Source organism: Providencia sp. PROV175 (assembly GCF_032707045.1).
Taxonomy (GTDB): Bacteria; Pseudomonadota; Gammaproteobacteria; order Enterobacterales; family Enterobacteriaceae; genus Providencia; species Providencia hangzhouensis.
On record NZ_CP120533.1, the window covers coordinates 4,267,204 to 4,468,661 of the forward strand.

The window sequence follows — 201,458 nt, forward strand, 5'->3', positions numbered from 1 at the left end:
GTAAATCCTCGATATCTTCAACCAAAAAACTGTGCTTAGTACAAGCTAAGGACAACCCTAAAACATCGATTTCTTGAAAGGCATCGGTTCCAATAAACTCAGAAGCAACCTGCCCAGTAATGGCGACAATAGGAACGGAATCTAACAATGCATCAGCCAATCCCGTGATAACATTTGTTGCGCCAGGACCCGATGTTGCGATACATACCCCTGTTTTCCCTGTTGAACGTGCATATCCAATCGCAGCAATTACAGCCCCTTGCTCATGTCGACACAACAAATGCTCAACTCCGCCATCATACAATGCGTCATAAACTGGCATAATTGCGCCACCAGGATACCCAAATACGGTATCAACTCCCTGTGTTCGCAATGCTTGAACTAACCATTGTGCTCCGTTCATGCTTTATCTCCTGTCCGTCTACTTTATCTATTTGTATTTGTTATGTTTTATTTAGTGTGTTTGCATTCATCAACATTTATGTCAAAAAAAACCCCGCGCCTTTCGGTGCGGGGTTCTCGTGAGATCTGGCTGTTATTTTAGCCTTCGTCGTCCAAGTGCAGCCCCGCACGGTGGGATAATAATCACCACCACGCTAATAATAATTAGGCTAACTGCTTGGATAAATGCGTTCATGAGTTTTACTTTTTCAATATTCTTAATTATCTATTATTTAGAGTTATCATTTTAAAATCGTTTTGACAACTTTTATTTAATTTATTTATTTTCAAAACATTAAATTATTTAAAAATCATATCGTTATCAACAAATCAGCATTATAAACTGCTTAAACTACCGTTTCTCAGTAAAATTCAATAGAATACATAGCATAATCAGCTACATCATCCGCACCAGCCATTCAATACCATTAAGATTCACGCCAAAAAACTAATTACTTTTTCTTATGAATCTCCACGTTCAGTATAGCTTCCACTCTTTATAAAATTAACGCAATCACTGTTATAACAAGTCCTCGAAGCTACTCGACGCAAATTGAAACAGCCTAGTAACTAAGCAATTAAATTATCGAGCAGCTTCGCAAATATGTTATCAACTCAAGATAAACAAACCTAATTTCAGCAGAATATTACTCTGTAAAAAATATTGGAGGGCTTATGACATTAGCAATTGTTTACACTAGAGCATCAATTGGGTTAGAAGCACCTCTTGTTACTGTTGAGGCACATATTAGTAATGGACTTCCAGGTTTAACACTTGTTGGGCTACCAGAAACAGCAGTAAAAGAAGCAAGAGATAGAGTTCGAAGCGCTCTACTAAATAGCGGGTTTGAATATCCAGCTAAAAAAATGACGGTTAATTTAGCCCCAGCAGATTTACCAAAAGAAAGTGGTCGGTATGACCTTGCCATCGCTATTGCCATACTCGCATCATCAGGGCAAATCCCCCACGAGCCATTAAAACAGTATGAATTTTTAGGCGAACTTGCTTTGTCTGGCGATGTTCGCTATGTCAACAGTGCTATTCCAGCTGCCCAATCGGCATTAAAACAACAGCGCTCTTTAATACTATCAACGGAGAACCAACACCAACTAGGCCTACTTCCAGATAATAGCGTTTATTTCACGACATCCTTATTAGAGCTCTGCCATTTTTTACATAACAAACACACATTAGTTTGTAATCAACAAGTTCATCAAGCATCTATCCCAACCAAGCAAGAAGGTGATATCAACGATATTATTGGTCAAGAACATGGGAAACGGGCATTAGAAATCTGTGCTGCAGGTGGACACAATTTACTCTTGTTAGGTCCTCCGGGGACAGGAAAAACTATGCTAGCAAGCCGTCTAATGACTTTACTCCCCCCATTAACCTCTCAAGAAGCCTTAGAAGTTGCTTCACTACATAGTTTAAGTGAAAACACAAAAGAAGACATGAATTGGCCAATAAGGCCTTTTAGAGCACCCCACCATAGTGCATCAATTGCCGCTTTAATTGGTGGTGGCTCTCTTCCCAAACCTGGTGAGATCTCACTTGCACACCATGGTGTTTTATTTTTAGATGAATTACCCGAATTTAGCCGCTCGGTATTAGATTCTTTACGAGAACCCCTAGAATCTAGAAAAATTAGCATTTCTCGAGCAAAAGCAAAAGTTTGCTATCCTGCCAGTTTCCAGCTAATTGCGGCCCTAAATCCTAGCCCAACAGGCCATTACCAAGGAGAAATGAGCCGCTCAGCTCCTACTCGCATACTACGTTATCTTTCACGCATATCAGGGCCTTTTATTGACCGATTTGATCTTTCAATAGAGATTCCATTGTTACCTCTCGGTTCATTAAGTAATCAAACTAACCAAGGTGAAACAAGTGAACAGGTTAGACAAAGAGTCATCGAAGCCAGAAATAGGCAACTTAGGCGAGCTGGAAAAATTAATAGTTTATTAACACCAAGAGAAACCACACAATTTTGCCTGCTAACAACAAAAGATGCGTTATTCTTAGAACATGCATTAAATAAGTTAGGTCTTTCCATTCGAGCCTGGCACAGAATTTTAAGGGTTGCTAGAACAATCGCCGACCTTAATGCCGCAGAAACTATTGAACGTTCAGATTTATTAGAAGCTTTGGGGTATCGAGCAATGGATAAGTTATTGCTTCATTTGCAAAAACAAGTAAGCTGAGAAGAGTGGGCAGATAAGTACTTATTATCCCGTAGAAATAAAGGGACCGAAGTCCCTCTTATCATACGATGATAATATTAATCATCTGTATCAGTGTAGTCTTCCGATGGGTCTATCTGCGGTTTACCGCCAGATAAAGTATGGAAGCGTTTTGGACGGTTAATACGGCTAGAATATTTTGTCCAAACTTTTTCTTCTGGGGTAGCCGGTTCACGTTCACCACGGCATACAGCGACGAAAAGTTTTTCTTCTTCTGTCTGAGGTGCACGTTTACCTGTATCAAGCTCATTAAAAGCTTGGCCGAGACGTTCTAGCAACTGAGCTTCTTTAATGGTGAAATCACCATGACGAGAAAAGCCACGTGGGTAATGTTTGTTATCAAAAAAACGATTAGTCGTGATGAAGCTATCTGCCATCTGACACACTCCTAACTTATTACAGTCAAACTCTATATGGCGCGGAGTATTAGACAGCATTGACAATCTGTAAAACAAAACATTTAAATCATCACGACAAAAATAATTGGAGATGCATGTGGACAGCGAGTTATTGAGAACTTTTTTAGAGGTCAGTAAAACTAGGCACTTTGGTCGAGCCGCAGAATCACTCTATTTAACGCAATCAGCGGTTAGCTTCCGTATTAGGCAATTAGAAACACAATTAGGTACAAGCCTATTTACGCGGCATAGAAACAATATCCGGTTAACAGCTGCCGGAGAAAGGCTTGTTCCATATGCTGAATCGTTAATGAATACCTGGCTGCAAGCTAAAAAAGAAATATCTCATGCCTCACAACACACAGAGCTTTCTATTGGTGCAACAGCTTCACTTTGGGAAGGTTATCTAACTGACTGGGTAGAAGAACTTTATAATCAACATGATGAACTACGGCTCGAAGCTAGGGTTTCAACGCGCCAGTCTCTTGTTAAGCAACTACATTCTAGAGAATTAGACTTATTAATCGCAACTGAACCGCCTAAAATGGATGAGTTTGAAAGTACAATCATCGGTACGATTGACTTACAACTCATGGCTTCCCAAAAAAATATTGCACTCACAAAATATAATTTTATAAGGCTTGAATGGGGTGCTGACTTCCATCCAAAAAATGAACCTTCATTAACTCAAGATGACACACCTGTTATGATCACTACCTCAGCCCATATTACCCGCCAATTACTTCCTGTATCGCTTTCAGCGGCATTTTTACCTGCTCATTGGGTATATCAATATCCGGGCTTAAAAACGCTCTCAGAAACCTCAATAAACAAACCTTTGTATGCAGTTTGGCTCCAGAAAAACGATCAGCAAGCTCTTATCAATCAACTGATTAAAACTCCAATAAAAAATGCACAGTTAAGTGAATAAAAAATAAGAAGGTGAGTAACAAATCCACTCACCTTCCTATGATCCCATAAACAAACTATAGATCTCTGCAAAATAATCTTAATTGATACTTCATTTTGCTTTTTAATAAGATATATCAATAACAGATAACTGACCAATATTCATACAGCAATACAATGATATTTTGCTTTTTCAGCAAGATAATTTTTGAGCTTAATAAAAATTAAACTACCAACTTTATATATACTCTCATTTTTCTAATTTAAATATTGAGCACAACAAAATATCATTCAACCTGTGAATACTATTGAGAAGTATAAAGTCGTAAGTAACAACTCACTGATGATGCGAAAAATAAATATAAGATGGTGAAAATAAAAAGTAGCTAGGAGAACGTAACATCACAGTGTATTTAAATAGTGAATACGATTAAGAGATACAAAACAGTGGGATGGTTAATGGGATAAAATAAATTGAAAATTAGCAGAAGGGGAAAATAACTTTATATTTATAGTCATACGAATAAAGAAAAACCCGATTAAGCTAATCGGGTTATCAATAGATACTTCTTTTATTATTACTTAATTGGTAACTGGCAGGGGCGGAGAGACTCGAACTCCCAACACCCGGTTTTGGAGACCGGTGCTCTACCAATTGAACTACGCCCCTAAATTAAGTGGCGGAACGGACGGGACTCGAACCCGCGACCCCCTGCGTGACAGGCAGGTATTCTAACCAACTGAACTACCGCTCCACTTATTCTTTTGCCTTTCGGCTGTTTACTGCTTATTGAGCAATAAACCTTTAATTAATGTCTGGCAGTTCCCTACTCTCACATGGGGAGACCCCACACTACCATCGGCGCTACGGCGTTTCACTGCTGAGTTCGGCATGGGGTCAGGTGGGACCACCGCGCTATTGCCGCCAGACAAATTCTGTTTGTTCACGTTTAGCTCAACACACTTTCGGTATTTGCTAAACCTAAACTTCAATCTTGAACAAGCTGCTGTGTCCTTCACCTTCCGGCTTCTCACTTCTCGAAAACAACTCTATCTCTCTAAAACACCTTCGGTGTTGTCAGGTTAAGCCTCACGGTTCATTAGTATTGGTTAGCTCAACGTATCGCTACGCTTACACACCCAACCTATCAACGTCTTAGTCTTAAACGTTCCTTTAGGACTCTTAAAGAGTCAGGGAAGACTCATCTCAAGGCAAGTTTCCCGCTTAGATGCTTTCAGCGGTTATCTCTTCCGCACTTAGCTACCGGGCAATGCCATTGGCATGACAACCCGAACACCAGTGGTGCGTCCACTCCGGTCCTCTCGTACTAGGAGCAGCCCCTTTCAATCTTCCAACGCCCACGGCAGATAGGGACCGAACTGTCTCACGACGTTCTAAACCCAGCTCGCGTACCACTTTAAACGGCGAACAGCCGTACCCTTGGGACCTACTTCAGCCCCAGGATGTGATGAGCCGACATCGAGGTGCCAAACACCGCCGTCGATATGAACTCTTGGGCGGTATCAGCCTGTTATCCCCGGAGTACCTTTTATCCGTTGAGCGATGGCCCTTCCATTCAGAACCACCGGATCACTAAGACCTACTTTCGTACCTGCTCGAGCCGTCACTCTCGCAGTCAAGCTGGCTTATGCCTTTGCACTAACCGCATGATGTCCGACCATGCTTAGCCAACCTTCGTGCTCCTCCGTTACTCTTTGGGAGGAGACCGCCCCAGTCAAACTACCCACCAGACACTGTCCGCACCCCGGATAACGGGGCAACGTTAGAACATCAAACATTAAAGGGTGGTATTTCAAGGTTGGCTCCATGCAGACTGGCGTCCACACTTCAAAGCCTCCCACCTATCCTACACATCAAGGCTCAATGTTCAGTGTCAAGCTATAGTAAAGGTTCACGGGGTCTTTCCGTCTTGCCGCGGGTACACTGCATCTTCACAGCGAGTTCAATTTCACTGAGTCTCGGGTGGAGACAGCCTGGCCATCATTACGCCATTCGTGCAGGTCGGAACTTACCCGACAAGGAATTTCGCTACCTTAGGACCGTTATAGTTACGGCCGCCGTTTACTGGGGCTTCGATCAAGAGCTTCTCCTTACGGATAACCCCATCAATTAACCTTCCAGCACCGGGCAGGCGTCACACCGTATACGTCCACTTTCGTGTTTGCACAGTGCTGTGTTTTTAATAAACAGTTGCAGCCAGCTGGTATCTGCGACTGGCTTCAGCTCCATGGGTAAACCACTTCACCTAATGCCAGCGTGCCTTCTCCCGAAGTTACGGCACCATTTTGCCTAGTTCCTTCACCCGAGTTCTCTCAAGCGCCTGAGTATTCTCTACCTGACCACCTGTGTCGGTTTGGGGTACGATTAATGATAATCTAGAGCTTAGAGGCTTTTCCTGGAAGCGGGGCATGAGCTACTTCATCACCGTAGTGACTCGTCATCGGACCTCAGCATGTAGTGAACCGGATTTGCCTAATTCACCTGCCTACATCCTTAAACCGGGACAACCGTCGCCCGGATAGCCTAGCCTTCTCCGTCCCCCCATCGCAATTATCACCAGTACGGGAATATTAACCCGTTTCCCATCGACTACGCATTTCTGCCTCGCCTTAGGGGTCGACTCACCCTGCCCCGATTAACGTTGGACAGGAACCCTTGGTCTTCCGGCGTGCGGGTTTTTCACCCGCATTATCGTTACTTATGTCAGCATTCGCACTTCTGATACCTCCAGCATGCCTCACAGCACACCTTCACAGGCTTACAGAACGCTCCCCTACCCAACGAACGTATCCTTAAACTGACTGCCTGACGTTTCCGCCTCGACTTTGTTGGACGCATTGACGTCGCTTCGCTCCGTCAATCGTTTTGATACATTTGAGTATCACTTAATCAGTTTAAGTGATACGTTCGCTGCCGCAGCTTCGGTGCATAGTTTAGCCCCGTTACATCTTCCGCGCAGGCCGACTCGACCAGTGAGCTATTACGCTTTCTTTAAATGATGGCTGCTTCTAAGCCAACATCCTGGCTGTCTGAGCCTTCCCACTTCGTTTCCCACTTAACTATGACTTTGGGACCTTAGCTGGCGGTCTGGGTTGTTTCCCTCTTCACGACGAACGTTAGCACCCGCCGTGTGTCTCCCGTGATAACATTCTTCGGTATTCGTAGTTTGCATCGAGTTGGTAAGTCGGGATGACCCCCTAGTCGAAACAGTGCTCTACCCCCGAAGATGAGTTCACGAGGCGCTACCTAAATAGCTTTCGGGGAGAACCAGCTATCTCCCGGTTTGATTGGCCTTTCACCCCCAGCCACAAGTCATCCGCTAATTTTTCAACATTAGTCGGTTCGGTCCTCCAGTTAGTGTTACCCAACCTTCAACCTGCCCATGGCTAGATCACCGGGTTTCGGGTCTATACCCTGCAACTCATTCGCCCAGTTAAGACTCGGTTTCCCTACGGCTCCCCTATTCGGTTAACCTTGCTACAGAATATAAGTCGCTGACCCATTATACAAAAGGTACGCAGTCACCCTGATAAATCAAGGCTCCCACTGCTTGTACGTACACGGTTTCAGGTTCTATTTCACTCCCCTCGCCGGGGTTCTTTTCGCCTTTCCCTCACGGTACTGGTTCACTATCGGTCAATCAGGAGTATTTAGCCTTGGAGGATGGTCCCCCCATATTCAGACAGGATAACACGTGTCCCGCCCTACTCGTCGAGTTCACAACACTAACACCTTCGGATACGGGGCTATCACCCTTTACTGCCGGACTTTCCAGACCGTTCTCCTGATGCTAATGCTGATTAAGACTCTGGGCTGCTCCCCGTTCGCTCGCCGCTACTAGGGGAATCTCGGTTGATTTCTTTTCCTCGGGGTACTGAGATGTTTCAGTTCCCCCGGTTCGCTTCGTTTGACTATGTATTCATCAAACGATAGTGCAACGAATTGCACTGGGTTTCCCCATTCGGAAATCGTCGGTTGTAACGGTTCATATCACCTTACCGACGCTTATCGCAGATTAGCACGTCCTTCATCGCCTCTGATTGCCTAGGCATCCACCGTGTACGCTTAGTCGCTTAACCTCACAACCCGAAATTGTTTCAACGTTCACCTTATGTCATGGCTGTGCGTGCATTCCTTCTTTGTAGGGCAGTGCTCGCAATGCTCACACTTATGTATGTTGCGCTTGCTGTGCGCTGGCCGCCGCGAAGGACTGACTGCTCGCTCATGCCACTCGCTAAAAGTGACCGAAAAATTATCAGGTCTGAAATTTTGAGAGACTCTCACATTGTTTAAGCGATAAACAATGTGCGTTGTTTTCAATTTTCAGCTTGTTCCAGATTGTTAAAGAGCATAATTGTTAAACCAACTACAATATAATTGACTTAATCATTATTGGGGACATCGTCTTTCACTCGATATCGGCGCAATTGGCGTCCCCTAGGGGATTCGAACCCCTGTTACCGCCGTGAAAGGGCGGTGTCCTAGGCCTCTAGACGAAGGGGACACGAAAATCACAAAAACTTTTGTGCTTTCATGTAAGTCCTATTCTCTCGAATAAGTCTCCCACGTATAGCCTATTGCTCTACTTTCTATCAGACAATCTGTGTGAGCACTTCACAAAAACACTTCAATGGTAAGGAGGTGATCCAACCGCAGGTTCCCCTACGGTTACCTTGTTACGACTTCACCCCAGTCATGAATCACAAAGTGGTAAGCGCCCTCCCAAAGGTTAAGCTACCTACTTCTTTTGCAACCCACTCCCATGGTGTGACGGGCGGTGTGTACAAGGCCCGGGAACGTATTCACCGTAGCATTCTGATCTACGATTACTAGCGATTCCGACTTCATGGAGTCGAGTTGCAGACTCCAATCCGGACTACGACGTACTTTATGAGTTCCGCTTGCTCTCGCGAGGTCGCTTCTCTTTGTATACGCCATTGTAGCACGTGTGTAGCCCTACTCGTAAGGGCCATGATGACTTGACGTCATCCCCACCTTCCTCCGGTTTATCACCGGCAGTCTCCTTTGAGTTCCCGACCGAGTCGCTGGCAACAAAGGATAAGGGTTGCGCTCGTTGCGGGACTTAACCCAACATTTCACAACACGAGCTGACGACAGCCATGCAGCACCTGTCTCAGAGTTCCCGAAGGCACTAAAGCATCTCTGCTAAATTCTCTGGATGTCAAGAGTAGGTAAGGTTCTTCGCGTTGCATCGAATTAAACCACATGCTCCACCGCTTGTGCGGGCCCCCGTCAATTCATTTGAGTTTTAACCTTGCGGCCGTACTCCCCAGGCGGTCGATTTAACGCGTTAGCTCCGAAAGCCACTCCTCTAGGGAACAACCTTCAAATCGACATCGTTTACAGCGTGGACTACCAGGGTATCTAATCCTGTTTGCTCCCCACGCTTTCGCACCTGAGCGTCAGTCTTTGTCCAGGGGGCCGCCTTCGCCACCGGTATTCCTCCACATCTCTACGCATTTCACCGCTACACATGGAATTCACCCCCCTCTACAAGACTCTAGCTGACCAGTCTTAGATGCCATTCCCAGGTTAAGCCCGGGGATTTCACATCTAACTTAATCAACCGCCTGCGTGCGCTTTACGCCCAGTAATTCCGATTAACGCTTGCACCCTCCGTATTACCGCGGCTGCTGGCACGGAGTTAGCCGGTGCTTCTTCTGTCGGTAACGTCAATCGTTGATGATATTAGCATCAACGCCTTCCTCCCGACTGAAAGTACTTTACAACCCTAGGGCCTTCTTCATACACGCGGCATGGCTGCATCAGGCTTGCGCCCATTGTGCAATATTCCCCACTGCTGCCTCCCGTAGGAGTCTGGGCCGTGTCTCAGTCCCAGTGTGGCTGATCATCCTCTCAGACCAGCTAGGGATCGTCGCCTAGGTGAGCCATTACCTCACCTACTAGCTAATCCCATATGGGTTCATCCGATAGCGCAAGGACCGAAGTTCCCCTGCTTTGCTCCTTAGAGATTATGCGGTATTAGCTACCGTTTCCAGTAGTTATCCCCCTCTATCGGGCAGATCCCCATACATTACTCACCCGTCCGCCGCTCGTCAGCGAGAAGCAAGCTTCCCCTGTTACCGCTCGACTTGCATGTGTTAGGCCTGCCGCCAGCGTTCAATCTGAGCCATGATCAAACTCTTCAATTAAAAAGCTTGATGCTCAAAGAATGTTTACTGTCGTATGTCTTCTTGCGAAAACATATTACCTATTAGTTCATATATATGAATTAACGTGTTAGTCACTCTTCAAGACTTAAAATCAAATATTTTTTTGATAGTGTCCTATGAGTGCCCACACAGATTGTCTGATAAATTGTTAAAGAGCGTTGCGACATTTCTTTTTTTTGAAATTCGACTCAGTTTTTATTAACTTAGGTCGTTGTCGCGAGGTGTCGTATATTACGTTTTTTATTTAGAAAGTCAAGTGTTTATTTTCAAACTTTTTCTTTCTCACCTCTGTTATCACTGGGTTACGAAGTTTTCTTCTAACCGGTTTGTCGTGACAACGGATGCGCATTATAGGGAGCCTTCAGAATTACACAACCTTTTTTTTAAAAAAAAACTCTGTTTGCGGATAAAATAGCCACCTTGTGCTTTTTCACCGCATAACGGTTATAAAAGAAACGACTTCATGCCTATAATTCTAACTTTAGCAACCTACTCGCTCATAAATTCATAATGAACTAATGAGTTATTTAACTGCTATCTTTTATTTCTTTTTTACGGTTATCACTATGAACACACTTTTACGTCCTTATTTAGGTATTTACCCTTCTATTAATGCACGCGTTTTCATTGACCCATCTTCTGTTGTAATTGGAGATGTTCGCATAGCTGATGATGTCAGTATTTGGCCTCTCAGTGTTTTGCGTGGAGATGTTAACTATATTTCTATTGGCGCGCGCACTAATATTCAAGATGGCTCAGTTCTACATGTCACACATAAATCCGCAAGTAACCCTGAGGGGAACCCGTTAATTATTGGAGAAGATGTCACCATTGGTCATAAAGTTATGTTACATGGTTGCACTATAGGAAATAGAGTGCTGGTTGGAATGGGTTCAATTGTCATTGATGGAGCTATAGTGGAAGATGACGTTATTATTGGGGCTAACAGTTTAGTAACTCAAGGAAAAAGACTCGAATCCGGTTACTTATATACAGGGAGCCCAGCAAAAGCCATCCGAAAATTGACTGATGCTGAGTTAGGTCATTTACGTTATTCAGCGAATAACTATGTCGAATGGAAAAATAACTATTTAGCATCTGATAATATGTAAAACCCATCGTAATCATCGAGGCCTTGTTCAATCAAGGCTTCAAACTCTTCTTCTATATCCCATCGATGCTGCTGAAATAAACTCAAAGGTGTTTCTTCTTTACCATAACGTTGAAATAACAATGACTGAGAAATTGCACATTCCGCAAGCATTCCGCTGATCAACACAGGAAAGCGTACTTGCTTGGATAGCGCATCCCACTCTTCTCTATCAGGGAATTGAATTTGCTGATTCACCCTTTCAATTCCTTATATAAGGCAGATAGAACAGGTGTAATTTCAGGAAGAATGCCATGCCATAGTTTAAAAGAAAACGCGGCTTGCCCTACTAGCATACCTAGGCCATCGGCTATTTTAGTCACTTGATGTTGAGTCGCAAACTCAAGGAAGGGCGTTAATGATGATTGATAAAACATATCATAACATGCAGCTTGATCGCTAAACACATTTGGATTGATTGCAGGAACCTCTCCACTTACACCAGATGAAGTCGCATTGATAATCAGATCAAAATCAGCAGATACGATCTGTGAGATCTCTTTCCCGCACATTTTACCTAGTGCTGAAAATTCATTAACTAATAATTCAACCTTAGAAAAGGTTCTATTTGTCAAAGTGATATCACAGCCATATTCTAAAAGTGGCAATAATGCTCCACGTGTCGCACCACCAGCACCAATCATTAATATTCGGCTATTTGGATGAACAAACTTTAAACGTTGTAAATCTAACAAAAGCCCCATTCCATCGGTGTTGTCGCCCAACAATCGATTATCATCAAGCTTCATCACCGTATTAACAGCGCCACAAACTTGAGCTCTTGCAGTTAATTCAGAAACAGCCTGAAAAGCACGCTCCTTAAATGGCAAAGTAATGTTTGCGCCCTTTCCACCCTGAGAAAAAAAACCTATTAGACTTTGTTCGAATCCCTCGATTGGTGCTAGGACTTTTTCATATTCAAGGGCAACCCCTGTTTGCTCTGCAAACATTTTATGTATAACAGGTGATTTACTGTGTTGAATTGGATTACCAAAAACCGCAAACATTTCCATCAATATTATCCTTTACGATATAATTGCCCTGTTTTTGCATCTCTTATTTCAGATGGGTTTTGACGACCACCGACCATTCCATCAAGAACAGGAATACTCCCGTTGAACTGTGCAATAACATCTTCAGTTGTCCTACAAGGCTCTAACCCACTTAAATTAGCACTTGTAGATACCAAAGGTTTGCCATAATGACGGCATAATTTTTTTACTAATTCATGGTCTGTAACTCTCACTGCGATAGTATCAAACCGACCTGTCAACCATTTTGGAGTCGTTACTTTTGCCGGGATCACCCATGTTACTGGCCCCGGCCATGTTGCAAACATCGCTTGCTTTTGTTCTTCTGTTAGTTGCTCATCATCTATATAGTCTTTTAATTGCTCGTAGCTATCAGCGATAAGGATTAATCCTTTTTCCCAAGGGCGTTGCTTTAACTCTAATAACTTATATACCGCTGTTTCACTATCAGGGTCACAACCTAAACCAAATACGGCTTCTGTTGGATAGGCAATAACCTCCTCATGTTGTAATGAACTAATAATACTTTCAATTGCAGGTGTAGATATATTTGACATAGTTTTAACTCATTATTCTTCTTGTTGTTTACCGCAGCGTTTGCTGGCACAAAATAATCTTACTCCCTGTCCCCCCCTTTTTTCCATAAGTAATGGATACTCACAATACTTACATTTACCATTAATAGGCTTATTATTTAATATAAACTGACAGTTAGGGTAATTGTCGCAAGCATAAAAAGTCTTACCATAACGCGATTTTCTCTGTAATAAATTCCCTTTTTGGCATTGAGGACAAGAAATTTTAGTTTCATCCGGTTTATCAATTAGCTCAATATGTTCACATTCAGGATAATTACTACAACCAATAAACATGCCAAATCGGCCTTGCTTAAGCACTAGGTCGTGACTACATTTAGGACAATGTTGACCTTCTAATACTTTAATTATATGACTTTCCACCGTAGGTCTTAGCGGTCTCATATAATGACATTGTGGATAACTTGAACAACCTAAAAAAGGCCCATGTGAACTATTGCGGATAACAAGCAAAGAATCGCATTCTGGACAATGTTCATTTTTTTCTGTATCGAAAGGCAGTTGTTTAGACATGTTTTTCTCTACTGTTGCTTTTAACTAAGTTACTCTGGTATACCCACCAGCCCCCGAGCTAACTACCCCATTAATTTCCATCTCAGTTAATATGGTAATAATTTGAGTAACTGGAATTTGGGTTTGTTCTGCAATGACATCTACTGGTGTCGCTTGGTACCCAACCATACCTAAAATTTTATTTTCTACCACATTAAACTCAAGTGGTGCCTGTTCTATAGGTAATTCGGTTTGTATCCAATTTAACCCATCACCTATATGCTGTAAAACATCCTCAGGTTCAGCTAATAGATAAGCTCCCTGCTGTAATAACCAATGGTTGCCATGAAATGCAGAGTTACCTAATGGAGCAGGCAATGTAAATAAGTCGCGGTTTTGCTCTAATGCATACCTAGCGGTTATCAGTGAGCCACTTTTCATCCCTGCTTCGATTACAATAACTGCTTTACTTAACCCACTAATAATACGGTTTCTCTTGGGAAATTGTTTAGGTAATGGTGGTGCATCAGGCCAATATTCTGAAATCAAAGCACCATAATTTTTGATTTTTTCAGCCAATTCAGTATGTTGACGTGGATAAATATTCGCTAACCCGCTACCTAAAACCGCAATTGTTTCACCTCGATTATCAAGGGCAGCCTTATGGCTTATACCGTCGATACCTAATGCAAGCCCACTGGTGATGGTTATACCATGATGGACAAAGCTCTTCACAAATAGGTTAGTCCATATTCTGCCGTATTCACTTGCTCTACGACTTCCAACTACAGCAATTTGTGGCGTTACCAATAATTCACTTTTTCCCACGACAAATAATAAAAGAGGAGGACGGTAAATTTGCTTTAATAAAAAAGGGTAATAGGAATCACAGAAAGTAATCATTTGATGATGTTTATTTGAAAGCCATGCCTGTACTTTCTCAAGCCGGTGCATAGAGACATTCATAAACTGTAATTGCTGTATTTCATTCAAACCATGATGGTGTAAAGTCTGATAGCTAATTTTATTTAGTTGTTTTAGCTCATTAATTATTCTTACTGCATTCAGAGGTAATAACCTTTTAACCTGTGACATTCTTAACCAAATTTCTTGGATATTCATTATTGTCATCCTGACTCATCAACAAATAGGTTCTTCAGTGAACAAATCATAACCAATACTGTCAATATGAATGAGAAATGTCTAGAATAGTCATTAATTCCCATTCACATTTTGGAAACTGCTCGAAAAATTTATGTCAGTCTTAAACGTATTACATTACCCAGACGAACGCTTACGCACAATTGCTAAGCCAGTAGACAAAGTTGATGCTTCTATACAGCGTATCGTTGATGATATGTTCGATACCATGTATGAAGAAGAAGGTATTGGCCTTGCAGCAACACAAGTTGATATCCACCAGAGAATCATCGTTATTGATGTGTCTGAAACTCGTGATGATCGCTTAGTTCTTATTAACCCTGAATTACTAGATAAATCAGGGGAAACGGGGATCGAAGAAGGTTGCTTGTCTATTCCAGAACAACATGGCTTCGTCCCTCGTGCTGAGCAGGTAAAAATTCGCGCGCTAAACTATAACGGAGAGTCTTTTGAACTGGAGGCTGATGGTTTATTAGCTATCTGTATCCAACATGAGATGGACCACCTTGTTGGTAAACTATTCGTTGACTATTTATCGCCTTTAAAACGTCAGCGCATCCGCCAGAAAGTTGAAAAGTTAGACAGACTAAGAGCAAAAGAAGCCAAAAATAGCTAATTCGCTACATATAAATAGGGAAATTAACGTGTCAGAGCCATTAAAAATTATTTTTGCGGGTACCCCCGATTTTGCGGCCAAACATTTAGCTGCTCTCTTAGATACTAGACACCAAATCGTTGGCGTCCTCACTCGCCATGATAAACCTGCGGGAAGAGGTAAAAAGTTAACTCCGAGCCCCGTCAAGGTTCTCGCTGAAGAACACCAAATCCCTGTTTTTCAACCAGTATCTCTTAAAGATAGCGAAAACCAGCAGTGGATAAAAAACCAAAATGCAGACTTAATGATAGTTGTTGCCTATGGCCTGATTCTACCGCAAGCCGTTCTCGATATTCCTCGCTTAGGTTGCTTGAATGTTCACGGCTCTTTGTTACCTCGCTGGAGAGGAGCGGCACCAATTCAACGTTCTATTTGGGCTGGTGATACTGAAACGGGTGTGACTATTATGCAAATGGATGCAGGTTTAGATACTGGAGACATGCTTTACAAAGCAATTTGTCCAATTAACCCTAGTGATACAAGCGCCTCGTTATATGACAAGTTAGCAATAATAGGCCCAGAAGCATTAATTCATACTGTTGAAATGCTATCCTCAGGCCAATGCACAGCTGAAAAACAAGATGATTCATTAGCAAATTACGCTGAAAAATTATCAAAAGAAGAAGCTCGGATTAATTGGCAAGATGATGCTGTACATATTGAGCGCTGTATTCGTGCTTTCAATCCTTGGCCAATGAGTTATTTCATGGTTGAAGAACAACTCATTAAAGTTTGGCAAGCTGAAGTACTCGAAGAAGCACATGATAAGCAACCAGGAACAATTATTAGCGCTGACAAAAAAGGTATATGCATTGCCACAGGAAATGGCATACTAAATATTACTCAGCTACAACCGCCTGGCAAAAAAGCAATGAGTGCACAAGATATCCTAAACTCTCGTCGCGAATGGTTTACCCCAGAGCAAGTTCTAGCATAACGAACTTGTAAACTGCCTGATACCTTCAGGCAGTTTTATTTCAGTCACTAATGAATTCATCCTCACCATATGAAAAACACATATAATTTGCGTAGTATCGCGGCAACAGCCATTTTCCAAGTTCTTGATAACGGGCAATCATTAAGCACTGTACTGCCTGACTTACAACGTAATATCAATGATAAAGATAAAGCTTTATTACAAGAAATTTGCTTTGGCGTTTTACGTTATTTACCAAAACTTGAATGGTTTATTAGCCAGCTAATGGAAAAACCATTAACGGGTAAACAAAGAACCCTACATTACTTAATTATGGTAGGCATCTACCAGCTACTTTACACTCGTATACCACCTCATGCTGCATTAGCAGAAACAGTAGATGGCGCAGTTGCACTGAAAAAGCCCCAATTAAAAGGGCTTATTAATGGCGTATTACGTTCATTTCAGCGCCAACAAGTACAATTAGAAGAAAGAATTGCTAACAACACTAGCCAATATTTACATCCAAGCTGGTTATTAAAACGCCTACAAACTGCCTATCCAGAGGATTGGCAATCTATTATTGAAGCAAATAACCAACGCCCACCTATGTGGTTAAGAGTAAACTCTCAACATCACACTGCTGCACAATATCTCAACTTACTAGAACAATCTGAGATAACCGCACATTTGCACCCCTCACATCCAAATGCTATTCGGTTAGATGAACCCACCGCAGTATCTCGTCTTCCGGGCTTTGAAGATGGCTGGTCAACAGTACAAGATGTCTCAGCTCAAGGCTGCGCTGAATTGCTAGAACCTCAAAATGGGGAAAGTATTTTAGATTTATGTGCAGCACCAGGTGGAAAAACAACCCATATTTTAGAATTAGCCCCTAGAGCGAATGTTATTGCTGTAGATATCGATGAATATCGTCTTAAAAGAGTGAAAGAAAATCTAATTCGTCTTAAGCAACATGCTGTTGTTATACAAGGAGACGGCACACAGCCTGAAAAATGGGCGAAAGATCAGCAATTTGACCGTATTTTACTTGATGCACCTTGCTCCGCTACAGGCGTTATTAGGCGTCATCCTGATATTAAATGGCTACGCCGTGATTCGGATATAAATGAATTGGCGCAACTACAAGCTCAAATTCTCGAAGCTATCTGGCCTTATTTAAAACCGGGCGGTACTCTACTTTATGCGACATGCTCAATTATGCCCGAAGAAAATGGAAAGCAAATACAAAATTTCCTATCTAAACATAATGACGCCAGTCTAAATGATGGAACCGATGCTGGGTTACAAGTATTACCAAGTACTAATGGTGGTGATGGTTTCTTTTATGCACGCTTAGTCAAAAAAGTGTAGTAAATTGTAGCCAGCTCTCTGATATAGGAAGATGTAATGAAGATCATTATTCTAGGTGCTGGGCAAGTTGGCGGAACGCTTGCTGAAAATTTAGTTGATGAGAACAATGATATTACCGTCGTTGATACCGATGCTGATCGGTTACGTCAATTACAGGATCAATTCGATCTTCGAGTGGTAAATGGTCATGGCTCTCACCCTAGAGTGCTTCGGGATGCAGGCGCAGAAGATGCGGATATGTTAGTAGCCGTTACCAATTCAGATGAAACTAACATGATTGCCTGCCAAATTTCATATAGCCTATTTAATACCCCAAATAAAATAGCGCGTATCAGGGCGACTGAATATATCCGTGAAGCCGACAAATTGTTTCTACCTGAACAAATCCCGATTGACTACTTAATATCGCCAGAACAACTAGTTATCGACTATATCTATAAATTAATTCAATACCCTGGCGCCCTTCAGGTTGTAAACTTTGCAGAAGGCAAAGTTAGCATAGTTGCTGTAAAAGCTTATTATGGCGGCTCACTCGTTGGTAATGCACTATCGAGCTTACGCGAACACATGCCACATATTGATACTCGTGTTGTCGCTATTTTCCGTCAAGATAGACCTATTCGCCCTCAAGGCTCAACAATTATTGAAGCGGGTGATGAGGTTTTTTTTGTTGCTTCAACACAACATATCCGAGCCGTAATGAGCGAGCTGCAAAGACTAGAAAAACCATACAAACGTTTGATGATAGTCGGTGGTGGTAACGTCGGAGCCGGTCTAGCAAGGCGACTAGAAAAAGATTACAGCGTGAAACTTATTGAGCGCAACCAGAAGCGCGCAACAGAACTTGCTGAGTTGCTGCATGATACCATTGTATTTTATGGCGATGCATCCGACCAAGAACTACTCACAGAAGAACATATTGAGCAAATGGATGTTTTTATTGCCCTAACAAATGATGATGAAGCTAATATTATGTCTGCTATGTTAGCAAAAAAAATGGGGGCTAAAAAAGCAATGGTTCTTATACAACGCTCTGCATACGTTGAACTCGTTCAAGGTGGGGTAATTGATATTGCGATTTCACCTCAACAGGCAACTATTTCTGCTTTATTAAGCCATGTAAGAAAAGCGGATATAGTCAATGTTTCATCTTTAAGAAGAGGCGTTGCGGAAGCTATTGAGGCAATTGCACACGGTGATGAAAATACGTCAAAAGTTGTTGGCAAAAAAATATCTGAAATTAAACTTCCTCCTGGAACTATTATTGGTGCAATTGTTCGTGAAGAAGAAGTCATTATAGCTAGTGATTACCATATAATTGAACAAGGTGATCATGTCATTATGTTTATTACAGATAAAAAGTATGTACCCGAAGTTGAAAAATTATTTCAACCAAGTCCATTCTTTTTATAAAAATAAAAATAGTAAATATTTGTAGCTTAATAATTTTAGCGACTATAATTTGTTAACCTAATACATGTTTTGTTTCAATTGAGTTATTTATTAAGGGGTCGTCTAATGAGCTTTTTAAAAGATTTCCGCGAATTTGCTATGAAGGGCAATGTAGTGGATATGGCAGTTGGTATTATTATTGGTGCTGCATTTGGTAAAATTGTATCTTCATTAGTTGCTGATGTCATTATGCCTCCGCTAGGTTTACTAATCGGAGGTGTTGATTTCAAATCATTCAGCGTAGTATTAAAAGAAGCACAAGGTGATTTACCAGCAGTAGTACTAAATTATGGTATGTTTATACAAACCGTTTTTGACTTCGTTATTGTTGCGTTCGCTATCTTTATGGCAATTAAGGTCATGAATAAAGTTCGCCGTGAAAAAGAAGCCGCACCAGCAGAGCCAGCCCCACCATCTAAAGAAGAAGTTCTGTTATCAGAAATTCGTGATCTTTTAAAAGAACAAAATAAAAATTAACTAAAAGGCCAGTGGTAATAAGTAAATAAACCTATTACCGCTGGCCTCCCAGTTAACTGACTTCTTATTTTTTTCTTTTCTTGTATAACTACCTTTTCCTTTTTTGTTTTTTTCAACTCTTTGGCGAAATAGTGGATCATGTAGTAATGCTTCAATCGCATTATCTTTAATCTCACCACGTTTATGTTTATATTTACTCATGATATACCCTCATATAATTAGCAGATTGTATAATTAATAAACTTTAGATGCGCCTTTTTCTAGTATTTCCATAATGGAGCAATAGGTTGTCGCATGTTCTTCTCCACAACATGCTGAACTTAACATCTTCAGCGAATCGCGCATAATAATAAGCTCTTGTATCTTTTTTTCAACTTCAAGTAATCTGAGATCAACAATCTGTTTAGATTCTTGGCAGGTATGATGTTCAGGATCCACTCGTATTGAAAGTAGTTCAGTGATAGCTTCTAAAGTAAAACCTAACTGTTTTGCATAACGAATAAAACGCAGTCGCTGTAGGTCTTGTTCCGTAAATAACCGATACCCACCTTCTGTTCTTTCTTTATGTCCCATCAAACCTTGTTTTTCATAAAAACGAATCGTATCAGGCGTCACATCTGCTAGCCTAGCAAGTTCACCTATCTTATACATGCTCATAATACTTACCTGTAAATATGGGTTAACCACGAAAAAATCAAGGGAATAAATTTATTTGAAGAAGTAAGAATAGCAGGTACAAAAAAACCGGGCAAATATACCCGGTTTTCTTGAAAGCGACAGCAGATTACTCTGCAGCTGCTTCTTGAGACTCAACAGCACGGTCAACAAGCTCGATGTAAGCCATCGGAGCGTTGTCACCTGTGCGGTAGCCACACTTAAGAATACGAGTGTAACCACCTGCACGAGCTGCGAAACGAGGTCCCAGTTCATTAAATAATTTTGCAACGATCTCGTTATCACGAGTACGTGCGAATGCCAGACGACGATTAGCTACGCTGTCGGTCTTGGCAAGAGTAATCAGCGGCTCAACGACGCGACGCAGTTCTTTCGCTTTAGGCAGAGTCGTCTTGATGATTTCATGACGAACTAAAGAACCTGCCATGTTACGGAACATAGCTTGGCGGTGGCTGCTGTTGCGGTTCAATTGACGACCACTCTTACGATGGCGCATGACCTTATCCTTCTCAGTAAAACCTTAACCTGTGATCTTAATCATCAGCAATACTTGCTGGTGGCCAATTTTCTAAGCGCATGCCCAGAGAAAGACCACGAGATGCCAAGACGTCCTTAATTTCAGTAAGAGATTTCTTACCAAGATTCGGAGTTTTAAGCAACTCAACTTCTGTACGCTGTACCAGATCACCGATGTAGTGGATAGCTTCTGCTTTGAGGCAGTTAGCAGAGCGGACAGTCAATTCCAGATCGTCAACTGGGCGCAATAAGATAGGATCGAATTCTGGTTTTTCTTCTTTAACTTCAGGCTGACGTACATCACGTAAGTCAACAAAAGCTTCAAGTTGTTCAGCCAGAATGGTTGCCGCACGGCGAATCGCCTCTTCAGGATCGATTGTACCGTTAGTTTCCATTTCAATAACTAACTTATCCAAGTCTGTACGTTGCTCAACACGAGCTGCTTCAACATTGTAGGCAATACGCTCTACTGGGCTGTAGCAAGCATCGACTAACAAACGACCGATTGGGCGCTCATCTTCTTCCGAATGAACTCGGGCAGAAGCCGGCACATAACCACGACCACGCTGTACTTTAATTCGCATATTAATAGATGCGCTTTCGTCAGTCAGGTGGCAGATGATGTGCTGTGGCTTGACGATTTCGACATCACCATCATGGATGATGTCGGCTGCAGTCACAGGGCCAATGCCAGATTTATTCAAGGTTAAAATAACTTCATCTTTCCCCTGAACTTTTACCGCCAGCCCTTTCAGGTTGAGGAGAATCTCCAGGATATCTTCCTGTACACCTTCTTTGGTGCTGTACTCATGCAGTACACCATCAATCTCAACCTCTGTCACCGCACAACCCGGCATAGACGAAAGCAGAATACGGCGCAGTGCGTTACCAAGAGTATGGCCAAAGCCACGCTCTAAAGGCTCAAGGGTCACCTTAGCGTGCGTCGAACTCACTTGCTCGATATCTACCAGGCGCGGTTTTAGAAACTCTGTCACAGAACCCTGCATTGTGTCCTCTCTTTGGTGCTAAGCTTTACTTGGAGTAAAGCTCGACGATCAGGTGTTCGTTAATGTCCGCAGACAAGTCAGTACGTTCAGGAATACGTTTGAACACACCTTCCATTTTAGCAGCATCAACTTCCAGCCAAGTTGGCTTCTCACGCTGTTCAGCCAGCTCTAAAGCAGCCTTAATACGAGACTGTTTTTTAGCTTTCTCACGAACGCTGATAACGTCATTCGGGGAAACCTGATAAGAAGCGATATTAACTACACGGCCATTTACCATGATAGCTTTATGGCTAACCATTTGACGTGCTTCTGCGCGAGTTGCGCCAAAGCCCATACGGTAAACGACGTTATCAAGACGACCTTCCAGCAAAGTCAGCAGGTTTTCACCTGTGTTGCCTTTCAGACGTGTTGCTTCTTTGTAATAGTTACGGAATTGACGTTCCAGAACACCGTAGATACGACGAACTTTTTGTTTTTCACGTAACTGGACGCCATAGTCAGACAGACGCGGTTTACGCGCACCGTGCTGGCCTGGAGCCTGTTCTAATTTACACTTGGTGTCAATCGCGCGAACACCAGACTTCAGGAAGAGGTCTGTTCCTTCGCGACGGCTCAGCTTGAGCTTAGGACCCAAATATCTAGCCATTTTCTTTCTCCAACAGTCCTAAAAAAAACGAAACGTATTAAACGCGACGTTTTTTCGGTGGGCGACAACCGTTATGAGGGATAGGAGTCACATCAGTAATATTAGTGATGCGGAAACCAGCGGCGTTCAGAGCACGAATTGTTGATTCGCGACCCGGACCCGGTCCCTTAACCATAACTTCCAGGTTCTTGATACCGTATTCTTTCACGGCTTCTGCGCAACGCTCTGCTGCAACCTGAGCTGCAAACGGAGTGGATTTGCGAGAACCACGGAAACCGGAACCACCGGCAGTTGCCCAACCCAATGCGTTACCTTGACGGTCTGTAATAGTAACGATTGTGTTGTTGAAAGAAGCATGGATATGAGCCACACCGTCTGAGACTTGTTTTCTTACACGCTTACGTGCACGAATTGGTGCTTTTGCCATTATTCAATACCCCGACTTATTTCTTGATCGGCTTACGCGGACCCTTACGGGTACGAGCGTTAGTCTTAGTACGCTGTCCGCGCACAGGAAGACCACGACGATGACGTAAACCACGGTAACATCCAAGGTCCATCAGACGCTTGATGCTCAGGGTAATTTCACGACGTAAGTCACCTTCTACAACGTATTTAGCAACTTCGTCACGCAGCTTGTCGATTTGTTCTTCAGACAGCTCACTGATCTTAACATTTTCAGCAATACCAGTTGCTTCACAGATAGCCTGTGAACGAGTTTTGCCGATACCGAAAATCGATGTTAAAGCGATTACAGTATGTTTATGATCAGGAATGTTAATGCCTGCTATACGGGCCACTATGCACTCCTAAGTTAAAATATACATTACTGTGCTGAAAAGCCCGTTTTCAGGATACTCAAACAATAATGTATCTTAGATAAAAAAGATTGGCTGGCTAATTTAGCCAGCTCAACCCAACTTTGCAAGAAAAAAATGCTTTTTCTTAACCTTGACGTTGTTTATGTCTTGGTTCAACACTACAAATTACACGAACGCTACCATTGCGACGAATAATTTTGCAGTTACGGCATAATTTCTTGACGGAAGCACGAACTTTCATTTTTACTCTCCGTAACTTCTAAGCAAACCATAATCACACTAAATGATTACTTACCTTTCAGGTTTGCTTTCTTCAATGCAGACTCATACTGACTTGACATCATCAGAGTTTGCACTTGAGCCATAAAGTCCATGATAACGACAACCACGATTAAGAGGGAAGTACCACCAAAATAGAAAGGTACTTTCATTGCGTCACGCATGAACTCCGGGATTAGGCAGATGAAGGTAATATATAATGCGCCAACTAATGTTAAGCGAGTCATTACCTTATCAATGTACTTGGCCGTTTGCTCTCCCGGACGAATTCCTGGTACAAATGCACCGGACTTCTTCAGGTTATCTGCTGTTTCTCTCGGGTTGAAAACCAACGCCGTATAGAAGAAACAGAAGAAGATGATCGCAGATGCATAAAGTAACACATATAACGGTTGACCAGGCTGTAAATACATAGAAATTGTAGTCAGCCAGTCCCAGCCAGTTCCATCACCAAACCAAGAAGCTATTGTACCCGGGAATAGTATGATACTGGAAGCAAAAATTGCAGGAATTACACCCGCCATATTCACTTTTAACGGTAAATGTGTACTTTGTGCTGCGTAAACACGGCGACCTTGCTGACGTTTAGCGTAATTAACGACGATACGACGCTGACCACGTTCCATAAACACAACAAAGAATGTAACCGCGAATACTAACACCGCAACCAACAGCAACAGGAGGAAGTGCAGATCGCCTTGCCGAGCTTGCTCGATGGTATGGCCAATAGCCGGCGGTAATCCCGCAACAATACCAGCGAAGATAATGATAGAAATACCGTTACCGATACCTCTTTCAGTTATCTGCTCACCTAACCACATAAGGAACATAGTCCCCGTGACCAAGCTAACAACAGCCGTAAAGTAGAACGGGAGACCCGGATCAATAACTAACCCTTGCATCCCTGGCATATTCGGTAGACCCATTGCAATACCAATAGATTGGAATATTGCTAATACCAGAGTACCCCAACGAGTATATTGGCTTATCTTCCGACGACCTGCTTCTCCTTCCTTCTTAATCTCTGCTAACCGTGGATTAACCACTGATAATAATTGGATGATAATCGATGCCGAAATATACGGCATGATACCCAAAGCAAAGATAGAAGCACGGCTAAGAGCACCACCAGAGAACATGTTAAACATTTCAATGATGGTGCCTTGTTGCTGTTCGAGCAATTTGGCAAGCACAGTGGCATCAATACCAGGGATTGGAATAAAAGAACCAATTCGGAAAACAATTAGCGCACCAATTACAAACAAAAGTCTGCGTTTAAGTTCGCCAGCTCCACCCTTGGCACTTTGAAAATCTAATCCTGGTTGTTTAGCCATCTGTCACTTATTCCTCAATTTTACCGCCGGCAGCTTCGATTGCAGCGCGAGCACCTTTAGTAACACGAAGGCCACGTACAGTAACTGCACGGTTCACTTCGCCAGACAGAATAACTTTCGCATATTCAATCTGGATGCCAACAACGTTCGCGGCTTTCAGTGCGTTCAGATCAATAACATCGCCTTCAACAGCAGCAAAATCAGACAGACGAATCTCTGCAGTGATCATTGCTTTGCGTGAAGTGAAGCCGAATTTCGGCAGACGACGGTATAAAGGCATCTGGCCGCCTTCGAAACCACGACGTACGCCACCGCCAGAACGAGATTTCTGACCTTTGTGACCACGGCCGCCGGTTTTACCGAGACCAGAACCGATACCACGACCTACGCGTTTAGGCGCGTGCTTGGCACCTTCAGCCGGAGACAGAGTATTTAAACGCATCTCTTACTCCTCAACTTTAACCATGTAGGAAACCAAGTTGACCATACCACGTACAGCAGGAGTATCCTCGCGCTCTACTGTATGACCAATGCGACGCAGACCTAAACCGACCAGTGTTGCCTTATGCTTAGGCAGACGACCGATTGAACTGCGAACTTGTGTAATTTTAATAGTCTTAGCCATAGCCGATTACCCCAGAATTTCTTCGACGGATTTTCCACGCTTAGCTGCGACCATTTCTGGAGACTTCATGCTGTCTAAAGCATCCAGTGTTGCACGAACCACGTTGATTGGGTTAGTGGAACCATAGGTTTTAGCCAGTACGTTGCGAACTCCAGCTACTTCTAAAACAGCACGCATTGCACCGCCGGCAATGATACCGGTACCTTCGTGAGCAGGTTGCATAAACACACGAGAACCAGTGTGTGTACCTTTCACAGGGTGGAACAATGTGCCGTTGTTTAGAGCAACGGTTTTCATACTGCGACGGGCTTTTTCCATCGCTTTCTGGATTGCTGCCGGAACTTCGCGCGCTTTGCCGTAGCCAAAACCAACGCGACCGTTACCATCACCAACTACAGTCAGTGCGGTAAAGCTGAAAATACGGCCACCTTTAACGGTTTTTGCTACGCGGTTTACCGCGATCAGCTTTTCCTGCAGTTCGCCAGCTTGTTTTTCGATGTGAGCCATCTTACACCTCTACCTTAGAACTGAAGGCCAGCTTCACGGGCAGCATCTGCCAGTGCCTGGACTCTACCATGATATTGGAAACCAGAACGGTCAAAAGCAACAACAGTGATGCCTTTTTCCAGTGCGCGTTCAGCAATTAATTTACCAACTACTGCTGCTGCATCTTTGTTTCCAGTGAATTTCACTTGCTCATTGATAGCTTTTTCTGTAGTAGAAGCTGCAACCAATGTTTCAGAACCGTTCGGTGCGATAACCTGCGCATAAATATGGCGTGGAGTACGATGTACCACCAGGCGAGTCGCACCCAACTCTTGGATCTTACGGCGTGCGCGGGTCGCACGACGGATACGAGCTGCTTTCTTATCCATAGTGTTACCTTACTTCTTCTTAGCCTCTTTGGTACGCACGATTTCATCGGCGTAACGAACACCTTTACCTTTGTAAGGTTCAGGACGACGGTAAGCACGCAGTTCTGCTGCAACTTGACCAATCACTTGCTTATCCGCACCTTTCAGTACGATTTCAGTTTGTGTTGGACATTCAGCAGTAATGCCTGCTGGCAGTGCGTGTTCAACCGGATGCGAGAAACCTAAAGACAAGCTTACTGCATTGCCTTTGATTGCTGCACGGTAACCAACACCGACCAGTTGAAGCTTTTTAGTGAAGCCTTCGGTAACACCAACAACCATTGCATTGCACAGTGAACGAGTAGTACCCGCTTGTGCCCATGCATCATCAAAACCTTCGCGTGGTGCGAAAGTCAGTTGATTGTCTTCGCTTTTAACTTCAACTGCATTATGGATAGTACGAGTAAGCTCGCCGTTTTTACCCTTAATCGAAATAACCTGACCGTTGAGTTTTACCTCTACGCCGGCAGGAATGACGACGGGTGCTTTTGCCACACGAGACATTCTTTCCTCCCGAATTAAGCTACGTAGCAGAGAATCTCGCCACCAAGACCAGCTTGGCGAGCTGCACGATCAGTCATGACACCTTTAGAGGTAGAAACAACAGCGATACCTAAACCAGCCATAACTTGTGGCAGCTCATCTTTTTTCTTATAGATGCGCAGACTTGGGCGGCTTACACGCTGAATGCTTTCTACAACAGCCTTACCTTGGAAATAACGTAAAGTCAGTTCCAGTTCTGGCTTGATGTCGCCTTCAATTTTAAAATCTTCAATATAACCTTCTTCCTTCAGCACTTTGGCAATTGCCACTTTCAGCTTGGAGGAAGGCATGGTGACCGCAACTTTGTTCGCGGCCTGACCGTTACGGATACGGGTCAGCATATCCGCGATGGGATCTTGCATGCTCATCTGTCTTTACTCCCGTGATTCAAATGGAATTACCAACTTGCCTTTTTAAGGCCCGGGATTTCACCGCGCATAGCGGCTTCACGGACTTTAATACGGCTCAGACCAAACTTCCGCAGGAAACCGTGCGGACGCCCTGTTTGACGGCAGCGGTTACGCTGACGAGAAGGACTTGAATCACGTGGCAGTGTTTGCAGCTTGAGAACAGCGTCCCAGCGATCTTCATCAGATGCTTTAACATCAGAGATGATAGCTTTCAGTTCTACGCGTTTTGCGAAGAATTTCTCAGCTAATTTAGCACGTTTAACATCACGCGCTTTCATAGATTTCTTAGCCATGAGTACCCTGCCTTACTTGCGGAACGGGAAGTTGAACGCTGCTAACAGTGCGCGACCTTCGTCATCTGATTTCGCAGTAGTGGTGATAGTAATATCTAAACCACGTACGCGATCCACTTTATCGTAATCGATTTCAGGGAAGATGATTTGTTCACGAACACCCATGCTGTAGTTACCGCGACCATCGAAAGACTTAGCGGACAAGCCACGGAAGTCACGAATACGTGGTACAGCAATAGAAATCAGACGCTCAAGGAACTCCCACATGCGTTCGCCACGCAGGGTTACTTTACAGCCGATTGGATAGCCCTGACGGATTTTGAAGCCTGCAACAGATTTGCGTGCTTTGGTGATCAAAGGTTTTTGACCTGAGATCGCTGTTAAATCAGCTGCTGCATTATCCAGCAGTTTTTTATCAGCAATCGCTTCACCAACACCCATATTCAGGGTGATCTTCTCGACCCGAGGGACTTGCATGACAGAAGTGTAGCTAAACTCGGTCATGAGTTTATTAACTACTTCGTCTTTATAGTAATCATGCAGTTTCGCCATCGTATACTCCAAAAATTACTTGATAGTTTCACTGTTAGATTTGAAGAAACGGACTTTTTTGCCGTCTTCGAATCTAAAGCCTACACGGTCAGCCTTACCAGTTGCCGCGTTAAAGATTGCAACGTTAGAAACTTGAATAGCCGCTTCTTTTTCAACGATGCCACCTGGTTGGTTCAGAGCCGGTACAGGCTTCTGATGTTTTTTAACCAGATTGATACCTTCAACGATAACTTTACTAGAAGAAATAACCTGCTTTACTTTACCGCGCTTACCTTTGTCTTTCCCAGTTAGCACGATAACTTCGTCATCACGACGGATTTTCGCTGCCATAGTTCGCTCCTTAGAGTACTTCAGGTGCCAGAGAGATAATTTTCATAAACTTCTCGTTACGAAGTTCACGAGTTACCGGCCCAAAAATACGCGTACCGATTACTTGCTCACTGTTATTATTTAATAACACACAAGCATTACCATCGAAGCGAATGACAGAACCGTCAGGGCGACGTACACCCTTCTTGGTGCGCACCACTACCGCTTTCAGGACATCACCCTTTTTAACTTTACCGCGTGGAATTGCTTCTTTAACAGTAATTTTAATGATGTCGCCTACATGTGCATAGCGACGGTGCGAGCCACCTAGAACCTTGATACACATTACGCGACGTGCACCGGAGTTGTCGGCCACGTTCAGCATAGTCTGTTCTTGGATCATTTTAGTGCTCCGCTAAATGTCAACTACTACTGAGCCACCTCATTATGAAGAGGCCGTTCAAATATACCCATACTACGAGGGCGCGGCATTATAACACCACATCATCGTGTTGGACAGAAAAAAATAAACGGCTCAATCAAAAAGAGCCGTTTATTCATCAAGAAAAGTTATTCTATTACAGAACAGCTTTTTCTACAACGCGAACTAAGGCCCAAGACTTAGTCTTAGACAGTGGACGAGTTTGGCGGATTTCTACCACGTCACCGATTCCACATTCATTGTTCTCGTCATGTACGTGCAATTTAGTCGTACGACGGATGAATTTACCATACAGAGGGTGTTTCACCATACGTTCGATAGCAACAACAATAGATTTCTCCATTTTATCGCTAACTACACGACCTTGCAGAGTACGGATTTTATCGCTCATTACGCACCTGCCTTCTCAGTCAGTAAAGTCTTCACACGTGCGATATCGCGACGCACTTGTTTCAACAGATGAGACTGTTGCAGCTGACCGCTTGCAGCCTGCATACGTAAATTAAATTGTTCACGTAACAGGTTCAAAAGTTCAGCATTCAGCTCTTCAACGCTTTTTTCGCGCAGCTCTTGTGCTTTCATTACATCACCGTCTTAGTTACAAAGGTGGTTTTGATAGGCAGTTTCGCTGCTGCCAGAGAGAATGCCTCACGAGCCAGCTCTTCAGGCACACCGTCCATTTCGTACAGTACTTTACCAGGCTGAATTAAGGCAACCCAATATTCTACGTTACCTTTACCTTTACCCATACGAACTTCGAGTGGTTTCTCAGTGATTGGTTTGTCTGGGAACACACGGATCCAGATTTTACCTTGACGCTTAATAGCACGGGTCATAGCACGACGTGCCGCTTCGATCTGACGTGCAGTCAGACGACCACGGCCAACAGCTTTAAGACCGAAAGTGCCGAAGCTAACATCCGTACCTTGCGCTAGACCACGGTTGCGGCCTTTGTGCACCTTACGGAATTTTGTACGCTTTGGTTGTAACATCAGCGACTCTCCTTACTTGCGGCCTTTACGCTGCTGCTTTTTAGGTTGAGCAGCTGGTTTCTCAGCTTGTTCAACAGCAGCCATACCACCCAGAATCTCACCTTTGAAGATCCATACCTTAACGCCGAGAACACCATAAGTGGTGTGCGCTTCTGAAGTGTTGTAATCGATATCAGCACGTAATGTGTGCAGTGGCACACGGCCTTCACGATACCACTCGGTACGAGCGATTTCAGCACCGCCTAAACGGCCACTGACTTCAACTTTAATACCTTTAGCGCCCAGACGCATTGCGTTCTGTACTGCACGCTTCATAGCACGACGGAACATAACACGACGTTCCAGCTGTGAAGAAATGCTGTCAGCAACTAATTTAGCGTCTAGTTCTGGTTTACGAACTTCGGCGATATTGATTTGCGCAGGAACACCAGCGATATCCGCTACTGTTTTACGCAGTTTTTCAACGTCTTCACCTTTCTTACCGATAACGATACCTGGGCGAGCAGTGTGAATAGTCACACGGATGCTTTTCGCAGGACGTTCGATAACGATGCGAGAGATTGACGCTTTTGCCAATTCTTTATTCAAGTACTGGCGTACTTTGTAATCGCTGTCTAGGTTGTCAGCGAATTCATTGGTGTTCGCATACCAAGTAGAGTTCCAAGGTTTGACAATACCCAGGCGAATACCATTAGGATGTACTTTCTGACCCATTGCTAGTCTCCAGAGTCTCAGCGATCGGACACAACCACAGTAATGTGGCTGGTGCGCTTAAGAATACGATCTGCACGGCCTTTCGCACGCGGCATGATGCGTTTCATGGTTGGACCTTCGTCTACGAAAATTTTCGCAACTTTCAGGTCATCAATGTCAGCGCCATCGTTTTGCTCTGCGTTAGCAATTGCAGATTCAAGTACTTTCTTCACTAAACCAGCAGCTTTCTTGTTGGTGTAGGTCAGAATTTCCAGAGCTTGCGACACTTTCTTACCGCGAATCAGGTCGGCAACTAAGCGAACCTTCTGGGCAGAAGAACGAGCGTGGCGATGCATAGCTAAAGTTTCCATCTCTTCCTCCTATCCTTAACGTTTCTTAGCTTTCTTATCTGCCGCGTGGCCGCGATAAGTGCGAGTCGGTGCGAATTCACCCAGTTTGTGACCAACCATTTCGTCGGTTACGAAAACTGGAACATGCTGACGACCATTATGGACAGCGATGGTCAATCCGATCATATTAGGAAAGATCGTTGAACGACGGGACCAAGTCTTAAGAGGCTTCTTGTCTCCGCTTTCCACCGCTTTCTCTACCTTCTTCAGCAAGTGCAGGTCAATAAAAGGACCTTTCTTGAGAGAACGTGGCATGGTTTATCCTCTAATTATTTTTTAGAACGATGACGTACGATGAATTGATCAGTACGCTTGTTACTACGAGTTTTCTTACCTTTGGTTTGAACGCCCCATGGTGTTACTGGGTGTTTACCAAAGTTACGGCCTTCACCACCACCATGTGGATGGTCTACTGGGTTCATCGCAGTACCGCGAACGGTAGGACGAACACCACGCCAGCGGCTAGCACCAGCTTTACCGAGAACACGTAACATATGTTCAGCGTTACCAACTTCACCAAGAGTTGCACGGCAATCAGCTAAAACTTTACGCATTTCACCAGAACGCAGACGTAATGTGACATAAGCACCATCACGAGCAACGATTTGAGCGTAAGTACCTGCTGAACGCGCTAACTGTCCACCTTTACCTGGTTTCAGTTCGATGTTATGAACTGTAGAACCAACAGGGATGTTGCGCATCGGCAGTGCGTTACCAGCTTTGATTGCTGAATCAACACCAGATTGAATCTGGTCGCCAGCTTTCAGGCCTTTTGGTGCAAGAATATAACGACGTTCACCGTCTTTATATAGAACCAGTGCAATGTTCGCAGAACGATTTGGATCATATTCCAAACGCTCAACAACTGCAGGAACACCGTCTTTGTTGCGTTTGAAGTCAACTAAACGATAATGCTGCTTATGGCCACCACCGATATGACGGGTAGTGATACGGCCATTGTTGTTACGACCACCGGATTTGCTGTTTTTTTCTAACAGCGGAGCATAAGGTTTACCCTTATGCAGCTCAGGGTTAACCACTTTAACTACGTGGCGACGGCCCGGAGACGTAGGTTTACATTTAACAACTGCCATTGTTCTTTACTCCTCCGACTTACTCAGCACCGCTAATGAAGTCCAAATTTTGGCCTTCTTTCAGCGTGACGTAAGCTTTTTTCCAGTCGCTACGACGACCGAAACGCTGACCGTGGCGTTTAGTTTTGCCTTTAACCAGCAAAGTGTTAACACCTTCAACTTCAACTTCAAACAGTTTCTGTACAGCAGCTTTGATTTCTGCTTTAGTCGCGTCTTTCGCAACTTTGAGAACGATGGTATTGCTTTTTTCCATCGCTGTAGAAGCTTTTTCAGATACATGCGGCGCGCGCAGTACTTTTAGCAGACGTTCTTCACGGATCATGCCAGCATCTCCTCAACTTGCTTCACAGCATCAGCAGTCATAACCACTTTGTCGAAGGCGATCAGGCTAACCGGGTCAATACCTGCTGCATCACGAACGTCAACCTTATACAGGTTACGCGCTGCTAAAAACAGATTTTCATCTAATTCAGCAGTGATGATCAGAACATCTTCCAGAGCCATATCTTTCAGTTTCTGTGCCAGCAACTTAGTTTTAGGTGCTTCAACAGAGAACTTCTCGACAACGATCAGACGATCTTGACGTACCAACTCAGAGAGGATGCTTTTTAAAGCACCACGGTACATCTTCTTATTAACTTTTTGACTGTGGTCCTGTGGTTTAGCTGCGAAGCTAACACCACCAGAGCGCCAAATTGGGCTCTTTACTGAACCAGAACGTGCACGGCCAGTACCTTTTTGACGCCATGGTTTTTTACCTGAACCAGAAACTTCAGCACGAGTTTTCTGAGCACGAGTACCTTGACGAGCACCAGCTGCATACGCAACAACTACTTGGTGAACAAGCGCTTCATTGAAATCACGCCCGAAGGTAGTTTCGGAAACAGTCAGCGCGCTTTGCGCGTCTTTCATTACCAATTCCATTCCTATCTCCTCGACGTTAAGCCTTGACAGCCGGTTTTACGATCAGGTTGCTACCAGTTGCTCCTGGAACAGCACCTTTGACCAGCAGCAGGTTGCGCTCAGCGTCAACACGTACTACATCTAGGCTTTGAACAGTTACACGTTCATTACCCAGTTGGCCTGCCATTTTCTTGCCTTTAAACACTTTGCCCGGAGTCTGGTTTTGACCGATAGAACCCGGAACACGGTGAGACAAGGAGTTACCGTGAGTAGCATCTTGAGTACGGAAATTCCAGCGCTTAACTGTGCCGGCAAAACCTTTACCTTTAGATGTACCAGTAACGTCGACTTTTTTAACGTCAGCGAAAATTTCAACGCTAATGCTTTGACCTACTGTGTATTCTGCACTGTCTTCAATGCGGAATTCACGCAGGATACGGCCAGCTTCGACGCCAGCTTTAGCGAAATGACCTGCTTCAGGCTTAGTTACACGATTAGCTTTTTTGCTACCGGTAGTAACCTGAATTGCATTATAACCGTCAGTTTCTGCAGTTTTAACCTGAGTAACACGGTTATTTTCAATTTCGATAACAGTTACAGGTATAGAAACGCCATCTTCAGTGAAGATACGAGTCATACCGACTTTCTTACCGACTAAACCTTTCATTGTTTCAACCTCTCAATCGTTCGACGACCTGATTAACCCAGGCTGATCTGCACGTCAACGCCGGCAGCCAGGTCCAGACGCATCAGAGCATCAACGGTCTTTTCGGTTGGCTCAACGATGTCAACCAGACGCTTGTGAGTGCGAATTTCGTACTGATCACGCGCATCTTTGTTAACGTGCGGAGAAATCAGAACGGTAAAACGCTCTTTACGTGTCGGCAGCGGGATAGGACCACGAACTTGCGCACCAGTGCGCTTAGCAGTCTCTACGATTTCCGCAGTTGATTGATCGATTAAACGATGATCAAAAGCTTTCAGGCGGATACGGATTCTTTGGTTCTGCATGAGACCAGAGCTCCAACTATTTTATAAACGTAAATGATTACTCCTCGTGCCCATTTCGATTGATGGGAGAGTGTAATCGTTCTTGATGTAACTTCCAAATCGGAAGTATTGTCTAAATGAGCAACAAATCGTTAACTCAATACTGATATTTCAGTCCTAAAATATAGGGCTTACTCATCAGTAAGCCCGCGCATTATACGTAAATTATAGGGAAACGCAAGCAATCGAGGAAAATATGTGCGAATTTTCTAGGGGAGTAATAAAAAAAACCTCAACCATGGAATACACAGTGGTTGAGGTTAGTTATTAACTTAATAAAACAACAGTACGGAATAAGATTTTATTCTTCTTTAACTTGTGCTTGAAGATAGTTTTGAATTCCCAAACGATTAATCAGCTCTAGTTGAGTTTCTATCCAATCAATATGATTTTCTTCATCAGCTAAAATTTCAATCATCAGGTCTCGACTTACGTAGTCATGAACCGAATCTGCATACTTAATAGCTTCCTTTAGATTTTTTGCCCCATCGATTTCAAGCTGTAAATCTGACTTCAGCATTTCTTCAACATCTTCACCAATATTCAATTTGCCAAGATCTTGTAAGTTAGGAATACCTTCGAGGAAAAGAATTCGCTCTATATATTTATCTGCGTGCTTCATTTCATCAATTGATTCGTGATATTCCATCTCATTGAGACGTGTAAGCCCCCAATTTTTAAACATGCGTGCATGCAAAAAATATTGGTTAATTGCAACTAACTCATTGCCCAGTAGTTTATTTAGGTGGGCTATCATTTTTTTATCGCCTTTCATTTCTACCCTCCATCGCTTCCAGTCTTTTAAGTGTAGTACTGAAATTGATGTTAGTGTGATTTTTACACAATATATTTAAACAAAAGGTGATAAATATGGTGGGAATAATTTGACTGGTATTAAATACTATGCGACTTCAGTTGCGCACGCATCCTCAAAAATCATTTGCTCTTCATATAAAATTGCCTTCGTCTGCCGAATACATTTTCCACATTCTAAGCCTACAGGCAGAATTTGTCGTAGACCCTTTAGTGAGGTCACTTGATACTTTCTTGCGACATTTCTGATCTGTTTATCAGTAATGGCTTCACAAAGGCAGATGTACATGATGCTTACCTGTATAAATCACATACAGATAGTTTAAATAAAAATGATTTGCATTTCAATTATCATTACTAATGATTTACAAAGATCATTTACCACTGAGCGATTAATTACACAAGTAAATGAAATCAAAAGAAAAAATAACTTTTAATATGAATAATTCGGCTAATATATAGCAACGTAATACTGTAATTTCATGTAGTCAAAATTTTGCTTATAACAACAAAAGGGCACCTAAATAAGGTGCCCTTTTTTAAAACTAGATAAAGCTATGTATTATGCAATAATTTTTGCAACAACACCCGCACCTACAGTACGGCCACCTTCACGGATTGCGAAACGTAAACCGTCGTCCATCGCGATTGGGTGGATCAGGGTAACGATCATGTTGATGTTATCACCTGGCATTACCATCTCTACGCCTTCTGGCAGTTCGATAGTACCTGTTACGTCAGTTGTACGGAAGTAGAACTGTGGACGGTAACCTTTGAAGAATGGAGTATGACGACCACCTTCATCTTTGCTCAGAATATAAACTTCTGATTCAAATTTAGTGTGTGGCTTGATTGAACCTGGTTTCGCCAGTACTTGACCACGTTGAATTTCTTCACGCTTAGTACCACGCAGCAGAACACCAACGTTCTCACCTGCACGACCTTCGTCTAACAGTTTACGGAACATTTCAACGCCAGTACAAGTTGTTTTAACCGTGTCTTGAATACCAACGATTTCAACTTCTTCACCAACTTTGATGATACCACGCTCAACACGGCCTGTTACTACTGTACCACGACCTGAGATTGAGAATACGTCTTCGATTGGCAGCAGGAATGGCTTGTCAATTGCACGCTCTGGTTCTGGAATGTAAGTATCCAGGTGGCCTGCTAATTCAACAATTTTCGCTTCCCACTCTGGGTTGCCTTCCAGCGCTTTCAGTGCTGAACCACGGACAACTGGAGTGTCGTCGCCTGGGAAATCGTATTGAGACAGAAGTTCACGAACTTCCATTTCGACTAATTCTAACAGCTCTTCGTCGTCTACCATGTCACATTTGTTCAGGAAAACGATGATGTAAGGAACACCAACCTGACGACCTAACAGGATGTGCTCACGAGTTTGTGGCATTGGGCCATCTGTCGCAGCAACAACCAGAATTGCACCGTCCATCTGAGCAGCACCAGTGATCATGTTTTTAACATAGTCGGCGTGTCCTGGGCAGTCTACGTGTGCGTAGTGGCGAGTTGGAGTATCGTATTCTACGTGTGAAGTAGAGATGGTGATACCACGCGCTTTTTCTTCTGGTGCGTTATCGATTTGATCGAACGCACGAGCAGCACCGCCGTAAGTTTTTGCCAGAACAGTAGTGATAGCTGCTGTCAGAGTAGTTTTACCGTGGTCAACGTGGCCGATAGTACCAACGTTAACGTGCGGTTTTGAACGTTCAAATTTTTCTTTAGACATTAGATTGTCCCTCTAAGACACGGAATCGGTGGTTAAACCACATCAACCAAGCAAGAATTATTTCGCTTGTTTTTTTCAGGAGACAAATCAGGGAGATAAGTGAGAACATAAAGGAAGTGGTGCTGATAGGCAGATTCGAACTGCCGACCTCACCCTTACCAAGGGTGTGCTCTACCAACTGAGCCATATCAGCACATCTTGGAGCGGGCAGCGGGAATCGAACCCGCATCATCAGCTTGGAAGGCTGAGGTAATAGCCATTATACGATGCCCGCAATGAACTCGGCTACCTGAGTTATCAGCTGTTAAACTGTTCCTCAAAATTTTCTCTTAAGAAAATTTCTTGGAGATGGTGGTGGGAGAAGGATTCGAACCTTCGAAGTCTGTGACGGCAGATTTACAGTCTGCTCCCTTTGGCCGCTTGGGTATCCCACCTATCCAAATTTTTAATGGTGCCGGCACCAAGAGTCGAACTCGGGACCTACTGATTACAAGTCAGTTGCTCTACCAACTGAGCTATGCCGGCATCAAGTGCTGCGCATTCTAGGTAGAGTCGGCGCAGGTTGCAACAAAAAAATTAACTTTTTTGTTTGTTCGCTCACATTTTGTTCGCTTTTCGCATTTTTGTTGATTTTTTAACTGTTTTAAGCTTAAAACATCAACAGCAGCTGTTAACTATAGTCCATTATCATTTGGTCAGTAAAGGGAGAAAAAGGCTTAAAATTTTTAAAATCATTATTTTTTATTCGATATCACAGTTTTACCCTCTTATTCTTAGGTGTTTTTTTCATCACTCAGTATCATTTTTTCTGCCTGCATCAAAAAAAACTGATAAAAAATAGAAAAAAACCTACGCCTCCCCACTTTCCCTCGCTATGATGCTAGCAAATTTTATGGATACGGGTGTTTAGGCAACCTGTCCAACCTGCATAAAATAGGCAGATGTTGGTTTATGAAAAAGAAAGAAAATTTTATTACTACGCCATACTTAGAGTTTGATAGAGAACACTGGGCAACTTTACGTGATTCAGTACCGCTTACATTAACATCGAGTGAACTTCTAGAGTTAAAAGGGATTAACGAAGAACTCTCTATGGAAGATGTTATAGAAATTTATCTACCTTTATCGCGTTTACTGAATTTTTATATTAGTTCCAACTTACGTCGTCAGGCTGTTCTAGAACAATTCCTTGGAACTAATGGCGCAAAAGTGCCTTATATTATTGGTATAGCAGGTAGTGTGGCCGTTGGTAAAAGTACAACAGCACGTTTACTGCAAGCACTACTCACTCGTTGGCCTGAACACCGTAAAGTTGACCTGATCACAACTGATGGTTTTTTACATCCTAATCAAGTATTAAAAGATAGGAATATCATGAAGAAAAAAGGTTTTCCGCAATCTTATGATATGCGAAAACTAGTCAACTTCGTGTCACAAATAAAATCAGGTGCACGTAATGTTAAGGCTCCGGTTTATTCGCATTTAACGTATGACATTGTCCCTGATGAAGAACAGGTAATTGATCAACCTGATATTTTAATACTCGAAGGGCTGAATGTCTTACAAAGTGATATGGATTATCCACAAGACCCCCATCATGTATTTGTATCTGACTTTGTTGATTTCTCCATTTATGTTGATGCTGCACCTGAATTATTAAAGCAATGGTATATCGGTCGGTTCCTTAAATTTAGGCAAGGTGCATTCTCAGATCCTGATTCTTACTTCCATAGTTATTCTAAACTTAGGGAAGAAGAGGCAATTAATATTGCTAGCTCTATTTGGGATGAAATTAATGGGCTAAACCTTGAAGAAAATATATTACCAACAAAGGAAAGAGCCAGTTTAATTATGACTAAAGGTGAGAATCATTCTATTCAGAGTGTTAGATTAAGAAAGTGATTATTTATATTGGCCGGTTTCTCTCCGGCCAGTAATATATTATTCATTTGGTCTTAAGGATATTTCACCACCAATATAGGAAATTATTTCGCCATTATCCTTCTGTAGCAATAATGCACCTTGCTCATTAATCCCACGTTCAATTCCCGTTATTATTTCGTTACCAATCAATAACTTAACATTTCTATTTAAAAAATTATCTAACTCAACCCATCTTTCTAAAAATGGTTTTAGCCCTTCTTTTTCAAATAAAACCAATGAATTCCTCAAAGCTTGAATTATATTTGCTGATAATTCATTTCTCTCTATATTTTCAAATTCGTCAGATAGAGAGGACCAGGCTTGAGTTATGTTTTCGCTACTGTCAGAATTTTCTTTATTCATGCCAATATTAATACCAATACCGATAATAATATGAGCTGCATCCCCTGTTTTACCCGTTAATTCAACCAAAATTCCTGCAAGCTTTTTATCATTCATATATAGGTCATTAGGCCATTTGACTTTGACTTTATTACCAATTAATTTATTTAACGTTTCAGCGACAACAATACCAACAACTAAGCTTAACCCTATTGCCGCCGCAGGACCTTGGTCTAATTTCCAGTACATGGATAAGTAAAGGTTACATCCAAATGGTGATATCCATTGCCTTCCTCTTCTACCTCGCCCAGCACTTTGATACTCAGCAAGACACGTATCCCCTGACTGTAATTCAGTAATTCTCTCCAACATGTACTGATTAGTAGAATCAATAACAGGTTCAACTATAATATTTACGTCATCAACTCGCTGTTTTATTGTATCTTCGTTAAGTAGGTTAATAGGATAAGGTAGCTTATACCCTTTACCGGTTACCGTTTGTACATTCACTCCCCACGAACGTAGCGTTTTTATATGCTTATTGATCGCTGCGCGGGTCATCCCTAGTTTATCTCCTAGCTGTTCTCCTGAATGCACTTGCGCATCGGCCAAGATATTTATGAGATCTAGTGGGGTGTTTCTTTCTTTCATTGAATACATTCCATTGCGTTGATTTCGCCATTTTTACCGATAAACCTGACCTCTGGTTCTAAATGTATACCAAAATGCTCTAAAACCTTTTGACTCACATATTTTGCTAGATTGACAATGTCTTGCCCTGTCGCTCGGTTTTTATTGATTAAAACCAATGCTTGCTGCTTATGTACCGCAGCACCACCGATTTCATGTCCTTTCAGACCACATTGGTCGATAAGCCACCCTGCTGCTAGCTTTACGCGTCCATCTTCTTGGTTATATTGAGGACAATTAGGATAAGCTATTTTTATGGCTTGTGCTTTTTCTGCTGAAATAATAGGATTTTTAAAGAAACTCCCTGCATTACCTGTTATTGCCGGATCAGGTAATTTACTTCTACGCGTTTGGCATACAGAGTTAAATACTTGTTCTGGTGTTACTGTATTGGGGTCAAGCTGAGCAAGGTCACCATATATAAGCTTAGGCGTCCATTCTTTAGCAAGTTTTAACCCAACACTGATAATGACATAGCCATATTGATATTCATGCTTAAAAATGCTATCACGGTAGCCAAACTGACACTCTGCAGCTGTTAGCCGTGTTACTTTACCTGTATCTAGAGAAAGTACATCAACATACTGACATATATCTTTTAGCTCTAAACCATAAGCACCAATATTTTGAATGGGCGCAGAACCTACACAACCTGGGATCAACGCTAAATTTTCCGCACCACAAACACCTTCACTCAATAACGTTTCAAGTAATTGATGCCAATTTTCACCTGCTTGAGCATGAACATACCAATAGCTGATATCTTCTGTTATTTGTACACCCTTTAGCTGATTGATGATTACTACACCTGCAAAGTCTTCAACAAATAGAACATTGCTTCCCCCTCCTAATAATAATACTGGGAGTTGCTGATTTTTAGCCTCGCTCCATTGCTGGAGTAGAGATTCTTGGTTATCCACAAAAACAATTGATAGTGCTTTTGCTTGAATGCCAAAGCTATTAAATGATTTAAGTTCAGACGTTAGGTTCATTACAGCCTTCAGTACAAATAAAACAAAGATAAGATAAGTCTATCAGGCTGGATTAAGAGTGAATAGCAGGATTAAGAAAATAAGATAATTAGTGAAAATTATTCTATTAGTAGAATGCAAAAAGCCACCCAATGGGTGGCTTCTTTATATTTAAAACCTAGCAGTTCCCTACTCTCACATGGGGAGACCCCACACTACCATCGGCGCTACGGCGTTTCACTACTGAGTTCGGCATGGGGTCAGGTGGGACCACCGCGCTATTGCCGCTAGGTAAATTCTTTTTAAATGCCGATTATATGGTGCTGATACCCAGATTCGAACTGGGGACCTCACCCTTACCAAGGGTGTGCTCTACCAACTGAGCCATATCAGCAATATGGTGCGGTCAGTCAGTACTGACACAACCTTAAAATTTAATGTCTGGCAGTTCCCTACTCTCACATGGGGAGACCCCACACTACCATCGGCGCTACGGCGTTTCACTGCTGAGTTCGGCATGGGGTCAGGTGGGACCACCGCGCTATTGCCGCCAGACAAATTCTGTTTGTTCACGTTTAGCTCAACACACTTTCGGTATTTGCTAAACCTAAACTTCAATCTTGAACAAGCTGCTGTGTCCTTCACCTTCCGGCTTCTCACTTCTCGAAAACAACTCTATCTCTCTAAAACACCTTCGGTGTTGTCAGGTTAAGCCTCACGGTTCATTAGTATTGGTTAGCTCAACGTATCGCTACGCTTACACACCCAACCTATCAACGTCTTAGTCTTAAACGTTCCTTTAGGACTCTTAAAGAGTCAGGGAAGACTCATCTCAAGGCAAGTTTCCCGCTTAGATGCTTTCAGCGGTTATCTCTTCCGCACTTAGCTACCGGGCAATGCCATTGGCATGACAACCCGAACACCAGTGGTGCGTCCACTCCGGTCCTCTCGTACTAGGAGCAGCCCCTTTCAATCTTCCAACGCCCACGGCAGATAGGGACCGAACTGTCTCACGACGTTCTAAACCCAGCTCGCGTACCACTTTAAACGGCGAACAGCCGTACCCTTGGGACCTACTTCAGCCCCAGGATGTGATGAGCCGACATCGAGGTGCCAAACACCGCCGTCGATATGAACTCTTGGGCGGTATCAGCCTGTTATCCCCGGAGTACCTTTTATCCGTTGAGCGATGGCCCTTCCATTCAGAACCACCGGATCACTAAGACCTACTTTCGTACCTGCTCGAGCCGTCACTCTCGCAGTCAAGCTGGCTTATGCCTTTGCACTAACCGCATGATGTCCGACCATGCTTAGCCAACCTTCGTGCTCCTCCGTTACTCTTTGGGAGGAGACCGCCCCAGTCAAACTACCCACCAGACACTGTCCGCACCCCGATAATGGGGCAACGTTAGAACATCAAACATTAAAGGGTGGTATTTCAAGGTTGGCTCCATGCAGACTGGCGTCCACACTTCAAAGCCTCCCACCTATCCTACACATCAAGGCTCAATGTTCAGTGTCAAGCTATAGTAAAGGTTCACGGGGTCTTTCCGTCTTGCCGCGGGTACACTGCATCTTCACAGCGAGTTCAATTTCACTGAGTCTCGGGTGGAGACAGCCTGGCCATCATTACGCCATTCGTGCAGGTCGGAACTTACCCGACAAGGAATTTCGCTACCTTAGGACCGTTATAGTTACGGCCGCCGTTTACTGGGGCTTCGATCAAGAGCTTCTCCTTACGGATAACCCCATCAATTAACCTTCCAGCACCGGGCAGGCGTCACACCGTATACGTCCACTTTCGTGTTTGCACAGTGCTGTGTTTTTAATAAACAGTTGCAGCCAGCTGGTATCTGCGACTGGCTTCAGCTCCATGAGTAAAACTTCACTTCACTAATGCCAGCGTGCCTTCTCCCGAAGTTACGGCACCATTTTGCCTAGTTCCTTCACCCGAGTTCTCTCAAGCGCCTGAGTATTCTCTACCTGACCACCTGTGTCGGTTTGGGGTACGATTAATGATAATCTAGAGCTTAGAGGCTTTTCCTGGAAGCGGGGCATGAGCTACTTCATCACCGTAGTGACTCGTCATCGGACCTCAGCATGTAGTGAACCGGATTTGCCTAATTCACCTGCCTACATCCTTAAACCGGGACAACCGTCGCCCGGATAGCCTAGCCTTCTCCGTCCCCCCATCGCAATTATCACCAGTACGGGAATATTAACCCGTTTCCCATCGACTACGCATTTCTGCCTCGCCTTAGGGGTCGACTCACCCTGCCCCGATTAACGTTGGACAGGAACCCTTGGTCTTCCGGCGTGCGGGTTTTTCACCCGCATTATCGTTACTTATGTCAGCATTCGCACTTCTGATACCTCCAGCATGCCTCACAGCACACCTTCACAGGCTTACAGAACGCTCCCCTACCCAACGAACGTATCCTTAAACTGACTGCCTGACGTTTCCGCCTCGACTTTGTTGGACGCATTGACGTCGCTTCGCTCCGTCAATCGTTTTGATACATTTGAGTATCACTTAATCAGTTTAAGTGATACGTTCGCTGCCGCAGCTTCGGTGCATAGTTTAGCCCCGTTACATCTTCCGCGCAGGCCGACTCGACCAGTGAGCTATTACGCTTTCTTTAAATGATGGCTGCTTCTAAGCCAACATCCTGGCTGTCTGAGCCTTCCCACTTCGTTTCCCACTTAACTATGACTTTGGGACCTTAGCTGGCGGTCTGGGTTGTTTCCCTCTTCACGACGAACGTTAGCACCCGCCGTGTGTCTCCCGTGATAACATTCTTCGGTATTCGTAGTTTGCATCGAGTTGGTAAGTCGGGATGACCCCCTAGTCGAAACAGTGCTCTACCCCCGAAGATGAGTTCACGAGGCGCTACCTAAATAGCTTTCGGGGAGAACCAGCTATCTCCCGGTTTGATTGGCCTTTCACCCCCAGCCACAAGTCATCCGCTAATTTTTCAACATTAGTCGGTTCGGTCCTCCAGTTAGTGTTACCCAACCTTCAACCTGCCCATGGCTAGATCACCGGGTTTCGGGTCTATACCCTGCAACTCATTCGCCCAGTTAAGACTCGGTTTCCCTACGGCTCCCCTATTCGGTTAACCTTGCTACAGAATATAAGTCGCTGACCCATTATACAAAAGGTACGCAGTCACCCTGATAAATCAAGGCTCCCACTGCTTGTACGTACACGGTTTCAGGTTCTATTTCACTCCCCTCGCCGGGGTTCTTTTCGCCTTTCCCTCACGGTACTGGTTCACTATCGGTCAATCAGGAGTATTTAGCCTTGGAGGATGGTCCCCCCATATTCAGACAGGATAACACGTGTCCCGCCCTACTCGTCGAGTTCACAACACTAACACCTTCGGATACGGGGCTATCACCCTTTACTGCCGGACTTTCCAGACCGTTCTCCTGATGCTAATGCTGATTAAGACTCTGGGCTGCTCCCCGTTCGCTCGCCGCTACTAGGGGAATCTCGGTTGATTTCTTTTCCTCGGGGTACTGAGATGTTTCAGTTCCCCCGGTTCGCTTCGTTTGACTATGTATTCATCAAACGATAGTGCAACGAATTGCACTGGGTTTCCCCATTCGGAAATCGTCGGTTGTAACGGTTCATATCACCTTACCGACGCTTATCGCAGATTAGCACGTCCTTCATCGCCTCTGATTGCCTAGGCATCCACCGTGTACGCTTAGTCGCTTAACCTCACAACCCGAAATTGTTTCAACGTTCACCTTACTGTCATGGCTGTGCGTGCATTCCTTCTTTGTTGGGCAGTGCTCGCAATGCTCACATACTTATGTATGTTGCGCTTGCTGTGCGCTGGCCGCCGCGAAGGACTGACTGCTCGCTCATGCCACTCGCTAAAGTGACCGAAAATTTCAGGTCTGAAATTTTGAGAGACTCTCACATTGTTTAAGCGATAAACAATGTGCGTTGTTTTCAATTTTCAGCTTGTTCCAGATTGTTAAAGAGCATAATTGTTAAACCAACTACAATATAATTGACTTAATCATTATTGGGGACATCGTCTTTCACTCGATATCGGCGCAATTGGCGTCCCCTAGGGGATTCGAACCCCTGTTACCGCCGTGAAAGGGCGGTGTCCTAGGCCTCTAGACGAAGGGGACACGAAAATCACAAAAACTTTTGTGCTTTCATGTAAGTCCTATTCTCTCGAATAAGTCTCCCACGTATAGCCTATTGCTCTACTTTCTATCAGACAATCTGTGTGAGCACTTCACAAAAACACTTCAATGGTAAGGAGGTGATCCAACCGCAGGTTCCCCTACGGTTACCTTGTTACGACTTCACCCCAGTCATGAATCACAAAGTGGTAAGCGCCCTCCCAAAGGTTAAGCTACCTACTTCTTTTGCAACCCACTCCCATGGTGTGACGGGCGGTGTGTACAAGGCCCGGGAACGTATTCACCGTAGCATTCTGATCTACGATTACTAGCGATTCCGACTTCATGGAGTCGAGTTGCAGACTCCAATCCGGACTACGACGTACTTTATGAGTTCCGCTTGCTCTCGCGAGGTCGCTTCTCTTTGTATACGCCATTGTAGCACGTGTGTAGCCCTACTCGTAAGGGCCATGATGACTTGACGTCATCCCCACCTTCCTCCGGTTTATCACCGGCAGTCTCCTTTGAGTTCCCGACCGAGTCGCTGGCAACAAAGGATAAGGGTTGCGCTCGTTGCGGGACTTAACCCAACATTTCACAACACGAGCTGACGACAGCCATGCAGCACCTGTCTCAGAGTTCCCGAAGGCACTAAAGCATCTCTGCTAAATTCTCTGGATGTCAAGAGTAGGTAAGGTTCTTCGCGTTGCATCGAATTAAACCACATGCTCCACCGCTTGTGCGGGCCCCCGTCAATTCATTTGAGTTTTAACCTTGCGGCCGTACTCCCCAGGCGGTCGATTTAACGCGTTAGCTCCGAAAGCCACTCCTCTAGGGAACAACCTTCAAATCGACATCGTTTACAGCGTGGACTACCAGGGTATCTAATCCTGTTTGCTCCCCACGCTTTCGCACCTGAGCGTCAGTCTTTGTCCAGGGGCCGCCTTCGCCACCGGTATTCCTCCACATCTCTACGCATTTCACCGCTACACATGGAATCTCCCCCCTCTACAAGACTCTAGCTGACCAGTCTTAGATGCCATTCCCAGGTTAAGCCCGGGGATTTCACATCTAACTTAATCAACCGCCTGCGTGCGCTTTACGCCCAGTAATTCCGATTAACGCTTGCACCCTCCGTATTACCGCGGCTGCTGGCACGGAGTTAGCCGGTGCTTCTTCTGTCGGTAACGTCAATCGTTGATGATATTAGCATCAACGCCTTCCTCCCGACTGAAAGTACTTTACAACCCTAGGGCCTTCTTCATACACGCGGCATGGCTGCATCAGGCTTGCGCCCATTGTGCAATATTCCCCACTGCTGCCTCCCGTAGGAGTCTGGGCCGTGTCTCAGTCCCAGTGTGGCTGATCATCCTCTCAGACCAGCTAGGGATCGTCGCCTAGGTGAGCCATTACCTCACCTACTAGCTAATCCCATATGGGTTCATCCGATAGCGCAAGGACCGAAGTTCCCCTGCTTTGCTCCTTAGAGATTATGCGGTATTAGCTACCGTTTCCAGTAGTTATCCCCCTCTATCGGGCAGATCCCCATACATTACTCACCCGTCCGCCGCTCGTCAGCGAGAAGCAAGCTTCCCCTGTTACCGCTCGACTTGCATGTGTTAGGCCTGCCGCCAGCGTTCAATCTGAGCCATGATCAAACTCTTCAATTAAAAAGCTTGATGCTCAAAGAATGTCTTACTGACCGTAACGTTCTTTTGTTCGGCTAACTTTGTCGGCTTCGCATCGCTTCCCCTCGCCGTACCTAAGTACTGTCTCGGGTTATCTCTGCTCGCCTTCGCGTTATCCTTCCAAAATAAGCGTTACTACCTTATTTCATATATATGAATTAACGTGTTAGTCACTCTTCAAGACTTAAAATCAAATATTTTTTTGATAGTGTCCTGTGAGTGCCCACACAGATTGTCTGATAAATTGTTAAAGAGCGTTGCAGCTTTTCTTTATGAAAACCAACCTTTCGGTCGTTGCTGCGAGGAGGCGTATATTACGTTTTCCTCCGTGAGAGTCAAGCAATTTTTTGCTTTTTCTTTTCAGAATCTCTCGCTGCCGTTTCAGTGTTCATCGCGCTTTGCGTTGTCTTGTTCCCGGTCAGTGGATGCGCATTATAGGGAGTCAGAAAAATCTGGCAACCCCTTTTTTCATATTTTTTCCTGTTCGCTCAGCTTTCCACCAAATTTGACTTAGATAGTTAGTTTTTCCAGCGTTTTGAGCCCTTCAGCTTCGAGAACTGGCTGTAATCCTTTTGCGTTGTCATCCATTAATAAGCAATATGCGAAGTTTTCTTCCTCTGAATTGGCGATTTCTTCTTGATTATTAATGAGCCAAACGGTTCTTCTGGCGATTGCAGAACCTGAATCAATGAATCGAGTTCCATTTGGTAGCACTTTTTCGAGTTCTTCTATTAATAGAGGAAAATGCGTGCAACCCAAAATAACAGTATCGGGCGGCTCTGGCATTCGAATCCATGGCCTGACAGTTTGAGCAACTTCATCTAGTGGTAAAGTTTCCCCATGTAACTTTCTTTCTGCAAGTTGAACTAATTCCGCAGAACCGAGAGAAATCACTTTGCAGTCTGTTGCAAACCGTTCGATCAGCTCTTTGGTGTATTCGCGGTTTACAGTGCCTTTCGTCGCCAATAAACCAACTACGCCATTACGCGTTAACTTGGTTGCGGGTTTAATGGCTGGAACAACCCCAACAACTGGGAACGTAAAATGTGCTCTCAAATTAGGAAGGCTGACCGTACTTGCGGTATTGCACGCAATAATCGCAATGGTTAAAGGATGTTTTGCAGCTATTGCATTTACGATTTGATAGACCCTATCAATAATGAACTCTTCGCTTTTTTCACCATAAGGGAAGGCTTCATTGTCGAATGCATAGATAAAGTGAGCATTCGGGATCATTTTTTTGACTTCACGATAAACAGATAACCCGCCCACTCCAGAGTCAAACACTAGAATGGTCGGGCGAACAGATAGGTTGTTATCAGAAGTTGTAGCTTCCTGTAAGGAAATATTCTCTTCCAGCGGTGCGATAACCATACGCGGTCTCATAGTCTTTATCGAACATATTAGCTATTTTACCACGAATTGTGAGATGTGAAGTGATTGGATATGCAGCGGTGAGATCCCAGATGCTAACGCCGCCGACTTTAGTGCGTTGATAAGTTTCATTGGTATCATAACGACTGCCTATATATTGGTAAGTCAACCCCATATCTACAGCAGCAATGTTCCAATCTAGCTGGTATTTGACTTGTTGTTTTGCTCTACGATTAAGCACTTTATTTGTTTTTTCATTTCTTGGGTCTAGATACTGTAACGTGAGTTGATGGCTAAATAGGCCTGTTTGTAATTCACCATTCCACTCGACTCCTTTAATCTTTGCCTTGCCAATATTGTTATAAGAACTAGTTTGCGTCACTGGATCCGAAGTGAAATCAATCAGATTAGTTATCTCGTTTTCATACCCAGTTAATTGCCAAAACAATAACCCTGTTTCGCCTTCTAAACCAATTTCCCACTGCTTACTTTCTTCTGGTTTTAAATTTGGATTTCCTTTGATGTTCCAAGCAACATTATCCGTATAAAGCTGACCTAAGTTAGGGGCTTTATACGCTGTAGCATAAGAACCGATTAACTTATATCCATCATAAAATTCCCAGCTTAAACCTGATTGCCATGTCGTGTGCCAGTTAAATTCAGAATGGTGATCTGAACGTACTGCCCCTTCCGCATTGACAGAGTCGATGAGTGCATATTGTCCTGTAAGATAAATACCTGTGTTATTGACGGTTTCTTTTTTACTTGTCATCGTATAACCACCGGGCTCAATGCTTTGACGTTGATAATCAACCCCAGCACTGATATTTCCTTTTTCTAATCTATAGCTATTACCCCATTGAAAGTTGTATTGGTCTGATTCATCAATTACAGAACCGCTACCATACCGCCCATTGTGATAGTTGTAGTTGTAATCTTTCATATGGCTATAGCTCCCAAGCAAACTTGTAGAGTACTTACCATTCGCATATTTCAACCCAGACTCATATGTTCTGCTGTATAGCTTACGAGTGTCTGCTGGCGTACCGTCATAACTCGTACGATTGTCATAACCATAAGCGCGTGCATAAGCAGAAAGAGCGGAAGAGAATTGATGCTCAACACCTAACCATAACGTCTTATTAAGGAAACCGTCTTTATCAGGCTGTCGATGCCCCCCTGTATTCCCTCTTGCCTCTACATCAAAGCCTGTCGTATGCGTATAAGCCGCAGCGGCAGTTACCGTTGTATTTTCACCAATTTTTTGCTGAGTCGAACCGTTATAGTTTTGGTAACTGTGTGAGCCAATGCCTGCATTTAAAGTAGTGCCATCGTTATCACGACGAGTAATAATATTCACCACACCACCAACAGCATCAGAACCATAAACCGCTGAGCGTGCGCCGCGAATATACTCAATGCGCTGTACCAGAGAAATTGGGATTTGGCTCATATCAGATGAACCTGAAATGCCCGCCTGATTCAAACGAACGCCATCAATTAGAACTAAAACATGACGAGATTCTGTTCCTCTAATAAAAAGAGAGCTTTGTTGCCCCATCCCCCCATTTTGAGCAATATCCACCCCCGGCAAGCGCCTTAATACATCAATAATGGTATTTGACTGCCAATGGTCGATATCTTCACGAGTGACCACCGTCACTGGCGCTAATATAGAAGAAATAGGTTGTTCGAAACGATTAGCTGACACAACCACTTGGTCAGTTTTGTCATTTGCACTTGCCAAAGAAGAAGTAGCGCACAGTACTGCCAGCGCAGCGGCCGATAGCGGCAGCGACTTTTTATTATTCATTATGGTTACACTCGGAAAATCAATTTAATTAACATTCCGCGAGGTTGAATATAAGATCCGCGCGAATATTCAACGAAGCGATTGGATGCGTGGCAGGTATCGGACTTTTACCGTTGCGCGTCAGTCTTGGATTCACACCAAATTCCCTAAACCACAGCCTATTATCGTAAGTTGAATAGTAGTGAGTGTCTACGGATGGATAATGAAAACTGGACATCTTCGCCGCATTCCCTACAATTTCGCTCCTGATACGAATTTATTACTGCTTTATGGAGCCAAACATGCCAAACACCTTGCATACTGAAGACTACGAACAACAACTCGTAGAAAAAACGGATCGTTTAAAGGCGATGATGGCTCCTTTTAACGCCCCTGAACCTGAAATATTTTCATCTCCAACATCCCATTATCGGATGCGTGCTGAATTTCGTATTTGGCATGAAGGTGATGACCTGTTTCATATTATGTTCAATAAAGAAACGAAAGAGCGTATTCGTATTGACCAGTTTCCTGTTGCTAGCCAATTGATCAATGACATGATGGCGGCGTTATTGCCGTTAATTAAGCAAAATGAATTACTGCGCCATAAATTATTTCAAATTGACTATTTATCAACACTAAGTAATAAGCTGATTGTTTCGCTGCTTTACCATAAAAAATTAGGTGAAGAATGGATGGAAGAAGCAAAAGCGTTAAAAGCCGCTTTAGTTGAACAAGGCTTTGATGTGCAATTGATTGGCCGAGCGTCAAAAACAAAAATCATGTTAGATAATGATTATGTCGATGAAGTCTTACCTGTTATGGGTAAAAATATGGTTTATCGCCAAGTTGAAAATAGCTTCACGCAACCTAATGCACAGGTCAATATCAAAATGTTGGAGTGGGCAATTGAGTCAACGCAGAATTCGACGGGTGATTTATTGGAACTGTACTGCGGAAATGGAAATTTCTCTTTAGCATTAGCGCAAAACTTCGAACGCGTATTAGCGACTGAAATTGCAAAGCCCTCAGTGGCCGCTGCTCAATATAATATCGAAGCCAATAATATTGAAAATGTACAAATTATTCGTATGTCCGCAGAGGATTTTACCCAAGCCATGCAAGGTGCCCGTGAATTTAGGCGCTTGGAAGGTATTTCTTTAGCCGATTACCAATGCAATACTATATTCGTCGACCCGCCTCGCAGTGGTTTAGATGCAGAAACAGTGAAACTAGTTCAGGGTTATGAGCATATCCTATATATTTCATGTAACCCAGAAACGCTATGCGATAACTTAGCTGAGCTGACTAAAACCCATAAAATAGAGAAATTAGCCTTATTCGACCAGTTCCCTTATACCCACCATATGGAAAGTGGGGTATTACTGAGCCGCTATTAATTTACTAAAAAACAAAAACGCCGCAGTGATGTGAACTGCGGCGCCTTACTATTAGAAAAGTCGTATAAACTTAATTTTCAACTTCTTGTTCAAGTGCTAGCTCCGCTTTTTCTTTCTTACGTGCTTTCCAGCTTGAGTACATCCACAATGCGATAATGACAATAAAGGTTGCGGGAATAAAATTAGAGCCTATTTCAGGATTTTGCACACGTAAAATCGCGGCATAGCCAAAAAGCCCAATAAAAAAACTACCGGCAACAAATTTTGGCAGCCCCATAGGCATCGCTTGATGCAAATAGCGCTGATGTAAACAATACACTGCCAATATCAGGGTTAAAATTGGGAAAAATGAAAAATCGACCAGCGAGTTAAACAGCGTTGAAAAGGTTCCATGGGTTGCAAGGCCAATCACAAAGGCTAGCAATAATGTGCTTCTTTCATAACTTTTTTGATCCGTCATTGATTCTCCTTATTATTTAGTCAGGTCTGGGTCAGTTTGATTTTGTTTTTCCTGTTCCCGGCGGTACCAGTAATAGGCGCCTTTCGCTATCATTCTTAACTGTAATACCAGCCGTTCTTCGAGATTTCTGCGTTTTTCTTCATCGATATCTAGCGCCTCTGCACCTGCGCTAAAGACAATCGTTACCATGGCCTCTGCTTGCATTTCAGTAAAATGGCGAGGCATACGGCTTTCAAGTTCAAGATAATCGGCCAATTCCGCAATAAAATGCTGAATTTCCCGAGCGACTGCAGCACGAAACTCAGCAGATGTTCCTGAACGCTCCCGCAATAATAACCTAAAGGCGTTAGGGTTATTACCAATAAACTCCATAAAAGTTGAGACTGATGTACGGATCACACTCCCGCCTTTTGCAATACGCTGCCTTGCTTGGCGCATTAGCTGGCGTAACATCAAGCCGCTTTCGTCGACCATCGTCAGCCCGAGTTCATCAACATCCTTGAAATGACGGTAAAATGAAGTCGGTGCAATCCCAGCTTCACGCGCAACTTCTCGCAAACTAAGGCTAGTAAAACTCCGTTCAGCGCTTAATTGGCTAAATGCGGCTTCGACGAGTGAACGCCGAGTTTTTTCTTTTTGTTTTGCTCTAACGCCAATTGTGTTACTCACGGTGATCCTAGTTTCTTATCATGAAAGGTAAATGTAATAAGCCTTACTCTTCGCCTAGCATACCTGAAAATAGCTAAACTGTTTTGGAGAAAAAGCGACTATCGCTACAATTTACTCATTTTCAGAATTTAACTTAGCCTTTTTCAATTAGTTTTTTAACACTGATATACTACCAACCTTTTATTAAACAATGCGTCAGCAAATCCTTGGAAGCATGCATAAATATGTGACTAGGGTAAGCGAGTGTAGCCAACGCTGTATCAATTTGAAAAACGACGAGGAAATTAGGTGAAATAACCAACTAATGATAACATCTTGTTGTCATTTTGTTTTAGAGCAGGTCTTACCTCATGCAACTTACCCATTTTGATGCAATAGTCATTGGTTCCGGTCCTGGTGGTGAAGGCGCCGCCATGGGGCTAGTGAAACAAGGAAAAAACGTTGCTGTTATAGAACGTTATAATAATGTCGGCGGAGGCTGTACCCACTGGGGAACCATTCCCTCAAAAGCCCTCCGTCATGCTGTTAGCCGTATTATCGAATTCAACCAAAACCCTCTTTATAGTGATAACTCCCGTAGCTTAAGCTCCTCTTTCTCTGAAATTCTTCGTCATGCTGAAACGGTAATTAGCCAACAAACACGCATGCGCCAAGGTTTTTATGAGCGTAATGGTTGCCAAATGTTTTCGGGTGAAGCCACCTTTATCGATGAGCAACATATCAGTGTCCGTTACGCAGATGGTAGTTGTGACGTTTTAAGTGCGGATAAAATCGTGATTGCCACAGGTTCTCGTCCATACTGTCCGTCCGATGTTGATTTCAATCATTCTCGAATTTATAACAGTGATACGATCCTCAACCTGACCCACGAGCCTCGCCATGTGATTATTTATGGTGCTGGTGTTATCGGCTGTGAATATGCATCTATTTTCCGTGGATTAGGGGTTAAAGTTGATTTAATCAACACGCGCGATCATCTATTGGCCTTTCTTGACCAAGAAATGTCAGATGCCTTGTCGTATCATTTTTGGAATAGCGGCGTTGTTATTCGCCATAATGAAGAATATGAAAAAATCGAAGGGGTCGAAGACGGTGTTATTGTTCACCTGAAGTCGGGTAAAAAAGTCAAAGCAGACTGCTTACTGTATGCGAACGGAAGAACGGGTAACACAGATAGCTTAGGTCTCGCTAATGTCGGGATTGAGGCTGATGGCCGCGGTTTAGTTAAAGTCAATAAAGCATATCGCACCACTAATGAACATATCTATGCTGTTGGTGATGTCATCGGCTACCCAAGCTTAGCCTCTGCGGCCTACGACCAAGGACGAATTGCGGCCCGAGCCATTGGTGGTAGTTTAGGTGATGCTCATTTAGTAGAAGATATTCCAACAGGGATTTATACTATTCCTGAAATTAGTTCAGTTGGTAAAACAGAGCAAGAATTGACCGCAATGAAAGTGCCTTATGAAGTCGGTCGGGCACAATTTAAACATTTAGCACGTGCACAAATCGCAGGTATGAATGTCGGTAGTTTGAAAATATTATTCCATAGAGAAACATTACAGATACTAGGCATTCACTGTTTTGGTGAAAGAGCGGCTGAAATTATCCATATCGGCCAAGCTATCATGGAACAAAAAGGTGAAGGTAATACTATAGAATATTTCGTGAATACAACCTTCAATTACCCAACAATGGCGGAAGCTTTCCGTGTTGCGGCTTTAAATGGTTTAAATCGACTATTTTAATTATTTTGTGATTTATGGTTGCCAATAACCTGGCAACCATCATCAACTAAAAAAATAATATTGGTAGCTTAACCCTAAACTCTATTTTTATAATAGTTATCCATTGAGTTATAGATGGTCTCCGCTAATTGTTCATAGCGCCCACGTAACGGTGAACCCGGGCGATAAACTAATACGATAGTTCGTTTCGGTTCAGGTTCAATGCAATTTAAATAACATACCCCATCACGACAAACTTCATTTGGCACCGATAAATCAGGTAAAAGTGTAATTCCACTCCCTGCGGCCACCATATTTCTTAACGTTTCTAAGCTCGTTGCCCTGAAGTGTGTGTCTTCTTTCGCGCCCGCTTGGAAGCAGAAGCCCATCGCTTGGTCACGTAAACAGTGGCCATCTTCTAACATTAATAGCTTTTCACCTGACAACTCACTCATTTCAATCGTATCACGATCATGCCATGGGTGACTCTCATAAATAGCCAGTTTCATCGGTTCTTCGAATAACGGAACAACAATAAAAGGTTCCGTTTCTTTAACTTCCGCTAAAATAGCGCAATCTAATTTACCGCTGTCTAACTGAGCTAATAATTGCTGAGTTTGCGCTTCATGCAAATAGATTTCTAATTTCGGATGAGCTTGGTGCAATTGCGGAATAATATGAGGTAATAGATATGGCGCAACCGTTGGGATTAAACCAATATGTAATGGGCCCGACATGCTTTCCCCTTGGAGGGCGGCCATTTCTTGTAATACTTTAATTTCACGCAAAATAGTACGGGCTTGTTCAACCAATAATAAACCTTGTTGAGTGAAAAGAACTTTGCGGCTGGTTCTTTCTAACAACATAACGCCAAGTTCTTCTTCTAATTTACGAATTTGGCCACTAAGAGTAGGTTGGCTAACATGACAAGAATCCGCGGCACGTCTAAAGTGTTTATGTTCGGCGAGTGCGACAAGGTACTCTAAATCTCGAATATTCATATTTCTTTTCCTTTCGTGAATTCTCTGTCAAACCAAAGATAGATAATACCAATCACTATATCGATATTGTTTTGTTTTATCTATTGATAAATTGAAAAATAGGGGGAAAACCTCATTTTTTGAAGGATACACGCAATATAATGAAACAAAGTGTAATATTTAGAAATAAAATGTATCTCATTCCTGACTCTTCAACAGAGAGAATAGTTAATTAATGATTAAATTCATTTACCATTAGCATTTCAATATAACATTCCTAATAAAAGCATTAACCGTGTTTTTTTAGAATAAAATTTCAATAAATTACATCCTAACGTTGCCAAGTAAAATCTCAACATTCTCCTCAAAAAATATAGACTATTTGTGTCATTAATTCACATAATAGATAAAATTAACTTCATTTTAACATTTAGTGAATATCACCAAAATAACCAAATTATTAGAATTTAATATGCATTTAGTCACACTTCATCAGTTTTGAATTAATTAAAACATACAAATATTTATTATATTCATCTCAAACAAAAGAAACATTTTGTTATCTTTCCTTTCACTCTCTATTAAAGTTTGTAAGTTTTTATATAAAAGTAAATGTAAATTGCAGCTTAATTTTGTTAAATTTTATTTTAATCACTATTACAGATTGATAACAACAGAAAATCACTAGAGAATCCAACTATAAAAAACTAACAGAAAACACAAATAATAAAACAAAACACTGCAAACTTCTTAATATACAGCCTTATTAACCATCAAAATACAAATGAATAACTTTAAATTACAATGAGAGTAATTTTGTTTTCTTTATATTTTTAAACATTTCCTTTTTTAATTTTACACCTAAATAGTGTTTTTAAATTTATAATTCCCACATCAAAAACACCAAGGAATATCAGTTCATTATTATTATTCTTATTTAATCACACACAAATCTAATTTAAACATACAGCAAGTTGATTAATCAAAAATCAATGACGGGATACTATTATGAAAAATTTATTAACAAAAACTCAAAAATTTGGCCTTCGTTCACTCTGTGCATTGCTGCTCGTTACAACCGCATCTATTCATGCTTATGCAAGTAATGACCAACAAAATGGGGTTATTCATTTCTCTGGGGCAGTCGTATTTCCGTCTTGCTTTAATGAAGTGACCGACAATCATGTCACACTGAATTGCTTAAATAACCAATCTGATATGGTTGCCAGCAAAATAAACTTGAATGATGTTGCAAATACTCAAGATTGGAAGGTAATCAATGAAGGTAGAGGAGAGTATTCATATAACTGGGTGAATGAAGAAAAACAACTCGGAATGCTAACCATTAAATATATTTAAAAACAAACGCGCTATGGGAATTGGGGTAGTCATGCTACCCCCCATTTTTATCTTCTATAACCGATCACAGCTCTAATCGTTTTTTTGCTTCTACAATAGCATTTGCCACTTGTTTCTGAGATACCCCGCCTTTTGCTAACCGCTTATCTAAACAAGATTGTAGTGATAAAACTTCATAGACATCCAACTGAATAGTGCTACTGAATTTTTGCAAATCACTTAAAGCCATTTCCTCTAAAGCTTTACCTTGCCCAATTGCGGCAACAACGGCCTCACCCACAATATGATGCGCTTCACGGAATGGAACACCTTTAGCAACCAGATAATCAGCGAGTTCAGTTGCATTCGCATAACCTTGCTTCGCAGCATCTTCACAACGACTACGGCGAATTTGAATACCATCAAGAACCAACGCAGCCATGTGCATGCAATCTAACCAAGTATCTAATGCATCAAATAACCCTTCTTTGTCTTCTTGCATATCTTTGTTGTAAGCAAGAGGGAGCCCTTTTAGGGTCATCATCATACCTGTCAATGCACCTTGGACACGCCCACATTTTCCACGGATCAATTCCAATGCATCAGGGTTTTTCTTTTGCGGCATGAGTGATGAACCCGATGTCACTTTGTCTGATAGCTCAACAAAGCCAGCTTCTCCACTATTAAAGAAAATTAAATCTTCAGCAAAGCGGGATAAATGAACCATACCGATACTTGCGTTCGATAATAATTCAAGAACGTGATCTCTGTCTGATACCGTATCCAAGCTATTACGCGTTGCAGAAGAAAAACCTAACCAAGAGGCAAGCTGCTCACGGTCGATATCATAAGCCGTTCCTGCTAATGCCCCACACCCTAATGGGCTGACATCTAAACGTTTTAAGGTATCTTTTAAACGGCTTTCGTCACGCGCTAGCATTTCGCTATAGGCTAAACACCAGTGAGCAAATGTCACCGGTTGGGCACGTTGTAAATGCGTATAACCGGGCATTACTGCATCTTGGTTATTTTCTGCGGTGATGACCAACGCTTTTTGTAATTCGGTTACCGCTTCAAGCAACAATGCGACTTGGTCTTTACACCACAGTTTTAAATCTGTTGCCACTTGGTCATTACGGCTACGACCGGTATGTAATTTTTTCCCTAAATCACCGACTTTATCAATCAGCTTACCTTCAACCCAGCTATGAATATCTTCTGCGTCACTTTGCAGGATAATTTCAGGGTTATCTTGCACTTCTTTCAGTAAGGAGTTTAGCGCTTGTTCTAAAGTTTGTTGTTCGCTATCAGACAATACACCAACTGTTACTAGTGATTTTGACCATGCGACTGAGCCGATAATATCTTGTTGCGCCAGGCGATAATCAAAACGCAATGAATCATTAAACTGTTTGAACCGTTGATCCGCTTGCTGACTAAAACGTCCACCCCAAAGTGCCATAGCTAATCCCTACCTGATTGATAAAATAAGTTTTTAACCCCGACAGCAGTCTTGGCTGCCGGGAGACTACTATTTGATTTACTTCGCTTTGTTTTGTTCTTTCAGCGCACGGATACGTGAAGACAGCGAGTAAAGACGAATAAACCCACCTGCATGACTGTGGTCATAAACTTCATCTTCACCAAATGTGGCAAATTCCTCAGAATACAGGCTCTTATCCGCTTTTTTCTGAATCGCAGTCACTTGCCCTTTATATAATTTCAGAACAACTTCCCCTGTCACATCTTGTGCTAATGATTCAGCAGCCGCTTGCAGCGAGTGACGTAGTGGTGCGAACCAACGGCCATCATAAACTACATATGACATTTCTAAGCCGAGTTGCTCACGCCATTTGTAGCTGTCACGGTCAAGAACCAGTTGTTCAATACCACGTAATGCCGCCATCATAATGGTGCCTCCCGGGGTTTCATAGCAACCACGAGATTTCATACCCACTAAACGGTTTTCAACGATATCAATACGGCCCACTCCATGTTTTGCACCTAAAGTATTTAATGCTTCTAAACAGCCAAGTGGAGACAATGCTTGACCATTTACCGAAACGACTTCACCGTGTTTGACACCAACGGTAACTAATTCAGCTTCATCTGGTGCATCTTGCGGATCGACAGTCCATACCCAACAATCTTGGTTTGCAGCATTCCATGTGCTTTCTAAAACACCACCTTCCGTAGAAATGTGCCATGCGTTTTCATCACGGCTGTAGATTTTTTCAAGGCTAGCTGTTGTTGGAATATTACGCTCTTTCAGATAATCGAGCAGCGCTTCACGGGAACGTAAGTCCCACTCACGCCATGGTGCAACCACTTGTAACTGTGGTGCTAATGCCGTATAGGTGCTTTCGAAACGCACTTGGTCATTACCTTTACCTGTTGCGCCATGGGCAACAGCATCTGCACCCACTTTTAAGGCAATTTCAACTTGCGCTTTAGCAATGATTGGACGAGCCATTGACGTACCTAATAAATAGCTACCTTCATATAGCGCCCCCGTTTTCAATACAGGATAAATATATTCTTTGATGAACTCTTCACGTAAATCGACGACATAGCACTCTGATGCACCTGATTGTAGAGCTTTTTTCTCTACGCCTACTAAATCTTCACGGTCTTGCCCCACATCCGCAACGAAGGCCACGACTTCGCAATCATCATAGTTTTCTTTTAGCCATGGAATAATTGCTGATGTATCCAGGCCACCTGAATATGCTAATACAATCTTTTTAATGCCCTTTTTCATAACGTACCTATCCGCTCAATTAATATAGTTATTCCATGGCTCATTTATGATGCCAAGATCCGTGTTCCGATTGCTGTTCCATTAAACAGCTCGGGAAGTTGTTCTGCATGACGCCAACTTGCGATATCAACAGAGCGTTGTAAGGCTGCCGCAGCGTCTAACGCCGCATTGACCTTCACAATCATTCCATCGGTAATAATTCCCTGCTCAATGAGCTTTTGCGCTTTTTGCGTCGTCATTTCGTCAATTTTTTGGCCTTTACCATCCAAAATACCGCTCACATCAGACAGTAAAACCAAATCTGCGTTTAAGGCTTGGGCGATAGCGGTTGCAGCTTGGTCCGCATTTACATTCATCAACTCACCTTCTGGTGTGATACCTATAGAGCTGATAATGGGTAAATAGCCCGCACCTAACAATAATTTCAATAATTTCGCATCGCCAGGTTTGGCATCACCGACATGACCTAATTCTTCGTTTAATTGAGTCACTGTGGCACTTTGCCCATCACCGAGAGAAAGCCCTACGGCTGGAAGTTGATACTTCGTTGCCCATGCCAGTAATGTTTTATTCGCCGTACCCGCTAATGCCCCTGTAATGATATCGATTTGGTCTGCTGGCGTGACTCGTAACCCTTGCTTTTTAACGACAGGTAATTGCAGTTTTTGCATCAATTCATCAACTAAACAGCCACCGCCATGTACAATCACCAACTCACGTTGATGTGCTTGCCGATAGGTTTGAATCGCTGTAAATAATTTTTCAAGTGCCTCGACGCTATCAAGTAACACTCCGCCCAATTTAATCACTAAGGGTTGCATGGGGTTAATCCTTCTTAAAATAAAGACTGAGTTTCAGCAAAATCAAAACGAATATTCATGCACTGAACGGCTTGTGCTGCCGCACCTTTAAGTAGGTTATCTTCTGTACCCACTAAAATCAGGTGTTCACCTTTCAATACATAGCCAATATCACAAAACGGCGTACCAACTACCGATTTCAATGCAGGAACGCCTTTTTCATATAACCGCACTAACGGTTTATTTTGATAAGCATCTTTAAACGTTTGTGTGATTTTTTCTGCCGAAACACCCGCTTTTACTTTGCACGTAATCGTTGCAAGGATGCCTCGAGAGAAATTGCCTAAATGTGGTGTAAAAATAACCTCTCTTCCCAAGTGAGTCGCAATTTCTGGCTGATGGCGATGAGTAAAGATGCCATAAGGTTGCAAACTCACTTCACAAAAGCTGTTGGTCATCGAGGCTTTACGGCCTGCTCCAGAGACTCCGCTGGTGGCATTAATCACTGGCCACATAGCTTCATCTAGCAAATTGCCTTCAATCAATGGTTTAAGTGCTAATTGGGAAACCGTTGGGTAACACCCTGGTACTGCGATCAGTTGCGCTTGACGAATTTTATCGGCCTGCCATTCTGCTAAACCGTAAACTGCTTGCATTAGCCATTCAGTATTTGTATGTTCAAAGCCATAGTATTGCGTATAGAACGCAGGATCTTGAACACGATAAGCACCCGATAAGTCGAACACAACGCAGCCCGCTTCAAGAAACTGAGGGGCTATGTCGTGGCTTACTTCATGTGCAGTGGCAAGAAAAACAACATCAATACCTTCCGCTGCTTCTGCGACATCGGTTAATGGCAGAACGGGAAGGTCTATGATGCCTTTATACTGAGGATGTAAATCAGAAAAACGTTTATTTGCATCCGCACTTTGCTTCGATACCATCAATCCTTGAAGATTAACTTCAGGATGGCGTTGCAAATAACCGGCTAATTCTGCTCCAGTATAGCCACTGGCCCCGATAATGAGTGTGTTCAACATATGCTTTCTACCTTGTACTCGTGACCCAAACAGTTTAATGTGTATTTTTATTCAAATAAAGTGCATGAATATTGATACTATTATGGATAAAGGCTGTCAACAGTGAATATTAAATTACCTGCATTTATTGAGATTTATCGTCAATTAATTGCGACTCCGTCGATTAGTGCGACTGATTCTCATTTGGACCAGAGCAATAAAGCCCTGGTGGAACTTCTCGGTGGGTGGCTGGAGACGTTAGGTTTTTCGGTCAACATTCAACCTGTGCCGGAAACGCGAGATAAATATAATTTGCTTGCATCTATTGGTGAAGGAAATGGTGGGCTGATGCTATGCGGCCATACCGATACCGTGCCCTTTGATGATGGACGTTGGAGTAAAAACCCGTTTGAGCTAACAGAGCATGACGGCAAGTTATATGGGCTCGGAACCGCAGATATGAAAGGCTTTTTTGCTTTCATTGTTGATGCGTTACGCGATATGGATTTAACTCAGCTCAAACGCCCACTGCATATATTGGCCACTGCGGATGAAGAAACATCGATGGCTGGCGCACGTTATTTTGCAGCCAGTACAGCGCTAAGACCGGATTTTGCGATTATTGGTGAGCCGACGTCGTTACAACCGATTCGTGCGCACAAAGGACATTTATCAAATGCTATCCGCATTACTGGACAATCGGGGCATTCTAGTGACCCAGAACGTGGGGTCAATGCCATTGAATTAATGCATGAGTCTATTTCCCATTTAATGGACTTACGAAATACGTTAAAAGAACGATTTAACAACCCTGCATTTGTCATTCCCTACCCGACGATGAACTTTGGTCATATTCATGGAGGTGATGCAGCCAACCGAATTTGTGGTTGTTGTGAATTACACATGGACATTCGCCCACTCCCCGGCCTGACTTTGCAGGACTTAGATGAACTTCTCAATGAAGCTCTTGAGCCTGTTAGTGCCCGTTGGCCGGGGCGCTTGGCGATTGAACCCATGCATCCACCGATCCCTGGCTATGAATGCCCAACGGACCACAAGATGGTGGCAGTAATTGAACAGTTGTTGGGGCAAAAAGCGGATACCGTGAATTACTGTACTGAAGCGCCGTTTATACAAGAGCTCTGCCCGACGTTGGTTCTTGGCCCTGGTTCTATTGAGCAAGCACATCAGCCTGATGAATTTATCGATATGCGCTTTATTGAACCTACTCGCCAATTAATTAGCCAAATGGTTGAGCACTTCTGTTTCACTGAGTAAATCTGACGAGCCATTGATTCGAACGCGACTCACGCGACTCTGAAAAGAGTCGCGTTTTTTATCATGAATTATTTTCCTGTTGTCTTTGAAAAAACCTCAGCGTCATAATTTAATTTAAGTATTGACTATTGGTACCGATCTGGTAATTTCTATTTGGACGTCTAAACGTATAGACGCACAAATGGATATAATAACGTACAAAAAATAGTTAGTTTGCAAATTGCGAGGTTACAGGGTATGAGTTTTTTTCACGCAAATCAGCGCGAAGCGCTAAATCAAAACTTAGCTGAGTTAGATGGCCAAATTAATGTTTCATTTGAGTTTTTCCCACCTCGCAGTGAAGAGATGGAGCAGACACTATGGAAATCTATTGATAGGCTCAAAAACCTGAAACCTCAATTTGTCTCTGTGACTTATGGTGCGAATTCCGGCGAACGCGACAGAACGCACAGCATCATCAAAGATATTAAAGATAAAACGGGCTTAATTGCAGCCCCTCACCTAACGTGTATTGATGCAAGCCCTGATGAACTGAAAGCCATTGCTCGTGACTATTGGAATAATGGTATTCGCCATATTGTTGCATTGCGTGGTGATTTACCTGACAACAGCCGTAAACCAGATATGTATGCTGTTGATCTAGTCGAGCTGTTAAAAAGTGAAGCGGATTTTGATATTTCTGTTGCGGCCTACCCTGAAGTTCACCCTGAAGCCAAAAGCGCTCAAGCCGATTTAATTAGTTTAAAAAAGAAGATTGATGCGGGAGCTAACCGTGCAATCACTCAGTTTTTCTTTGATGTTGAGAGCTATTTACGTTTTCGTGACCGCTGCGTCGCGACAGGCATTGATGTGGAAATCGTGCCGGGGATTTTACCCGTCTCTAACTTTCGTCAACTCGAGCGCTTTGCCAAACTGACTAACGTACGCATTCCTGCATGGATGAGTAAAATGTACGAAGGGTTAGATGACGACCCTGAGAGCCGTAACCTTGTCGGCGCATCAATCGCCATGGATATGGTCAAAATTCTTAGCCGTGAAGGCGTGAAAGATTTTCATTTTTACACGCTGAACCGCTCTGAGCTCACCTATGCTATCTGCCATACTTTGGGAGTTAGGCCTTAATTTAGTCGGATGAGGCGAATATTTTGTCTCATCCCTTTGCTATTTTCTTCTATTCTTATAAATATCTTCTATTTTCCCAGAAAAAAATATCAAATAGCTAGAACTAGTTATTTCTTGTTTAAAAAAGAACCAGTGTCTTTAAGGTAAATATATTAACGTGATATCTAAACTGATTAGATTCGCGAACTACTTTTCCACAATATAACTCATGCTATTATTTTCTTTATATTCAAATTCATTTTGCCACAATAATTATATTTAACGGTTAACGGTATAAATTAACTTTAAACATTATGAAAATCAGAGTTTAAATAAAAGTTACATAACTTAAAATTATTGAAATATTAGTTTTTTATGAACATTTATTTATTTCCACTACATTTTTCGCCCATATAAATCAAATAAAAACAACTAAAAAGCTAAATACATAGAAATAAAAACCATAAAAATGTAATAATTTAGTTAAATTGAGTGGTTTTTAGCATCATTTTATGAACGCAATCAGCTATTAAGAAAAATTATCTACAACCAAAATGGCCACAAACCATCATTCACTCCACTGTTACTTTCTAATTATGACAATTTTCATTAAATTATCTTTTTTATTTGAACACTTTTGAATTTTTAAAAAGACGGCGTATATTTAATATTGAGCTCAAGATTAATAGTATTTAATTACCACATGGTCATTGAGGAATTAAAACATGAGTAATAATGCATTAAATTCAAAACACAGTGGAATGGATGATGTCTACGCATCATTAGAATTATCCAAATCATTACCAAAAACCAAGTTTCCATTGAAAGAACAAGCACCACGTAATGTATTTAGTGCAGTACGCGATGAATTAATGCTAGATGGGAATTCACGCCAAAACTTAGCAACATTTTGCCAGACATGGGTGGATGATGAAATTCGTGATTTGATGGATTTGTCTATCGACAAAAACATGATAGATAAAGACGAATATCCACAAACAGCAGAAATTGAAAACCGCTGCGTACATATGTTAGCGGACTTATGGAATTCACCGGATGCAGAAAATACCCTTGGTTGCTCAACCATCGGGTCCTCAGAGGCTGCAATGCTTGGTGGGCTAGCGCTAAAATGGCAATGGCGCAAAAAACAAGCCGCTAAAGGAAAACCGACCGATAAACCTAATTTAATTTGTGGCCCAGTTCAAATCTGTTGGCACAAATTTGCTCGTTATTTCGATGTTGAACTCCGAGAGATCCCTCTTGAAGGTGACCGCCTCATCATGACACCGGAAGAGGTACTCAAACGTGTCGATGAAAATACTATTGGTGTCATACCGACCCTTGGAGTGACATTTACCTGCCAATATGAGCCCGTAAAAGCTGTACACGATGCGCTCGATAAACTGCAAAAAGAAACTGGGCTGGATATTCCTATCCATGTGGATGGTGCTAGTGGCGGCTTCTTAGCTCCATTTTGTGCACCAGATTTAGAATGGGATTTCCGCTTACCACGTGTAAAATCCATTAATGCATCAGGCCATAAATTTGGTTTGGCGCCATTAGGCGCTGGCTGGGTTATTTGGCGTGAAGCCAAAGACCTTCCAGAAGAATTGATTTTTAATGTGAATTATTTAGGCGGTAATATGCCAACGTTCGCACTAAATTTCTCTCGCCCTGGCGGTCAAATCATTGCTCAATATTATAATTTCTTGAGACTGGGTCGCGAAGGCTATGCAAAAATCCACAACGCTTGCTATGCAACTGCACAATACCTCAGCCGCGAAATTGAAAAATTAGGGCCATTTGAAATGATTTTTGATGGTGATAGCCAAACTGGTATCCCTGCATTAGCATGGAAACTGAAAGAAGGCACAGCCACCAGCAAATATTCCCTCTATGATATCGCAGACAAACTACGTAGTCGTGGCTGGCAAGTTCCTGCTTACTCCATGCCAGCAAACCGTGAAGACCTTGTTATTCAACGTATTCTAGTGCGTCATGGGGTTAGTTTAGATTTAGCCGCATTACTCATTGATGACTTCAAACGCACCTTAGAGTATTTCGATAAGCACCCCGTCAATAAACCGCTAACAGAAGAAGAAGGCGGCGGCTTTAATCACAGTTAATTCTTTTATTCATGATTGTGTTGTTAACGAGCCAAAGAGCCTTAGGTTCTTTGGCTCCTACTGAGATCCGCCCTGAAAAGGCAGATTGTTTATCGATTTGAGGAGAACTCGTATGGCAACAACGACAGCTCCAGCCGCAAAGCAACTGACACTACTTGGCTTTTTTGCCATCACTGCATCAATGGTGATGGCCGTTTATGAATATCCAACATTTGCAACATCTGGCTTTAGCCTCGTATTTTTCCTGCTATTAGGAGGATTATTGTGGTTTATTCCTGTCGCATTGTGTGCCGCAGAAATGGCAACCGTAGAAGGTTGGGAGGAAGGTGGGGTATTTGCATGGGTTTCTAATACATTAGGCGAACGTTGGGGATTTGCCGCTATTTCATTTGGTTATTTACAAATTGCGATTGGCTTTATTCCTATGCTGTATTTCGTATTAGGGGCACTGTCTTATATTTTGAATTGGCCAGAACTGAATACAGACCCAATCACTAAAACGATAGGGGCACTTGTTATTCTCTGGGTATTGGCTTTCACCCAATTTGGCGGAACTAAATATACTGCCACGATTGCGAAAGTCGGTTTTTTCGCAGGCATCTTGCTTCCAGCGCTAATTTTGGTCTTTCTAGCGATCAGCTATTTAGCCAGCGGCTCTCCATTGGCCATTGAAATTAGTACTGAAACCTTTATTCCTGATTTCACCAAAATTGGCACACTCGTGGTATTTGTCGCCTTTATTTTGAGCTATATGGGTGTTGAAGCTTCAGCAACTCACGTTAATGAGATGAAAAACCCCGGTCGAGATTACCCCGCAGCGATGTTTTTACTCATGATAGCGGCAATTTGTTTAAGCTCAATTGGTGGGTTATCGGTAGCAGCGGTGATCCCAAACAGTGAAATTAATTTATCTGCTGGTGTGGTACAAACATTCAATGTGCTTGTCACACACTTTAATTCATCCCTTGAATGGGCAGTGAGAATTATTGCGGCACTATTATTGCTTGGCGTGCTGGCTGAGATTGCCTCTTGGATTGTGGGGCCATCCCGCGGGATGTATGTCGCGGCACAGAAAGGTATTCTGCCGCAAGGCTTTGCCAAGGTGAATAAAAATGGCGTACCGGTAACACTGGTGATTTCGCAGTTGTTGATCACAACAGTAGCGATTATCGTCCTCACCAATACTGGGGGCGGTGGTAATATGTCATTCCTTATTGCTCTAGCCTTAACGGTAGTTATCTATTTATGTAGCTATTTCATGCTATTTTTAGGTTATATGCAGTTAGTTTGCAAACAACCAGAGAAAAAACGTGTCTTCAATATACCGGGAGGTAAAGGCATTAAACTTCTCATTGCGTTAGTCGGCCTAATTGTTTCTATCTTAGCCTTTGTGATTTCATTCTTCCCACCGAGTTCTTTACCGAATGGTGCGAGTAATACCACCTATGTGACGTTACTTGCGGTTAGCTTTGTGATTATTTTCTTACTGCCCTTTGTAATTTATGCTTTCCATAACAAACAAGGTAAGAAAACTAATGTCTCTATGGTGCATATCAAAACGCATAATGCGCCAGCTAACCATTTCTTTATTCACCCTCGAGCTCGCTCTACGTATCACTTGATTCATCATGATAAACCAGACGATGGTTCATCCAACTCGTAATAACCCGTAAAAATAATGAGGGCCACCATTTGGTGGCCCTCAGATTATTCAAGTACTTTAAAAATCAACAAACTAACCCGTATTACGCATGCCTGCTGCCACACCTGCAATGGTCACCATCAAAGCTTGCTCGACACGTGGGTCGGGCTGCTCTTGTTGACGGGAACGGTGTAAAAGCTCTGCTTGTAAGACATTTAATGGGTCAGTATAAACATTACGTAACGCGATGGATTCCGCTATCCAAGGTAAATCCGCCATTAGCGCTTCATCTTTTGAAACCGCCAGCACGCTTTTAATATCTTCAGATAACTGGTCACGCAGTTTTTGCCCTAATGGCCATAAGCGCTCTTCCACCAAGCGGTGGTCGTAATATTCCGCCAGCCATAAATCTGCTTTTGCATAAACCATTTCTAACATCGCAATACGCGTATTAAAGAATGGCCACTGCTGCCACATTTCATCAAGAATGGCTTGTTTGCCTTCTTTCTCAATGACATGTTTTAGCGCCGCTCCTGCCCCTAACCATGCGGGTAACATTAAGCGGTTTTGCGTCCATGCAAAAATCCATGGGATCGCACGCAAAGTTTCCACACCACCAGTTGGGCGGCGTTTTGCAGGACGCGACCCAAGCGGTAATTTACCTAGCTCTAGCTCCGGTGTTGCGGCACGGAAATAAGGCACAAAATCCGGTTGTTCACGTACATAATCACGGTACATCGCACAGGACACATCAGATAGCGAATCCATCACGGACTTCCACTCATCTTTTGGCTCTGGTGGCGGTAAAAGGTTCGCTTCTAAAATAGCACTGGCGTATAACGCAAGGCTGCTAATGGTAACTTGCGGCAAACCGAATTTAAAACGGATCATCTCGCCTTGCTCGGTTACCCGCAACCCACCTTTTAAACTACCCGGCGGTTGAGAAAGTAATGCAGAATGTGCAGGCGCACCACCGCGGCCAATTGTACCGCCACGCCCATGGAATAATGTCAGTGTGACACCTTCTTTCTCACACAATTTAATCAGTGCATCTTGCGCGCGATACTGCGCCCATGAAGCTGCCATTACCCCTGCATCTTTAGCAGAATCCGAGTAACCAATCATCACCATTTGGCGATCATCGATAAGGTTGCGATACCACTCAATGCTTAACAGCTTGGTCATCACACTTTCTGCGTTATTTAAATCTTCCAGTGTTTCGAATAGCGGCGCGACTGGTAAGCGAACCGACGCCCCATTCTCTTTTAGCAGTAATTTAACCGCCAGCACATCTGATGGGACTTTCGCCATTGAAATAACATAAGCCGCAACAGAATCATTTTTGGCTTTCGCAATCACTCGACAAGTTTCAAACACTTCCTGTGTTTCTGCACTCGGCTGCCAATCTTGCGGGATAAGTGGGCGTAAAGATTGTAGCTCTGCCAACAAAAACTGTTGTTTTTCCTCTTCTGACCACTGCGAGTAATCACCCAACCCTAAATACTGAGTCAGCTCTGCAATGGCTTCAGTGTGACGAGTACTTTCTTGGCGCACATCAATACGTACCAGTTGCAAACCAAAGCTACGAATACGGCGCAGAGTATCCAACAACTGACCATTAGCAATAATTTTCATATTGCAGGCAATTAATGATTGGTAGCACGCGTATAGCGGGTCCCATAATTGAGCATTATCCACCAATAGGTCTGCTGGTGGTAAAACTTGCTCGCCTTTTACACGGCGCTCTAAGTACTCTAGCGTCGAAAATAGTTGGCTACGTAAATTTTTCGCGATTTGGCGATAAGGCTCATCAACGTCATCCCCCCCAGCTAACGCACGCAGCTCTGAGGTCGCTTCCGTCATCGAAAGCTCTGAAACCAATACTTGAATATCTTTGAGGAATAAGTCTGCCGCTTTCCAGCGACTCAGCAATAAAACTTGGCGAGTCACATCCGCAGTTACGTTCGGGTTACCATCACGGTCTCCACCCATCCATGAGGTAAAACGAATAGGATTGGCTTCAACCGGTAATACTGCCCCAATAGAGTCCTCAAGTTGTTCGTTAAATTCACGTAAGAAAGCAGGAACCCCTTCCCACAATGAATTTTCCACAACAGCAAAACCCCATTTAGCTTCATCAATGGGTGTTGGGCGAATTTTACGAATTTCATCGGTATGCCATGATTGAGCCACCAATTGACGCAAGCGGCGCATGATATTATTGCGTTCATAATCCGCAATGTCATCATGGTCGAGTTGTGACAAACAGTTATTTACCTCAACTAATTTATGGATCAACGTACGGCGAGCAATTTCCGTTGGGTGAGCCGTTAAAACCAGCTCAATTGAAAGCTGTTCAACTGCTTTTTGGATATCACCATCAGTGAAGTTTTTGCCTTTTAATCGGCTAAACAGATTTTTCAATGCTACTGGGTTACTTGCCGCTTCGCCGTGAGGCGAAATACTGTGGTATTGCTCAGCGACATTTGTCAGGTTTAAGAATTGGTTAAATGCCCTTGCAACGGGTAGCAATTCATCATTAGAAAGATTTTGTAATGTCATCAGCAGTTTTTGGCGCTGAACTTCATTACCTGCACGAGAAGATTTGGAAAGCTTACGAATGGACTCAACTTTGTCGAGTATGTCCTCACCTAAGGCTTCCTTGATGGTATCGCCGAGTAGCTTACCCAGCATACTGACATTACTGCGCATTGCGGAATATTGCTGATTCATGAGACTCCTGACCTTGTGCTTCTGGCAGAATGCATTCCCGCACGGTTCACGGTTAACAGACTGCTACCTGTTTCCTGTAACAAAATTTCAGTCGGCTGCGTTAGAGTTGTCGTTTTGTGATGCAGGCCGCTAAATTTACCCTTCAGTGTATATTCATATCAGAAAAAAATGACTTTGGGGGATTTTTCTGAAATTTAATTACAGCCTTATTTTTATTAATTTTTCTTATTTAAGTATTGTTTCAGCGCAATATATCGTCGATTCAGCACTTTTAAGACATGAATAATGTTTAAGAATTAAATCATCAGAATAAAAAACAGAAAATGAAGGGATAAATTAAAAATCTTCATGATGCATTGGCGCCCTCAATACCGAAGAGAACACCAATGCACTGAATAAATGATTATAAAAGTTGAGAGAGTCGGTTCAGATCCGATTGAATAGCACCCGCAGTCACATCGCGCCCCGCTCCGGGCCCACGGATCACTAATGGGTTGTCTCGATACCAACGGCTTTCAATAGCAAACACATTGTCACCCGGTAATAATGAGGCCAGTGGATGTTCCGGCTTCACCGCTTCCACCCCCACTTTTGCTTTGCCTTTTACCGCATCAAACCGTGCGACATAACGTAGCACTAACCCAAGTTCTTGCGCCGCTTCTAAGCGCTGCTGCATTTGCTCGTTAATAACCGCACTGTTTTCAAAAAACGCGTCCAAAGAACCTGCCTGTGCTTGTTTTGGCACTAAAGACTCAACTCTCACATCATCCGGCTCGATGTCATAACCCGCTTCACGGGCTAAAATAATTAATTTCCGCATAACATCTTGCCCCGACAGGTCAATACGTGGGTCTGGTTCAGTTAACCCTTGCTGCCAAGCTTGCTCTACTAGCTCACTAAATGGGATAGAGCCGTCAAACTGTAAAAATAGCCATGATAGCGTTCCAGAAAAAATACCACTGATAGTCAGAATAGAGTCACCGCTTTCTTTTAAATCACGTACTGTATAGTTAATCGGTAACCCTGCCCCTACCGTCGCGTTATATAACCAGTGACGACCTGTTTTTGCGAACGCATCGCGAATTTGACGATATTGCGCCGTTTGCGCCGCCCCCGCAATTTTATTTGCACTAATCACATGAAAACCATAACTGGCAAAATCTACATAGTCATCTGCCAACGTTTCACTGGCTGTGACGTCTAATACCACTAAATCATCATAAGGGTGGGAGCGCATCCATAAAAATAGGTTATCGTCCTCATGCTCTACGGCTTCATCATCAAAGAAAGCGAGTGCACGACTTGGGTCAATCCCTTGGTAATTCAGTAAGCTACGGCGGCTGTCTACTACGCCAGCTAGGACGAAATCAAAGTCACTACGTGCAGAAATTTTGTGTTGCTCCGCGGCAAAAAGTTCTAACCAACGCGCGCCAATATTCCCTTTACCAAATAACACTAAACCGATGCGTTTTTCTGCGCGGAATAAGCTTTGGTGCATCCCTTTAATTAGATGTTCCGTTTGGTTAGAACGCAAAACAGCAACTAAACTGATATCGTCCTCTGAATGCCAAATAAATTCAACAGGTTGCCCTTTTAATTCCTCATAAAAGCGGTGGCTATGTAACGGTTTTTTACACACCCCCGCACCGACTAATGCCACCAGAGAAAAACCTTCACGTAATGATAATGACCCCGGTAAACCGGCTTCTTCAAGGGTATTTAAGGCACTTTCGACAATCTCGGAGGTATAGCACAATTGCAGTAAAGAACGGTCATGATGAATACCGCGAGCCAAAGGGCGCAATTGAGCACGTTTAAGTAATAAATCCACATCTTTGCAGATTTGTTTAAAATCACGCCCCGCGGCGATACGCAATTCAATCAGACACACATCATCATGACTAGTCACGATTTTCGCACCAGCCCCTGATGCAAGCACCCGTTCAATTTTTGTTGAACCCTGTTCAGGTTGATAGCTACACCTTAATTGCAAATCAATGTTGCTCACAGAAACAGGCTGTAAAGTCCGTGTATGTAAAACGGGAGCCGCTAAACGCGCTAATTCACTCGCTTCATCAAGACGTAACAAAGGCAGTAAACACGCATCTTTCACTTTACGAGGATCCGCACTATATACCCCAGCAACATCACTCCAAATCGTCACTTTAGCAGCATCCGCCAACGCACCAACTTGTGTTGCAGAATAATCACTGCCATTGCGCCCGAGTAATACGGTTTCACCTTGCTGATTCCGTGAAATAAACCCTGTTACCACAATACGACGGTTAGGTAATTGCGTTAGCTGTTGCTGTAACAAATACCGTGACTGTATTTCATCAACTTGTGGCTGTGCCGCACGTTCCGCACGTAGAAATAAACGTGCATCGAGCCATGCACTTGCCATATCGGCTTGGGCAAGCACTTCTGCCATCAAGCGAGCTGACCAAATTTCACCGTGCCCGACCACTTCTGCATAAATCGCATCATTTATGGGTTGATCCAACAATGCACTTAAACGCTCTAAATCGTGAATAAATAACTGGCTTAATTCTACGGCTTTTTGTTCCGGTAAAAGAGATTCAATTAAATCAAGTTGATAGCGGCGTAACGACTGTTGAGCTTGATGAGCCGAAATACGATCACTTTGGCTTAATTTTAACCAATTGATCAACTGATTAGTTGTACTACCCGCGGCAGAAACCACCATTAAATCACCGGGTTGACTATAGTTGGCCATAATTGTTGCAACGCGTTGATAGCACTTCGCATCGGCTAAACTACTGCCCCCAAACTTATGTAACTGGCGGTGGCAAGGAGCCACCTCAACCGCTGTTAGTACACTCATCAAAAAACTCCGCTAACGTTGTGCCGCAACCTGAAATGCGTGATCTAAGTCTGTGATTAAGTCCTGAGGATCTTCAATCCCCACTGAAATTCTTAGCAAGCTATCTGTAATCCCCGCTTGCGCACGAGCTTCTGCTGACATACCTGCATGCGTCATTGTCGCAGTATGGGAAATCAATGTTTCCACCCCACCCAATGACTCCGCCAATGTAAACAGGCTAAGTGAGCGAAGAAAATGGCGAAGTTGTGGCTCATCACCTGCAAATTCAAAACTCAGCATCGCACCAAAGCCTTTTTGCTGTTTCACTGCTATTTCGTGCCCGGGGTGATCTTCTAATGCAGGATAATACAATTTTTTCACTAAAGGCTGCGATTTAAGATATTTTACGATCTCTTGTGCGTTTTGCTGTTGCTGTAATACACGTGGAGATAACGTTCTGATACCTCTCAAGAGTAGATAGCTATCAAAAGCGCCCCCAGTAACACCAATATTATTCGCCCACCAAGCAAGCTCTATTACCCACTTTTCTTCTTTCGCAATCACCACTCCTGCAACGATATCAGAATGGCCATTCAGGTATTTAGTGCATGAATGCACCACAAAATCTGCGCCGAGTGAAAGAGGCTGCTGCAAAATTGGGCTTAAAAAAGTATTATCGACAACGACTAATGCCCCTACATCATGGGCTAACTGGGCAATATGCTGTATATCAAAAATTCTTAATAGTGGGTTACTTGGTGTTTCTATTAACACTAATTTGGGTTTTTTCGCTAATGCTGCCTGCAATGCAGATTCATCACTTTGGTCGACAAATTGCACCTGATAAGCCCCACGCTGGCTTTGGCTATTAAATAACCGGTAGCTTCCACCGTAACAGTCATGTGGCGCAACGAGTAAATCACCCGGTTGCAGAAAAACGGTACATAACAGGTGAAGCGCAGACATCCCACTGTTAGTTAGTACCGAACCACTCCCCCCCTCAAGTTGTGCCAATGTTTTTTGCACAATATCACGCCCTGGGTTTCCACGACGTGAATAATCATGAGCTCTCGGTTCATTAAAGTCAGTAAAATTATAGGTACTGGATAAATAAATGGGAGGCACTACGCAACCAAATTGTTGATCTTCATTTAATCCATTATGAATTGCGATAGTTGACGGCTTGTAAGTCATAAACGCTTCTCCTGAACAGTGATAGGCTAAATCATACCCATCGGATGTTTGGACGTCAATATATCTAGACGTCTAAACCTCTTTACGTTTATATCAACTAATGGAATAATCAACCTTAATTATGATGTGTAAATTGATAGTCAATCACACAAATCAGCTTAACTTACTCATTTCACAAAAAATATTGTGATAAACTAAGTTAAGTGTCGTCACATTTGTATGCAGTTCTTCATCCTTGAAAGCTTAGATTAAGTTTCTATTAAAAAGAATGTGCATATTATTTTTAATTATTACTGAAAATATCCAAGGTATCCCATGGCTGAATGGAATGGTGAGTATGTCAGTCCGTATGCTGAACATGGCAAAAAGAGTGAGCAAGTAAAAAAAATTACAGTATCTATCCCTTTGAAGGTACTAAAAATTTTAACTGATGAGCGTACTCGCCGTCAGATCAACAACTTACGTCATGCCACTAACAGTGAATTACTGTGTGAAGCATTTTTGCATGCATTCACAGGCCAACCACTGCCAAATGATGAAGACTTGCGTAAAGAACGTAATGACGAGATCCCTGAAGCCGCAAAAGAAATCATGCGCGAATTAGGTATCGACCCTGAAACGTGGGAATATTAATTTCCATTTGCTACGCCTGTATTTCCTAATTTTAACTACGTCGCAAGCCTTGCGGCGTAGTTCCCCCCCCCCTACTTTTCCCAAATACCGATAAATTAGTTTAGATTTAACTAGAACTAAATAGGTTCTTACTCATTTGCCAAACCTGATTCATTAACATTAAATACGGTTAAAATTAACAGGATAACACTTTAGCTTTTTGTGCTTTTTTATGTTTTAGTTCTATTTGATTAACTAATTTAATATTTTAGTAGCTATTTGTTTTGTTTATCAATAACAGAGTAATTTAACTTAAATCAATTGAAAATTATGCCATATAATAGATAAGGATATTTAACTAACTATTAAATGGTAAATAAGCAATGAAAAAAGTAATTTTAGCTTCTCTTTTAAGCCTTACGTTTAGTGGTCTGGCTATGGCATCTGGTAATGGTTTTTATGTTTCTGGAAAATTAGGTACATCTATTCTTAAATTATCAGATCAGAAATGGGAAGAATCAGATGTAGGTTTTTATGAAAGCTATAACAACGGCAGCAAAACCAAGGCAGTATTCGGTGGTGGTATTGCATTAGGTTATGACTTATATGATGTGACATCTCTTCCGTTGCGTGCTGAATTAGACATTACACTAAGAGGTAAAGCTTCATCTAAACATAATCTTTTCTATGAAAACAATAGTTTCTTTACCGCTTCAGATGACATTAAAAACGATATCACATTAAATACCTTCATGGTTAATGCTTATTATGACTTCAAAAATGAAACCAATTTTACCCCTTACGTATCCGTTGGATTAGGTTTAGCAAGTATTAAGCATAAATCTAGTTATTCATACGAAGAAAAAAGCCATCATGGTATGTACTATGGTTATGATTCATTATCTAAATCGAAAACCAACAGTAACTTTGCTTGGAGCTTAGGTTTAGGTTCACAATATGCAATTAATGATAACCTTTCATTAGATTTAAGCTATCGTTTCTTAGATGCAGGCAAATCTGACGTAAGCTATAAAGATGATGGCGAAACGCTCAAGTCTAAAGTGAAAGTACGTAGTAATGACATCATGTTTGGTGTGCTTTACCGTTTCTAACGGCTTATTTTAGGCATTAAAAAAGGGAAACTCAGTTTCCCTTTTTTTCGCATTTCACAAGTTCGATTATTTTTTAGAACCTGGGATGCTGAAACGTTGGTTGAAGCGATCAACACGACCACCAGTCGCAACATCACGCTGTTTACCAGTATAGAACGGGTGGCAGTTACCACAAACGTCCAGGTTCAGCGAGTGACCAGCAGTTGAATTAATTTTCATTACATTACCGCAAGAACAAGTTGCAGTAACTTCTTCGTATTTAGGGTGAATACCTTTTTTCATGGGAGAACCTCTATTAAGGCCGTGTCGCCATTCCAGCCCTAACGCCGGACACCACACGTCGTGTTGATTGAATTTTATATATTGGTAAAAATAGATACCAAAGGCGGCGGATCATACAGAAATTCTGTTTATCACGCAATGAAAACCGAGTAAATTTTGTGGTACTCTAGTCAACAATCGCTCGCATTATCGCATAAAAAATAGACGGAAACCCAGATATGATCGTCGTTCAGGTGGCTTTACCTGTCCCTTTAAACCGCACATTTGATTATCGCCTTCCTGATAACATGCCACTACCAGTGATTGGCAGCCGTGTTATGGTGCCATTTGGCAAGCGCCAAGCCTTGGGTATTGTGGTAAAGCACAGCGATAAAAGCGAATTTGCTGAAGATAAATTAAAAGCCATCGAACTGGTTCTCGACCACCAAACGCTCTTCCCTGACGATATTTGGCAGCTCTTATTGTGGTCTTCACAATACTATCATTACCCAATAGGTGAAGTGCTCTTCCACGCATTACCCACACTATTGCGCCAAGGTAAACCTGCGGAATTTACCCCTATTTGGCAATGGCAAGTGACGGATGAAGGCTTAGCCGTTGACCTTAATGAGCTAAAACGTTCCCCAAAGCAGCAACAAGCTCTTGCACTTTTGCGTCGTAGACCCGTTTATCGCCATCAAGTGAGTGAGCTTGAAATCAGTGAAAGTGCTCTGCAAGCACTGAAAAAGAAAGCTTATATTGATTTGCACCCCGTTCCACCGACTAGCGAAAAGTGGCAACCAAGCTTCACAGTTTGTGGTGAAAGGCTGCGTCTTAATAGTGAGCAAGCGACAGCTGTCGGTGCTATACGTGCTGAAGATGACCAATTTTCACCATGGCTACTCGCTGGGATCACAGGGTCCGGTAAGACGGAAGTGTACCTAAGTGTATTGGAAAATGTTCTTGCCCAAGGTAAACAAGCTTTAGTTTTGGTACCTGAAATTGGCTTGACCCCACAAACCATTAGCCGTTTTCGTGAGCGCTTCAATGCCCCCGTTGATGTGTTGCACTCAGGGCTGAACGATAGCGAGCGTTTAGCTGTTTGGTTACGCGCTAAGCAAGGGCAAAATGCCATTATTATTGGGACTCGCTCGGCACTGTTCACCCCTTTCGCCCACCTTGGCATTATTATTATTGATGAAGAGCATGACAGCTCATATAAACAGCAAGATGGCTGGCGTTATCATGCCCGTGATTTAGCGGTTTTCCGTGCTAAAAAGAACAATATACCGATTGTCATGGGTACTGCGACGCCATCATTAGAAACCTTATTCAATGTTCAACAACATAAATATCGGCAATTAAATCTCACTATTCGGGCAGGTAATGCACGCCCCGCGACTCAACACCTTATTGACTTAAAAGGCCAGCCACTAAAATTTGGCCTTTCACACTTATTAATTCAACACATTAAAGAGCACCTTGCACAAAACAATCAGGTGATTTTATTTTTAAATCGCCGTGGTTATTCCCCTGCATTGATTTGCCATGAATGTGGTTGGATCGCAGAGTGCCAGCGTTGTGACCACTATTACACCCTGCACCAAAATTTTCATCAATTACGCTGCCACCATTGCGATAGCCAGCGCCCTGTTCCTCGCCAATGCCCACAATGTGGTTCAACGCATTTAGTGCCTGTAGGAATGGGAACTGAGCAACTTGAGGAAGGGATTTGTGAACTGTTCCCTGATACCCCCGTTACCCGTATTGACCGTGATACCACGAGCCGTAAAGGGGAACTGGAACAGCATTTAAACCAAGTACATGAAGGGGGGGCTAGAATTCTTATTGGCACACAGATGTTAGCCAAGGGCCACCACTTCCCTGATGTCACCTTAGTCGCCTTGTTAGATGTCGACGGGGCTTTATTCTCGAGTGATTTTCGTGCAGCCGAACGGTTTGCTCAATTATACGTGCAAGTTTCTGGTCGAGCAGGGCGAGCTGGTAAACAAGGTGAAGTGTTCTTGCAAACCCACCATCCCGAACACCCATTGTTGCTCACGCTTCTTGAAAAGGGTTATCACGCATTTACCCAAGAAGCGATGGAAGAACGGCAAATCGCGATGTTACCGCCTTACACCAGCCATATATTGATACGCTCGGAAGATCACAATAACCAAGATTCACGTCAATTTCTGCAAAATGTGCGGCAATATATTGCTGAACATCCCCAAAGTGACGCGAAAATGTGGATCCTAGGCCCTTCGCCGTCGATTCAAGCCAAACGTGGTGGGCGATTCCGCTGGCAATTGCTATTGCAACACCCTTCGCGGCTTTATTTACAACAATTTATGGCGAAACTGTTGCCAGAAATTCTTCAACAGCCAGAAAGTCGCAAAGTAAAATGGAACATCGATGTGGACCCGACCGATTGTTAACTCATTACTCATGCTAAATGATTCATTTTATCTAACCATTTAACGTTATAAACCCTGCCAATATTTTCTTCGCAGTATGTTGATAACTTTGAATTATTTACCCTATAATGCTAAACAACTAATTTGAGCGTTTTTTATACATATTGAGTTTCATTTATCTTTTTGCCCTTAGCATTATTTTCAAAATTTGCGAAGCAGCTCTAAAAAATGATGCAAGTCACACTTTTTATGCAAACTAGGTAACAGATATTCTTGAGAAACCAATTAGAATAACCACTAATAATGACGTACTTGCGCCATTCAAAAAAAGCAAACGATTAAATCAATCTAAGGAAGGCGTTGTGGAAAGTAAAAAACACAATAACACGGCAACGATGAAAGATGTTGCTAGTGCCGCGGGCGTTTCGACAGCGACAGTATCTAGAACACTCATGAACCCGGAAAAAGTTTCTTTGCAAACACGCCAAAAAGTCGAACAAGCGGTGATGGATGTTGGCTATTATCCTCATAACCTTGCTAGAAGCTATAAGCGCAATGAATCAAAGACTATTCTTGTACTCGTTCCTAATATTCGCGACCCTTTCTTTAGTGATGTCGTGTGCGGCATTGAAGAAATTGCCGCTCAAGAAGGCTATTTTGTTTTGATTGGGGACTGTAAACACCAAGAAAAACAAGAAAATGCCTTTATTAATCTCATTATTACCAAACAAATTGATGGCATGGTCTTATTGGGCTCAAATATTCCCTTCGATATCTCAACTGAGGAGCAGAAAAACCTCCCTCCGATTGTGATGGCAAATGAATTTGCCCCTGAACTAAAACTGCCTACTGTACATATTGATAACCTCACCGCCGCATTTAATGCGACACATTATTTGCAAAAACAAGGCCATAAACTGATTGCTTGTATTGCAGGCCCTGACCATATGCCTTTAAGTCAATACCGTTTAGAAGGTTATAAAAAAGCCATGTTACGCACAGGCGAAAAATTGCGTGAAAATTATATTATTCGTGGTGATTTTACCCATGAGGGTGGCGCTGAAGCAGTGAAAACATTGATGTCACTTCCTGAACCACCGACAGCTATCTTTTGCCATAGTGATATCATGGCAATTGGTGCAATGTGGCAAGCGAAAAAAATGGGCTTAACGCTCCCTGATGACCTTTCTTTTGTTGGTTTCGATAACTTAGAGCAAGCAAAATACACCTTGCCAGCCCTAACGACTATCAACCAACCTCGTGCTGAAATTGGCCATCATGCGATGCAATTACTGCTCGAGCAGATTCATGGGCACAATGTTAATCCAGGCTCACGTCTCCTAGATTCTGATTTAATCATTAGAGAGAGCACAAAAGCGCCTAAAAGCTAGTCAAAGTTGCTCAGGTTAAGTAACATGTTAACCCAAATGATGACTAACAATTGATAACTAGTGAATTAATAGCGTGGCACAAAAAGATTATGTAGCTCGAGGGCGCTCATCCGCCCGTAAAAAAAGCAAAGGTAAATCAAAGAAAGCACAAGGACTACCAATGACAACATTGGTTGTTGCTGTCACGATTGTCGTGCTATTTGTTGGCGGCCTGTTTTATATCACTCAAAATAAAAAGGACACACCACAGCCTCAGGTAGCCACTCCCACAACACCGGGTAGTACGCTTCCACCAAAGCCTGAAGAACGTTGGCGTTATATTAAGGAACTCGAGCGTCGTGGTGTGGATATGCCAAATATTCAACAGCCGAGCACGGGTAATAATATTGTGCGCCCATCAGATTTAACACCTGAACAGCGCCAGCTATTAGAACAAATTGATTCTGACAGACGCCAGCCTGTCACTAACTTGCAAGAAATACCTGCAAACGGTAAACCAGTGCCGCGTTCACAAGTGCTCATCAATGAGCCTGCTCAACCTATCGAGCCAGTGCAACGTAAACCAGCGACTAATATCCCTCCAAAACTTGAGGCTCAACCAACCGTGCCCACAACTCAACCACAAACGGCGCCAAGCACTAAACCGACAAACAGCTTGCAAAATATGGTTGTTCAATGTGGTTCATTCCGTACAGCAGAACAAGCCGAGTCTGTGCAAGCTACTTTGGCATTCTCAGGTATTGAAAGCCGTGTAAGCGCAGGTGGAGGTTGGCACCGTATCGTTTTAGGACCTTATTCCAAGTCCACTGCCGAAAAAATGCGTGACCGTGCAGCAGGTGCAGGTGTTTCCGGTTGTATTCTTCGTGCTTCTGGGGGTTGAAAAATTCCTCCTTCCCCCCCATGTACTGTTTTAATGTACTCATGAGCGGTACTTTGTGTCTTCAACCTAGTTCAAGTGATAGTTAATTAGACAACTATCACTTGAATTTAATCTTTTGAAAATCACATTCAACCGCATTCTTTTTTGTAATAAAACCAGGGGCTAACTCATGACAACAATCGTAAGTGTTCGCCGTAATGGCCAGGTCGTAATTGGTGGTGATGGACAGGCGACGATGGGTAATACCGTCATGAAAGGCAATGTCCGCAAAGTTCGCCGTTTATACAACGACAAAGTCATTGCCGGATTTGCCGGTGGCACCGCAGACGCATTCACATTATTTGAACTGTTTGAGCGCAAACTCGAACTGCATCAAGGCCATTTAACGAAAGCGGCCGTTGAACTTGCTAAAGATTGGCGTACCGACCGCATGCTTCGTAAATTAGAAGCCTTGTTAGCTGTCGCTGATGAACACACTTCACTGATCATTACAGGTAATGGTGATGTGGTTCAACCGGAAAACGACTTAATTGCGATTGGCTCCGGTGGCCCATATGCGCAATCAGCCGCACGTGCTTTGTTAGAAAATACAGACTTAAGTGCTAAAGAAATCGCTGAAAAAGCCCTCGCTATTGCGGGTGATATCTGTATTTACACCAACCATAATGTCAACTTTGAAGAAATTTCTTCAAAATCATAAGGATTGCTAGTATGTCCGAAATGACTCCACGCGAGATTGTCAGCGAACTCGACAATCATATTATTGGCCAAAATAAAGCCAAACGTTCTGTTGCGATTGCTCTGCGTAACCGCTGGCGCCGTATGCAGTTAAACGAAGTATTACGTCACGAAGTCACACCAAAAAATATTTTGATGATTGGGCCAACAGGGGTAGGTAAAACTGAAATTGCCCGCCGCCTTGCGAAATTAGCCAATGCGCCATTTATCAAAGTTGAAGCGACCAAATTTACTGAAGTCGGCTATGTTGGTAAAGAAGTTGACTCGATTATTCGCGATTTAACTGACTCTGCCGTTAAAATGGTGCGTTTACAGTCTATCGAAAAAAATCGCTATCGCGCCGAAGAAATGGCTGAAGAACGTATTTTAGACGTTCTTATCCCACCAGCAAAAAATAACTGGGGGCAATCTGAACCAACGGATGAGCATTCTCCAGCCCGCCAAGCATTCCGTAAAAAATTACGTGAAGGCCAATTAGACGATAAAGAAATTGAAATCGAAGTCGCTGCATCCCCTATGGGTGTTGAAATTATGGCACCTCCAGGCATGGAAGAGATGACTAACCAGTTACAATCCATGTTCCAAAACCTAGCAGGCCAAAAACAGAAACCTCGTAAGATGAAAATCAAAGAGGCATTCAAACTGCTAGTTGAAGAAGAAGCGGCTAAATTAGTCAACCCTGAAGAGCTAAAAGAACAAGCGATTGAAGCGGTTGAACAGAATGGTATCGTCTTCATCGATGAATTCGACAAAATTTGTAAACGCGGTGGCCAAAGTTCGGGGCCAGATGTATCCCGTGAAGGGGTTCAACGTGATTTACTGCCATTAATCGAAGGCTGTACCATTTCGACTAAGCACGGCATGGTCAAAACTGACCACATTCTGTTTATCGCTTCAGGTGCGTTCCAAGTTTCGAGCCCATCAGACTTGATCCCTGAACTCCAAGGTCGCTTGCCAATTCGTGTTGAATTACAAGCGCTGACAACTGAAGATTTTGTGCGTATTTTGACGGAACCAAATGCCTCATTAACTGAACAGTATAAAGCGCTGATGGCAACAGAAGGCGTGAATATTGAATTCACGACTGACGGTATTCGTAAAATTGCGGAGTCCGCATGGCAAGTCAATGAGTCAACCGAAAACATTGGTGCTCGTCGCTTGCACACCGTGCTTGAGCGTTTAATGGAAGATATTTCTTTCGATGCCAGTGACCGTAACGGGCAAACTATCCAAATCGATGCAGACTATGTCAGACAGCACTTAGATGAGCTGGTGGCGGATGAAGACCTGAGTAGATTTATTTTATAATCTTATTAATTATCTGGTTTTCATGTATCCTTAATATACATCGACTAAAGTGCAGCTTTTATCGCTGCACTTTTTTCTATTAAATATTCTGCCCATTACATTGAAAATACTCAGGTATCTCTCTATATGATGGGCTATTAAATTATTAAGAACACATCTCTAAAGAGTTTGAATTATAGGTAACTGCATGCAGTCGACATCCTCAACAATAAGTCGTAAACAAGCTTGGATTGAAAGTCTCCGCCCTAAAACCCTACCATTAGGGGTGATTGCGATTGTGACAGGCTCTGCACTCGCTTATTTAACTAATAATTTTAAATGGCCTGTCGCTTTATTAGCACTTATCACAGCGGGTTTATTACAGATTTTATCTAACCTTGCGAATGACTATGGTGATGCGGTCAAAGGCTCTGATACGGCTGAACGCATTGGTCCATTACGTGGCATGCAAAAAGGCGTTATCACGCAAGAGGATATGAAAAAGGCGCTCAAGCTAAATATTACAGCGGCCTGCCTTTCCGGATTACTGTTAATTATTGTCGCATGTGAAAAACCCGAGGATGCCATTGGTTTTGTCGCATTAGGGCTTATTGCTATCGTCGCTGCTATTACCTATACCGTGGGCAAAAAACCGTATGGCTACCTAGGGTTAGGGGATATTTCTGTTTTAATCTTCTTTGGCTGGCTAAGTGTTATTGGGACTTATTATTTACAAGCAAATAGTTTTAATATCATCACTGTCCTACCCGCAACGGCTTGTGGATTGCTCTCTGTTGCGGTATTGAATATCAACAATATGCGTGATATCGAAAATGATATTAAAGCAGGTAAAAATACCTTAGCGGTGCGCTTAGGTCCCCAAGGGGCTCGAATTTATCACACCATTATTATTGTTGCGGCTATTTTATGTTTGGCCTTTTTTAATCTAATTTATTTACACGGCTGGAGCGGTTGGCTATTTTTACTCGCCGTACCAATGCTAATGAACCATTTACGCCGTGTTCTCAGCGACCCAACCCCCGAAGGTATGCGCCCTCTATTGGAAAATATGGTGAAAGCCGCACTCGTGACCAACGTTTTATTTTCCATCGGCGTCGTAATGAGTAAATAATATTCACTATTTGTCGTTTTTTTGACTTTTTCCGCCTATTTTTAGGCGGGTAACTTTGCCAAGTACGGTTCAAAAGGGATATACTGATTGCCTCTTGCAGCAAAAAAGACCTAACTCCTATGAAATATGATACTTCCGAACTCTGCGATATTTACCAAGAAAGCGTCAACGTGGTAGAACCCCTTTTCTCCAATTTTGGTGGACGTACTTCATTTGGCGGTCAAATCATTACAGTTAAGTGTTTTGAAGATAACGGCCTAGTGTATGATTTGCTGGAAGAGGATGGTACAGGGCGTATCCTACTCGTTGATGGGGGCGGTTCTGTCCGTAAGGCACTTATTGATGCTGAAATTGCAAGGTTAGCTGTTGATAACCACTGGGAAGGAATTGTGGTTTACGGTGCGGTTCGTCAGGTAGATACCCTGATGGAACTCGACCTCGGTATTCAAGCTATTGCTGCGATGCCGGCAGGCTGTCCGGATGAAGGCATCGGTGAAAGTGATATTCGTGTTAATTTCGGCGGTGTGACTTTCTTTTCAGGTGATTACCTTTATGCCGATAACACCGGTATTATCCTTTCTGAAGAGCCATTAACACCTTATGAGAACAACGGTTTTGTCGAAGATGACAATATCGACGCATGATCCGTTAAAAATTCTATAAATAAGGGCTGCAATAATTTGCAGCCCTTATTTTTATACTCTAGAACATGGGGTGTGATGAAGATTTCTCTAAATAATTCGTGTTGTAGGTAGGCGGCAAAGTCGATAAGACCCTAGGAGCATACATAAGTATGTGACTAGGGCGAAGAGACGAAGCCAACACCCCTACAACGCGAAGTATGACGAGAAATTACACTTCTTCCATCTTACCGAGCAAAGTCCGTAAACGCTCTTGCCAAGCTTGCTGCTCTTGTTTTAACTGTTCATTTTCACGCACCAGTGAATCCGTGCCTGATTTTGCTGTTTCAAGCTCTTGGCTTAACGCACCATTTTTATCTTTTAATTCATCGATTTCCATTTGTAACAGTGTGATTGTATCAATCGCTTGTTGGACTTTGGATTCTAGTTTTTCAAATACTTCAAATGACATAATTCTGGTCTCCCTTATCAGCTTTTACACGATTGTAAGTAGCATGATCCTCTGTGTCCAGTTCCTTCCTTCTGAATCGTAATAACCTTCATTAAAAAACACTGGTCAGATCACATCACAAAGGTCGAATCCATCACTATTTTTGATTGTTTTGTTTCGCTTTAGTGATGTAACACACATTTTTCAATTTCGATATTTCTCGTTTATGTTCTTTAACGATAAATTCACAGTTAATGATTTTCGATTAGAAAATCTTAACTTAAAAAAACATTACAATATTTTTCATTTTCGTAGGATAGAAACATATGAGCCAAATGACGACTACATCACTCACAGGTCAGTGCATCTCAGAGTTTTTAGGGACTGCGCTACTGGTATTTTTTGGTCTAGGCTGTGTTGCTGCCGTTAGAATAGCTGGCGCACAACTAGGTTTATGGGAAATTAGTATTATCTGGGGCTTCGGCGTTGCTTTAGCCGTTTACCTAACAGCGGGTACTTCCGGTGCTCACTTAAACCCAGCCGTTACTCTCGCATTATGGCTATTTGCGTGTTTTGATAAACGCAAAGTCGTCCCTTATATCATCGCACAGATGCTAGGAGGCTTCTTTGCTGCCGCCTTAGTTTACTCAATGTATTCCCCTGTATTTTTCGATTACGACCAAGTCCACCATATCATTAGAGGCTCACAAGAAAGCTTATTTACTGCAGGTGTTTTCTCAACCTACCCTGCACCACAAATTAGTGTTCCCCATGCATTTTTTATTGAGGTCATTATTGCAGCCATTCTTGTTTGCTTAATACTCGCCCTAACCGATGATGGCAATGGTGTCCCTCGTGGCCCACTCGCGCCACTGTTAATTGGTATTTTGATTGCCGTCATCGGCGGGTCATTTGGCGCACTCACAGGATTTGCACTCAACCCAGCTCGTGACTTCGGTCCAAAGGTTGTCGCTTATCTCGCTGGTTGGGGTGATATCGCTCTCACCGGTGGCCGCGATATTCCCTATTTTCTCGTCCCATTGACAGCACCTATTGTTGGTGGTCTGCTAGGCGCATTCGCCTATCGCAAACTGATTGGTCGCCACTTACCTTGCATGGTATGTGAAGAAGAGACCAAAACAGAAAAATTATCCGTTAAAAACACCAAATCCTCGGAACAGGCTTAAATTATGACAACTGAAACCACTATTGCGAAAAAGTATATTGTTGCACTCGACCAAGGCACAACCAGCTCACGCGCTGTTGTACTCGACCATGATGCAAATATTGTCAGTATTTCACAACGTGAATTCACCCAAGTTTATCCTAAACCAGGTTGGGTGGAACATGACCCAATGGAAATTTGGGCATCGCAAAGCTCAACACTTGTAGAAGTACTCGCTAAAGCGGATATTCGTACCGATGAAGTCGCTGGCATTGGGATCACTAACCAACGTGAAACCACCATCGTATGGGAAAAAGCCACAGGTAAGCCTGTTTATAATGCGATTGTATGGCAATGTCGTCGTACTGCTGATTTTTGTACGCATCTAAAACAAAATGACCGCGATTTAGAAGAGTATATTCGCCAAAATACGGGGCTGGTTGTTGACCCCTATTTCTCCGGTACCAAAGTAAAATGGATTTTAGATAATGTTGAAGGCGCACGTGAACGTGCTGAGAAAGGCGAATTACTGTTTGGGACGGTGGATACTTGGCTCGTTTGGAAAATGACACAAGGGCGTGTTCATGTCACCGACTACACCAATGCTTCCCGAACCATGTTGTTCAATATCCGCAACCTTGAGTGGGATGACAAAATCCTCAAAGCGCTCAATATTCCACGTGCAATGCTCCCTGAAGTACGCCCCTCTTCCGAAGTCTACGGGCAAACCAATATTGGGGGGAAAGGTGGGACTCGTATCCCAATTTCAGGGATGGCGGGAGACCAACAAGCCGCGCTATACGGCCAACTGTGTGTAAAACCGGGTATGGCTAAAAATACCTATGGAACAGGTTGCTTCTTACTACTAAATACAGGGGAAACCGCAGTACGCTCAAACCACGGGTTGTTAACGACCATCGCTTGTGGGCCGAGAGGCGAAGTCAATTATGCCCTTGAAGGTGCTGTATTCGTGGGCGGAGCATCTATTCAATGGCTGCGTGATGAACTGAAATTGATTGATGAATCGACAGACTCAGAGTACTTTGCCACTAAAGTGAAAGACAGCAATGGCGTGTATGTTGTTCCCGCCTTTACAGGCTTAGGCGCACCCTATTGGGACCCGTATGCGCGTGGCGCTATTTTTGGCCTAACGCGTGGTGCAAACCGCAACCACATCATTCGCGCAACCTTAGAGTCCATCGCTTATCAAACCCGTGATGTACTTGATGCAATGCAAGCAGACTCTGGTGAGCGCTTAAAAGCACTGAGGGTTGATGGGGGCGCTGTCGCCAATAACTTTTTAATGCAATTCCAGTCAGATATTTTAGGTACCCCTGTTGAGCGTCCTGAAGTGCGAGAAAGCACCGCGTTGGGCGCCGCTTACCTTGCAGGTTTAGCCGTTGGTTTCTGGAGTAATCTTGATGAGCTACAGAGCAAGGCGACCATTGAGCGTGTATTCAAACCAGGTATTGAAACGACGGAACGTAATTTCAAATACGAGGGATGGAAAAAAGCCGTAGCACGCGCCCAAGAGTGGGAAGACCGCGGCTAGTCTATTTTTAACCGCCTTTATTTTTAATCACCCAAGGCCATATAATTTATATGGCCTTTTTTATTTTATCCCTACAAGTATGACTTTCTTCTAATAACTAATTAGTTAATCAATGAAAATGCAGTTATTAAAATAATAATAAATTAGACCGTTTTTTTGAGTTTATTTAGAATAACATTCCAATGAAATTCGAAATTAACCCTCAAAAAATGGATTTTGGTAATGGATAACCTTAAAATATTTGCTGATGAAATACAGCAAGGTAACTTACAACTAGGATGGTATAAAAAAGGGAGAGTGGCAATTATTCAGCAAGATACCACCTTGATAAATGCATTAAAGGATAACCCTGAACAATCAGCTGACGGCGAAAAAGCATTTAAGTTATTCAGTTGGTTAAGTGATAAGCCCCGTTTAGCGGGTGAAAATAAAAAAACCTATATATTAAGTGCGCTCGGCACTAAAGATTTCTCCGGCTTTAGTTTCCATACGAAGCAAAATTTGTTTGTTGAAAGTTTTAATTCACCCCACGAATGGATTGATGGAGAAACCAGAGCACAGGCTCAGCTCGCTGATTTATTACTACCAAGTGGGCAATGGCATCGCCATTATAGCATCGTCGTCTTACCCGAAAATGCCAATGACAAACAAGTTGAGCTCATTCGCCATTGGTTAGAACTCACAGGCGGGAGTTTATTGATAGTCAAAGATAAACACAAAAAACCATCAGCTTCTACTCAACAACTCATTGATGAACTTCGCCCAGTAGAACGCATTGAACTAACCAATAACACCTTAGACAATCATAACTTCCAGCAAGCCATTATCCTACCACCCCATTCAATAAACTCATTGAAGCTAACCGATGAGTTACGGAATAACAGCCAATATTTCTCAATATCTATAGAAAATACCAAGTATAACAAGACGTTGTCTTTACATAACATCCCAATTACAGAAACGTCGTCTTGGCAACAGATTGCCCATTCCATCGAAACTGATGTTAATAAAATGATGGCAGTAAATCAGCTTCCTGCAGTTAAAATCCGCTATGAAAAGAATACCTTAAAACTTGTCAGTGAAAATATCATTTTTCGCCAATTCCAATTGAAACAAACAAAACAGGCAATTTCTCGATATAATACGCAAGAAAGTATTTCTCAAGTTCTACCCATTTTAGTCGCCGAAAACCCAGATGAGCTTCCTGATCAGTTAGTTGTGGGTGCCATAACAGGAAAACTGCCAAACAATTCTTATATTAAGGGTTACAAAATTCTTGAGCAGCCTAAATTTGGCCGACTAACACTAAATAACGCCACCAATGAGTGGCAATATATTGCCGATAACGCAAAATTTGAAACCCACTCAGATCAATTTGATTTTATCGGCATGCTACCTAATGGGCAGCAATCACAGCCACTTTCCATTCAGTTACAAACTGAAAATGCACCGCAACTCCGCATTCCAGGAAAGCGTACCTTTTCTGTTCCAGACCCCATTTACCATGAACCTCAACGACGTTACAACCCCACACCAAGCGATATGAAAGTTCATAATATTCAACTTGCACAGACTCACTTGCAGAATATGGCGGATAAACATATGAGCTTAACAGCTAATCGCTGGGCACTATTGAATGTGGAGATCACCAGCGAAACGGTAGCAAACTCCCCCGATATTGAAGCTATTGTCAGTAACAAAGAAAGAAAAATAATAGGTCGAGTGAGACTCACTGGCCCAGATCATTTGCCAAAAACATTAACCGCGTTTCCCCAACAGATGAATGTCTCAGCGCAAAATTGGCATCAGCAACGCTTTACAGCACCGATAAAAGGTGAGTGGATACAACCGGATATCAACATCGTAATCACGGTTAATGGCAAACCCATTGTCACCGAAGAAACCAACCAATATGGTTTGTTCTCCCCAAATGTTACCCTTGATAACCACTTAATTGTTCATGTTGATAGCCACAGTTTATACCAACAAGGGCATGGTATTTATTCATACTCCCCGCTCAGCTGGGGCAAAGAAGCGGCAACAATCTTACCAATCGGGCAACTCACACTGTATAGCGCACCTGCCACAGTGAGTCGCCCTAGCTTAACGCCATATTTTAGCTCTTCCAATAGTAAAGCTATCCCTCTTATTCATCCTCATTATGATAACCCTGAAGAAATTGGTTACCACCCCAGCGCACAAATTTATTGGGCTTACAATAATAGTAAGAAATACCAAACGACTAACAATGCTAATTCTGACTATCAATATACCGCAGTTGAAATTTTGCCTTCGAGTGTTGGCACTGCGCTATTAGGACTAGCATCACCTAACCACGGTGGCGGAGTTCATGAACCTAACGTGATGTTTCATGAAGTTTTTGGTCACGGCCTTGGCTTGCCTCATACCGATATGAAAGATCGCAATAATCAACCAACATACCCTTACAGTTATTATAGTCACGGTAAAAACCCAGCCTATAACCAATCTAGGCAATATTATGTCACTTATCACGATCTCCACAGTCACTTACAACAAGCCATGCCAACCATGCTTTCCAGCTTTGTTCCCTTTCGAAGTGGTGCTTATGATGCCTTTTTGCCTCACGCGGATGCCTATAACCAAAAAATTCACCAATTTTTAAGTGGAAGAGTACGCTGGCAAAATAATAAAACGAAGGGGGAAGATACCGAAGATGGCGGGTTTGCAGGTGACGGTTTTTATCAGCGCTGGGATCAAACCAACAAACAATGGGTTACACTAACCCAACAGAATTACGCTGAGTATTATAAACTAACGCAAATTGAACAATTTCCTCATCAGCGCGATGTCCCGATTTATTGGATACAGCACCAATTTACTAAAATGGCGGATAATTCCCTTCATCCTTATAGCACTATCACCGTTGATCGCACCATAGGAAACCTCCCCGCTGACTACCATAATCTAAAAACGGGCGGTGGCCGCCCATATGATATTTATGGTGACTATGCATTAACTGTCACTTATGCGACTCCAAATGGGTTATTAACCGAGGTATTACAAATTCCACACGCAGTGAGCTTCAATATTGCAGATAAAGGCGAATTGGTTCAGTTCACTGTACATGAATTAAACGACAAAAAAGAGCTTGGGCAGTTGATCTCCCACTATAACAACCCGGATTCATTAGCTTGCCGTGTATTAACAAACAGTGATGGCTATTTATTACCAAAACAGCTGATTCTCGATAATTATTGGCAAGGTGCCCCTATTTACTGGGCAGCAACAGAAGAAGGCTTAATTGATTTTTCGACAGGTAAAGTCAATCTCGACAAAATCACCTCAAAAAGTGCACTTTGCGCCAAGTGGGTTGAAAAAGGCCGATTACATCAACAATATTTTTCATTATCTGACCCATTTGGCCAAGATTCGCAGGTTGATACCTCTTTGAACTTTATTGCGCTCAATCACCTTGATACTCACGCAAGGCATTACTCAGCAATACCCGATGTGATCTACTACACAGTCGAGCAACCTTTAGTTGCGGATGTAAACTTCGAACAAATGGTGGATATTACTCACCTAAACTTGCCTGATGGCCAGTACTCTTTTTGGGTCACACTAAGGACAAGTGATGACCAAAAACAAATTCAAGAAAGCATACCAATAGAGGAATGGTATTTTTCAGTACAACAAAATCAATTAACAATAAAAGGCACGATAGACAGTACCCCTGAGTTAAAACTGGATGGAATAATCATTCATATAGACCAACACTTGCAGGACCATACTGTACCAAAGTTGATTTGGCTCCAACAAAACACTCAAAATCCAACAGGGCAATTAGCAGAAAATACAAAATTTCTAGATGCCAACCAACCAGTGATATTTAATTCAGGAGTCATGTTGCCGGAACTTATATCATCAATGTCAGAAGAGGAACCTAGCTCCTTGTATTCATCGGTGCTATCAATTTCGCCACAAAAGCAAGCTGATATACTGCTAAGCGCGTAATTTGATGGTCAGGCTGTCTTTTGCAGCCTGACCATATACTATTAAACCATGCGTTCTGAGTGATTCATACGTTTTGCTAAAGGTAACCAGCACAACAATACAAGCGTCGACATTAAAAACATCAACAATCCTAAACTAAACTGCCCGTTCTGTGGTAACAAGGCGGAAACCCAAGTCGCAACACCTGAACCGACATTTTGTAAGCCGCCAACGAGTGCTCCTGCGGCACCTGCCAAATAAGGGAAAGGCTCCATAGCCCCTGTCGTTGCTAAGGGAAATAACATACCAGCGCCAAAGAAAAATACCGCTGCTGGGACTAACAATGTCCATGTATTCATAATCCCAAACCAGCCTGGCACCCACATCATAAAGCCAGCCAATAAACAAATAAGCACTGAGTGCCACATCAAATTATAAAACGTTTTTCCCTCTCGCCCTGCATACCAAGCGCCAAAGAAAGCGGCAGGAATCGGCAATATAAATAAAATACTCACAGTGATACTGCTTAGCCCTAATACACCGCCCATCAATACACCACTGCTGGCTTCAAATACCGCTATCCCAGCTAACGCACCAACTAGCATGGCAAGGTAAGAGAGAAATGAACCACTTGAAAGTAATTCACGATATGAGGCCAACATTCTGTGCTTTTCTGGGGAAACAGGCCGCGTTTCTGGTAGCCAACGATACATACTCAATAATACTGAGGCTCCTAAGATAAATAGGAAAATATAGCAAGCATGCCAGCCCCAAAAGTGCGCTAATATTCCGCCAAACATAGGAGCCAATAATGGGCTGACTAACACCCCCATATTTAATAGGCTATTTGCATAACGCAGCGCTGTGCCTTTATATAAGTCTCGAGGCATTGTTCTTGCCATTACACCGGCAACACCAGTTCCTAGCCCTTGTAACCCACTTGCCACTGTAAGTATATTTAGCGTTGGCGCGAAAATTGCCACAACCGTTGAAAATAAGAAAATCGTTAAACCGGTTAAAATAACAGGTCGGCGACCAATTCGGTCAGATAGCGGCCCATAAACTAACTGCGAAAAACCATAAGAAAATAAATAAGCCGCCATCACTTGTTGAACAGCACCAGAGGGCTCATTAAAATAAGCGGCAATTTCAGCAATGACAGGAACATAAATAGTTTGTGTCATTTGGCCGACTGCTGCCAATGCAATTAGCATTAATAGCAAATTAAAATGTTCCAGTTTTCTCATTTTTCTCTCAAATACATCCAATAATTCAAATGCACGCTATTTCGGACACAAAATAACGCCGCATTATTTCATTGTAATAACGCAAAATTATTTAGGTGCTTAATTATCAATATAAAAATACTGCTCTACGCTTTTATGCCATTTTTAATAAATAGCAAATAATGCGTTTTGCTTGAGTGTGACTAAGATAACAAAAGCAGCCATCTTTTCGTAGTAGTGCGACATTTTATATTTTTCAACAATGGCAGTAATATTCGCCAGCATTGTCAACATAACTGTACATTGAACTTTAAAATAGACCAATATTAAGAATAAAACACTGGAACACATTATCGATAAGCATAAATAATGAACTGTTTTAGTATTAAATCCTAGTGAACCATGCTTTGGCTCATTCACATCAAAAATGAGTTATTTTTCAGATGGTCGATTTTAAAATATGAAGAGGTGGGATCTATGGCAAATTGGGTAACAGGAACAGTGATTGAAGCCAAATTTTGGACTGATTCATTATTCAGCTTAGTCATTGAGGCGCCAATTAAACCCTTTACCGCCGGACAATACGCCAAACTGGCACTCGAAATCGAAGGCGAACGTATTCAGCGAGCTTATTCTTACGTCAACGCACCTAGTGATAACCGACTTGAATTTTATTTTGTCATCGTCCCCGAAGGGAAACTTAGCCCAAAATTAGCACAATTAAAACCCGATGATACGTTACAGATCACAAATGAAGCAGCAGGTTTCTTCGTTCTAGACGAAATCCCTGAATGTAAAAATTTATGGATGTTATCAACAGGTACCGCCATTGGGCCTTTTTTGTCTATTTTACAGGAAGGCAAAGACCTTGAGCGCTTCGAGAACATTGTTTTACTCCACGCGGTCCGTTATGAGAAAGATTTAAGTTATTTGCCCTTAATGAAAAAGTTGGAACAACAATATCAAGGGAAATTAAAAATTGTCACCGTGGTGAGCCGCGAACAATGTACAGGTTCATTATATGGCCGTGTTCCAGCCTTAATTGAAAATCATGCACTCGAAGACGCTGTTGGCCTAGCCCTTTCGCCTGATACCTGCCACGTTATGCTATGCGGTAACCCTGAAATGGTCAGGGACACTCGCGATACACTAAAAAATAACCGTAACATGGTTAAACATTTACGCCGCAAACCTGGCCATATTTCGAGTGAGCAATACTGGTAATTTAGAATGCTACCCTGAAATATTTTCAGGGTAGCATTCATGTTATATGGTAGTCGGGTCACATGGTATTGACGCTATAAATAATCCACAGTTTCTGTTTCTTCACCGTAGTGATTAACACCATCCATTCCCACAAAAGCTCCGCAATCAAGTACCATTATCACAGTAATTAATAATGGCAAAAAGCGCCCTATCCCCCATTGCCATACAGGTTCAAATTGGCTGACGTCGATTGAAAAAAGAGCAAATGCCAATAAAATCAGCGTAAACCACCCACCCGATTTTCCACGGTCATGTAAACGCTTCACAAAGATAGCGGCCAAAGGGTAAAGTAGTAAAATAAATAACGATATAGCAAGTGTTTCAGAGAATAGCAGTGCATTTTGTAACAGGGCAATTACCGTCATTAAAATAAAAATGACTGCAATACCTACCCAAAATGGCCGGCGACCGATACGGCCTTTGAAGGAAAAAGCCCATTGTTGTAATGTCATTACCTATAATCCTGATACAATGTGGAAAACTAAAAATGAGTGGCTCAAAAATGACCCAAACTTTATTTCGTTCTGTATACGCCATCATAACCATTTTTGTACTTAGTGCGCCACAACTGGCTTTTGCTCAAAAAGTCCCAACGCTGCCAGATACTGACTTTGAGGTCTCCTATTTGGCCCCTGATGCGCCTTCTTTTAACCTCACTATTCCTGAATTACGTAACCAATTCAATCAAGCATACAAAGACTTATATCTTCATGAATATAAAGTAATTGCTAGCCAAGATATCGCAGCTCCCTATATTCGAGCAGCTTCTCGAATTAACCAACAAATTTATTCCTCTGCGGTGTTAGAACGCGGAAGTGAAAAAATTAAAAGTTTACAGATCACATTACTACCGTCTGATAACCCACAAGAAAACCAAAAAAATCGACAATTAATGGAAAGTTATACCATGGCAATGGTCCGTATATTTGCCCCTGAAGTTTCACTGGATAAAGCCCCTGAGCTTACGGAAGCCTTAAATAAATTTATTGCCAATAATAGTGCAACTCACGCGGAAGAAGCTCGATTAGGCGCTTTAAGATATATTTTAGTAAAAAGTGACAATAATGTGCTTACTTTTGCTGTTGAACCGATTAAGCTAGAACAACAAACACCCTAAACTGACTGTGATCACGCTCTAAGAACAAGCATGATGAAAAGCAAAGCTATTATTATCCATTGTTCTTATAATGCAGAAGGTGAATGGCCACAACATTGTCACGTTACGCGTGTAACATAAGCGTGTGATGAATAACTTATTGATTAATCATTCAAACTCTCTGGTTGGAGGAAATAACATGCGACATCCATTGGTAATGGGTAACTGGAAACTGAACGGCAGCACACAGATGGTCAATGACCTCGTCGCTGGCTTGCGTAATGAACTAAGCAGCGTTGATGGCTGTGATGTGGCTATTGCACCACCTGCAATTTACTTAACCCAAGCTAAACACGCGTTAGCAGGTAGCCGTATTGCGTTAGGTGCACAAAACGTTGACGTTAACCTATCAGGTGCATTTACAGGTGAAACCTCTGCTGAAATGTTAAAAGATGTTGGCGCCAAATACATCATTATCGGCCACTCAGAGCGCCGTACTTATCACAACGAAAGTGATGAATTTGTCGCTAAGAAATTTGCTGTCTTAAAAGAACAAGGCCTGATCCCAGTACTGTGTATTGGTGAAACTGAAGCTGAAAATGAAGCGGGTAAAACCGAAGAAGTCTGCGCTCGTCAAATCGATGCCGTATTGAATTCTTTAGGTGCAGAAGCTTTCCAAGGTGCCGTTATCGCTTATGAGCCAATCTGGGCTATCGGTACAGGTAAATCAGCAACACCAGCACAAGCACAAGCAATCCATAAATTTATTCGTACTCATATTGCGAAAAAAGATGCAGCCATTGCTGAACAAGTTATCATACAATACGGCGGCTCTGTTAATGCCAGCAACGCAGCTGAGCTATTTACCCAGCCAGATATCGATGGTGCCTTAGTGGGTGGCGCTTCTCTGAAAGCTGACGCTTTTGCTGTTATTGTTAAAGCGGCTGCTGAAGCGAAAAAATCTAAATAAGGTTATTTTAATACCTTGAGATTAACCGCCAAATATTGGCGGTTTTTTGTTTTCATTAATTCCAACATGAATAAAATCATCATATTAATATTTTTATTATTCTCATAATTACCAACCATATAATACAATTACCACTTAGTTTTAAATAAAATCAATATTTATTAATTAAATTTAAAACTAACAAATAAACATATGATTAAAAATCTTAAATAAAATTATAAATAAAAACACACCTTTATACCAACAATAATAAAATTCCCAAAAATAACAACAAGATGCAACTTATTAGATTTTTAATTTATATATACCATTCATCATCTATTAAATAATAACGGTAGACAATCTATAAAAGTTAATACACATTTATCTCTCTAATCGCTCAACTAGATAATTAACATTAATAAAACTCACCCTGAAGGATAAATATGAAATATATAGTTGGTTTAATCTATAGCATCATAATTATATTCCCTACAATTTGTTTCTCTGAATTAAATAATGACTCTTGGCGAGTTAATACCAATATCTATTTGGAAATAGAAGAATATCAAGGACAACGGGATTCATTTAATAATAAAGTCTACGATAAAATCAGCGCCGTTGGGCAACTAAAGCTTTTCAACCCGCAATCTGCCTGGCGCTTTGCTCTTGAACACCGCGAATCTTTAAGGAATCATGGCCGTAACTTCACGACTTCACGGGATTCTTACATTAGAAATCGCACGCAAATTGATGCTATCAAGAAAATGATTAACACCCCAACATCAGACTTAGAGCTTGGTTTTCGTTACAGAAAAGAGTCAAACGATGTCGAACCCAACACCAAAGCACGTTCTTCGAATCGTTTATATGGCTTAACTCCTGCCGGCGAGTACCGTTTCAATGATGATTGGTCTTTTAACTTTTGGCTCTCTTATTTTTATTACAGTAATTATTTCAATGACAGCAGTCATGAAGCAGAAACCGAATTTGGTGTGACCTATAAATATTCAGATGCATTAAAAGCAAAATTCACTGTTTATATTGATAACCAATGGGATAAACATTTCAGCACCCGCTTTTTACAATCACAAGTTCGTGCGTACCTACCCATTACCATTAAACCCAACTGGAAAATCACCCCCTATGCACGTTATTTCTTACAAGAAAATACCTATGATAAAAATAATTATTTAACACAGGAAATTAAAAATGGCTTCCGCATTGGCTCTCTCGTGGAATACCAAGTCACCCCATCACTGACTTTATGGAGTGAGTTTGCCTATGAGCCTTCAACATGGAAATCACCTAAAAAGAATGGAATTACGTCAGGATATGATAATAAACAAACGCTATACCTAAGTAAAATTGGCGTAAAATACCAATGGTAACCTTTGGTTTGCAACTAACTTATTTCTCTTAAAAAAATAAGCCATGTGAAATATCATATGGCTTATCTATTTTAAATTAGAAAACTACTTAAATATAAGAATAAAATATATTAAAAAGTAAATAATTAGTGAAAACATTAATTTTTTACGCTCTACCGTCGATTTAAATACCATTTAATTATAATTTATACTTACGTCACATAACAAAATAATATCAAGTTGAAATTATTCTAGGTTAAAATTAATTATTCTTGATAATTTGCTATTTAATATCAATGAGATAAATAAAGACCCCTTCTCTATCTATTTGTACGCTATTCCTCTTACTCTGAAAGAGAGAATACTATCAACTGTGAGCACTCTCACATCATAAATATATCCAGCCACTTATTATTTTTTGAAAAATAACTTAGGGAAAATGAAAAATGAAGAAATTCACTTTACTTAGTGCTTGTATTTTCAGTGCATTTTCAATGGCTAACCCAATAACACAAGCCCAATTGAATGAATTATGGCAAGACAAACAAAAGTCTGCACAAGAAATAGTAAATAATATGTCCGAGGCTGAGAAAATTGGTCAGCTCTTCATGTTAGATTTCAGATATTGGAATAAAGACAGCCATGGAGAACCCGCTCCTTTTCTCGTTATGAATGATGAAGTTTCTAAGGTTATCAATCAGTACCACCTCGGTTCGGTGATCCTATTTAGAGAAAATCTGATTGATACACCACAAACTGTGGAGTTAATTAATAAACTTCAATCTTCCCGCAGTAACCTTCCACTATTTATTGGTACCGACCAAGAAGGGGGTTATGTCACCCGCTTACGCGTAGGCACCGAAATGCCCGGAAATATGGCATTAGGCGCAGCACGTAACCCAGCCCTTGCAGAGCTAACAGGGATGATCCACGGATATGAGCTATCCAGTCTTGGTTTTAATATCAATTTTGGCCCAGTTGTTGATGTTAATAACAACCAAAATAACCCAGTTATTGGGGTACGCTCATACTCAGATGATAAAAATTTAGTTGGCTCTCTGGCCACCAGCTATATTCAAGGCATTCATAAATATAATTTATTGACGTCACTTAAACATTTCCCGGGTCATGGAAATGTCTCTGCTGACTCCCATGTTGATTTACCCGTTGTTAATTCCGACGCGAAAACATGGCGAGACACTGAACTCGTCCCATTCAAATACGCGTTATCTCATGGTGCTGATGCCGTCATGACCGCACATATCATTGTACCAGCACTGGATGACGATAAGATCACCACACTTGCAGGTAAACAAGTTGGCACCCCAGCGACGCTTTCCAAACCTATTTTGCATGGTATTTTACGCGATGAGCTCAACTATGACGGCTTGATAGTGACAGATGCCATGGATATGGGGGCTATTGCTGACAACTTCGATATTAATTGGGCGGTAGAAACCTCGTTACTCGCTGGCTCAGATATTATTCTTATGCCAATTAAAATGTGGGACACCCAAGCGGTTTCTCGTTTAGATAACATGTACCGCTATTTAGAAACACAAGCAGAGAAAAACCCAGAACTGAAAAAACGTATTGATGAATCCGCAAAACGTGTAGTGCTGAAAAAGCTTCAGCAAGAAATTACAGCACAACCAATAGACTTAGTGAAGGCAGAACAAGTCGTCGCATCAAAAGGCCATAAAGATATTGAAAATATGGTTTCTGAGCAGGCTATCACATTAATTAAAAATGAGAATGTGCTGCCCTATCAATTAAAACCGCTAAATCGAATTTTCATTATTTCTGATGAAAAGCCACGCAATACCTTAATTCAAAAACAGTTAAATGATATCGCACAGGAAACGGGGGTTGCTATTCTTACAGGCGAAAGTGTCGTTAAATTGAATGAAAATACGCTAACTCAAGATGAAGCAAAAAAACTGGTTCAAAACCAAGATTTGGTATTACTGACGACCTATAATTTAAAGGATACGCCAACGAATGCTCAGCTTATCATTGATGCTGCAAACCAACTTAAAACCCCTATTGTTGTTATCTCTTCACGTAACCCCTATGACATCGCATACCTAAACAATGTAAACGCAAATATTGCCATCTACGGTATTACCGGATTTGATATCACCAATAATAACCGCAATTCGTTAGAAACCAATATTCGCAGCGGTTTACGGACATTATTTGCTAACACTCACGGCCAGCCGCTAAACCCACCTCAAGGGTTGCTACCCGTTAATATTAAAAACTCACAAGGTAACAAAGTGCTGTTCCCTTATGGTCATGGTGAAACCTACTCCACAATCAATTAATTACACAACCTATTAATTATTAACAATGATTTAGCCTTTATACCCCACGGTATAAAGGCCAGACACTAACGCCTTGGACTAAGGCATAAAAAATAAAATATACATAAAAATTAAAGGGTTAAAATGAAAACTTCACTGAATGGTTTACTTTTTGTTACTCTCACAGGATTGACAACATCCGTTTTCGCAGCTGATCAGGTCAATAATGATTACTGGCACGTTTCTTCCAACGTCTATATGGAACTCGAAAAATTTGAAGGGCACCATAATACCAGCGGTCGTAAGGTCTACGACAAAACCACGATGGTTGGCCAGCTATTTTTAGCGAATCCTGAATCAAAATGGAGCTTTTTTCTGGAACATAAGGAATCATTAAGAAGCTACAACCACAATTTCTCAACATCCAAAGATTCTTTTATTCGTAATCGTACGCAAATTGGCGCTACTCGGAAAATGTATGCGAGCGATATTGGTCAGTTCAATTTGAATGTCACCTATCGTAAGGAATCAAATGACTCCGCACCGGGCACACAGGCACGGCCATCGAATACTATGTTTTGGTTAATGCCTAGCGGGACATACAATTTCAATGATAAGTGGGCATTTAACTTTTGGGATGCAGTTTATCACTACGATAATTTCCATGCCCCCAATAGTTATGAGTGGGAATCCGAACACGGACTTGTTTATAAGGTCAACGACTCTGCAACCGCCAAAGTCTATCTATACACCGATTGGACATGGGATAAAGACTTTAATAAGACATGGGAACAAAACCAAATTCGCGGTTATTTTCCTATCACGTTAAACCAGGATTGGAGCGTAATGCCTTATTTTCGCTATTATTTAAATGAACATAACTACGATAGCAACAAACGTACAACTCAGAAAGTTAAAGACGGCTACCGTGTCGGAACACAGGTTTTTTATAACTTAACACCAAAACTAACGCTATGGGGCGGCTTCGCGGTTGAACCTAGTACTTGGGAAAACCCAAAAAATGCAGGTATCACCTCTGGTGGCAATAACCGTCAAACATTTTATCTTGGCCAGTTAGGTGTCAAATACCAGTGGCAATAAATTAACCTCATTCCTAGTCTGCCCCTCACAGGCTAGGAATAATACCCCATTTTAATCCTGTTTTTATTATCCCCGCCCTTAACTATCATTACTCAAAATATTTATTACACCTAAGATAATACTCTAAATAGTTCAAATTGTAGGTAGGCGGCAAACAAACGAGGCCCTAGGAGCATACACCAGTATGTGACTAGGGCGAGTGCGTGCAGCCAACACCCCTACAAATTGAAATATGACGAGTATTAGCGTTGAATGATTTCGTCGAACACCCCTCCATTAGCAAAATGGGTTGCTTGCGCGGCTTGCCAGCCGCCAAAGCTGCCATCAACCGTCAGCAGTTTTAGTTCAGGAAACTGTTGTTGATATTTTTTGGCCACTTCGCTATTTCGTGGGCGATAGTAGTTTTTAGCTGCAATTTCCTGCCCTTGCGCAGAATAGAGGTGCTCTAGATAAGCTTCTGCAACCGCCCTGCGGTCACGTTTATCGACGGTTTTATCGACAACAGCGACGGTTGGCTCAGCGAGAATCGAAATACTTGGCGTCACAATTTCAAACTGTCCGCTTTCCCCTAACTCATTTATGGCTAATAACGCTTCATTTTCCCAAGCAATTAATACATCGCCGATACCACGTTCAACAAAACTATTGGTTGCGCCGCGAGCCCCCGAATCGAGTACTTCCACATTTTTATAGAGCTGTTTAACGAATTGTTTCGCTTTTTCAGGGTTTTGCTGATTTTTATCTAACGCATAGCCCCATGCTGCTAAGTAATTCCAACGTGCTCCGCCGGAGGTCTTTGGGTTTGGTGTCACCACGGAAACGTCTTTGCGGACTAAGTCGTCCCAATCTTTGATATTTTTCGGGTTATCTTTACGAACGAGAAAGACGATAGTCGATGTATAAGGAGCTGAATTATCGGGGAGCTTTTTTATCCAATTTTTATCTATACGGCCACTTTGTGCTATAGCATCAACATCATAGGCTAAAGCTAAGGTAACAACATCGGCTTCTAATCCATTCACCACTGATATGGCTTGCTTACCTGAGCCACCATGAGATTGCCGAACGGTAACGGTATCGCCCGTTTTCTTTTTCCAATAATTACTGAACTCCTGATTATATTGCTGATAAAACTCACGAGTCGGATCATAAGACACATTCAACAATTGAATGTTTTTCGCCCAAGCCCCTGTCGCTAACAGCAATAGCAATGCTGTCGTGAATTGTGATTTTTTTACCTGCCATGAACGTGTCATTTGCCTTCCCTCATTAAATTTGTGATAAGGAGGAGGCTGACAGATAGCATCAATTACGGGAAATAATTAAAAAGAAAAACTTATAAGAATGAGGAATATATGAACAAAGTATTATCTGGAATACAGGATCAAACCTGCATAGCGGGAAATCACTATGCAGGAGAGATTTGCAATTATAGAGGGATTAGTACAGCTTCTTCGCCGTATCAAACCAATCCTTCTTAAAGACGCGCTTCATATTCATAACCGCATCAATAATGTCATGATGGACTAATTTTTCATTTTGAATACCAACACAGCGCCCGCCGTAGCCTTCCAACAGAAGTTGAATAGAATAAGCCCCCATGCGTGATGCTAAAATACGGTCATAAGCAACTGGGGAACCACCACGTTGGATATGACCAAGAACCGTTGCACGGGTTTCGTGGTGTGTTTCCTGCTCAATATATTTCGCTAATTCACCCACATCACAAACGTGTTCGGTAATAGCAACAATCGCATGGCGTTTGCCTTTTTCAATACCACGTTTGATTTCTGATAATAGTTCTTCGCGGTCAAAAGCCATTTCCTGCTCAGGTAACACTAAGAACTCACAGCCCCCAGCAATCGCAGCAGATAGCGTTAAATCACCACAGTAACGTCCCATCACTTCAACAATAGAAATACGTTTATGGGACGTCGAGGTATCGCGAAGGCGGTCAATAGCCTCAACAACCGTTTCAAGTGCAGTGAAATAACCGATGGTATAGTCTGTGCCAGCAACGTCATTATCAATCGTTCCCGGTAATCCAATACATGGGAAACCAGCTTCCGTCAGTGCTTTAGCCCCCAAATAAGAACCGTCACCACCAATAACAACTAATGCGTCAATATGGTTTTTCTTCAGATTATCGAATGCGACAGCACGCACTTTTTCATCACGGAATTGTGGAAAACGAGCTGAGCCTAAGAAGGTACCACCACGGTTAATCATATCTGACACGCTATACCGGTCTAATTGCTTCATGCGGTTTTCATATAGGCCAAGGTACCCGTCAAAAATACCCATGACTTCTAAACCTTCACCTAATGCCGCGCGAACCACACCGCGGATCGCTGCATTCATGCCTGGCGCGTCACCACCACTCGTTAAAACCCCAATTCTTTTAATCTGCTTGACCATGATGACCTCTGATTAATGAACATAAAATTGCAAATCGATAAAACCATTACGCTGCTAATCTTTTTAACGCTAATTACGCTGGCTTACTAGTGCTGAATTGATTCACCTAGCAGCATAATACGGCAAAGAGTGAATTATGCATCTGCTTTCCATCAAGCTTTTATGTTTTATTGTGATCCAGTTTACATAATTCTAGCCGATCACCCCAATAGGTAAATCTTTCAATGCAAAAAAAGCCCTAGAGTACCAACTAAAGCGAATTACCCTAGTTGAATCTTAGTTTGAAATAAAAATTAAGTATTAATGATAACACTTAAATTCCTTCGATGCTGTACCTATAAAACAAAAGAAAAGCACCATTTTGGTGCTCTTTTGATTAACGAACAAAAACGAAAATAAAATGGGATTATGTATAGTAATAACGCGTTAAATGGAAAAAAATAGGCGCAGCAAAACACAATGAGTCAATGCGATCCAGCATGCCCCCATGTCCTTCAATAATCGCCCCAAAATCTTTAATGCCACTATCACGCTTAATGGCTGACATACATAACCCTCCCACAAACCCCATAATGGTAATCGCTAATGACATCAGTCCCGCAACCCACCAGCTAAACGGGGTTACCCAGTAAAGACAAACACCAATGAGTACTGAAGATAATACTCCGCCAATAAAACCTTCAATTGTCTTATTTGGGCTCAACTTAGGCACAATAGGCCGCTTACCCATTAACTTGCCAAAAACATACTGCAACACATCTGAAATTTGCGTCACAATAATCAAGAAAAGTAATAATTTTACGTTTTCGCCTTCATAGCCTTGAATATTCAACATCAATAACGCAGGGACGTGGCTTAAACAAAAAACAGCCACCAACATTCCCCACTGAATTTTTGCAGTGCGTTCAAGAAAATGAAAGGTATCTCCAGCTAAAGCAATACGGGTAGGCAAGAAAAGGAATACAAAAACAGGTACGAAAATTGAAAATAACCCATACCATTCAATACCAACCAAGACATATTGCAATGGAATAAAAACAAAGAAGCACCAAAATAATGCCTCATGGTCACTTCGCCGTGTTGGCGTTAAGGTAATAAACTCTCTGAGTGCAAAGAACGATATCAGTGCGAATAAGATCACGACACCTATATTGCCAAGCACCACAGCAAGTACACAAATAATGCACATAACCCACCATGCGCGGATACGAGCATTCAAATTATCAATGGTTGGGTTACTTTTTTCACCTGAATAACGATATGCAAGAATACCACCAATAACACTAGCAAATACTAGTATCCCAAACACACCTGACAACAATAATACTAATTCCCTGTCCCCAATATTCATGGCATTAGCTCCTCAAGTGCTTCTTTGGCTCGCTGCAAAAAGTCGATTTTATTTTCATTCTCCATAATAGGCTCCAGAGGCTTACCAACGATAGCTGAGCAAATCACAGGCACAACAAGCTTTGACCCCTTCGGTAATACACGATTTAAATTTTCCAAATAGACTGGAACAACTTCAACATCAGGGTATTTTTTCGCGAGATGGTAGAGCCCACTTTTAAATTGACTTAGCGTTTCCCCATCTCCACGCGTACCCTCAGGAAAAAATATTAATGAATGCTTTGACTCTAATACTGATTCTAAAGGAGCTAATGTATTATTTTGTGCAGGCTTATCGCCTTTTCTATCGACTAATACAGCGCGAAAAACCTTATTAACTAAATAACGCCGAAATGGTGTCTTAACCCAATAATCTTTAGCGGCAACAGGGTGAACAAAATGGCGCATTAACGGCGGCAACCCAGACCAAATAACCAAACCATCAAGATGGCTTGAATGATTGGCATAATAAATACGTGTGGTCATTGAAGGTTGGCACCCTACCCAACGAGTGCGAACACCCGTTAATAAACGGCAGGTTCCCGATAACAGCATGCCCATTCCCTTAGCTAAAAGAGAAATTCTCTGCACTTTTTCCATCTTTTTTCCTTGCTAACGTTTTATCAAACGAAAATTTGCAAAATTACGAAAAGACCTGAATATCGTTTAATTAACAAGATAGAGAGTCGGTTACAGGAGCACAACGGGATAAGTTCTGATTTGCAATATAAGAAAAGTAATATTGAGATAAATAGCAGGAAATACGTGATTGGTGTAGCAATATATCATCATATTACTACACCAAAATAACACTCAACTAACGTCAATAATTAAATATTATTTTTTGTCAGCGGCAATACGGTCACGGATGTTTTGTGCACGTTCGCTTGATGGTGGGTGAGAGTCAAACATGCTTGTCTCGCCGCTACCCATTTTCGCTAATTTTTCAAAACCAGTGACTAAACCGTCAGTTTTAACACCACGTTTTTTTAGTAAGTCATAAGAGAAGTTATCTGCTTCGCTTTCTTGGTGTTGAGAAAACTGTGAGTTAATCAGTTTTTCACCCAGAGCTGCAACTTGTGATGCACTCAGTTGTTCTACAACGCCACCCGCTGATGCTGCGGCAGTACGCGCAGCAACTGCCGCATAAGCAACTTGCATTGCTTTACGTGTATGACCTAATGCAACGTGGCCCATTTCATGACCCAGAACGCCTTCAACTTCGTTATCGTTCATCACATCCATCAGGCCGCTATATACACGCACACAACCATTTGCCATTGCCCATGCGTTGACATCGCTAGTCAGATAAACTTTATAGTTTACTGGAGTACCATCAACTTCGTTACCCAGCGCTTTTGCAATTTTGTCTAAGCGTTTCGCATACTTGCTAGACGCTGGAGCAATTTTGTTTTGCGCATCCATTTCTTTACAAGATTGGTCACTTAATTGTTTAACATCAGAGTCAGTCAGTGTCGCAGCTTGGAATAATTGCATGCCTGAGTTAGTCAACATCCCTTGGTCTAAATTTTTACAACCCGTTAAAATGACAGCAGAAACAGCAACTGCCACAAGCGCTTTCATCTTCATAGAACATTTTCCTTTAGTATATAGGTATTATTTTTTAACAACGCTAAAGACTATAAATTCTGCGAAAAATAACAATAGGAATAAAGCCATAATTATCTAATATATGAATTTGATAACGTTTTGACTAAAATTGCAAAATGGGCAGAATATTATTCCAATAATAAGTACTATATAAGCTTCATACAAATAGTACTTAAATTTAGAGTGAAAAAATTCTAACTATTTAATAAATAACTCAATAATGCAAAAATCATTTTCTGTATTTTGCTCAATAGTAAATTGTAGATTCTCTCGATTTTCTTTGATTAGTAGAGTCTCGAATGGTTTTAAATAAAAGCAATCTGAATTAATAGTCACCCCCAAATTAGGGGTAATATTAAAAATTAAGATCTCACTTGCTCCACTGACCCAAGAGTTAATAAGCGCAGTATTCACCCATTGTAAGCGGGCTTGATATTTTTCAGGATTATAGATGACATTAAAATCACGAATTGCACCTTGGATAAGCTCCGCATAAACCTCACTTTCCCCATTAAAAGCAAAAAACTCTTTTTGCTTTAACGTCACCGCAGGGTTCTTATCCACATGTAAAATAAATCCTTCCCCTTCCAATACTCCAATAATACGTTGTCGATTTTGGAAAAACGAAAATGCTCCCGCCGCTTTAACATCTGCAATAGACACTCGCCAATCAAAATCATCTAAACCTTCACCATGACTGCGTGCCAATTCAAGTGTCGACCCTTGGCCATTTTTCCAAGGCATATTGCGATAATCTTGCGTCGTTAATATCTGAGTCATAAAGTGAACCCTACTTTGGTGGATACGTTATTTTTATAGTGAGCTTAGCTAATGGCTAGCCTAATCATAGATAAGCTATTTTTTAGATACTCTTAAACTGTAGCTTTAATCCGAGAGAATTAACGATTTTTATAATCGTCATAAATGTTGGATTTCCCTGTCCTGATAGCGCCTTATATAAACCTTCACGACTCATTCCAACTTCTTTAGCTAATTGGCTCATATTTCTTGCCTTCGCAATATCACCAAGTGCAGCGAGAACTAGACTAGGGTCACCTTCTTCTAGAATTTCGTTTAGATACATTTGTATTTCTTCTTCACTGTTTAAATACTCAGCGATATCAAATTCTTTTAATTTAGTATTCATAGTTCCCCCTCAACTTCACCAAAAAGAAGTTTAGCTTTATGGATATCCTTCTGCTGCGTTGCCTTTGTCCCACCACAAAGTAAAATTACAATAACATTATTTTTCTGCTTTAGATAAACACGATACCCTTGTCCTTCATGTACCCTCAGTTCCGAAAAGCCATCACCAATGGGTTGAACATCACCATAATTTCCATTTTTTAACCGCCTAATTCTCATTAGAATTTTAGTTTTAGCTCGAATATCTCTAAGGTTTTTAATCCAACTATCAAAACATTCCGTTGTTAGAACCGTGATCATAAGACTGCTCCTTGTCTTTATGTTTTTATCTTAGCAATCTTCGTTTAGTTGTCAACTATAGTTAACAAGCATGAATAAAAGACTAGTTTAGAAATAAAAAAAAAGCCCCTAACAGGGGCTATAAAAGACAGGGATGGTGTCTATGGCAAGGAAAAACTTCACTTATTGCTACTTCACTACTTACTATGGAACTCAGGATATAAAATTAACTAACTTGCATTACTACAGGTACTAACAACTAAATTTACTGAAACTGCATCGCTTGATATTCCGCCATTTTGTGTTGGTGAATATTTTCAAGCTCAGTTTTCTGCTCTGGCGTTAACAACTGGTACAATTCATGGTGAATTCGAGCCATTTCAACACGTTGTTCCAGTTCTTTTTGCATTCGCTTTTCAAGCTCTTCACGAACCGCTTTGTCATCAAAGCTATCCGCTATAATTAATTTGTGCAGCGTTTCACGTTCTTTAACTAAAGCAGTGTTATCAACATGATAATGACGCTGTGTTGCCATTAAATCACGTAATTGCTGGCGCTGTTTTTCATTTAACGTGATACCATTAAACATAAAGGTACTGGCACGTTCTTCACTGCTAAATAACTCATGATGTTGAAAGGGCACAACCGCATTGCCTGACGGCGTAGTTGGCTCGGACTGCATCTGTAACATCAAAGGTGTTGAACTTTCATTTGCAGCACTTTGTGGCTCTTCTGCAAAAGCAACCGCTGGCCCGAACACAAACGCAGAAGCTAAAACTAACATTGCGGTTTTATGTACTGTATTATGTACTTTGCTATGTGTTGTTCTCAGCATTTGACACCTTGTCTCCGAACTGTGCTCGTGATTCAATGTGAACAAATATACACCTGTGGCTGCAAACTAGCGTCAGAGCATGTAAAAGAACGTAAAGTCATGGAATCGTACAGATTGTTATCGTATTTTGGCAGTTGGAGGACTTAAAAAATGCATAAAATCCTATTAGTTGATGACGACCGTGAACTCACGTCGCTATTAAAAGAACTGCTGGAAATGGAAGGTTTCAATGTTGTCATCGCCTATGATGGTGAACAGGCATTACAGCAAATTGACTCATCCATTGACCTGTTACTACTTGATGTCATGATGCCGAAAAAAAATGGTATTGAGACATTAAAAGAACTGCGCCAAATCCATCAGACCCCCGTAATCATGTTAACGGCTCGCGGTAGTGAGCTAGATAAAGTTCTGGGCCTAGAATTAGGTGCAGACGACTATCTACCTAAACCGTTCAATGACCGTGAACTGGTCGCGCGTATTCGTGCTTTATTACGCCGCTCTAACTGGAGCGAGCAAACCCAAGGCGACAATAGCAATACCCCTGTTTTACAAGTTGATAAACTGCAACTTAACCCAGGCCGCCAAGAAGCCAGCTTTGATGATGAAATTTTGGACTTAACAGGTACCGAATTTACGTTGTTATATCTGCTCGCACAGCACCTAGGCCAAGTTGTTTCTCGTGAACACCTTAGCCAAGAAGTACTTGGGAAGCGCTTAACACCGTTTGACCGTGCTATTGATATGCATATTTCAAACTTACGCCGCAAACTGCCAGAGCGCACTGATGGCCAGCCGTGGTTTAAAACTCTACGTGGCCGCGGATACTTAATGGTTTCTGCCACATGATCAACAGCTTAACCGCAAGGATCTTTGCGATCTTCTGGTTTACCCTCGCGCTAGTATTAATGCTAGTGCTGATGGTTCCCAAGCTCGACTCTCGGCAAATCACCGTCCTTATGGAGAGTGAACAACGCCAAGGGGAGATGCTTGAACAACATATTGAAGCCGAACTCGCACAAGCTCCGCTCAATGACCTTCTTTGGTGGCGGCGAATTTCTAACGCCATCAAAAAATGGGCACCACCCGGCCAACGGTTGATTATCGTCACCAGTGAAGGCCGTGTGATTGGTGCTATGCCAAGTGAAATGCAGGTGATACGTAACTTTATTGGCCAGTCCGATAACGCAGATCACCCGAAAAAGAAAAAATATGGACGAGCTGAAATCCTCGGGCCATTCTCCATTCGCGATGGGGAAGACCACTACCAGCTATATTTAGTTCGCCCAGCAAGCAGCCCGCAATCTGACTTTATTAACTTATTGTTTGATAGGCCTTTCTTATTACTGATTGCCACAATGCTGATCAGTGCTCCGTTATTATTATGGTTATCTTGGAGTCTCGCCCGCCCTGCTCGTAAATTAAAAATGGCCGCGGACGATGTAGCGAAAGGAAATTTACGTCCACACCCAGAACTAGAAGCCGGCCCACAAGAGTTCTTGTCTGCTGGGAATAGCTTTAACCAGATGATCAGCGCACTTGATGGTATGGTTAGCGCACAGCAACGCTTAATCTCTGATATTTCTCATGAATTACGAACTCCATTGACACGCTTACAGCTAGCAACAGCCTTATTGCGCCGTCGCCATGGGGAAAGTAAAGAGCTCGAACGCATTGAAACCGAGACCCATCGCCTAGATAGCATGATTAACGATTTACTGGTGTTATCCCGTAGCCAGCATAAAAACGAAATTTTGCGTGAAAATATCAAAGCCGATGAACTTTGGGGTGATATCCTAGATGATGCTAGCTTTGAAGCTGAGCAAATGAACAAAACCCTCGAGGTCACTTCTAACCCCGGACCTTGGCCGCTATATTGCAACCCTTCTGCTGTCGGGAGTGCTTTTGAAAATATTGTGCGTAACGCACTACGCTATTCGCACACGCATATTGCCGTTGATTTCAAAGAAGAAAATAACGGTATTTTAATCACTGTCGATGATGATGGCCCTGGTGTTAGCCCTGCTGACCGTGAGCACATTTTCCGCCCGTTCTACCGCACGGATGAAGCTCGGGACAGGGAGACCGGTGGGACTGGTTTAGGTCTTGCAATTGTTGAAACCGCGATAACACAACATAAAGGTTGGGTGAAGGCTGATGATAGCCCATTAGGTGGTTTAAGGTTACAAATCTGGCTACCTGAACACGGCCGGTAAATTAATTTTATTCATACAAATAAACCCCCTTATTTTCATTCTCAATATGGGGGTTTATTTTTTTCAGTTAACTTATACCTATTAATAGGGAATAGTCCTATATTGCATCTAGAAACAACAATCCCCAAATACCTAACCAATATAAAACTCTATTTTGCTATTTTTCACACGCAAAAAAAAGAATAATAGAAAAGAATTTTTGAAATTAGCAACGTACTAGCCTAGTAAAAAGCATATCGCTTTACATCTTAAGATGTTACTAATTCCTATACCTAACATATTAATCTGATATTCTGTTATTACTTAGTTAAAGTGTGATAGCTGAGTTAATAGAAAGCACAGAAGCCCAACTCAATGCAAATTAAGATACTTATAATGTGGGCTGATAATAATCATATTTTAACTCTATTTATAGGTTTTCATTTATTAACCTGTTCAGTATTAGGCGAACTCAACTTCAAATGGATTTATCAATGAAAAATTTCAAGCTCACTAAGCTAGCAATACTTGCTGTGCTCGGAACCATCAGTGCACAAAGCATTGCAGGGGGATTAGTTCTACCAGATAACAACTTACGCAGTGACCTTGCTTGGCTTTCTGAACGTAACGTTATTCAAATTAGCTTATCTACTTGGCCACTGTCCCAAGAAGAAATCACACGTTCTTTAAATAATGCAAATATTACTAATAGCGAACAAGAAGCCATTATTCAGCGCATTAAAAAGAACCTTGACCGTAAGAAAAACAGTGTTCAACTAGAAACTCACCTTGCATCTAGCCACAACTCAATGCCACAAGGCTTTGCTCAAAGTGAATATAGTGATATTCGCTATACCGTTTCAGGTAACTACAGCACTGACGATGTAGACTTAAACCTCACCGCGAATGGCGAACGTGCTTTACGTGTTGAAAATGGTTCTGATTACAACCTCAATGGTTCATACGGTGGTGTAAAAATTTGGAACCAGTGGGTAACTTTTGGTGAGATCCCACAATGGTGGGGCCCCGGCCACGACGGCAGCTTAATTCGAACTGATGCCGCACGCCCTATGACCGGTTTCTTAATTCAGCGTGCAGACCAAAGCCCATTTGAAACACCATGGCTTTCTTGGATTGGTTCATGGCAATATCAGTTAACAGCTGCACAATTCAAACAGTATGATCCCAAAAATACTAAACTGATTGGCCTGCGCATGACCATGAACCCAACTGATTTCTTCGAACTCGGTGGTTCACGCGTGGTCATGTGGGGAGGCGATGGCCGCCCTAATAATTGGGATTCCTTCTGGGATGCCATGGGCGGGAAAGATAATACAGGCGACAAAAATAAAGACCCAGGTAACCAGTTGGCTGGCTTAGACTTCAAACTAAAACTTTACCCATTAATCGACTTACCTGTCAGCTTATATGGCCAAATGGTCGGTGAAGACGAGGCTAACCTCTTCCCATCGAAAAACGCCTTTATGGGCGGTATCGAAGGCTACCACACCTTATGGGGCCAGCCACTGAATTGGTATATTGAAGGCGCGAACACCCATACAGAGTGGGACAAAGATGGCGTAATGTATCGCCACTTTATCTATACTGAGGGCTACTATCAGCAAGGTGCATCACTAGGCCACGCAATGGGCGGTGACGGGCGCATGCTCACGACCAAAGTGGAATACACTCTCGATGATGACAATCGTGTCAGCACCCGCCTCATGTATGCGAAAGTGAATAAATCTAACTTTGATGGCAACAAGTTATTCCCTAAATCAGAAACCATCAAAGGTGTTGATTTCGGTTGGTGGCATAACTTTGACAATGACGTCAGCACTGATGCGAAAGTTTGGGTATCTAAAACTGATTACGAAACACGCAATGATTTAGGCGCTGCCGTTACGGTAAACGTGCCGTTTAAGTGGTAGCCTGCAGATATTAAGCATATTTTATCAAAAACGGGTTATGTTTTTAGCATAATCCGTTTTTTTATCCCTCGAACATTATTATTCTAGCCAAAAATACGCCATTCATATAATCCCTTATGACAACCAAGTTAATTAATATAATCAATTAAGCATTTTATTAATCTATTCCTACACGGAATTCGGATAAATATAGAAATATTAGGATCTGGCTTTTATTGAACCCACACTAAAAGCAATGATATACAAGGAATAACTTAACTTAAATATTTAATCGCGTACAAAGCGTAAGAATAGGATTATAACCTAATAATTTAAAATAACTTATTCTATTGGTGATTGTGTTAGGACTATTCCCTAACACTATCACAGTGATAGTCAGTAACTAGCTTTAATGGTATTATTAAGCGCTTTTTACTTGACCAAATAAATGCTGAGGCATACCCTTTGGCAGTCAAAAAACAATAAGCTATGCTTATCAATTGAACAAGTTAGCAAAAAATGCAATGTTTTCAATTAATAAGTATGCATTTACAAATTCAATGGTGCTCTGGGACCCGACAACCCAGTGCGGTAGCTATGGGTTAACAAATTTTTCATAAAAAAGATGAATTGACAAAAAGTATGATGACTACTAATAATATTGTTTTTATTATAAATGAACAAACTATTGTTCATCATAATGAATTAAATGATCAGCCATGTTCTGGAACCTTATTTTCTGCGCTTATATTAATTTCTCAGATTAAAAATAAATATACCATAAAAGTATATCACAATGGAGAGAATGCTTTTATTGATGGTGTTCAATATGAAAATAATAGTAGTTTGAGTTCCTTATGTAATGAAAACGCCATAGCTATTTTTGTTGGTTCCGCTAATACATTCATCCCTCAATATAGCCATAATTTTTCTTTAAGTTATTATTGGCTTCATAATTATGAGCGGCAAAAAGATAAAAAAGAGCTCCTTTCTTCTGGAGCGCTAACTGGTATTATTTGTGTTTCTAAGTATCAACTCTTTACTATGTTAAAATCTGGAGTTTTTCTTAAAAGCACATATATAAATAATATCTTTGAATTTAATGATGAGTTAAATCTAGCCTTTATTGGTGCATTAAAAAAAGAAAAAGGATTACACCAATTGATTTTTTTGTGGAAAAAGTTAATTGATAGTGGATATAATATAAAATTACATATCATTGGAAGTGGCGCATTATACGATAACAAAGGATTCACTTCAGGTCTTACTGGTATAATAAATAAAAACTATGAGGACACTTTCATTTCTGATATTTTAGATGAAAATGGTAATATAGATAACAGAATTACATTTTATGGTCTTAGAAATAAAACTGAAATATTTAGTATTATTTCAAAATGTGATTTCCTGCTATCAGGATTAAATGAAAAAGGTGCCGCTGAATGCTTTTCTATATCATCTCTTGAAGCACAAAGTGTAAACATTCCCGTTTTAACTTTAATTAGAGGTGGTCAGACTGAAACCCTAGTTAATTCAGGATCTCGAGCTTTTGTATCTATTAATGGATTAAATAAATTTTTAGTTCGTAGTTTAGAGAAAAAAAGGAAATTAAGCGGTAATGTAAAATTAAAAGAATGGGATGATTTAATAAGCGGAAAAAATAAAAAAACCGATATAATTAAAAAAATCAATTCTATTTTATCAGGAATTCATGTCACTATCGCTAAATTACTAGCTAGGATAATATAGCTTTATAACAAACTAACTAACTAACTAACTAACTAACTAACTATATTAAGGCTGATGGGACTAAATGCGCATAAATATTAAAGCATCCTCTATTTTTATTAACTTATTTATTGTAATAGTTCTTTTTTTTCCAGTTAAGTTTTTTGATCTTTATCATATAGCAATTATTATACCATTATTATTACTTGGATTCTCATCCAAACCAAAAAAAAGTTTTCCCTTATATCTTATTTTAACGATTATAATTTATTGGATATTTACATCGTGGATACGTTCTCTAATTACAGGCGATTTATCAAAAGATCTATCTGAAATATTTAGATTTATACCTTTAGCTCTGTTAATTTTATATAAGGATGAGTTTGAACATATAAAATCACCTGCCATCAAAATAATAATCTTTTACTTATGGGTTAATTTTATTATTTGTGTTCTTCAATATCTTTATAAAGACTCCTCTTTAATAACAAACTTCTTCAGTCTAGTTTACAATTCTAATATACATGTACAAGAATCATTAGCATTGAATTCAAGAGCTCTTGGTTTATCTATGGGCCCCAATAGTAATGGAGCGATTTGCTTATTATTAACAATTTTTGTTGTGTTTAAATTTAATGTAAAAAATAAAATCACACTAATCATAAAAACCATCACAATTTTAGCTGGTCTAATTTCGTTATTACTATCGCAATCCCAAACAGCATTTCTAGCATTGTTAGTTATAGTTTTTTATTTTATATTTTTGTTTTTTATAAAGAAAACCTTTATCACAGCTTTTTTTCTTTCAGTTATTATAATTTTTTGTGCAACTATATCTGTTAGCTTCAACTTATTAAATAAATTAGAAGACAAAGAGAATGGTTTATATTACTTATCTACTCTATTTGAACAAGGAACTGAAAGGAGTTCCTATAAAAGTAGGATAGAAAAAAGAGATTACATGATTGATACAGCATTTAAAACACCATCATTTTTTATTATTGGATGGGGAAAAGATTACTTTGGTGCTGAAATAACCGCAACTGATAATGAGCATTTATATATTGCCTTGGTTTATGGCCCAATAATTTGGTTGGCTTTGATTATAGTGGCTTTTCTAGCTGGATTTAAATATACTATTTTATTCTTAAAAACCAGTAATAAAAATTATTTATTTAAGTCTTCAATTATTCTAAGTTGGGTAATAATTGCAATCCCTGCGGCTTTTATTACATATCCTCAAGCATTGATACTAAGCGCTCTTTTTCTAAATTATAATGATGAACAATAAATTATTTTCTTTTTTACTTGGTAATATCGGAGTTTTCGGTATTCGTTTTTTATATTTTATTGTACTTACATTTACTTTAAGCATTCAAGAAATAGCAAGTTTTACAACAAATATATCCATTAGCTCTATAATACTATGTCTTTGCACTTATGGTAGCTATAATTTGTTTATGAGGCGAAGTGCAAAAGGGGAGGATGGAAAAAAAATTATTGGTGAGTATATTTCATCCTCATTTATACTTCTTATTCTTACTATTATATTAATTTCAATATTTTTTTCATTTTTAAATACGTCAATAGAACTCTATGATTTAATATTAATACTCATAGCCGAATATTCATTTACTGCGATACCCGGAATTTTTAAATCATACGCTCTATCGGAATATGATAGAAGTATTTTCATCGATTCTATTACTAATATAATATCTTCATGCTTGTTATTACTAGCTTCACTCTTCTTGCTTTTTTTTCACATGAAAATTGAAGATACATATTCCAGCTGGATAAATACTTACCTTATTATTTCAATTTTCTCTTTTCTTTTTAGGATTTTTATCTGGAAAGATAAGTTAGTACTCCCATCCATTTCTTCATTGCCAAAAATAATTATAACTCAAATGAAATCCGGCCATAATTTCATGATCTCATCAGTATTTAGAAACTCCTATTTAAACATTGACAAAATACTTATATACAGCCTCTTAGGAAAGGAAATTGCAGGATTATACGCTATTTCATTTCGTTTTTTTAATGTGTTTTTAATGCTTCTAAACAGCATATCAGGTGTAAAAGAAGCAATACTATACCAACTAGCAGAAGAATCTAAATTAAAATTAAAACATGAATTCAAAGTAATTCAACACTCCACAATAAAGTATTTTTTATATTCCATCCCTTTGTGGCTTATTATTTCCATTGGCATATTTAACTATTACCCCATAACATGCTTTTATATGTTCTTATCTTTATTTTTTTTATGTCCTATACAATTATTGTCATTATCTAAATTAAATTTATTAAATAGTATTTCATTAGAAAATCATAGATTAATATTAATGCTAGCAGGCTTTATATTTAATATAGTGATTTCATTTTCTTTATATAACTATTTATCATGGCTTGCTATAATAATAGGTTTACTGACCTCAAGTTTGACAATTTTAATTCCCGGTCATTATTTATTTAAAAATAAATACCTAAACAATAAATAACTTATAAGATAAACATGAAAAAAATCGCAATAATTATTCCAACACTATCAATTGGTGGCGGAGAAAAAATAGCAATTGAGAATGCCACTGATCTAGCCGAAAATGGATATAATGTTTCAATCATTATTCCAAGAGGTAGAGTTGAATATACTATACCCAATAATATATCATTATTTATAGGTTCAAGTAGTAATTTGCTAAGTGATACTATATTCTGTAAAAATACTCTAAATAAAATAAAACCTGACACTGTTATCTCTTACATGGAAAGAGCAAACTTTATTAACGTTATTACCCACTCAAGAAAAAAATACCAGAAAATCACATCGATACATACCGTTCCTTCAGTCGCATATAAAAATAGGAATTTTTTAAATAGAATTTTTATAACACTCACGATGTACCTAATAAAAAAACGCAATCTCCCTGTAGTAACCATGTCTAAAGGTATAATTAATGAATTATCAAATAATTATGGAATAACAAATACTCACCTCATAAAAAATTATTTTACTCCTCCACAAAAAATGATATCTAAAACACAAAAAAATGATTATTGCAATGATATCCTTTTTGGATTTATTGGAAGATTAAACCATGTAAAGGGCTGTGATATACTAATAGAAGCTATCGCTTTAGCCCGTACTTATGGAATAAAGTTCAATACTAAATTTTGGATAATTGGCGAGGGAGAACAAAAACAAGATTTAATTAACCTTAGCCAAAAACTTGGAGTTTCGTCTGAAATTATTTTTTTTGGGCGACGAGATGATATTCCAGAACTATTAAGCGAAATAGATTATTTAGTTGTACCTTCTTATGTCGAAGGCTTTGGCCTCGTAGTCTTAGAAGGTTTATACTATGGTTGTTCAATTATATATTCAAAATGCAAATACGGCCCCTCTGAAATAATGAACAATGCTATAAATATAAATGATTCGTTTCAATTCACAGACCCCAGCCAAAATAGACAATCTGCCATTAATGAACTCTCCTTGATAATTAAAAATATAAATAAAAAGAAGCAATCTGACAGTTTAAAAAGCAAGAGAGAGTATGTAATGAATAATTACAATAAAAAATCTTCAATACAAAAATTAATATCTTTAATAGAAGGTAATACTAAATGAAATATCTAATATACTCCGGTTGGTGGTGTGATAACAATCATCAATCCGATAAAAGAAATCATTATATTGGTGATGATATAATAAGAGATAAGCTATTTCATAATAAATGGTTTGATTGTATAAATAAATATACCTCACCAGAAAAAATATTAATAGTTGACTCCGCCTCACCAATTAAGCCAGATTTATTCGATGACCCAAGAATTGAGTTTTTATCTTTAAATAAAAATTTCGGGCATTCTACCAATCATTTTGGCAACATGTGTGGGGTTACTAGAGCCCACTTAATGGGCGTTTATTATGCCTTTCTTTGCGACTTAGATTATTGTGTATATATTGAACAGGATGCTTTAATTAAAGGTAACCTCATAGTCGAAGAAGCTATATCGAAGATGACTAAACCATACATGTTCGGTTCAGGTAAAGGAACACCATATGCAACTCAACAATCATTTTTTATAATCAGAAAAGATGGTTACATGCCATTCATAAATAGAATGAGTAATTTTTCATCATCATGCAATCAGCTTGCTCCAGAAAATAAATTTGCCATTGCTTCTAGTTCTTTTTTATCTAAGCTACCCGAGTTTTTATTTAAACTAAGAGGCATTGGAAGAATATTAGCATACTGGCCGAGCTTTAATAAAGTTCCATTTGGATACGGCAGAACAAGGCCAATTAATTTTAATGACCCATTCCTATACTTCCAACATGGTAGCATAGAAGAATTAAAGCATTTTGATGAGACTGAAGCAAATAACATTCAATGACTTTTTTCCTAATTTTAAAATTAAACAGATGATGTGAAAAATGAAAATAGCAATCGCAGGAACCGGCTACGTCGGCCTATCTAACGCCATGTTACTGTCACAACACCACGAAGTGGTCGCCGTGGACATCATCCCTGAAAAAGTGGCGATGTTAAACAATCATCAATCACCCATTGTTGATGCAGAAATTGAACAGTTTTTAACGGAAAAAACCCTCAACTTCCGTGCCACAGAAGATAAAACTGAAGCTTACACCGGTGCACAATACGTCATTGTCGCAACGCCAACCGACTATGACCCAAAAACCAATTACTTCAATACAAGATCGGTTGAGTCTGTTATTCATGATGTGAATGAAATTAACCCGCAAGCGACGATTATCGTGAAATCCACTATTCCGGTGGGCTTTACCGCGCGTTTACGTGAAGAATTTGGTTATACCAACGTGATTTTCTCTCCTGAATTTTTACGTGAAGGCCGCGCTTTGTGGGATAACTTGCACCCGTCCCGTATCGTGGTAGGAGAGCGTTCTGAGCGCGCGAAAATTTTTGCGGATTTACTGCTTGAAGGTGCAATTAAAAAAGACGTGCCCGTGTTATTTACCGATGGCACCGAAGCCGAAGCCATTAAGCTGTTTGCCAACACCTATTTAGCCATGCGTGTGGCGTACTTTAATGAGCTCGACACCTATGCAGAAAGCCGCGGTCTAAATGCACGCCAAATTATTGAAGGGGTCTCTTTAGACCCACGTATTGGCAGCCATTATAACAACCCATCATTCGGTTACGGTGGTTATTGTTTACCAAAAGATACCAAGCAACTGTTAGCTAACTACGATGACGTGCCAAATAACTTGATTAACGCCATTGTGGAATCGAACCGCACCCGCAAAGACTTTATTTCCGATGCAATCATTGCTAAAGCACCACGTAAAGTCGGTGTTTATCGCTTAGTGATGAAGGCTGGCTCTGATAATTTCCGCGCCTCTGCGGTACAGGGTGTGATGAAACGCATCAAAGCCAAGGGTATCGAAGTGGTGGTGTATGAGCCTGTTTTAAAAGAAAATGAATTTTTCCGCTCTAAAGTTATTCGTGACTTAGAGACTTTCAAAGCAGAAAGCGACATTATTTTAGCCAACCGGATGGTGCCTGAGCTGGAAGATGTAGCAGAGAAAGTCTATACCCGCGATTTATTTGGTAATGATTAATTTGGTGACGATGAGATGTCTGAAATTGTAACCCAAGAATTAGTTTCTATTATTATGCCTTGTTATAATGCAGAGCAATATATAAAAGACTCCATTAATTCTGTGTTAAACCAAACCTATCCTCACTTTGAATTAATTATTATTGATGACTTATCTACAGATAATTCTATTAATATTATTAATTCCTTCAGTGATAACAGAATCAAACTTATTCAATTAACACAAAATGGCGGTGCTGGGGTAGCTAGAAATACTGGTATAGAAGCAGCTCAAGGTCGGTTTATAGCTTTCCTAGATAGTGATGACCTATGGCGCCCAAATAAATTAGAAGTTCAATTAAGCCATATGATAGAAGGAAACTATCCTCTTTCGTATACTCAATACCAAAAGTTTACACAAGAGGGCAAAGGTAAACTCGTTATTCCTCCAAATACTGTGACATATAATGAATTACTTTATTGCAATATCATTGGTTGTCTGACTGCTGTCTATGATACAAAAATATTAGGCAAGCAATTTATGCCGCTGATCAGGAAAAGACAGGATATGGGGCTATGGCTAAAAATATTAGCCCAAGGTCACACAGCTTACTGTTGTCCTCAAGTCCTTGCTGACTATCGAACTGACTCAGGTATGACTCAAAATAAAATTGACGCCGCAAAATATCAATGGAAGTTTTACCGCCAGGAATTAAGTTTTAATATCATAAAATCAACTAAATATTTTATTGGCTATGCCATTAAAGGCATAATTAGAAAATAAAACTCAGGATTAACTATGCTAACTATCATCGGTGGTTCCGGTTTTATCGGCACCCGTCTCTCTAATCAATTAAAATCCCAAAATATTGACTTTAAAATCGTTGATATTCAAAAAAGCGAAGCTCATCCTGAAAAATGGGAATTTGGTGATGTTACCAAACCTGAAACACTTATTGAGCCATTAAAAGGCAGTGATGTTATTATTAATTTGTCTGCTCAACATAAAGATAATGTGCACCCAATTAGCCTTTACTATGAAGTGAATGTTGATGGTGCTAAAAATGTCTGTGATGTGGCTGAACAGCTTGGCATTAAACATATTGTATTTACCTCTTCTGTCGCTGTTTATGGCTTTGTTGAAAAAGAAACTGGCGAAGACGGTGAATACCATCCGTTTAATGACTATGGCAAATCAAAACTTGAAGCCGAATATGTCTATGATGCATGGCAAGCCAAGTCAGCGGATAATATCTTAGTCACCATACGCCCAACGGTTGTTTTTGGTGAAAATAACCGCGGTAATGTTTATAATTTATTCCGCCAAATTGCTTCAGGCCGTTTCTTAATGATCGGTGCAGGGAATAACCAAAAATCTATGGCTTATGTTGAAAATGTCGCTGCATTTATTTATTTTGCGACTACGTTTACAACTGGAAAACATGTTTTCAATTATATTGATAAGCCTGACTTTACTATGAATGAACTAACCACTGTAATTTGTGGTGCCTTAGATAAACCCAAATCAAATATCCGAGTTCCTTACCCAATCGGGATATTAGGTGGTTACTGCTTCGACATTCTTTCTAAAGTGACAGGCAAAGAGTTTCCTGTCAGCAGTATTAGAGTGAAAAAATTCTGTGCAAGAACACAATTTAAATCAAACTACATTGCTGATACCTCATTTACACCACCAGTTACACTGGAAAAAGGTATCGCTAATACAGTTCAATACGAATTCAAATAAAATAGGCGAGTGCCTTTAACCATATTGCTATAGGGATAGAGTGTATTTATGAAGCGTCTTTCTGTTGCTGTACTCATGCTAACCGCATTGACGGGCTGCACCGTCACCCCCGGCGCCTATGTATCAACCTCAGGCAAAAATGTGGTTGATACGGGTGACCGTGACATTACTAAATTGGTTGATATCTATCCAATCTCACCAAAATTATTGGATGATATGTACACCGCTCCCACCATTGCTAAACCGAATGCGCAGTTAGAAAAGCAACTGACTCATTATGAATATCGCGTGGGTGCAGGCGATGTATTAACCATTACAGTTTGGGACCACCCTGAATTGACTATCCCTGCGGGTTCATACCGTAGTGCGCAAGACTCCGGTAACTGGGTACATTCCGATGGGACTATCTACTACCCGTATATTGGTAAAGTCAAAGTGATCGGTAAAACCGTCACTGAAATCCGTACTCTGATCAGCAACCGTTTAGCCACCTATATCGAATCCCCACAAGTGGATGTGAGTATTGCCGCCTTCCGTTCACAAAAAATGTATGTGTCGGGTGAAGTGGCGAAACCAGGTACCTTGCCAATTACCAACGTGCCACTGACTATCTTAGAAGCCTTTAATAATGCCGGTGGTTTAACCGAAAAAGCCGATTGGGATAATGTGGTGCTCACCCGTAATGGCAAAGAAATCAAAGTGTCATTACAAGATTTAGTTCAGTACGGCGATTTAACCCAAAACTACCTGATGCTACCGGGTGATGTGCTATATGTACCACGTAATGATAGCCAAAAAGTGTTTGTAATGGGTGAAGTCGGTCAACCAACGACCTTAACTATTGACCGCGCAGGTATGAGTATTACTGAAGCCTTAAGCAAAGCGAGCGGGATAGACCAAACAACCGCTAATGCAACGGGTGTATTTGTTATTCGCCCAATTAAAAACCAACCAGCAGAAGACAAAGAACTCGAAGCTCTATTACCGAAAAAAATGGCCGCTGTTTATCAGTTAGACCTATCAGATGCGACATCGCTTGTGATGGGTACTGAATTTAAACTGCAGCCTTATGACTTAGTGTATGTTACCGCTGCGCCTGTAGTACGTTGGAACCGCTTGATTACCCAACTGTTACCAACTATCGCAACTTATAATCAGTTAACCGAAGGTACCAAGCGTATTCACGACTGGTAATCGATATGTTTAATAATATTCTCGTTGTTTGTATGGGAAATATCTGCCGCTCTCCTACAGGAGAGCGTTTATTACAACAGTATTTTCCCGAAAAAACTGTTCATTCGGCAGGTATTATCGCTAAAAATGATATGCCTGCTTATGACAGTGCCATCCGGATTGCCGAGCAACATAGCCTTTCCCTTGAAAACCATCAATCACGTCGATTAACCAGCGAAATATGCCATAAAGCAGACTTAATCCTAGTGATGGAAAACGATCATATTGCTAAAATCCACCAGCAGTTTCCTGAAACGCGCGGTAAGGTGATGTTATTTGGGCAATGGGTCAATAAAACTGAAATCCCTGACCCGCACAAACGCAGCGATGAAATGTTTGAACATGTTTACCAGTTGATGGAAAAAGCCGCGATTGCTTGGCAAGGCAAAATTTAATTTTATTTATTGGATGACTTAACATTTAACCTATTATGAACACAACAAAAAATAGCTCCCCTGCCTCAGATGAAATCGATCTGCTCGCTCTGTTTAAAGTTTTGAAATCCAACACCATTAAAATTGGGTTTTTTACTGTTATTTTTGCGGCTATCGCCATTGCATACAGTTTATTAGCAACCCCCATATACCAAGCGAATGCGACCTTACAGTATGACAAATTAGGACAGGTCTCATTACTTGACCAAATGAGTGATGTCATGCCATTTGGTAACAGCAATAACCAAGTCGACTCTGAAATTGAAGTCATCAAGTCCCGCATGGTGTTAGGTAAAACCGTTGCAGACTTGAACTTAGACACTCAAGCAGCCCCTGAAGGCTTTGTCAGTAAGTTACTTGGTGAAGTGGCTCCCGTCCATATTGCCCTATTTCAATTACCTGAAAACTTAATTGGCCAGCCATTGACCCTGACGTATTTGGGGGATAATAATTATTCCCTCAATGTGGATGGCCAAGTCTTGCAAGGTAAAGTCGGTGAAGTGCTTAAACAAGGGGAAATTAACTTATTAATTTCCAGTTTCGCGGCTGAAACTGGCGAAGAGTTTTCATTAATCAAAAATGCCCGTTACTCTACCATTGAAGACTTACGCAATACCCTAACCATCGCGGAAGTGGGCAAAGGTACCGGTATTATCAGTTTAGCCATTAAAGGTGCGGATAAAGTTGAGAATGTTAATATTCTCAACAGTGTTATCCAAAACTATGTAGACCAAAATACCGAGCGTAAAAAAGAAGTCACCAACAATACACTCGTGTTCTTAGATGGCTACTTACCTACGATTAAAAAGAAATTAGATAACTACGAAAACCAGCTCAATGCTTTTCGTAAAAAGAATGAATCCATTGATTTATCCTTAGAAGCCAAAGCGGCTTTAGATACTGCATTGCAGGTCGAAGAAAAGCTCAATGAATTGACCTTCAAAGAAGTGGAGATTCAACAGTTATATACCCGTAACCACCCCGCTTATCAGTCCCTATTAGATAAACGCCAACAGTTGTTACGTGAGAAAGAAAAAATTAGTAAAAATATTCAAAAATTACCGAATACCCAACAAGAAATCGTCCGTTTAACTCGTGATGTTGAAGCAGAACAAGCGATTTACGCTCAATTAGTCGCGAAACAACAAGAGCTCAGCGTATTGAACTCTGGTATTACTGCCGATGTGCGTATTATTGACTCCGCGGAGTCACAACCAAATGCTGTAGCACCAAAAAAATCACTGATTGTTGCTCTTGCCACTATCCTTGGCTATCCTTGGCTTTATTGTCGGCTGCGCGTATGTGATTGCTCGCGAGTTCTTTAATAATAAAATTAAGAGCACGGAAGATATCGATGCATTGGGTGTCAACGTCTACGCCACCATACCTTTCTCTGCCTATGAGAAAAAACTGATTGAGGCAGGCAATAAAAGCCCATTAGCGATAGAAAACCCAGCAGATACCGCGGTTGAAGCTATCCGTTCATTACGTACCAGTGTTTATTTCTCGGTAATGAATCAAGGTAACAACCTGGTGATGGTGACTAGTGCATCGCCAGGTGTGGGGAAAAGTTTTGTTACCTCCAATATGGCGGTGGTACTGGCTAACGCAGGTAAGAAAGTGTTATTAATCGATACCGACTTACGTAAAGGTCGTTTGCACAAAGCCTTTGGCTTAAACAATAAAGCGGGCTTATCTGACTACTTATCACAGCAAAGTTTAGAATCACCCACTATTCATGCTAACGTGATTGAAAATCTTGATGTGATTTGCCGTGGTAAAAATGTCACTCACTCGTCTGAGTTATTAATGGGTGAGCGCTTTAAGCAGTTACTGGATAAAGTCAAAAACCAATACGATATTGTGGTGATCGATACCGCACCAATCTTAGCAATTACTGACTCGGCGATTATTGGTAAATATGTCGGTACTTCATTACTGATTGCTTTCTACGGGGTGAATACCGTGAAAGATGTCGATTTATCACTGAAACGCTTTAAGCAAAATGATATCGAAATTACAGGTGTGATCTTGAATGGTATTGATGCAAGGTCTGACGACTATAACTACCATTATGAATATTAAGACTCAGGAATATTGAGATGAATAATCAACAAGTTCTCGTCACGGGTGGCCTTGGCTACATTGGTAGCCATACCTGTGTACAGATGATCCAGCAAGGGATGCAGCCGGTTATTTTAGATAACCTGCATAATGCCAACCTTGAAGTGCTTAACCGTATTGAAGCTATCACAGGTGTTAAGCCGGTCTTTTACCAAGGTGATGTGCGTGATAGCCAAATTTTAGCGTCCATTTTTGCTAATCATCAAATTCATTCCGTCATTCACTTTGCTGGGTTAAAAGCTGTTGGTGAGTCAGTACAGAAACCGATTGAATACTATGATGTTAACGTCAATGGCACACTGGTATTAGTGGAAAGCATGAAAAAAGCCGGTGTTAAAAGCCTGATTTTTAGTTCCTCCGCTACCGTATATGGTGATCCTGAAGAGGTACCGTTAACAGAAAATTCCAAAGTCGGTGGAACCACCAATCCATACGGAACCAGTAAGTATATGGTTGAGCGTATCCTTTCGGATTTATATATTGCGGAAGATGATTGGTCACTGACCTTACTGCGTTATTTTAACCCTGTTGGCGCACACCCATCCGGAACCATGGGTGAAGACCCGCAAGGGATTCCGAATAACTTGGCACCGTTTGTTTCCCAAGTCGCTGTAGGCCGCCGCCCACAAGTGATGGTATTTGGTAATGATTACCCAACACCGGATGGTACTGGTGTGCGTGACTATATTCACGTGATGGATTTGGCTGATGGCCATATTGCCGCGCTGAATAAAGTTAGCCAGCAAGCAGGCTTACATGTTTACAATCTTGGTACAGGGACTGGCACAAGTGTGCTGGAAATTATTGCTGCTTTTGAAAAAGCGTCAGGTAAACCAATTAAATATGAGATTGTAGCAAGGCGCCCTGGTGATATTGCGGAATGCTGGTCTAGCCCAGAAAAAGCATTGAAAGATTTAAACTGGAAAGCACAGTATTCTATCCAAGATATGGTCAATGATAGCTGGCGTTGGCAGTCCATGAACCCTAATGGTTATAATCGCTAACCTCAACGAGTTATTTCTATAGACGAGCCTTAATGGCTCGTTTTTTGTTTTCAGGGTACAAATAATTTTTACGGCTGCTATAAAAGTTCCACATGAAAACAAACCCATTTGCGCGTAAACTCTTCCCATCATTTCTTATCAAAAATATCAGCTTAACGTTATGCCACACATTGTTTTATTCGAACCAGAAATACCGCCAAATACGGGCAATATCATTCGCCTTTGTGCCAATACTGGCTTTGATTTGCATCTTATTCACCCTCTTGGCTTTACATGGGATGATAAACGCCTACGCCGTGCAGGGTTGGACTATAGCGAATTTGCCGATATCAAGCACCACCATGATTATTTTACTTTTTTAAAAAGTGAAGGGCTAAACCCGGATAATAACCAATCTGAAAGCGGTGCCCGTGTGTTTGCCTTAACGACTAAAGGTAAGCCAAGTCATAGTAATGTTAGTTATCAAGAAAATGATTATTTGATGTTTGGCCCTGAAACCCGAGGGCTACCGCCTTATGTGCTAGATAACATGCCAATAGAGCAAAAAATTCGTATTCCTATGTTGGCAGATAGCCGCAGTATGAATTTATCCAACTCTGTGGCAGTGGTTGTGTTTGAAGCATGGAGGCAGTTGGGGTATGCAGGGGCGCTGCTAAAGGACTAGACTATAAAAGGAGCTCAGTTTGAGTTCCTTTAGTTTGAATCAATAAAAAAATGCTCTCCACCAATTAATGGGATCAACCTTGCGAGCACACCATCAAGAACCCCCTCATCAGCAACTACCCCAAACTTCATACTTCTATCTTTCCAAGATATTGTTTGAATAAGGTTTGCCGCAGCAACACACGGAGTATCAAGATTATTTATCCTTACTTCTGTTATGTGCCCTCTAATGCTTGTGCTAATAGGACAACAAATTACCAAGCCTGATTTTTTATTATATTCCACACTGGATAAAACGAGTGCAGGCCGATATTTTCCTATTTCTTTTCCTTTCGTTGGGTCAAAATCTAACCAAACAATATCATTTCGCCTTGGTATGTAACTTTTACTCATTCACCAATTTCCATATCATTAATTTGAGCAAGTTCATCTGAATGACTATTATATTCATTCATATTGTCAAGCAAATAAGCTTCAGAAAACATCCTTATCTTCTTTTTGGGAGAAAGAACCAAATTACCATTATTAACAGAAATATCAAGACGTTGGCCAACCTCAATACCTAATTGTTTTAAGATAGCTGATGGGATAACAATGCCTTGGCTATTTCCCCATTTTTTTATAGCAACGCTCATTTCTCTTACCCCATACTTATTTTTGAGTATATTAGTTTCTCAATGTATAAACATTGTATAACCTCATTGAGGTTAAAGCAAATTTTCGGTCAATTTATATACAGATAGGGGAAATCAAAAATGAAAACGATCGAACTAGAACCCTCACAACTCAAATCCCATCCCCATTTTCAAAACCCCAAATACTACCATTAAAGTTTTGATCCATTTCTAAGGACGGTTTATCGCTGGTTGGTTTACCGACAATGCGTGCTGGAACCCCTGCTACCGTGGTGTGTGGTGGAACGGGGTGAAGTACAACAGAACCTGCGCCAATTTTTGCACCGCGGCCAATTTCAATATTGCCTAGAATTTTTGCCCCTGCGCCAATCATCACCCCTTCTCTTACTTTAGGATGGCGGTCGCCACAGGTTTTCCCAGTACCGCCTAGCGTGACGGATTGCAAAATTGAGACATCATTTTCGACAATGGCCGTTTCCCCAATCACAATACCCGTTGCGTGGTCAAGCATAATGCCACAACCAATACGGGCGGCTGGGTGGATATCGACACCAAAAGAGACGGAGATTTGATTTTGCAAATAAACTGCCAGCGCTTGGCGGCCTTCTTTCCACAGCCAATTACCGATGCGATAGGCTTGCAAGGCGTGGAAACCTTTCAAATACAATAATGGAGTGGAATATTTATCAACGGCAGGGTCACGTAGGCGAACCGCGGCTAAGTCCATTGCTGCAGAGAAAATCATGCCTTCGTCATTGCGATAAGCTTCCTCAACAATTTCACGCACTTCAAGCGCTGGCATAATCGGCGAGCTCAGTTTATTGGCTAGCATATAGCTGAGCGCACTGCCTAAATTGTCGTGCTTTAACAATGTCGCGTTAAAAAAGCTGGCGAGGAGTGGTTCGCAGTCCGCAAGAGACTTCGCTTCATCTTTAATGAAACCCCAAATTCTATCCAGTTCTTCACGCGACATAATCACTCACCTATCTATTTTTATTAATCATGCAGCTTTGGCATATCGGCAATTTCATCTTTCGTCGCACGCCCTAGCAGTGCTTGCGCCGCCTCTAACACATTTTTATGGCGGTAAAGGATTTGATAAATTTGCTCAGTAATTGGCATTTCAACACCTGCCCGCTCAGCCAGTGCGCGGACTTCCTTGGTATTACGATAGCCTTCAACGACTTGGCCAATCTCTTTTTCTGCATCTTCAACGCTAACGCCATCACCTAGCATCATACCAAAACGGCGGTTACGGGATTGGTTATCTGTACACGTTAACACAAGGTCACCTAAGCCTGCCATACCCATAAAAGTTGCAGGGTCTGCTCCCAAAGCTGCACCTAAACGACTCATTTCAGCTAAACCGCGGGTAATCAATGCAGTACGTGCATTCGCACCAAAGCCCATGCCATCAGAAATACCGGCACCAATAGCAATCACGTTTTTTACGGCACCACCCAGTTGCACTCCAACCATGTCAGGGTTCTTATAGACGCGAAAACTCTTGCCACAATGGAATAATTTTTGTAAATCATCACCAAATTGGCTATCGCTTGCCGCCACGGAAATTGCCGTTGGTAAACCTGCGGCTAATTCTTTCGCAAATGTCGGGCCAGAAAGTACTGCCAGCGGAATTTCATTGCCTAATACCTCACGTGCCACTTCTTGCAACAAACGGCCAGTATCCCTTTCTAAGCCCTTAGTCGCCCAAATAATACGGGAGTCTGCGCGTAAGTATGGCTGGATTTGCTTTAGTACATCACCAAAAACATGGCTCGGTACCACAATCAAGATATTAGGGCTCGCCTCAACGGCGCATTTTAAGTCCGTTTCGAGAGATAAACTATCAGGAAAAGAAACGCCAGACAAAAACGCCTGATTGCTGCGATCTTGTTCTAATTGATGAATGTGTTTTGGGTCATGGCCCCATAACACAACCTGATGTGCATTACGTGCAAGCGTAATGGCTAAAGCGGTGCCGTACGAGCCGGCACCGATCACTGTCATTGAAGCAGTATTCATTAAGCGTCCTGTTGAGCTTCTGAGTTCTGCGCTTGTTCACCTTGTTGCTGCTGTAAATAGTTCATGAACAGTGCATCAAAGTTAACTGGCGCTAAGTTCAATTGTGGGAATGTACCACGGCCCACTAAGCTAGTGATCGCTTCACGTGCGTATGGGAACAGGATGTTCGGGCAATATGCACCTAAGCAATGTGCCATTTGAGTACCTTCAATACCTTCGATAGAGAAAACACCCGCTTGCTGGACTTCACACAGGAAAGCGGTTTCTTCACCTAAAGTTGCAGTCGTTGTGACGCGTAAAACAACTTCATAAACACCTTCAGACAGCTGAGTTGAAGAAGTATCTAAATCTAATTTGATTTCTGGTTGCCACTCGTGTTGAAAGATGTGTGGTGCATTAGGTGCTTCAAATGAAACGTCTTTTGCATAAATGCGTTGAATTTGAAAAACCATTTCTGAGTTGTTTTGTTCTGACATAGTTTATGTACCTTTAACTTCCATATGAATTTTCCCTGTCATTCTTTGAGCTACAGGGGTGTTCGCTGCATTGCGCTACCCAAGTCACATACTGCGAATATAACTTGGGAGCAAATACATGCTGGATAACTACTTCTTACCACGAGCTAGCGGAAGGTTTTCACCTGCCCAGCCAGAGATCCCTTCTTTCAGGACAAAGACTTTTTCAAAACCGTGTTGTGCCAGCTGTTCAGCAGGTTTACCTGATTCCATACCACTCGCAGAAACGATAATCACTGGTTTCTGTTTGTGTTTTTCTAATTCACCTAAATTATTCTCTTTAATTTCAGACGGTGTTAAGTTAATAGAATCAATAATGTGCCCTTTACGGAAATCATCGCGAGAACGTAAATCGACAACAACCGCCTCTTCTTTATTAATCAGTGTAATCGCTTGTGAACGAGCAATCACTTTCGTTTTAGAGAAAAGGCCTTTAAAGGTCATAACAACCACAGCAACTAATAGCGCTATCCAAACCAGACTCAATAACATGTTCCGGCTTACAAATTGCATGATTTCTTGGATCATGGGGGGCAATCACTCCCGTTAGTTAAAAACGAATATCAAAGGGTTCTGAGTATACCTTTGTGTTGAGCTAATTACAGCCAATTCCCGCAAACTAGCTTATTTTTTTTGCGCTAAGGCACGCAAAATTAACACCGTTCAGTGAAAAATCGCTTTTCTGTTTCGAAGCGGTACGCAAATATTTTATCATAAACGTGCGAAACAGGTCTAAATCGTGCTTCAAATAGGCAGTGAATAAGAAAAAAGTATTGAATACTGGCTATACAAAATAAATCAGTGATAATAAAACTGTGTTATTTGACTTAATATAGTTCTGATTCAGGGCAAAAGTCCGAATTTATAAATGTTTTCAATACTATTTGTTAGACAGTGCTGGAAACCATCACTTGCAGATGAAATAATCAGTTATTGCATTTAATTGAGGTGATTTATCACGATGGCCAATACACATCATCGAATGAAAATTTCATTTATTCGTCAGGCTATTAGCGCTCTCTTTGGGTTAGGGTTGCTTGCGCTCGCCCCAACACAAACTGTGTTTGCCAACCAGATCACTGAAAATAAAGGGCAATTACATGATTTACTCAAAAGTATTGCTGAAAAAGAAAAAAGCGTAAAAGAACAACAAGCCAAGCGCTCAGCACTGCTTGAACAACTTAAACAACAAGAGCAAAGTATTTCTGCGGCCGGTCGTAGCCTGCATGAGACTCAAAACCAGCTAAAACAATTAGATAAAGAAATTGTTTCCTTAAATAGCAATATCAAGCAACTACAAACCAAAAAACAACAACAAGAAAAATTATTAGCTGACCAACTAGACGCTGCCTTTCGGTTAGGTAAACACCAAGGGTTAACCCTAATGTTCAAAGGTGAAGAAGGCCAGCGAGAAGAACGTATTTTGGCCTATTACAGCTATTTAAATCAGGCGCGTGAAAAAAACATTGCCGCTCTAGAGGAAACTACTCAAGAGCTGCAAGAACAAAAACAACTCGAACAAAAAAAACAAGCCGAACAAAAAACAACACTGGCTCGCCAACAACAAGAAAAGCGTAAGTTGGATAACGCACGCGCTTCACGGCAAAAAACCTTGAATGCCCTTGAAAGTACATTAAAAGAAGACCAAAAAAATCTTGCTGTTCTAAAACAAAACGAAGCAAGATTACGCGACAAAATTGCTCGCGCCGAACGTGAAGCCAAGGCCAGAGCAGAGCGAGAGGCCAAAGAAGCAGCACGTATTCGCGTGCAAGTCGCTGAAAAAGAACGTCAAGCCAAACAGAAAGGCTCAACCTATAAACCGTCAGAGAGCGAACGTTCACTGATGTCTCGTACTGGTGGTTTAGGGCGCCCTGCAGGGCAAGCTATCTGGCCTGTTCGTGGTTCATTACTCCATAACTATGGTGATACCATTTCCAGTGAGTTACGTTGGAAAGGCATGGTTATCGCCGCTAATGAAGGAACGCAAGTCAAAGCCATCTCCGATGGGCGCGTGTTACTGGCTGACTGGTTACAAGGCTATGGGCTCGTTGTCGTCGTTGAACACGGTAAAGGGGATATGAGCCTGTATGGTTATAACCAAAGTGCCTTAGTGAATGTTGGCCAAGAGGTTAGAGCGGGCCAACCTATCGCCTTAGTGGGTAGCAGTGGCGGCCAAGAACGTCCGGCCCTCTATTTTGAAATTCGTAGACAAGGTAAAACCGTAAACCCACGTCCATGGTTAGGCCGATAAATATAGTTAGGGCGATAAATTTTAAATTCAATTAATTAGGATAACGTTATGCTGAAGCACTTACCCATTCGACCACTCATTGTTTTGTCATTATTAATGATGTGTCTACCGGTGAGTGCGGCAAAATTGGCGATTGTGATTGATGATTTTGGTTATCGCGTTAAAGAAGACAACCAAATTCTAGCGTTATCCCCTGCGGTAACTATTGCAATTTTACCGAGCTCTCCCCATGGCCGTGAAGTCGCAGAAAAAGCCCATCAGCAAGGGCGCGATATTCTCATCCATATGCCAATGAAACCATTGAGCAAACAACCGCTAGAGAAAGACACATTAGCTCCATCAATGAGTGCAGAGGAAATTGACCTTATTATTAAAAATGCGATAACCCGAGTTCCTTATGCAAAAGGCATGAATAACCATATGGGGAGCGAGATGACATCAAGCTTACCCGGTATGCAGAACGTGATGCGCAGCCTGTCAAAGTCAAACTTGTTTTTCCTCGATAGCGTAACCATTGGGAATACCCAAGTAGGTAATGCCGCCAAAGAATACGGCGTTCCCACGTTACGTCGCCATATTTTTATTGATAACCACCAATCGGAAGAAGAAACCCGCACTCAGTTGAATAAAGCCGTTGCTTACGCGCGTAAACACGGCAGTGCGGTTGCCATTGGTCATCCACACCCCTCTACCGTTCGAGCCTTGCAAAAATACCTAGCCCAACTTCCTGCTGATGTTGAATTAGTTGCCGTTAGTGCTCTGCTGAGCCCTCAATCTTCAACTAAACAACCAACATCATTAAGAATGCTATCTGAAGAAGCGAAAAAGACACCGACACAACCTCAAACTAAGCAAGCAGTACAAGATGAAATAAAAACACCACTAACCAAAGATGCTACTGTTGTGCAACCCGAAGCGGCTAGCCAACCAGAAAATGTGATTATTCCGCAAGAACTCGGTATATGTGAGTTTACATTACCGCCTTCTAAGCCACAGGGAATTGATTTTATTATGTTTGTGGTTGAGAGTATTTATAACGATAAGGCTTTACAACCTTTGTTGGTACAGGGCGATAGAGCCCAAAAGCGCCCGCTTTTCAAGCAACAGCAGTAGATCATTTTCGGTTCCCCCTCTTGGTTCAAAAAAGCCAAAAAGGGGAATGGATATGATAAAAATTTAATCCCAGTTTAAAATCACTTTACCAGATTGGCCTGAACGCATGATATCAAAGCCTTTTTGGAACTCATCAATCGAGAATTGATGGGTAATTATCGGTGATAAATCCAAACCAGATTGAATGAGTGTCGCCATTTTATACCATGTTTCAAACATCTCACGGCCGTAAATTCCCTTAATAAACAGTCCTTTGAATATTACTTGGCTCCAATCTGTTGCCATCGAAGCAGGGGGAATCCCTAATAGTGCAATTCTGCCACCGTGGTTCATGGTGTCTAACATGGTCTGAAAAGCGGCTGGAGCACCAGAAACTTCCAGTGCAACATCAAAACCTTCTTTCATTCCCAATTCGTTCATCACGTCTTTTAAATTTTCACGACTGACGTTCACGGCACGGGAAACCCCCATTTTTTTCGCGAGTTCAAGTCGATAATCATTCACATCCGTGATAACAACATGTCGTGCTCCCACATGTCGGCACACTGCAGCCGCCATGATACCTATAGGGCCAGCGCCGGAAACCAGCACATCTTCCCCCACTAAATCAAAGGAAAGTGCCGTATGAACTGCGTTACCAAATGGGTCAAAAATCGCCGCTATTTCATCAGGAATGTTATCGGGAATTTTAAAAGCATTAAATGCGGGGATCACCAAATATTCAGCAAAACACCCTTCTCGGTTAACCCCCACCCCAATCGTATTGCGGCAAAGATGAGTACGGCCACCACGGCAGTTTCGACAGTGGCCGCAAGTAATATGCCCTTCCCCTGACACTCGGTCACCAATTTTAAAACCTTTGACTTCCTGCCCAATCGCAACAATTTCCCCTATATATTCATGACCGACAACCATTGGGACAGGAATGGTTTTCTGAGACCATTCATCCCAGTTATAGATATGTACATCCGTACCGCAAATCGCAGTTTTACGAATTTTGATCATCACATCATTGTGCCCGAGTTCCGGTTTCGGAACATCTGTCATCCATATACCTGGTTCAGCTTTCAGTTTGGACAGTGCTTTCATAAAAGACCTTTTATTTGATTATTTTTAGTTTTCTACCAATGCGGGTGAATGCTTCAACAGCGTGTAAAATATCCTCCTCACTATGTGCTGCAGACATCTGAGTACGAATACGTGCCTGGCCTTGTGGTACAACAGGGTAGAAAAAGCCCGTGACATAAATACCTTCATCGAGTAGCTCTTTCGCAAAAATTTGGGCGAGTTTGGCATCACCTAACATAACAGGGATGATGGCGTGGTCAGCACCAGCGAGGGTAAAACCCGCTGTGGTCATTTTTTCTCTAAATAACACGGCATTACGCCATAATTTTTCACGTAATGAATGTCCTTCTTTCATCATATCAATCACTTTGATTGATGCGGCAACAATCGCAGGGGCGAGAGAATTCGAAAACAAATAAGGACGAGAACGCTGACGCAGCCATTCAACTACCTCTTTTTTCGCTGCCGTATAACCACCAGATGCGCCGCCAAGGGCTTTACCTAATGTCCCCGTGATAATATCGATACGCCCCATCACATCGCAGTACTCATGGCTACCACGACCATTTTCCCCAACAAAACCAACAGCATGTGAGTCATCCACCATCACCAACGCTTGGTATTCATCCGCAAGGTCACAAATGGATTTTAAATCAGCGATAACGCCATCCATTGAGAACACGCCATCTGTCGCGATTAAAATATGACGAGCCCCTGCTGTTTTGGCTTCCTCTAAACGTGCTTTTAATTCCACCATATTGTTATTGCTGTAGCGGTAGCGTTTTGCCTTGCTTAACCTAACCCCATCAATAATGGATGCATGATTTAATGCATCTGAAATAATGGCATCTTCCGCGCCTAACAAGGTTTCAAACAGCCCACCATTTGCATCAAAACAGGATGAATAGAGAATGGCATCTTCCATGCCCAGAAAATCCGCCAGTTTGCGCTCTAAAATTTTGTGGTTATCTTGCGTTCCACAAATAAAGCGTACCGATGCCATACCAAAACCATGGCTATCCATTCCTTGTTTAGCAGCTTCGATGAGTGCAGGATGGTTAGCAAGACCAAGGTAATTATTTGCACAGAAGTTAATAACCCGCTGGCCACCTACAATTTCAATGTCAGCATCTTGTGAAGTCGTAATAATGCGTTCATTTTTAAATAACCCATCGGCTTCAATTTGTAGCAATTGTTCTTGAATCTGCTGATAAAATCTTTCTGGCATGATTTATTCCTGTATAGAGACTATTAATAGAGTTTAATAATAGTCTCTATGTGTGGCGATATTCACAGCATAAATAAGTCAAGTTTGTAGCCAAGATCACGATATTTACCTTGTTCTCATTTAAGTGTCAGCTCAATTCTCTTCTATCAATGCTACCGTCTGCGCCAAGAGATGTTATTATAGTCACCAATTACGATTCTATTTTCTTAACCCATTTGAGGTATACCCAATGATCATAGTCACTGGTGGAGCTGGTTTTATTGGCAGCAATATTATTAAAGCCCTAAACGCAATCGGCCGTACAGATATCTTAGTCGTTGATAATCTGAAAGACGGCACTAAATTCGCTAACCTTGTTGACCTTGATATTGCGGATTATGCAGATAAAGAAGATTTTATTGGCAGCATCATTGCGGGTGATGATTTCGGTGATGTCGATGCGGTATTCCATGAAGGCGCTTGCTCGTCAACCACGGAGTGGGATGGCAAATATATGATGGACAATAACTATCAGTATTCGAAAGAGTTACTACACTATTGTTTAGATCGCGAAATCCCATTCTTGTATGCTTCTTCCGCTGCAACCTATGGTGGCCGTAGCGATAACTTTATTGAAGAGCGTCAATTTGAAAAACCATTAAATGTCTATGGCTATTCAAAATTCCAATTTGACCAATATGTGCGTGAAATCCTGCCAGAAGCTAACTCACAAGTCTGTGGTTTCCGCTATTTCAACGTCTATGGGCCAAATGAAGACCATAAAGGCAGCATGGCAAGCGTTGCTTATCATTTAAATAAACAAATTAATGAAGGGCAAAACCCAAAACTGTTCGAAGGTAGCGATACTTTCCGTCGTGACTTTATTTATGTAGGTGATGTGGCTGCGGTCAATTTATGGTTCTGGGAAAATAATGTTTCCGGTATTTTTAACTGTGGTACAGGACGTGCGGAATCTTTCCAAGCTGTTGCTGATGCTGTTACTGAATTCCACAAAGATAAAAATGTGGCCATCGAATACATTGAATTCCCTGAAAAATTAAAAGGTCGCTACCAAAGCTTCACACAAGCTGACCTCACTAAGCTACGTGCCGCCGGCTATACTGCCCCCTTTAAAACGGTTGCAGAAGGTGTCACCGAATATATGCATTTGCTCAATAAAGACGCGTAACGCTTATTTCTGAAAAATCATTTATGAAAATATTGGTGATCGGCCCTTCATGGGTAGGGGATATGATGATGTCACAAAGCCTTTATCGCACGATCAAGGCTTTACATCCCCATGCACAGATTGACGTGATGGCGCCACAATGGTGCCGTCCTTTACTCGCCAAAATGCCTGAAGTTAGCGAAGCCATTCCTATGCCTCTCGGGCATGGCGCACTGGAAATTGGTGAACGTCGTCGATTAGGTAAAAGTTTGCAGGTAAATGGCTATGATCAAGCGATTGTGTTACCAAACTCATTAAAATCTGCACTTGTGCCCTTCTTTGCAAAGATCCCCAAAAGAACGGGGTGGCGTGGCGAAATGCGCTATGGCCTACTCAATGATATTCGCCCATTAAATAAAGAAGCGTTTCCTTTAATGGTGCAACGATACGTTGCGCTTGCTTATGATAAGCAAGCTATTCAATCAGCTTCCGATATTCCGACCCCCATTTTACCGCCTAAACTAGTTACGGTGCCGCAAGAAGTCACTGAAACCCTGCAAACCTTTGGGGTTGATGGTTCTCGCCCTATTATTGGTTTTTGCCCAGGGGCAGAGTTCGGCCCCGCCAAGCGCTGGCCTCACTACCACTACGCTTCTCTTGCTCAAACACTGATTAGCCAAAAAGGCTATCAGGTGCTACTATTTGGTTCGCAAAAAGACCATGAAGCCGGTGAAGCTATTCGTTTAGAGCTGACCGATGATGCTAAATTGCATTGCCACAATTTTTCAGGGAAAACATCGTTAGAACAAGCCGTTAATCTAATCGATGCCTGCCATGCAGTTGTCAGTAATGATTCGGGTTTGATGCATGTCGCAGCAGCACTCGGTAAACCGCTTGTCGCTTTATATGGCCCAAGTAGCCCTGATTTCACCCCGCCATTATCAGATAAAGCAGAAGTGATCCGCTTAATTACCGGGTATCACAAAGTGCGTAAAGGGGATGGTGAAAGTGGTTATCACCAAAGTTTGATTGATATCCAACCCCAATTAGTTATCGATGCATTAGCTCGGTTAAATATAGGTATTGAATGATGAGAGTATTATTAGTCAAAACATCTTCAATGGGGGATGTTTTACACTCATTACCTGCACTGACCGATGCACAACAAGCTATACCCGATATTCAATTCGATTGGGTCGTTGAGGAAGGCTTCGCGCAAATCCCAACATGGCACAGTGCCGTTAACCAAGTGATCCCTGTGGCCATTCGCCGCTGGCGAAAAAATTGGTTTTCTGCCCCGATCAGAGCCGAACGTGCAGAGTTTCGCAAGAAATTACAAGCAACACATTATGACGCGATTATTGATGCGCAAGGGTTATTAAAGAGCGCTTTTCTTGTCACCCGCTTAGCTCATGGCGATAAACATGGTTATGATCGCCATAGTATTCGCGAGCCATTAGCCAGCTTCTTTTATGACCATTGTTATGCTGTCAGTAAGCAACAACATGCCGTTGAACGTATTCGCCAGTTATTTGCCAAAAGCCTTGGTTATACCTGCCCAACACAGCAAGGCGATTACGCAATTGCTCGCCACTTTTTACAGTCAAAAGAAGAGCATCAAAGCCCTTATGTCATTTTCCTGCACTCAACTACCCGTGATGATAAACACTGGCCTGAAGAAAATTGGCGAGAGCTCATTGGACTGATGGCTGAAAGTGGCATCAAAATCAAACTACCGTGGGGAGCACCTCATGAGCAGCAACGTGCAGAACGATTAGCAAAAGGCTTTGACTTTGTTGAGGTCTTACCTAAACTTACCTTAGCGGAAGTCGCACAACAAATTGCTAATGCTAAAGCCGTCGTTTCTGTCGATACTGGACTTAGCCATTTAACCGCGGCACTTGATAAACCTAATTTTACCCTGTTTGGCCCCACTGACCCCGGTTTGATTGGGGGATATGGGCAAGGGCAGCATACGATTAAATCTCCGAGTAACCATATCGAGGATATAAGTGCTACATACACTTATGAACAGTTGAAACATTTTCTATAGAAAGGTATCTTAGCTACTCAAACTTTTTAATCTTTTACCACATCATTTACGTAGGCAACATTTTTCGTCTACCCAATACCAGACATTAATTATAATGAATAATTCAATTACAATCATAACGGCATTTTTTGACATCGGTAGAGGAAATTGGAATAGAAAAAATGGTCGCCCAAATTCACTAGAATGTACAAATGAAACTTACTTTAAATATTTTAATAGGTTAGCAAAACTTGATAACGATATGATTATCTTTACAACTTCAGATTTACAAGAAGAAATTCTCTCCATGAGAAAAGGTAAAGTAACTCATATAATCACAATTAATCTTGATAAAAAATTTAAGTTTATTCTAAAAAAAATTGCACAAATTCAAAATAGCGATGAATTTAAAAAACTAATTAAGCCTAAATTACTACGTGCACCTGAATACTGGTCGCCACAGTATGTTTTGATTAATAACCTAAAACCTTTTTTTGTCAAAAAAGCGATTGATCTAGACCTTGTTGATAGTGAATTCGCGGCATGGGTAGACTTTGGATATATACGAAACAATGGAAGTATTTATGGTATAACTGAGTGGCATCATTCTTTTAATCCTAATAAGATCCATTTGTTTTCTATACAAAATACACTAGCTCTAACAGATAAAAATGCAATATTAGAAACTATTCTAAATAATAATCCACATATAATTGGTGGTGTATTAGTGGCCAGTAAAGAAAAATGGCCAGAGTTTTATAAAACTGTATTTGAAACTCAAAAAGAATTTTTATCTTCAGGCATTGTTGATGATGACCAAGGTATATTCTTAACCTGCGCTAGTAAATACCCAGACATTTTCCAATTAAATTACTTAGGGTATATGAAATGGCGTGATGTATTTAGATTATTCAACCATGGTTCAAAATACAACCGTTTTATACGTTTGGCTATATCGTTAAAATTAATTCGGTAAATATGTCTAATATGTAAGAATAGGCCTTTAAAAAGGCTCTATTCTCAACTAGAAATTACTTCTCTGGCGCAATAAACCCAAAGCACATAGTTTCAGGTTCTGCATCTGGTTCAGAACGATAAATCACATCCTCTTTTTCTATCGTAAACTGTGGCCAGAACTTACGAACCTTAGCGAAGTTTTCATGGGCGCAATCATCATATTTCTTGCCCAGCAATAACGCCCCATGTTGGCGAATTTCAGCTTCTGTAATATCACGGTTGTACACATTTGGCGGCATATGTTTTTCCATTGACCATGGCTGGATCACATGTGGCCTGTCCTTACCATAAATAATAAACCATTGATATTGATTATCTTCTCCGCCAACATATTTTACTGGCGTACCATAACGCTGATACCAACGTTGCTCACCGTCTGCTATCAAGGTTTTTACACCAATAAATTTTTGCCCTGCTCCACGGATATTCGCAGCCTGAACCGTGATATAACCAACCACCACTAAAACACCAAAAATGGCAAAACCAACCAATGACTTCTTAAACGGTTTTCTTGGCATCACGGTTATTGAGCCAACAAATAAAGGCGCACTAATAGCCATAAATGGCTGCAACCATTCAGTTATTCGACCACCATCGTGGAAAGAGAACCAGCCATAGATCACCACCAGTGGAAAAAGAAGAATAAAGTTAGCCAAACGATTAGGTAATGCTTTCGGCCATCCTAACTTTCCACCACTGCAATAAACAATAATCGCAGCAATGACTAACGGATAAAACACGCTAAGTGCTGCTTGTGTGGTATGAAGATTAAACCCAGGGTCGATTTGTGAGTCCACCCATTTGAAAGCCGAAAAGTCCGTTGCCATCAACCAAAAGAAATTTGGTAATACCAAAGCAAACCACAAAGCGATCGCAAGGTAAAAAACAGGTTGACGATAGCTTTGGCGAACCTGTTTCACAAATAGGGTTAATAAGAAAACAGACCCAACTAATGCTAACGTTGAATATTTCCCCATCGTTGCAAGAGCTGAAAATAAAGCAAACGGCAACCACCATGCAGGATTATCATCAACAGCACGTAAAAAGAAATAAATAACCCAAGGCCATAATGTCACTAAAATATAGTTATCATTATAAGGAATGATATCGAAATTAATAACACCTGATAAATTCAACATTAGCATTGCAAACCAAGCGAGGTCGCGGCGCCCAGTTAAACGGAAGGCTAGTTTCCACACACCAAGTAAACCGAATGCGATACCCGCAAAGTGGCTAAAGTACCAATAAAAACTATAGGAGATATCAAGATAAATTGCCGGCCACATCATAACGCCAACAAACCATGGGTTTTTAGGTGATCCCCACTCCCCGTTCATCCCCCAATTTACCGCTTCTACTGTGTCATAAGGTACGGTTGGGTCGAAATAAAAACTCGCTAAGATCCAAGTTATGGCATAGCTTATGACCCATACATAAACATATTTATTTGAAATTGATTGATTAATGGCTGGCATATAGTCTTAGAAAGATAAGCAAAAGTTCCAACATTCCATTTGGATACTACTCTAATAGTAATAAACCAAATCGAATGACTCTATAATAAACGAGGCAGTGTACTATAGTTTAAATGCAATACTAGGATGTGCCAGAAAATATTCACAATCTATTGTTGTAATGTTCAAGTTAATATTCAAAAAAAGACATTACTTGGCATTATTGCTCTCGCGGAGGCAAATAGGGTTGCAATAGTTTTAATAATCTTTGAAGGGCACCTTGGTTCTCATGAAGAACTTCGGCGGCATGACGTCCATAATATAACCGGTAATCTTCATCAGAAAGCAAACTCGTCACGGCTTGAGCCATCGATTCACTATCTGTCACCGTAATTAAGCCATCTGCTTGAGTCAGTTTTCCGCAAATATCTTTAAAATTAAATGTGTGAGGCCCCATTAATACGGGTAGCGCATGGGCTGCCGCTTCGAGCGGGTTATGCCCCCCAGTCTCTACCAAGCTTCCCCCAACAAAGGCAATATCCGCAATTCCATATAGCAACATCAATTCGCCCATGGTATCGCCAATCACCACTTGGACATCTGCAGTAGGGATCGTATTGGCACTACGACGAATAAACGTTAAACCAGCTTTTTGAGTTAGTTCTTCCGCTTTTGCAAAGCGTTCAGGGTGACGCGGTACTAAAATTAATAATAGATCAGGAAATCGTTTTAATAACTGTTGATGTGTTTCTAAAACAATGGCTTCCTCACCCTCATGAGTGCTGGTCGCTATCCAAACTGGGCGATGTGCTGCCCATTGGCGGCGTAAAGTTATTGCCCTGACAGCTAATTCAGGCGTTACAGAGATATCAAACTTCAGGCTCCCTGTTACACTCAATTGCATCCGCCGCAACCCTAATTGAACGAAACGTTCACCATCTTCCTGATGTTGTGCTGCGACCATAGTGACATTACGCAGCATACGTTTCACAAAGCTACCGAGCTTTTGATACCCAGCAGCAGAGCGCTCAGAAAGTCTCGCATTCGCAATAACCAATGGAATTTTACGTTTATACAATTGGTTAATCATGTTTGGCCATAATTCAGTTTCCATAATGATCACAAGTTTTGGGTCGACTTGTTTCAGGAAACGGCGCATTGAACCAGGGAGGTCATAAGGTAAATAGACGTGGTCGACATCATCACCAAACGCAGAAAGAACACGCTCTGAGCCAGTTGGCGTCATTGTTGTTACTGTAATTGGCAAAGACGGATAGTGATGGCGAAGTGCACGGACTAATGGAACCGCTGCGAGGGTTTCCCCGACAGAAACTGAATGTAATAAAATGCCTTGAGGTTTTACTTTTCCTGCACAAAAGCCGTAACGTTCGCCCCAACGTTTACGATACGCAGGCGCTTTACGGCTGCGCAGCAATAGGCGAACCCATATAAATGGCTGGATAAGATAAAGAAGTACCTGATATAAACGCAGCAATAACATTCGATCTGATTCACTTACCAAAATTGGCGCTATCTTACCATAAAGCTCAGATAAAAGTGTGCAGAATATGCACCTAAAAATAGCAGTAAAATCTTATCTACAGTTGCAACCATGCTAGATAGCCGATAATGTTAACGCTTATTCATGCTATTTTTTCGAATAGAAAATACAAACAACGAGATACTATCGCCATGAAACATAAGGCTATTTACCCTGGTACGTTTGACCCTGTGACATCAGGACATGTTGATATTGTTACCCGAGCAGCAGCAATGTTTGACCATGTCTTGTTGGCTATTGCAAATAGCCAACGAAAAAACCCGATGTTTTCCCTTGATGAGCGCGTTGCCCTTGCTAAAGAAGTAACTTCTCACCTTGATAATGTTGAAGTTGTTGGGTTTTCTGAATTGATGGCTAATTTTGCACAAAAAAATGGCGCTAATATTCTTATTCGTGGCGTTCGTTCTGTGGCTGATTTCGAATATGAGTGGCAATTAGCGAATATGAACCGCCATTTTGTTCCTGACTTGGAAACCGTATTTTTATTACCATCGCAAAGTTTGTCCTTTGTTTCTTCTTCTTTAATCAAAGATGTTGCCCTTCACGATGGTGATATTTCGTCTTTCCTACCCCCAGTGGTTGCTGAGGCAATGTTAAAGAAACTCAATAAAAAATAGTAAAAGCGCACTATTTTTGACACTGCGGACAAAAGAAAGTACTGCGTTGCCCCTGTTTAATGCTTTCTATTGGCGTACCACACATTGAGCAGGGTTCCCCCTTTTTCCCATAGACAAACAATTCTTGGGCAAAGTAACCCGGCTTACCATCCGACTGTAAAAAATCTTTTAGTGTCGTGCCGCCTTGCTCAATGGAGCGTTGTAACACCTTTTTGATCTGTTGCACGAGTTCAGTAATTTCAGCCAGTGTTAATGTATTAGTGATTTTTTCAGGTGATATTTTCGTCGCAAATAATGCTTCATTGGCATAAATATTACCCACACCAACAACCACTTTGTTATCCATTAACCACGGTTTAACGGCCACTTTTTTCTTTTGCGCTAATTCATAAAGATATTGGGGATTAAAGGCATCTGATAATGGCTCAGGTCCTAAGTGTGCAAGTACCGAACTGTTTTCTAAATCATCACACCAGAGCCATGCGCCAAAACGACGAGGGTCCGTATAGCGCAGCACTTTGCCATCTCGCATAACTAAATCTACATGGTCATGTTTTTCTTCAGGTAATTCTTCGGTCAAAATACGCACACTACCAGACATTCCCAAGTGAACAATAATCCAGCCTTTTTGTAGCTCAATCAGCAAATACTTAGCGCGACGTTGAACACTCAAAACCGCTTCATCTGATAAACTTTTAATTTGTTCACTAACTGGCCAACGTAAACGACCGTTACGTACAATGGCGTAAGAGATTGTATTACCGACTAAATGTGGCTCTATCCCACGGCGACTGGTTTCAACTTCTGGTAATTCTGGCATATATAAACTCGCATTTCTCGCTTAGGGATACCATTTCGCAATTACCCTCATGAGCTCATCTTTGACAATTTCCCAAGTGAAATTATCATAAGCATGTTTTTTAGCATGGTAAGCTATTTCTCGACTATTTGGGTGATTTAACGCGCTAGTAATATCCTCCGCCATACTCAAAGGCGAAAGTGGCTCCCTGAAAATAAACCCCGTTTCATTATGGGAAATAAACTCTACCATTGCTCCTCGCTGGCTTGCTATCACAGGACGAGCAGAAGCCATTGCTTCAAGTGCAACCATACAAAATGATTCTGGCTCAATAGAAGGAACCACAATAATATCCCCGAGAGCATAATAGTGTCGAATTTTTTCAGGATGAACCTCACCTAAACAAATACACTGCTCACCCAAAATTTTTGCAAAATTTTTTACTTCGTTTTGATATTGCGCCAACTCACCTTTTGATGCGGTATTTAGATCTCCCACAATGACAAGTTTATAGCTAGGATCTCCTTTAAAGAAAATTTGGCATGCTTGCATTAATTCAAGTAGTCCTTTGCCTTTGGCTGCTCTCCCGACAAATAAAACTATTTTATCTTCTACTGTTAGCCCAAAATCCTCACGCTTGACCTCAGGTGATTGAGCATAAATTTCACCATCGAACCCGTTACGCACCACTTCAATAAACGCATTTGGTAAACGTTCCCTGTACCAATTTTTCATAAAGTGGCTTGGTACAATGATTTTTATGTCTTCAGGAACATCTTTAGGCTCGTACAAATTATGCATGTGTAACACAACGTTATTATGCCCTTCTTTCTTAATTATTTTTTTGAAGGATTTAATATGATTGTGAACAAAAATAACGCTTTCACTCGGATTTGGCGAAAATTGGTGTTTAATTTTGACAATTCTATCTGCATAAGAATATGGGTCTAATCTTGTCCATTTCTTAAATAGCCTTGTATACACTTTCCCAAACTTAATGCGCTCAATTTCACAATGCTCATTAACAACAGAGTGAGCACTATATCCATCATTTTGTATACAAACGATTCGGTTTTCAATGTCTAATCGTTTAGCGACATTGTACATCCACGATTCAATTGCTGCCGCACTTTTAGGCGGTATAGAAAATATAGGAGAAACTGTTAAGACAATTTTATTAATCATCATATTATTTTCTTTTTTTTGTATATTTTTCAAACAAGTAATAAATACCTGACAAAATACCTGATAAATACGCACCTCGCTTTAATAGGTGCTTATATTCTTTTTTCCTTTCAACAAATTTAGTGGCATGTTTTAAATCATCCTTTGTCCAAGGTGATTGTGCTAATGCTTTATAAAAAGGCTGAGAAGAAGGATAGTTCGCCCATGTGTGCCAAGGCTTACTCACCCCCGTGTAATGAATTAAAACTGTTTCAGGTGTAATAATGGTTTGATATTTTTGATGAGTTCGGTCATACAGTTCATTTTTTAGTGTATAAACCGTATTAAATTTCTGATTAAGTAATAGCAGGTCATTCCTTAAAATAAGGTTTAACACATCTTGATCTGGGTACTTAAACCGTTGTTTCGCATTTTCTGCAGATAACAATTCGAAACATTGCTGAGTAACTCGTTTTTCGTGCCATTTTTTTAAGTTCACAAACATAACACCCGAGTTAAAATAGGTCTCAGCTAACTTTGGAGTGTGAAGCCGTGTCTCACTTTTTGTTCTTACTCCGATGTCATCAGCAATAACACCACAAACTTTGTCTTCAATTAAATTGGCTGCCAAATCTAATTGACCATCACAGATAACATCTGCATCTAAATATAAGGCAACATCATAATCTTTCGAAAGATAATCTAAAGCAACTAACCGAAAATACATCGCTGAGGACCAAACATCAGAAGCCGGCAATGTTTTTAATAATTGATTATCCAATTCATAAACATGAAATTCAGCTGGAAACTGATGAGAAATAACCTTCAATTTCTCTAAAAAGCTAGGGCTGACTTTATCTAAAAAATAATGAAATCTGAAGAGCGTATTTGGGTTATTAATAAGTAAAGAGACCGCTGAAACACCAGCACCAAACTGATAGTTTTCATCCGAACCATAAATAACATCAAGACATGGTAATGAGGAATTACTCGTATTAGCCCCCTCATTTAGTAGGTATTTATTTGTTATCAGGTTATTCATGGCACACTCTTTTCTGCTTAGTTGAACTATGTCCCATCATGGCGATTAAAAAACCTAAAAGAATACCTAAAGGCTTAAGGTCCACTTGTTCAAACATCCCACGAACGAGATAAAAACTAATAAGGCTTAACAGCAATGCAATGAAAGCAAAGTAAATTTCCGGTTCATCAGACCTATTTTTTATCCCTTGCATTGAGGAATAGCACATTGACAAAAATACCGCACTAAATATCGCTAACCCTGCAATACCCGCACCAAACCAAATATAAAGCCAAATATTATGGGGCCCAATAGATCGCTTAAATGTCCATTCCGGATGATTTTTTACAACACTATTGTACTTTTCATGATAGATTTTATCGCCAAAACCATAACCGATAACTGGATTTTCCAGTATAAGCTCAAAAGCGGTTCCTTGGGTTCCATTAGTATAACGGTGAGTGCTATCTGTCTGCTCTAGCTTATAAAACAGTTTTTTACTTGTATCGGGATAAATTAGTTTAATTGAAATAAGTGAAATTACCGAAAGGCATAATACAACCCCAATTAGCTTCCAAGGACGTTTAAAACACAAAAATAATAACCCCGCGACTGCGACTGCAACCCATGCCCCTCGAGCTAACGTTCCAAGTAAAACAAACAGAAATACAATACTTAAAATATAGAAATAAATAAGTTTAGATTTAGGCAATAAATACCAAAGAATAGGAAGTATTGGAAAGAAGAAAACTAACGCATCCGAAACATGCCTAAAATCATAAGTAGTAAACGGTAAAATACCCTGCTGATAGGCTATATAGTAGCGGCATAACTCAACAAGTAAAACTAAGGCTAACGATACAGTAAAACTCGTTAATAATAGTTTTGAAATCTCTTTTAGGCTTTCTCTATATAAAATAATTGGCAATAAAAGTGATAAACTTAGTATTCCATAATTCAATAAATTATTGTTAATAGTTTTAATAGATACACTTAATATGTTTGAATAAGATACTGATATATAAAGAAAAATAGAAAAACAACAACTAAATATAAAAGTTTATTATTTAATCTTTTTAGCACTTTTTTTGTATCTAAAGACAGATAAACCAAAGATGTGGCTATCATCAAATAGAACAGAATATGCTTATATCTGGTTACATTTTCCACAAAAAAAAGAACAACAAAGATTAGCACCAAAGCTTTGTTATACTTTGAGAGAATACTTTCATTTCTATCTAAAAAAGACATAACTTGCCCAATTATTATTTACTTAATTTAACCAAAAAATACTGAAGATTATTTTTTATACCAGAGAGAATTTTTCCCTGATTAAACATATGTTTAGCACAATAGCGCAAATGATTACTGCTGTTAGCCTTCAGTAACGGAATGTCTTTCCAAGGTGATGCATTTTTTGCATTAATAAAGGGCTGAGCTGTTGGGTAATTAGCCCACTCATGCCAAGGCTTAGTTGGGCCAATATAATGAATCAATACAGTTTCAGACGTTATTGGGTTCTCTTTTTTACCTTTTTGCAGCTCATAATTAATGCTGTATTGAGTGTTGTACTTGCTATCAAGGTAAATAACTTTTCCTGTTAATAGCATATTTAAAATGTCTTGGTCTAAATAGGATAATTTTGCTTTCACAGTATCTTGGGAAAGTAAATCCATTGCTTTCGTTGAGATATCAAATTTTGACCAATTCACTAAATTTAAAACTAAAAACCCTGCATTAAAATACCCCGAAGCAATACCCGGGACGCCTAAAGCATCTGCTCTTTTTTGCCACCAATTGCGATCCCTTTCAGGCACAACAGCAGCGATTTCATTATCTTTAAATTGAATATTTAACAATGGTTGCAGCGTCCCTTGGCACATAATATCTGCATCCATATAGATCATTCTATCTAGCTGATTTGAAAAGTAATCCGCAATAATAAACCTAAAATAAGTTGCATATGACCAATTTTTGGTACTTGGAAGCGATTTAAGCTGTTCACAATCAACTAAATAAACTTTAATACTCGTCTTATATTGCTCGGCAAGCCGTTTAAATAATTGACTTTGCTGGTCATCAAAGTAATCAGTAAATACATGAAATGAAAAAGAGATATCAGGATTTGTTTTTAATAAAGAAGCCATCGAGATCCCACAACCATATAAAAAATTACGGTCAATACCATAGGAAATATGTAAGCTGTCATTATTAACAATCGCATCAGATGACGATAAATCAATTTGCTCTGTAACCGCATTTTCTTTATTGAAGAACATTTATATTTCTCTTCTCTCTTGACTCACAATGACTTTCTAATTGTACGCTCTTTAATTTGTGCTGCTTTACTTTCCGCTTTAAAGATCAGTGGTGCTTCCTGTTGTAAGATATCTCGTAGCGATAAGCCAAAATAGATCTTCATAAAACGAAAAATATCACGCTGAGTGAGTCCAATATTTAATGATGAATAATATAAACCAATTAAGTCTTTATTTCGCCAGCGAGTTGGAACAGAATTTCTGAGTTGTGCGCGGTGTAAGTCAATCACCGATATTTTTAACTCTTCTTCATTTCCCGTAAATGGCAAATGCAGTAAAAAATGGCAAATATAACAATCACGATGGTTAATACCCGCCGCGTGCATTTTACGCACCATCCGCGCGACTCGACGAATAATCATTTGCTTAGTGCTAAACATTGGCGAGTTATCTAGCCAATTTGCACAATAATCTTCCAAACTCACCGTCGGGGTTAAATCTTCAGTAATAATAAAGGAGTGACGACGAAGAGGGTTAATCCCTTTTTGCCCGAAAGCTCGGCCATTCATCGTATCAACTCCCACTTGAGTAAGTCGATGAATAGCATTCCACTCTCTATCCGCCCCTAATACAGGCAACCGGAAAGATAATAAGTTTTTAAGGACTTCTTTCAGTGTAGTCCCATAATGAATTTTTATAAAATAGCTGCGCCCTTCAAGTTCAAAACGTAGCGTTTTACGCGTCTCTAACGCACGAAAAACTTCACCTTGTAGCTTATCCGCCTCGATAAATGGATCTTTATTCTTCCACAATTCACTAAAAGGGGGTTTTAACTCAATCATTCGCTTCCCCTAAAATAATATCTGCGGCTTTTTCTGGTAAACTATATAAATCTTCTGTATCGGCAAAATATCGCGCATTACTTGCCCATTGTGCTAATTGAACCGGATTTTTTAAACTATCTTCTAGAGCCAAGTTCAGAACCGTTTGCTCAAAGGGCTCATTTACCACAATACCGCATTTGGCTTGGCTAATAAATGAAGCATATCCACACACTTCTGTGACAATAATCGGTAAACCCGCGGTAATTGCCTCTAATAACACAATACCAGCAGCTTCTTGATAAGCCGGGTGCATTAATATATCGGCTGCAGCCATTAATTCTGCAATATCATTACGTCCACTAAAGAAAGAGACTTGTGAGCCGATTCCTAGCGTTTTCGCTAACTGTTGGTATTTCACCGATTTATCTTGGCCAACTACCATCAATAACGTGTTTTTCTTAATGTCTTCGGGCAATGCCGCAATGGCTTTTATGGTCCGGTCAACACCTTTGCGTTTGAAGTCGGAACCCACCTGTAAGACTAAAAATGCAGACTCAGGTATTTGATTTTTTTCACGATAAATTCTTTTGGCGTCGGCAATTTGTTTATCATATTTTCTATCTTGGGCAATACCGGGAGGTAACATATGAAAACGCTCATTTTCAGTTCCATAATGCTTTTTAAAATGACTAATTTGATGTGGCGTTAACATTAATAGCTGTGTCGGTTTCCCCACTGCAAAAACAGCTTTTTCAAATGCAGCATAGTGTTTATAGCGAGGCGTCAGCTTATACAAAAACCCTTTTTCTTCAGCGACTTTTTGTGCATAACAGACATCAGCGGCATAATAAACATCCAGCCCTGGCATTTTATTGAAACCAATTATCCGCTCTGCAGGATGCTGTTTTAAATGAGCCAACACCCAGTCACAATATTGTGCATTTCGCCCATGATTCGTTTTTGATGTCACCGGCACGATAATAATTTCAAAGCCGCTAGGCTTATCACCATCCCATGATTGGGTATAGACACGTACGTGATGCCCACGTGACTGGCATTCGGTTGCAATACGTAGGAAATCCCGCTGTAACCCACCAAACGGAAAGTATTTATATAAGCAAAATGCCAGATTCATGTTAATACCTTGTCATCATAGAGCGAATATTCATCGGCAACATTTTCTCTGTTGCTTTAATTACATCAGAAGCTGGAATAATGGATAAATACTTTTTATCGCGATCTAGCTCTTCTCTCGGTGGCATAGTTTCATAATCACCCGCCCAAAATTGAACTACATTATCACTCCAAGGTCGCCAGAAAACATGATTTGTCGCACCGAAAAGGCATACTATAGGTGTGTTGGCTGCTGCGGCAATGTGCATTGGTGCAGAATCAACGCCAATAAATAAAGCGGCATGAGCAATCAATGCGCCTAATTCAGGAAATGAGGTTTTCCCTGCAAGTTCAGTAACAGGCTTTGTTTGGCAGCCATTTGCAATCTCATTGATACATTCTAAATCCTCTTTGCTCGGCCCCGAAGTTAAAACTACTTGATAGCCACGAGATTGCAATGCATCAATGACGGCTGAAAATTTTTCATTATCCCAACACTTAAAAGCTTGGCGTGCTGTTGGTTGAATAACGACATAACTGCTATGAACACCCAGTCTTAACAGCTTTTCATCAATATTTTTCCAGTCCTGCTCTGAATAAGCCATCGTTAAATGTGTCTTTAGTTCTTTTATTTCTAACGGCTTGAGTACTGATAAGTTATTTAGAACAACATGTTCGCCTTCAGGTTCTGTCAGATGCGTAAAACTTTCACGCCAATATTTAGAGTCACGATGGGCAAACTGATGGGAAATTTTTGTGCTAGCAGGAATAGCCCGAACTAATACGCTCACCATCCATTGGTCTGCTAGATTAACAACTAAATCGTATTTATTTTTACGCAGCTTTAGCAGTAGCTTAATAAAATTACATGCTTTACTCAGCCCACTACTTTTTTTCCCCGCCATGCCGTACAAAGCGTTAATTTCAGCATTTTCAGAGAGAATGGGGATTGTATCCTGATAAAGCAAAACATCAATTTCAGCATCAGGATATTGGTGTTTCAATGAGCTGATAACGGGTGTTGTCAGCAACATGTCCCCATGAAACCTCATCTTGATCACAAGAATTTTTTTAAACTGTTTTTTCACCAGGCACTCTTAATCAAGTCTATATGTAAAAGACAATAGTCATTCGACAACAAATATCATTATTAATTCAATGAATACTTACTATGTTACTACTTTCATAATAATGGTCATAGCGTCGAATGCGCATATCCGCGACAACCCAAATTTTAGGTAAAAAAAAACTCAGCCGAAGCTGAGTTTTTAACGCAGAAAGCAAAATTATTTGATTTTTGCTTCTTTGTAGATCACATGCTTACGAACAACTGGATCGAATTTTTTCAGTTCCAGTTTTTCTGGCATTGTGCGCTTGTTCTTCGTAGTGGTATAGAAATGACCTGTACCTTCAGAAGAGACTAGCTTGATTTTCTCGCGAATACCTTTAGCCATTTTTTAGCTCCTTAGTACTTCTCACCACGGGTACGCAGTTCAGCAAGAACAGCATCAATACCCTTTTTATCGATAACACGCATACCTTTAGCAGATACACGCAGTGTTACGAAACGTTTCTCAGACTCAACCCAGAAACGGTGAGAGTGCAGGTTTGGCAAAAAACGACGTTTGGTCGCGTTTAATGCGTGTGAACGGTTGTTACCGCTCATTGGACGCTTGCCAGTAACTTGGCAGACTCGTGACATGTCTATTCTCCAAAAATCTAATCAGCTCGAGCTTTTTTGTTCTGGGTATGGCCGCCTCGTCAGGCTTAGGAGCCCATCTCAGCAAACTTTCATTGACTGAAAAAACCGTTGATACCTAAATAAAGATTTACTTTACTAAAACGTAAAAATTTACTGAGATAGGCCCTTCTCGCCAAACCCAAGATCCTTAAAGGTGGCGTAGTATACGCTTTCCATCGTTTTCACTCAAGCCCAACACAAAGAAAGTTGTCATTTTTTAGGCAAAAAAATAATTTTATAACCATCCTCGCTCCACAAATGACACACATTGCTTATGCCCAACGACAAAATGGTCAAGCAATTTAATCCCCATAATAGTACAAGCACGTTGGATACGCTCTGTCACTTGCCTGTCTGCTACGCTTGGTTCCGGATTACCTGATGGATGGTTATGGGCGAGTATAATCCCGTTTGCATTCATTTTTATGGCAAAGCGAATGATTTCTCTGGGATGAACTTCAACTTTGTTCAAAGTACCTTTAAACAACTCTTCATGACAAATAATTTGATTTTTATTATTTAAAAATATCACGACAAAAACTTCACGCTCTTGCCCTGCGAACAAATCCAACAACTTTGCTTTCAACTGTTCAGGCCCAGTCATCACATCTTCATGTAAAAATTGTTCAGAGAAAAAACGGCGAGCTAATTCACTCACAGCCTGTAATTGGGTAAATTTACAACTCCCCATTCCTTTACATTGCTTGAGTTTTTCGTAGTCTGCTTGTAGAAGCAAATATACTGAACCAAACTCCTGTATTAAACGCTTCGCAAGCTGTAAAACGGGTTCGCCTTGGCTCCCTGTACGTAGAAAAATAGCGAGTAGTTCAGCATCAGATAACGCAGCTGCCCCGTATGCGAGTAGCTTTTCCCTTGGTGGTAGGTCTAGATGTTCACTCATCATATTTTTTGTCCCTAAATCCCTTGCTTCCTTTTTATCTAGTCTAAAAAACATTCACAATCACTCTCATAAGGGTTTGCGTAGCGCTTCGCAAAAATAGTACTGTGATGAAAAATCGAGCGCGCCACCTCGCGCTTCTCTGTGGTAATATGCCTCCCATGTTGACCGAATTGGATAAAAATAATGAATCAACTGTCACTATTAGGTAAGCAGATAGTTATTGGTATTAGTGGGGGCATTGCTGCGTACAAAATCCCTGAACTCACCCGCCGTTTGCGCGATAAAGGTGCGATAGTACGCGTTGTGATGACTCAAGGTGCTAAAGCCTTTATTACACCTTTAACCTTGCAAGCCGTTTCAGGGCATCCCGTTTCTGATGACCTGCTAGACCCTGCTGCTGAGGCTGCTATGGGCCATATTGAACTGGCTAAATGGGCAGATCTCATTATTCTAGCACCGGCTACTGCGGATTTAATTGCTCGCCTCAGTGCAGGAATGGCAAATGACTTACTCACAACAGTTTGCCTTGCTTCCGCAGCACCGATTGCTCTTGTGCCAGCAATGAACCAACAAATGTACCGAGCAAAAGCAACCCAAGAAAATTTAATCAAATTGCAACAACGTCAATGTATGATTTGGGGGCCAGATGCAGGTAGCCAAGCTTGTGGTGATATTGGTCCTGGTCGCATGATTGACCCACTAGAAATTGTTCGTCTAACCAGTGAATTTTTTACCCCTAAACTCGACTTACAAGGCATCAAATTAATGATCACTGCAGGCCCAACACGGGAAGCTCTCGACCCTGTTCGTTTTATCAGTAACCATAGTTCAGGAAAGATGGGTTTTGCCATTGCTAAGGCTGCTAGCCAACGTGGAGCCGATGTCACTTTAATTGCGGGCCCTGTAAATATTGAAACACCAGAAGGCGTTAACCGAATTGATGTCATGAGTGGCTTAGAGATGTATGAACAAGTGCATCAAACCATTGCTGAACAAAATATTTTTATTGGTTGCGCTGCAGTTGCAGATTATCGCGCAAAAAACATTGCTGAAAATAAAATAAAAAAACAAGGTGATGAAGTTTCGATTACACTTATCAAAAACCCAGACATCGTCGCAAGTGTTGGAAATCTAAGGCACAATAGGCCATATGTTGTTGGATTTGCAGCTGAAACCCAAAATGTGGAAGAATATGCACGCCAAAAACGACAACAAAAACAACTCGACCTTATTTGTGCCAATGATGTATCACTAGCAGATAACGGATTTAATAGCGATAACAATGCATTACACCTTTTTGATGCCAACGGTGATACCCGTTTGCCTCACTGTAATAAAAATGAATTAAGCCACTATTTACTTGACGAGATACTTCAACGTTATGAAAAAAATTGACCTAAAAATCCTTGATAGCCGCATCGGTAATGAATTTCCTCTACCAGCCTATGCCACCACCGGTTCTGCTGGTTTAGATTTACGTGCATGCATTGATGCACCAATTGATTTGGCGCCAGGTCAAACGGAGCTTATTCCAACAGGTTTAGCTATTCACATTGCTGATGAAAGTCTTGCTGCTGTCATCTTACCTCGTTCCGGTTTAGGTCATAAACATGGTGTTGTACTTGGCAATCTAGTTGGTCTCATTGATTCGGATTACCAAGGCCAACTCATGGTGTCAGTCTGGAACCGCAGTGACAAAGCTTTTACCGTTGAGCCTGGTGAGCGTATGGCGCAAATGGTGTTTGTCCCAGTTGTTCAAGCTGAATTTAATATTGTTGATGATTTTGACGCAACAGAGCGTGGGGCTGGTGGTTTCGGTCACTCTGGCCGTCAATAAATAGAATATCCTGATAACGAATATGCTAGATAGAACCTGAATTAGGTTCTATCTTTATGAATAAAAATAATCAGCCGCATATTTTCTTTCAGGAAGCTTGCTCAACATTACTTACATTTTAAATATTTTTTAAATCCATTTTGCTTCGTAAGCCTCTTTACTAAGAGCAAAATTTTGGATAGTTTGTTTTGCTGTTTTAGCAGGGGTCTTATTAGACATGGCAGAAAAAGCGACAACACAAAAACGTAACAGGCGTGATGAGATTTTACAGGCTCTTGCGCTAATGTTAGAAAGTAGTGATGGTAGCCAACGTATCACAACAGCAAAACTTGCTGCTACGGTTGGTGTATCAGAGGCCGCGCTGTATCGTCATTTTCCAAGCAAAATGAAAATGTTCGATAGCCTCATTGGGTTTATTGAAGACTCATTGGTTTCGCGCATTAATCTAATTTTAAGTGATGAAAAAGATACGATAATTAGAATTAAACTAATACTTGCCCTAATACTTGGGTTTTCCGAGAAAAACCCAGGGCTAACGCGAATCATGACTGGCCATGCTCTGATGTTTGAGCAAGATAGGCTGCAAGATCGTATTAATCAATTATTTGAACGTATAGAATCACAATTACGCCAAGTGCTAAAAGAGAAAAAAATACGTGATGGCCATGGGTTTATTCATGATGAGTCACTGCTTGCTTCTCAATTATTAGCCTTTTGTGAAGGGATGCTCTCTCGTTTTGTGCGTTCTGAGTTTCGTTATCGGCCAACCGTCGAGTTTGAATCGCGCTGGCCTTTAATTCTAGCTCAGTTACAATAACCGATTATTTATACTACTCACCCCGCCCATCATTGGGCGAGGGCTTTTTTTACTCAATTCCGTATTGTTCGCGATAAGCCTTCATAGCCGCTAAATGTTCCTGCATACCGTCCTTTTCAGCAAGATAGGTGATTAAATCGCTCATGGTAATAATTGAGTAAACTTTACAACCATAATCACGCTCAACCTCTTGTACTGCTGAAATTTCACCTTTGCCTTTTTCTTGGCGATCAAGGCATAACAGAACACCATTCAACGTAGCTTGTTGTTGTTTAATAATTTCCATTGATTCACGAATTGCCGTCCCTGCGGTAATCACATCATCAACTACCACAACACGCCCTTGTAAAGGACTTCCGACTAACACGCCGCCTTCCCCATGGTCTTTAGCTTCTTTGCGGTTGAAGCAGTATGGCATATCGATGTCATGGTGCTCAGAAAGTGCTACCGCTGTCGTCGTTGCAATGGGGATCCCTTTATACGCTGGACCAAAAATGACATCACACTCAATTGCGCTATCTTGTAATGCTTGTGCATAAAAACGACCGACAAGTGCCAGATCACGCCCTGTATTAAATAACCCCGCATTGAAAAAGTAAGGGCTTTTACGACCTGATTTCAGCGTAAACTCACCAAATTTAAGTACCTGTTTTTTCATGGCAAGTTCAATAAAATCGCGCTGATAGGCTTTCATTGGTCATTCTCCTCGTTGATGATTATTTATCTATTTTCAAAGCTGGCACACTCGTTGATGAACCAGCAGGCATAAAAAAGGCGACTTTTCAGCCGCCTAATTAATGATTAACTTACTTCAGCGCTTCTCGCTGAGCTTCAAAAATGGTATTTAAACCGGTTTTAGCTAACGCTAATAGAGCCAATAGCTCTTCATGACTAAACGGTTCGCCTTCTGCTGTGCCCTGCACTTCAATCATTCGGCCATCATCCATCATGACAACATTCATATCCGTTTCAGCTGCAGAATCTTCAACATATTCAAGATCACATAGAGCGTCTTGATTAACAATTCCAACCGAAACGGCAGCGACCATTGATTTTAGTGGGCTTTTTGCAATTTTACCTTGCTCAACCATGTTATTCAGTGCATCAACAAGCGCCACACAAGCACCAGAAATCGCTGCTGTCCGTGTACCACCATCCGCTTGAATAACATCACAGTCTAAAGTAATCGTGTATTCACCTAATTTTTTAAGGTCAACCGCAGCACGTAAAGAACGTGCAATTAACCGTTGGATTTCCATCGTACGACCAGTTTGTTTTCCTCGTGCAGCTTCACGTTGATTACGTGAGTTTGTTGCACGCGGTAACATGCCATACTCCGCTGTAACCCAACCTTGCCCCTGCCCTTTTAAAAAGCGAGGAACCCCTTCTTCAACAGTTGCATTACATAACACCTTCGTGTCGCCAAACTCAATAAGAACAGAGCCTTCTGCATGCTTAGTATAGTTGCGCGTGATGGTAATCGGGCGCATTTGGTCTGCTTGTCTATCTGCTGGGCGCATGGTGTTATCTCCATTATCAACTCAAATTGGGACGCATTATACGTTGTTCAAACGATAATGCCTATCCTGTCATCCTGCATAGCGTTATAATCCCCTAAATCTTTACGATAATGGGAACGAATTATGATCCGTAGTATGACCGCTTTTGCCCGTCGGGACATCAAGGGTGAATGGGGGAATGCGGCCTGGGAGCTGCGTTCCGTGAACCAACGTTATTTAGAAACGTATATTCGCTTACCTGAGCAATTTAGAAGCCTTGAACCCGTTATTCGCGAACGTCTGCGTTCTCGCCTAACACGTGGAAAGGTAGAATGTAGCCTACGCTTTGAGTTAGATGGCGCAAATCGTGGTGAATTAATCCTAAATGAACAATTAGCACGCCAATTAATCAGTGCTGCGAATTGGGTTAAAAATTACAGCCATGAAGGTGAAATAAACCCATTAGAAATTTTGCGTTGGCCGGGTGTGATGTCAGCAGGTGAACAAGATTTAGATGTCATCAGCGAACAGCTACTGGCAGGCTTAGATGAAGCTATTGATGCTTTCATTCAAAGCCGTGAAGCTGAAGGTGCTTCATTGCATGCACTCATCGAACAACGCCTTGATGGCGTCTTAGTTGAAGTCGCAAAAGTACGTCAACATATGCCAGAAATTTTACAGTGGCAACGTGAACGCTTACAAAATAAGTTAGAAGAAGCTGATATTCAAGTGGATAACAACCGTCTGGAACAAGAACTTATTCTATTGGCTCAACGTGTTGATGTTGCAGAAGAACTGGATAGACTAGAAGCTCACGTTAAAGAAACGCGTAATATCTTGAAGAAAAAAGAGGCAACTGGTCGCCGCCTTGACTTTATGATGCAAGAATTCAACCGCGAAGCTAATACGTTAGCGTCAAAATCAATTAATAGCGAAGTCACAACTTCAGCCGTTGAGCTCAAAGTATTAATCGAACAAATGAGAGAACAAATTCAGAATATTGAATAATCACTCTGTAACGGTTTTAATCTATAAAGAAGCCAACCGATGAAGTAACCTTATTTATCGTTTGGCTTTTCTCTTTGAAAAGACCCTCAAACTAACTCGAAATAGGTACCAATTTTCATGAATTTTGGGCTTATATTCCATAAATCACCAATAGCATAGTTCCACAACAACCCTTCGAAAATATAAAAAGACGGGATAGTTCTTGGTCAACAAAAGAATTTACTCTTGCGGAAGAAACACTGACTGAACATATTTTACGCGGTAAACGTAATTATGTTTAATGTTAAAACTAACAAAAAAGAGAAAACCAAATTTATGGTTTTCTCTTAAATTGAATGTTATTTATAACGATTTATCTTAGCTCGATTTGGCTTCTTTCAGTGCTGCGTCTTTATCATGGTGATAATGGAACGTAAATTGGAATATTATTGCCAATACAACAGTATAAGAAGCAAAAACTAACCAAATCATTTGCCAATCTTTAATACCATCCACGGTGTAATAGTCGACAACCAATCCACTTAGTATCGCACCAAAATAGGCCCCAACACCGTTAACCATTGTCATAAATAAGCCTTGGGCACTCGCACGCATACGCGTATCTACTTCTCTTTCAATAAATATAGAGCCTGAAATATTAAAGAAATCAAATGCGCAGCCATAAACAATCATCGACATGATCAAGAACATCAAACCAATGGCTGATGGGTCGCCAAACGCAAAGAAACCAAAGCGTAGTGTCCAAGCGAACATACTTAATAACATGACTGTTTTAATGCCATAGCGTTTCAAGAAAAATGGAATTGCTAAGATAAAACACACTTCAGCCATCTGAGAGATCGATAATAATATCGATGGATACTGTACCACCAAACTATCTTGGAATAACGGGTTCAGCCCGAAGTCGTGCAAGAATGGGTTACCAAATGTATTCGTGATTTGTAAAACAGCGCCAAGTAACATAGCGAATAAGAAAAATACCGCCATAATAGGCTTTTTAAATAACACCAAAGCATCTAAACCTAGCTTACTGATCCAGCTACTTGAAATCGCTTTTTTATTGACTTCAATTTTTGGCAAAGTTAGTGAATAAAGCGCTAAAAGCAATGAACAACCACCTGCAATATAAAGCTGCATACTACTTAGCTCAAATTTCAATAAGCTAATGCTCCACATTGCAACAATAAAGCCTACCGTACCAAACACACGAATAGGTGGAAAGTTACTCACTGAATCGAGCTGATATTGGCTTAATGATGAATAACTGATGCTATTTGAGAGTGCAATTGTTGGCATAAAGGCCATTGCATTAATTAACATCACCCAGAACATGATAGTTGAACTTGTGACTGTTGCGGCATAAAACAATGCAGCAGCCCCAATCAAATGGCAAATCATATATAAACGATTTGCTGGAATGTATTTATCTGCAATGATTCCGATAAGCCCGGGCATTAAAATAGCAGCAATACCCTTTGAGCTATACACCATACCGACTTCTGCACCTGAAAAACTCAATGTTTTCATCATGTACGATCCGAGTGTAACTAACCAACTTCCCCAAACAAAATATTGCAGGAAAAGCATGATTTTCAAGCGGGATTTAATATTCATACAAGGCTCCGTTTGGAGTTATATTTATTTGTTTTTATTTTCAACTCAGCAATGGTAACACCCATAAGGATGACAGCAACACCAACAAACTGAATGAATTCAAGAGGTAAATGCAATACCGTTACGGATAATAAAATCGTGACAGGTAACTGCATTGAGCTAACAATGGTCGCTAAACTGGTACCGATCAGTGGAGTACCTTTGGCAAACATCCACATACCGAAGAAAGAACCAAAGAAAGCCAGAGGTAATCCGTATGAGAAAAATAGAGATTGAAACGTTGAAGCGCTCAATAAGAATGTTGGCGAAACAACAATTGATGTCAAAATTGCGCCCCCTGTTACCATAATTGCAGAACGCATCATAGGATCTGTTTTAACCGCTAATGCTCCACTGACGTAAACACGAATAGCGTTCGATAATGCTGCACATAATCCTAATAGCACACCAAGCCAGTGAAACACGATCCCTGAACTGTTTAACAAACCTGTCGCTAATACTGTTCCAATTAATATCACCACAACTGACACCATGGTCATTACGGGAGGAATTTTGCGGTCAATAAATGCGTTAATTGCAACCCCCATCCATGTAAATTGCAAAAAGAGTACGACACCAAGTGCAGGGGATAAATATTGCAATGATGCATAATACAAAAGCCCGGTTAACCCTGTTGTCGTCCCAGTGAGTAACATTAATAGGCCTTGCCGGCGTGTTGGCCATACTAGACGTGCTTTTTTAACTAATACGCCTGCGACAACAAAAAACCACAGTAAAATCGCACCTAGTACCGTTTGGCTACCGATGACATCATTCAAGGAATACCCTGCGCGGTAGGCCAACACGACGAGTGTTGAAAGGATGCCATAACTACAAGCGCCTAAAGAAACTAAAATTAGACCTTTAAATTTCATTTCAATATTCACCTTATTTAGTGTCATGGACATCTTTATATTAGTTTGAGAAAAAGAACCTAAAAAATTAGAAGCGTTCGATCACGCCTGTCACTAATTTCAAGAAGGTCGCTTTAACTTTTTCAGCTGTTTCAATAACTTCGTCATGACTAAGTGGCTGTTCTAAAATACCGCAAGCCATATTGGTTAAGCAGGAAATGCCCACTGTTTTAATTTGTGAATGATGAGCGACCAGAGCTTCTGGTACGGTAGACATACCAACAGCATCTGCGCCTAAGGTTCTGATCATACGAATTTCGGCAGGTGTTTCATAAGTTGGGCCTGTCCACCATGCATAAACACCTTCACGGACAGAAACACCTTGTTCAGCCGCTACATTCTTGATTGTTTGGCGTAATTCTTTGTTATACACCTCACTGACATCCAAGAAACGCACCCCTAATTCAGGGTTATTTGGCCCCATCAGTGGGTTATTTGCAGTTAAATTAATATGATCGGTAATAATCATCAGATCACCTGGGTTGAAGTCGGTATTTACCGCACCGCAGGCATTGGTGATAATCAATTTTTCAACACCCAACGCTTTCATCAAACGCACAGGGAAAGTGACTTGGTCAAGGGTAAAGCCTTCGTAATAGTGGAAACGGCCTTTCATGGCAACCACATTTTTACCTGCGATGGTGCCGATCACCAATTCATTGGCATGCCCTACCGCTTCAGATTTAGCAAAGTGTGGAATTTCGCTATAAGGAATATGCACTGCATTTTCTAATGTATCCGCGAACGGACCGAGTCCTGAACCCAGAATAATGCCCACTGTTGGTTTAATATCTGTGCGAGACTGAATAAAGCTTAAGCTTTCTAGAATATCTTTTGTATGATGCATGGTTGTCTCCAAATTGACATCGACTAAAAATTGTTAAAATCGATCATAAAGCAATTTAGAAACAGAACAGCGATCTTAATCTCATTTTAATAAAAAGTATTTCGATATGATGTATCACATGAAGCAGAATCTTATGCGTATATTTGCTAATCTTTATCGATAGAGTCGGAATGAAAAGGAGTAAGGCGCTTGTTACATACACTATTAAATGAATTTCGCACCTCAAAAAATTCAAAAACACAAAAACTCAAAACGCTTTACCGATTAATTTTAAACCATGGTCCCATTAGGGCAGAGACGTTGACATCACTGGCTAGCATGAAACCAGCAACTTGTGCTCGGTTACTCGACGAACTGGGGAGAAATCACTTAATTTCGACTTCTGAGCTCGGAGAGTCGACCGGTGGCCGCAAACCAATCCTCTATAATATTAATGCTGCAGATGGTTATCTTGTTGGTATTGAAATGAGTGATATATATTCAACGATTGTTTTACAAAACCTAAAATTGGATATTTTAGGTATGGTAAAAGTGAAATATGAGCACCTAGAAACCGCAGAAAATATGGTGGATCATCTGCTCAACAGATTAGATATTTTATTAGCTGAACATGGACTTAACGTAGAAAGCTTGTTGGGTATCGGCATCGCCATCGACCATATATTAGAACGCGATAAACTGCCATATCATCAATACCACGCAAGAATAAAAGAACTTCACGACTACATTTCCAGTAAAGTTCCTTGTTTTGTGTTACTCGGAAGTGGGATTAGTTTTGCGGCTTTTGCTGAGTATCGCTTGCGCTATACCTCTGATAGCCAAAGATTTTTATTCACAACCTGTGATACTGATATTCGCAGTTGCACCATCATCAATAACCAATACGCTCCGGCCCCCATTAGTACAGCTCAAGCCTTTGGCCATACAACGATTGATATTAATGGCCAGCGCTGTGAATGTGGGTCATTTGGCTGTTTAAAGCAATATAGTTCACTGTCTGCAATTAAATCACGCGTGATCCAGCAACTTAGGTTGGGAAAAAGTTCAATAATCAATGAATTAGTTAATGATGAGTCTGAAATTAGCTACCATACTATTTTCCAAGCTCTCACAGTGGACGATTCCCTATGCCTTGAAGCGCTGGGTGAGGCGGCCTATTATTATGGTATCGCCATCGCTAATGCTATTTTAACGACGCAAGCCGATGTGGTGGTGTGCGGCGGCACCCTAACACCTAAAAATCACTTTTTTGAGATGACTAAAAAATCGATTGAAGAAAAACTCGCTATTTTTCCTCATATTAAGACACGTATTTACCCCGCCAATGATTCATACGAAATTGTTGCTCAAGGCGCTGGTGGAATGGTCATGGAGAAATACCTTGCTGATTAAGTGGTTCTTTCATTAAAACAGATAGAGTGTAGAATAAATCAACGAACCTATGCTCTATCACTATTAATGAAGGGATCATGTTAGAATTTGAACACATCAGTAACACGGCGAAATCACTGGTACTACAGCAACTTAATTCTCAATCTCCTCTTGTTCATTGCATGACAAACGATGTTGTTCAGACCTTCACTGCCAATGTCCTATTAGCACTCGGCTGTTCCCCAGCCATGGTGATTGAACCCGAAGAAGCTGAGCAGTTTGCCGCTATCGCATATGGCTTACTAATTAATGTGGGCACATTAACGACAGAGCGTCGATATGCGATGAAATGTGCGGTTAACAGTGCAAATCAAGCACAAAAACCTTGGGTACTTGACCCTGTCGCTGCAGGTGCGCTCAGCTTTCGTACCCATTTTTGCCATGAATTGTTGACACTCAAACCTGCCGCTATTCGCGGTAATGCTTCTGAAATTATGGCGTTAGCAGGAAGCAGTGCAGGTGGCAGAGGCGTTGATTCCCTTAACTCCACTGATGATGCACTCCCCGCGGCACAATTATTAGCGAGACAAGCTAAGACTATTGTTGCGATAAGCGGTGAAGTGGATTACATCACCGATGGAACACGCACCTTTGCGGTGACTGGCGGCCATATTTTAATGACTCGGGTGGTCGGTACGGGATGCGCTCTTTCTGCGGTGGTTGCTGCATGTTGTGCTCTACCTGGTGATAGGCTGCAAAATGTTGCCGCGGCTTGCGCTATCATGAAACAAGCCGGAGAAGCCGCAACCCAGCGTTGCCATGGGACGGGTAGTTTTATCCCTGAGTTTTTAGATGCGCTTTATCAATCGCTTTGTTGTGATCAATAGCTTTTGCTATTTCGATAACTTTGTTGTAATGAAAACTTGGTTTCATTTATTAGAGCCGAGTTTTCTTCCCTCTTACTTTTCTTGACCAATGACGAAAGTTATCTCTGAAACGAATAAATCGATAAACAAAATTTTTGCTATCAGGTTCGATATTGTAAAAACGCTGTAATGCAATTAAATCATTCGCTTTGCAAATAGCAAAATTACCATAGTCTGATAAATCAATAACCTTAAGCCCTTCATTGGTTATAACAAAGTTCCCTGCGTGGATATCATTAGAAGATAAACCATATCTATGTAATTGGTTTATAATGGTTTTCATCTCTGTATAGTAAGGCTTGATATCATCAATTTCAGATAAAACAGTTCCTTCTACATACTCAGCAATAATCCATGTTTCTACTGACTCGCGACCGACCATTTTTTCTGCAACAAAGTAAATATCATTCGTTACAGTGCATCCCTTATTTTGTGCGGTCACCAGACGTTTCAATAAACGTGAATAAAAAGGGCCTGAGATAATACGCATTAACCGTTTTTCAAAACGCTTATCACGTTCTTTCTCACATTTAATAATAAAATTTTGCCCATTGACTTGAATACGGGCAACGCTTCTATCGATATTTCCGCTACTTAAATTCTTACCCGCGATCTTCCCATCAATATAATCATTAACAACTTGCCAAAAATCTATCTCACCTTCTTTTTGAAAGGTGATAAAACCGTCTCTTTGTTTTTTTATTATGTTCTGCATAGCAAAATAGCCAATTTTTAATCAATTGACGGATGCTAGCAAATGGAAAACGACATTTCTTAGCGATTGTTGCAAAATGGCGTCTAAAAATAGGTAAGTTGTGCGATATACCTCAAAATTGGTAAGGTTTTAGAAAAGCTGTACGGCTCTATCTATGAGAGCAGGTCACCATAGTGCCAACCTACTCTCATAAAAACCGCTTAGTCGTTACCAAATAAATCGCGGGTATAGACTTTCTCTGCCACATCTTCCAGCTCAGGCACCATCCGGTTGGCTAAAATAATGTCGCTTTCTGCTTTGAAAGTCTCTAAGTCACGAATAACTTTAGAGCGGAAAAATTCATTTTCTTTTAAAACAGGCTCATACACCACCACTTCGATACCCTTGGCTTTGATGCGTTTCATCACACCCTGTACCGCAGAGGCGCGGAAATTATCAGAGCCAGCCTTCATCACTAAGCGATAAACACCGACTTTACGTGGTGCTTTAGCAATGATTGCATCGGAAATAAAGTCTTTGCGGGTGCGGTTCGATTCCACAATGGCGTTAATCAAGTTATTTGGCACGTCATCGTAGTTAGCTAACAGTTGCTTGGTATCTTTTGGTAAACAATAACCACCGTAACCGAATGATGGGTTGTTATAATGGCTGCCAATACGTGGGTCTAAAGAGACCCCTTCAATAATTTGGCGTGCATTTAAACCACGGCTTTCTGCATAGGTGTCGAGCTCATTAAAGTACGCCACACGCATCGCTAAATAGGTGTTGGCAAACAGCTTAATGGCTTCGGCTTCGGTGCCGTCGGTAAATAACACGGGAACGTCTTTTTTAATTGCACCTTCAAGCAGTAAATCCGCAAAAATTTTCGCGCGCTCAGAACGCTCTCCTACCACGATACGGGACGGGTGCAAGTTATCCCACAAAGCGCGGCCTTCACGTAAAAATTCAGGAGAGAAAATCACGTTGGTATAACCAAATTCTTCACGTAAACGCGCGGTAAAGCCCACCGGAATAGTGGATTTTACGATGATCGTCGCTTGCGGGTTAATTTCATTCACATCATGAATAACAGACTCAACCGATCTAGTATTGAAGTAATTGGTTTTTGGGTCATAGTCAGTTGGTGTAGCCACAATCACGTACTGAGCGCCTGTGTAGGCCTCTGTTTTATCTTCTGTAGCGCGAAAATTGAGCGTCTTTTCCGTTAAAAACTGCTCAATTTCTGCATCAACAATCGGTGATTGATGGTTGTTTAACATCGCCACTTTTTCAGGGATGATGTCCACGGCGACCACTTCGTGGTGTTGTGACAGCAACATGGCGTTAGATAAGCCGACGTAACCGGTTCCTGCGATTGCTATTTTCAAACTTGCCTCTCAAATCCTGCTAAAGATGTTACAGCTTATTGATATTATTGGTGGTAATAAGAACGATACCAATCCACAAATGCCTGAACACCCTGCTCAATAGAAACTTGTGGGCGATAACCTGTCACATTAAACAAGTCTTCTGTATCCACCCAAGTGGTGTATACATCACCCGCTTGCATAGGTAAAAAGTTTTTAATCGCTTCTTTACCCAGTGCTTTTTCCAGTGCAGAAATAAATTCAATCAATTTAACGGGTTGACCATTACCAATATTATAGATTCGATATGGCGCGCTGCTTTCTGCAGGTGATGCCGAATGATTATTCGGGTTCGCTTGTGGAATTATATCTGAAATACGGATCACACCTTCGACAATATCATCAACAAAAGTGAAATCACGACTGAGATTGCCGTTATTATAGACATCGATAGGCTCGCCCGCCAAAATAGCTTTCGTAAACTTGAATAAAGCCATATCTGGGCGTCCCCAAGGGCCATAAACCGTAAAGAAGCGCAGCCCTGTAGTCGGCAACTGATATAAATGTGAATATGAGTGCGCCATTAATTCATTGGCTTTCTTTGTTGCCGCATAGAGTGAAATAGGGTGATCGGTTGCCATGTCCGTGGTAAATGGCGTCTTATCGGTTACTCCGTACACCGAACTTGAAGAGGCATAGACCAAATGCTTCACTTTTGCTTGGCGACAGCCTTCTAAAATAGCGAGGTGACCAGTCAAATTACTGTCTGCATAAGCAAATGGGTTTTCCAATGAGTAACGGACCCCCGCTTGTGCTGCTAGGTGAATGACTCGGTCAAATTGCTCTTGGGTACACAATACCCGAACGGTTTCACGGTCAGTGAGGTCAAGATGAATAAAGCGAAATAAAGGGAACTGCTCCAATAAATGTAAACGGGATTGTTTAAGCCCTTGATCATAATATGCATTTAAGTTATCAATCCCAACAACTTCATGTCCGTCCTCTAATAAACGCTGGCAAAGCTTAAAACCAATAAAACCCGCACTTCCCGTGACCAAATATTTCATATTCATTGTCTTCTAGCGTTAAACCATTCTTAAGCTCTGAATGAGCACCAAATTTCACAGAAAAAATACCTAAAATTAAGACAAAAATAATAACGAATGGTTTTGTTATTAAAACAAGAAAGCCTAAAAAAATAATAAATTTTAAGAAAGTATTAATATTTTAGGTAGGAAATAACAAAAAAGAGGGGATCAGCCGTAAATATCTACGGCTGATAATAACATACTATTGCATATCACCTTTATTGGCGTTAGCCGCTTCTAAAGTTCCATAAACATAGTTACGGTAGCTATCAAGTAACTTCTGGTCTTCACAATCATTCAGCTTGCCATCACATAAGTGACGCATTTTGATGTTGGCCTCATAAAACGGGGAAATTTTTAAATTTGCCCTTTCTAACAAAATTCCGCCTAAGAAGGAAATATCCGTTAACTGCCCTGTTTTTATCGTAGTCCCTGATTTCAAATTATCCCGCAAAGTAAATTGTGTTAGGTAAGCGGGTGATGAAAATGAAGAATTATACTGATTTAAGCTAATACCTGGTTGATGGTCTCCAAAATATAAAAACATCAACGGACGCTCACGTTTTTCAATAAATTCGGCGAAATCACGTATTGATGCATCTGAAGTGACGATTTTGTCCATATAATGGCTAAATTCGCCTGCTGCATCTGGGTTTTTAATTTTATCTTTTATGCCATAGTCATCACTGTGATTCTCTTTGTAAGGGCCATGTTCATACATTGTAAGAGAGAAAATAAATACGGGTTTATCTGTTTCTTTAGCTAAGATTTCTTTTACGTATTTCAGCATGTCATCTGTGCTGATCGTCCATAAATTATCCTGCAGTTTTCCTGGGTAACCAAGTTCTTGTGGTTGAATAATTCTATCAACCCCAAGCGTTTCATAGGCATGGCCTGAATGGTATGCACCTTTATTAAAAGGAGTAAGTACCACAGTATAATAACCGTTGGCCTTCATTTCTTTGAATAAGCTATTTTTAAGGTGGTCAACGATAAAATAAAATACACCGCTTTTTTGCGCACCGAAATCATCGCTATTTAAGCCAGTTAAGGCGGAGAATTCAGATAACCAAGTTCCCCCTCCAAAAGTTTGTACCCGCATCTGACTATGTGCACTAACGCCACTATCTCGCTGGAACATAAATAAATCAGGAAGCTTGGTTCCTTCCGGTAAATTATAAATATGTGGGTCAACGGTAGATTCTTGCAATAATAAAACGATATCTGGTTTTTCTGATCCCACATTATTGTCTAAGGAAACTACCGCTGCTTTCTCCACAAAGTAATCGGCTGAACCTGCAAATTCAGGAGACTGATAACTCGCATTTTGTGCTGACATAATAATATTGGTCACTGTCCCTCGGCCTTTTGGCAACGTCTGAGACCATCTGTCATAATAATGTGAGCTTGTGAAGTTAATACCAAAGTAACCCGCAACAATAAGAACAACACCAATAACGCGAGTAATCTTTGATTTACTTGGTTTGACCAACCGCCAACTAATCACCCCATTGATGACTAATAATATAAGCAGCCCAACCAAGGCGACACCCGCTAACCAATAATGGCCTAAGGTTCCCATATTGGAAGTGTCCGTCATGATATTGATATCACTAAAGAAGAGCTGTTCTTTGTAATAATGAACTTTTAACTGATTCAAGAATTTAATGATGATAAATAATGTACTGGTAATCACCACAGAAAATAACCAGCGGGCTGTTAACACCATTAAAATACCGAATAAAACGGCATATACACTGACCGATATGAGCACAGGATAAATTACGCTACCTTTTTCAAAAACCAAGAAAAGGGAGCCAATAAAGATCAATGCCAGATAAAAGCCTGCAAATAACTTTTTCTTCATCAGTTTTACCACAAATTTAATATTGGAGGTTGCTATGAGGCACTACTATAACGGATCCAAACACTCAATTTATTCAACGAAAATGCCTTTGTCTCGTAAATGGTGACCATCGCCTTTACGACGAGTAAAACCGCTTTTATCAAAAAACTCAAGAATTTGAATAGCAAGCTTACGGCCAATGCCTAATTCGTTACGGAAATCAGCTGCAAAAATGGCCTCATTTTCCAAGCAATAGCGATGAATCAATGAAGCAAAATAGTTAATTTGCTCATGGCTATAATAGCGGTCACGAACTATCGCTGTAATTAATCCCATTTGCGCAGCCTTTTTTAGAACGCGGCGCATCGTATTTTCTTCATAACCACTTTCTAATGCTAAATCACGGACCCACCACGCCTCGTTACGCGAAAATAAAGGATGTATTTGCTGCCAAATTAACTGCTGTTGCGCATCAAATACCAGCCCATGTTGGGGCATATGTAACCAACCTCGAGTTTGCTTAATAACATTTTCATCAATGAGGTCATTAATGAATTTAAATGTTAACGCCTCACTCATGGAAGGTAGAGCCATACGTTTTAAACGAGCTTTACCCACACCGATTTGGTCACTGTGTATCTCATTAAATTTCTCAAGGGTTTGAACAATGCGATCTTTTGCTATTTGAGCTTTAAATACGGATAAAACATGGTTTCCAACACGTTCTACATCTGATTGTGATAGCAAATTATCTAACGCGTCATGGGTGAGTTGCCGTGCCCAACTGTAATCACGTAAATTAAGTTCACCTTGAGGAAGTTGTAACTTAAAGTGAGCCAGCTCATCTTGTTCTCGGCAAAGCTTAGATAACCAATCCAAAAACTCTGGGAGCCTTTTGCCTCGGCGTGGAGAAACCAAACGTATCACGCGAGCACCGCCTAACGTTTGGCGAGCGCTAATATCACGGATGATTAATCGGTCATTCTCTACTAACCATAATGGGGTATCTAAAATTAACTCAGCAAGCACGGGGGTTTCACCTTGCTCCACTAATAATGACACTCGCCCAGTGATATGGCTCGCACCATGATAAAGATGCACAGGCTGCCAGTGCTTAATTAAGGCATCGCATTCCAATTCGACAATAACCCGTGTTGCAATGAATGCAGGTTGCTCCGCAAGTAACCAATCACCTCGGGTAATATTTTCTTTATCAATATCGCCCGCCAAGTTTAAGGCCACGCGATCACCCGCAACAGCGAATTCAGATGTTTGGTTTTGCCGATGAATGCCTCTGACACGAACTTGCTTATCTGCGCCAGTCACCCAAAGTGACTCGCCAACGTGAATTTTTCCTGCTAATGCGGTGCCAGTCACCACTATCCCTGCGCCTTTTACCAAAAAGACGCGGTCAATGGCTAAACGAAAACGACGTTGGGTATTAGGATGTGAACCACTTTGCTGATGAAGTTGTTGCAGATATAACCGCAGCGCATTAATGCCACGGCCATCTTCAGTAGACGTAATAAATAATTTTGCGTCAGGCCAACCTTGCTGAGACAGCTCGGAGGTGACTTGCTCAGTAACTTGTTCAATTCGTGAGTGATCGACTCGGTCAGCCTTCGTCAATACGACACTGACATTTTCACAGCCTGCTAGTCTTAAAATCGAAAGGTGTTCAAGGGTCTGCGCCATTACCCCATCATCACAAGCGACAACCAAAAGAGCATGGTTTATGCCGCCAATCCCAGCCAACATATTGGCTAAAAACTTTTCGTGTCCAGGAACGTCGATAAAACCAATAGAACTCCCATCTGGCTGTGGCCAGTAGGCATACCCTAGGTCAATGGTCATGCCGCGCTTTTTTTCCTCGGGAAGGTGCGCGGTATTAACGCCAGTAATAGCTTGAATTAAAGAAGTTTTACCATGGTCAACATGGCCAGCTGTCGCAAAAATCATGAAAGTAAAGCCTGTAATAATGCATGTTCATCATCAAGACAGCGCAGGTCAAGCCACAATTTACCTTCTTTCATACGCCCAATCACAGGTTGAGGTAACTGACGCCACTGTGTAGCGAGTTGCTCTAATGTGCCACCTTTTCCATTTAGCGGTGTAAAGGTTACCGCAAAGCTAGGAAGCCGGTCGATGGGAAGTGAACCGCTCCCTATTTGTGAGAGACAAGGCTCCACTTCAACAATAAATTTGTCCCCGTAAAAGGCTTGTAGAGCAACAACTATGCTTTCTGCGCTATCACGGATCGTCTCAGGGTCTCGGGTCAACCAACGCAATGTGGGTAAATCTGTTGTGAGTTTCTCAGGAGTTAGATACAGTTTTAGTGTTGCTTCTAGCGCAGCTAAAACCATTTTATCAACCCGCAAAGCTCGTTTTAATGGATGCTTCTGAATTGCATCAATCCATTTTTTCTTCCCTAAAATGATCCCTGCTTGTGGACCACCGAGAAGTTTATCTCCAGAAATTGAAACTAAATCAATGCCTTGAGAAAGATAGCTTTGTGGCATCGGTTCTGCGGGTAGCCCATAAGCTGTCATATCAATCATCGAGCCGCTACCTAAATCAATTGCTGTCGGTAATTGGTACTTTCTACCTAACTCTGCGAGTTCTTCACCTTCAACTTCAGCCGTAAATCCTTCAATGCTGTAATTGCTGGTATGCACTTTCATTAATAATGCAGTTTGATCATTAATCGCATTCTCATAATCACGTAAGTGAGTCCGATTCGTGGTTCCCACTTCAACTAATTGGCAGCCAGCCTGCGCCATCACATCAGGCACTCGGAAAGCTCCACCAATCTCAACCAATTCACCCCGAGAAACAATTACTTGCCGACCATTTGCAACTGTTGCTAATAATAATAAAACGGCTGCTGCATTATTATTAACAATGCACGCATCTTCTGCGCCAGTGAGTTCACACAGCAAATCAGCAATCGCACGGTCACGATGCCCACGCATCGCGCCATCTAGAGAATACTCTAATGTGACAGGCGAACTCATCACCTGGCTAACCGCATTCACTGCGGTGGTCGACATTACCGCACGGCCTAAATTGGTATGTAGCACTGTACCGGTCAAGTTAAACACGTTTCTTAGCGCACTTTGCCCTAAAGCTTGATAGCGTTGAACTAACTCTTTGACCCAATCGTCCTGCCAAGCAGGTAATTTCCCTGCCTGTGCAATACAGGCTCGAGCTTGCTCCTGCATCTCACGTAAACATGCCGTGACCCAATGAGCCCCTGATTGTTCAACCAATATCTGAACTTCATCGAGCTGCAATAATTTATCAATAGCAGGAAGTTGACGATATAAAGCCAAGTCTGATTCAGCCATAGTCACAATTCTCTTTTACCGCTTATTTTTCACCAGGGAACAAGAACGGGTTAATACTACTACGCGCAAAGCCTTCTTCTTCCATGCGAGCATCTAAAATAATTGATGCTAAATCATCAGCAACAGCTTCAACTTTGGCTTCTTTTTCTTGATAAAGAATCTTCAGATAGCTACCACAATCACCACAGCTTTCCGCTTTAACTGCTGCATTTTCATCATCTAATGACCAATAATTTAATTTACCGGTTTGCTCACAGTTACTGCATTTTACGCGCACCATATGCCATTCGGTTTCACATAAATTACAGTGTAAATAACGTAAACCTTGTGAGGTGCCAATTTGCACAATACTCGACACTGGCATGCTATTACAAACAGGGCAGAAATGACGATGGTCACCATGTTCCGCACGCGCTTTACCTGGGATATTTGCGGCCATTTGCGCCCAGTACACCGATAGTGCAGCCCAAATAAACATCGATTTATCCGCAGGCACTTTTTCAAACTCTTCATTCAGCAAAGCCGTTGCCATACCTTCAAGTTCTGTTTCAGAGGCTTTATTCAGGTTTTCTAATGCAGGTCGCACAGACTCAGGCACGACTGGCATTAATTCAGCAATAATTGCCGTTAATAATTTGTGCCAATGTGTTGTCCGTGGAAATGTTTTTGCATCCAATGGCGAATTATTAGTATTTGTTGTGCGTTCAAGGATAGAGACCATATCCACTTCTAATGGATTATCATGCTGTGCATTATGTTGGGCAGTTGCCACTTCAGCTGCAAAATTCAGATAATCTGCAAAAGGATGTTCTCCCGCACCAAGTTCTTTTAGTCGCTCAGCACGGCGCTGATATAAGCTTTTTAAGTTAGGAAACAGAACTGGTGGAATAAAACCAATTCCCTTTTCTTTCAATCTTTCTTGTCCTAACTCTTCTTTAGGAACGATACGAATACCCATTGCGTTCTCTCTTTTCTATTTTTTTATAACGACAATTCCCGAGAAAAGGCTATTTATTTTCTCGAAAGCGTTTTTGCTCATCATATTTATATCCGCGAAAGCGGTTCTCTAACATTCAGGATAAAACAAAAGTCACCTTGAGGCTACTCTGGCCCCTGAATTATCCATTCCATTAACCCGTAGTAGATCAAGGTAAATGTAAATCAGGATGATGATTGTTTTATTTGATATAAATAATTTGTTATCACTAGGATAAAAATAGTGAAGTTGAGGTTTGAAGTGGTTATGACTGCAAGGCGCTCAATATCATAGTCGCTCTATTGTTAGTTAAGAGCGACCTATTCAAATTAAATTTGTCTTTAATTACGTACTAAAACGACAGGGTAAGAATTGAATAAATAACCATCAAAATTAGGGTCGTCAACGTCCGATAGCTCAAGTAACCTTTGCTTTACATTCTCCAAATGCTGCCACATAGCTTCTTTTGCCGCTGCAGGATCTTTTTTGATCATGGCCGCTAAAATGACTTCGTGATCCGTCATCCATGCTTTTCGATAGTCTTTATCTGTGATGCGCGCGTGTAACTTTTGCCACATCGGGTTGTTTTCACGCCACTCCCATGATTGTTTCAGTAACTCGACTAACATACTATTATGCGTTGCTTGCGCTATCGCAAGGTGAAACTCACGATCTCCTATTTCATCTTCACCTGTTTTTAGTTCATCTCGTTCTCTTTTAAGCGCTTTACGCATATTCGCAATATCTACAGGGGTAACTTGTGTTGCTGCGAATTCTGCAATATTGCTTTCGAGTAATTGACGAGCTTGAAGTAATTCAAATGGCCCTGCGGCATTAAGAGCAAGGCCGTCAGATTTATCCTGCTCACCAATTCCCTTGTCCTGAGGCAGTGCAATAACATAAACCCCAGACCCCTTACGAACTTCAATAAGATTTTCAATTTCTAACATAATCAAAGCTTCGCGTACGACTGCACGTGAAACATCTAGCATTTCAGCAATTTCCCGCTCCGGTGGAAGCCTGTCACCAATCGCATAGCTCATATTAGAGATCATTTGGCGTAAAGCATGGCCGACTTCCTGATAGGGGCGTTTATATTCAGTAAACTGTGTCATTACATTGGCCATTCAATTAAAACTTAACTTTTATTATATTTAGTTTAACAGATATTGGTCGACCAAAAATAGTTTTGTACTACACAAGTGCAATAAAAAACAAATAAAAAGGCGCAGAACAATAAATTCCGCGCCTTTTCAAATAACTAGCACTAATTACGATGTTGCTAATGAGTTATCTTGATTATGCCCATTTTCTTCCGGTTCTTTTTTTTCTTTAATAAGGATCCACAATACTGCAGCACCAATTAAATCAAAAACAGCTAAAGCCACAAAGAATGGACCAAAACCGATGATACCAACAAATGCACCGATGAATAAATTAAAGATTAACTGACCAGTCCAAGCACATGCACCTGCCATACCAACAGCTGTTGCAACTTCGTTCTTTTTGAATAAATCCGCACCGAGAGTGGCTGCAACTGTTGATAATAGCTGGTGAGAAAACCCACCAATACTAATAAGTAAAACAGCAACATATGGATTCTCAACAATACTCACTAAGCCAATGGTCGTCATCAAAATGGCACCAATGGTAAAAGTAATACGGCGCGAGTTAATTAATGATACTCCACGGTCATTTAAAAACTTGGCAACAAAACCACTTGCCAAGCAACCTAAATCTGCCATTAGGAATGGCAGCCAAACAAACATTGCGATTTCTTTGAGGCTAAAATTTAGTGTTTCTACAAAGAAAATAGGTACCCAGAAGTTAATCGTTCCCCAAGCCGGGTCAGCAAGAAAACGAGAAATCCCAATTCCCCAGAAATTACGTTGTTTCAAAATATTTGTAATAGACGTTTTTTCTTTCTTAGATACCTGAAGATATTTTTCTTGTCCATTTTCGATATAAGCACGCTCTTCATCGGATAATCTTTTCGCATCTTTAGGGTCTTTGTAAAAGAAAAACCAAATAAATGCAGCGATAATGGCCAATATACCCGAAATGATGAAAGCAAATTCCCAGCTATGAAATAGGATAGCCCAAGCAATTAATGGTGGCGCTAACATGGCACCAAAGGATGTTCCCATATTGAAAACACCAGTTGCGATGCCTCGCTCTTTCGCTGGAAACCAAGTTGATGCAGTTTTCACACCGGCAGGAATTGCGGAGGCTTCACTGAACCCCATAATCCCTCTCATAAAGGCTAAACCTTGCCATGAGCCTGTTAATGCATGCCCCATAGTGGCTAAACCCCAGATTAATGCACAAATAAAAAATCCTAATTTCAAGCCAATGGTGTCAATAAAAAAACCCATTATTGGTTGACCAATTGTATAGGCTAACTGGAATGCACTCACAATCCATGAATACTGTTCCTTTGTGATCCCTGTAGTTTCCATGATGGTTGGAGCAGCAACACCGAGTGCGGTTCTATCTAAGTAGTTAATTATGGTAATGAAGCAAACCAGAAGAATCATGTACCATCGATAATGTTTTAACTTTTTCATAATCAGCCTTTTACGTTTTATATTTTTCTTGTAATCCTGAATGAATAAATGGTTAGCCCCGTTAAAACCAAATTGGTCAACCAGTGGTAAAAATAGTTTTAAATTGATAACTCTTCTATTTTATTGTTCGGATTCTGCATAAAACAAAGGCTTTATTTTGTGAGCTGCCTCTTACTTTGTGATTGGTCACCCAAATTTAATAGGTATTTGTGATCTGGTTAACCAAACTGGTTGACCTCTATAGATCTTAAAACAACATCGTGGCACAATTTTTATAAAATAAGTGAACTGACTATCGGTTCCAAAATACGGCGCGACAAACTTGCAAAAAAGCTTATTAGCCGATTAAGAAGCATCTGTGAAATATAAACGAGGTTAAGTATGAAACAAACTTGGCGTTGGTACGGGCCGGCTGATCCGGTTTCTCTATCGGATATTCGTCAGGCAGGCGCAACAGGAATTGTAACGGCACTTCATCATATACCTAATGGTGAAGTATGGAGTGTTGACGAAATACAAAAACGCAAAGACTTAATTGAGGCCAACCAATTAGAGTGGGCGGTAGTGGAAAGTATTCCTATTCATGAAGATATCAAAACACATACTGGTGACTGCGATAAATGGATAGAAAACTACCAACAATCAATGCGTAACCTCGCAGCTTGTGGTATCCGTACAGTTTGTTATAACTTTATGCCAATACTTGATTGGACTCGCACTGACTTAGAATATGAGCTCCCAGATGGCTCAAAAGCATTACGTTTTGACCAAATCGCTTTTGCTGTATTTGAGATTTACTTATTACAGCGAGAAAATGCGGAGCAAGATTACACCGCTGAAGAACAAGTTCTGGCAAAACAACGTTTTGAATCCATGAGCGATGAAGAGAAACAAAAGCTCATTGGTAATATCATCGCGGGCTTACCTGGTGCAGAAGAAGGGTATACCCTTGAGCAGTTCCGCCAACACCTAAAACGCTACGCAAATATCGATAAAAATAAATTACGTGAACACTTTGCTTATTTCTTAAAGAAAATAATTCCAGTTGCAGAAGAAATTGGTATGAAAATGGCGGTTCATCCCGATGATCCTCCTCGCCCAATTTTAGGTTTGCCACGTATCGTCTCAACAATTGAGGATATGCAATGGATGGCAGACACCGTTGATAGTGATGCAAACGGCTACACAATGTGTACAGGCTCCTATGGTGTAAGAGCTGATAACGATTTAGTGAATATGATCCGTACCTTTGGTTCACGCATTTATTTTCTGCATTTGCGTTCAACATTACGAGAAGATAACCCAAATACATTCCATGAAGCGTCGCATTTGGCGGGCGATGTTGATATGTATAATGTGGTTTGCGCTATTGCTGAAGAAGAGCATCGCCGACTACAAAGTGGCTCAGGTGAATTGATCCCTATGCGTCCAGACCACGGACACCAAATGCTTGATGACTTAAAGAAAAAAACAAACCCAGGTTACTCCGCGATAGGCCGCCTCAAGGGGCTCGCAGAACTGAGAGGGCTAGAATTAGGGATCCATCGCGCATTCTATCCAAAAAAATAATCATTCACCGTTGTACCTGACAGGCGGTCACATGATATTGGCCGCCAATCAACAGGGAATCATCATGGAAAAAAATATCGTTACTGCGGCAATTAATGCTAATCGCCCAAACTGGACAACAGACCGCCTAACCACCCGTATCGTGCATCTAGGTTGTGGCGCTTTTCATCGTGCTCACCAAGCGCTCTATACTCACCACGTGTTAGAAAAAATAGACAGTGATTGGGGCTATTGTGAAGTCAATCTCATGTCTAAACATGATGCGGCTTTGATAGAAAATCTTAAGCAACAATCCATGCTTTATACCGTGGCAGAAAAAGGTGAAACGCATACCGAATTAAAAATTATTGGCTCAATGAAAGAAGCGCTGCACCCGCTCATTGATGGCGTTGATGCCATTCTTGAAAAAATGGCTTCTCCTTCTGTCAGCATTGTTTCTCTTACTGTCACTGAAAAAGGTTATTGTGCCGACCCCGCAACAGGGAAATTAGATACAAATAACCCACTCATTCAACAAGATTTATCAACGCCAAACAATCCCGCCTCAGCGATTGGCTATATCACTGCGGCTCTAAAACGAAGATCTGAACGCAAACTACCGCCATTTACCGTACTTTCTTGTGATAATGTTCGCGAGAACGGCCATGTCGCTCGAGAAGCGGTTTTAGGATTAGCGAAATTACAAGATGCTGAATTAGCCCAATGGATAGAAGACAACGTCACATTCCCTTGCACTATGGTTGATCGCATTGTTCCCGCAGCAACAGAAGAAACCTTGGCTGAAATAGCAGAACTTTTAGGTGTTAAGGACGATTGTGCTATTGCTTGTGAACCTTTCCGCCAATGGGTCATTGAAGACAACTTTGTCAATGGTCGGCCAGAATGGGATTGTGCCGGTGCACAATTCGTTGAAGATGTTGTTCCATTCGAACTGATGAAACTAAGAATGTTAAATGGTAGCCACTCTTTCTTAGCCTATCTTGGCTACTTAGGTGGATACGCACATATCTCTGATACCATGACTAACCCCGATTATTGTCGTGCCGCTCATGCATTAATGTTAAATGAGCAAGCACCAACCTTGGTTATGCCAGAAGAAACTGACTTACCTGCCTATGCCAATAATTTAATTGAACGCTTTACGAATCCATCATTGAAGCACCAAACATGGCAAATCGCGATGGACGGTAGCCAAAAACTCCCACAGCGTTTATTAGACCCAGTCGCATGGCATATCGAAAACCAATCTGATTATCGTCATTTAGCGTTGGGGATCGCCGGCTGGATGCGTTATGTCGCAGGTGTAGATGAACAAGGCCAAAAAATTGATGTCCGTGACCCGCTTGCTGATACATACGCCACCATTTATGCGAAACATGGGCTAACTGTTTCAGTTGTTGATGATTTACTCGCCATTGATGCCATTTTTGGTACTGAGTTACCTCAAAATCCACACTTTGTCGCTGCAATTAAATCAGCTTATCAACAGTTGCTTGATATCGGCGCGCGCCAAGCCGTTGCTAAGCTTTAAATTGGATACTGATATGAAAACATTTCTTTGTGAAGATTTTTTACTCAATAACGAAATGGCTCGCCGTCTTTATCATGACTATGCTGCAACAATGCCAGTCTATGATTATCACTGCCATTTGAACCCTCGTGAAATAGCAGAAAACCGCCAATTTGATAATCTTGGGCAAATCTGGCTAGAAGGTGACCATTATAAATGGCGTGGAATGCGGTCTGCTGGGATCCCTGAATCTTTTATTACAGGCCGTGAAACGAGTGACTACGAAAAATATCAAGCTTGGGCAAAAGCGGTTCCTATGACGCTAGGTAACCCTTTGTACCATTGGACTCATCTAGAATTACGTCGCCCTTTTGGTATTACGGGTAAGCTCTTTTCCCCTGAGACCTCTGAAGCCATTTGGCACGAAGCAAACGAAAAATTGGCTCACCCCGAATTTTCAGCTCGTGGGATTATGCAGCAAATGAACGTACACATGGTCGGTACAACCGATGACCCAACAGATCCATTAGAATATCATCAAAAAATTGCACAAGATGATACTTTCAATATCGAAGTCCGTCCAAGTTGGCGTCCAGATAGAGCATTTAAAATTGAGCTTGATGGTTTCGTCGATTACATGACGAAATTAGGGCAATCAGCGGATATTGAAATTAATCGTTTTAGTGATTTATTGTCAGCTTTAGGATCACGCCTAAACCACTTTGATAAGCATGGCTGTGTGGCCTCTGACCATGGAATTGAAGTGCTACGCTACGCCTCGATCCCCGATGAAAGTGTGCTCGATACTATTTTACAAAATAGACTTCGTGGGCAACCTCTGGATGAGCAATCTATTGCTCAATTCTCTACTGCAGTCATTGTCTGGCTAGGTAAGCAATATGCTAAGCGAAACTGGGCTATGCAATTGCATATTGGTGCATTACGCAATAATAACACCCGGATGTTCAAACTGCTAGGTGCTGATAGCGGTTTCGATTCTATTGGTGATAGTCCTATAGCTTACCCACTTTCCCGTTTGTTAGATGAAATGGATAAGAGCAATGAGCTACCAAGAACCATTTTATATTGCTTAAACCCTCGTGATAATGAGGTACTAGCAACTATGATTGGCAATTTCCAGGGTGGTGGCATAGCAGGGAAAGTTCAGTTTGGTTCTGGTTGGTGGTTTAATGACCAAAAAGACGGCATGGTGCGTCAACTTGAGCAACTTTCACAATTAGGCTTATTAAGCCAATTTGTTGGAATGTTAACCGATTCTCGTAGCTTCCTATCCTATACGCGTCATGAATATTTCCGTCGCATACTATGTAATATGATTGGAACTTGGGCGGTTAATGGTGAAGTACCAAGTGATGAAAAAATGCTAGGAAATATGGTTCAAGATATCTGTTTTAATAATGCACTGAATTTTTTCACTTCAAAATAATGACTGTCATTTTATGAGATAGGCGGTATTTTCCCGCCTATCACTCATTGTTCAAAAACTAGTTAGAATCTATTGGCACTCCTTTATTTTCTTTCGAAAACTGATGTCCAAAGAAAAATATCAAACACAATGGGATTAATGTAGCAAATAAAGCGTATTCCTTTGTAAAATCAGCTAATAACACCATCATGAAAGCCCCGCCAGCAAAACCCAATAGCGTCAGAAAGTAACAATAACTTTTATATAATGCACTTTTTCTTTCTTGACCTTTAAATGCAATAGACTCTGCCAATGAACTAAAGCCCAGTTGTACATTCAAAGTCACCGCAATATTGCCATATAGCATGCCATTAATCTTATGAAACGCATTACCTTGCATTCCCGCAATAAAAGAAAGAGCCCAAACAGCATGAAACCCATTAGAGTGAACATTAAAGAAAAAAATATAAACAATGAGTAATAATAAAAGGACGATTTCCAGTGATAATAATGTAAATGTCCATGTTTTTTCATCGGTATTATAGCGGTAGCGGATCCATGCCAACAGCATTGCCCCCGCACCAAAGGAAATAATGGAAACAATATAAGGCATCACTGCGGTTAGGCCATGCTTAGCAAACTCATAACCTAACATAATAATATTGCCTGACTGAAAAGTAGCGAATGATTTAGTCGTAAAGAAGGCATATCCATCGAGCATTCCTGACGCAATAGCTAATAAAAATGCGATCGTAGGTAACTGCATAAAAGGAACTTTTGGAGAGGAAATCATAGTTTACTTACCTGTCTTGATGATTCTTTTTCTGACTAACTTAGTCGACTGATATATACCGTAAAAATAGGAAAAACCGTCATTGCCGCCCACTAAATGGCATCCCCATACGTTTTAACATCAACATTAAGACCCCGTTCGAAAATGTAGAAAATTAATCTAATAAAATAAACCGTTGAAAAGAGTAAAATCATATAAGATAAAAAAATCACATGTAAAATAGATGCAGAACTAAAATTGAATATCAAAGTAAATTGACCGCTTGAGAAAGGGGTCATGATTGAATGTTTCAATAGAAATACTCGCGATTAAAACCAACGAAGCAACACCCCTTAAAAAATGGAGTGTTTTAATCCAGGTTTCTTGGCTACCAAACTGTCGAAAAGTCAGCATATAAATAATCTAGTTATGGAAGTCATTAACCATAGCTCCTATTCACAGTAAGATCCCGTTGCTATATTTCTAATAACAACGGGATGATATGAACATTACTGCGTCAGTGGGGGGAACCAAATAGCTTGCTGACCACTCACCAACCGTTCTTGGTTAATCCAAGTAAAAGGGGCTGGCACCTGAGCTTGCAAACGCACATCTTCAGCCCCTCTTTGTGCTGTCAATGTGGGAGTAAGGACAACAGGCTCTGGCCCATAAATAGCCGCTGACGTAGAATCACGTTCGTTTCGTCCACCACAAACCACCCATAACTGATTTAACGTAGCGATCGCATAAGGGGCAAAATCGGCACGCCCTGTTGGTGGCTCTTCAACCGAAAAAAGATGGCTATCAATCTCCACTTTTAAATCACTCGGCATACCCGCTGGCGCAGCAAGAATATCAGCGCGTAACGTACTATATAAACCACCTAACTCAGGTACGTCTAATTCATGTGCGGCTGCCAGCGCAATACGGCCAATTGGCGTTGCTGTCACACTCACAGAGCTACCCGCTGTTGCCCAGCCACTATCCCGCTTATTAAGATGTGTCACACGATAGCGCGCTAATATATCTCCTAACGGCCCTGCAAGTACTACCGTATGGAACAATCTATCCTTTTCAATTTCAGGGTAGCTTCCAACAATATACCCTTTCCCTTTTTGAGCGGCTTTACACAATGTTTGCTCGAAAACCCCACCCTGTTGTTCAGCATAAGACAAAACAATGTTGGGATCGTTGGTATAAGGTAGTGCGGAAAGCTCAGGAAGTACTAGGAGCTCATTTTCCCCCACTTGAATTGAGTCTAGTTTAGAAACCGATTTTTCCCACTGCGCTGCAATAAGTGTCGTTTGTGTTATTGTTGACGTAGCATTGATATCTGTTGGGCTGCGGTGAAAAGCGAGCGTTGGGAAATATAATTCAGGGCGACGCTTCGCCAGTAATGCATCGCGTTGTGTATCCGCTTCATCTAAATCAATTGTCGCACTGTATATACCATTTAGCCCGGGTTCTAGCTCTAACGGGCTAAGCACTGGAGATTGTGCCACTTTATGTCCTGATGGCGCCCATATGCTCGAACCACCATTATAATAAAGCTGTCCTTTGGTAATTGGATTGGTTTCAATTCCACTACGTGTTGCACAAATTACCCACACTCCATTGAAAGCACTCATATGCTGCACATGTGCAACGGTTGAATGATCGCCAAGCATTTCAGCAGGACTCGCGTTAGGCATCATACGGTCGGATACTGAATGCCAACCAATGATTTGTGCCCCTTCCAATGCAGCTAACCGAACATATTGCCAGTAAGTATCATCATAACAAATCAATAAGGCGATACGGCCAATCGGTGTTTCAAAGGTTTTAACACCAGTATTACCCGGAGCAAACAATTTTTGGTCTTGGGAATTCAGGCCTATTTTACGATATTTACCAATAATGCCTTCTGGCCCCATCAAAACAGCGGAATTATAAGCTAGCCCTGTTTCGCTATCTCGTTCCGCGATACCGACACTCATATACATCCCTGTACGAGCCAATATAGGCAATACTGCCGCTGTCGTTTTTCCTGGGATGGTATCTAAATAAGGCGCTAATTCCGTAGAGTCAGAAAATAAATAACCACTCACTGCCGTTTCTGGAAATACAGCGTAATTTACCCCTTGAGCGGCCACTTTTTCTGTCGCTTCGACTAAACGTTGAATATTTCCATTTAGATCTCCCCATGCAGGAATAAAATCAACGGCTGCTACTTTACTGCTTTTTTTTATTTCAGCAATACTCATATAATAATCCTTATTCAAAGAATTTATTAGTAAATAAATAATTTTTTGCTATTAATAAAAATAAATATTAAATAGGAATGATATTTCTATAACTCCAAATAATTTAGGTAATAATAGCTTGAGTGTAGCGGCTATATTTAAATACATCGAGCACCTAAATATAGCTGCTAATATTAATTTTCCATTTTAGAAAGTCATATTAAGAGCGAATTTAATGTTATTAATTAAATAACATTATTTTTTCTCATTTCCATAATTTGTTCATCGCTATAACCAAGCTCTTTTAACACTTCGTTATTATGTTCCCCTAACAATGGAGCACTTTTAATTTCAGGCATAAAGACTGAAAACTTCATTGGGCAGCCTACCGTTAAATATGTCCCTCGTTTTGGTTGTTGAACCTCAACAATCGAGCCGCTACGACGCAAAGAAGGGTCTTCCATAATTTCTTTCATACTTAATACTGCAGAACACGGCACATCAAACTGATCAAAATAATCGGTTAGTGCATGTTTATCTTTGTCTTTAGCGATTTCTTCAATTGCATCCCATACATCTTGGATATGGCTTGCACGTGCCTGTGTAGTGGCAAAAGCAGGATCAGTTTTCCATTCTGGACGCCCAATGGCATCACAGGTATTTTCCCAATTATGGTCTTGATTAATAAAGTAAATGTACGCATTTGGGTCAGTATCACTGCCTTTGCACTTAAGCATCGTTCCAGGTTGACCTCCCCCACTCGCATTTCCCCCACGGGGAACCGCATCACCAAACGTGCCATTTGGGTATTGAGGGTATTCCTCTAAGAAACCGAGTTTTTCTAAACGTTGTTGATCACGCAATTTCACACGACATAAATTAAGCACCGCATCTTGCATTGACATGGTCACACGTTGGCCTTTACCTGTTTTTTCTCGGTGTAACAGCGCCGTCAGTATGCCAATCAATAAATGCATACCCGTATTACTATCACCTAATGCTGCAGCACTTACCGTTGGCGGGCCATCAGGAAAACCCGTTGTCGATGCTGAACCACCAGCAGATTGAGCAACATTTTCATAGGCTTTCACATTCGCATACGGCGAGTTCTCATTAAACCCTTTGATTGAGCCAAAAATTAATCGAGGATTGAGTTCTTGGATGTGCTCCCACGTAAACCCCATATGGTCGATAGCCCCCGGATGAAAATTTTCAACTAATACATCAGATTGACGTATTAGTTTCTCCATCACGGCTTTTCCCTCTGGCGTTTTGGTGTTGAGCTCTAAAGAGCGTTTGTTACTGTTTAACATCGTAAAATACAGCGCATCCACATCAGGGATATCTCGCAATTGATTACGTGTCACATCCCCAACACCTGGGCGTTCAATTTTGATCACATCAGCACCGAACCAAGCAAGCATTTGTGTACATGACGGGCCTGACTGAACCCCAGTAAAATCAAGAACGCGTATCCCATCAAGCGGTTTTGAAGAAGTCATAATTCACCTTTTTACAAAACTGCCATGGCGTCATTTCTCACGCCATGGCAACTCATTTTGCCCTATTGACTCTTTCTATGAAACGAGTCGAGAGATGTAGATCCACGCTGGAGCTGCGATGATAAAACCAAGTACACTCACCGCCAGCGACGCAGTTCCTGTCCGAGTATACAGATTAAAGCGACTTGCAATAATTATTCCAGAGAAAGCAGGTGGCAATGCCCCAGCTAATACCATCATTTGCAGTTGCTCTGTTCCCATATTAAACATCATACCCGCCAGTAACATTAACCCTGGCATTAACACTAGCTTTAATAACGTGTTATAAACTATCTCTCCATCGAACTCGAACTTATTGGCGGCTAATGTCAGACCGGCAGCAAATACCGCAACACCAGAGTTTGCTTTCGCAATTAAATCAAATGTTGGGTCCCAAACGGTAGGAATTTTCACACCAACCAATACCAGTGCGGTCGCAAGTACCGGAGCCCATACGACGGGTTCTTTAAAGGCGGATATTAATGCATCCATACCGCCACCACCCTTTTTCCCTTCCGCATCAGATGGGTTCAGTAGGAATAGGCCAATAGGGATTGTAATGGCATTAACGATGATGGAAATAATAGCGACAACTAACCCAGTTGAAACAGTTTCACCATAAATAGGGTCTAAAACCGCAAACCCTAAGAAACCAATTGTCGGAGAACCTGCAATTAATGCACATACCGCAGCTTCGCCACGACTATGTTTAAAAATATATTTACAGCTAAAGAAAGAGAAAAAGAAACAAACGAGCAAGACCACAAATGAAATAATAGTCAATTTAGCGTCTGCAAATATCATTTCTCGATTAGCGCGTGCGATAGAAACAAATAATGCAGCAGGTAATGCGTAATTTAATACCAACTTATTAAATGCTTTCGCTTGGTCACTGGTAAACACATTTCGTTTACCACTCACATAACCTAATACCATAATAATAATGATAGGTAATAGGTCGCTCATAAAAATCTTATACATAAAATCAGCCATAAGACCCACCTATTTTTGGCAATAAGACCCCGTACGCCACTCATTAAAAATGAGCCGCGTAGGGTTATCTTTGTTAGTTAACGTTATGCTGCGTTAATTTTTTACGACAGACTTCGGATTTAAATTACCAATATGGCCACTTTCCGTTCCAACTGCAGGGTCAATAACAACATTTATCAAGGTTGGATGACCCGATGCTAAACCGGCCCTCAAGGCTTCTTGTACCTCAGCAGGTGTTGTTGCTTGGTAGCCGATGCCACCAAAAGCCTCAATCATTTTGTCATAACGTGCTCCGCCCATTAAAACGGTAGGAGAAGGGTCTTGATCACCATGGAGGTTTACGCCATCACCACGGTAAATCCCACCATTATTGAAAATCAAAATAGTGACAGGCAATTTGTAGCGACAAATCGTTTCAATTTCCATACCACTAAAGCCAAATGCACTATCGCCTTCAATCGCTACAACAGGCTTACCACTAGTTACAGCAGCTCCCACTGCATAACCCATTCCGACCCCCATAACGCCCCATGTTCCACAATCTAAGCGTTTACGTGGTTGGTACATATCAATAATATTTCGCCCATTATCAAGCGTGTTAGCGCCTTCATTGACGACATAAACATCTTGGTGATCGACCAGCACATCACGGATTGCACGTAATGCGTTGAAGTAATTCATCGGGGAAGTGTCAGTGTTTAACTTAACTGCCATTTTCTCGACATTGATTTTCTTGTGCTCATCAATACTGACAATCCATTCTGTTGGAGATTTAACAGGGGTTGATTTAAGTCCTGCCAATAATGACTCAATACTGGAGTAAATATCACCAACAACTGGGGCCGCTATTGGGCGGTTACTATCAATTTCGGAAGGTTCAATATCTAACTGAATAAATTGCGTTTCTGGTGACCAATGCTTACCTTTACCATGGTCAAGTAACCAGTTAAGACGTGCTCCCATTAATACCACAACATCTGCACTGGATAAGGCATATGAGCGAGCTGATGCGGCTGATAGAGGATGTGTATCTGGCAGCAGCCCCTTAGCCATTGACATCGGTAAATAAGGGATACCGGTTGTTTCAATAAATTGACGAATATTGTCATCCGCTTGGGCATAAGCTGCACCTTTACCCAAAATAATTAATGGTCGCTTAGCCGAGGCGAGCAACTTAAGGGCTTTATTCACTGAATCTGGTGATGGAATTTGTCTTGGTGCAGGGTCTTCAACTGTAAAAATGGTTTTATCCGCTGCGTCCTTGTCCATCACGGCAGACAACACTTCCGTTGTTAAATCAAGATAAACCCCACCAGGACGACCTGATACCGAAGCGCGGATTGCTCGCGCGAGTGCGATACCAAGGTCTTCGGGTTTATTCACACGATAAGACGCTTTTACAAAGGGTTTTGCCGTGTTCATTTGGTCTAACTCTTCGTAATCACCCTGCTGCAAATCAATTATCGCTCTGTCGCTTGAGCCACTGATTTGAATCATTGGAAAACCATTGGTGGTTGCATTAGCCAGCGCCACCATGCCATTTAAAAAACCTGGCGCCGAAACCGTTAAGCAGATACCCGGTTTTTGGGTGATAAAACCACTAATTGCAGCCGCATTACCCGCGGATTGTTCATGGCGAAATCCAATATAGCGAATACCTTCAGCTTGTGCATGCCTTGCCATGTCAGTCACTGGAATTCCAACAACACCGTAGATTGTATCAATGCCATTTTTTTTAAGTGCATCGACAATAATATGCATACCATCAGTCAGGTTTTGGGTTTGATCAGCAGACATGTCTACCTCATAAGTAACTGATTAAAAGATTAAATGGAGTGATTTCTCACTCCAATATTTAAAATTAGATCGCTTTGTTCGCACGCATAGTCGCAATTTCATCTGCGCTATAACCTAACTCAGTTAGGACTTGCTCTGTATGCTCACCCAACAATGGTGCGCTTTTGATATCCGGTGTAAAGGAGGAGAATTTCATCGGGCAACCCACCGTCAAGTAAGTCCCGCGTTTTGGCTGCTCAACTTCAACAATACTTCCGCTCTTACGCAGAGATTGGTCTCGTGCGATTTCACGCATACTGAGTACAGGGGCACAAGGGACACCATATTTACTCAAGTACTCGACCGCTTCATGTTTATCTTTATCTGCTAAGAATTTTTCAATTTCAGCAAAAATATCAAAGATATGAGGTTGACGAGCCTTTGGTGTATTGTAAGCGGGATCCGTCGCCCATTCAGGCTTACCAATCGCTACACAGGTTTGCTCCCAGTCCTGCTCTTGGATAGTAAAATAAATATAAGCATTTGGGTCAGTTTCCCAGCCTTTACATTTTAAGATCCAGCCAGGCTGGCCACCACCACCAGCATTACCGCCACGAGGAACGGCATCACCAAATGTGCCATTTGGGTATTGTGGATATTCTTCAAGGTAGCCAATTTTCTCTAAACGTTGCTGGTCACGAAGTTTGACACGGCACAAGTTGAGTACGGCATCTTGCATCGACATAGTCACTCGCTGGCCTTTTCCTGTTTTCTCGCGATGTAATAACGCTGCAAGTAAGCCAATGAGCAAGTGCATACCCGTATTGCTGTCACCTAGCGCAGCGGCACTCACTAATGGTGGGCCATCCCAAAACCCTGTGGTTGATGCGGCACCACCTGCGGCTTGGGCAACGTTTTCATAAGCTTTAACATCTGCATAAGGCGAGTCTTCATCAAAACCTTTGATGGAACCGAAAATCAAACGAGGATTTAATTCTTGAATGTGTTCCCAAGTGAAACCCATATGGTCAATCGCACCAGGGTGGAAGTTCTCAACGAGAACATCGGCCTGCTTAATCAGCCGCTCCATAACCTCTTTACCTTCAGGAGTCTTTGTATTCAATTCCACTGAACGCTTATTACTATTAAGCATCGTGAAATACAGCGCATCCACATCAGGGATATCCCTTAATTGGTTACGCGTGACATCTCCAACTCCGGGGCGTTCAATCTTAATAACATCTGCACCGAACCACGCTAACATTTGAGTACAAGATGGTCCTGATTGTACACCGGTGAAATCCAGTACTTTAATACCTTGTAAAGGAAGATCCATGTGGTACCTCTTTATTTAGCTATCGTAAATGGAATGAATTAGGATTCTATTATTTAGCTGTGTTAAAAAGATATTTTAATATATGACTGTTTTTATATTTATTAATAATTATATTACTATTTTTATTAAATAATATCACTAATGTCCAGCAATTAATTCCTTTAATATATGTACATCATAACGCTCTTAAAAGGAATAAATATTTATTTGTTTATTATTGGTTTAAAAAAATTGCAAATCATACGCGAAATAAGAGCATCTTTATTTGATGTGTATTTTTTTATTAATCTTATTTTGATTAACTATAATGATAATAAATCGCAAACAGGTCATCAAATAAATATATCTAATTTTATTTCTTTCAAATAAATTGAATATTTATATTTTTTAGATATAAAAAACCCACAAATAACATTAGTCATTTGTGGGTTTGATAACAACAATAATAAAACTTAGTTTTTCTCTTGTTGCTGTTTTTGCTGTTTTTCTTTTTCCAAAAGCTGGCGATACCACAATGGATGGTGTTTTCTAGCCCAACCACGAGTCACCCAACCTTCAACCATCGCACGCACTGAACCTTTCACCCAAATCGCGGCATAAGCGTGAACCACAATCATGATAATCAGCGCAATTGCAGAGAGCGAGTGAATAAGAATAGCTGCACGATAAACAGGGATTGGGAAATAATCTGCGAAATAAGGACGCCACATGATCACTCCCGTGATCACCAGCGCCAATAAGCAGATAGTGACAACCCAATACACCCCTTTCTGACCGAGGTTATATTGGCCGACATCGCCCGCCTCTTCGTTTTTCAGTACTTTGCCGATATTTTTTGCCCACTTGATATCTTCTTTATTAATGAAGTTATGGTGGAAATAGCGGAAGAACATAAATACGAACAGCAAGAACATCGCCGTACCCACAAATGGATGCAAAATTCGCGACAGTTGTGGTGTGCCTAAAATATTCATAAACCAGTTTAGTGAAGGGAAAAAGAACCCTAACCCACTGATTGCCGTGAACAAAAAGCAAATCACAACCGCCCAGTGATTGATCCTTTCAATCGGCTTGTGGCGAATAATTTTGTCGTTATCATCTGGCATCATTTCTGATCCTCCCCTTCTTTTGATTTCGAAGTGTCAGATGACATTGCATTATGCAAATCTTCTAAAGCCTCTTCTTCATCTTTTTTGGAGACGCGGTTTGGACCAATACCCACATAGTGGAAGATGGCCGCCGCAAATGTTGCAGCAAAACCAACCGCTGCTAACGGTTTCCAGATACCTTTCCAGAAAGTCACTGTTGGGCTGATTGTCGGGTTTTCTGGTAATCCGTGATACAACTGAGGTTTATCTGCATGGTGCAGAACGTACATCACGTGCGTACCACCAACGCCCTCTGGGTCATATAAACCTGCATTCGCATAACCACGGGTTTTCAGCTCTTCAACACGCTCACCAGCCATGTTAATCATGTCTTCTTTGCTACCGAAGTGGATAGCACCCGTTGGACATGTTTTCACACATGCAGGTTCTTGACCGACTTCAACACGGTCAACGCACAGCGTACATTTGTATGCACGGTTATCTTCTGGGTTAATACGTGGTACATCAAACGGGCAACCCGCAATACAATAACCACAACCAATACAGTGTTCCGATTGGAAGTCAACGATACCGTTTTTGTACTGTACTATCGCGCCTTCCGAAGGGCACGCCTTCAGACAGCCCGGGTCAGCACAGTGCATACAACCATCTTTACGGATCAGCCATTCAAATTTATCGTTCTCTTCCACTTCAGAGAAGCGCATTACCGTCCATGACTTAGCGGTTAAATCTGTTGGGTTATCATATACACCAACGTTAGTCCCGATTTTGTCACGGATATCGTTCCATTCGGAACAGGCAACCTGACAAGCTTTACAGCCAATACAGGTCGTCACATCGATAAGCTTTGCAACTTCTTCCTTATAGTCCCGCACCTGAGGTGCGGGAGTCAGGGAATTGGTGGCAGAGCGACGAATAATGTCCTGAGATTGCATTGACATAATTTATCTCCTTACACCTTTTCCACATTGACAAGGAACGATTTAAATTCCGGTGTCTGAGTATTCGCATCACCCACAAACGGCGTTAACGTGTTCGCGATAAAGCCTTTCACAGCCAAACCTTCAAAGCCCCAGTGAATAGGAATACCGATTGTATCGATATCTTTACCTGCCACTTTCAGCGTATGAATACGTTTGGTGACCACGGCTTTCGCTTTGATATAACCGCGTTTAGAGCTGACTTTCACCGTATCGCCTTGTTTAATACCTTTTTCATTCGCCAGACGCTCACCAATTTCAATGAACTGCTGTGGCTGAATGATGGCATTTAGCAAAGCATGTTTTGTCCAATAGTGGAAATGTTCAGTCAAGCGATAAGTGGTTCCCACATAAGGGAATTCTGTCGCTTTACCCATTTGGGCCCAGTCGTCTTTAAACACACGAGCCGCAGGGTTTGACACAACTTTCGGGTGCAGTGGATTGGTATCCAATGGCGTTTCAATTGGTTCATAGTGCTCTGGGAATGGGCCTTCGGCCATTTTATCCAGTGCGAATAGACGCCCCATACCTTCCGGTTGCATGATAAACGGACCAACACCACTTCCCGGCGCGGCATTGCTATAGTCAGGAATATCCATTCCTATCCATTTGCTACCATTCCACTCGAGGATTTGGCGTTTTGGATCCCATGGTTTACCCATTGGGTCTGCTGATGCACGGTTATAAATCACACGGCGGTTCAGAGGCCACGCCCATGCCCAACCTAATGTATTCCCCAGACCTGTTGGGTCAGAGTTATCACGGTTAGCCATTTGGTTGCCTTTTGGCGTCCAGCTACCTGTAAATATCCAGCAGCCACTCGCGGTGGTACCGTCATCACGTAACTGTGCAAACGAGCTAAGCAGCTCACCTTTTTTCGCAATAACGTTGCCATCAGCATCTTTCAAGTCAACTAAAGCATAGCCATTGTTTTCTTGAGCAACTTCTTCTGGCGTTGGGTTATCGCGGTCGAAGTAATTCCAAGTCATACTTAGAACTTGTTCAGGTACCGCACCGCCTTCAGAGGCATACAGTTGGCGTAAACGGTGGAAAATACCAGACAGGATTTCACCATCACTGATAGCTTCACCTGGGGCATCCGCACCTTTCCAGTGCCATTGCAACCAACGCGCTGAGTTCACAATCGAACCATTTTCTTCAGCAAAACAGCAAGATGGCAGACGGAATACGGTAGTTTGAATTTCTGCTGGGTTCACATCATTCATTTCGCCGTGGTTTTGCCAGAAATTCGACGTTTCGGTGTTCAGCGGGTCAACGGTGATTAAATACTTCAGCTTAGAAAGCGATTTAATAACTTTGTTTTTATTCGGGAATGACGCTACTGGGTTAAAGCCTTGGCAGATATAGCCATTCACTTCCCCTTTATCCATCATTTCGAAATAACGCAGTACATCGTAGCCTTGATCCCATTTCGGTAATAAATCAAAGCCCCAATTATTTTCTTTCTGCGCTTTATCGCCATAGAATGTCTTCATCAAACTAACAAAGAATTTCGGGTAGTTACCCCAATAGTTTACCTGGCCTTCAACCGTCGCTTTTGGCGTGTTTGCAGCTAAGTAACTTTCTAATGTCGTTTGTTTTTCTGATGGTAAGGTCAAATAACCCGGCAAGCTTTGTGACAATAAGCCTAAGTCAGTCAAACCTTGGATATTGGAGTGTCCACGCAGGGCATTTACACCACCACCTAACATCCCCATATTACCCAGCAGTAATTGGATCATCGCCATGGTACGGATATTTTGCGCACCCACAGTATGTTGAGTCCAACCTAATGCGTATAAGAACGAGGCTGTTTTATCTTTAGCACTGGTTTCAGCCAAATACTCACAAACTTGTAGGAAGTCTTTGATCGGCGTACCACAGATATTATTCACCACTTCAGGTGTATAACGGCTGACGTGCTCTTTTAATAGGTTTAACACACAGCGTGGATGTTTCAGAGTCGGATCGCGCAGCGCAAGGCCGTTTTCATCCATCTCATAGTTCCACGTGGTTTTGTCGTATTGACGTTTTTCTTCGTCATAACCTGTGAACAAGCCGTCATCAAAACCATAATCTTCACGAATAACTAAACTGGCGTTGGTATACGCTTCCACGTATTCACGCTGAATTTTTTCATTATCCAGTAAGTATTTGATAACACCTGATAAGAACGCGATATCTGTACCCGAACGGATAGGCGTGTAAAAATCCGCCACTGCCGCTGTACGGGTAAAGCGTGGGTCAATCACAATTAATTTGGCTTTATTATGGATTTTAGCTTCCATCGCCCAGCGGAAACCGACTGGATGCGCTTCTGCCGCATTACCACCCATAACGACAACTAGGTTTGCATTTTTAATGTCAACCCAGTGGTTGGTCATCGCACCGCGACCAAATGTTGGAGCAAGACTTGCTACCGTTGGTCCGTGTCAGACACGCGCTTGGTTATCGACGGCAAGCATGCCGAGAGCGCGGGTAAATTTTTGTGTTACAAATCCACTTTCGTTACTGCCCGCCGATGCGCACAGCATACCAGTGGTCAGCCAACGGTTAACGGTGACACCCTCTTTATTTTTCTCAATAAAGTTCGCATCACGGTCTTCTTTCATTAACTTAGCGATACGGTCAAACGCGTCGTTCCACGTGATACGTTTCCACTCATTGGTACCCGGCTCACGCACTTCTGGGTATTTCAAGCGGCTTTCACTGTGGATGAAATCGATAAGTCCAGCACCTTTCGGACAAAGTGCACCACGGTTTACCGGATGATCCGGGTCCCCTTCAATATGGAAAATGCTCTCTTTTGCATTTTTCGCGCCATCACCGAGGCTGTACATTAACAGCCCACAGCCGACAGAACAGTAGGTACAGGTATTTCTGGTTTCCTTCGCACGCAGTAATTTATACTGGCGCGTTGACGCTAATGCGGTAGCGGGTGCAAAACCCAAAGCCGCTGCAGTCGTACCTGCCATACCGCCAGCGCAGATCTTAAAGAACTGCCTTCTGCTGACTTGCATGGGGATCTCCTCATTTACATTGCTCATGTTTACCTAACGTCAATCGCGATAATCAGGTAAACTGTTCTTATTCAACGTCTTCCTTACGTATCCAGGTTCATTGCCTGGCAAATGGTGTAAATTCTTTTTACCCATAATTAATATTATGTATCATTAATGCTAGGAATTCATCTAATGTATGAAACAAATACTACAAATGACTCCAAATTAATCAAAATGATTGGCTTAAACCAAACAACCGTGCAACAAAAAGGCAACCTTAATTTACCCGTTAATGATTATGTTGCGGAGGAATATCCTGTTGCTTTAGTCTTCAATGGTATATCTCACGTAGTGATGATGGCGACGCCAAAAGATTTGGCGGATTTTGCTATCGGGTTCGCCCTTTCGGAAGGAATAATACAGTCAGGTGATGAAATTCGTGGAATTGATATCGTTGAAGGCTGCAACCGCGGAATTGAAGTACAAGTTGAATTATCTAGCCGCCGGTTTATGGAGTTAAAAGAACGTCGTCGTAATCTAGCGGGGCGTACGGGCTGTGGTATTTGTGGAACAGAACAACTTGAAGAAATTTTCAAACCGATCGCCCCGCTACCTTTCACCCAAACCTTTTCTCTCTCGCACCTTGATAATGCATTACATGAATTGAAAAAAGTGCAAGAGATTGGTGCGCTGACAGGTTGTACCCATGCGGCCGCATGGATTTCACCAGAAGGGCAATTAGTCGGTGGATGCGAAGATGTCGGTCGCCATGTTGCACTCGATAAACTTTTGGGTATGAAACATCGCAACCAATGGCAACAAGGTGCAGTACTGGTTTCCAGCCGTGCCAGCTATGAAATGGTGCAAAAGGCGGCCAGTTGTGGCGCTGAAATTTTATTTGCCGTTTCTGCTGCCACCGCGCTTGCTATTGAGGTAGCAGAGAAAGCCAACTTAACGTTAGTTGGATTTTGTCGTCAGGGGAAAGCGACAGTGTTTACGCATGGGAGTCGAATTAAAGATTAAAGGGGCATAATTAGTCCCAGCCTTTATTTAATCTCGCTGCTTTGTGATGTAATCCGGATAGAATTGAGTCTGCGATATGCTCAGGGAAATCTGTGGGTAATTGTTCTCTCACTTTCTTAATAACACTTTCCATTTGCTCACCAAATTCAATTAAGATTTTTTCCATCTCAGCACGATCAAATCCAACGGCTTTGGCCGTTGAAAAAAAATGTCTTGGGAAAATTTGCTCTATATTGTATTTCATCCCCCTTGTTCCCTTCAACCCCATAGCCAATTTGGCATCTCTAGGGTTAATTCCCCTCCCCCCATAACTAGGATACATGGACAAAATATCGTAAAAAGGTGTTAACTGATAACGGCCTTCAGGTTCAATAAATAATGAAAAATTTTTAGCATGGCCATCCGTCGCTGCAAGTAACCAAAACAAAACCTGGCTCTTCATAAACTGATATCTATCTTTCTCCGCATTTATTGAACCTAATAAGTAATTCATAATTTCAGAAATACCCGGTCCACCATGATTTTGATATTTTCTTGCCGGTGAAATATTCAATGTTTGACAAAAATCTTCTTGTGGTAAACGCATAATCCACGAGGAATCAGAAGAATATTTACGGTCAAAACGTTCAACCGCTAACGCCTTTATTTCACCTACATTTAAAATAAAGCTATAGGGCACATCTAGGCCAAACTCTTTTGCTATCAATAAACATAAATATTCATTTTCTACACTATCCGACATATCTATCGAATAAGAATGGCTTTCTATTTTACCAATGGGAAGTTTAATAATATGGGTAGTTGGAGTCGCATTCTGAGGTAAGCACCAATGCCCATCTAAATAGAGTAATGCGGTTTTCTCTTGAGCGCCCGCAAGTGAGATCCTAAAGTCATCTTCATCTTCAATCATGCCTAAAGGAGCATTCGCTTTATACCCTGTTAATATTTTTTCTAGTTGCTTATTAGATAAAGGTTTATATTCAATTTTTCTGATATTACTGACTCTTTGCCCATCTAGAATGAGTTGTAAAGCCCCCACACTATCCTGACCAATCTTAGATAATAAATCGAAAGGTTGATTTGAATCCGCTTGATAACGACTAACAATTCGATTCCGTATCTCAATATTGTCCGGTAGGAGATTATCAAAAAAATTATAAACTTCGTCTCCTCGATATTCTTGGTGCCTAAGTGGCATTGATAAAGAAATAGGTCGAGCACCTGATGTTTCCAACCAGTGACTATTATATGTAAATTGGTGAGCACCAGTACTTGAACGAATCAAATCCCCAACCAAGTAACCATTCATGTATACATGCAAAGTCGCCATCACCACTCCTCCTTCCATCCGGAGTCTGAATTTGATGAGCCACTTTCATTTCGCGGTTTAATATCGAGTTCTAAATTGAGGGCAGATAAAATCTTAAAAAAGGTTTCTAATTTGGTAGAGTCAGGAGAGAGTTCAAAGCTAGAAACAGTATCTTGCCGAATACCTACTTTACTAGCGACTTTGCTTTGAGATAACTTTTTCATCTCTCTGACATCCTTCATATAAGCACTAAGTTGTCGGGTATTCGTCACTTTCATTTTAAAACCTACCTTATTTTTCACCCTAACAATATTTACACGCTATAACCGGTAAACATTATATTACACGCTATAGCCGGTAATATCAAGATTACACGCTATAGGCGGTAAGACATAAGTTACACGCTATAGGCGGTAAGACATAAGTTACACGCTATAGCGTGTGAAAAATATATTAATAAGTATGGCCCACAAAACAGTCAGTGCCATACCTTAGCAAGGTAAAGCTTATATATTACTTGGTTGCTAGAACTTAATAGAGAATTAAGGCAGGAAAAATGGAGGGGACCACCGATAAAGCAAACCTACACGTAATACCGTGTAGGTTATAGACGATAGATGATACCGTATCACTTCCCAATACAAAAACTTGAGAAAATACGGCCTAATAAATCATCAGAAGTAAATTCACCCGTGATTTCGCTAAGTTCCTGCTGAGCTAAACGTAATTCCTCCGCCAGTAACTCACCGGAGCGAGCATTCACTAACTGGTCATAGCCCTGTTCAAGGTGAACGGCTGCTGCATTCAGTGCTTGTAAATGACGACTACGAGCAAGGAAACCACCTTCTGTATTACTGTTAAAGCCAATGGCTTCTTTTAGGTGATCGCGCAACAAATCAATGCCTTTTTCTTCGCGTGCGGACAAACGAATTAACGGATAACGAGTATTATCAATAAACTCAACCGGTTCGCCTGTCATATCTGCTTTGTTGCGAATGACGGTGACCGGAAGTTCATCAGGTAAACGCGCCATAAATTCAGGCCAAATCTCTTGCGGCTCCGTAGCATTGGTTGTGGTGCTATCTACCATAAACAGCACATGGTCCGCTTGTTCGATTTCTTTCCAAGCACGCTCAATACCAATTCGTTCCACTTCATCACTGGCTTCACGTAAGCCTGCGGTATCAATGATATGCAATGGCATGCCATCAATATGAATATGTTCACGTAACACATCACGCGTCGTTCCCGCAATATCCGTCACAATCGCAGCTTCACGGCCCGCCAATGCATTTAGCAAGCTCGATTTTCCTGCATTTGGGCGCCCAGCAATAACTACCTTCATGCCTTCACGCAATAAACTGCCTTGGCGTGCTTGGGAGCGAACTTGTTCTAAATCTGCCACGACTTCGTTGAGTTTAGCTTCGATTTTGCCATCAGACAGAAAATCGATTTCTTCATCTGGGAAATCGATGGCGGCTTCCACATAGATGCGCAAGTGAGTGAGTGCTTCCACCAATTGGTGAATATGGGAAGAAAAAGCCCCTTGTAACGAATTCATCGCTGAACGTGCCGCTTGCTCTGAACTCGCATCAATCAAGTCAGCAATCGCCTCAGCTTGCGCTAAATCGAGCTTATCATTTAAAAATGCACGTTCAGAAAACTCACCTGGATTCGCGATACGAATGCCATCAATCGTTAATATTCTTCTTAACAATAAATCAAGAATAACAGGGCCACCGTGTCCTTGTAACTCAAGGACATCTTCTCCCGTAAATGAATTTGGTCCAGGGAAGTAAAGCGCAATACCTTGGTCAAGAACAGAGCCTTCCTCATCACGAAATGGCAGGTAGTCCGCATAACGTGGTTTAGGGAGTTTTCCTAGCACGATTTCAGCAACTTGTGCCGCTTTCGGGCCAGATACACGTAAAATACCGACACCACCACGACCGGGAGGTGTTGCCTGTGCGACGATAGTATCGTTGATTTGCATGATGTTTCTCTGTCATTCCTATAAAAAAATTAAGGCGGTCATTAAATGGCCGCCTTAATATTATATCGATAGCTGAGCAGAAGGCTCACCTAAAATTCAATTTATTTCTTTTCTTTCTTATCGCGACTATGCAGACCACGTTTTTCCAGACCACGGTAAATCACTTGTTGCTGGATGATGGTTACTAAGTTACTCACGATATAATACAGAACCAGACCTGATGGGAACCACAGGAAGAAGATAGTGAACACGACTGGCATGTACGTCATAATCTTCTGTTGCATAGGGTCAGTCACAGCGGTCGGTGACATTTTCTGAATCACAAACATTGTCACACCCATCAATACAGGCAGGATGTAGTACGGGTCTTGTGCAGACAAGTCTTGAATCCAACCAAAGAACGGTGCGTGGCGCAGTTCAACAGAACCCATCAACATATAGTAAAGTGCAAGGAAGATAGGCATTTGAATCAGCAGAGGTAAACAGCCACCCAGTGGGTTTACTTTTTCTGCTTTATACATCGCCATCATTTCTTGGCTCATACGTTGTTTGTCATCACCAATACGCTCACGCATTGCAGCCAGTTTTGGTTGCAGTAAACGCATTTTCGCCATCGAGGTGTACTGTGCTTTAGTCAGCGGGTACATAATACCACGAACGATAAAGGTAATAACGATGATGGCAATACCCCAGTTACCCACAAAACCGTGAATGAATTTCAGCAGTTTAAACAGTGGCTGAGAGATAAACCATAACCAACCATAATCAACGGTTAAGTCTAAATGTGGTGCAACTGCGGCCATTTCAGACTGAATTTCAGGACCAACCCATAATGTTGATGAATAAGTACCTGCACCATTAGCTGCGATAGTCATTGGTTCACTCTTATAACCAATGATGGCAGACTTTTTATCTAGGTCGATGGTATAGAAAGTGCTCTTTTCTGCACTTGCAGGGATCCACGCCGTTGCAAAATATTGTTGCAACATTGCCACCCAGCCACCTTTAGTGGTCAAGTCGAGGTTTTTATCTTCGATGTCGCCAAAGCTATATTTTTTATAGTTGTTTTCATCAGAAGAATACGCCGCACCACGATAAGTATGCAGAGCAAAGTTACTGCTACCGGTATCACGCTCTTTTGGTAACTCGATAGTTTGTTTTAACTGACCGAAGAAAGCGAGGCTCAGTGGTTGAGCTGTTGGGTTTTGAATACTGTATTCAACTTCAACAGTATATTGGCCACGTTTTACAATGTACGTTTTCTGATACACAACACCGTTGTTATCAGTAAATGTCATTGGTACGCGCAAGACGTCTTGGCCTTTCTCTAATGTGAAAGTTGTAGAATCTGCGCTATACAGCGGACGTTCACCATTATTATTTGCTGGGTTGTCTGGGCCATGAAGACCAATCAAACCACTTTGTGCCTGATAGACAAAACCTGGGTTAGTTTCCAGTAAACGGAAAGGGCTTTCCGAATGAAGGGTCGCAGGATAGGCTAACAGGTCAGCCTCATCGATATCACCACCACGAGTATTGATGCGAATATCCAGTACATCAGTCTTGACTGTGATGAGCTTACCTTGCCCACTGCCAGTTACGGCTTGAGCATCACTGCTTGGCATATCCGCTTGTTGCGAAGTTTGAACAGTTTTAACGTCCTGAGCAACTTTATCGCTCTCCCAGGCCTGCCAAACTAAGAACGACACGAACAACAAAGCGATGAGTAGAAGATTGCGTTGCGAATCCATCGTTATAATTCTCTATTATCATCAGTTTTTCTAGGTGGGACAGGATCATCTCCACCAGCGTGTAAAGGGTGGCATTTTAATACGCGTTTCGCCGTTAACCAACTCCCTTTTAGCATACCAAACCTGCGCAATGCCTCAATTCCGTAATTTGAACAAGTAGGATTGAAGCGACAACGAGGCCCTAACAACGGGCTAATTGCCAGTTGGTAGCCTCTGATCAGCATGATCAGGATTTTTGAGCCAAGCGACGGTGACGACGCCATAACTTATCCAATGCTTCCGTGACCTGTTGATTGTCCAGATTAGCGACCCCTTTCCTTACCAATACCACAAAATCCATTGAAGGCAACTCATGTTGATGCAGACGAAAATATTCACGCGCTAACCGTTTAATACGATTTCGCTCATGAGCTCGTTTAACATTTTTTTTGGCGATGGTAAGACCGATGCGGGGATGCCCCAGCTCGTTTAGGCGACCAAGGATTGTTATCTCTGGGGAACTCGCCCTCTGCGGCTGCTTAAAGACATTATCGAAATGCCTGGGAGTTAACAAACGTAACTCCCGGGTAAAAGCGAGCGTAACCACTTGAATAGAGGGCTAGCTTTATTACTTAGATGAAACGGTCAGACGAGCGCGGCCTTTAGCACGACGGCGAGCCAGAACCTGACGACCATTTTTAGTGGCCATACGAGCACGGAAACCGTGTGAACGGTTGCGCTTCAGTACGGACGGTTGAAAAGTGCGTTTCATAACGATTTCTACCTAACTTTTAAATTTATTACTGATTCAGTAAACGCGTTGGCAACCAGTGGAAACTGATTTACACCTGTGCCTCTATCGCAACAATATAGAAAGAGGCAGGATTGTAATAAAACATAGGGGGTCACGTCAATGAAATGACGCAATCAAACCACTTTTATTTATAGCCTGGCTGACCGGTTTGCCGACATATGTTGTGACAGCCGACGAATGATTACATCCGCATACTGGCTGAAAACCTGCTTTTGCCCCCGCCCTGCCTAACATTAACGTTAAAATAGAGCGATATAGCCCAACAAGTTTACCTCAGTTTCGTGTAAAAATCACATCAGTACTGTACACAGGGAGGAAGATTATACGGACTCCGCCCCAAAG

The 201,458-nt window shown here is 41.4% G+C and carries 188 protein-coding genes, 9 tRNA genes, 7 rRNA genes and 1 riboswitch (1 of these 205 running past the window's edge); of the genes, 68 read left to right on the plus strand and 136 right to left on the minus strand.

All coding sequences use genetic code 11. The annotated features are described in order from the left end of the window. Positions 1-403, minus strand: the 5' portion of a protein-coding gene (ilvG, locus tag P3L44_RS19480; protein WP_272662174.1) for an acetolactate synthase 2 catalytic subunit. Its footprint begins 1,244 nt before the window's first position; only the first 403 of its 1,647 coding nucleotides appear in the window; the start codon lies at positions 401-403; its stop codon lies off the left edge, out of view. 132 nt (positions 404-535) lie between these two features. Then, on the minus strand, positions 536-637 hold the full coding sequence (ilvL, locus tag P3L44_RS19485) for an ilv operon leader peptide (RefSeq protein ID WP_071524553.1): 102 nt from the start codon (positions 635-637) through the stop codon (positions 536-538). 479 nt (positions 638-1,116) lie between these two features. On the opposite strand from ilvL, the gene P3L44_RS19490 reads away from it, so the two are divergent. Beyond that, positions 1,117-2,643 (plus strand): YifB family Mg chelatase-like AAA ATPase, encoded by a 1,527-nt coding sequence (locus P3L44_RS19490; RefSeq protein ID WP_140171879.1) that lies wholly within the window; start codon positions 1,117-1,119, stop codon positions 2,641-2,643. Positions 2,644-2,720: 77 nt separating this feature from the next. Here the strand turns inward: P3L44_RS19490 and P3L44_RS19495 are convergent, their stop codons facing one another. After that, a complete protein-coding gene (locus P3L44_RS19495; RefSeq protein ID WP_036958821.1) occupies positions 2,721-3,059 on the minus strand; it encodes a DUF413 domain-containing protein in 339 nt (112 codons plus the stop codon). A 112-nt stretch (positions 3,060-3,171) separates the two neighbouring features. Between P3L44_RS19495 and hdfR the strand changes: the two genes are divergently transcribed. Further along, entirely contained in the window at positions 3,172-4,011 is an 840-nt protein-coding gene (gene hdfR / locus P3L44_RS19500) for an HTH-type transcriptional regulator HdfR (protein ID WP_004906133.1), read from the plus strand. Between the two features lie 572 nt (positions 4,012-4,583). On the opposite strand, the gene P3L44_RS19505 is transcribed toward hdfR, so the two are convergent. The 6 genes from P3L44_RS19505 to P3L44_RS19530 all read right to left on the minus strand — a co-directional run bounded on the left by P3L44_RS19505 (position 4,584) and on the right by P3L44_RS19530 (position 10,184). After that, positions 4,584-4,659 (minus strand) — tRNA-Trp (locus P3L44_RS19505). Between the two features lie 8 nt (positions 4,660-4,667). Further along, a tRNA-Asp gene (locus P3L44_RS19510) sits at positions 4,668-4,744 on the minus strand. 59 nt (positions 4,745-4,803) lie between these two features. After that, positions 4,804-4,919 (minus strand): 5S ribosomal RNA (gene rrf / locus P3L44_RS19515). A 149-nt stretch (positions 4,920-5,068) separates the two neighbouring features. Beyond that, positions 5,069-8,090, minus strand: a 23S ribosomal RNA gene (locus P3L44_RS19520). Positions 8,091-8,439: 349 nt separating this feature from the next. Beyond that, a tRNA-Glu gene (locus P3L44_RS19525) sits at positions 8,440-8,515 on the minus strand. Between the two features lie 130 nt (positions 8,516-8,645). Then, positions 8,646-10,184, minus strand: a 16S ribosomal RNA gene (locus tag P3L44_RS19530). Together the 16S, 23S and 5S rRNA genes with 3 tRNA genes alongside form the textbook arrangement of a ribosomal RNA operon. Before the next feature lie 587 nt (positions 10,185-10,771). Between P3L44_RS19530 and P3L44_RS19535 the strand changes: the two genes are divergently transcribed. Next, positions 10,772-11,317 carry a gamma carbonic anhydrase family protein gene (locus P3L44_RS19535; protein ID WP_036959227.1) on the plus strand — a complete coding sequence of 182 codons (546 nt, stop codon included), beginning with the start codon at positions 10,772-10,774 and terminating at the stop codon, positions 11,315-11,317. Here the strand turns inward: P3L44_RS19535 and P3L44_RS19540 are convergent. The 5 genes from P3L44_RS19540 to dprA are packed head-to-tail and all read right to left on the minus strand — an operon-like array spanning position 11,293 to position 14,596. After that, positions 11,293-11,553 carry a DUF1488 domain-containing protein gene (locus P3L44_RS19540; protein WP_140172949.1) on the minus strand — a complete coding sequence of 87 codons (261 nt, stop codon included), beginning with the start codon at positions 11,551-11,553 and terminating at the stop codon, positions 11,293-11,295. The genes P3L44_RS19535 and P3L44_RS19540 overlap by 25 nt on opposite strands. Further along, the gene (aroE, locus tag P3L44_RS19545) at positions 11,550-12,368 is read right to left on the minus strand and encodes a shikimate dehydrogenase (protein WP_272662824.1); all 819 of its coding nucleotides are present in this window, start codon (positions 12,366-12,368) and stop codon (positions 11,550-11,552) included. The genes P3L44_RS19540 and aroE overlap by 4 nt, the downstream gene beginning before the upstream one ends. A gap of 5 nt (positions 12,369-12,373) precedes the next feature. After that, the gene (tsaC, locus tag P3L44_RS19550) at positions 12,374-12,943 is read right to left on the minus strand and encodes an L-threonylcarbamoyladenylate synthase type 1 TsaC (protein ID WP_096865179.1); all 570 of its coding nucleotides are present in this window, start codon (positions 12,941-12,943) and stop codon (positions 12,374-12,376) included. Between the two features lie 12 nt (positions 12,944-12,955). After that, positions 12,956-13,495, minus strand: a complete 540-nt coding sequence (locus tag P3L44_RS19555; protein ID WP_036959223.1) for a type I DNA topoisomerase — start codon at positions 13,493-13,495, stop codon at positions 12,956-12,958. Between the two features lie 24 nt (positions 13,496-13,519). Continuing rightward, on the minus strand, positions 13,520-14,596 hold the full coding sequence (dprA, locus tag P3L44_RS19560) for a DNA-processing protein DprA (RefSeq protein WP_140172945.1): 1,077 nt from the start codon (positions 14,594-14,596) through the stop codon (positions 13,520-13,522). A 133-nt stretch (positions 14,597-14,729) separates the two neighbouring features. Here dprA and def point away from each other — a divergent pair, with 133 nt between their 5' ends. The 5 genes from def (at position 14,730) to mscL (ending at position 19,509) form a co-directional block, all read left to right on the plus strand. After that, complete coding sequence (gene def / locus P3L44_RS19565) at positions 14,730-15,251, plus strand: peptide deformylase (protein ID WP_140172944.1); 522 nt, start codon at positions 14,730-14,732, stop codon at positions 15,249-15,251. 28 nt (positions 15,252-15,279) lie between these two features. Continuing rightward, positions 15,280-16,227, plus strand: a complete 948-nt coding sequence (gene fmt, locus P3L44_RS19570; protein WP_096865177.1) for a methionyl-tRNA formyltransferase — start codon at positions 15,280-15,282, stop codon at positions 16,225-16,227. 69 nt (positions 16,228-16,296) lie between these two features. Continuing rightward, a complete protein-coding gene (gene rsmB / locus P3L44_RS19575) occupies positions 16,297-17,580 on the plus strand; it encodes a 16S rRNA (cytosine(967)-C(5))-methyltransferase RsmB (RefSeq protein WP_004265505.1) in 1,284 nt (427 codons plus the stop codon). Positions 17,581-17,616: 36 nt separating this feature from the next. Then, the gene (gene trkA / locus P3L44_RS19580; protein ID WP_272662825.1) at positions 17,617-18,993 is read left to right on the plus strand and encodes a Trk system potassium transporter TrkA; all 1,377 of its coding nucleotides are present in this window, start codon (positions 17,617-17,619) and stop codon (positions 18,991-18,993) included. 105 nt (positions 18,994-19,098) lie between these two features. After that, positions 19,099-19,509, plus strand: a complete 411-nt coding sequence (gene mscL, locus P3L44_RS19585) for a large-conductance mechanosensitive channel protein MscL (RefSeq protein ID WP_004265501.1) — start codon at positions 19,099-19,101, stop codon at positions 19,507-19,509. Here the strand turns inward: mscL and P3L44_RS19590 are convergent, their stop codons facing one another. The 37 genes from P3L44_RS19590 to P3L44_RS19770 form a co-directional block, all read right to left on the minus strand. Then, positions 19,510-19,710, minus strand: a complete 201-nt coding sequence (locus tag P3L44_RS19590; RefSeq protein WP_272662826.1) for an alternative ribosome-rescue factor A — start codon at positions 19,708-19,710, stop codon at positions 19,510-19,512. It lies immediately after the preceding gene. A 33-nt stretch (positions 19,711-19,743) separates the two neighbouring features. Continuing rightward, positions 19,744-20,160: a Zn(2+)-responsive transcriptional regulator gene (gene zntR, locus P3L44_RS19595; protein WP_036959225.1), complete on the minus strand. Its 417-nt coding sequence runs from the start codon at positions 20,158-20,160 to the stop codon at positions 19,744-19,746. Positions 20,161-20,293: 133 nt separating this feature from the next. Next, entirely contained in the window at positions 20,294-20,680 is a 387-nt protein-coding gene (rplQ, locus tag P3L44_RS19600; RefSeq protein ID WP_004907152.1) for a 50S ribosomal protein L17, read from the minus strand. A gap of 37 nt (positions 20,681-20,717) precedes the next feature. Beyond that, positions 20,718-21,707 carry a DNA-directed RNA polymerase subunit alpha gene (locus P3L44_RS19605; protein ID WP_004265491.1) on the minus strand — a complete coding sequence of 330 codons (990 nt, stop codon included), beginning with the start codon at positions 21,705-21,707 and terminating at the stop codon, positions 20,718-20,720. A 25-nt stretch (positions 21,708-21,732) separates the two neighbouring features. Further along, positions 21,733-22,353 (minus strand): 30S ribosomal protein S4, encoded by a 621-nt coding sequence (gene rpsD, locus P3L44_RS19610; protein ID WP_004265487.1) that lies wholly within the window; start codon positions 22,351-22,353, stop codon positions 21,733-21,735. Between the two features lie 37 nt (positions 22,354-22,390). Further along, positions 22,391-22,780, minus strand: a complete 390-nt coding sequence (gene rpsK, locus P3L44_RS19615; RefSeq protein ID WP_002919257.1) for a 30S ribosomal protein S11 — start codon at positions 22,778-22,780, stop codon at positions 22,391-22,393. Between the two features lie 16 nt (positions 22,781-22,796). Then, positions 22,797-23,153, minus strand: a complete 357-nt coding sequence (gene rpsM, locus P3L44_RS19620; RefSeq protein WP_004907144.1) for a 30S ribosomal protein S13 — start codon at positions 23,151-23,153, stop codon at positions 22,797-22,799. A gap of 145 nt (positions 23,154-23,298) precedes the next feature. Continuing rightward, positions 23,299-23,415, minus strand: coding sequence for a 50S ribosomal protein L36 (rpmJ, locus tag P3L44_RS19625; protein WP_004265484.1), 117 nt, complete (start codon positions 23,413-23,415; stop codon positions 23,299-23,301). Positions 23,416-23,461: 46 nt separating this feature from the next. Further along, the gene (secY, locus tag P3L44_RS19630) at positions 23,462-24,787 is read right to left on the minus strand and encodes a preprotein translocase subunit SecY (RefSeq protein ID WP_004265481.1); all 1,326 of its coding nucleotides are present in this window, start codon (positions 24,785-24,787) and stop codon (positions 23,462-23,464) included. Between the two features lie 7 nt (positions 24,788-24,794). Continuing rightward, a complete protein-coding gene (gene rplO / locus P3L44_RS19635; RefSeq protein ID WP_004265478.1) occupies positions 24,795-25,229 on the minus strand; it encodes a 50S ribosomal protein L15 in 435 nt (144 codons plus the stop codon). A 3-nt stretch (positions 25,230-25,232) separates the two neighbouring features. Continuing rightward, complete coding sequence (gene rpmD / locus P3L44_RS19640; RefSeq protein WP_004265475.1) at positions 25,233-25,412, minus strand: 50S ribosomal protein L30; 180 nt, start codon at positions 25,410-25,412, stop codon at positions 25,233-25,235. Positions 25,413-25,418: 6 nt separating this feature from the next. After that, on the minus strand, positions 25,419-25,919 hold the full coding sequence (gene rpsE, locus P3L44_RS19645; protein ID WP_004265471.1) for a 30S ribosomal protein S5: 501 nt from the start codon (positions 25,917-25,919) through the stop codon (positions 25,419-25,421). Positions 25,920-25,933: 14 nt separating this feature from the next. Further along, positions 25,934-26,287, minus strand: a complete 354-nt coding sequence (gene rplR / locus P3L44_RS19650; RefSeq protein ID WP_004265467.1) for a 50S ribosomal protein L18 — start codon at positions 26,285-26,287, stop codon at positions 25,934-25,936. A 9-nt stretch (positions 26,288-26,296) separates the two neighbouring features. Continuing rightward, the gene (gene rplF / locus P3L44_RS19655; protein WP_004265464.1) at positions 26,297-26,830 is read right to left on the minus strand and encodes a 50S ribosomal protein L6; all 534 of its coding nucleotides are present in this window, start codon (positions 26,828-26,830) and stop codon (positions 26,297-26,299) included. A 14-nt stretch (positions 26,831-26,844) separates the two neighbouring features. Continuing rightward, positions 26,845-27,237, minus strand: coding sequence for a 30S ribosomal protein S8 (rpsH, locus tag P3L44_RS19660; protein WP_004907134.1), 393 nt, complete (start codon positions 27,235-27,237; stop codon positions 26,845-26,847). 29 nt (positions 27,238-27,266) lie between these two features. After that, on the minus strand, positions 27,267-27,572 hold the full coding sequence (gene rpsN, locus P3L44_RS19665) for a 30S ribosomal protein S14 (protein ID WP_004265458.1): 306 nt from the start codon (positions 27,570-27,572) through the stop codon (positions 27,267-27,269). 12 nt (positions 27,573-27,584) lie between these two features. Then, positions 27,585-28,124, minus strand: a complete 540-nt coding sequence (gene rplE, locus P3L44_RS19670; RefSeq protein ID WP_004265455.1) for a 50S ribosomal protein L5 — start codon at positions 28,122-28,124, stop codon at positions 27,585-27,587. A 15-nt stretch (positions 28,125-28,139) separates the two neighbouring features. Further along, positions 28,140-28,454: a 50S ribosomal protein L24 gene (rplX, locus tag P3L44_RS19675; RefSeq protein WP_004265452.1), complete on the minus strand. Its 315-nt coding sequence runs from the start codon at positions 28,452-28,454 to the stop codon at positions 28,140-28,142. Between the two features lie 10 nt (positions 28,455-28,464). After that, the gene (gene rplN, locus P3L44_RS19680; protein WP_004265449.1) at positions 28,465-28,836 is read right to left on the minus strand and encodes a 50S ribosomal protein L14; all 372 of its coding nucleotides are present in this window, start codon (positions 28,834-28,836) and stop codon (positions 28,465-28,467) included. A gap of 175 nt (positions 28,837-29,011) precedes the next feature. Further along, positions 29,012-29,266, minus strand: coding sequence for a 30S ribosomal protein S17 (gene rpsQ, locus P3L44_RS19685; protein WP_004265446.1), 255 nt, complete (start codon positions 29,264-29,266; stop codon positions 29,012-29,014). After that, positions 29,266-29,457: a 50S ribosomal protein L29 gene (rpmC, locus tag P3L44_RS19690; protein ID WP_004265442.1), complete on the minus strand. Its 192-nt coding sequence runs from the start codon at positions 29,455-29,457 to the stop codon at positions 29,266-29,268. The genes rpsQ and rpmC overlap by 1 nt, the downstream gene beginning before the upstream one ends. Beyond that, the gene (rplP, locus tag P3L44_RS19695; protein ID WP_004265436.1) at positions 29,457-29,867 is read right to left on the minus strand and encodes a 50S ribosomal protein L16; all 411 of its coding nucleotides are present in this window, start codon (positions 29,865-29,867) and stop codon (positions 29,457-29,459) included. The genes rpmC and rplP overlap by 1 nt, the downstream gene beginning before the upstream one ends. A gap of 12 nt (positions 29,868-29,879) precedes the next feature. Further along, positions 29,880-30,581: a 30S ribosomal protein S3 gene (gene rpsC / locus P3L44_RS19700; RefSeq protein ID WP_004265433.1), complete on the minus strand. Its 702-nt coding sequence runs from the start codon at positions 30,579-30,581 to the stop codon at positions 29,880-29,882. A 17-nt stretch (positions 30,582-30,598) separates the two neighbouring features. Beyond that, positions 30,599-30,931 (minus strand): 50S ribosomal protein L22, encoded by a 333-nt coding sequence (gene rplV, locus P3L44_RS19705; protein WP_004265430.1) that lies wholly within the window; start codon positions 30,929-30,931, stop codon positions 30,599-30,601. Positions 30,932-30,946: 15 nt separating this feature from the next. Continuing rightward, positions 30,947-31,225 (minus strand): 30S ribosomal protein S19, encoded by a 279-nt coding sequence (gene rpsS / locus P3L44_RS19710; RefSeq protein ID WP_004265426.1) that lies wholly within the window; start codon positions 31,223-31,225, stop codon positions 30,947-30,949. A 14-nt stretch (positions 31,226-31,239) separates the two neighbouring features. Next, positions 31,240-32,064: a 50S ribosomal protein L2 gene (gene rplB / locus P3L44_RS19715; RefSeq protein WP_004265422.1), complete on the minus strand. Its 825-nt coding sequence runs from the start codon at positions 32,062-32,064 to the stop codon at positions 31,240-31,242. A gap of 19 nt (positions 32,065-32,083) precedes the next feature. Beyond that, positions 32,084-32,386: a 50S ribosomal protein L23 gene (gene rplW / locus P3L44_RS19720; RefSeq protein ID WP_004265420.1), complete on the minus strand. Its 303-nt coding sequence runs from the start codon at positions 32,384-32,386 to the stop codon at positions 32,084-32,086. Next, positions 32,383-32,988, minus strand: a complete 606-nt coding sequence (gene rplD, locus P3L44_RS19725) for a 50S ribosomal protein L4 (RefSeq protein WP_004265418.1) — start codon at positions 32,986-32,988, stop codon at positions 32,383-32,385. Before rplD ends, rplW begins: the two co-directional genes overlap by 4 nt. Before the next feature lie 16 nt (positions 32,989-33,004). After that, on the minus strand, positions 33,005-33,634 hold the full coding sequence (rplC, locus tag P3L44_RS19730; RefSeq protein WP_004265414.1) for a 50S ribosomal protein L3: 630 nt from the start codon (positions 33,632-33,634) through the stop codon (positions 33,005-33,007). A gap of 32 nt (positions 33,635-33,666) precedes the next feature. Next, positions 33,667-33,978 (minus strand): 30S ribosomal protein S10, encoded by a 312-nt coding sequence (gene rpsJ / locus P3L44_RS19735; protein ID WP_001181005.1) that lies wholly within the window; start codon positions 33,976-33,978, stop codon positions 33,667-33,669. A gap of 340 nt (positions 33,979-34,318) precedes the next feature. After that, positions 34,319-34,792 carry a bacterioferritin gene (bfr, locus tag P3L44_RS19740; protein ID WP_094963184.1) on the minus strand — a complete coding sequence of 158 codons (474 nt, stop codon included), beginning with the start codon at positions 34,790-34,792 and terminating at the stop codon, positions 34,319-34,321. A 126-nt stretch (positions 34,793-34,918) separates the two neighbouring features. Then, positions 34,919-35,119 (minus strand): bacterioferritin-associated ferredoxin, encoded by a 201-nt coding sequence (gene bfd / locus P3L44_RS19745; RefSeq protein ID WP_140172941.1) that lies wholly within the window; start codon positions 35,117-35,119, stop codon positions 34,919-34,921. Positions 35,120-35,392: 273 nt separating this feature from the next. Continuing rightward, positions 35,393-36,577 carry an elongation factor Tu gene (gene tuf / locus P3L44_RS19750; RefSeq protein WP_215954249.1) on the minus strand — a complete coding sequence of 395 codons (1,185 nt, stop codon included), beginning with the start codon at positions 36,575-36,577 and terminating at the stop codon, positions 35,393-35,395. 117 nt (positions 36,578-36,694) lie between these two features. Beyond that, positions 36,695-36,770, minus strand: a tRNA-Thr gene (locus P3L44_RS19755). A 6-nt stretch (positions 36,771-36,776) separates the two neighbouring features. Next, positions 36,777-36,851: transfer RNA gene (locus P3L44_RS19760), tRNA-Gly, on the minus strand. Positions 36,852-36,926: 75 nt separating this feature from the next. Further along, a tRNA-Tyr gene (locus P3L44_RS19765) sits at positions 36,927-37,011 on the minus strand. A gap of 15 nt (positions 37,012-37,026) precedes the next feature. After that, positions 37,027-37,102, minus strand: a tRNA-Thr gene (locus tag P3L44_RS19770). A 426-nt stretch (positions 37,103-37,528) separates the two neighbouring features. On the opposite strand from P3L44_RS19770, the gene coaA reads away from it, so the two are divergent. Then, a complete protein-coding gene (gene coaA / locus P3L44_RS19775) occupies positions 37,529-38,479 on the plus strand; it encodes a type I pantothenate kinase (RefSeq protein ID WP_004264367.1) in 951 nt (316 codons plus the stop codon). A gap of 39 nt (positions 38,480-38,518) precedes the next feature. Here the strand turns inward: coaA and birA are convergent, their stop codons facing one another. The 10 genes from birA to btuB all read right to left on the minus strand — a co-directional run bounded on the left by birA (position 38,519) and on the right by btuB (position 49,527). Beyond that, the gene (birA, locus tag P3L44_RS19780) at positions 38,519-39,493 is read right to left on the minus strand and encodes a bifunctional biotin--[acetyl-CoA-carboxylase] ligase/biotin operon repressor BirA (RefSeq protein ID WP_140173006.1); all 975 of its coding nucleotides are present in this window, start codon (positions 39,491-39,493) and stop codon (positions 38,519-38,521) included. Beyond that, the gene (murB, locus tag P3L44_RS19785) at positions 39,490-40,524 is read right to left on the minus strand and encodes a UDP-N-acetylmuramate dehydrogenase (RefSeq protein WP_094963242.1); all 1,035 of its coding nucleotides are present in this window, start codon (positions 40,522-40,524) and stop codon (positions 39,490-39,492) included. Before murB ends, birA begins: the two co-directional genes overlap by 4 nt. 155 nt (positions 40,525-40,679) lie before the next feature. Then, positions 40,680-40,795, minus strand: a 5S ribosomal RNA gene (gene rrf, locus P3L44_RS19790). 26 nt (positions 40,796-40,821) lie between these two features. Beyond that, positions 40,822-40,897, minus strand: a tRNA-Thr gene (locus tag P3L44_RS19795). A 45-nt stretch (positions 40,898-40,942) separates the two neighbouring features. Continuing rightward, positions 40,943-41,058 (minus strand): 5S ribosomal RNA (gene rrf / locus P3L44_RS19800). Positions 41,059-41,207: 149 nt separating this feature from the next. Then, positions 41,208-44,230, minus strand: a 23S ribosomal RNA gene (locus P3L44_RS19805). Between the two features lie 349 nt (positions 44,231-44,579). Beyond that, positions 44,580-44,655 (minus strand) — tRNA-Glu (locus P3L44_RS19810). A gap of 130 nt (positions 44,656-44,785) precedes the next feature. Beyond that, positions 44,786-46,322 (minus strand): 16S ribosomal RNA (locus P3L44_RS19815). Between the two features lie 528 nt (positions 46,323-46,850). Next, complete coding sequence (gene murI / locus P3L44_RS19820; RefSeq protein WP_239354316.1) at positions 46,851-47,714, minus strand: glutamate racemase; 864 nt, start codon at positions 47,712-47,714, stop codon at positions 46,851-46,853. Continuing rightward, the gene (gene btuB, locus P3L44_RS19825) at positions 47,659-49,527 is read right to left on the minus strand and encodes a TonB-dependent vitamin B12 receptor BtuB (RefSeq protein ID WP_239354314.1); all 1,869 of its coding nucleotides are present in this window, start codon (positions 49,525-49,527) and stop codon (positions 47,659-47,661) included. Before btuB ends, murI begins: the two co-directional genes overlap by 56 nt. Positions 49,528-49,600: 73 nt before the next feature. Continuing rightward, a riboswitch (cobalamin riboswitch) is annotated at positions 49,601-49,698 on the minus strand. Between the two features lie 110 nt (positions 49,699-49,808). Between btuB and trmA the strand changes: the two genes are divergently transcribed. After that, on the plus strand, positions 49,809-50,906 hold the full coding sequence (gene trmA, locus P3L44_RS19830; protein ID WP_239354312.1) for a tRNA (uridine(54)-C5)-methyltransferase TrmA: 1,098 nt from the start codon (positions 49,809-49,811) through the stop codon (positions 50,904-50,906). Positions 50,907-50,976: 70 nt separating this feature from the next. Here the strand turns inward: trmA and P3L44_RS19835 are convergent, their stop codons facing one another. Next, positions 50,977-51,366 (minus strand): YijD family membrane protein, encoded by a 390-nt coding sequence (locus tag P3L44_RS19835; RefSeq protein ID WP_004265352.1) that lies wholly within the window; start codon positions 51,364-51,366, stop codon positions 50,977-50,979. Positions 51,367-51,378: 12 nt separating this feature from the next. After that, a complete protein-coding gene (fabR, locus tag P3L44_RS19840; protein ID WP_004265350.1) occupies positions 51,379-52,035 on the minus strand; it encodes an HTH-type transcriptional repressor FabR in 657 nt (218 codons plus the stop codon). Positions 52,036-52,385: 350 nt separating this feature from the next. On the opposite strand from fabR, the gene sthA reads away from it, so the two are divergent. Beyond that, entirely contained in the window at positions 52,386-53,783 is a 1,398-nt protein-coding gene (gene sthA, locus P3L44_RS19845) for a Si-specific NAD(P)(+) transhydrogenase (protein WP_004265342.1), read from the plus strand. Positions 53,784-53,857: 74 nt separating this feature from the next. Here the strand turns inward: sthA and oxyR are convergent, their stop codons facing one another. Beyond that, a complete protein-coding gene (oxyR, locus tag P3L44_RS19850; RefSeq protein WP_004265340.1) occupies positions 53,858-54,763 on the minus strand; it encodes a DNA-binding transcriptional regulator OxyR in 906 nt (301 codons plus the stop codon). Positions 54,764-55,750: 987 nt separating this feature from the next. On the opposite strand from oxyR, the gene P3L44_RS19855 reads away from it, so the two are divergent. Next, positions 55,751-56,101 carry a hypothetical protein gene (locus P3L44_RS19855; RefSeq protein ID WP_239354308.1) on the plus strand — a complete coding sequence of 117 codons (351 nt, stop codon included), beginning with the start codon at positions 55,751-55,753 and terminating at the stop codon, positions 56,099-56,101. A gap of 64 nt (positions 56,102-56,165) precedes the next feature. Here P3L44_RS19855 and argH read toward each other — a convergent pair whose 3' ends face one another. From argH to argC, 4 genes are all read right to left on the minus strand, one after another. Next, complete coding sequence (gene argH, locus P3L44_RS19860) at positions 56,166-57,542, minus strand: argininosuccinate lyase (RefSeq protein WP_096863587.1); 1,377 nt, start codon at positions 57,540-57,542, stop codon at positions 56,166-56,168. Between the two features lie 78 nt (positions 57,543-57,620). Next, positions 57,621-58,841: an argininosuccinate synthase gene (locus P3L44_RS19865; RefSeq protein ID WP_004265334.1), complete on the minus strand. Its 1,221-nt coding sequence runs from the start codon at positions 58,839-58,841 to the stop codon at positions 57,621-57,623. Between the two features lie 44 nt (positions 58,842-58,885). After that, positions 58,886-59,662, minus strand: a complete 777-nt coding sequence (gene argB, locus P3L44_RS19870; RefSeq protein ID WP_004265333.1) for an acetylglutamate kinase — start codon at positions 59,660-59,662, stop codon at positions 58,886-58,888. Positions 59,663-59,676: 14 nt separating this feature from the next. Beyond that, complete coding sequence (gene argC, locus P3L44_RS19875; RefSeq protein ID WP_239354306.1) at positions 59,677-60,681, minus strand: N-acetyl-gamma-glutamyl-phosphate reductase; 1,005 nt, start codon at positions 60,679-60,681, stop codon at positions 59,677-59,679. A 102-nt stretch (positions 60,682-60,783) separates the two neighbouring features. Between argC and argE the strand changes: the two genes are divergently transcribed. The 4 genes from argE to gadC all read left to right on the plus strand — a co-directional run bounded on the left by argE (position 60,784) and on the right by gadC (position 66,828). Then, positions 60,784-61,938 carry an acetylornithine deacetylase gene (gene argE, locus P3L44_RS19880; protein ID WP_112308370.1) on the plus strand — a complete coding sequence of 385 codons (1,155 nt, stop codon included), beginning with the start codon at positions 60,784-60,786 and terminating at the stop codon, positions 61,936-61,938. A gap of 237 nt (positions 61,939-62,175) precedes the next feature. After that, the gene (metF, locus tag P3L44_RS19885) at positions 62,176-63,060 is read left to right on the plus strand and encodes a methylenetetrahydrofolate reductase (RefSeq protein ID WP_094961904.1); all 885 of its coding nucleotides are present in this window, start codon (positions 62,176-62,178) and stop codon (positions 63,058-63,060) included. Between the two features lie 704 nt (positions 63,061-63,764). Further along, positions 63,765-65,165 carry a glutamate decarboxylase gene (locus P3L44_RS19890; RefSeq protein WP_140172845.1) on the plus strand — a complete coding sequence of 467 codons (1,401 nt, stop codon included), beginning with the start codon at positions 63,765-63,767 and terminating at the stop codon, positions 65,163-65,165. A gap of 112 nt (positions 65,166-65,277) precedes the next feature. Continuing rightward, on the plus strand, positions 65,278-66,828 hold the full coding sequence (gene gadC, locus P3L44_RS19895) for a glutamate:gamma-aminobutyrate antiporter (RefSeq protein ID WP_140172846.1): 1,551 nt from the start codon (positions 65,278-65,280) through the stop codon (positions 66,826-66,828). 72 nt (positions 66,829-66,900) lie between these two features. Here the strand turns inward: gadC and ppc are convergent, their stop codons facing one another. The 3 genes from ppc to metB all read right to left on the minus strand — a co-directional run bounded on the left by ppc (position 66,901) and on the right by metB (position 73,558). Next, positions 66,901-69,540: a phosphoenolpyruvate carboxylase gene (gene ppc, locus P3L44_RS19900; protein WP_140172847.1), complete on the minus strand. Its 2,640-nt coding sequence runs from the start codon at positions 69,538-69,540 to the stop codon at positions 66,901-66,903. Positions 69,541-69,943: 403 nt separating this feature from the next. Beyond that, positions 69,944-72,385: a bifunctional aspartate kinase/homoserine dehydrogenase II gene (locus P3L44_RS19905; RefSeq protein WP_140172848.1), complete on the minus strand. Its 2,442-nt coding sequence runs from the start codon at positions 72,383-72,385 to the stop codon at positions 69,944-69,946. Positions 72,386-72,397: 12 nt separating this feature from the next. Next, positions 72,398-73,558 (minus strand): cystathionine gamma-synthase, encoded by a 1,161-nt coding sequence (metB, locus tag P3L44_RS19910; RefSeq protein WP_140172849.1) that lies wholly within the window; start codon positions 73,556-73,558, stop codon positions 72,398-72,400. 315 nt (positions 73,559-73,873) lie between these two features. On the opposite strand from metB, the gene metJ reads away from it, so the two are divergent. Both metJ and P3L44_RS19920 read left to right on the plus strand, forming a co-directional pair. Further along, positions 73,874-74,191 carry a met regulon transcriptional regulator MetJ gene (metJ, locus tag P3L44_RS19915; RefSeq protein WP_004265315.1) on the plus strand — a complete coding sequence of 106 codons (318 nt, stop codon included), beginning with the start codon at positions 73,874-73,876 and terminating at the stop codon, positions 74,189-74,191. 362 nt (positions 74,192-74,553) lie between these two features. After that, positions 74,554-75,282 (plus strand): outer membrane protein, encoded by a 729-nt coding sequence (locus P3L44_RS19920; RefSeq protein ID WP_239354304.1) that lies wholly within the window; start codon positions 74,554-74,556, stop codon positions 75,280-75,282. A 66-nt stretch (positions 75,283-75,348) separates the two neighbouring features. On the opposite strand, the gene rpmE is transcribed toward P3L44_RS19920, so the two are convergent. Next, positions 75,349-75,564 (minus strand): 50S ribosomal protein L31, encoded by a 216-nt coding sequence (rpmE, locus tag P3L44_RS19925; protein WP_004265313.1) that lies wholly within the window; start codon positions 75,562-75,564, stop codon positions 75,349-75,351. A gap of 218 nt (positions 75,565-75,782) precedes the next feature. On the opposite strand from rpmE, the gene priA reads away from it, so the two are divergent. The 7 genes from priA (at position 75,783) to rraA (ending at position 84,032) form a co-directional block, all read left to right on the plus strand. After that, complete coding sequence (gene priA / locus P3L44_RS19930; RefSeq protein ID WP_239354302.1) at positions 75,783-77,981, plus strand: primosomal protein N'; 2,199 nt, start codon at positions 75,783-75,785, stop codon at positions 77,979-77,981. 341 nt (positions 77,982-78,322) lie between these two features. Next, positions 78,323-79,351 (plus strand): DNA-binding transcriptional regulator CytR, encoded by a 1,029-nt coding sequence (gene cytR, locus P3L44_RS19935; protein ID WP_125893480.1) that lies wholly within the window; start codon positions 78,323-78,325, stop codon positions 79,349-79,351. A gap of 73 nt (positions 79,352-79,424) precedes the next feature. Next, entirely contained in the window at positions 79,425-80,231 is an 807-nt protein-coding gene (gene ftsN, locus P3L44_RS19940) for a cell division protein FtsN (RefSeq protein ID WP_140172853.1), read from the plus strand. 169 nt (positions 80,232-80,400) lie between these two features. Then, complete coding sequence (hslV, locus tag P3L44_RS19945; protein WP_004265304.1) at positions 80,401-80,931, plus strand: ATP-dependent protease subunit HslV; 531 nt, start codon at positions 80,401-80,403, stop codon at positions 80,929-80,931. 11 nt (positions 80,932-80,942) lie between these two features. After that, positions 80,943-82,277, plus strand: a complete 1,335-nt coding sequence (gene hslU / locus P3L44_RS19950) for an HslU--HslV peptidase ATPase subunit (protein ID WP_004265302.1) — start codon at positions 80,943-80,945, stop codon at positions 82,275-82,277. A gap of 187 nt (positions 82,278-82,464) precedes the next feature. Then, entirely contained in the window at positions 82,465-83,388 is a 924-nt protein-coding gene (locus P3L44_RS19955; RefSeq protein WP_140172855.1) for a 1,4-dihydroxy-2-naphthoate polyprenyltransferase, read from the plus strand. 119 nt (positions 83,389-83,507) lie between these two features. Next, a complete protein-coding gene (gene rraA, locus P3L44_RS19960) occupies positions 83,508-84,032 on the plus strand; it encodes a ribonuclease E activity regulator RraA (protein ID WP_004265300.1) in 525 nt (174 codons plus the stop codon). Between the two features lie 208 nt (positions 84,033-84,240). Here rraA and zapB read toward each other — a convergent pair whose 3' ends face one another. After that, positions 84,241-84,480, minus strand: coding sequence for a cell division protein ZapB (zapB, locus tag P3L44_RS19965; RefSeq protein ID WP_004265299.1), 240 nt, complete (start codon positions 84,478-84,480; stop codon positions 84,241-84,243). A 305-nt stretch (positions 84,481-84,785) separates the two neighbouring features. Between zapB and P3L44_RS19970 the strand changes: the two genes are divergently transcribed. From P3L44_RS19970 to P3L44_RS19980, 3 genes are all read left to right on the plus strand, one after another. Beyond that, positions 84,786-85,646 carry an MIP/aquaporin family protein gene (locus P3L44_RS19970; protein ID WP_004265297.1) on the plus strand — a complete coding sequence of 287 codons (861 nt, stop codon included), beginning with the start codon at positions 84,786-84,788 and terminating at the stop codon, positions 85,644-85,646. A 3-nt stretch (positions 85,647-85,649) separates the two neighbouring features. Beyond that, a complete protein-coding gene (gene glpK, locus P3L44_RS19975) occupies positions 85,650-87,176 on the plus strand; it encodes a glycerol kinase GlpK (protein ID WP_140172857.1) in 1,527 nt (508 codons plus the stop codon). Positions 87,177-87,398: 222 nt separating this feature from the next. Then, positions 87,399-91,172, plus strand: coding sequence for a hypothetical protein (locus P3L44_RS19980; RefSeq protein WP_239354300.1), 3,774 nt, complete (start codon positions 87,399-87,401; stop codon positions 91,170-91,172). Positions 91,173-91,213: 41 nt separating this feature from the next. Here P3L44_RS19980 and emrD read toward each other — a convergent pair whose 3' ends face one another. Together emrD and P3L44_RS19990 are read right to left on the minus strand one after the other, a co-directional pair. After that, positions 91,214-92,398 carry a multidrug efflux MFS transporter EmrD gene (gene emrD / locus P3L44_RS19985; RefSeq protein ID WP_187710714.1) on the minus strand — a complete coding sequence of 395 codons (1,185 nt, stop codon included), beginning with the start codon at positions 92,396-92,398 and terminating at the stop codon, positions 91,214-91,216. Between the two features lie 144 nt (positions 92,399-92,542). Further along, positions 92,543-92,671: a hypothetical protein gene (locus tag P3L44_RS19990; RefSeq protein ID WP_256372551.1), complete on the minus strand. Its 129-nt coding sequence runs from the start codon at positions 92,669-92,671 to the stop codon at positions 92,543-92,545. A gap of 183 nt (positions 92,672-92,854) precedes the next feature. On the opposite strand from P3L44_RS19990, the gene fpr reads away from it, so the two are divergent. Further along, the gene (fpr, locus tag P3L44_RS19995; RefSeq protein WP_239354298.1) at positions 92,855-93,601 is read left to right on the plus strand and encodes a ferredoxin--NADP(+) reductase; all 747 of its coding nucleotides are present in this window, start codon (positions 92,855-92,857) and stop codon (positions 93,599-93,601) included. Between the two features lie 74 nt (positions 93,602-93,675). Here fpr and P3L44_RS20000 read toward each other — a convergent pair whose 3' ends face one another. Continuing rightward, positions 93,676-94,095, minus strand: a complete 420-nt coding sequence (locus P3L44_RS20000; RefSeq protein ID WP_144140839.1) for a DUF805 domain-containing protein — start codon at positions 94,093-94,095, stop codon at positions 93,676-93,678. A gap of 35 nt (positions 94,096-94,130) precedes the next feature. Here P3L44_RS20000 and P3L44_RS20005 point away from each other — a divergent pair, with 35 nt between their 5' ends. The 5 genes from P3L44_RS20005 (at position 94,131) to P3L44_RS20025 (ending at position 100,465) form a co-directional block, all read left to right on the plus strand. Next, complete coding sequence (locus P3L44_RS20005; RefSeq protein WP_239354296.1) at positions 94,131-94,760, plus strand: DUF1454 family protein; 630 nt, start codon at positions 94,131-94,133, stop codon at positions 94,758-94,760. Between the two features lie 178 nt (positions 94,761-94,938). Further along, a complete protein-coding gene (gene tpiA / locus P3L44_RS20010) occupies positions 94,939-95,709 on the plus strand; it encodes a triose-phosphate isomerase (RefSeq protein WP_036959102.1) in 771 nt (256 codons plus the stop codon). Between the two features lie 425 nt (positions 95,710-96,134). Further along, positions 96,135-97,079, plus strand: coding sequence for an OmpG family monomeric porin (locus P3L44_RS20015; RefSeq protein ID WP_140172868.1), 945 nt, complete (start codon positions 96,135-96,137; stop codon positions 97,077-97,079). A 425-nt stretch (positions 97,080-97,504) separates the two neighbouring features. Further along, a complete protein-coding gene (locus tag P3L44_RS20020) occupies positions 97,505-99,385 on the plus strand; it encodes a glycoside hydrolase family 3 protein (protein WP_239354295.1) in 1,881 nt (626 codons plus the stop codon). 123 nt (positions 99,386-99,508) lie between these two features. Continuing rightward, complete coding sequence (locus tag P3L44_RS20025) at positions 99,509-100,465, plus strand: OmpG family monomeric porin (protein WP_272662669.1); 957 nt, start codon at positions 99,509-99,511, stop codon at positions 100,463-100,465. 242 nt (positions 100,466-100,707) lie between these two features. On the opposite strand, the gene P3L44_RS20030 is transcribed toward P3L44_RS20025, so the two are convergent. The 9 genes from P3L44_RS20030 to P3L44_RS20070 form a co-directional block, all read right to left on the minus strand. After that, positions 100,708-101,721, minus strand: a complete 1,014-nt coding sequence (locus P3L44_RS20030) for a sulfate ABC transporter substrate-binding protein (RefSeq protein ID WP_140172872.1) — start codon at positions 101,719-101,721, stop codon at positions 100,708-100,710. 184 nt (positions 101,722-101,905) lie between these two features. After that, complete coding sequence (pfkA, locus tag P3L44_RS20035) at positions 101,906-102,883, minus strand: 6-phosphofructokinase (protein WP_004265237.1); 978 nt, start codon at positions 102,881-102,883, stop codon at positions 101,906-101,908. Between the two features lie 406 nt (positions 102,884-103,289). Beyond that, the gene (locus P3L44_RS20040) at positions 103,290-104,234 is read right to left on the minus strand and encodes a phosphatidate cytidylyltransferase (protein ID WP_102140623.1); all 945 of its coding nucleotides are present in this window, start codon (positions 104,232-104,234) and stop codon (positions 103,290-103,292) included. Beyond that, entirely contained in the window at positions 104,231-104,872 is a 642-nt protein-coding gene (locus P3L44_RS20045; RefSeq protein ID WP_140172874.1) for a lysophospholipid acyltransferase family protein, read from the minus strand. Before P3L44_RS20045 ends, P3L44_RS20040 begins: the two co-directional genes overlap by 4 nt. 237 nt (positions 104,873-105,109) lie before the next feature. Next, positions 105,110-105,862, minus strand: a complete 753-nt coding sequence (locus P3L44_RS20050; RefSeq protein WP_004907010.1) for a M48 family metallopeptidase — start codon at positions 105,860-105,862, stop codon at positions 105,110-105,112. Positions 105,863-106,081: 219 nt separating this feature from the next. Continuing rightward, positions 106,082-106,663 (minus strand): HutD family protein, encoded by a 582-nt coding sequence (locus P3L44_RS20055; protein WP_094961882.1) that lies wholly within the window; start codon positions 106,661-106,663, stop codon positions 106,082-106,084. 82 nt (positions 106,664-106,745) lie between these two features. After that, a complete protein-coding gene (locus tag P3L44_RS20060; RefSeq protein ID WP_004265229.1) occupies positions 106,746-107,030 on the minus strand; it encodes an addiction module antidote protein in 285 nt (94 codons plus the stop codon). Next, positions 107,027-107,329 carry a type II toxin-antitoxin system RelE/ParE family toxin gene (locus P3L44_RS20065; protein WP_096863599.1) on the minus strand — a complete coding sequence of 101 codons (303 nt, stop codon included), beginning with the start codon at positions 107,327-107,329 and terminating at the stop codon, positions 107,027-107,029. Before P3L44_RS20065 ends, P3L44_RS20060 begins: the two co-directional genes overlap by 4 nt. A 244-nt stretch (positions 107,330-107,573) precedes the next feature. Further along, positions 107,574-108,143, minus strand: coding sequence for a Spy/CpxP family protein refolding chaperone (locus P3L44_RS20070; protein WP_215954265.1), 570 nt, complete (start codon positions 108,141-108,143; stop codon positions 107,574-107,576). Between the two features lie 150 nt (positions 108,144-108,293). Here P3L44_RS20070 and cpxR point away from each other — a divergent pair, with 150 nt between their 5' ends. From cpxR to trmL, 17 genes are all read left to right on the plus strand, one after another. Continuing rightward, positions 108,294-108,992 carry an envelope stress response regulator transcription factor CpxR gene (gene cpxR, locus P3L44_RS20075; protein WP_004265224.1) on the plus strand — a complete coding sequence of 233 codons (699 nt, stop codon included), beginning with the start codon at positions 108,294-108,296 and terminating at the stop codon, positions 108,990-108,992. Further along, on the plus strand, positions 108,989-110,359 hold the full coding sequence (cpxA, locus tag P3L44_RS20080; protein ID WP_215954266.1) for an envelope stress sensor histidine kinase CpxA: 1,371 nt from the start codon (positions 108,989-108,991) through the stop codon (positions 110,357-110,359). Before cpxR ends, cpxA begins: the two co-directional genes overlap by 4 nt. 473 nt (positions 110,360-110,832) lie before the next feature. Next, positions 110,833-112,269 (plus strand): capsule assembly Wzi family protein, encoded by a 1,437-nt coding sequence (locus tag P3L44_RS20085; protein ID WP_239354294.1) that lies wholly within the window; start codon positions 110,833-110,835, stop codon positions 112,267-112,269. 621 nt (positions 112,270-112,890) lie between these two features. After that, entirely contained in the window at positions 112,891-113,997 is a 1,107-nt protein-coding gene (locus P3L44_RS20090) for a glycosyltransferase (protein WP_239354291.1), read from the plus strand. A gap of 64 nt (positions 113,998-114,061) precedes the next feature. Further along, positions 114,062-115,267, plus strand: coding sequence for an O-antigen ligase family protein (locus P3L44_RS20095; protein WP_239354290.1), 1,206 nt, complete (start codon positions 114,062-114,064; stop codon positions 115,265-115,267). After that, the gene (locus P3L44_RS20100) at positions 115,254-116,480 is read left to right on the plus strand and encodes an oligosaccharide flippase family protein (RefSeq protein WP_262961075.1); all 1,227 of its coding nucleotides are present in this window, start codon (positions 115,254-115,256) and stop codon (positions 116,478-116,480) included. Before P3L44_RS20095 ends, P3L44_RS20100 begins: the two co-directional genes overlap by 14 nt. Positions 116,481-116,494: 14 nt before the next feature. Further along, on the plus strand, positions 116,495-117,610 hold the full coding sequence (locus P3L44_RS20105; protein ID WP_239354797.1) for a glycosyltransferase: 1,116 nt from the start codon (positions 116,495-116,497) through the stop codon (positions 117,608-117,610). Continuing rightward, the gene (locus tag P3L44_RS20110) at positions 117,607-118,380 is read left to right on the plus strand and encodes a hypothetical protein (protein WP_213942678.1); all 774 of its coding nucleotides are present in this window, start codon (positions 117,607-117,609) and stop codon (positions 118,378-118,380) included. The genes P3L44_RS20105 and P3L44_RS20110 overlap by 4 nt, the downstream gene beginning before the upstream one ends. A gap of 40 nt (positions 118,381-118,420) precedes the next feature. Next, the gene (locus tag P3L44_RS20115) at positions 118,421-119,587 is read left to right on the plus strand and encodes a nucleotide sugar dehydrogenase (protein WP_004906857.1); all 1,167 of its coding nucleotides are present in this window, start codon (positions 118,421-118,423) and stop codon (positions 119,585-119,587) included. A gap of 15 nt (positions 119,588-119,602) precedes the next feature. Further along, a complete protein-coding gene (locus P3L44_RS20120) occupies positions 119,603-120,349 on the plus strand; it encodes a glycosyltransferase family 2 protein (protein WP_239354523.1) in 747 nt (248 codons plus the stop codon). Positions 120,350-120,364: 15 nt separating this feature from the next. Further along, positions 120,365-121,312, plus strand: a complete 948-nt coding sequence (locus tag P3L44_RS20125) for an NAD-dependent epimerase/dehydratase family protein (RefSeq protein ID WP_109912514.1) — start codon at positions 120,365-120,367, stop codon at positions 121,310-121,312. 48 nt (positions 121,313-121,360) lie between these two features. Further along, positions 121,361-122,506 (plus strand): polysaccharide export protein, encoded by a 1,146-nt coding sequence (locus P3L44_RS20130; RefSeq protein WP_195697926.1) that lies wholly within the window; start codon positions 121,361-121,363, stop codon positions 122,504-122,506. Positions 122,507-122,511: 5 nt separating this feature from the next. Then, positions 122,512-122,940 carry a protein tyrosine phosphatase gene (locus P3L44_RS20135; RefSeq protein WP_239354525.1) on the plus strand — a complete coding sequence of 143 codons (429 nt, stop codon included), beginning with the start codon at positions 122,512-122,514 and terminating at the stop codon, positions 122,938-122,940. A gap of 35 nt (positions 122,941-122,975) precedes the next feature. Next, positions 122,976-124,304: a GNVR domain-containing protein gene (locus P3L44_RS20140; RefSeq protein ID WP_272662779.1), complete on the plus strand. Its 1,329-nt coding sequence runs from the start codon at positions 122,976-122,978 to the stop codon at positions 124,302-124,304. After that, complete coding sequence (locus tag P3L44_RS20145) at positions 124,234-125,064, plus strand: polysaccharide biosynthesis tyrosine autokinase (protein WP_272662778.1); 831 nt, start codon at positions 124,234-124,236, stop codon at positions 125,062-125,064. The genes P3L44_RS20140 and P3L44_RS20145 overlap by 71 nt, the downstream gene beginning before the upstream one ends. A 17-nt stretch (positions 125,065-125,081) precedes the next feature. Then, a complete protein-coding gene (gene galE / locus P3L44_RS20150; RefSeq protein WP_239354527.1) occupies positions 125,082-126,107 on the plus strand; it encodes a UDP-glucose 4-epimerase GalE in 1,026 nt (341 codons plus the stop codon). A gap of 160 nt (positions 126,108-126,267) precedes the next feature. After that, positions 126,268-126,771: a tRNA (uridine(34)/cytosine(34)/5-carboxymethylaminomethyluridine(34)-2'-O)-methyltransferase TrmL gene (trmL, locus tag P3L44_RS20155; protein ID WP_239354528.1), complete on the plus strand. Its 504-nt coding sequence runs from the start codon at positions 126,268-126,270 to the stop codon at positions 126,769-126,771. A gap of 29 nt (positions 126,772-126,800) precedes the next feature. Here trmL and P3L44_RS20160 read toward each other — a convergent pair whose 3' ends face one another. From P3L44_RS20160 to P3L44_RS20185, 6 genes are all read right to left on the minus strand, one after another. Continuing rightward, positions 126,801-127,163 carry a type II toxin-antitoxin system PemK/MazF family toxin gene (locus P3L44_RS20160; protein WP_239354530.1) on the minus strand — a complete coding sequence of 121 codons (363 nt, stop codon included), beginning with the start codon at positions 127,161-127,163 and terminating at the stop codon, positions 126,801-126,803. Beyond that, on the minus strand, positions 127,160-127,405 hold the full coding sequence (locus P3L44_RS20165; RefSeq protein WP_004906951.1) for an AbrB/MazE/SpoVT family DNA-binding domain-containing protein: 246 nt from the start codon (positions 127,403-127,405) through the stop codon (positions 127,160-127,162). Before P3L44_RS20165 ends, P3L44_RS20160 begins: the two co-directional genes overlap by 4 nt. A gap of 151 nt (positions 127,406-127,556) precedes the next feature. Further along, positions 127,557-128,378: a serine O-acetyltransferase gene (gene cysE, locus P3L44_RS20170; RefSeq protein WP_140172957.1), complete on the minus strand. Its 822-nt coding sequence runs from the start codon at positions 128,376-128,378 to the stop codon at positions 127,557-127,559. Between the two features lie 23 nt (positions 128,379-128,401). Further along, on the minus strand, positions 128,402-129,430 hold the full coding sequence (gpsA, locus tag P3L44_RS20175) for an NAD(P)H-dependent glycerol-3-phosphate dehydrogenase (protein WP_272662777.1): 1,029 nt from the start codon (positions 129,428-129,430) through the stop codon (positions 128,402-128,404). Further along, positions 129,430-129,906, minus strand: coding sequence for a protein-export chaperone SecB (gene secB / locus P3L44_RS20180; RefSeq protein ID WP_004906947.1), 477 nt, complete (start codon positions 129,904-129,906; stop codon positions 129,430-129,432). The genes gpsA and secB overlap by 1 nt, the downstream gene beginning before the upstream one ends. Positions 129,907-130,035: 129 nt before the next feature. Next, entirely contained in the window at positions 130,036-130,473 is a 438-nt protein-coding gene (locus tag P3L44_RS20185) for a rhodanese-like domain-containing protein (RefSeq protein WP_004265159.1), read from the minus strand. A 433-nt stretch (positions 130,474-130,906) separates the two neighbouring features. Here P3L44_RS20185 and envC point away from each other — a divergent pair, with 433 nt between their 5' ends. Together envC and P3L44_RS20195 are read left to right on the plus strand one after the other, a co-directional pair. After that, positions 130,907-132,196 (plus strand): murein hydrolase activator EnvC, encoded by a 1,290-nt coding sequence (gene envC / locus P3L44_RS20190; RefSeq protein WP_140172956.1) that lies wholly within the window; start codon positions 130,907-130,909, stop codon positions 132,194-132,196. A gap of 48 nt (positions 132,197-132,244) precedes the next feature. Then, positions 132,245-133,309: a divergent polysaccharide deacetylase family protein gene (locus P3L44_RS20195; protein ID WP_140172955.1), complete on the plus strand. Its 1,065-nt coding sequence runs from the start codon at positions 132,245-132,247 to the stop codon at positions 133,307-133,309. Positions 133,310-133,372: 63 nt separating this feature from the next. Here P3L44_RS20195 and tdh read toward each other — a convergent pair whose 3' ends face one another. Beyond that, complete coding sequence (tdh, locus tag P3L44_RS20200) at positions 133,373-134,398, minus strand: L-threonine 3-dehydrogenase (protein WP_215954284.1); 1,026 nt, start codon at positions 134,396-134,398, stop codon at positions 133,373-133,375. 10 nt (positions 134,399-134,408) lie between these two features. After that, a complete protein-coding gene (locus tag P3L44_RS20205; RefSeq protein WP_140172954.1) occupies positions 134,409-135,605 on the minus strand; it encodes a glycine C-acetyltransferase in 1,197 nt (398 codons plus the stop codon). Between the two features lie 229 nt (positions 135,606-135,834). Between P3L44_RS20205 and rfaD the strand changes: the two genes are divergently transcribed. The 4 genes from rfaD to P3L44_RS20225 all read left to right on the plus strand — a co-directional run bounded on the left by rfaD (position 135,835) and on the right by P3L44_RS20225 (position 139,760). Further along, positions 135,835-136,773, plus strand: coding sequence for an ADP-glyceromanno-heptose 6-epimerase (rfaD, locus tag P3L44_RS20210; protein ID WP_140172953.1), 939 nt, complete (start codon positions 135,835-135,837; stop codon positions 136,771-136,773). Positions 136,774-136,796: 23 nt separating this feature from the next. Next, positions 136,797-137,843 carry an ADP-heptose--LPS heptosyltransferase RfaF gene (gene rfaF / locus P3L44_RS20215; protein ID WP_181489016.1) on the plus strand — a complete coding sequence of 349 codons (1,047 nt, stop codon included), beginning with the start codon at positions 136,797-136,799 and terminating at the stop codon, positions 137,841-137,843. Further along, positions 137,843-138,805, plus strand: a complete 963-nt coding sequence (rfaC, locus tag P3L44_RS20220; RefSeq protein WP_239354548.1) for a lipopolysaccharide heptosyltransferase RfaC — start codon at positions 137,843-137,845, stop codon at positions 138,803-138,805. Before rfaF ends, rfaC begins: the two co-directional genes overlap by 1 nt. A 94-nt stretch (positions 138,806-138,899) precedes the next feature. Then, entirely contained in the window at positions 138,900-139,760 is an 861-nt protein-coding gene (locus P3L44_RS20225) for a WlaTC/HtrL family glycosyltransferase (RefSeq protein WP_140172951.1), read from the plus strand. Between the two features lie 55 nt (positions 139,761-139,815). Here P3L44_RS20225 and P3L44_RS20230 read toward each other — a convergent pair whose 3' ends face one another. Then, on the minus strand, positions 139,816-141,276 hold the full coding sequence (locus P3L44_RS20230; protein ID WP_239354533.1) for a glycosyltransferase family 39 protein: 1,461 nt from the start codon (positions 141,274-141,276) through the stop codon (positions 139,816-139,818). Positions 141,277-141,475: 199 nt separating this feature from the next. Beyond that, positions 141,476-142,756, minus strand: a complete 1,281-nt coding sequence (waaA, locus tag P3L44_RS20235) for a lipid IV(A) 3-deoxy-D-manno-octulosonic acid transferase (RefSeq protein ID WP_004265144.1) — start codon at positions 142,754-142,756, stop codon at positions 141,476-141,478. Between the two features lie 191 nt (positions 142,757-142,947). Between waaA and coaD the strand changes: the two genes are divergently transcribed. Further along, positions 142,948-143,433 carry a pantetheine-phosphate adenylyltransferase gene (gene coaD, locus P3L44_RS20240; protein WP_036959128.1) on the plus strand — a complete coding sequence of 162 codons (486 nt, stop codon included), beginning with the start codon at positions 142,948-142,950 and terminating at the stop codon, positions 143,431-143,433. 10 nt (positions 143,434-143,443) lie between these two features. Here coaD and mutM read toward each other — a convergent pair whose 3' ends face one another. The 11 genes from mutM to radC all read right to left on the minus strand — a co-directional run bounded on the left by mutM (position 143,444) and on the right by radC (position 153,257). Further along, the gene (gene mutM, locus P3L44_RS20245) at positions 143,444-144,253 is read right to left on the minus strand and encodes a bifunctional DNA-formamidopyrimidine glycosylase/DNA-(apurinic or apyrimidinic site) lyase (protein WP_140172985.1); all 810 of its coding nucleotides are present in this window, start codon (positions 144,251-144,253) and stop codon (positions 143,444-143,446) included. A gap of 21 nt (positions 144,254-144,274) precedes the next feature. After that, entirely contained in the window at positions 144,275-145,420 is a 1,146-nt protein-coding gene (locus P3L44_RS20250) for a glycosyltransferase (protein ID WP_239354535.1), read from the minus strand. A 1-nt stretch (position 145,421) separates the two neighbouring features. Then, complete coding sequence (locus P3L44_RS20255; RefSeq protein ID WP_239354537.1) at positions 145,422-146,438, minus strand: glycosyltransferase family 8 protein; 1,017 nt, start codon at positions 146,436-146,438, stop codon at positions 145,422-145,424. After that, positions 146,431-147,450 (minus strand): O-antigen ligase RfaL, encoded by a 1,020-nt coding sequence (rfaL, locus tag P3L44_RS20260; RefSeq protein ID WP_410480067.1) that lies wholly within the window; start codon positions 147,448-147,450, stop codon positions 146,431-146,433. Before rfaL ends, P3L44_RS20255 begins: the two co-directional genes overlap by 8 nt. A 232-nt stretch (positions 147,451-147,682) precedes the next feature. Then, complete coding sequence (waaO, locus tag P3L44_RS20265) at positions 147,683-148,696, minus strand: lipopolysaccharide 3-alpha-galactosyltransferase (RefSeq protein ID WP_239354541.1); 1,014 nt, start codon at positions 148,694-148,696, stop codon at positions 147,683-147,685. Positions 148,697-148,719: 23 nt separating this feature from the next. Then, complete coding sequence (gene rfaP / locus P3L44_RS20270) at positions 148,720-149,517, minus strand: lipopolysaccharide core heptose(I) kinase RfaP (protein ID WP_239354543.1); 798 nt, start codon at positions 149,515-149,517, stop codon at positions 148,720-148,722. Further along, a complete protein-coding gene (locus P3L44_RS20275; protein WP_215954294.1) occupies positions 149,510-150,634 on the minus strand; it encodes a glycosyltransferase family 4 protein in 1,125 nt (374 codons plus the stop codon). Before P3L44_RS20275 ends, rfaP begins: the two co-directional genes overlap by 8 nt. 1 nt (position 150,635) lies before the next feature. Further along, positions 150,636-151,700, minus strand: a complete 1,065-nt coding sequence (gene rfaQ, locus P3L44_RS20280) for a lipopolysaccharide core heptosyltransferase RfaQ (protein ID WP_215954295.1) — start codon at positions 151,698-151,700, stop codon at positions 150,636-150,638. A gap of 198 nt (positions 151,701-151,898) precedes the next feature. Beyond that, positions 151,899-152,066: a 50S ribosomal protein L33 gene (gene rpmG / locus P3L44_RS20285; RefSeq protein WP_004265124.1), complete on the minus strand. Its 168-nt coding sequence runs from the start codon at positions 152,064-152,066 to the stop codon at positions 151,899-151,901. 11 nt (positions 152,067-152,077) lie between these two features. Further along, the gene (gene rpmB, locus P3L44_RS20290; RefSeq protein ID WP_004265123.1) at positions 152,078-152,314 is read right to left on the minus strand and encodes a 50S ribosomal protein L28; all 237 of its coding nucleotides are present in this window, start codon (positions 152,312-152,314) and stop codon (positions 152,078-152,080) included. 274 nt (positions 152,315-152,588) lie between these two features. Then, the gene (gene radC / locus P3L44_RS20295) at positions 152,589-153,257 is read right to left on the minus strand and encodes a RadC family protein (protein ID WP_004906900.1); all 669 of its coding nucleotides are present in this window, start codon (positions 153,255-153,257) and stop codon (positions 152,589-152,591) included. Positions 153,258-153,437: 180 nt separating this feature from the next. On the opposite strand from radC, the gene coaBC reads away from it, so the two are divergent. The 3 genes from coaBC to slmA all read left to right on the plus strand — a co-directional run bounded on the left by coaBC (position 153,438) and on the right by slmA (position 155,908). Further along, on the plus strand, positions 153,438-154,649 hold the full coding sequence (coaBC, locus tag P3L44_RS20300; RefSeq protein WP_140172662.1) for a bifunctional phosphopantothenoylcysteine decarboxylase/phosphopantothenate--cysteine ligase CoaBC: 1,212 nt from the start codon (positions 153,438-153,440) through the stop codon (positions 154,647-154,649). Next, positions 154,636-155,091 carry a dUTP diphosphatase gene (gene dut, locus P3L44_RS20305; protein WP_125895055.1) on the plus strand — a complete coding sequence of 152 codons (456 nt, stop codon included), beginning with the start codon at positions 154,636-154,638 and terminating at the stop codon, positions 155,089-155,091. The genes coaBC and dut overlap by 14 nt, the downstream gene beginning before the upstream one ends. 217 nt (positions 155,092-155,308) lie before the next feature. Beyond that, positions 155,309-155,908, plus strand: a complete 600-nt coding sequence (gene slmA, locus P3L44_RS20310; RefSeq protein ID WP_004265112.1) for a nucleoid occlusion factor SlmA — start codon at positions 155,309-155,311, stop codon at positions 155,906-155,908. Positions 155,909-155,957: 49 nt separating this feature from the next. Here slmA and pyrE read toward each other — a convergent pair whose 3' ends face one another. Both pyrE and rph read right to left on the minus strand, forming a co-directional pair. Next, a complete protein-coding gene (gene pyrE / locus P3L44_RS20315; protein WP_125895057.1) occupies positions 155,958-156,602 on the minus strand; it encodes an orotate phosphoribosyltransferase in 645 nt (214 codons plus the stop codon). A gap of 112 nt (positions 156,603-156,714) precedes the next feature. Continuing rightward, positions 156,715-157,428, minus strand: a complete 714-nt coding sequence (gene rph / locus P3L44_RS20320; RefSeq protein WP_181489986.1) for a ribonuclease PH — start codon at positions 157,426-157,428, stop codon at positions 156,715-156,717. A gap of 123 nt (positions 157,429-157,551) precedes the next feature. Here rph and P3L44_RS20325 point away from each other — a divergent pair, with 123 nt between their 5' ends. Further along, positions 157,552-158,415 (plus strand): YicC/YloC family endoribonuclease, encoded by an 864-nt coding sequence (locus P3L44_RS20325; RefSeq protein ID WP_004906895.1) that lies wholly within the window; start codon positions 157,552-157,554, stop codon positions 158,413-158,415. Between the two features lie 357 nt (positions 158,416-158,772). Here the strand turns inward: P3L44_RS20325 and P3L44_RS20330 are convergent, their stop codons facing one another. The 3 genes from P3L44_RS20330 to P3L44_RS20340 form a co-directional block, all read right to left on the minus strand. Next, positions 158,773-160,029 carry a nucleoside permease gene (locus P3L44_RS20330; RefSeq protein WP_004906869.1) on the minus strand — a complete coding sequence of 419 codons (1,257 nt, stop codon included), beginning with the start codon at positions 160,027-160,029 and terminating at the stop codon, positions 158,773-158,775. Further along, on the minus strand, positions 160,026-160,943 hold the full coding sequence (locus P3L44_RS20335; RefSeq protein WP_239354545.1) for a DMT family transporter: 918 nt from the start codon (positions 160,941-160,943) through the stop codon (positions 160,026-160,028). Before P3L44_RS20335 ends, P3L44_RS20330 begins: the two co-directional genes overlap by 4 nt. Before the next feature lie 67 nt (positions 160,944-161,010). Next, positions 161,011-161,829: a purine-nucleoside phosphorylase gene (locus P3L44_RS20340; protein ID WP_004906865.1), complete on the minus strand. Its 819-nt coding sequence runs from the start codon at positions 161,827-161,829 to the stop codon at positions 161,011-161,013. Positions 161,830-162,018: 189 nt separating this feature from the next. On the opposite strand from P3L44_RS20340, the gene P3L44_RS20345 reads away from it, so the two are divergent. Beyond that, positions 162,019-163,221, plus strand: coding sequence for an ROK family protein (locus P3L44_RS20345; protein WP_239354547.1), 1,203 nt, complete (start codon positions 162,019-162,021; stop codon positions 163,219-163,221). Between the two features lie 77 nt (positions 163,222-163,298). Next, positions 163,299-164,087 carry a hydroxyethylthiazole kinase gene (thiM, locus tag P3L44_RS20350; RefSeq protein ID WP_180359547.1) on the plus strand — a complete coding sequence of 263 codons (789 nt, stop codon included), beginning with the start codon at positions 163,299-163,301 and terminating at the stop codon, positions 164,085-164,087. A gap of 49 nt (positions 164,088-164,136) precedes the next feature. Here the strand turns inward: thiM and P3L44_RS20355 are convergent, their stop codons facing one another. From P3L44_RS20355 to P3L44_RS20395, 9 genes are all read right to left on the minus strand, one after another. Next, positions 164,137-164,841, minus strand: coding sequence for a lipopolysaccharide core heptose(II) kinase RfaY (locus P3L44_RS20355; RefSeq protein WP_140172665.1), 705 nt, complete (start codon positions 164,839-164,841; stop codon positions 164,137-164,139). Positions 164,842-165,041: 200 nt separating this feature from the next. Further along, positions 165,042-166,208 (minus strand): nucleotide sugar dehydrogenase, encoded by a 1,167-nt coding sequence (locus P3L44_RS20360; protein WP_004906857.1) that lies wholly within the window; start codon positions 166,206-166,208, stop codon positions 165,042-165,044. 44 nt (positions 166,209-166,252) lie between these two features. Continuing rightward, positions 166,253-167,254, minus strand: a complete 1,002-nt coding sequence (locus P3L44_RS20365) for an NAD-dependent epimerase (protein ID WP_272662492.1) — start codon at positions 167,252-167,254, stop codon at positions 166,253-166,255. A 223-nt stretch (positions 167,255-167,477) separates the two neighbouring features. Beyond that, entirely contained in the window at positions 167,478-169,142 is a 1,665-nt protein-coding gene (locus P3L44_RS20370) for an LTA synthase family protein (RefSeq protein ID WP_140172666.1), read from the minus strand. Between the two features lie 69 nt (positions 169,143-169,211). Continuing rightward, positions 169,212-171,080 (minus strand): selenocysteine-specific translation elongation factor, encoded by a 1,869-nt coding sequence (selB, locus tag P3L44_RS20375; RefSeq protein ID WP_272662493.1) that lies wholly within the window; start codon positions 171,078-171,080, stop codon positions 169,212-169,214. Continuing rightward, entirely contained in the window at positions 171,077-172,468 is a 1,392-nt protein-coding gene (gene selA, locus P3L44_RS20380) for an L-seryl-tRNA(Sec) selenium transferase (RefSeq protein WP_215954299.1), read from the minus strand. Before selA ends, selB begins: the two co-directional genes overlap by 4 nt. Positions 172,469-172,490: 22 nt before the next feature. Further along, positions 172,491-173,426 (minus strand): formate dehydrogenase accessory protein FdhE, encoded by a 936-nt coding sequence (fdhE, locus tag P3L44_RS20385; RefSeq protein ID WP_140172669.1) that lies wholly within the window; start codon positions 173,424-173,426, stop codon positions 172,491-172,493. A 359-nt stretch (positions 173,427-173,785) separates the two neighbouring features. After that, the gene (locus P3L44_RS20390) at positions 173,786-174,559 is read right to left on the minus strand and encodes an FCD domain-containing protein (protein ID WP_410480040.1); all 774 of its coding nucleotides are present in this window, start codon (positions 174,557-174,559) and stop codon (positions 173,786-173,788) included. Positions 174,560-174,715: 156 nt separating this feature from the next. Further along, positions 174,716-176,011: an MFS transporter gene (locus P3L44_RS20395; RefSeq protein ID WP_125893750.1), complete on the minus strand. Its 1,296-nt coding sequence runs from the start codon at positions 176,009-176,011 to the stop codon at positions 174,716-174,718. 381 nt (positions 176,012-176,392) lie between these two features. Here P3L44_RS20395 and uxuA point away from each other — a divergent pair, with 381 nt between their 5' ends. From uxuA to uxaC, 3 genes are all read left to right on the plus strand, one after another. Continuing rightward, on the plus strand, positions 176,393-177,580 hold the full coding sequence (gene uxuA, locus P3L44_RS20400; protein ID WP_239354655.1) for a mannonate dehydratase: 1,188 nt from the start codon (positions 176,393-176,395) through the stop codon (positions 177,578-177,580). A gap of 64 nt (positions 177,581-177,644) precedes the next feature. Beyond that, positions 177,645-179,111: a fructuronate reductase gene (locus P3L44_RS20405; protein ID WP_215954303.1), complete on the plus strand. Its 1,467-nt coding sequence runs from the start codon at positions 177,645-177,647 to the stop codon at positions 179,109-179,111. A 13-nt stretch (positions 179,112-179,124) separates the two neighbouring features. Beyond that, complete coding sequence (gene uxaC / locus P3L44_RS20410; RefSeq protein WP_239354657.1) at positions 179,125-180,537, plus strand: glucuronate isomerase; 1,413 nt, start codon at positions 179,125-179,127, stop codon at positions 180,535-180,537. 58 nt (positions 180,538-180,595) lie between these two features. Here the strand turns inward: uxaC and P3L44_RS20415 are convergent, their stop codons facing one another. The 9 genes from P3L44_RS20415 to fdnG all read right to left on the minus strand — a co-directional run bounded on the left by P3L44_RS20415 (position 180,596) and on the right by fdnG (position 194,265). Beyond that, complete coding sequence (locus P3L44_RS20415; protein WP_239354658.1) at positions 180,596-181,309, minus strand: YoaK family protein; 714 nt, start codon at positions 181,307-181,309, stop codon at positions 180,596-180,598. 488 nt (positions 181,310-181,797) lie between these two features. Then, positions 181,798-183,531 carry a nitrilase-related carbon-nitrogen hydrolase gene (locus P3L44_RS20420; RefSeq protein ID WP_239354659.1) on the minus strand — a complete coding sequence of 578 codons (1,734 nt, stop codon included), beginning with the start codon at positions 183,529-183,531 and terminating at the stop codon, positions 181,798-181,800. Between the two features lie 224 nt (positions 183,532-183,755). Continuing rightward, positions 183,756-185,012, minus strand: coding sequence for a formyl-CoA transferase (gene frc, locus P3L44_RS20425; protein ID WP_239354660.1), 1,257 nt, complete (start codon positions 185,010-185,012; stop codon positions 183,756-183,758). A gap of 75 nt (positions 185,013-185,087) precedes the next feature. Continuing rightward, the gene (yfdV, locus tag P3L44_RS20430) at positions 185,088-186,032 is read right to left on the minus strand and encodes a transporter YfdV (RefSeq protein WP_004906833.1); all 945 of its coding nucleotides are present in this window, start codon (positions 186,030-186,032) and stop codon (positions 185,088-185,090) included. A 105-nt stretch (positions 186,033-186,137) separates the two neighbouring features. Next, positions 186,138-187,841 (minus strand): oxalyl-CoA decarboxylase, encoded by a 1,704-nt coding sequence (oxc, locus tag P3L44_RS20435; RefSeq protein WP_094961976.1) that lies wholly within the window; start codon positions 187,839-187,841, stop codon positions 186,138-186,140. Positions 187,842-187,905: 64 nt separating this feature from the next. Beyond that, positions 187,906-189,156 carry a formyl-CoA transferase gene (frc, locus tag P3L44_RS20440; protein WP_125893766.1) on the minus strand — a complete coding sequence of 417 codons (1,251 nt, stop codon included), beginning with the start codon at positions 189,154-189,156 and terminating at the stop codon, positions 187,906-187,908. Positions 189,157-189,608: 452 nt separating this feature from the next. Next, positions 189,609-190,265: a formate dehydrogenase cytochrome b556 subunit gene (gene fdoI / locus P3L44_RS20445; protein ID WP_004906828.1), complete on the minus strand. Its 657-nt coding sequence runs from the start codon at positions 190,263-190,265 to the stop codon at positions 189,609-189,611. Beyond that, on the minus strand, positions 190,262-191,206 hold the full coding sequence (gene fdxH / locus P3L44_RS20450) for a formate dehydrogenase subunit beta (RefSeq protein WP_004906826.1): 945 nt from the start codon (positions 191,204-191,206) through the stop codon (positions 190,262-190,264). The genes fdoI and fdxH overlap by 4 nt, the downstream gene beginning before the upstream one ends. Before the next feature lie 11 nt (positions 191,207-191,217). Next, positions 191,218-194,265, minus strand: coding sequence for a formate dehydrogenase-N subunit alpha (fdnG, locus tag P3L44_RS20455; protein WP_094961978.1), 3,048 nt, complete (start codon positions 194,263-194,265; stop codon positions 191,218-191,220). 174 nt (positions 194,266-194,439) lie between these two features. Between fdnG and fdhD the strand changes: the two genes are divergently transcribed. Next, the gene (gene fdhD, locus P3L44_RS20460) at positions 194,440-195,270 is read left to right on the plus strand and encodes a formate dehydrogenase accessory sulfurtransferase FdhD (protein ID WP_036959175.1); all 831 of its coding nucleotides are present in this window, start codon (positions 194,440-194,442) and stop codon (positions 195,268-195,270) included. 10 nt (positions 195,271-195,280) lie between these two features. Here the strand turns inward: fdhD and P3L44_RS20465 are convergent, their stop codons facing one another. The 7 genes from P3L44_RS20465 to rpmH all read right to left on the minus strand — a co-directional run bounded on the left by P3L44_RS20465 (position 195,281) and on the right by rpmH (position 201,074). Continuing rightward, positions 195,281-196,600: a type II toxin-antitoxin system HipA family toxin gene (locus P3L44_RS20465; protein ID WP_140172675.1), complete on the minus strand. Its 1,320-nt coding sequence runs from the start codon at positions 196,598-196,600 to the stop codon at positions 195,281-195,283. Further along, the gene (locus P3L44_RS20470; RefSeq protein WP_140172676.1) at positions 196,600-196,857 is read right to left on the minus strand and encodes a helix-turn-helix domain-containing protein; all 258 of its coding nucleotides are present in this window, start codon (positions 196,855-196,857) and stop codon (positions 196,600-196,602) included. Before P3L44_RS20470 ends, P3L44_RS20465 begins: the two co-directional genes overlap by 1 nt. 350 nt (positions 196,858-197,207) lie before the next feature. Next, entirely contained in the window at positions 197,208-198,572 is a 1,365-nt protein-coding gene (gene mnmE / locus P3L44_RS20475; RefSeq protein WP_004906223.1) for a tRNA uridine-5-carboxymethylaminomethyl(34) synthesis GTPase MnmE, read from the minus strand. A gap of 101 nt (positions 198,573-198,673) precedes the next feature. Then, positions 198,674-200,323 (minus strand): membrane protein insertase YidC, encoded by a 1,650-nt coding sequence (gene yidC, locus P3L44_RS20480; protein WP_004906225.1) that lies wholly within the window; start codon positions 200,321-200,323, stop codon positions 198,674-198,676. A 2-nt stretch (positions 200,324-200,325) separates the two neighbouring features. Then, a complete protein-coding gene (gene yidD / locus P3L44_RS20485; protein ID WP_036959180.1) occupies positions 200,326-200,586 on the minus strand; it encodes a membrane protein insertion efficiency factor YidD in 261 nt (86 codons plus the stop codon). Next, positions 200,550-200,909: a ribonuclease P protein component gene (gene rnpA, locus P3L44_RS20490; RefSeq protein ID WP_272662496.1), complete on the minus strand. Its 360-nt coding sequence runs from the start codon at positions 200,907-200,909 to the stop codon at positions 200,550-200,552. Before rnpA ends, yidD begins: the two co-directional genes overlap by 37 nt. A 21-nt stretch (positions 200,910-200,930) precedes the next feature. Next, entirely contained in the window at positions 200,931-201,074 is a 144-nt protein-coding gene (gene rpmH / locus P3L44_RS20495) for a 50S ribosomal protein L34 (protein WP_004906236.1), read from the minus strand. Positions 201,075-201,458 lie beyond the last annotated feature (384 nt).

Excerpts from the sequence above, each read along its gene's own strand:
- rpmJ (WP_004265484.1), bottom strand. The coding sequence starts at position 23,415 with ATGAAAGTTCGTGCTTCCGTCAAGAAATTATGCCGTAACTGCAAAATT.
- bfd (WP_140172941.1), bottom strand. The coding sequence starts at position 35,119 with ATGTACATCTGCCTTTGTGAAGCCATTACTGATAAACAGATCAGAAAT.
- rplC (WP_004265414.1), bottom strand. The coding sequence starts at position 33,634 with ATGAAAGGTTTAGTCGGTAAGAAAGTCGGTATGACTCGTATCTTCACT.
- P3L44_RS20140 (WP_272662779.1), top strand. The coding sequence starts at position 122,976 with ATGAACACAACAAAAAATAGCTCCCCTGCCTCAGATGAAATCGATCTG.
- P3L44_RS20005 (WP_239354296.1), top strand. The coding sequence starts at position 94,131 with ATGAGTGGCTCAAAAATGACCCAAACTTTATTTCGTTCTGTATACGCC.
- hslU (WP_004265302.1), top strand. The coding sequence starts at position 80,943 with ATGTCCGAAATGACTCCACGCGAGATTGTCAGCGAACTCGACAATCAT.
- P3L44_RS20065 (WP_096863599.1), bottom strand. The coding sequence starts at position 107,329 with ATGATCACGGTTCTAACAACGGAATGTTTTGATAGTTGGATTAAAAAC.
- P3L44_RS20225 (WP_140172951.1), top strand. The coding sequence starts at position 138,900 with ATGAATAATTCAATTACAATCATAACGGCATTTTTTGACATCGGTAGA.
- P3L44_RS20110 (WP_213942678.1), top strand. The coding sequence starts at position 117,607 with ATGAAATATCTAATATACTCCGGTTGGTGGTGTGATAACAATCATCAA.
- P3L44_RS20020 (WP_239354295.1), top strand. The coding sequence starts at position 97,505 with ATGAAGAAATTCACTTTACTTAGTGCTTGTATTTTCAGTGCATTTTCA.
- rplV (WP_004265430.1), bottom strand. The coding sequence starts at position 30,931 with ATGGAAACTTTAGCTATGCATCGCCACGCTCGTTCTTCTGCCCAGAAG.
- rph (WP_181489986.1), bottom strand. The coding sequence starts at position 157,428 with ATGCGCCCAGCAGATAGACAAGCAGACCAAATGCGCCCGATTACCATC.
- P3L44_RS19980 (WP_239354300.1), top strand. The coding sequence starts at position 87,399 with ATGGATAACCTTAAAATATTTGCTGATGAAATACAGCAAGGTAACTTA.
- P3L44_RS20415 (WP_239354658.1), bottom strand. The coding sequence starts at position 181,309 with ATGATTTCCTCTCCAAAAGTTCCTTTTATGCAGTTACCTACGATCGCA.
- rpmD (WP_004265475.1), bottom strand. The coding sequence starts at position 25,412 with ATGGCTAAGACTATTAAAATTACACAAGTTCGCAGTTCAATCGGTCGT.
- frc (WP_239354660.1), bottom strand. The coding sequence starts at position 185,012 with ATGACTTCTTCAAAACCGCTTGATGGGATACGCGTTCTTGATTTTACT.
- rfaD (WP_140172953.1), top strand. The coding sequence starts at position 135,835 with ATGATCATAGTCACTGGTGGAGCTGGTTTTATTGGCAGCAATATTATT.
- P3L44_RS19865 (WP_004265334.1), bottom strand. The coding sequence starts at position 58,841 with ATGAAAAAGGGCATTAAAAAGATTGTATTAGCATATTCAGGTGGCCTG.
- P3L44_RS20040 (WP_102140623.1), bottom strand. The coding sequence starts at position 104,234 with ATGAATATTGGGGACAGGGAATTAGTATTATTGTTGTCAGGTGTGTTT.
- P3L44_RS20255 (WP_239354537.1), bottom strand. The coding sequence starts at position 146,438 with ATGAATAACCTGATAACAAATAAATACCTACTAAATGAGGGGGCTAAT.
- thiM (WP_180359547.1), top strand. The coding sequence starts at position 163,299 with ATGTTAGAATTTGAACACATCAGTAACACGGCGAAATCACTGGTACTA.
- birA (WP_140173006.1), bottom strand. The coding sequence starts at position 39,493 with ATGAAAGAAAGAAACACCCCACTAGATCTCATAAATATCTTGGCCGAT.
- slmA (WP_004265112.1), top strand. The coding sequence starts at position 155,309 with ATGGCAGAAAAAGCGACAACACAAAAACGTAACAGGCGTGATGAGATT.
- btuB (WP_239354314.1), bottom strand. The coding sequence starts at position 49,527 with ATGAATAATAAAAAGTCGCTGCCGCTATCGGCCGCTGCGCTGGCAGTA.
- P3L44_RS20325 (WP_004906895.1), top strand. The coding sequence starts at position 157,552 with ATGATCCGTAGTATGACCGCTTTTGCCCGTCGGGACATCAAGGGTGAA.
- cpxR (WP_004265224.1), top strand. The coding sequence starts at position 108,294 with ATGCATAAAATCCTATTAGTTGATGACGACCGTGAACTCACGTCGCTA.
- oxyR (WP_004265340.1), bottom strand. The coding sequence starts at position 54,763 with ATGAATATTCGAGATTTAGAGTACCTTGTCGCACTCGCCGAACATAAA.
- def (WP_140172944.1), top strand. The coding sequence starts at position 14,730 with ATGTCAGTCTTAAACGTATTACATTACCCAGACGAACGCTTACGCACA.
- P3L44_RS20355 (WP_140172665.1), bottom strand. The coding sequence starts at position 164,841 with ATGCAGAACATAATAAAAAAACAAAGAGACGGTTTTATCACCTTTCAA.
- P3L44_RS20095 (WP_239354290.1), top strand. The coding sequence starts at position 114,062 with ATGCGCATAAATATTAAAGCATCCTCTATTTTTATTAACTTATTTATT.
- trmL (WP_239354528.1), top strand. The coding sequence starts at position 126,268 with ATGCCACACATTGTTTTATTCGAACCAGAAATACCGCCAAATACGGGC.
- P3L44_RS19535 (WP_036959227.1), top strand. The coding sequence starts at position 10,772 with ATGAACACACTTTTACGTCCTTATTTAGGTATTTACCCTTCTATTAAT.
- rplO (WP_004265478.1), bottom strand. The coding sequence starts at position 25,229 with ATGCGTTTAAATACTCTGTCTCCGGCTGAAGGTGCCAAGCACGCGCCT.
- fdoI (WP_004906828.1), bottom strand. The coding sequence starts at position 190,265 with ATGATGCCAGATGATAACGACAAAATTATTCGCCACAAGCCGATTGAA.
- P3L44_RS20125 (WP_109912514.1), top strand. The coding sequence starts at position 120,365 with ATGCTAACTATCATCGGTGGTTCCGGTTTTATCGGCACCCGTCTCTCT.
- P3L44_RS20130 (WP_195697926.1), top strand. The coding sequence starts at position 121,361 with ATGAAGCGTCTTTCTGTTGCTGTACTCATGCTAACCGCATTGACGGGC.
- P3L44_RS19955 (WP_140172855.1), top strand. The coding sequence starts at position 82,465 with ATGCAGTCGACATCCTCAACAATAAGTCGTAAACAAGCTTGGATTGAA.
- mutM (WP_140172985.1), bottom strand. The coding sequence starts at position 144,253 with ATGCCAGAATTACCAGAAGTTGAAACCAGTCGCCGTGGGATAGAGCCA.
- metF (WP_094961904.1), top strand. The coding sequence starts at position 62,176 with ATGAGTTTTTTTCACGCAAATCAGCGCGAAGCGCTAAATCAAAACTTA.
- gadC (WP_140172846.1), top strand. The coding sequence starts at position 65,278 with ATGGCAACAACGACAGCTCCAGCCGCAAAGCAACTGACACTACTTGGC.
- oxc (WP_094961976.1), bottom strand. The coding sequence starts at position 187,841 with ATGTCTGCTGATCAAACCCAAAACCTGACTGATGGTATGCATATTATT.
- secB (WP_004906947.1), bottom strand. The coding sequence starts at position 129,906 with ATGTCAGAACAAAACAACTCAGAAATGGTTTTTCAAATTCAACGCATT.
- dprA (WP_140172945.1), bottom strand. The coding sequence starts at position 14,596 with ATGAATATCCAAGAAATTTGGTTAAGAATGTCACAGGTTAAAAGGTTA.
- tuf (WP_215954249.1), bottom strand. The coding sequence starts at position 36,577 with ATGTCTAAAGAAAAATTTGAACGTTCAAAACCGCACGTTAACGTTGGT.
- P3L44_RS20160 (WP_239354530.1), bottom strand. The coding sequence starts at position 127,163 with ATGAGTAAAAGTTACATACCAAGGCGAAATGATATTGTTTGGTTAGAT.
- metJ (WP_004265315.1), top strand. The coding sequence starts at position 73,874 with ATGGCTGAATGGAATGGTGAGTATGTCAGTCCGTATGCTGAACATGGC.
- waaA (WP_004265144.1), bottom strand. The coding sequence starts at position 142,756 with ATGTTATTGCTGCGTTTATATCAGGTACTTCTTTATCTTATCCAGCCA.
- P3L44_RS20045 (WP_140172874.1), bottom strand. The coding sequence starts at position 104,872 with ATGGAAAAAGTGCAGAGAATTTCTCTTTTAGCTAAGGGAATGGGCATG.
- zntR (WP_036959225.1), bottom strand. The coding sequence starts at position 20,160 with ATGTATAAGATAGGTGAACTTGCTAGGCTAGCAGATGTGACGCCTGAT.
- P3L44_RS20250 (WP_239354535.1), bottom strand. The coding sequence starts at position 145,420 with ATGATGATTAATAAAATTGTCTTAACAGTTTCTCCTATATTTTCTATA.
- tsaC (WP_096865179.1), bottom strand. The coding sequence starts at position 12,943 with ATGTCAAATATATCTACACCTGCAATTGAAAGTATTATTAGTTCATTA.
- rplE (WP_004265455.1), bottom strand. The coding sequence starts at position 28,124 with ATGGCGAAACTGCATGATTACTATAAAGACGAAGTAGTTAATAAACTC.
- trkA (WP_272662825.1), top strand. The coding sequence starts at position 17,617 with ATGAAGATCATTATTCTAGGTGCTGGGCAAGTTGGCGGAACGCTTGCT.
- P3L44_RS19490 (WP_140171879.1), top strand. The coding sequence starts at position 1,117 with ATGACATTAGCAATTGTTTACACTAGAGCATCAATTGGGTTAGAAGCA.
- P3L44_RS20230 (WP_239354533.1), bottom strand. The coding sequence starts at position 141,276 with ATGCCAGCCATTAATCAATCAATTTCAAATAAATATGTTTATGTATGG.
- argH (WP_096863587.1), bottom strand. The coding sequence starts at position 57,542 with ATGGCACTTTGGGGTGGACGTTTTAGTCAGCAAGCGGATCAACGGTTC.
- P3L44_RS19890 (WP_140172845.1), top strand. The coding sequence starts at position 63,765 with ATGAGTAATAATGCATTAAATTCAAAACACAGTGGAATGGATGATGTC.
- yidC (WP_004906225.1), bottom strand. The coding sequence starts at position 200,323 with ATGGATTCGCAACGCAATCTTCTACTCATCGCTTTGTTGTTCGTGTCG.
- rraA (WP_004265300.1), top strand. The coding sequence starts at position 83,508 with ATGAAATATGATACTTCCGAACTCTGCGATATTTACCAAGAAAGCGTC.
- P3L44_RS19495 (WP_036958821.1), bottom strand. The coding sequence starts at position 3,059 with ATGGCAGATAGCTTCATCACGACTAATCGTTTTTTTGATAACAAACAT.
- hslV (WP_004265304.1), top strand. The coding sequence starts at position 80,401 with ATGACAACAATCGTAAGTGTTCGCCGTAATGGCCAGGTCGTAATTGGT.
- P3L44_RS20370 (WP_140172666.1), bottom strand. The coding sequence starts at position 169,142 with ATGAAGAAAAAGTTATTTGCAGGCTTTTATCTGGCATTGATCTTTATT.
- P3L44_RS20340 (WP_004906865.1), bottom strand. The coding sequence starts at position 161,829 with ATGCATCATACAAAAGATATTCTAGAAAGCTTAAGCTTTATTCAGTCT.
- rpsK (WP_002919257.1), bottom strand. The coding sequence starts at position 22,780 with ATGGCAAAAGCACCAATTCGTGCACGTAAGCGTGTAAGAAAACAAGTC.
- P3L44_RS20470 (WP_140172676.1), bottom strand. The coding sequence starts at position 196,857 with ATGAAAGTGACGAATACCCGACAACTTAGTGCTTATATGAAGGATGTC.
- cpxA (WP_215954266.1), top strand. The coding sequence starts at position 108,989 with ATGATCAACAGCTTAACCGCAAGGATCTTTGCGATCTTCTGGTTTACC.
- P3L44_RS20085 (WP_239354294.1), top strand. The coding sequence starts at position 110,833 with ATGAAAAATTTCAAGCTCACTAAGCTAGCAATACTTGCTGTGCTCGGA.
- P3L44_RS20025 (WP_272662669.1), top strand. The coding sequence starts at position 99,509 with ATGAAAACTTCACTGAATGGTTTACTTTTTGTTACTCTCACAGGATTG.
- frc (WP_125893766.1), bottom strand. The coding sequence starts at position 189,156 with ATGGATCTTCCTTTACAAGGTATTAAAGTACTGGATTTCACCGGTGTA.
- P3L44_RS20055 (WP_094961882.1), bottom strand. The coding sequence starts at position 106,663 with ATGACTCAGATATTAACGACGCAAGATTATCGCAATATGCCTTGGAAA.
- rplR (WP_004265467.1), bottom strand. The coding sequence starts at position 26,287 with ATGGATAAGAAAGCAGCTCGTATCCGTCGTGCGACCCGCGCACGCCGT.
- rfaF (WP_181489016.1), top strand. The coding sequence starts at position 136,797 with ATGAAAATATTGGTGATCGGCCCTTCATGGGTAGGGGATATGATGATG.
- zapB (WP_004265299.1), bottom strand. The coding sequence starts at position 84,480 with ATGTCATTTGAAGTATTTGAAAAACTAGAATCCAAAGTCCAACAAGCG.
- P3L44_RS20365 (WP_272662492.1), bottom strand. The coding sequence starts at position 167,254 with ATGAAATATTTGGTCACGGGAAGTGCGGGTTTTATTGGTTTTAAGCTT.
- rpsE (WP_004265471.1), bottom strand. The coding sequence starts at position 25,919 with ATGGCTCACATCGAAAAACAAGCTGGCGAACTGCAGGAAAAGCTGATC.
- P3L44_RS20275 (WP_215954294.1), bottom strand. The coding sequence starts at position 150,634 with ATGAATCTGGCATTTTGCTTATATAAATACTTTCCGTTTGGTGGGTTA.
- galE (WP_239354527.1), top strand. The coding sequence starts at position 125,082 with ATGAATAATCAACAAGTTCTCGTCACGGGTGGCCTTGGCTACATTGGT.
- waaO (WP_239354541.1), bottom strand. The coding sequence starts at position 148,696 with ATGTTCTTCAATAAAGAAAATGCGGTTACAGAGCAAATTGATTTATCG.
- yfdV (WP_004906833.1), bottom strand. The coding sequence starts at position 186,032 with ATGTATAAGATTTTTATGAGCGACCTATTACCTATCATTATTATTATG.
- P3L44_RS19605 (WP_004265491.1), bottom strand. The coding sequence starts at position 21,707 with ATGCAGGGTTCTGTGACAGAGTTTCTAAAACCGCGCCTGGTAGATATC.
- P3L44_RS19920 (WP_239354304.1), top strand. The coding sequence starts at position 74,554 with ATGAAAAAAGTAATTTTAGCTTCTCTTTTAAGCCTTACGTTTAGTGGT.
- rplW (WP_004265420.1), bottom strand. The coding sequence starts at position 32,386 with ATGATCCGTGAAGAACGTCTGCTAAAAGTACTGCGCGCGCCGCATGTA.
- rpsC (WP_004265433.1), bottom strand. The coding sequence starts at position 30,581 with ATGGGTCAGAAAGTACATCCTAATGGTATTCGCCTGGGTATTGTCAAA.
- P3L44_RS20000 (WP_144140839.1), bottom strand. The coding sequence starts at position 94,095 with ATGACATTACAACAATGGGCTTTTTCCTTCAAAGGCCGTATCGGTCGC.
- yidD (WP_036959180.1), bottom strand. The coding sequence starts at position 200,586 with ATGGCGTCGTCACCGTCGCTTGGCTCAAAAATCCTGATCATGCTGATC.
- aroE (WP_272662824.1), bottom strand. The coding sequence starts at position 12,368 with ATGGAAATGTTTGCGGTTTTTGGTAATCCAATTCAACACAGTAAATCA.
- tpiA (WP_036959102.1), top strand. The coding sequence starts at position 94,939 with ATGCGACATCCATTGGTAATGGGTAACTGGAAACTGAACGGCAGCACA.
- bfr (WP_094963184.1), bottom strand. The coding sequence starts at position 34,792 with ATGAAAGGCGATAAAAAAATGATAGCCCACCTAAATAAACTACTGGGC.
- rpsQ (WP_004265446.1), bottom strand. The coding sequence starts at position 29,266 with ATGAGCGATAAAATCCGTACTCTGCAAGGTCGTGTAGTTAGCGATAAA.
- P3L44_RS19970 (WP_004265297.1), top strand. The coding sequence starts at position 84,786 with ATGAGCCAAATGACGACTACATCACTCACAGGTCAGTGCATCTCAGAG.
- P3L44_RS19555 (WP_036959223.1), bottom strand. The coding sequence starts at position 13,495 with ATGTCTAAACAACTGCCTTTCGATACAGAAAAAAATGAACATTGTCCA.
- gpsA (WP_272662777.1), bottom strand. The coding sequence starts at position 129,430 with ATGAATACTGCTTCAATGACAGTGATCGGTGCCGGCTCGTACGGCACC.
- radC (WP_004906900.1), bottom strand. The coding sequence starts at position 153,257 with ATGATGAGTGAACATCTAGACCTACCACCAAGGGAAAAGCTACTCGCA.
- dut (WP_125895055.1), top strand. The coding sequence starts at position 154,636 with ATGAAAAAAATTGACCTAAAAATCCTTGATAGCCGCATCGGTAATGAA.
- rpsJ (WP_001181005.1), bottom strand. The coding sequence starts at position 33,978 with ATGCAGAACCAAAGAATCCGTATCCGCCTGAAAGCTTTTGATCATCGT.
- fdhD (WP_036959175.1), top strand. The coding sequence starts at position 194,440 with ATGTATGAAACAAATACTACAAATGACTCCAAATTAATCAAAATGATT.
- rplN (WP_004265449.1), bottom strand. The coding sequence starts at position 28,836 with ATGATCCAAGAACAGACTATGCTGAACGTGGCCGACAACTCCGGTGCA.
- fpr (WP_239354298.1), top strand. The coding sequence starts at position 92,855 with ATGGCAAATTGGGTAACAGGAACAGTGATTGAAGCCAAATTTTGGACT.
- P3L44_RS20030 (WP_140172872.1), bottom strand. The coding sequence starts at position 101,721 with ATGACACGTTCATGGCAGGTAAAAAAATCACAATTCACGACAGCATTG.
- P3L44_RS20420 (WP_239354659.1), bottom strand. The coding sequence starts at position 183,531 with ATGAGTATTGCTGAAATAAAAAAAAGCAGTAAAGTAGCAGCCGTTGAT.
- murB (WP_094963242.1), bottom strand. The coding sequence starts at position 40,524 with ATGAACCTAACGTCTGAACTTAAATCATTTAATAGCTTTGGCATTCAA.
- P3L44_RS20185 (WP_004265159.1), bottom strand. The coding sequence starts at position 130,473 with ATGATCCAAGAAATCATGCAATTTGTAAGCCGGAACATGTTATTGAGT.
- P3L44_RS20195 (WP_140172955.1), top strand. The coding sequence starts at position 132,245 with ATGCTGAAGCACTTACCCATTCGACCACTCATTGTTTTGTCATTATTA.
- rplD (WP_004265418.1), bottom strand. The coding sequence starts at position 32,988 with ATGGAATTGGTAATGAAAGACGCGCAAAGCGCGCTGACTGTTTCCGAA.
- pyrE (WP_125895057.1), bottom strand. The coding sequence starts at position 156,602 with ATGAAAGCCTATCAGCGCGATTTTATTGAACTTGCCATGAAAAAACAG.
- rfaC (WP_239354548.1), top strand. The coding sequence starts at position 137,843 with ATGAGAGTATTATTAGTCAAAACATCTTCAATGGGGGATGTTTTACAC.
- P3L44_RS20120 (WP_239354523.1), top strand. The coding sequence starts at position 119,603 with ATGTCTGAAATTGTAACCCAAGAATTAGTTTCTATTATTATGCCTTGT.
- P3L44_RS20465 (WP_140172675.1), bottom strand. The coding sequence starts at position 196,600 with ATGGCGACTTTGCATGTATACATGAATGGTTACTTGGTTGGGGATTTG.
- rpmC (WP_004265442.1), bottom strand. The coding sequence starts at position 29,457 with ATGAAAGCACAAGAGCTGCGCGAAAAAAGCGTTGAAGAGCTGAATGCT.
- fdxH (WP_004906826.1), bottom strand. The coding sequence starts at position 191,206 with ATGTCAATGCAATCTCAGGACATTATTCGTCGCTCTGCCACCAATTCC.
- ilvL (WP_071524553.1), bottom strand. The coding sequence starts at position 637 with ATGAACGCATTTATCCAAGCAGTTAGCCTAATTATTATTAGCGTGGTG.
- coaA (WP_004264367.1), top strand. The coding sequence starts at position 37,529 with ATGAAAAAGAAAGAAAATTTTATTACTACGCCATACTTAGAGTTTGAT.
- P3L44_RS20070 (WP_215954265.1), bottom strand. The coding sequence starts at position 108,143 with ATGCTGAGAACAACACATAGCAAAGTACATAATACAGTACATAAAACC.
- P3L44_RS20335 (WP_239354545.1), bottom strand. The coding sequence starts at position 160,943 with ATGAAATTTAAAGGTCTAATTTTAGTTTCTTTAGGCGCTTGTAGTTAT.
- metB (WP_140172849.1), bottom strand. The coding sequence starts at position 73,558 with ATGACTTACAAGCCGTCAACTATCGCAATTCATAATGGATTAAATGAA.
- uxaC (WP_239354657.1), top strand. The coding sequence starts at position 179,125 with ATGAAAACATTTCTTTGTGAAGATTTTTTACTCAATAACGAAATGGCT.
- P3L44_RS20330 (WP_004906869.1), bottom strand. The coding sequence starts at position 160,029 with ATGAATATTAAATCCCGCTTGAAAATCATGCTTTTCCTGCAATATTTT.
- P3L44_RS20105 (WP_239354797.1), top strand. The coding sequence starts at position 116,495 with ATGAAAAAAATCGCAATAATTATTCCAACACTATCAATTGGTGGCGGA.
- P3L44_RS19905 (WP_140172848.1), bottom strand. The coding sequence starts at position 72,385 with ATGAGTGTACTAACAGCGGTTGAGGTGGCTCCTTGCCACCGCCAGTTA.
- P3L44_RS19590 (WP_272662826.1), bottom strand. The coding sequence starts at position 19,710 with ATGAGTAAATATAAACATAAACGTGGTGAGATTAAAGATAATGCGATT.
- rpmH (WP_004906236.1), bottom strand. The coding sequence starts at position 201,074 with ATGAAACGCACTTTTCAACCGTCCGTACTGAAGCGCAACCGTTCACAC.
- rplP (WP_004265436.1), bottom strand. The coding sequence starts at position 29,867 with ATGTTACAACCAAAGCGTACAAAATTCCGTAAGGTGCACAAAGGCCGC.
- glpK (WP_140172857.1), top strand. The coding sequence starts at position 85,650 with ATGACAACTGAAACCACTATTGCGAAAAAGTATATTGTTGCACTCGAC.
- rsmB (WP_004265505.1), top strand. The coding sequence starts at position 16,297 with ATGAAAAACACATATAATTTGCGTAGTATCGCGGCAACAGCCATTTTC.
- rpsN (WP_004265458.1), bottom strand. The coding sequence starts at position 27,572 with ATGGCTAAGAAATCTATGAAAGCGCGTGATGTTAAACGTGCTAAATTA.
- hdfR (WP_004906133.1), top strand. The coding sequence starts at position 3,172 with ATGCATGTGGACAGCGAGTTATTGAGAACTTTTTTAGAGGTCAGTAAA.
- priA (WP_239354302.1), top strand. The coding sequence starts at position 75,783 with ATGATCGTCGTTCAGGTGGCTTTACCTGTCCCTTTAAACCGCACATTT.
- P3L44_RS20090 (WP_239354291.1), top strand. The coding sequence starts at position 112,891 with ATGATGACTACTAATAATATTGTTTTTATTATAAATGAACAAACTATT.
- uxuA (WP_239354655.1), top strand. The coding sequence starts at position 176,393 with ATGAAACAAACTTGGCGTTGGTACGGGCCGGCTGATCCGGTTTCTCTA.
- ppc (WP_140172847.1), bottom strand. The coding sequence starts at position 69,540 with ATGAATCAGCAATATTCCGCAATGCGCAGTAATGTCAGTATGCTGGGT.
- envC (WP_140172956.1), top strand. The coding sequence starts at position 130,907 with ATGGCCAATACACATCATCGAATGAAAATTTCATTTATTCGTCAGGCT.
- selA (WP_215954299.1), bottom strand. The coding sequence starts at position 172,468 with ATGGCTGAATCAGACTTGGCTTTATATCGTCAACTTCCTGCTATTGAT.
- emrD (WP_187710714.1), bottom strand. The coding sequence starts at position 92,398 with ATGAGAAAACTGGAACATTTTAATTTGCTATTAATGCTAATTGCATTG.
- tdh (WP_215954284.1), bottom strand. The coding sequence starts at position 134,398 with ATGAAAGCACTGTCCAAACTGAAAGCTGAACCAGGTATATGGATGACA.
- murI (WP_239354316.1), bottom strand. The coding sequence starts at position 47,714 with ATGGTTATCGCACCGCTGGAAGAGAATATTTCCTTACAGGAAGCTACA.
- rpmB (WP_004265123.1), bottom strand. The coding sequence starts at position 152,314 with ATGTCACGAGTCTGCCAAGTTACTGGCAAGCGTCCAATGAGCGGTAAC.
- P3L44_RS20165 (WP_004906951.1), bottom strand. The coding sequence starts at position 127,405 with ATGAGCGTTGCTATAAAAAAATGGGGAAATAGCCAAGGCATTGTTATC.
- rpsS (WP_004265426.1), bottom strand. The coding sequence starts at position 31,225 with ATGCCACGTTCTCTCAAGAAAGGTCCTTTTATTGACCTGCACTTGCTG.
- rpmE (WP_004265313.1), bottom strand. The coding sequence starts at position 75,564 with ATGAAAAAAGGTATTCACCCTAAATACGAAGAAGTTACTGCAACTTGT.
- rplX (WP_004265452.1), bottom strand. The coding sequence starts at position 28,454 with ATGGCAGCGAAAATCCGTCGTGATGACGAAGTTATCGTGCTAACTGGG.
- fdhE (WP_140172669.1), bottom strand. The coding sequence starts at position 173,426 with ATGGGTATTCGTATCGTTCCTAAAGAAGAGTTAGGACAAGAAAGATTG.
- coaD (WP_036959128.1), top strand. The coding sequence starts at position 142,948 with ATGAAACATAAGGCTATTTACCCTGGTACGTTTGACCCTGTGACATCA.
- P3L44_RS19835 (WP_004265352.1), bottom strand. The coding sequence starts at position 51,366 with ATGACGGATCAAAAAAGTTATGAAAGAAGCACATTATTGCTAGCCTTT.
- pfkA (WP_004265237.1), bottom strand. The coding sequence starts at position 102,883 with ATGGTCAAGCAGATTAAAAGAATTGGGGTTTTAACGAGTGGTGGTGAC.
- P3L44_RS19990 (WP_256372551.1), bottom strand. The coding sequence starts at position 92,671 with ATGTTGACAATGCTGGCGAATATTACTGCCATTGTTGAAAAATATAAA.
- rplF (WP_004265464.1), bottom strand. The coding sequence starts at position 26,830 with ATGTCTCGTGTGGCAAAAGCACCCGTCGTCATTCCTGCCGGCGTAGAG.
- secY (WP_004265481.1), bottom strand. The coding sequence starts at position 24,787 with ATGGCTAAACAACCAGGATTAGATTTTCAAAGTGCCAAGGGTGGAGCT.
- P3L44_RS20115 (WP_004906857.1), top strand. The coding sequence starts at position 118,421 with ATGAAAATAGCAATCGCAGGAACCGGCTACGTCGGCCTATCTAACGCC.
- P3L44_RS20060 (WP_004265229.1), bottom strand. The coding sequence starts at position 107,030 with ATGAATACTAAATTAAAAGAATTTGATATCGCTGAGTATTTAAACAGT.
- rpsH (WP_004907134.1), bottom strand. The coding sequence starts at position 27,237 with ATGAGCATGCAAGATCCCATCGCGGATATGCTGACCCGTATCCGTAAC.
- P3L44_RS20390 (WP_410480040.1), bottom strand. The coding sequence starts at position 174,559 with ATGACACAGTTTACTGAATATAAACGCCCCTATCAGGAAGTCGGCCAT.
- cysE (WP_140172957.1), bottom strand. The coding sequence starts at position 128,378 with ATGTCGCGTGAAGAACTGGATAGAATTTGGGGTTTCATTAAAGATGAA.
- coaBC (WP_140172662.1), top strand. The coding sequence starts at position 153,438 with ATGAATCAACTGTCACTATTAGGTAAGCAGATAGTTATTGGTATTAGT.
- P3L44_RS19855 (WP_239354308.1), top strand. The coding sequence starts at position 55,751 with ATGAAAAATTTATTAACAAAAACTCAAAAATTTGGCCTTCGTTCACTC.
- mscL (WP_004265501.1), top strand. The coding sequence starts at position 19,099 with ATGAGCTTTTTAAAAGATTTCCGCGAATTTGCTATGAAGGGCAATGTA.
- rfaP (WP_239354543.1), bottom strand. The coding sequence starts at position 149,517 with ATGATTGAGTTAAAACCCCCTTTTAGTGAATTGTGGAAGAATAAAGAT.
- trmA (WP_239354312.1), top strand. The coding sequence starts at position 49,809 with ATGCCAAACACCTTGCATACTGAAGACTACGAACAACAACTCGTAGAA.
- selB (WP_272662493.1), bottom strand. The coding sequence starts at position 171,080 with ATGATTTTTGCGACAGCTGGCCATGTTGACCATGGTAAAACTTCTTTA.
- P3L44_RS20405 (WP_215954303.1), top strand. The coding sequence starts at position 177,645 with ATGGAAAAAAATATCGTTACTGCGGCAATTAATGCTAATCGCCCAAAC.
- P3L44_RS20205 (WP_140172954.1), bottom strand. The coding sequence starts at position 135,605 with ATGCCAGAAAGATTTTATCAGCAGATTCAAGAACAATTGCTACAAATT.
- rpsD (WP_004265487.1), bottom strand. The coding sequence starts at position 22,353 with ATGGCTAGATATTTGGGTCCTAAGCTCAAGCTGAGCCGTCGCGAAGGA.
- P3L44_RS20395 (WP_125893750.1), bottom strand. The coding sequence starts at position 176,011 with ATGAAAAAGTTAAAACATTATCGATGGTACATGATTCTTCTGGTTTGC.
- P3L44_RS20135 (WP_239354525.1), top strand. The coding sequence starts at position 122,512 with ATGTTTAATAATATTCTCGTTGTTTGTATGGGAAATATCTGCCGCTCT.
- argB (WP_004265333.1), bottom strand. The coding sequence starts at position 59,662 with ATGCAACCCTTAGTGATTAAATTGGGCGGAGTGTTACTTGATAGCGTC.
- mnmE (WP_004906223.1), bottom strand. The coding sequence starts at position 198,572 with ATGCAAATCAACGATACTATCGTCGCACAGGCAACACCTCCCGGTCGT.
- rpmG (WP_004265124.1), bottom strand. The coding sequence starts at position 152,066 with ATGGCTAAAGGTATTCGCGAGAAAATCAAGCTAGTCTCTTCTGAAGGT.
- P3L44_RS20100 (WP_262961075.1), top strand. The coding sequence starts at position 115,254 with ATGATGAACAATAAATTATTTTCTTTTTTACTTGGTAATATCGGAGTT.
- P3L44_RS20015 (WP_140172868.1), top strand. The coding sequence starts at position 96,135 with ATGAAATATATAGTTGGTTTAATCTATAGCATCATAATTATATTCCCT.
- sthA (WP_004265342.1), top strand. The coding sequence starts at position 52,386 with ATGCAACTTACCCATTTTGATGCAATAGTCATTGGTTCCGGTCCTGGT.
- rplB (WP_004265422.1), bottom strand. The coding sequence starts at position 32,064 with ATGGCAGTTGTTAAATGTAAACCTACGTCTCCGGGCCGTCGCCACGTA.
- argC (WP_239354306.1), bottom strand. The coding sequence starts at position 60,681 with ATGTTGAACACACTCATTATCGGGGCCAGTGGCTATACTGGAGCAGAA.
- P3L44_RS20050 (WP_004907010.1), bottom strand. The coding sequence starts at position 105,862 with ATGAAGATGAAAGCGCTTGTGGCAGTTGCTGTTTCTGCTGTCATTTTA.
- rplQ (WP_004907152.1), bottom strand. The coding sequence starts at position 20,680 with ATGCGCCATCGTAAGAGTGGTCGTCAATTGAACCGCAACAGCAGCCAC.